The sequence below is a fragment of the Caulobacter sp. Root343 genome (genome assembly GCF_001425745.1).
Classification (GTDB): domain Bacteria; phylum Pseudomonadota; class Alphaproteobacteria; order Caulobacterales; family Caulobacteraceae; genus Caulobacter.
Genome location: NZ_LMDF01000001.1, coordinates 387,764 through 572,080 on the forward strand (window position 1 = coordinate 387,764; position 184,317 = coordinate 572,080).

Below are 184,317 nucleotides of genomic sequence, written 5' to 3' on the forward strand. Positions count from 1 at the left end.
TATGACGACGCGTCGGGCGACACCGTGGTCGGCAAGGTCAACGGCCGCTACGAGCTCACGTCCTGGCTGGCCGTTCGCGGCGCGGCCAGCACCGGTTTCCGCGCTCCCGGACTGGCCCAGGAGCACTACGCCGCCAGCTCCAGCCAGTTCCGCCAGGTCAACGGCGTGCTCGACCTGCTGCAGATCAAGACCCTGCCGGTCGGCTCGCGCGAGGCCATCGCCCTGGGCGCCGAGCCGCTGAAGCCGGAAAAGTCGAAGAACTACAGCCTGGGCGTGACCCTGGAGCCGCTGCCGCGCCTCAGTGTCACCCTGGACGCCTACGAGATCGACGTGGACGGCCGGATCGCCATCACCAGCACCCTGACGGGCGCGGGGGTCAGCAACATCCTGATCGCCAACGGCCTGCCGGGCTCGCTCAGCGCCCAGTACTACACCAACGCCATCGACACCCGCACGCGCGGCGTCGACCTGGTCACGGCCTATCGCCAGGAGCTGGGCGACTACGGGTCGCTTCGCCTGACGCTCGGCTATAATCACAACAAGACCAAGATCACCCACATCATCGCCAATCCGCCGGAATTGGCGGCGCTGGGCGCCAACTACGTGCTGTTCGACCGTCTGAGCCAGGGCTTCCTGACCACGGCCTTCCCGAAGGACAAGGTCAGCCTGGGCGCCAACTGGTCGTGGAACAAGCTGAACGTCAATCTGCGCCAGACGCGCTATGGCAGCTACAGGATCCAGCAGAACATCCCGGCCAACGACCGCAAGTACGGGGCCAAATGGATCACCGACCTGGAGGTTGGTTACAAGGTCCTGCCCACCGTCACCGTCGCGGTCGGGGCCAACAATCTGCTGAACATCTACCCCTCGCGCAGCGGCCCTTCGACCGCGGCCAACACCTCCTACAACATCAATACGGGCACGGGGCAGTACCCGGGCACCTCGCCGTTCGGCTTCACCGGCGGCTCCTACTACGCCCGCCTGCAATGGGATTTCTGACCGGCGCGGCGTGACGACGCGAAGCGCTTTGTGCGGGGCCGGCTCGGCGGCTCGTGAGGGATGGGGAGCAAGATCATGACGATTCTTCGCCGCGGCGCCGCGGCGCTGCTGCTGGCGACCTGGGTAGGCCTCGCGGCTGGGCCGGCCTTGGCGCAGGAGACCAAGGCCCCCGCGACGCCTCGGCCCGTCCAGGCCCTCGCCGTGGTCAAGCCGACCAAGAACGAGATCCTCTGGGACACCTACGGGGTGCCGCACATCTACGGCAAGGACACCGCCGCCGTCTTCTACGGCTATGGCTGGGCCCAGTCGCAGAGCCACGCCAACACGATCCTGCGCCTCTACGGCGAGGCGCGGGGGCGAGGGGCCGAGTATTTCGGGCCCGACTACGAAGAGACGACCACCTGGCTGCTGACCAACGGCGTGCCCGAGCGAGCCAAGGCTTGGTACAAGCAGCAGACACCCGCGTTCCGCGCCAATCTGGACGCCTTCGCCAACGGCATAAACGCCTATGCGAGGGCCCATCCCGAGGCCATCGCCGCCGATGTGAAGGCCGTCTTGCCCGTCACCGGCGTCGACGTCGTCGCCCATGCCCATCGCCTGATGAACTTCATCTATGTGGCCTCGCCCGGGAAGACGATCGGCGAGGGCGATCCGCCCGAGATCGCCGATCAGGGCTCGAACTCATGGGCCGTGGCGCCGAAAAAGACCGCCAGCGGCAATACGCTGCTCCTGCAAAACCCCCACCTGCCGTGGGGCACCGGCTATTTCATCTATTATGAAGCCCATCTGACCGGCCCGGACTTCGAGATCTATGGGGCCACCCAGGTTGGCCTGCCGATCGTCCGCTTCGCCTTCAACCAGCAGATGGGCATCACCAACACCGTCAACAGCATGGTGGGCGCCACCAACTACAAGCTGACGCTCAAGGACGGGGGTTACCTGTTCGACGGCAAGGTTCTGCCGTTCAAGACCCAGACAGCGACCTACAAGGTGCGGCAGGCGGACGGATCGCTGGTCGAAAAGCCGCTGAAGATCCGCTCGACGGTTCATGGCCCGGTGTTCGACCGCAAGGACGGGAGCACGGTCGCCGTGCGCGTGGCGGGCCTGGACCGGCCCAAGATGCTGGAACAGTACTTCGACATGGTGACGGCGCCGAATTTCAAGGCGTACGAAACGGCGATGAAGCGGCTGCAGGTGCCGACCTTCAACATCACCTACGCCGACCGTGACGGCCATAGCGACTACACGTTCAACGGCGTCGCCCCCCGCCGCGGCGAAGGCGACATCAACTTCTGGAGCGGCCTCGTCCCCGGCGACACGTCGCGCTACCTGTGGACGGACACCCATCCGTTCGAGGATCTGCCGCGCGTCACCGATCCTGTCGGCGGCTTCGTGCAGAACACCAACGACCCGCCCTGGGTCGCCAGCTGGCCGGTGACGTTCAAGCCGGACGATTTTCCGAAATACCTGGCTCCGCGCACCCCGGAATCGTTCCGAGCCCAAAGCTCCATCCGGATGATGGCCGAGAACGACGCCCTGACCCTGGAACGGTTCCGGGACCTGAAGCTGTCCACCCACGCCCTGATGGCGGACCGCGTCCTGCCGGACCTCATCCCCGCCGCGCTCAACGACAAGGACCCGGAGGTCCAGGCCGCCGCCCGCCTGCTGGCGGGCTGGGACCGGTCGTTCACGGCCGACAATCGCGCCGGCTTGCTGTTCGAGGAATGGGCCAAGCTGTTCGCCGGCCCCACCTTCGCCGGCCAGGCGGGCTACGCCATTCCCTGGACGCAGGATCGTCCGACCAGCACGCCCTACGGCCTGAAGAACCCCGCCGCGGCCGTCGAGCAACTGCGCGCCGCCATCGCTAACACCAAGAAGAAGTACGGCGCCGTCGACCGACGCTTTGGCGACGCCTCGCGCTTCATCCTCGACGGCGTCGACCTGCCCGGCACCGGCGGCTTCGGCAACCTCGGCGCCTTCCGGGTCATCACCTGGTCGGATCCAGACGCCAAGGGCGTCCGCACCCCGACCCATGGCGAGACCTGGATGGCGATGATCGAGTTCTCCACCCCGGTGAAGGCCTACGGGCTGATGAGCTATGGCAACAGCCGCCAGCCGGGCACCACCCACTACAGCGACCAGCTAGGCATGCTCTCGCGCGACGAGTTCCGCGAACTCTGGCTGCGGCGCGAGCAGGTGGAGGCGCACCTGTCCGAACGCACCGCCTTCAACCCCAAGCCTTGAAAGGCGATCCGATGCAAAGACTGAACAAGCGCGCCTGGAAGATCGCGCCCCTGCTGTTGGTCGGCCTGATGGCGAGCGCGGCGCACGCGGCGACGCAGCCGGCCTTCACGGCGATGCAGCGCGAGACCTTCGCGATCGCCGGATCGTTGTCGAACGCTTGGGCCGACTTCGACAAGGATGGCGACCTGGACCTGGCCGTATCGCTGAAAAGCGGCGAGGTCAGGCTGTATCGCAACGACGACGGCGTTCTCACCAACATCGGCGCCGCCGTGGGCCTGCCGACCACGGGCAAGGAAGTCCGCGGCCTCAGCTGGGGCGACTTCAACGGCGATGGCTATCTCGACCTGCTGGGCGGGTCCAACGTCATGCCGGTCGATCAGAACCGTTCCTTCATCTGGAAGAACGACGGCGGGAAGCGCTTCGTCGAGGTGGCGGCGGAGATCGGGCTGACCGTTCCGGGCCGCATCAGTCGCCAGGCCAATTGGGTCGATTACGACAATGACGGCCAGGTCGATCTCTATACGTCGAACCGCGCGGGGCCCAACCAGCTGTTCCACAATCAGGGCGGCGTCTTCAGTCAGGTGTTCGCGCAGGCCGGTGTGACGGACGCTCGGCCCACGGTGGGATCCTGCTGGTTCGACTACAATCGCGACGGCAAGCTCGATCTGTTCCTGGCCAACCAGTCCGGCGCGACCGACGCGCTGTGGCGCAACGACGGGACCGGTTTCACCGATGTCGCCCCAAGCCTCGGCCTGGCCGCGCCGGGTCGCAAGCCGGAGGACGGCGGCGTGGGCTGCGCGATCGGCGACTACGACAATGACGGCAAGTTCGACATCTTCGTCGCGGTCTATGGCGCCAATCTTCTGTACCGCAACAACGGCGACGGCTCCTTCACCGAGGTCGCCAAGGCGGCGGGCGTCGATGATGCGGGCCATGCGGTCGCGGCCTCGTGGGGCGACTACGACAATGACGGCTATCTGGACCTGTTCGTCACCAGCTACGAGGGCGAGCCCGGCAAGCAGACGCCGCTGGACCTGCTGTACCACAACAACGGCAAGGGCGGTTTCGACCAGATCCTGACCCGCGAAAGCCTGCTGAACGCGGGCGACCACGGCGTGGAGTGGGTGGACTACAACCACGACGGGGCGCTGGATCTGTCGGTCATGCGCGGCTACAGCCCCGAGGGCGGCCACTTCCTGTTCCGCAACGACCTGGCGGCGCCCGCGCGAGCCCGAAGCCTCAGCGTGCTGGTGCTCGATGCGCGTGGACGATACACGCGGGCAGGGGCGGAGGTGCGTCTCTATGACCGCGCCGGCCACATCCTGGCGTCGCGACTGGTATCGACCGGCGGCGGCTATAATGCGCAGAGCGCGGCGCCCGTCCATTTCGGCCTCAAGTCCTTCGACTCCGTGACGGTCGAGGTCTCGTTCATGACCAACGACGGCGTGAAGACGAAGACCGTTCGCAACGTCGACCCCAAGGCCTTCTCGAGCAAGGCGCTGGTGATCCGCGAGGATGGGGCGTCGAAGCCGAAATAGGCGTCTGGGCGTCGCCTTCTGGAGAGTGAACCGTCAGGTTTGCGACGGCGCGAGGATCGCGCTCAAGGCCGGGGCCAGGACGGTCCCCAGTTCGAACGCGCTCGGGTGCTCGTGACGCAGCTTGGCGCGCTGGAACAGCATCAGCTTGCGGCGGATGGAGGGGCCGGTCAGGGGGACCAGCTTGATCTTGTCGGTCTCGTAGCCCCGCGCATAGAGGCGAGGGATCACGCCGACGGCGAGGCCAGCGCCGACCAGGCCGAACAGCGATCCGACCTGGTCGACGCGAAAGCGCTGGGACGGTGAGAGGTTGTTCTGCCGCATGGCGGCCGAGCTCAGCTCGCCGATGCTGCCGCCGGTGAAGTGGACGATCTCGCTACCCTCGAGGGCGCTCCAGGGGAGGGACGGCGTCGAGGCGAGAGGATGGTCCGCCGGCGCGGCCAGCATCATCTCGTCCTCCATGATCAGGCTGGCGTCGATCCCGTCCTCAACCCGCCCCAGCACGCCGATGACGAGGTCGAGCGCGCCGGACCGCAGATCGCTCATCAAGGCGTCGCTCTTGCCATCGCTGAGGTGCAGGCTGAGGTCGGTGCGGTTGCGTCCCAGCAGCGCCACGGCATCGGCGGCCGCCGGGATCGCCGACGGGATCGCGCCGATGCGCACGACCGCCTTGCCGCGCGTGGCGGCGTCGTTCATGTCCACGAAGGCGTTGTCGGCCGTCGTCAGCAGGCGGCGAGCGTGCGGCAGGAAGGCCGCCCCGGCCTCGGTGAGGGCCACGTGATGGGTGCTGCGGTCGAACAGCCGCAGGCCCATATGCTCCTCGATCTGCCGGATCGCCGCGCTGAGCGCCGGCTGCGAGACGGTCATCCGCTCGGCGGCGCGGCTGAAATTGGCCGACTCCGCCAGGGCCGTGAAGAACCGCAGCTGGCGCAGCGAGATGGCCTGGATGCGAGCGGCCGGGCGGGGGAGGGTGATGGTCGAAGAGGGCTGCACGACGGGGTTCCAGATTGGCTGGATCGCGCCTCCGGAGCGGCTATAAGCGCGATCTATAGCGAGATAAATACAAAGAATTTCCCTTTCTAATGGGGCTCGTTAGCGTGCCTTCATCGCGCTTCCACCCAGCAGTATAAATAAAGGGCAGGGAAGATCGAAGTCGTGCTCAGAGGAGTGCGAATTTTGATCATCTCTACTTATCGGGGTGAACAACGATAAAGAGAAAAGGCCGGGAGGGCTGTCGGCGAGGCGCGCCAACAACCAAGGGGGTTCTTCGATGTCGTTCGCCGATTCCGCGCCTGATCCTGTTCTTGCCCGCCATCGCTCCAAGGCGTCGTGGCTGGGCATCGCCTCGACCGCCGTGCTGGCGGCCCTGGCCTGCGGCGGCGTCGCCAGTGCTCAGGATGCCCCGGCGGACCAGATCGAGGCGATCGTGGTCACCGGCTCGCGCCTCAAGAGCCCCGACGCCACCAGCGTCAGCCCGGTCAGCACGGTCGGCGACAAGGAAATCGCTCGGCGCGGCGTCGTGCGGGTCGAGGACCTGATCAACACCCTGCCGCAGGCCTTCGCCGACCAGGGCAGCGGCAATCGCGGCGGCACCGTCGGGGCCAGCGGCACGGCGACCATCAACCTGCGCAACCTCGGCAACCAGCGGACCCTGGTGCTGATCGACGGGCGCCGCCTGATGCAGGGCGACCCGGCCCGCTCGGCGGCCCAGGCGGCCGACATCAACAACATCCCCGCCGCCCTGATCCAGCGCATCGACGTGGTCACCGGCGGCGCCTCGGCGGTCTATGGCTCGGACGCCCTGGCCGGGGTCGTCAACTTCATGCTCAAGCGCGACTTCGAGGGCGTGCAGCTGGACGTCCAGGGCGGCGTCTACATGCACGAGAACCACAGCGCGATCGTCTCGGCGGCCAAGGCGGCCGGCCAGACGCCGGCGTTCGGCCGCGAACTGGACGGCGAGCAGCAGAGCTATTCGATCACCGTCGGCAAGAATTTCGCCGAGGGCCGAGGCAACGTCACCGGCTTCTTCAGCTACAAGGACATCGCCGGCGTCGGCACCAAGGACCGCGACTTCTCGACCTGCAACCTGTCGGCCACGGCGGCCGGCTATGCCTGCTCGCTGTCCAGCGCCACCTATCCCGTGCAGTTCCAGCTGACCAACCCGACCACGGGCGCGACCCGCGGCAGCTACGCCCTGGAAGGCAATACGCTGCGGACCTATCGCACTTCGGACGGCTTCAACAACGGCAACACCTACGACCTGCAGTCGCCGGACAAGCGCTACAACGCCGACCTGTTCGGCCGCTACCGGATCTCGGACAAGGCCGAGGTCTATGGCGAGCTGATGTACATGCACGATGAGGCCGACATCAAACTGTCGCCCACCGCCGTGTTCACGGTCTCGGAGAAGATCAATTGCAACAACCCGCTGATGTCGGCCCAGGAGAAAAACCTGATCTGCACCTCGGTGGGCCTCACCGACGCCCAGAGCGCCAATGTCATCGTCTCGCAGCGCAACGCCCTGGGCGGCTCGCGCCACGACTACAGCGACCACACCTCGTATCGCGGCGTGGCGGGCCTGCGCGGCGACCTGACCTCGCGCTGGCGCTATGACGTCTACGCGCAGTACGGCCGCACCGACTACACCTCGCGGCTGACCGGCGACTATTCGCTGGCCAAGTTCGCCAAGGCCCTGCGCGCCGTGACCAACGCCAGCGGCCAGGTCGTCTGCGAATCCGTGGCCAACGGGACCGATCCGGCCTGCGTGCCGATCAACCTGTTCCAGGCCGACGGCATCACCTCGGCGGCGCTGAACTACGTGCAGAACGTCGTGCGCCGGAAAGGCTATACCGAGGAAAGCATCCTGAGCGGCGCCCTGACCGGCGACCTGGGGCTGACCAGCCCGCTCGCCTCGTATCCGATCGGCCTGGCCCTCGGCGCCGAGTACCGCAAGGAAAAGATCAGCTTCCAGCCCGACGCCGCCTACAGCAGCCGCGACGTGGCCGGCAACTCCGGCGGCGAATTCCCGATCGCCGGCTCGTTCGACGTCAAGGAAGTCTATGGCGAGATCCGCGTCCCGCTGGTCGAGGACAAGCCGTTCTTCAAGAGCCTGTCGGTCGAGGGCGGCGTCCGCTATTCCGACTACAGCACCGCCGGCGACACCTGGGCCTACAAGGGCGGCGGCGAGTGGACCCCGATCCGCGACGTGCGCTTGCGCGGCAGCTACCAGCGCGCCGTCCGCGCCCCCAACCTCGTGGAGCTGTTCGGCCCGCAGCGGGTCGTGACCGCGGCGATCACCGACCCCTGCGAAGGCGCGACGCCCAAGGCGACCGCCGCCCAGTGCGCGCTGTCGGGCGTGACCGCCACCCAGTACGGCTCGATCGCCCCGGCGGCGGGCCAGCAGTCCGGCGCCATGGTCGGTGGCAATCCGGACCTGGATCCCGAAACCTCGAACACCAAGTCGTTCGGCGTGCAGCTGCTGCCGCGCTTCATCCCCGGCCTGAGCGTCTCGGTCGACTATTTCGACATCGACGTGAAGAAGCTGATCACCACGGTGCCGGCCAGCATTGAGCTGAACCAGTGCCTCAACGCCGGCATCGCCTGCGACCTGATCAAGCGCAATGCGGCGACCGGCTCGCTGGTGACCAGCGGCTATGTGATCACCACCAGCGTCAACGCCGGCTATCTGAAGACCCGGGGCCTGGATTTCGCGGCCAGCTATGCGCATGACCTGCCCGAGCTGTTCGGCCGGAACATGGGCCGCCTGGGCCTGAACTTCGCGGGGACCAAGACCAACCGCTACGAGGTTCAGATCCTGCCCGGCCTGGCCCCGTATCGCTGCGACGGCCACTTCGGCGTCACCTGCGGCCAGCCCATCCCCGAATGGCGCCACCGCCTGGTCGCCGACTGGACCTCGCGCGGCGGCGTCAACCTGTCGACCACCTGGCGCTATATCGGCGGGACGACCAACGACAAGTCCAGCCCGTCGATCTACCTGGCCGGCGTCTATCAGCCTTATGACCTGAAGATGCCCAGCGTCAGCTATGTCGACTTCGCGGCCTCGGCCAACGTGACCGACAAGGTCACCGTGCGGCTCGGCGTCAACAACGCGTTCGACAAGGATCCGCCGCTGACCGCCAGCACGGGCGGCCAGACCTCGAACGGGGCCTTCTTCGCGGGGATGTACGACTCGCTGGGCCGATACATGTTCGTCGGCGCCACCGCCCGCTTCTAATCCAGTCCCTTTCCGATCCAGACGGGGGAGGGGCGTATTTCCTCCCACGTCCAGGCCAAGGACCTCCCATGCTGCCCTGTCGCTTTCCCCCTTGTTTGCGTCCAGCAGCCCTTGGCCTGGCGGCGCTGCTCGCGAGCCTGTCGCTCGCGGGCGGCGCATCCGCCCAGACCGCCCCTCTCTCGAAAGAACCCTCCTCCAAGGAGAAGGTCGCGATCTTCTTCGACAACGACTTCCTGGGCCCGGGCCAGAGCAACATCCAGTCGCTGATCCCGCTGCTGCGCGACGATCGAGTCGAGCTCTTGGGCATCGGCGTCGTCACCGGCGACGCCTGGCTGAAAGAGGAGGCCGCCCACGCGCTGCGCTTCCTCGAGATCGCCAAGCGTCCCGGCGTCCCGGTCCACCTCGGGGCCGAGACGCCGCTCCTCCGCACCCAGGCCGAGATGGCCAACTGGGAGGCGCGCTATGGCAAGGTGCCGTTCAAGGGCGCCTGGAGCACGCCACGTCCGGGCCGCACCTACCACCCGCAGGACCCCGACCTGATCCCGCCGATGCCCGAGGGCGCGCCGTCGATCAAGGCCTCGGACGAGGACGCCGTCCACGCCCTGATCCGCGCTGTCCGCGCGCGTCCGGGCCAGGTCACGGTGGTCAGCGCCGGCCCGCTGACCAACATCGCCCTGGCCCTGAGGCTCGCGCCCGACCTGGCCGCCCTGGCCAAGGAGATCGTCATCGAGCCGGGCAAGCTGGACACCGCCGTGGCGCGGGTGACCGGCAACACCGACTACGCCACCGACTTCAACTTCATCTTCGATCCGGAGGCGGCCCACATCGTGCTGACCGCGCCCTGGAAGAAGATCACCGTGATGGGCAACGTCACCGCCGCCGCCAAGGCGACGCAAGAGGTGGTCGACCGGATCGGCGCGTCCGGCACGCCGGTGGCGACCTACGTCAAGACCTACGCCCGCATCGGCCAGCCGCTGTGGGACGAGATCACCGTGGCCATCGCCATCGACCGCTCGCTGGTCACCGAGGAGCTGGTCGCCCGCATGGACGTCGACACCTTCGCCGGACCCTCCTACGGCCAACCGGTCGTCTGGAAGGCGGATATGGCTCCCAATAGTGGGGAGCGCGAGGTCCATATCGTGCGCGCCATCGACGTCGGCCGCTTCGTCGAGACCTTCGTGGCGCAGGCCTCCCGATGAGCCGGCTGCACGCCTTCCTCGACCGCCGCTTTTCCCTGGCGGCGCGCGAGACCACGGTCGGCCGCGAGATGATGGCCGGGCTGACCAGCTTCCTGGCGGCCGCCTATCTGATCGTGGTGATCCCGTCGCTGCTGTCGACCGGCGGTATGGACAGGGGCGCGGCGACCACGGCGGCGATCCTGGTCATGGCCCTGGGCAGCATCGCCATGGGACTCTACGCCAACCTGCCGTTCATCGTCGGGCCCGGCATCGGCGGCTCGGTGATCCTGGGCGTGACCCTGGCCCACACCGAGCATGTGCCGCTCGCCACGGGCCTGGCCATCGCCATGACGTCGGGCCTGCTGTTCCTGGTCCTGACCTTGACCGGCGCGCGCGAGCTGGTCGTGAAGATGATCCCGCCCCAGATCAAGCTGGGCCTGGGCGCATCGATCGGCTTGTTCATCGCCATGCTGGGCTGCCGCGACGCCGGCATGGTGGCGGTCAACGCCAAGACCATGGCCTTGAAGCTGGGCGACTTCTCGCAACCCGGCCCGGTCGTGGCATTGGTCGGCCTGGCGGTCGCCCTGGCCCTGCAGGCGCGCAAGGTCCCCGGCGCGGTGCTGGCCGGCATCGCCGCCGCCGCCCTGGCCGGCGTACCGCTGGGCCTGACCCAGCTGCCTGCTAGCGTGTTCTCGGCGCCCCACGCCCTGACGCCGGTGGCCCTGAAGGTCGACCTGCTGAGCGCGTTCAGCCTGGCGGCGCTGCCCTACATCTTCGCCTTCTTCGCCGCCGAGTTCTTCTCGACCCTGGGCACGACCCTGGCGATCGGCGGCAAGGCCGGCCTGACCGACGCCGACGGCAACCTGCCCGGCATCGAGCGGCCGTTCCTGGTCGATTCCCTGGTCGCCGCCGCGGGGCCGCTGATCGGCGTCCCCGCCGGCACCGCCCTGGTCGAGTCCGCGGCCGGGGTCGAGATGGGCGGCCGCACCGGCCTGACCCCCGTCACCGCCGCGGCGCTGTTCCTGGGCGCGCTGTGCCTGCTGCCATTGGCCATGGCCATCCCCAAGCAAGCCACGGCCCCGGCTCTGATCCTGATCGGCGTCTCGATGCTGGGCACCATCCGCCACCTGCGGGGCGAGGCGCTGCCCGACCTCTTTCCGCCCATCGCCATGGTGCTGCTGACCCTGATCTCCAACAGCTTCGGCACCGGCATCGCCGGCGGCCTGCTGGTCCACGTCATCGTCCAGGCGCTGGCCGGCAAGGCGCGGGAGATCCCGCTCGGCCTGTTCATCCTGGCCATTCCGCTTGGCTACTACTTCTACACCGCCGCCACGCACTAGAGTTTCAAAGCCTCAAGGCATCATGATCATCGAGCCTTCAAAAAGCATCGGCAACGTTCCCGCGTCGACACTGGGGCGGGCGACGACGGCGGCGCAGCGCGAGGTTTTCCGCGCCATCCCCAAGGTCGAGCTGCATTGCCACCTTCTGGGCGCCGTCCGCCGCGAGACCTTCGCCGAGTTCGTGCAGGCGCGCGGGGCGCCGATCAGCGCCGCCGAGATCGCCGCCTTCTACGAGCGCGGCAGCAAGCCGATCGGGGTGCTGCGCGTGCTGCGGGCGCTGGAGCGCTATCTGCTGCTCCAGCCCGACGATTTCCGACGGATCACCTACGAGTACTTGCAGGACGCGGCGGCGGAAAACGTGCGCCACGCCGAGTTCTTCTGGAATCCGACGGCGACCATCCGTGACACCGGCCTGGCCTATGGCGAGGCGCAGGCCGGCATCCTGGCGGGAATTCGCGAAGCCTCGGCCGACTTCGGGATCAGCGCCTTGCTGATCCCCGCCATCGACCGTGAGGCCGAGGCCTCGCACGCGGTGGAGATGGTCGAACTGATGCTGGCCCATCGCGACGCGGCCGCGCCCGGCATCGGCATCGACTATCGCGAGAATGACCGCCCGCCCGAGCTTTTCCGGGAGGCCTACGCCCTGGCCCGCCGTCATGGTCTGAAGGCCACGGCCCATGCCGGCGAGTTCGGCATGCCCTGGACCAATGTGCGGACCGCCGTCGATCTGCTGGAGGTCGATCGCATCGACCACGGCTACACCATCGTCGACAATCCCGATCTCGCGCGGCGCTATGCGGATCGGGGCGTGCTGTTCACGGTCGTGCCCACCAATTCCTACTATCTGCGAACGCTGGCTCCGGAGCGCTGGGCCGTCGATCATCCGATCCGCGCCATGTCCGCGCTGGGCCTGAAGCTCCATCCCAACACCGACGACCCGACGCTGCACAATGTCAGCCCGGCCGGCGCCTGGGAGCTGATGCACAGCCATCTGGGCTATGACGTCGGCGATCTGCGCGAAATGATGCTGAACGGCGTCGAGGGCTGTTGGGCCAACGCGGATCAGAAGGCCGCCTGGCGCGAGCAGTGGCCGGCGGCGTTCGACGCCTTGGTCGACGAGACGGATTGGCCGCTCCCCGCGTCGTTCGACCGGTGAGCGCCCGGGCCTGATGGCGGCGATCATCCGTCGGCCTGGCCATCGCCCCCGACCGTCGTCCCTAGGGGGCTACCGCGCCTCAGATCATCAAAGCAGCATTCAGGCGCCGCGATTTTAGGAAATCGCTTCGAGATCGTTCACTTGAAAGTGCTCGAAGGTTTTTCGCGCGAAACTGCTTCATATTGATGAATATCGTGACGAAGCTGGATCGTCAACGCAGGTTTTCATCGCGATATGACGTCTTTGAGCTCGAAAGCGACGACATAAATCCTCGTCGCGCGGCTCGGATGCGGTTCGGGTGAGGTTTGCGGGGATGGGCCGGACGAGATCGGGCCCGAGGATTGGCGTGGGTTCCGGGTCCGGAGCCGGGGCGGCGCGGGTCCATTTCGCTTCAGAGAAGCGAGGGGGCTCTCGAGCGTCGCAATAGAGGGGACGGGAATGAAGAAGATCGCGAAGACCAAAGCGCTGACCGCCATTCTGCTGGCGGGCGCCATGACGGCGCCGGCGGCCCTGGCGCACGCCGAGACCACGCCGGCCATGAAGGCCGCGGCGATCGCCGGCGTGGATGCGCGGACTAAGCTGAACCAGCAGATGATCGACCAGGTGTTCAGCTATGCCGAACCCGGCTTTCAGGAGTTCCGCACCTCTGAATACCTGACGGGCATTCTCGAAAAGAACGGCTTCAAGATCACGCGCGGCGTCGCGGGCATTCCCACGGCTTGGACGGCCACCTGGGGGACCGGCGGGCCGGTGGTGGCGCTGGGCAGCGACATCGACAACCTGCTGGGCCTGTCGCAGTACCCTGGCGTCACCGAGATCAAGCCGATGGTCGAGGGCGCGCCTGGCCATGGCGAGGGTCACAATTCGGGCATGCCCATGATGATCGTCGCGGCCCTGGCGGCCAAGGACGTCATGGAGAAGAACCACATTCCGGGCCGGCTGATGCTGTGGCCGGGCGTCGCCGAGGAACTGCTGGCGGCCAAGGCCTACTATGTGCGCGCCGGGGTGTTCAACGGCGTCGACGCCTCGATCTTCGCCCACGTCAGCAAGGACTTCAGCACCGGCTGGGGCCCGGGCGGGAATAACGGCATGGTCTCGGTGGAATACACCTTCCACGGCAAGACCGCCCACGCGGCCGGCCAGCCTTGGGACGGTCGTTCGGCTCTCGACGGCGTCGAGGTGATGGACATGGCGTGGAACATGCGCCGTGAGCACCTGCCGCTGACCCAGCGTTCGCACTACGTGATCACCAACGGCGGCGGCCAGCCCAACATCGTCCCCGGCGTCGCCACGGTCTGGTACTATTTCCGCGAGAACACCTTCGGTTCGATCCGCGAACTCTACGAGCTGGGCAACACGATCTCGCAGGCGGCGGCCATGGCCACGGGCACCACGGTCGAGCATCGCGTGCTGGGCTACGCCGCGCCGAACTACAGCAACAAGCCGCTGGCCGAGGCCGCCTACGCCAACATCAAGGCCGTCGGCATGCCGAAATGGAGCGCCGACGACCAGGCGTTCGCCAAGTCGGTGCAGGTCGCTCAGAAGTTCAAGCTGCAGCCGCTGGCCACCGAGGTCGCGCCGCTGTCGACGCCAGACAGCCGCGGCGTCTCGATGGGCGGGGGCTCGGACGACATCGGCGACGTGATGTGGACGGTGCCGACGATCACCATCCGCTATCCCTCGAACATCCCGAACGCCATCGGCCACAACGTGACCTCGGCCATGGCGATGGCGACGCCGATCGCTCACAAGGGGGCCGAGGTCGGCGCCAAGGCGGTGGCCCTGACCGTGCTGGACCTGATGACGACGCCGAAGCTGGTCGCCGACGCCAAGGCCTATTTCCAGAACGTCCAGCTGAAGGACACCAAGTACGATCCGGTGCTGACCAAGGACGACAAGCCGGCGATCTGGCTGAATGAAGACATCATGGCCAAGATGCGCCCGAAGATGGAGCCGTTCTACTACGACTCCAGCAAGTACGGCTCTTATCTGGAGCAGCTGGGCGTCAAATACCCGAATGGGCTCGCGAAATAGGTATGGACGACTTTGCCGGAAGCGTTCGGAGAGCGTGCCGCCGCTCCGAATTGCTTCCGGCGGAGCATGGACTAGCCGCGTCGCGCCTTGGCCTTCTCCTGGAAGACGATCGGCGGCGTGCCTCGCCGGGCGACCTCGCGCATCACGAAGCTGCTGCGGATCTTGGCCACGTGCGGCAGGGTCGAGAGCTCGCGGCGATAGACACGGTCATAGTCCTCGAAAGACTCGACGTTGAGCATGATCAGGAAGTCGGTGTCTCCGGAAACGAAGCCGCAATAGGAAACGGACGGGCATTTCACGACCTCGCGTTCGAATTCATTGAGCGCCCGCTCGGCCTGGGAGCTCAATTCGATCGCGACGAACACCACCACGCTATAGCCGAGCATCGGCAGGTTCAGGTTTGCCGAATAGCTCAGCACCGCCTGACGCTCTTCCAGGCTCTTGCGCCGACGCGCCACGGCGGTGCTGGAGAGGTTGATTTGTTCGCCCAGCCAGACGTCCGAGGCTCGTCCGTCGACGGAAAGTTCCTTCAGGATCTGATAATCGACGCTATCGAGGTCAAGGTGATCTGGTTTCGACATCGAATTCGCAACTCCGTGCATAAAGCAGCAGCACAAGTATAGTTTCAGCGCTGAAAAGCCAATTTGTGAAAGTAGTTCGAGAGCAAATTTGATAATTTGATGTTCGCCGCGACTTGCGGGTGATGTGCTGTTTCAGCGATGGCGAACACGCTGGGCGTGAAATTCTTCTACGCCGCTCTTATCGGGCGGTCCACAGGGTGGAAACAAGCAGAAACCTGCCGCGACAGCAAAGCATCGTGGCGCGTTGGGCGTGTGGCCGAAGCGGTGAGCCTGGTCGGCACGGTTTGAAATAGACCCGTCGAGACGACTTCAAATCCAGAAGCAGCTTTCGCGCGCCTGTACTTTGGCGAGCATTGAGAAGTCGTATCTCATTACCATTGAGCGTTGTCGCTTCTGTTTTACTGATAATCGCTCTGATTGCTTATCAAACTTTGAAGGGGGATAGTATGAAGTTCGGGAGCATTACCTCACCAGTGGTCGGTGCGCGTCGCTATGCTTTGGCGACCGCCAGCGTCGCGGCGCTCCTGGCGTCGGGACATGCGGCCTTCGCGCAGCAAGTGGCCGCCGCCGAAGCCGCCGCGCCCGCCGCGGAGCTCGTCGAAGCCGTCATCGTCACCGGCTCGCGCGTCGCGCGCGACGGTTTCGACTCGCCGACGCCGGTCAACGTCCTGGGAACGGAAGAAATCAAGGCGTCCGCGCCGGCCAATATCGCCGACTTCGTCAATACCTTGCCCTCGGTGGCGGGCAGCTCGACGGCCGCCAATTCCTCCGGCGCGCTCAGCAATGGCGCGGCGGGCATCAGCGCGCTGAACCTGCGCTCGCTGGGCACCGGCCGCACGCTGGTGCTGTTCGACGGCCAGCGCTCGGTGGTCTCCGCGTCCACGGGGCAGGTCGACACCAACACCTTTCCGCAGTCGCTGATCTCACGCGTCGAGGTGGTGACGGGCGGGGCCTCGTCGGCCTACGGCTCGGACGCCGTCGGCGGCGTGGTCAACTTCATCCTCGACAAGAACTACACGGGCCTCAAGTCGTCGGTGGAATACGGCGAGACGACCTATGGCGACGGCGAGAACTGGAAATACAATCTCACGGCCGGAGGCGGTTTCGCCCAGGGCAAGGGCCATGTGCTGGCCAGCGCCGAGTGGTTCCACCAGGAAGGCGTCCACACGATCGACCGCGACTGGAACCGGACCGGCTATTTCGCGATCCGCAATCCCGACACCTCGGCGAGCGCGCCTTACTACGTCGTCGCCAACCACGTCGGCATCTCGACCTATACGCCGGGCGGCCTGATCACCGCCGGTCCCTTGAAGGGGACCTATTTCGGCGTCAACAGCTCGGTCAATCAGCTGGCCTATGGCGCCGTGTCGGGCCAGTGGATGGTCGGGGGCGACTGGGATTATTCGTCCTCCGGCATCGAGGGCACCAACACCCTGATCCCGGACGAGGATCGCAGCAGCTATTTTGGCCGCGTCAGCTATGAGCTGACCCCGCATATCGAGGTCTTCGGCCAGGCGTCCTACGCCAAGTACGAGGGGCTCAGCTACTATATCGCGCCGACCCAGACCGGCATCGTCATCCGCTCGGACAACGCCTATCTGCCGGCGTCGGTGAAGAGCCAGATGACCAGCCTGGGCCTGACTTCCTTCACCATGGGCACGGGCAACATCGACATGCCGGCCTCGGGCAGCGCCATGGAGCGCGAGACCGAGCGCTACGTCGTGGGCGGCAAGGGCGACTTCAGCGTCTTTGGCCTGGGGATCGACTGGGACGCCTACTACCAGCACGGCAAGACCAAGACCCACGAACAGCTGACGCCCACCTGGAACAACGCCCGCCTGGCCTTGGCGACGGACGCGGTGTTCAGCAATGGCCAGATCGTTTGCCGCTCGACGATCACCGATCCGACCAACGGCTGCGTACCGCTGAACCGCTTCGGCCAGGGCGTGGCCAGCAAGGCGGCCCTGGCCTATGTGCTGGGCACGCCCTATCGCGACCAGCACTTCACCCAGGACGTCGCGGCCTTCAACCTCCGTACCAACGACATCCAGGGCTGGGCGGGTCCGATCTCGCTGGCGACCGGCGCGGAGTACCGCAAGGAGGAGATGGGCGGCTTCGTCGAGGCGCGGTATCAGAGCAGCGGTTGGAAGTACGGCAACTTCCGCGCCACCAGCGGCAAGTACGACGTCGCCGAAGCCTATGCCGAAGCCGTCGTGCCGCTGTTCAAGGGCGCGGACTTCAACGGCGCGGTCCGTATCACCGACTACAGCACCTCGGGCACGGTGAAGACCTGGAAGGCCGGCGTCACCTATGCGCCGATCCCGGACATCAAGTTCCGCGGGTCGGCCTCGCGCGATATCCGGGCCGCCAACATGAGCGAGCTCTATGACGCCGGCACCGCGCGCAGCAACTCGGTGAACATCAACGGCGTCTCGACCGCCTTCGTCCAGAACCTGCAGGGCAATCCGGACGCCAAGCCCGAGTTCGCCGACGGCTACGGCGTGGGCGTGGTGGTGTCGCCGCGCTTCCTGCCCGGCGTGCAGGCCTCGGTCGACTACTACGACATCTCGGTCAAAGGGGTGATCAGCTTCGTCACCGCCCAACAGGTGGCCGACTACTGCTACATCCAGAAGGTCACCACGTACTGCAGCAACCTCAAGTTCACCAATGGCGTGCTGAACACGATCGACCTGTACTACGCCAACCTCAACAAGATGACCGCCAAGGGGCTGGACGTCGAAGTCTCGTATCGGACCGATCTGAGCGACGTCGTCTCTTGGGGCGCTGGCCAGCTCGCCCTGCGCGGCATGTTCACCCACTATATCGAGAACGTCACCGACGACGGGGTGACCCATATCGACCTGGCCGGCGCCAATACCAGCAGCACCCCCGACTGGGTCTACCGCCTGAGCGCCAACTACAATCTCGAAAACTGGGCCTTCAACCTGACGGCCCGCGGCGTCAGCAGCGGCGTGGTCAGCAACGCCTATACCGAGTGCCAGAGCGCGTGTCCGGCCAGTGTCGCGCCGTACTACACGATCAACGACAACAGCGTTAAGGGCGCACTCTATATCGACCTGTCGACGACCTACAAGTTCGAGGTCGCCCATACGGCGGGCGAAGCCTTCATCTCGATCAAGAACCTGTTCAACAAGGATCCGGTCCTGGTCGGCAACCCCGGCAACCTGGGGGCTGAGAACACGGTCGGCTATCCGCAGACCAACCGCAGCCTCTACGACACCAACGGCCGCACCTTCCGTGTCGGCCTGCGGTTCGATTTCTAGGGCTGGTCGGCCGCCGGGGCGCACCGCGCCTCGGCGGGTCCGGTGAAGCCGCCGTGGACGCTAGAAAGCATGGCGGCGCATTCGGCCATCCCCGAGAAAGCGGAGCCTTAGGCCGCCGCTTGCCTGGCTAGCGGATAGTTGGCGCGCAGCGAGGCGTGGGTCAGGCCGGCCGTCTCGGCGGCGGCGAAATAGCCTTCCTGCGGCAGGCCTTGCAGGATGGTCATCGGCGCCAGGCCGCGGGCGTCGCGACCGAAGGCCATCATTTCCATGGCGATCTTGCCGGCTTCGCCCGACAGGTCGGAGGCGTCCAGAGTCAGGCCGGCCAGACGGGCGTCGCGCAGCACGCGCAGGGCTTCCTTGTCTGGCGGCACGCGGGCGATGACGCCGCGGGTGAGGGCGCGCAACAGGCCGACGACTTCCAGCAGGCGACCGGCGGGGGTGCCGCGGGTGACATCGACCAGCTCGATCATGACGCCGCCGCGCAGCAGGCCCAAGGACAGGCCGGCGGTGCCGGTCAGCAGGTCGCGGCCGCGTTGGGTGCCCAGGGTGCGGAACGAGGCCGGCAGGATCAGTTCCGGCGTGTTGGGGCCCTGGGCCGAGCGAGCGAAGACCGCCGCGTACTTCAGGGTCGACTCGTCGATGAAGGCGACGTCGCGGTCCGACAGTTTGGTCAGCGCGCGGGCCGAGGCCTGACGGCCGCTGGCCAGGTGGGTGACCATCGGCTCGATACGGACGGCGGTGGTGACGTTGCGGCGCAGGCTGACGACGTGTTCCAGCGTGAAGTCCACGCGCAGGGCCGCGCCGCCGGCGGTGGTGAAGGCCACCGGGGTGCGGCGGGACTCGTCGCCGGGATCGATATCGATCCGCACCGGCGAGCGGGCGGAGTCGCGGCGGGCGCGAGCGGCCAGCACGACGGCGGGGTCGATCTTTCTGCAGACGGCTTGGCCGCTTTCGACGCCGATCACCGCGCGGATCCCAAGATCCATCGGCGAGGCCGCGCCCAGCAGATGGGTCAGCACGTCCTCGAGGATCCGGATGCTGGTCGCCTGGGCGGCCAGGCCTTGATCGTTGTTCATGGCGATCAGGAATTCGCTGTCCGAGATGCGGGCGCGCATGTCCTGGCGGTCCAGGTGTTCGTTCAGCTTCAGCTCGACATAGGTCCAGATGTCGCCGCGCTTCTGGCTCCACCATTCGCCGGCCCAGGCGCGGATGGCCTTGATGCTGATGACGTTGACGGAGCCGCGCGCCACCAGGTCGTTACCCGTCAGGCGCTGAAGCACCGGGGCCGGCAGGGCCACGCGTTCTGTCGCGTCTGATGTGTGGGTGTCGAAGGCCATGGGTCTGGGTGCTGTTGATACGCCTGAAGATTGCAGCGCACGCGCTTAATCGCTGGTGTGGAAACAGGGTTTACGGACGCGTTTACCTTTAAAGAAACCGGGGAAAAATAAGGGAACTCCGGTGGGTGCTTGGCGTACGCGCCCGCTCGGCGCATAAGGCGTTCATGAACAAGCTGCTTCTGGTGGCCGCTGGCGGAGCCGTCGGCTCGGTCGCCCGCTACCTGGTCGGCATGGGGGCCATGCGGGTCATGGGACCTGGCTGGCCGTACGGCACCTTCACCGTCAACATCGTCGGCGGCTTCCTGATGGGCTGCCTGGCCTCCTGGCTGGCCCATCGCGGCAGCGCGTCCAGCGAACACTGGCGCGTGCTGCTGGGTGTCGGCGCGCTGGGCGGCTTCACCACCTTTTCGTCGTTCTCGCTGGAGACCGCGCTGATGATCCAGAAGCGCGACTACATCCCGGCGTTCTCCTATTCCGCCGCCAGCGTGCTTCTGTCCGTGGCGGCCCTGTTCGCGGGCCTTCTGGTCGCCCGCAAGGTTTTCGCATGAGCACCAAGGAAGTCCGCACCCTGTACGTCGACTCTGGCGAGGACGGGGTCCGCCTCGACCGCTGGTTCAAGCGACGCTGGCCGCACCTGAACCATATCCAACTGAACAAGCTGTTCCGCTCGGGCCAGGTCCGGGTCGACGGCTCGCGCGCCAAGGCCGACACCAAGCTGGCGGCGGGCAGCCAGATCCGCGTGCCGCCGCTGCCCGACGCGCCCGATCCGGCCGACAAGAACAAGCTGACGCCGCGCGACATCGCCTACGCCAAGTCGCTGGTGCTGTACGAGGACGAGGAAGTCCTGGCCCTGAACAAACCCGCCGGCCTGGCCGTGCAGGGCGGGACCAAGACCACCCACCACGTCGACAAGCTGCTCAGCGCCTGGGGCGAGGGCGTCAACCGGCCCAAGCTGGTCCACCGTCTGGACCGCGACACCTCGGGCGTGCTGCTGCTGGGCAAGACGCCGTCGGCCGCCGCGCGGCTGTCGGGCGCCTTCGCCAAGCGCAAGGCGCAGAAGACCTATTGGGCGATCGTGGCCGGCAATCCGCACCCGACCGAGGGCGTGATGGAGCTGCACCTGGCCAAGCGCGGCGTCGGCGACCGCGAGATCGTCGTGCCCGCCCAGCCCAAGGACCCGGACGCCCAGCCGGCCGAGACCGAATTCGTCACCATCAGCCGCGCCGGTCCGCGCGTCACCTGGATGGCCCTGCGTCCGCACACCGGCCGCACCCATCAGCTGCGCGCCCACATGAAGGCCATGGGCCACCCGATCCTGGGCGATCCCAAGTACGGCGACGAAAAGTCCGCGCCGCTGTCGGAGGGCCTGAAGCTGCAGCTGCACGCCCGCTCGATCCTGCTGCCGCACCCGTCGGCCGGCATGCTGCACATCGAGGCCCCGCTGAGCCCCGAGATGAAGGAAGGCTTCCGCAAGTTCGGCTTCTCGGAAGACGAGGCCGAGGCCGAGCCGTTCGCGCGCAGGCAGACGAAGCGGCGGTAGGGTCGCGATCCTTCTTCCCCCTCCGGGGGAGGAGGGCCGCAGGCCCGGAGGGGGCAAGTAGGAGATCAATCCCTTCACTTTGCCCCCACCTGACCTCGCTTCGCGAGGTCGTCCGCCCCCGGGAGGGGGCGGAAGGATATCGACTAAACCAGCCCCGTCACCGGCCTGGCCCCGGCGCTGTCGGGGAACACCTTGCTCTCCAGCACCGCGCGGTCGACGCCCATGTGCTCGGCCAGCACGCCCTTGAACAGGCCGCGCATGTCCAGCGTCGGGGCGGTGTCGCGGTTCTCGAACAGGGCGTTCTGCGCTAGGCCCGGCCAGTCGCCAACGATGCCGCCGCGCTTCAGGGCGCCGCCCAGGATCAGGCCGGTCGAGGCCGTGCCGTGGTCGGTGCCGCCGGTGCCGTTCACGCGGGCGGTGCGGCCGAACTCGGTGACGGCGATCACCACGGTGTTCTTCCACTCCGCGCCGAGGCCCGTGTGCAGGCCGTCCAGCACCGCGTCCAGATAGGACAGGCGCGTGGCGATCTGGCCGACCTGGCCCGCATGGGTGTCGAAGCCGTCCAGCGAGATCGCCGCGATCTGCGGGCCGCCGGCCTGGATCATGAACCCGCCCAGGGTCGCGCCCAGCTTGCGCGCCGCCTCGCCGCCGGCGCGGTTCTGGCGGTCATTGGCCATGGTGGCCGAGATCGGGGTCGGAGACATGGGCGCGGGCGCGGCCATCGCCGGCGTCGAGGCGGCGGCGAGGTTCATCGCCGGGCTGGGCGCCATCGCGGTCATAGCCTGCTGGGCCATGGTCTCGGTCTCCAGGCCGCGCGCGAAGGCGGGACCCAGCATCGGGTCGTTCCTGTAGAGGTCCTGCAGCAGGGTCGGCAGGCGGGCCGTCTCGTCGACGCCCTTGCCCGGCGACCAGCTGGCGGCCTGGACCTTGCCGCGCAGGATCAGCGGAGCGGTGGTCCCGACCGACAGCCCCTCGACCTTGCGGACCGGCGCCAGGGCCTCCAGCGTGCGGTTCAGCCAGCCGGTCTCGGTCCCGTAGACGTGGGCGGCGCCGGTCTCCAGCACGTCCTGGGCCTCGAAGTGCGAGCGGGCGCGGTCGGGGCTGGCGATGGCCGGGGCGATGCGGGCCTCACCCTTCAGGGCCAACTTGTGGACGGTGTCCAGCTGCGGGTGCAGCGAGAAGGTGTCGTCCAGCTTCAGCACCTGGTCGGGCGTCATGGCGATCGAGCCGCGCAGGCCCGCATAGTTCGGATCGCCGACCGGCGGCGATACCGACAGGCCGTCCATGCCGCCGCGGCAGATGACGACGACCAGTTTCTTCTTCGCCAGATCGCCCTCGGACGCGGCGAACGCCTGGGTTCCCAGGAAGTTGACGGAGATTCCGAGGCCGGCGGCCAGGCCCAGGAACGAGCGGCGATTGGCATGGATGGTCATCGGCGTAGGAACTCCGGGCTCATCACGAGAAGGGCGAAGGCTTCGCGGCGGGTCTCGGCCCGCGACACGGCCTTGGCGACGGGTTGTGTCAGGCGTGCGCCCAGGGCGGAGACGGCCAGGGCGTTGGGATCGGTGCGGTCGGCGACCACGGCGGCGAAGCCCTGGGCCCACTGCATCCGCTTGACCAGGCCATCGGGCGAGGCCCAGGTCTGGGCGTCCTCGGCCCAGCCCTTGGGGGAGGGGGCCGAGAAGGGCTTCTGGCCTAGGCCCGTCAGGATCGGCGCCAGGCGTTCGATCATCGAAGGTTCGGCCCCGATCAGCCGCCAGGTCGACAGGGTGTATTCGTAGGGCGTCTTGAACTTGGTCGGCGTCGGATCCCAGGCCTCGGGACTCTCGACGAGGGTCCTGGCCACGGCGGCCAGGTCGCCGCCGGTGGCGATCCAGCGTTTCTCCAGCCGTTCGGTCAGCGAGGCCGGCGGCGTGTCCGAGACGAAGTGGCGGGCGATCTTGCCGCAGACGTGGCGGGCCGTGTGGGGATCGGCGGCCAGGTCCTTCAGCACCGCCAGGCCCTGCTTCATGCCCTGATCGCCATAGTGGCGGCCCATGATCGTGCGCGCGCCGGGCTCGTGGGCGTTGTCGCGGAACACGAACTGGCCGGCCCGGTCCTCCTGGTCGCGACCCAGCGAGAAGCCGGTCAGGGCGCGGGCGAACTCGGTGACGTCGGCCTGGGTGTAGCCGGCGTCGACGCCGACCGTATGCAGCTCCAGGATCTCGCGGGCCAGGTTCTCGTTCAGCCCCGCCTTGCCGCCCTTGCGCCGACCGACATAGGTCGCCGCGCGGCTGCCCGGCCCGATCGACTGGGCCTGGTCCAGATAGGTCAGCATGGCCGGATGAGTGGACGAGGCGACCAGCAGGTTCTCGAAGCCGCCGAACACGTAGGGCCGGATCGCCTCGCGCTCGAACGGGCCGATCAGCACCGAGGTGATCTGCTTGGTGGCCGAGACCGTGAAGTGGTTGGCCCAGAACAGCGCCCAGCGCTCGCGGAAGGCGGCGGGCGTATTGGCGGCGAGCCGGGCCCGGGCCAGGAAGTCGCCATTGACCTTGTCGCGCAGGTCTCGCTGGGCGTCCTTGGCCATCTGGAGATCGGGCTTGTCGCCCGCCTCGCCGTCCTTCTTCTGGCGCTCCATCCTTCGCTGCTGCTGATAGTCGCGCATCTGTTCGTAGCGGACGGCCGAGGTCTCGCCGTCGTCCGGCGGAACATCGGCGCCCTCTCGGCGGATCTGGGCGGTCAGGAAGCCCTGCGGATCGGCCTTGGCGGCGTCGATCTCGCCGGGGCGGGCTCCCAGGCCGAAGCGGGTGACGGCGATGGCGGCCATCATGTCCTTGGACGGTAAGCTCAAGCGGGGCTCTCCCTTGCGCGAACACGCGACATCACCCATTCAACGCCTGTCGTGGCGGAGTCCGTCGCGACCCCGCGAAAATGAGCCTCGACCGTGTCCGACAAGTCCGAACTGCTGCTGAAACCCCGCCGCTTCTACAAGGCCGCCGCCGCCGCGCCGGTAGAGGGCGGCTTCGCCGTGCAGCTGGACGGCCGCACGCCCAAGTCGCCGGCCAGGAAGCCGCTGGTCGCGCCAACCAAGGCGCTGGCCGAGATGATCGCCGCCGAGTGGGACGCCCAGGTCGACTATATCGACAACAGCCTGATGCCGGCCTCGCGCCTGGCCTTCACGGCCATCGACCGGATCGCCGAGACTCGCGCCGAGGTGGCCAAGGAGGTCACCGCCTATGCGTCTTCCGACCACCTCTGCTATCGCGCCGAGCACCCGACGCCGCTGGTCGAGCGCCAGAACCGCGAGTGGGGCGCGATCCTCGACTGGGCCAAGGCCGAGCACGGCCTGACCTTCACGCCGGTGGCCGGGATCATCCATCAGCCCCAGCCGCCCGCGACGCTGGCGGCGATCGAGGCCCTGGCCCTGACCCTGGACGACTTCACCCTGGCCGGCGTGGCCTTCGCCGCTGGCCTGTTCGGCTCGACCGTGCTGGCCCTGGCCGTGCGGGCCGGCCGCCTGACCGGCCAGCGGGCCCTGGACCTCTCGCGGCTCGAGGAGGTGTTCCAGGCCGAGCAGTGGGGCCAGGACGCCGAGGCCACGGCCCGCGCCGCATTCCTGGCGGTCGAGGCGGCGATGATCGACCGCTGGTTCGCCGCGCTGCGGTAGCCAAGTTCTGTCATCCCGGGCGTAGCGCAGCGAAGACCCGGGACCGCGACCGGCTCGGAGCTTCCGGCGGTCCCGGCTCGGCGCGCTGCGCGCTTGGCCGGGATGACAGGGGTTTATGATCAAAGGTGAAATTGCTCCGCCCGCCGCTCATGCTGCGCTGCCGCAAGGTCCGTCTTGCGCCCTGCCTCTGGCCTCGCTACGGCTGGGTTCATAAGGTGGGACAGCCATCAGAATAAGATCCGGGCAGGGGAGTACGCGCGTGCAGCACATTCTCGAGGAACTCGACCGTCGTCGCGAACAGGCCAAGGCCGGTGGCGGCGAAAAACGGGTCGCGGCCCAGCACGCCAAGGGCAAGCTGACCGCCCGCGAGCGCATCGACCTGCTGCTGGATGAGGGCTCGTTCGAAGAGTTCGACATGTTCGTCGAGCACCGCAGCGCCGACTTCGGCATGCAGGACCAGAAGATCCCGGGCGACGGCGTGGTCACCGGCTGGGGCACGATCAACGGCAAGGTCGTCTACGTCTTCTCCAAGGACTTCACCGTGTTCGGCGGCAGCCTGTCGGGCGCCCACGCGGCCAAGATCGTCAAGGTCCAGCGCCAGGCCATGAAGGTCGGCGCGCCGATCATCGGCCTGTTCGACGCCGGCGGGGCGCGCATCCAGGAGGGCGTCGACAGCCTGGCCGGCTATGCCGACATCTTCCTCGAGAACGTCATGGCCTCGGGCGTGGTGCCTCAGATCAGCGTGATCATGGGCCCCTGCGCCGGCGGCGACGTCTATAGCCCCGCCATGACCGACTTCATCTTCATGGTGAAGGACACCAGCTACATGTTCGTGACCGGACCCGACGTGGTCCGGACCGTCACCAACGAGGTCGTCACCGCCGAGGAGTTGGGCGGCGCCCGCGTCCACGCGGCCAAGTCGGGTGTCGCCGAGGGCGCATTCGACAACGACCTGGAGGCCCTGACCCAGGTGCGCCGGCTGGTCGACTTCCTGCCCTCGTCCAACCGCGAGGGCGCGCCCGAACGCCAGAGCTTCGACGAGCCCTATCGCGAGGAGGCCAGCCTCGACACCCTGATCCCGTCCGACCCGACCAAGCCCTACGACATGAAGGAGCTGATCCTGAAGATCGTCGACGAGGCGGACTTCTTCGAGATCAGTTCGGAATGGGCCAAGAACATCGTCTGCGGCTTCGCGCGGATGGACGGGGAAAGCGTCGGCATCGTCGCCAACCAGCCGCAGGTGCTGGCCGGGGTGCTGGACATCGACAGCTCCAGGAAGGCGGCCCGCTTCGTGCGGTTCTGCGACGCCTTCAACATCCCGATCATCACCCTGGTCGACGTCCCGGGCTTCATGCCGGGCACCAAGCAGGAGTACGGCGGCCTGATCAAGCACGGCGCCAAGCTGCTGTTCGCCTATGCCGAGGCCACGGTGCCGAAGATCACGGTCATCACCCGCAAGGCCTACGGCGGCGCCTATGACGTGATGAGCTCCAAGCACCTGCGCGGCGACCTCAACTACGCCTGGCCGACCGCCGAGATCGCGGTGATGGGCGCCAAGGGCGCGGTGGAGATCATCTTCCGCCAGGAAGCCAAGGATCCCGAGGCCCTGGCGGCCCGCGAGGCCGAGTACAAGAACGCCTTCGCCAACCCGTTCGTCGCCGCCTCGCGCGGCTATATCGATGACGTGATCATGCCCCACGGCACCCGCCGCCGGATCGTGCGGGGTCTGAAGAGCCTGAAGGGCAAGGAGCTCTCCAACCCCTGGAAGAAGCACGACAACATTCCGCTGTAGGGGCGTTTGGGCTAGCGGCGCCCGCCGAGCGGGCCCCCACCTGACCGCTTCGCGGTCGTCCGCCCCCGGAGGGGGCGGAAGGATGACCTTCTTCCCCCTCGGGGGGAGGAGCGCCGCAGGCGCGGAGGGGGCAAGTACGGGGATTGAGCGCGCTGTATCCCCGGCGTTCGCGGGATCGAACTCAGCGAAATCAACGCCTTCTCACTTTTACGCGCCTCTGAATGATCCGCGTTCAAACCCGCCCCATACCCTGAGCTGTCCCCGTCGCAAGGGGAGGGCGCTTGGATCCGGCCCGAAGCGGCGATGGGGATAGGTTGAGCGGGGCCGCTGGCGGTTCCCGGCGGCCTCGTCACTTTAGGAGCGCGTGCGAGTGACGGGATCGTCCGGGACCAAAGCCGGCAGCGGAGCGACAGGGCGGTGATCGCGAAAGCCGCCTATCGTGGACCGTCGGGACCGATACGGAAGAGCCGTTCGGTTTGGTCCGCGCCCGTCCGGGGGCTATGGGGTCCCGAGCTCAAAACGCTCACGCCCCCCATCCTCACGGGCAAGAACAGCCTGGCGGAGCGGTCGTCCGAGCCGAAACACACAAACCCTTACGGTCTCCGGGTTCGCCCGGCCGCTCCGTCGCCTCCCACAGACCTTCAGCGGATCGCCGCGTGAAGCCGATGTCACTTGCCCCCACCTGGCCGCTTCGCGGCCGTCCGCCCCCGGAGGGGGCGGAAGGATCGCGTTTCCTTCTTCCCCCTCCGGGGGAGGAGCGCCGCAGGCGCGGAGGGGGCAAGTGACGAACCAGCCAAACCTTTCCCTTGCCGCCCGACCCTTCTATATGCGGACCCTCTCTAGCGTTCCCTGACTCCCCCGAAAGGCCGCGCCCGCATGGCTCGCATCCTGATCACCTCGGCCCTGCCGTACATCAACGGCATCAAGCACCTGGGCAATCTGGCGGGGTCGATGCTGCCGGCGGACGTCTACGCGCGCTTCCAGCGGGCTCGCGGCCACGAGACGCTCTACATCTGCGCCACCGACGAGCACGGGACTCCCGCTGAACTCGCGGCCACCGCCGCCGGCCAGGACGTCGCCACCTATTGCGCCGAACAGCATGTTCTGCAGCACGACGTCGGCCGCGCCTTCGGTCTGTCTTGGGACCATTTCGGCCGCTCGTCGTCGCCGCAGAACCACCGCCTCACCCAGTACTTCTGCCAGGCCCTGGAGGACCACGGCCTGATCGAGGAACGCGTCGACCAGATGGTCTATTCGGTCGACGACAAGCGCTTCCTGCCCGACCGCTACGTCGAAGGCACGTGCCCGCACTGCGGCTTCGAGAAGGCGCGCGGCGACCAGTGCGACAACTGCGGCAACCTGCTGGACCCGACCGATCTGATCGAGCCGTACTCGGTGATCTCGGGCTCGCGGAACATCGAGGTGCGCGACACCCGGCACCTCTACCTGCTTCAGACCAAGATGCAGGACAAGATCCGCGCCTGGGTCGACAGCCACGCCGACTGGCCGCCGCTGGCCCGCTCGATCGCCTACAAGCACCTGGATGAGGGGCTGATCGACCGCGGCATCACCCGCGACCTGGCCTGGGGCATCCCGGTGGCCCAGGACGGCCTGCCGCGCCCCGGCTTCGAAGACAAGGTCTTCTACGTCTGGTTCGACGCCCCGATCGAATATATCGCCGCGACGCAAGAATGGGCCGAGGGCTCGCCCGACCGCGACTGGAAGCGCTGGTGGCGCACCGACAGCGGCGCCGAGGACGTCCGCTACGTCCAGTTCATGGGCAAGGACAATGTCGCGTTCCACACGGTCAGCTTCCCGGCGACCATCCTCGGCTCGGAAGAGCCGTGGAAGAGCGTCGACATGCTCAAGGCCTTCAACTGGCTGAACTGGTACGGGGGCAAGTTCTCGACCTCGAACAAGCGCGGCGTGTTCATGGACGCGGCCCTGGAGATCTTGCCGCCCGACCTGTGGCGCTGGTACCTGACCGCCAATTCGCCGGAGAGCAGCGACACCGCCTTCACCTGGGAGCAGTTCGCCAGCGCCGTGAACCGCGACCTGGCCGATGTGCTGGGCAACTTCGTCAACCGCATCCTGAAGTTCAACGAGAGCAAGTTCGAGGGCGTCGTGCCGGCGGGCGGCGAGCCGGGCCCGCTGGAGGAAAAGCTGTTCGCAGACGTCTCGGCGCGCCTGGCGGATCTGGCCGAACAGATGGACGCCATCGAGATCCGCAAGAGCGCCCAGGCGCTGCGGGCCCTGTGGGTGGTCGGCAACGAGTACCTGCAGGAGGCCGCGCCGTGGACCGCGATCAAGACCGATCGCGACCGCGCCGCCGTCATCGTCCGCACGGCCCTGAATCTGGCGGCGCTGTACGCCAAGATCTCGGCCCCGTTCATTCCGTTCGCGGCCGAGAAGATCGGCGCGGCGTTCGGCCTGGACTTCCCGGCGCAGTGGCCGTCGAACGATGCGGCGGCCGAGCTCTCCAAGCTGGCGGTCGGCCAGGCGATCACCGTGCCGGACGTCCTGTTCAAGAAGATCGAGGAAGAGCAGATCGCCGAGTGGACGGCCCGCTTCGGCGGCGCCGAGTAGAGTGACCCCGGCGGCGGACAAGGCGGACGGGAAGGGGCTTCCGACCCTCGTCCGCCTCTGCCTGTTCTACGCCGCCATCTATCTGAGCTCGGGCGTCAGCCTGCCCTATATCGGCACCTATCTGCGCTCGCGCGGCATGACCGGCGGCGAGATCGGCCTGATCCTGGCCGTGCCGCTGCTGCTGAAGCCCTTCACGGGCCCGGTGCTGGCGGTCTGGGCCGACGGATTCACCCTGCGGCGCACGCCGATGGTGTTGCTGCTGGTCGGGGCGGGGCTGGGCTATGCGGGGCTTTTGGCCTCGTCGAACCTCTGGTGGCTGATCCTGGCCTGGTTCGTCGGCCAGACCCTGCTGTCGACCGTCTCGCCGCTGATCGACGTCATTACCCTGCGCCGGGCGCGGACCGAGGGCTTCAACTACGGCGTCCCGCGCGGCACCGGTTCCAGCGCCTTCATCGCCGCCAACCTGGCCATGGGCGCGATCCTGACCTTCGCCGCCCCGACCATCATCGCCGCCTGGATCGCCGTGGCCTGTCTGGTCGGCGCGGCGGCGGCGGCCCTGGCCGTGCCGCCCGAGCGGGTCCACGCCGAGGGGGCCAAGCCCGCCCGGTCCGAGCGCTGGAAGGGCCTGGGCGACCTGGTCCGCGACCGCACCTTCGTCTTGGCGGTGGTCACGGCCGGCCTGATCCAGGGCGCGCACGCCTTCTACTACGGCTTCTCGGCTATCCTCTGGAGGAAGCAGGGGATTTCCGAGCCGATGATCGGCGTCCTGTGGGGCGTCGGCGTCGCGGCCGAGGTCGGCTTCATGTGGTTTCTCGAGCCGCTACGCCGCCGCTGGGGACCCGAGCGGTTCCTGATCCTGGGCGCGGCCGCCGCGGTGCTGCGCTGGACCTGCTATGCCTTCGAGCCGCCGCTGTGGGCGCTGTTCCCGCTGCAGTCGCTGCACGCCATGACGTTCGCGGCCTCGTTCCTGGCCTCGCTGCGGCTGATCGAGAAGCTGACGCCGCCGACCAACGCCTCGGCCGCCCAGGCGATCAACTCGGCCCTGTCGTCCGGCTTCACCCTGGGCGTGGCGACCCTGTGCTCGGGACCGCTGTTCGACGCCTTCGGCCCGTTCGGCTATCTGGCCGTCGCCGCCATGGCCCTGCTAGGCCTTGGCGGCGCGATCCTGCTCAACAGGCGAGCGGGACGTCAGATCGTGTAGTCGATCTCTTGACCTTCCAGCCACGCCACGATCCGTTCGGCGGCCTCCACCGGATCGATCGCCGTCGTGTCGATCCGCAGCTCCGGCTTCTCGGGCGCCTCGTAGGGGCTGTCGACGCCGGTGAAGTTCTTCAGCTGGCCCGAACGGGCCTTCTTGTAGAGGCCCTTGACGTCGCGGGCCTCGGCCACGGCCAGGGGCGTGTCGACGAAGACCTCGACGAACTCGCCGTCGCCCAGCAGCTCGCGCGCCAGCCGGCGCTCGGCCCGGAACGGCGAGATGAAGGCGGTCAGCACGATCAGGCCGGCGTCGACCATCAGCTTGGCCACCTCGGCGACCCGGCGGATGTTCTCGACGCGGTCCTCCTCGGTGAAGCCCAGGTCCTTGTTCAGCCCATGGCGGACATTGTCGCCGTCCAGCAGATAGGTGTGACGGCCCAGGGCGTGCAGGCGTTTCTCGACCAGGTTGGCGATGGTCGACTTGCCCGCGCCCGAAAGCCCCGTGAGCCACACGACCTGGCCGCGCTGGCTCTTCAGCGCCGCCCGCGAGGCCTTGGTGACGTCGGAGTGCTGCCAATGGATGTTGTCGGCCCGCCGCAGGGCGAAGTTCAGCATGCCCGCGCCGACCGTGCGGTTGGATAGGCGGTCGATCAGGATGAAGCCGCCCATCTGGCGGTTGTCGGCATAGGCCTCGAACGGGATAGCCTGGTCGAGCGAGAGGTTGCAGACCCCGATCTCGTTCAGCTCCAGCCGCTTGGCGGCGGTGTGCTCCAGCGTGTTGACGTTCACCCGGTGCTTGATGTCGGTGACGCTGGCGCTGACCGTGCGGGCGCCCAGTTTCAGCAGATAAGTGCGGCCGGGCGGGAGAGGCTCGTCGTCCATCCAGACGACGGTGGCCTCGAACTGGTTGGCGACCGGGGCGGGCGCGTCGGCGGTGGCGATCACGTCGCCGCGTGAGATGTCGATCTCGTCTTCCAAGGTCAGGGTCACCGACTGGCCGGCGACGGCCTGGTCGAGATCGCCCGGCAGGGTGACGATGCGGGCCACCCGGCTCTCGCGGCCCGAGGGCAGGGCGCGGATGCGGTCGCCCGGCTTGATCGAGCCCGAGGCGATCAGGCCCGAGAAGCCGCGGAAGTCGAGGTTGGGGCGGTTGACCCATTGCACGGGCATGCGGAACGGCTTGGCCTGCAGGTCGTCCTCGACCTCGACGCCTTCCAGCCAGTCCATCAGGATCGGGCCCTGGAACCACGGCGTCTGGTCGCTGCGGCTGGCCATGTTGTCGCCGCCCAGGCCCGAGATCGGGATGGGTGTGAAGACCGTGAGGCCGATCTGCTCGGCGAAGGCGCGATAGTCGGCGACGATCCGCTCGAACACCGCCTGGTCCCAACCGACCAGGTCCATCTTGTTCACCGCCAGCACGACGTGGCGGATGCCCAGCAGGCTGACGAGATAGCTGTGGCGGCGGGTCTGGGTCAGCACGCCCTTGCGCGCGTCGATCAGGATCACGGCCGCGTCGGCGGTCGAGGCGCCCGTGACCATGTTGCGCGTGTACTGCTCGTGCCCGGGCGTGTCGGCGACGATGAACTTGCGCTTCTCGGTCGAGAAGAAGCGGTAGGCGACGTCGATGGTGATGCCTTGCTCGCGCTCGGCGGCCAAGCCGTCGACCAGCAGGGCGAAGTCGATCGCGCCGCCCTGGGTGCCGACCTTCTTCGAGTCAGCCTCGAGGGCCGCCATCTGGTCCTCGAAGATCATCTTGCTGTCGTACAGCAGGCGGCCAATCAAGGTGGACTTGCCGTCGTCGACGCTGCCGCAGGTGATGAAGCGCAGCAGCGACTTATGCTGGTGCTGGTGCAGGTAGGCGCCGATATCCTGGGCGATCAGAGCGGACTGGTGCGCCATCAGAAATAGCCTTCCTGCTTCTTCTTCTCCATCGAGGCGGACTGGTCATGGTCGATGACCCGGCCCTGGCGCTCCGACGTCGTGGTCAGCAGCATCTCCTGGATGACCTGGGGCAGGGTGGAGGCGGTGCTCTCGACCGCGCCGGTCAGCGGGTAGCAGCCCAGGGTGCGGAAGCGGACGCTCTTCATCTGCGGAACTTCGCCGTCACGCAGGCGGAAGCGGTTGTCGTCGACCATGATCAGCGCGCCGTCGCGCTCGACCACCGGCCGCTCGGCCGCGAAGTACAGTGGCACGATCGGGATGTTCTCCAGGTGGATGTACTGCCAGACGTCGAGCTCGGTCCAATTGGAGATCGGGAAGACCCGCAGGCTTTCGCCGGGGTGCTTGCGGGTATTGTAGAGGTTCCACAGCTCGGGGCGCTGGTTCTTCGGATCCCAGCGGTGCTCGGACGAGCGGAACGAGAAGACCCGCTCCTTGGCGCGGCTCTTTTCCTCGTCGCGGCGCGCGCCGCCGAAGGCCGCGTCGAAGCCGTACTTGGTCAGGGCCTGCTTGAGGCCCTCGGTCTTCCAGAGGTCGGTGTGCAGCGCGCTGCCGTGGTCGAACGGATTGATCCCGCGCGCCTCGGCGTCGGGGTTCTTGTGGACGATCAGGTCGAAACCCAGCTCGGAGGCCACCTTGTCGCGTAGGGCGTACATGTCCCGGAACTTCCAGGTCGTGTCGACGTGCAGCAGCGGGAAGGGCGGCTTGCTGGGATAGAAGGCCTTGGCGGCCAGGTGCAGCATCACCGCGCTGTCCTTGCCGATCGAATACAGCATGACCGGTCGCTCGCACTCGGCGGCCACCTCGCGCAGGATGTGGATGCTCTCGGCCTCGAGGCGCTGGAGATGCGTCAGTCGAGCCGGCGAGATCGCGGGCCCCAAAGAACCTAGCTTAAGATCTGGCGTCATCGGGTCCGGCGGGTACGCGGCGGGTGCGAATTGGGTAAGGGCCAAGGCGAGGGTCCGCAAAGGAAAAATGTCCGGGCTCGTCCCGTCGAAGGGGCGCGCCGGTGCAGGCTGGGACCTAGGCCCGAGGGGCGTCGGGGACAACCGCCGGAATTCTGGGGGCGCTGTCAGTTGGCGTGGCGCCACACCGCGAAAGCTTCGGCTTTCATGACCAAAAGTTCACTCGCCCTTCACCGGGAACGCTCGCATAACGGCGCTATCGGTTTCCGAGGTGGGCTATGGGCTTCCTGACCGAAATGCTGGCTGTGGCGGTCGTCTGGCTGTCGTCGTTCGCGCTCTGCCAGTTCGGCGTCGCGGTCGACCATGGCGCATGCCCGCATGCCAAGAATGTTGGGGCCAAGACCGTTGCTCGGTCGCCGCGTGACCTGGCCGCCAAGCCCGCTCCAATCGCCGTCAACGCCCCCGCGGGCGCCCCACGCGACGCCTGAACGCGCGCTCTGACGCCGCAACCCTTGCCAACGCAAGGAAAGCCGCTTTTCGCCAAGGCTTTTCACCGTTAGGTTCATGTGACACGCGAAGGAGGGGTCCGGCGCGCGAAGGTTGTCTCCTGCGCCCCTCGCCGACGCCCCATTCGCCGACGTCCTGGGACCCTGGCTGTGTATGAAGCCTAAGAAGCGCCAACCGCTCGATTTTTCCGCGACGCCGACGGACACCCCTCCCGAGGAAACCAGGATCACGCCTGAACTCCCAGAGGCGACACTTCCAGAAACGACGTCGTTTTCCGAGCCGGAGACGGAGATCCCGTCCGCCGAACCCTTGAGCCTGCAAGAAATACTGAACGACGACCTGGCGGTTCCGCCGCCGACGGCCGTGCGGTCTCGCCGTCGGCGCGAGCCGGAGCCCGAGCCGATCACCAGCTTCGCCGAGCCTGACCTGAAGCCCGCGACCTCGCTGGCCGCCAGCGCTCAGCCGCCGGCGCCCATCGTCGAGGCCGAGCGCGCCGCGCCGGCCAAGGCCGGAACGCGCGAAGCCGCGCTCGATCTGCGTGGCCCCATGTCCGAGGCGCCGGTCGCGTTGACGACCGAGGATGTTCCGCGCCGCATGTCCAGCGTGCTGTTCTGGACCCTGGCTACCGCTCTCGCGGCGCTCTGGGCGCTGGCGCCGATCGCCTTCGCCTTCGGCTACGCCCGCGGCGTGCCTGCCTTCAAGGTCGAGGGTTTCGCCTTGATGGTGTTCGCCGGCCTGGCCCTGGGTCCGGCCCTGTTGACCCTGCTGGGCGCCTATCTGCTGCGCCAGGCGACCGGGATCTCGGACGAACTGCGCCGCACCCGCACCCTGACCGACCGCCTGGTCAGCCCGGCCGCCCTGGCCGCCGCCGGGGCGTCCAGCGCCGTCGACGCCATGCGCCAAGGCGTCGAAGAGGCCGCCGCCGCCGCCCAGCGGGCGCGCGAGCATATCATCTCGTTGCGCCAGGCCCTGGCCGAGGAGACCGCGCGCCTGGCCGAGGCCGCCGCCGAGTCCGCCAAGATGGCCAATCAGTTGGCCCAGGGCCTAAGCCACGAGCGCACCGCGATGGAGTCGCTGTCGCAGTCGCTGGACGCCCGCTCCACGGCGGTGGTCGACGCGATCGGCAGCCAGGCCCGCATGGTGGCCGAGGCCTCCGACCTGGCCGAGACCCAGCTGCGCGAGGCCGAGGCCGCCCTGGCCGCCCGCGCCGCGGATCTGGCCGCCGCCGCCGCCGAAGCCTCCGACGCCGCCCGCGTCGGCGCCGAGGACCTTTCCCGCCAGATCGCGCGCCTTGAGACCGCCGGCCACGGCGTTGGCGACCAGGTCGCCTCGGTCGAGAAGAGCCTGGCCGCCCAGCGCGCCGCGCTCGTGGAGGTCAGCCAAGCCCTGCGTTCGGACCAGGAGGACTTCGCCTCCGAGGCCGAAACCCGTACGGCCCAGCTCACCGAGTTCGTCGCCTATACCCGGGTCGGGGCCACCGAGCTGTCCGACACCGCTTCCATGGGCGCGGAGATCCTGCGCGGCCTGATCAGTTCGGCCGCCGACCAGTTCCGCGAACTGGCCGAGGGCGCCACCGCCCATCGGGAAACCCTCGCCGACAACGCCAAGAAGACGCTCGAAACCATCGGCGACGTGGCCGAGAACCAGCGCACGCTGCTGGAGGAAGAGCTGAAGGCGGCCATGGAGGCGATGGCTCAAGCCGCGCTCAAGGCCAGCGAAAGCGTCGAGGCCCGCGTCGAGGCCGCCCGCAGCCGCGTCGACCAGCTGAACGAGATCGCCTTCGCCGCCGGCCAGAAGGCCGACGCCGTCTTCGAATCCCGCATGGAAGAGGCGCGCGACATCATCGAGCATTCGGCCCAGATGGTCGAACAGGCCGGGGCGCGCACCTCGCAAAAGCTGGCCGACTCCGTCCAGTCCGCACGCGGCACTCTAGACGAGTTGGAAGGCATGCTGGCCGAGATTGGCAAGCGCACCGCCGACCTGCCAGCCGAAGCCCTGCAGAAGGCCGCCGAGGTCCGCATCTCGATTGAACAGGGCGTCGAGCAGCTGATGAACGCCATTCGCCGCACCGCCGAGGAGACGGCGGCGATCGATCAGGCCTTCCAGGAGCGCGTGCGCCGCAACTACGAGATGCTCAGCGAGGCGGCCGGGGCCGTCACCGCTTCCAGCGCCGCCACCGTCGCCGCCCGCGCGGCGTCGCCCACACAGCCGCCGAAGCGTTCCGCCGCGCCGCCTCCAGCCGCGCAACCGCCGCAGGCCTTGCCGATGGCGGAGTTCGACGACGAGGAGGAGCCGCCCGCCGACCGCCGCCGCCTGCGCTTGACGCCGACGGCCTCCGACGAGGAGTTCCGCTCGGTGTTCGAGCAGGCCGCGCCGCGCAAGCCATCTTCGACGCCGCCGCCGGAGCCGGACGGCGAGGGCGGCTGGAGCTGGCGCAACTTGCTGTCCGGCATCGAGAACAGCTCGCCGGGCGACGCCGCCTTGGGGGACAAGCTGGCGGCCGAGATCACCGCCATGGGGATCGACCCGCACGCCTTGTTGCCGCGCGGTCGCATCGACGAGATCGCCGCCGCCCTGCAGACCCGCGACGCCGCCGGCGCCCGCGAGGTGGTCAAGCGCCTGGCGCCCGCCGCCATCCGCCGCCTGGTCCGGCGCCTGTTCTCGGACGGCACGCTGAAGAGCAACACCGAGCGCTTCCTGAAGCGCTACGCCGGCATGATCGAAGAGGCCGCCGGTCAGGACCGCGAGGGCTTCCTGCTGGCGGCGTTGCTGTCGTCGGACGCCGGGCGGGCCTATCTGCTGCTCGACGCGGCCAGCGGCGACCTGGGTTAATCCCTGGAGGCTAGGTGAAGCGCGCCTTCGACTTCCTGGCGGCGGCGGTCGGCCTGATCGTGCTGGCCATACCGTTGGTGGTCCTGTGGCTGCTGGTGCGCCTGACCTCGCCAGGGCCGGGGCTTTACTGGTCGCAACGGGTGGGCAAGGGCTCGGCGTTGTTTCCCATGCCGAAGTTCCGCACCATGCGGATCGACGCGCCCGAGGTCGCCACGCACCTGCTGGAAGACCCTGACCGCTGGCTGACGCCGATGGGGCCGATGATGCGCAAGCTCAGCCTCGACGAGCTGCCGCAGCTGTGGAGCGTGCTGGTCGGTCACATGAGCCTGGTCGGCCCGCGCCCAGCCTTGTTCAATCAGGATGACCTGATCGCGGCGCGCAAAGCCGCCGGCGTGGACATCTTGCGCCCCGGCGTCACCGGCTGGGCGCAGATCAATGGGCGCGACGAGCTGGCTATTTCAGACAAGGTGGCTCTGGACGCCGAATACCTGCGTCGCCGATCGTTCCTGTTCGACCTGAGGATCATGGTCAGCACCGTCGTTCCGGTGCTGACCGCCAGAGGCGTGACCCGCTAGCCGAGGTCCGCGTAGGCCTTCTCGACCGCTTCCACGAAGATCGGGTTGCCGGTCAGGTTGGCCGGGAACACGCTGTTCAGCGCCAGGAAGGCCGCCACGTCGGTCTTGGCGTCGCCGGTCGCGCCGACGCCGATTTCCGAAAGCTTGTCGGCCAGCGGATCGGTGATCGCCTCGCCCGTCTTGGCGCGCAAGGCCACGAACCGCATCCAGGCCGCCAGCGAGATGGCCAAGCGTTCGATCGAGCGGCCGGCCTCCAGCGTTTCGGTCAAGGTGCCGAGGATCCGGAAGGGCAGCTTCTGGGTGCCGTCCCAAGCGATCTGAGCCAGGAAGTGGCGGATCTCCGGGTTGCGGAACCGGGCCAGGATGGCTTCGGCATACTCGGCCAGGTCCAGACCCCGCGGCGCGGTGAGCGTCGGGATGATGTCCTTGACCATCAGGTCGCGGGCCAGAGCCTCGAGCGCCGGATCGCTGACCGCCTCGAACACCGTCTCATGGCCGCGCAGGATGCCGGCATAGGCCAGGGTGGAGTGAACGCCGTTCAGCAGCCGCAGCTTGGCGCGCTCGAAGCCGCGCACGTCGTCGGTCAGGATGACGCCGACGCTGGCCAGGTCTGGCGCGTCGGCCGGCAGCACGTCCTCGACCACCCATTGGGTGAAGGCCTCGCGCTGGATCGGCCAGGCGTCCTCCAGGCCGGTGGCGTCCTGAACGCGGGCCCGCAGCGCATCGTCCGTCGCGGGGGTGATGCTGTCGACCATGGTGCGCGGGAAGCTAGCTTCGCGCTCGATCCAGGCGGCGAGGTCGGCGTCGACCTTGGACGCGAAGGCGACGACGGCCGCCTTCAGGCGCCAGCCGTTGTCGGCGAGATTGTCACAGGCCACGACGGCATAGGGGGCGAGGCCCGCGGCGAACCGGCGACGCAGACCCTCGACGATATAGCCGACGGCGCTCTTCGGTTCGCGCGGATGGGCCAGGTCGTGAACGATGTCCGGATGGCTCTCGTCGAGGCCGCCGGCGCTGGAGAGCGTGTAGCCCTTCTCGGTCACGGTCAGGGTGACAATGCGGGTGGTCGGGGCGGCGAGGCGCGCGAACACCGACGGCGGATCTTCGGGCGCGACCAGCACCTCGACGATCGATCCGACGACGCGGAAGGTGGTCTCGGCGTCCAGCTGGGCCAACGTGTAGAGCCCATCCTGCGGCTCCAGGGCGTCGCGAACGCCGGGGCTCTTCAGCGAAACGGCGCAGATCCCCCAGCGCGGGTCCTTGGCCAGCAGTTGGTCGAAATAGAAGGCCTGGTGGGCGCGATGGAAGGCGCCGGGGCCAAAGTGCACGACGCCGACCTGGACCTTGTCACGATCGTAGGTCGGCAGGGCGACGCCGGGGATAGCGCCCGGATAGCTGGTCGCGCTCAGACGCAGGGCGGGGGAGGTCGCGGAAGAAGCCGTCAAGGGAGCACGCCTGGGGTTTCGTAACGGAAAGATTGGCAGCCTACATGCTGTAGTCTGACCTTGGTGGCAATTGGCTTGACCATTTCCTACAGGGTCACGCCTGACTTCCAGATGGCGATCTCGCGCTCGCCGTTCAGCTCGGCCTTGGTGGCCTTGCCCGAGGCGGTGTCGACCACCAGGTCCATCAGGGCGTCGGCGGCGTCGTCCATTGAGACGCCCGCCAGCACCTGGCCGGCGTCGAAGTCGATCCAGCCGGGCTTGCGCTGGGCCAAGCCCGAATTCGAAGCAATCTTCAGGGTCGGGGCGGGGAAGCCCAGCGGCGTGCCGCGGCCGGTGGTGAACAGGATCACCGTGGCGCCGGCGGCGGTCAGGGCGGTCGACGACACGGCGTCGTTGCCGGGAGCTTCCAGCAGAGTCAGGCCGTGCGGGCCGACGCGCTCGCCATAGCGGATCACCTCGACCAACTGGGCCCGTCCGCCCTTCTGCACCGCGCCGAGGGACTTCTCCTCCAGGGTCGTGATGCCGCCGGCGATGTTGCCGGGCGAGGGGTTCTCGTAGATCGGCTGGTTGTTGTCGATGAAGTAGCGCTTGAAGTCGTCGATCACCCCGACGGCCTGGTCGAACACTTCGCGACTGACGGAGCGCTGCAGCAGCACGTTCTCGGCGCCGAACACCTCGGGGATCTCGGTCAGGACCGGCGTGCCGCCGGCGTCGGCGACCTTGTCGGCGATCCGGCCGACCAGTGGATTGGCGGTGACCCCCGAGAAGCCGTCCGAGCCGCCGCACTTCAAGCCGACGACCAGTTCCGAGACCGGGATCGGTTCGCGGCGGTCGTTTTCGGCGATCTCTATCAGGGCCTCGACGGCGGCCAGGCCGTCCTCGAGTTCGTCCTCGACCATCTGGGTCGTGAAGCTTCTCAGGCGCTCGCCGTCGATATCGGGCGCGGACTCCAGCAGGGCCTTCAGCTGGTTGTTTTCGCAGCCCAGGCCCAGGATCAGCACGCCGCCGGCGTTGGGATGGCTGGCCAGGCCGGCGATCAGCTTGCGGGTGTGAGTAAGGTCGTCGCCTAGCTGCGAGCAGCCGAACGGATGGGGAAAGGCATAGACGCCATCGACGCGGCCGGCGAAGCGCTGATTGGCCTTCTCGGCGATGCGGCGGGCGGTGTTGGCCACGCAGCCGACCGTGCATAGCACCCAGATCTCGTTGCGGGTGCCGGCTCGGCCGTTCTTGCGGCGATAGCCGTCGAAGGTGCGGGCCGAGGGCGCGGTGTGCGGCTCGGGCGCGGTCGGCATGAAGGCGTAGCCCTCGACGCCCTCCAGACGGGTCACGACATTGTGGACGTGGACATGATCGCCGACGGCAATGTCGACGACCGCCCGGCCGATCGGCCAGCCGTATTTCAGGACGTCGTCACCGGCCTTGGCGGCGCGGATAGCGATCTTGTGGCCCTTGGGAACGTCGACGCGGACGGTGATCGATTGCCCGTGAAGGTCGAGCGTCTCGCCGGCGACGAGATCGCGCAAAGCCATCGCTACGTGGTCTCGAGGGTCCACCGGGTGGATCGATTCGCGCTGGGCCAGGGTGGTTTCAGTCATCGTTGATCGTGGTCGCCGGGTTGAGTGTCGCCAAATTGGACCGTCAGTGACATGGTAACCGGTGTCAGTCGGGTCGCAAGCAGACGTTTCGTCCTAGGTTGGCGGCGCTTGCGCGGCTAGAGTATGACAAAAGAAAATGCCTAAAGCTGCTGGAAACGCCGTGAACTCTTCAAAGACGCCTTCCTCGACCCCGGAAGCCATTGCCCAGGAAGGGGGAGAGACTGGCGTGGAGGGCGGCCGTCGCAGGGCCACCATCAACGACATCGCCCGCCTGGCGGGGGTATCCAAGAAGACCGTCTCACGCGTCATCAACCAGTCCCCCTTCGTGCGCGACGAGACCCGCGAACGGATCGAGGCGGTGATCGCCGAGTGGGGCTATGCTCCCGACCCGCAGGCGCGTGGCCTGGCGTTCCGCCGTTCGTTCCTGATCGGCATGGTCTACGACAACCCCAATCCACAATACGTCGTGAACATGCAGCTGGGCCTGCTGGACGGTTTGCGCGGCTCGGGCTTCGAGCTGGTCGTTCACCCGTGCGACCGCTCCAGCCCGACGTTCCTGACTGACATCCGCTCCTTCGTGGAGCGTCAGAAGCTGTATGGCGTGGTCCTGCCGCCTTCGGTGTCGGAGGACGAACGCGTCGCCAAGCTGCTGAACGAGATTGGTTGCTCCTACATCCGCATCGCCTCGGTCGAGCTGGACAAGCCAGAGCACATGATCGTCGGCCATGACCGCTTGGGCGGCGTCCAGGCCGCGCGTCACATTATCGCGCTGGGCCACAAGACGATCGCATTCATCTCGGGTCCCGAAAGCTTCCGCTCGTCGCACGAGCGGCGAGGGGGCTTCGAGGACGGTCTGGCCGAGGCGGGCCTGACTCTGGCCCCCGACGACATCGTCCAGGGCGCCTACACCTTCGAATCCGGCGTGGCCTGCGGCGACACCCTGCTGGCGCGGACTCCGCGCCCGACGGCGATCTTTTGCGGCAACGACGAAATGGCCGCGGGCGTTCTGCAGTCGGCGCGCAAGGCAGCCCTGTCGGTGCCGCAGGATCTGACCGTCGTCGGCTTCGACGATTTCCAGATCGCCCAAGCCGTCTGGCCGCCGTTGACCACGGTCCATACGCCGACCCGCGAGATCGGACGCATGGCCGCCGAGAAGCTGATCGGTGTCGAGCGGCGAGAACCGCGCGACATGACCAAGACCGAACCGAGCCTGGTGGTCCGAGAGTCTTCGGGGCCCGTGCCGGCTTGATGAATTGCGGCCGCCTTCGGCTTGCATAGGACCATGACACCGGTTACCAAGCGCACCGAAGCGGCCATCCGCGAAGCCGCAGGCTAAAAAGCAGGGAGCAGACGCACCGCCATGGCTAGGCCTCTGAATTTCCACGACGATCGACTGTTCCCAGCGGATCCGACCACGCGGTCCTATGCGCGGGGCCTCTATGCGCTGGTCAAGGACCTGCCGATCATCAGCCCGCACGGGCACACCGATCCCAGCTGGTTCGCGACCAACGAACCGTTCCAGGACGCCACCGACCTGCTGCTGGCGCCGGACCACTACCTGTACCGGATGCTCTACAGTCAGGGGATCAGCCTGGACGCCCTGAAGGTGCGCTCCAAGGCCGGCGTTCCGTCGACCGATCCGCGCGAGGCCTGGCGCCTGCTGGCGACGAACTTCCATCTCTTCCGTGGCACGCCGTCGTGGATCTGGCTGAACCACGTGTTCTCCAAGGTGTTCGGCTTCACCGACTTCCTCGACGCCTCGACGGCCGACGACTATTTCGACCGCATCAACGACGCCCTGGCCACGGACGCCTTCCGGCCGCGCGCGCTGTTCGACCGCTTCAACATCGAGACCCTGGCCACCACCGAGGGGCCGCACGAGACGCTGAAGCACCACCACGCGATCCGCGAGAGCGGCTGGGGCGGCCACGTCATCACCGCCTATCGCCCCGACGCGGTCATCGATTTCGAAGACGAGCGCTCGCCGCGCGCCTTCGAACGTTTCGCCGAGACCTCGGGCCAGGACGTCTACAGCTGGAAGAGCTACCTGGAAGCGCACCGCCTGCGCCGGGCCGCCTTCATCGACGCGGGCGCCACCTCGTCCGACCACGGCCATCCGACGGCGGCGACCGCCGACCTCTCGGACGCCGAGGCCGAGGCGCTGTTCAACAGCCTGGTGAAGGGCGACGTCACGCCCGAGAAGGCCGAGCTGTTCCGCGCTCAGATGCTGACCGAGATGGCCAAGATGAGCCTGGACGACGGGCTGGTCATGCAGATCCACCCGGGCTCGCACCGCAATCACAACGCCGGCCTGCTGGCGTCGCATGGTCGCGACAAGGGCGCCGACATCCCGATGCGGACCGAGTACGTCTCGGCCTTGAAGCCGCTGCTGAGCCGCCTGGGCAACGATCCGCGCCTGTCGGTGATCCTGTTCACCCTGGACGAGACCGTCTACAGCCGCGAACTGGCCCCTCTGGCCGGCCACTATCCGGTGCTGAAGCTGGGCCCGTCCTGGTGGTTCCACGACAGTCCGGAAGGCATGATGCGCTTCCGCGAGCAGGTCACCGAGACCGCGGGCTTCTACAACACCGTCGGCTTCAACGACGACACCCGCGCCTTCCTGTCGATCCCGGCCCGCCACGACGTGGCCCGCCGCGTCGACAGCGCCTTCCTGGCCCGCATGGTCGCCGAGCACCGCATGGATCTGGTCGAGGCCGAAGAGGTGATCGTCGATCTGACGTACAACCTGCCTAAGAAGGCCTACAAGTTGGACCAGCGTCCGGACTGGGCTCGCCCCGCCGCGCTGCGCGCCGCCGCCGAATAAGAACACCCTTCCGGAGACTTCCCTATGTTCGCCAAGACCTACCACGCCACCCATCCGGACATGATGTTCGCGGTCAGCAACGACGACCTGCGCGATCGCTACCTGATGCAGGGCCTGTTCCAGGACGGCCAGATCGTCCTGACCTACAATCACGCCGAACGCTTCGTCGTCGGCGGCGTCGTCGCCACCACGGCGATCAAGCTGCCCGACCAGACCGAGCCCGCCTCGGCCGCCGGCCATCCGTTCCTGGAGCGCCGCGAGCTGGGCGTGATCAATGTCGGCGACACGACCGGCAAGATCACCGTCGATGGCGTGGCCTACGAGATCGTTCCGCGTGACGGCCTGTACGTCACCATGGGCGCCAAGGACGTGACCTTCGAAGGCATCGGCGGCGCCGCGGCGCGCTTCTACCTGGTCAGCCTGCCGGCCCACGCTTCGTTCGAAACCAAGAAGCTGGCCTTCGCCGACGCCGTCGCCCTGGAGCGCGGCGCGCTGGAGACCAGCAACGAGCGCACCATCTACCAGTACATCGTCCCGACCACCTGCAAGTCGGCTCAGCTGCTGCTGGGCATGACGGTGCTGAAGCCGGGCAGCGTCTGGAACACCATGCCGCCCCACCTGCATGACCGCCGATCGGAAGCCTATTTCTACTTCGACCTGGGCGAAAACGACCGCGTCTTCCATTACATGGGCGAGCCGGACGAGATGCGTCACATCGTGATCGCCAACGAGGAAGCCGTGATGAGCCCGCCGTGGTCGATCCACATGGGCTCGGGCACCGCCAACTACACCTTCATCTGGGCGATGGGCGGCGAGAACCTCGACTATACCGACATGAACGTGCTGGACATCTGCCAGCTGAAGTAGGGGCGAAAGCCCACGCGCGCTCCGGCTGTCATCCCGGCCGGAGCGAAGCGCAGAGCCGGGACCGCGAGAGGCGCAGGCGCTTCTGGCGGTCCCGGATCGACCTTTCAGGTCGTCCGGGATGACAATCTTCAAGGGAAGCTTCGCATCATGGCCAATCCGTTCAGCCTCGAAGGCAAGGTCGCGCTCGTCACCGGCGCCAACACCGGGATCGGGCAGGGGATCGCCATCGCGCTCGCTCAGGCCGGCGCCGACATCGCCGCCGCGGGCCGCAGCGAGCCGACCGAGACCCAAGCCGCCGTCGAGGCCCTTGGCCGCAAGTTCCTGTCGATCAAGGCCGACTTCGGGTCGATCGAGCCCGTCCAGCGCGTGGTCGACGAGACCGTCGCCGCGTTCGGCAAGGTCGACATCCTGGTCAATAACGCCGGCATCATCCGCCGCGCCGACTCGATCGAGTTCTCGGAAGCCGACTGGGACGCGGTGATGGACACCAATCTGAAGGTCGTCTTCTTCCTGACCCAGGCCTTCGCCAAGCAGGCCCTGAAGCAAGGTCCCGTGAACGGCGTGACCGGCAAGGTGATCAATATCGCCAGCCTGCTGTCGTTCCAGGGCGGCATCCGCGTGCCGTCGTACACGGCCGCCAAGTCGGGCCTGGCCGGCCTGACCAAGATCCTGGCCAACGAGTGGGCGACGAAGGGGATCAACGTCAACGCCATCGCGCCAGGCTATTTCGACACCAATAACACCGAGGCCCTGCGCGCCGACCAGGACCGCAACGCCGCCATCCTGGCCCGCATCCCGGCCGCCCGCTGGGGCCGTCCGGAGGACATCGGCGGCGCGGCCGTGTTCCTGGCCTCGTCGGCCGCCGACTACGTCCAGGGGATTACTCTGCCCGTGGACGGCGGGTGGTTGGCGCGCTAGCGACACAAATTCGCGCGAAAATACGATGGTAGCGCAACCATCGTGCCGGGCGGCTTTCCCCGCCCGGTGAAGCGCGCTAGAGGGCGCCGCGACGTCAGGCCCTGGAGACGCTTTCGGGGCCGTGACGCGTTCTCGAGATCCATTCCAGTGGGGGGCCGCACCGCGCGCGGTCCTTGGAGTCCGCGCATGCGCAATCCGGCCCTGTCGATCGACGTCGACCGTCCGACCAGCCGTCACGTCCGCCAGAACGCCAATCTGCTGAGCGACCTGCTGGCCGAGGCCATCGCCTATCTGGAAGGCGACGAGGCCGCCGCCCTGGTGATCAAGGCGCGCAAGGCCGCTTCCCGCGAAGACGAGGCCTCGGGCGAGGCGCCGGTGCTGGACCATCTGTTCGCCGACCTCTCCACCGAGCAGGCCGTGTTCCTGGCGCGGGCCTTCGCCAGCCATTCGTTGCTGGCCAATATCGGCGAGGACGTCGCCGGCCGCCGCCGCCATGCCGAGGTCGACGCCCAGCCGGGCGACGAGCGCCCCCGCACCCTGATCGACGCGGTCCGCATCCTGAAGGACCACGGCAAGACCGACGCCGAGTTGGCCAAGATCTTCGCGGCCATGAACGTCGTGCCGGTGCTGACCGCCCACCCGACCGAGGTGCGCCGCCGCAGCATGGTCGACCGCGAGACCGAGATCTCGCGGCTGATGGCCCTGCGCCGCCATCACCTGCCGCCGGACCTGGACGCCGAGATCCGCGAGAGCCTGTTCCGCGAGATCGCCCTGATGTGGCGCACTCGCCTGTATCGGCCCGAGCGGATCACCGTGAAGGACGAGATCCGCAACGCCCTGTCGATCGTCCGCACCTCGATCCTGCCGGCGATCATCGACCTCTACGGCGACTGGACGACGAAGATCGGCGAGCACGGCCACCTGGCGCCGCTGCTGAAGATGGGCTCGTGGCTGGGCGGCGACCGCGACGGCCATCCCGGCGTCAACGGGGAGACCCTGAAGCTGGCCCTGAGCTCGCAGTCTCGCGTGATCCTCGACTGGTACGCCGGCGAGGTCCGCAAGCTGTGGTCGAACCTGGCGGTCTCGACCGCCTATACGCCGGTCTCTGAAGAGCTGCTGGCCCTGGCGGCCCAGACCAAGGATCCGTCGGTCCATCGCCTGGACGAGCCCTATCGCTTGGCGCTGGAGCTGGTGTTCGACCGCCTGACCGCCGTGTCGCAGAGGCTGACCGGCCAGCCGGTGGCCTACGCCAACGGCGCGACCGACGTCGAGCCCTACGGCCATCCGGACGCCTTCGTCGCCGACCTGTCGGTCATCATCGACAGCTTGGAGCGCAACGGCGGCGAGCGCCTGGTCGGGTCGTCCCTGCGCACCCTGGTCGCGGTGGCCAAGGCTTGCGGCTTCCACCTGATGAGCCTGGACCTGCGCCAGAACGCCGACGTCCACGAGCGCACCGTCCACGAGCTGTTCCAGCGCGCCGGGGCCGGCGTCCGCTATCTGGACCTGGACGAGGACGCCCGCTGCAAGGTGCTGATCGAGGAGCTGTCGCACCAGCGGCCCCTGGTCTCGCCGTTCACCGCCTACAGCGAAGAGACGACCCGCGAGCTGGCCACCATGGACGCCGCCGCCCAGGCGGTGCGCGACTACGGCCACGGCTGCCTCGGTGCGTACATCATCTCGAAGGCCGCGACCCTGTCCGACATCCTCGAGCCGCTCGTCTTGCTCAAGCAGGTCGGCCTGGTCTGGGGCGGGGCCGCGCCGCGCGCCTCGGTCAAGGTCGCGCCGCTGTTCGAGACCATCGGCGACCTCGAGAACGGCCCGGCCGTGCTGCGCCAGTGGCTGGAGATGCCGCTGTCGCGGACCATCCTGGGCGACCGGCCGGTGCAGGAGATCATGCTCGGCTATTCCGACTCGAATAAGGACGGCGGCTATGTCGCCTCCCGTCGCGGCGTCGCCCGCGGCGCCTCGGCCCTGGCGTTCGAGGCCGACCGGATGGGCGTCGGCCTGCAGCTGTTCCACGGCCGCGGCGGCAGCGTCGGGCGGGGCGGCGGACCGGCCGCCGAGGCCGTGCTGGCCCAACCCGCCGGCACCGTCCAGGGCCGCATCCGCATGACCGAGCAGGGCGAGATGATCGCCCGCCGCTTCGGCGACCAGCCCACCGCCCGCCGCAATCTCGACGGCCTGGCCGCCGCCGTGCTGATCGCCAGCGACCGGCCGGCCCACCGCCCCGACCCCAAGGTCGAGGCCGCCATGACCGCCCTGGCCCACAGCTCGTTCGAGGGCTATCGGGCGCTGGTCTACGACGATCCGGCGTTCGAGGACTTCTTCTGGTCGGTCACGCCGATCAGCGAGATCGCCCGCCTCAACATCGGCAGCCGCCCGGCCAGCCGCACCGCCAGCCGCAAGATCGAGGACCTGCGCGCCATCCCGTGGGTGTTCAGCTGGTCGCAGGCCCGCTTCATGCTGCCGGGCTGGTACGGCTTCGCCTCGGGCGTCGAGCGGGCCGGCCTGGCGGTCGAGCAGCTGCGCGACCTGGCCGGAAACTTCGATTTCTTCGCCTCCCTGCTGTCGAACATGGAGCTGGCCCTGGCCCAGAGCCACATGGGCATCGCCGCCCGCTACGTGGCCCTGTCGCCCGACAAGGCCGACGCCGAGCGGATCTTCGCGACCATCCAGCGCGAGCACGAGGCGGCGACCCGCATCGCCTTGGAGATCCGCAACGGCTCGGCCCTGCTGGACAACCAGCCGGACCTGGCCGAGTCGGTGGCCTTGGCAGGCCGTTCGGTCGATCCGCTGAACCACCTGCAGCTGGAGCTGCTGTCGCGTCGCCGGGCCGGAGACCAGGATGAGTCGCTGCGCCTGGCCATCCAACTGACGGTCGCGGGCATCGCCGCGGGGCTGCGCAACACGGGGTGACCTTGCAAACTGTCATCCCGGACGGCCTGCAAGGCCGATCCGGGACCGCCGCAAGCGCCCGCGTTTCCGGCGGTCCCGGCTCTCCGCTTCGCTACGGCCGGGATGACAGCATATGTGCATGGCGAAACGCCGTTTTTCCATTCCTGCAAAGGCTTTCGTTTTCAAGCGCTTGCCCTTCCCCATTTCCGACTTCGACAGCGCTTGCGCTCTCCTTCGCTTTCTGATTATCTGCCCATGACACCGGTGGCGAAGTGGCTTGGCCACTTTTCCGGTTTCCGGTGACACCGGTGTCATAACGTTTCGGTGCAGCGTCGTGGTTGGCCGTCTCGTTTGCGGCTCTTTGAGCTCGCTCCTGCGCAAACTTCCGGGGCGTCGGGTCATACCGACGCCCTCACTTTTGCGACCGGGCGAGGGCGGGGCGCCAAAGGAAAAAAGTTCGGGGAAGGAAGCGACGACCAGGAGACTTTCGCGAGCGAGCCGCAGAGCGGCTCCGACGCGCGCGCCTCGCGCCCCATTAGTTCGACGTCGCGGCAAGCCCGGTATGGCGCCCGCGCCCGACGCGGTCTAAGGGAACGCCCTGAGCCACTACCGGCGAAATATTGCTCGCGCGGCGGCCCAAAAGGCCATCCGCGCAAGAACGATCCTTCGGGAAGGAGTCTATGATGGTAAAAGACCGTATGGCGGTGCTGACCGCCTTGATGGACCAGGGTGTGATCCCGGTTTTCTATCACCCCGATGTCGAGGTCTGTAAGAGCGTGATCCAGGCCTGCGCCGACGGCGGCGCGCCCTGCATCGAGTTCACCAACCGCGGCGACTTCGCCAGCCACGTCTTCTACGAAGTCACCCGCTATTTCGCCGAGGCCGATCCGCGCGTGATCATGGGCGTGGGCTCGATCGTCGACGCCCCGACCGCCGGCATCTACATCGCCAACGGCGCCAAGTTCGTCGTCGGCCCGATCCTGAACGCCGACGTCGCCAAGGTCTGCAACCGCCGCAAGATCCCGTATTCGCCGGGCTGCGGCTCGGCCTCGGAAATCTCGTACGCCGAAGAACTGGGCTGCGAGATCGTCAAGGTGTTCCCGGGTTCGTCGGTCGGTGGCCCCGATTTCGTCAAGGCGGTGCTGGGCCCGATGCCCTGGACCCGCATCATGCCGACGGGCGGCGTCGATCCGGACGAAGCCTCGGTGAAGAAGTGGTTCGGCGCTGGCATCGTCGCCGCCGGCATGGGCTCCAAGCTGATCACGCAAGAAATGCTGGACGCCAAGGACTACGCGGGCATCTCCAAGAAGGTCCGCGAGACTGTTGACCTGATCAAGAAGGTTCGTGGGAAAGCCTAAATGACCGACAATATCCTCAACATCCGCCCGGCTTCGGAAACGAAGTGGGACTGCGCTTCCTTCGGTGAAGTGATGCTGCGCTTCGACCCGGGCTTCGGCCGGGTTCGCAACGCTCGCCAGTTCAACGTCTGGGAAGGCGGCGGCGAATACAACGTCGCCCGCGCCTTCAAGAAGTGCTGGGGCAAGCGCTCGACCGCCGTCACCGCCCTGCCGGTGAACGACCTGGGCTGGCTGGTCGAGGATCTGATGATGCAGGGCGGTGTCGACACCTCCCACGTCATCTGGCGCGACTTCGACGGCCTGGGCCGCAACACCCGCGTCGGCCTGAACTTCACCGAAAAGGGTTTCGGCGTTCGCCCGGCCCTGGGCTGCAGCGACCGGGGCCACTCGGCCGCCTCGCAGATCCGCCCCGGTGAAGTGAACTGGGAAAAGCTGTTCGGCGAGGAAGGCGTGCGCTGGTTCCACACCGGCGGCATCTTCGCGGCCCTGGCCTCGAACACGGCGGAAGCCGTGATCGAAGCGGTCGAAGTGGCCCGCAAGTACGGCACCGTGATCTCCTACGACCTGAACTACCGCGCCTCGCTGTGGAAGTCGCAGGGCGGCAAGGAAGGCGCGCAGAAGGTCAACCGTCACATCGCCCAGTACGTGGACGTGATGATCGGCAACGAAGAAGACTTCACCGCCTGCCTGGGCTTCGAAGTCGAAGGCCTGGACGAGCACATCAGCTCGATCGACCCGGCCAACTTCAAGAAGATGATCGAGACTGCCGTGAAGCAGTTCCCGAACTTCAAGGTCGCCGCGACCACCTTGCGCAACGCCAAGACCGCCTCGGTCAACGACTGGTCGGCGATCCTGTACGCCGGCGGCGAGTTCTACGCCTCGATGATGCGCGAGAACCTCGAGATCTATGACCGCGTCGGCGGCGGCGACGGCTTCGCCTCGGGCCTGGCCTTCGGCTTCATGGAAGGCAAGGGCCCCCAGGCCGCCGTCGAATACGGCGCGGCTCACGGCGCCCTGGCCATGACCACCCCGGGCGACACCTCGATGGTGCGCCAGGCGGAAGTCGAGGCCGTGATGAAGGGCAAGGGCGCGCGGGTCATCCGCTAGCCTTCCTTCTCCCGGAAGCAAGACGAGAAGCCCTCGGCCGCAAGGCCGGGGGCTTTTTCGTGGGTGGGGTGCTCTATCTCCCGACCGTTCTCGTCGAATTCGACCTTCTGGAGACCGGGCGGAACGGGGTCTCCTTCCTTGAGATATTCGATTATGCCGTGAGCGCCCCTGTAGGTGTGCTTGCGTCGTCGTTCGAGCTGCGCCGCGAGCGCGATGAAGCGTTCCGTGATCTTCGCCGTGAGCCAAGTCTTTGTATGGGCGCGGCGGCGTGCGGAGCGTGAACCACCGAGGCGGCGCTTGGGACGAGGCGAGCGGGGTAGGGGCATGGGAACCTCCGTTCTTTAGATCCTCCCCCGCATGCGGGGGAGGTGGCCCAGAGGGCCGGAGGGGGCTAGCTCGGCCCAAGCCGCGTTAGCCCCCTCAGTCGCTCCGCGACAGCTCCCCCGCGGCGCGGGGGAGCATCGTCAGGCGCGCGAAATTGGCCCGACGCGAAAACGCCAGGAGTGGGGAGGGATGCGGAGCGCCGGGCAACGCCCGGAGTTTGATTGTGTTGTTACCGTTTCGACGAAGTCCGACGCTCCGCGCGATCGTTTTCCGCCAGCGTCCCGTCGGGTGGCCCTGTTCAGGCCTTACCGGGATCCGAAGCCCTTCGTTTCCGAAGGTCCTCGGCGTCGAAGAGAGCGAGCCAATACAGGCTAAGACACACCCTTTTACCTTCAACCACGCCAGCGGCGGGCGGGTCTGGCCAGCAACCAGATCCCGGACCGTTCGAGTATCCCCCTCGAACCTGGCCCCGCTCGACCACCCCCCGAAGCCGCGAAGGTCGCTGGCCGCGCGCCCTCCCCAGTGCTTCGAGGTGGGTAGAGGATAAGGCTGGTTTCGGGGGCGGGGGACGGAAGGGGCTGAACGCTCGTGGTTCGCCCTTCTCCCCTTGCGGGAGAAGGTGGCCGCCGAAGGCGGTCGGATGAGGGGTCGTGCAGGCCTAACCGGTTGCACCATCACGCTAATCCGACAGGTCTATCGACCCCTCATCCGGCCCTGCGGGCCACCTTCTCCCGCAAGGGGAGAAGGATGAACACCCGCGCCCCGACGAGCACAGTCTAGTGCGCCGAGAACCGCAGCAGCGCCGGCACGGCTGGCGCGCCGGCGACCGAGGTGAAGTTCCGGAAGCGCGGGCTGTTGAAGCCGATCCAGTAGTCCCCGGGCTGGACGACGCAGTCGAGCGTGAAGCTGCGGCCGTCGGCCGACTGGGTCGGCTTCGGGGCGCAGGTCGGGTAGCTGGCCTTGTCGCGCGCGATGAACGAATAGCCCGGCGCCATCGGCTGGTCGAAGGTGACCTTGATGGCGATCTTGCCGGCCGCCACCTCCGCGCCGACGGCCGGAGAGGTGGCGACCACGCGAGGCGGACCCGAGGGAGCCGGGTGACCGGCGACGGCCAGGGCGGCGAAGACGCCGACCGCGGAAGCGAGGATAATCATGCAAAGCGCTCCTAGAAGCAGGGGCCAGCGGGCCCGCAAGACGAAGGGACGGCGTCCGGTGTCGCCGCCGGTCGCCGCGTCCGCCACTCCGATTTTCTCGTCACGATTTTCTTGGGCCGCCGCCAGCCGCGCCAGTTCGCGGCTGCTGCCGACGCCGGCCTTGCGCCGCGCCTCGCGCAGCCGTTCGTTGACCGCGGCCTCGGTGAGATCGAGCACCGTCGCGGCGCTCTTGGCGGTGTGGCCCCGGGCCAGCAGCAGCAGGATCTGGCGCTCGGTGTCCGACAGACGCGAGAGGTCGGGCATGGCGGTCTTGGCTCGGCTTTCGCAGCTCTAGGATGAGCCCTAGATCAGCACGCTTCGGTCCGCTGCGGCAACGCTCGGCTTGGCCGGATCACGATGCCGCGCCCCGACGGAACGGCGGGGCGGCTCCCCGGGTTGATCCTCCATGGTTCAACGGTGCGAGTTGACGCGAATGTTGTCGCCAGTCTCCAAGTCTAGCCAATTGGCCCTGCTGGCGTTGTGTCTGGGGATGGGGACGGCTGACGCGGCGCTGGCGGGCAAGCAGGAAAAGGCGCCCCAGACCTCGGCGGAGGCCAATACCGACAATCTGGGCTCGGCGGTGGTCGCGCCGCTGCGCGACATCAATGTCGTGCGTTCGCAGATCCCCGACCTGCTCAAGACGGCCGTCGCCGATCCCTACGCGCCGCCGAAGACGGGCTGCGAGCCGCTGAAGGCCGAGATCGACAGTCTCGATGCGGTGCTGGGCGACGACTACGACGACCGCTCCGAGGCCGGCAAGGGCAAGAAGGGTGAGGCCGTGTCCAAACCCGTGCTGGGCGTGGTGGCCCGCACCGTCACCGACGTGATCCCGATGCGGGGCTGGGTGCGCCAGCTGACCGGGGCCGAGCGCCACGACCAGATGGTCCGCGACGCCATCAAGGCCGGCTTCGTGCGGCGCGGCTACCTCAAGGGCCTGTACAACGCCGGCACCTGCAAGGGGAACCGCCTGGTGTTCGTCGCCGCCAAGCCCGCGCCGAAGCCGGTCTTCGTGGCCGCCGCGCCGGCCGCCCCGATCCAGGTCGCGGCCGAGCCCGCGCCCGCCCTGGTGCCCGCGCCGCTGGCCCCGTTCACCACCACCGTGAAGGTCGCGGCGGCGTCGGAGGGGGCGGAGACGCCGGGCGTGCCGTAGGCGAGGACGCCGTTCCGGATCATTGCGCCGCTCGGCAACCTGTGATGGTGTCGCCGCACTGGCCAGTGTCGGGTGGCGTCATGCGAGTTCTTGTCCTTGTCGTGCTGCTGTTGGTCGGCGCGCCGATGGCGCGGGCGGCGGAGGTGGTCGGCGTCACATCGGCCGAAGGTTGGTTGATCTATGGCGCGAAGACCAGCTTCGCCCGAGAGGCCGGCCCGCCAGGCGGCGGCGCGGTGGTCGTCGAGGCGACCGAGACGGCGGATCCCTGGAGCAGCGGCGCGGCCGCCGTATTCAACGGAGCGGTCAAGGCGGGCGAGACCTATACGGCGGTGTTCTGGTTGCAGGCGCCGACGTCGGCCAAGATCTCGGCCCTGCTGCTGACCAATGCCCCGCCTTATCCGACCTTCGCCCGGACCGAGCTCGTCGGAGCCGGCGACTGGAAGCGCATTACGATCACCGGCGTGGCCAAGGCCGACGCCGCGCCGGTCCAGGACGCCCTGACCCTGCACCTGGGCCGCGCGGGCGAACCGGTGAGGCTGGGGCCGGCGATCATTCTGCGCGGCGCGCCCAGTGAGGCCGAACTGGTGGCCATCGAGAAGGCCTACAAGCCCGCCGGGCGGGCCGAGGACGTGGCCTTCACCGCCTCGGATGGCGCGGTCCTGGCCGGGACCCTGCGGACGCCGAGCGGGAAGGGGGGCTTTCCGGCCGTGCTGATGCTGGGCGGCTCGGGCGTGCAGGTTCGCGGCGGCTTCACGCGGCTGCAGGAGCGTCTGCTGGCGGCGGGGATCGCGACGCTGGAGTACGACAAGCGCGGCTGCGGCCAGTCCGGCGGCGAGCGTATCGAGACGATCCCCAGGCTCGCCGCCGACGCCGAGGCGGCGGTCGCCTTCCTGCGCGCCCGCCCGGACATCGATCCGTCGCGCATCGTCGTGCTGGGCTCCAGCCAGGGCGGGATGGTCGCGCCGGCGGTGGCGCTCCAGGACAAGCGATTGCGCGGCGTGGTGATGCAGGTCGCGCCGGCCGTCGTCGGGGCGCAGGTCGTCGGCGATCAAGTGGCCCGGCAGCTGGTGATGCAGTGGCCGCGAGGCGGCTCGTACGCGGACCAGCGACGGTTCGTCGACGGCCTCTTGGCGATCGTCAAATCCACCTCCGACCCCGCGGTTCGTCGCGCGCGGATCTCGCAAGCGGTCGGGGACGCGGTCAAGGCGGAGCGAATTCCACCGGACGCCGCCGAGTCCATCGTGGCCGGCCTCACGGACGTCGCCGCGAGCTCTGTCCTGGACTATCGCCCAGCCGAGGTTCTGCGTCGCCTGAAGGGGCCCGCGCTGCTGATCTATGGCACGAAGGACGTCATGGTCTCGGCGGTCCAAAACGCGCCGGTCGCGCGCGCGGCGCTGAGGGGCAATCCGCAGGCTCGCGTGGTCGTGCTCGAGGGGCTGAACCACTTCCTGCAACGGCCGCGAACCGACGATCTCGAGGAATGGCGGACCCTGGGCGGCGGCATGAGCGACCCCGAGGCTATGAACCTGATCGTCGGCTGGATCGAGGCGACGGTCGGGGCGCGGCCGCCCGTCTAGCCTAACCCCGCACGAAGATGTTGCGCAGCCATTGGGCGCCGACCTTGGCGGCTTCGCCCCAGTCCTCGACGTCGTCCAGGGCCTCGGGCTTGTAGCCCCAGGGGTTGAACAGCTTCAGGCGCGGGACCTTGGCGAAGGCGGCCGTGTCGCGGGTGGCCAGGGTCAGGCCATGCTCCAGGGCCGTGGCGGCCAGCAGGGCGTCGCGCGGGTCGGCCAGGGGGACATGAGCCCGGCGGCGGACCACGGCGGCGTCGACCGCCATGACCCGGCCGTCGAAGGCGGGGGCGACGCGGTTGTCAAGCCAGTCGCGGAGCGCTGCGCCTTGAACCTTGTCCTTGCGCTCGGCGCGGGCGGCGGCGGTCTCGAGTTCCAGCAGGGTGAGGGCCGAGATGAACAGGCTGGAGCGCGCCGCCCCGGCGGCCCAGGCGGCCAGGCCTGGATCGGTTGTACCGGCCTTGGCGTTGCGCAGCTCGAAGACGATGTCGGTGTCCAGCAGGTGCATCAGGCGTCGCCTCTTTGGCGGCCTGGGCGGTCCCAGGTGTCGGTGGAACGCGCGCTCTCCAGGTCGACGGCGGGCAGGCCCGGCATGGCCAGCAGGTCGACGATGGTCTCGGTCTGACCCGTCAGGCGGCGATAGGTCTCGACGCTCATCAGCACGTGGGTAGGCCGGCCGCGGTCGGTGATGAACACCGGCTCGATTCTGGCCGCCCGCTTGGCCTGGCTGACATCCTGGTTGAAGTCGCGGCTGGTGAGGACCTTCATGCGCGTGTTCCGCCGTCCATTTTCGTACCTACATGCCTACATTGACAAGGCTGTCTTGTAGGCACGTTACTACATAGTAGCGTTCGAGCAACAGAAAATAAGCCAACGAAAACAATCGGCTGACGGATACATCAAAAACGCCGGTCCCCGATTGCGCCTGGCTGCGATCTCTGCGCGGCTTGAGGTCAAGGCGCAAAGCCAGACCATCCATTAGGGGGCCAACTCAAGTGTCAGACCTACTCGCGCAGACGCTCGCCACGGCGGCGGACCTGCTCAACGCCCACGGACCGGCGACCAAGGCCGCGGCGAAGAGCTTCTCGCCGACCGATTTCAGCGTGCACTTCTTCCTGCAGCTGGCCGTCATCATCCTGACCTGCCGCGTGGTCGGCTGGTTGGGCCAGAAGATCCTCAAGCAGCCCCAGGTCGTGGGCGAGATGATCGCCGGCGTGGTGCTGGGCCCGTCCTTGCTGGGCCTGCTGTTCCCGCATTTCCAACTGGCGCTGTTCCCCAAGGAGACCAAGAACGTCCTGTACGTGGGCGCCCAGCTGGGCGTGGGCCTCTACATGTTCATGGTCGGCACCAGCTTCCAGGCCGACCACTTCAAGGCCAAGGCCAAGAGCGCGATGAGCGTCTCGTTCGCCGGCATCGCCGCGCCGTTCCTGATCGCGGCGGCGATCACGCCGTTCCTGCTGAAGGTCCCGGGCCTGTTCGCGGCCGGCATCAGCCAGGCCAACGCCACCCTGTTCATGGGCGCCTGCATCGCCCTGACCGCCTTCCCGATGCTGGCCCGGATCATCAATGAGCGCGGCCTGGCCAAGACCTCGCTGGGCACGCTGTCTTTGACGGCCGGCGCCTTCGACGACGCGGTGTCGTGGTGCGTGCTGGCCCTGGTGCTGGCGACGTTCGGCGGCGGCCCCGGCGTGGCGATCCTGGCGATCGGCGGCGGCCTGGCCTACGTGCTGTTCCTGACCACCTTCGGGCCGCGCATCCTGGCTCCGCTGGGCCGGATGGTCGAGCGCGAGGGGCAGATGAGCACCACGGTCCTGGCGCTGGTCCTGCTGGCCTTCTGCTTCTCGGCCTTCCTGATGGACGCGGTCGGCATCCACGCCATCTTCGGCGGCTTCATCCTCGGCGTGGTCATGCCGCGCGGCAAGCTGGTCGAGGAGCTGAAGCGCAAGGTCGAGCCGATCGCCGTCGTCATGCTGCTGCCGATGTTCTTCACCTATTCGGGCCTCAACACCCGGATGGACATGGTCAACTCGCCGAGCCTGCTGTTGATCGCCGTCGGCATCCTGGCCGCCTCGGTCCTGGCCAAGTGGGGCGCCTGCTACGCCGCCGCCCGCCTGACCGGCGAGACCCACGACACGGCCATGGGCATCGGCGCCTTGATGAACTCGCGCGGCCTGATGGAGCTGATCATCATCAATATCGGCCTGCAGAAGGGCATCATCGGCCCGACCCTATTCTCGATGCTGGTGCTGATGGCGATCGTCACCACGGTGATGGCCAGTCCGCTGTTCGAGGTCGTCTACGGCAAGAAGGCCCGCGAAAGCGGCGCCCTGGGCGCGGTGCCGGATCCCGCCGCGGCCTGACCCTCGTCAGAAAACACACTCCCCCTTGGGCCCGCTTCGGCGGGCCCTTTTGTCTGGCGGGCGCTCTCGTCCGACGCGTCGGGTGCGACAAACCGAACGCTCGAACTTTACCGTTCATTGATCTTGGCCCCGCTCTCTTGCCACATAGGGTTTGGCCCGTGGGGGGATGCGATGACCGGCTTGCGCAATCATGGGATCGATCGTCGCGCGGGCTCGGACCGCGCCGTCGTCCGGCCCTCGGGCTAGGCGACGTCCTCGGATGGCGGTTCGCCTTCACCTCTATCGGCCATCGGCCCAAAAGCACGGACTGCCGGCCGCCTTCGCGCTGTTCCTGGCCTATGTGGCGGTCGAGCTGTGCATCTGGCTGTTCTGCCGCGACATCAGCGACGCGGTCGCCTTCTTCCCCTCGAACGGGATCCTGCTGACCGCGATCCTGGTGCTGTCGCCGCGCCTCGGCATCGCCTTCTGCCTGGCCTGTTTCAGCGTGGATCTGCTCCACAACTGGATCGGCCGGATCGACCTGACGCACGCGGTGCTGTTCAGCAGCCTCAACCAAGCGCTGGCCTTCGGCGGCGCGGCGCTGACACGGACCTTCTGCGGCGCGGCGCTGGACCTGTCGCGCGCGCGGCGCCTGGTGGTGTTCTCGCTGATCGCCGCCGTCAGCGCCGCGACGGAAGCCTTGATCGGCCAGATCCTGGTCGAGCTGATCGACGGGGCGTCCGGCGACTTCTTCCATGCCTGGCTGCAATGGACGCTGGAGGACGGCCTTGGCCTGCTGATCGCCACGCCGGCGGCCCTGCTGCCCCTGAAGCAGAAGCGGCTGTTCCAGGCCGCGAGCGGCGCCGGCCTCGAACGCCAGCTGCTGCTGGCGCTCACGGTCGCCCTGGCGGTTGCGGCGTTCACCTTCGGCCAGTTCATCGCCCTGACCCTGGTCATGCCGGTGCTGGTGCTGACGGCCTTTCGCGCCGGGCCGGGATGGGTCTATGTCTCGGTGCTGACGACCAGCGTCGTCGCCATGGCGCTGACGGCCAACGGTCATGGGCCGATCGCCTCCATGGCGCCCACGGACCCCTACCGTCAGCAATTCATGGTCCAGCTGTTCATCGCCTCGACCTTCGCCACGGCCGTGCCCGCCACGGCCGCGCTCAGCGCGCGCAACCGCAGCGCCCAGCGCCTGGAGCGGGCCTACGCCGCCGTGCGCAAGGCCAAGGAAAAGGCCGAGGCGGCCAGCCGCTCCAAGTCCGAGTTCCTGGCCAATATGAGCCACGAGATCCGGACGCCGATGAACGGCGTCATCGGCGTCATCGGCGCGCTGGCCCGCACCGAGCTGGCGCCGCGACAGCGGGACATGGTCCAGCTGGTCGAGACCAGCGCCGACTCCCTGCAGGTGCTGCTCAACGACGTTCTGGACATGGCGCGGGTGGAGGCGGGAGAGCTGGCCATCCATGCCGAGATCTTCGACCTTCGGGCCACCTGCGAGACCATCGTCGAACTGTTCCGCGCCAAGGCCGAGGAGAAGGGCCTGGCTCTGGATCTGCGCGTCGCGCCGTCCGCCGCCGAGCGGCATGTCGGCGACGCCGCGCGCCTGAAGCAGATCCTCGGCAACCTGGTCTCCAACGCCGTCAAGTTCACCGAGCGCGGCCAGGTGAGCCTGAGCGTCGAGGCCGCCCCGGAGACCGACGGAGCCCAGGCGCTGACCCTGACGGTCACCGACACGGGCATCGGCTTCGACGCCGAGACCGGCCGGCGCCTGTTCGCGCGCTTCGCGCAGGCCGACGGCTCGATCACCCGGCGGTTCGGCGGCACGGGTCTTGGCCTGTCGATTTCCCGGGCCCTGACGCGGCTGATGAACGGCGAGATCGAGGTCGATTCCGTCGCCGGGGAGGGCTCCCGCTTCAGGGTGCGCCTGACGCTGCCGGTGGCGGTGGCTGATCGCGCCGCGCCTTCGCCCGGCAACCTCGTCCTGAACGCGGGGCGCACGCTGAAGATCATGCTGGCCGAGGACCACGACATCAACCGCCGCGTCGTGGCCTTGATGCTGGAGGGTCTGGGCGTGGAACTGACCATGGCCGTCGACGGGCAGGACGCCGTCACAAGGTTCAGGCCCGGCGAATACGACCTTGTGCTGATGGACATGCAGATGCCCAACATGGGCGGCCTGGAAGCCATCGCCCACATCCGCCAGGCTGAGCGCGACGCCGGCGCGAAGGCGACGCCGATCGTGATGCTGACCGCCAACGCGCTGCCGGAGCACCAGATCGCCGGCCTGACCGCCGGGGCCGACGCCTTCCTGACCAAGCCGATCGTCGCCGGCGCGCTGATGGCGACGATCAGCGGGCTGCTGTCCGGGATGGATGTCCCGAGTGAGGATCGGCTCTAGAGCCAATCGGCATTCATCTGGGGCAGGTGCAAAATCCGCCGCCTTCCTGGGCCTTGTGCCCAGGACCCATGTTCGAGGCAGGCGTGGACTCTTTGGGTTTGCGCGACCGAAAGGCCGTGAAGTCAGCCTCAATCCTGTTGAATCTGAACCCTGGGTCCTGGGCACAAGGCCCAGGAAGGCGGGTAAATTCTGTTCGCGGTGAATGTAGATAGGCCTAGGCCTGTTCCAGCGCCTTGTCGAAGCCGAAGCGGTTGATCTGGGCGATCAGGTCGCGATGGCTGGGCAGGTCCTGGGTGGCGCGGTCGGCGAAGCCGCGGATCTTGGCGAACAGCTTTTGCGCCGTCGCCACGTCGGGAAACTCGCCGGCCCCGTCGGCCAGGTCGGTTTCGAAGCCCATGCCGTACAGAATGTACTGGTAGTTGAAGAAGGCGAAGGTCTCGAGATCCAGGATGAAGTCGAACCGGGCCGGCGGGCGGTGGCGCCACTGGTCCAGCAGGTCGACCAGCCGCTCGGGCATGGTGGCCGGATCGGTGTTCTCGCGCCAGAATGGCTCGGTCCGGCGGCTCAGGGCATAGTGCAGCTTCAGGAAGACGATGATGTTGTCGTAGCGCGCCGTCATCAGCTCGTTGAAGCGGCGGGCCGGCGCGCCGACCGGGCCTGAGTGCGGGAACAGCTCGGCGATCATCGCCACGGCGGCCTCGATCAGGACGACGCCGGTGGACTCCAGCGGCTCCAGGAAGCCGGCCGACAGGCCCACCGAGACGCAGTTCTTGATCCACTGCTTCTCGCGATAGCCGGCGTCGAAGCTGATCAGGCGAGGCTGGATTTCACCGCCGCCGAGATAGTCGCGCAGGATGGCCTCGGCCCGGTCGTCGTCGATGTGATCGCTGGAATAGACGCAGCCGACGCCGCGGGTTCCGGCCAGGCCGATATCCCAGGTCCAGCCGGCCTCGTGGGCTGTGGCGACGGTGTAGCTCTGGATCGGCGCGTCGGGGCGCTCGTAGGGCGCGCGGCAGGCCAGGGCGCGGTCGGCGAACAGCACGGGCCGCGCCGACTTGAACGGCGAGCCCAGCGCCTTGCCGATCAGCTCGGCCCGGAACCCCGTGCAGTCGACATAGAGGTCGGCCGAGAGGTCGCCATGCTCGGCGCAGACGATGTGGGCGATGGCGCCGGTGTCGTCGAGGACGGTTTCGGTGAGATTGCCCGTCAAGTGGCGCACGCCCAGTTCGCGGCCGCGCTCGGCCAGCACCTGGGCCAGCTTGGCGGCGTCGAAGTGGTAGGCGTAGTTCAGCGGGCCGGCGAAGTCGCTCTCGTGCGGGCGCTTGGGCGCGCGCTGGGCGTCGGCGACGCGGGCCTGGATGGTGACGGCCTCGGCGAACGGCGCGCGGGTGGCCTCGTTCTGCAGCAGCCAGTAGGGGGCCAGGCTGGCGCCCTCGGTCGAGAACGGCGCCTCGAACGGGTGGAAGAAGCTGTGATGCTTGCCGCCCCCTTTTTTGTCGTTGTCTGGCGCCCGGGCCCAGTCGACGAAGCGGATGCCCTGCTTGAAGGTCGCCGAGGTCTCGCGAATGAAATGCGCCTCGTCGATGCCTAAGAACCGCAGGGTGTTGCGGATGGTGGGGAAGGTGGCCTCGCCGACGCCGATGATGCCGATGTCGGGCGATTCCAGGAGCGTGATTTCCAGGTGCGCCTGCTCGGCCACGCGCAAGGCCTTGGCCAGATAGGCGGCCGTCAGCCACCCGGCCGTCCCGCCGCCCACGATGAGGATGCTTCGCCTGCGTTGCATGCGGGATTGATAGCAGAGTTCGTGGAGGGGGAGAGAGGTTTGGCGGCGTGGGCGCTTTCTCTTGTTGGAGCGCGGCGCCGGCAAGTCGTGAGCCCGATCCGAAGATCGTCCGCCTCGAAATCCGGCCCGCCATTGCCGCTGGCGCCCGGTCCGCTAAGCCGCTACGGCTAGAACGCGACCGACAGGGACGACTTCTCTGGTCTTGCCGTGCGCCGGAGCGACCATGCCCCAGCGCCGGACTGTCCTTGTAGCTCCCGCCCCGTTGACGCTCGATCACGGCGGGACCTTCGCCGGGTTCGGCGGCGATAGCGATCCGTTCGCCGCCGCCGTGCGGGCGACCGGCACGCCGATGATCATCACGAACCCGCGCCTGGCGGACAATCCGCTGGTGTTCGTCAACGACGCCTTCTGTCAGCTCACCGGCTATGACCGCGAGGAGGTGATCGGGCGCAATTGCCGCTTCCTTCAGGGTCCCCAGTCCGACCCGGCGGTGGTCGACGCCATCCGCGCCGCCGTGAGGCAGGGACGGGCAATCGCCATCGACGTGCGCAACCATCGCAAGGACGGTTCGGTGTTCTGGAACCGCCTGCAGATGGCGCCGGTCCACGACGCCGGCGGTGACCTGAGCTATTTCATCGCCAGTCAGTTCGACGTCACCGCCGAGCTGCAAAGATTGGAAGACCTCGAACGCCACAACGCCGACCTGGCGACCGAGTCGGCGCGTCGGCTGCAGGCGCAGCGCGACAGCGAGCAGCGGCTTCGCTTCGCCACGGGCGCTGGCCGCATGGGCTTGTGGGACCTGGACCTGATCTCGGGCGAGCTGACGGCCTCGTCGGTGTTCCGGGAGAATTTCGGGCGACTGGCGGCCGAGGCGTTCGACCTGCCGGTGCTGCTGGACGCCGTCCATGCCGACGACCGCCGGCGTGTGCGGGAGGCGTTCAGGAACCCGGACGTCGATGGGGATTTCGCGATCGAGTTCCAGATCGTTCGGCCCGACACGGCCATCGGCTTCATCCAGATGCGCGCCGACATCACCCGAGGCGTCGATGGCGCGCCCTTGCGCCTGGTCGGAGTCTCCATGGACATCTCCGAACGCCTGAAGGCCAATGAAGAGAAGTCCTTGCTGCTCCGGGAGCTCGCGCACCGCATCAAGAACATGTTCGCGGTCGTCGACGGTGTGATCTCACTTTCCGCCAGGGCCGACGCGGCCGCCCGGCCGTTCGCCGACGCCCTGCGGACACGCCTGTTCGGCCTGGGCCGGGCGATGGCCTATGTGACGCCGCCCGAGGCGGTGGGTGGCTCCGAGGTCGCGCCGCAGACCCTGCTGGTGCTCCTGCATGTCCTGCTGGAGCCCTATGGCGACCTGGACAGCCTCCATCGGCGTGTGACGGTGTCGGGCGACGACGTTCGCATAGGCCGCGCCGCCACCACCTCGATGGCCTTGATCATCAATGAGCTGGCGACCAACGCCCTGAAATACGGGGCCTTGGGTCACGCGGGCGGCACGGTCAGGATCGAGATGACCAAGGACGGGGACGACGTGGCTGTCGCGTGGTGCGAGCACGTCTCCCGTACCCTGGCCGTAACCGAGGTCGTCCAGGGCGGGGGCTTCGGCAGCATCCTTCTGGAAAACGCCGTCGTCCGGCAGCTTCGCGGACAGTGGTCACGCGAATGGACGGCGACGGGATTGCAGACGAACCTGCGTTTCTCGCAAGCGCGCCTCGCACGCTGAAAAAAAGCAAGGCGCTGACCGCAATTGGTTAATCAAGTTAGGCGGAACCTGCGGGTGTCGCGGGTGTTGAAACTATCATGGAAAAGCTGGTGAATCGGACGACGATCCTGGTGGTCGACGATGAGCCGTTCATTCGCTGTGTCGCCGCCGACTGCCTTCGTGAGGCGGGCTACTTGATCCTGGAGGCGGACGACGGCGTCGAGGCGCTATCCTTCCTCGATGAAAATCCCGAGATCAGCGTGCTGTTCACGGACATCAACATGCCCGGCATGGACGGCTTCGCCCTGGCGGCGGAGGTCCGAGTCCGCCGGCCGCTGATGCGGGTGATCCTGACGTCGGGCCGTGAGCGGCCGACCGCCGAGCAGATGCCTGCTCGCGGCCACTTCATCGGCAAGCCCTATGCCGAGCATCAACTCCGGGATCTGATGGCCCTGGCCGCGGCCTGACGCCTCACCCCTTCGGCGTCACCTTGATCAGCTTGCCGTCGTCCTCGTCGGTCAGGACGTAGATCGCGCCGTCCGGGCCGACCGTGACGTCGCGGACGCGGCCGCCGATGTCGGTGAACAGGCGCTCCTCGCCGACCACCTTGCCGTCCTTCAGGACCAGGCGGTCTACGTGCTGCTCCTTCATCGAGCCGATCAGCAGGCTGCCCTTCAGGGCGGGGAACAGGCTTGCCTCATAGAAGGCCATGCCCGAAGGGGCGATCACCGGATCCCAGTAATAGACCGGCTGTTCCAGCCCATCCTTCTGGGTGATCCCGTCGCCGATCGGCTTGCCGGAATATTCCTCGCCATAGGCGATGGCCGCCCAGCCGTAGTTCTTGCCGGGCTCGGGATGGTTCAGCTCGTCGCCGCCCTTGGCGCCGTGCTCGACGGTCCACAGCTTGCCGCTGGGATCGAGCGCGGCGGCCTGGATGTTGCGGTGGCCCAGCGACCAGATCTCGGGCTTGGCGCCGGCCGTCTTGACGAACGGGTTGTCGGACGGGATCGAGCCGTCGGCGTTGACGCGGATCACCTTGCCCAGGGTGGCGTCCAGGTGCTGGGCCTGAACGCGGCCTTCCTGGATCGAGCGCTCGCCGGTGGTGATGAACAGCTTGCCGTCGGGGGCGAAGACCAGGCGGCCGCCGAAGTGCAGGGCGCTGTCCATCTTCGGCGCTTGGCGCCAGATGACCTGGACGTTTTCGAGTTTGGGCGCGGCGCCGAGCACCAGCTTGCCGCGCGCGACGGCGGTGCCGTTCACGCCGCCTTCGGCTTCCGCGTAACTCCAATAGACGAGGCCGTTGCTGGCGTAGGCGGGGTCAAGGGCCACGTCGAGCAGGCCGCCTTGGCCCTCGGCGTACACGGCCGGCAGGCCGGCGACAGCGGGCGACAGCTTGCCGTCCTTGCCGAAGACCCGCAGGCGTCCGGCGCGCTCGGTCAGCAGGATCTCGCCCGACGGCAGGAAGGTCATGCCCCAGGGGTGGTCGAGGCCGCTGGCCAGGGTCGCGTACTGGCCCATGACGCCCGAGTTCAGGCCCGGCGCCCGGGTCTGGCCGGCGAAGGCGGGCTTCTGCTCGGGAGCGTTGGGCGGGCGGGTCTCGACCGGAGGACCCACCTGTCCCGGCTGGGCGGGAGCGGGGCCACAGGCGGCGAGGGCGACGGCGAGGGCGGCGGAGGCGGTAAGCAGGGAGGCGCGCATGGGCGGGAGGTTAAGCCGGTTTTCGAGACGCGGGCTACCCGGATTTGGAAGGCTAAACCGTCAGCTCCCGCCGCGCCTCCGAAGCCCTCCGGGCCAGTTCCAGCAGGTCCATCACCCGCAAACCCTCCTCGACCGGTACGGGTGAGGGCGCGCCGTGCAGGGTCGCCTCGCGCACGCCGGCGTAGAAGGCCCGGTAGTCGGCCGGTTCGGGCGAGACGTCGGCGTGGACCTGGGCGTCGTTCTCGACCGTGGTCAGCACGCCATGGCGGCTGTCGCGGCCCCAGCCGGGCGCGCCGGGGACCATGCCGGCCTTCAGCTGGGCCTCCTGCGGGTCGAGGCCGTGCTTGACGAAGCTGCCGCCGGTTCCGTGGACGGCCAGGCGCAGGTCCGAGGCGGCGGTCAGCAGGCTGCCGTGCAGGATCACCCGCAGGGTCGGATAGCGCAGCACGACGTGGAAGTAGTCGTCGGCCCCGGCGCCCGGACGCTGGACGCCGATGTCGGCGGTCACGGCCAAGGGCTCGCCGAACAGCACCAGCGCCTGGTCCAGCAGGTGAGGCCCCAGGTCCATCCAGGCGCCGGCGCCCGGTCCGGCCCGCTCGCGCCAGCGGTCGCGGACCACGGGGCGGAAGCGGTCGAAATGGCTCTCGAACTGGACGACCTCGCCCAGGGTCCCGTCGGCGATCAGGCGCTTCACGGTCAGGAAGTCGCTGTCCCAGCGGCGGTTGTGGAACACCGTCAGCAGCTTGCCCGCTGCCCGCGCCGTCTCGGCCATGGTCCGGGCCTCGGCGGCGCTGAGCGCGAAGGGCTTGTCGACCACGACGTGCTTGCCGGCGTTCAGCGCCGCGATCGCCTGGGGGGCGTGCAGGGCGTTGGGCGTGGCGATGACCACCAGGTCGATCGCGGGATCGGCCAGGGCTTCGGCCAGATCCGGGGCGACGCGGGCGTCGGGCAGGTCGGCGGCGACCTTGGCCGGGTCGCTGGACACCACGGCGCGCAGGGTCAGGCCCGGCGTCGCGACGATCAGCGGCGCGTGGAACGTCTTGCCGACATAGCCGTAGCCGACGAGGGCGACCTTGAGCGGGGAGGAGGCGGGCATGGTCGCGTTCTAAACGAAAAAGGCCGGGGATTTCTCCCCGGCCTTTCCGTGTCTCACGAAAGTGATCCTGTTGGCCCTAGAGCTTGGCGGGCTCCATCTTGGGCGAGAGCAGGTGGATGACGATCAGCGCGATCAGATAGGCCGAACCGGCGACGACGAAGATCGGGGTGTAGGTGCCGATGCTGTCGAGGACCTTGCCGATGTACTTCGAGAAGGCCATGCCGCCGAGCGCGCCCAGCATCCCGCCGATGCCCACCACCGAGCCGACGGCGGCGCGCGGGAACACGTCCGAGGGCAGGGTGTAGAGGTTGGCCGAGAAGCCCTGGTGGGCCGCCGTGGCGACGCCGATGATCAGCACGGCCACCCAGACGCTGTCGGCCTTGGCGGCGAACATCACGGGCACGGCCAGCAGGGCGCAGATCAGCATGGTGGTCTTGCGGGCGTTGTTGATGCTCCAGCCCTTCTTCATCAGGTTGGAGGACAGCCAGCCGCCGGCGACCGAACCGACGTCCGACAGCAGGTAGATGGCGATCAGCGGCGGACCGAAGGTCTTCAGGTCCAGGCCGTAGCGCTTGCCCAGGAAGTCGGGCAGCCAGAACAGGAACATCCACCAGATCGGATCGATCAGGAACTTGCCCAGGGCGAAGGCCCAGGTTTCGCGCTTGGTCAGCAGCTTGGACCAGCCGATCTTCTCGACCGGGTCGGCCGGATCCTGCTCGATATAGGCCAGCTCGGCGGCCGAGACGCGCTTCTGCTCGCGCGGGCGGCGATAGACCAGCAGCCAGATCGGCAGCCAGACCAGGCCGGCGACGCCAGTGACGATGAAGGCCATCTGCCAGCCGAAGGCCAGCACGATGCCGGGCACGACCAGGGGGGTGACGATGGCGCCGATGTTGGTGCCGGCGTTGAACAGGCCGGTGGCGAAGGCGCGTTCCTTCTTGGGGAACCACTCGGCCACGGCCTTGATGCCGCCCGGGAAGCCGCCGGCCTCGCCGACGCCCAGGCCCATGCGGGCGAAGGCGAAGCCGCCGAAGCCCCGCGCGGCGGCGTGGGCGATGTGCGCCACTTGCCAGATGAAGAAGGCGATGCCGAAGCCCCAGCGGGCCCCGATCTTGTCCATGATCCGGCCCCAGGCCATGTAGGCCACGGCGTAGGCCAGCTGAAAGTAGAAGACGAGATCCGCGTAATGCGTTTCGTCCCAGCCGAATTCCTTCGACAGGTCCGCCTTCAGAAGCCCGATCGTCTGACGATCGACATAGTTGATGACCATCGCCGCGAACAGCAGCGTGACGATCACCCACCGATACCGCCCGATCTTCTCGGACGGGGTGGGCGTCTGCGAAACGTCCATGGGCACGCCTTCCTTCCCCGAGAGCTCGCGCCCCTCCGGATTTTTCATCCGAATGAGGCGGCGACCGCTCCAATCAACAATGTTTAGAGCATGACCCCCGGCGAAACCGCCATACGATTTCGGGCGCCGCGCTCGCGTTCGTTATTTCGCCGGCACGGCGACGCAGTCCACGGTTCCGTACGGGCCGAAACTGATGTGGGCGACGTCGCCGGCGGCCACGTCGTGAATGCCCGTGGTCGCGCCGGTGGTGACGATCATGCCCTTCTTCAGCGGCTTGCCCCGCGCGGCCACGGTTCCCAGCAGGAAAGCCAGGGCGGCCAGCGGAGAGCCCGGAATGGTCGCGGCTGTCGCCGTGCCCACCGACTTGCCGTTGATGATGGTCTCGACCGGCATATCCTCCCAGGCGACGTCGCGCCAGTTGGAAATGGCCTGACCAATGATCTGACCATCGTTGTTGCCGAAGTCGGACGCCACGACGGTGGGGCCCAGGGCGTTGATGGTCTTCAGCGGGCTGCCCGCGATCTCGACGCCGACCAGCAGTTCGCCCACGTATTCGGCGGCTTCCTCGGCGGTCCATTCGGTCTTGTCGGCCGGGGCGTCCTTGCCCAGGCGGACGATGAATTCGGCCTCGACGGCGCAGAAGCCGCCGTCGATGGCGCGGAACGTGTTGGGCTCACCGGTCGAGGCTTGCTGGACCTTGGACTTGAAGATGCAGCCGGCCAGCCGCTCGGCGCCGAGGCGCTCGCGATGCTGCGGCGGCACCAGGCCGACCTTCCAGCCGACCAGCTCGTCGGGCCATAGATCGATGGCGATATCCTGCACCGCATAGCCCTCGGCCATGCTCGAGGGAATCACCCCGCCCGGATAGCCGGGGACGCTGACGCCCGCTTGACGAGCCTTGACGAACTGGGGGGCGATGGCCGCGGGGGTGAAAACCTCGCTGTCGGCCTCAGAAACGGTCACGCCGTAGATCCTCCCTCGATTTCGGCACGGGTCCCGCTTGGCGGGTGTTGTCACGTCTCTAGTGGAAACCGGTGTCATTGACAATGCGGCCGTGAACCGCGCCGCTTCGGGGCGACCGATCCGTGGTGACGGCCGGATGACTTGACACCCGTAATAGCGGGTATAGCGTCCCCCAAGAATTACGGATGTAAGCGTCATGCACATCACCGCCGCGGAAGCCCATGTCATGGAAGCGCTCTGGCGCCGCCAGCCGATGTCGGCCGACGACCTGGTCGCCGAGGTAGGGGCCTCGCAGGCCTGGGGCGAGGCCACGGTCAAGACGCTGATCAACCGCCTCCTGAAGAAGAAGGCGATCAAGTCCGAGCGCGCCGACGGCAAGCACGGCTATCGGCCGCTGATCGACCGCAGCGCCTATGTGCTGTCCGAGAGCCAGGGCCTGCTCGACCGCCTGTTCGAGGGTCAGCTGGCGCCGCTGATCAGCCACTTCGCCCAACACCGTCCGCTGAAGGCCGACGAGGTGGAGCGGCTGAAGAAGCTGATCGACGAGATGGGCGAGGGCCGCTGAGGGGGATGTTATCCCTCTCCCCTCGCGGGAGAGGGTGGCCCGAAGGGTCGGGTGAGGGGTCGCGCCGCCCTATCGGACAGGCCTTTCAACCCCTCATCCGTCAGCTTCGCTGACACCTTCTCCCGCAAGGGGAGAAGGGAGTTTCCCTAAGCCCGCATCGCCTTCGCTTCGGGACCCTGGGTCCGCAGGGCCTTGGCCGCCACGTCCAGCGAGCGCACGGGCGGCGGCTTGATTTCCGCGTCGTCCTCGCCGGGACCCGGCCGCGCGCGCAGGGCCGCCACGAAGTTGTCGCGCCAGGCGGTGACGTCCTCGCGCTCGACATTGTCGAACAAGGCCTCCCAGCGCCGCTTGCGCTCCTTCAGGCCCATCGACAGGGCCCGCTCGAGGGCGTCGGAGATTTCCTCGGGACTGTTGGGATTGATGATCAGGGCGTCGCGCATCTGCCGCGCCGCGCCGGCGAAGCGGGAGAGGATCAGCACGCCCGGATCTTCCGGGTCCTGGGCCGCGACATATTCCTTGGCCACCAGGTTCATGCCGTCGCGCAGCGGCGTGACCAGGGCGGCCTTGGCGGCCCGGTAGATCCCGGCCAGCTCGTCGCGCCGGTAGGAGCGATTGACGTAGCGGATCGGGGTGAAGTCCATCTCGGCATAGGCGCCGTTTATGCGGCCGATCAGGCCGTCCAGCCGTCCGCGCAGGTCCTGGTAGGCCTCGACCTCGTCACGTGACAGCGGCGCGATCTGCAGCAGCATCACCTTGCTGCGCAGGTCGGGATGGTCGTGCAGGAACCGCTCGAAGCCGACCAGCCGCTCTTCCAGCCCTTTTGAATAGTCGAGGCGGTCGACGCCGACGATCATCTTGCGGAAGACGCTGTGGGCCATCATCCGGTCGTAGACCTTGCGGGCGGTCTCGCCCTGGACGATCTCGGCGAAGTCCTTGGCGTCGACGCCGATCGGGAAGGCGGCCGCCTGGGTGCGCTGGCCGAACGCGACCAGCTCGCCGCGATCGTTCTTGGAGCCGTGCACTTCCGAGAACACGTAGCCTTCGAAGGCCTGCAGCGACTCCTCGGTCTGGAAGCCGATCAGGTCGTAGTGGAACAGGGCCTCCACCAGCGCCCGGTGGCGGGGCAGGGTGGTGACCAGCTGGTGGGCCGGCCAGGGGATGTGCAGGAAGAAGCCGATCCGGTTGGTCACGCCCATCCGCCGCAGCTCGCGGGCGACCGGGATCAGGTGGTAGTCGTGGACCCAGACGATGTCGTCGGGCTCGATCAGCGGCAGCAGGGTCTCGGCGAAGCGCTTGTTGACCCGGTCATAGCCCTCGCCGAACGAGCGGTCGTAGGCGGTCAGGTCGACGCGGTAGTGGAACAGCGGCCACAGCGTCTTGTTGGCGTAGCCGTTGTAGTACTCCTGGTAGTCGGTCTCCTCGAGGTCGACGGTGGCGACCGTCACGCCCTCGATCCGTTGCATGTTCAGCTGGCCGGTGAATTCCGGAATGGTCTTGCCGCTCCAGCCGAACCAGATGCCGGAGTATTCGCGCAGGGCCGCGGCCAGGGCCATGGCCAGGCCCCCGACGCTGCCTTCGCCGCCCTCGGCCGGGTTCGGCGGATTGACGCGGTTGGATACGACGATCAGCCGGCTCATGCGTGCACCCCGGCGCCCACGGGCGCGCAGAGCCCTTCCAGCCAGCGATAGACGGCCGCCGTGTCGGCGAGATGATAGCGGGCCTCGGTCGGCCGGATCTCGCCGACTAGCACGCCGAAGCCGCCCAGGCGCTTGACGGCGGCGAAGCCGTCCTCGTCGGTCAGGTCGTCGCCGACGAACACCGGCGTGGCCCCGGCGAACGGCGGCTCGCGCAGGAAGGCCCGCACCGCCGCGCCCTTGTCGGCGCCGGGCGTGCGCAGCTCGGCCACCATGTCGCCCAGCTGCAGGACGAGGCCGGTGGCCTGGGACAGGCGCTCGGCGGCCTCGATCACGGCCTCGGCGCAGGCGGGCGCGTTGCGGTAGTGCAGGGCGACGCTGAGGCCCTTGTCCTCGAACAGCAGGCCGTGTTCGCAATGGGCCAGTTCGCCCAGGATGCGGCGGGCGTCCTCGAGGCCGGCGTGGGGTTCGCGACTGGTGACCGCGCCGTCGGCGGTGCGGCGCACCAGGCCGTGCACGGCGGCGATCGCGGTCACGCCGCCGGAGAGGATGTGGTCCAGGTCAGGCAAGGCGCGGCCGCTGACCACCGCGACGCGGTCCTCGAAGACCTCGCGCAGACGGGCGATCAGCCGTGCGCGGCCGGGATCGGGGCCAACGTCGTCGGGGCGCGGCATGATCGGCGCGAGCGTGCCGTCGAGATCCAGGAACAGCGCCGATCGGCGCGGCAGGTCGAAGGGCGGGGGCGGAAGGTCGACAGACTCCGCCCGCGAGACCGGCTGTGCCGCGGTCATGGCGAGAACCCCCTCATCAGTAAGCAACATCCGCCAAAAACGCCGGACGGCCGGGTTCGATCCCGGGAAGCGCTCGAGTTCCCGGGATCGTGAGCGCCGATGAGGGCCCTGAATGGGTCTAGAACAGCAGCTTGCGGACGCTGAATTGCACCACCCGACCGCGTGGATCGAGGTAGTCGGGCTGGTAGGTCACCGGGATCGCGCCATTGGCGTCGCGCACCGTCTGCTGCTGGTCGAACAGGTTGTTGACCGACAAGCTCAGCCGCGTGCCGCGCAGGATCGGATGCTTCTGGACCAGCTCGCGTCGCACGCCCAGATCGGCGAACAGGCGCAGGTTGACGGTCGCCAGGTCCGAGAAGTCCAGATCGGTGGTCGCGCCGCCGACACCGGCGTTGACGTGGGTGCCGCTCTTCCAGTTGGCCGACAGGCGCGCGCCCAGGCCGTAGTGGGTGAGCCCCGCCTGGGCCTCGACCTCATGGCGGGGCTGGCCGCCGCCCGAGCCCAGCACGTCGCCGTTCAAGAGGTCCAGGGCCGGCAGGGCGTCGTCGATCGTCACCCGCTCGCGCAGATGGATGGTGTGGAACAGCGCCAGCTGCAGGCGGGTGGCGCGCGGATTGCCGCCGCCGCCCCGGCCGCCGAAGCCGCCGCGTCCGCCGCCGCCACCGCCGCCGAAGCCGCGCGCGCCCGGGCCGTCGCCGCGTCCGCCGCCGTCGAAGGCCGGGCGCGGGGGCTCTTCGCCCGTCGGCGGGTTCTGGCCCGTCTGCTGGGTCTGGGCGGTGGTGTCGGTCGTATCGGGCTGCGGCTGCGGCGGGCGGTTCGTGTCGTTGTCGCCGGTGTTGCGGGGCAGCAGCTCGGCGCCGGGCACGGTCGACTGTCCGGCTTGCCCACCGCCGCCGAAGCCGCCGCCCTGGCGGCCGCGCCAGCCGCCGGGCGGCGGCGGCGGGGTCTTGCCGATCTGGCGCGAGAAGTTCAGGCCCCAGCGGAACTGCTGGCTCTCGCGCTTGGCGAAGTTGACCGGGCGGGTGTCGACGCGAGTCAGATTGCCGTCGGCGTCGCGCGTGAACCGGTCGGGGAAGGCGGCCTCGACCGCCGCCGTGGCGGCCGGGAAGCCGGCGACGGGATTGTTGATCCGGATCCGCGTGTAGTTGGCGGTCAGCGACAGGCCGGTGATCTTCTCGGGCTTGTAGGTCGCGCCCAGCCTCAGGACGTTACGCTCCTCGGCCCTCAGGTCGGGATTGCCGCCGCTGATGCGAGTGACGTCGACGGTCTGGCCGCGCACATAGTCGAAGATCTGGGCGTTCGGCGTCGTGACCAGCGGATTGCCCAGCTGGGCGATGCTGGGGGCGTTCTCCTGGCGAGTGGCCGAGACGATGAAGCTGATCGGCTTGATGGGCGACCAGTTCAGGCCGCCGCCGATCGTGGTCAGGGTGCCGAAGTCCGAGACCTGGCGCACGGCCAGGTTCAGGTTGGTCGACAGGTCGCCGATCCCGGCCCGCACGCCCTTGCGGCGGCTGGCCAGCGGCAGGTCGAAGCTGACCTGGGCGTTGGCGTCGCCGCGCGACAGCTCGCTGTCGCTTTCCACGCCCGAACGCCGCGAGGTCGCCTCCAGGCGCGAGCCGTTCAGCCCGGCCTTGAACGTCGTCGACAGGTCGCCGGCCTTGAAGTGGGCCAGGGCGCCGTTGGCCACGAACTGCAGGTCGGCCGTGTCGCTGATCGAGCGGGCGCGGTCGGACAGCACCAGCTGGCCCGCCAATGGGGCGAAGGGGTTGAACGTCGGGTCGCGGGCCGCCAGGCGGGCGTTGACACCGGTCAGGTCGACGCCGCGGTCGGTCAGGGTGGTGTTGACCGCGTGGTCGTAGTTGCCGGTCAGCGACAGCCGCAGGGTTTCGGTGTCGCGGTTCAGGGTGAAGCCGGCGTGGCCGGACAGGGCCTTCGAGGTCTGGTCCAGCGGGGCCTGCTCGCCGAGATAGCGGAAGAGCGCCACGTCGCGGCCGAACGGCGAATAGGGATCGCCGGCGGGGATCAGCAGGCGCGCCCGGGCCGGGCCCAGCAGGGAGTCGCTCTGCGAGGCCGTCGCTCCCAGATTCAGGGTCGCCGAGACATTGTCCCAGATGTAGCGGTTGGTGACGCTGTTGATCGACACCTGGGTGGTCTTCGGCAGCAGGGTGCGGGTGTCGCCGAGGTCGCTGACATTGGCCCGGTTGGCGCCGGGCAGGAAGGCGGCCAGGTTCGGCGCGGCGCCGGCGGCCGAGCCGGGGACGGCGGCCACGGTGACCGGCGAACCGGCCAGGGCGCTGAGCGCCGGATCGATCTCGCCGCCGGTGGGCGAGGCGATGTTGCCGACGAAGTCGTAGACGCCGCTCTGGCCCCGGCTGATCAGGTCGCGATCGCCTTCCAGCAGCGAGTCGCTGTTCTGCAGCTTGATCGCCAGGTTGGTGCGGCCCTGGCGATTGAGGCGCAGCTGGCTGTAGTTGGCCTGTTCGCTGAGCTGGCCGCCGTCGGCGGAGCCGCCGACCGCGCCCTCGATCGTGCGAGCCCGGAAACGCTGGCGCAGCACGATGTTGACGACCTTCTGGTCGGCCGAATAGCCGTATTTGAGGGCCACTTCCTCGGGCAGGATCTCGACCCGCTGGATGGCCTCGGTCGGGAGGTCGCGGATCTCGCCCTGGCCCGAGATGCGGCGGCCGTTCAGCAGCACCACCGGATCGCCGCCCAGGCCGCTGGTGGTCTGCGGGGCCAGTTCGGTGAGCAGGTCCGTCATCGAGCTGACCCCGAACGAGCGGACGTCGGCGGCGCTCAGCGTCTCCTCGGGCGGGATGTCGCCCAGCACGGCGCCGAACGGCTTGCCGCTGGCGGTGATGGTGACGGCCTCGACCTCGGTGTCGAGATCTTCCGGCGTGACCGGCTTGGCGGCGTCCTGGGGCGCGCGGGCTTGCGCCGCCGCCGCGGCCTTCGGCGCGCGAGGGGGCGCTTGGGAGGGCGTTTGAGACGGGGAGACGGGCGGTTTGGCGTCCTGCGCGTGGGCGGCGCTCGTCGCGACGCAGCCCAGTACGCCGACCAAGGCCAGTTTGCGGCTCACCAAAGAGCTTCTCCGATTTTTGTGTGTCCCGGTTGGGCAGTTGCCTGCCGGTTGTAACGGTTAGATTTCAGAGTTTTCCCAAATCGCAACATCGGCCTCGGGCGGCGGTCAGCGCACCGAGCTCCAGGGCCGGCTCAGCAGCACCGCGCAGTTGATCAGGCCGACCAGGGAATAGGTCTGCGGGTAGTTGCCCCACAGCTCCCCGTCGGCGAAGCCGATGTCCTCCGAGAGCAGGCCCGCGCCGGTGCGCCGCGACAGCATGTCCTCGAACAGCGCGCGCGCTTCCTCCGAGCGGCCCGACAGGTGCAAGGCCTCGATCAGCCAGAAGGTGCAGATGTTGAACGCCGTCTGCGGCGAGCCGAAATCGTCGGGAATGGCGTAGCGCAGCAGGTAGGCCCCGCGCCGCAAGCCTTCCTCGATCGCCTTCAGCGTGGCGACGTTGCGCGGGTCGTCGGCGGCGTGGAAGCGCAGATCGACCAGCTGCAGTAGGCTGGCGTCCAGCGCGTCGCCCTCGAAGGTGGCGGAGAAGCGCCCCAGCTCCTCGTTCCAGGCCCGGTCCTCGATGGTCTTACGCACCTGGGCGGCGCGGCCGTTCCAGAAGGCGGCCTTGTCCTTGAGGCCCAGTTTCTCGGCGGCGTTGCCCAGGCGGTCGCAGGCGGCCCAGCACATGGCCGAGGAATAGGTGTGGACATTGGCCCGGCCGCGGAACTCCCACAGGCTGGCGTCGGGCTGATCGTGCATCCGATAGGCCTGCTCGCCGACGGGTTCCAGCGCCTCGAAGTCCTCGACCGTTGCTGGCCGCAGCAGGCGCTCGTCGAAGAAGGCCTGGACGGTCGACAGGATGATCTGGCCGTAGACGTCGTTCTGGATGTGCTCGAAGGCCTGGTTGCCGACCCGCACCGGCCCCATGCCGCGATAGCCGGGCAGGTCGGGGGCGAAGCGCTCGGTCAGCATCTCTTCGAAGCCGACCCCGAACAGCGGCTGGATGTGGCCGCCGGCCGCTCGGTCGACGATGTTGCGCAGATAGCCGAGATAGTTCTCCAGGATGTCGACCGCGCCCAGCCGGTTCAGGGCCTGGACCACGTAATAGGCGTCCCTGAGCCAACAGTAGCGGTAGTCCCAGTTGCGGCCGCTGTCGGCGTGTTCGGGGATCGAGGTGGTCAGGGCCGCCACGATCGCGCCGGTCTCCTCGTGCACGCACAGCTTCAGGGTGATGGCCGCGCGGATCACCGCCGTCTGCCAGTCCAGCGGGATGGCCAGGCCCCGCACCCAGTTCTTCCAATAGGCCTCGGTGTCGCGCAGCATCCGCTCGCAGGTCGGGCCCACGGGCGCGTCGAAACCCTCGTCCGGACCCAGATACATGGCGATCGGCTGCTCCAGCCGGAACGTCCGCTCCTCCAGGATATGTGAGACCGGCGCGTCGGTGGTCAGGCGCAGGGTCATGTCCGAGCACAGGTAGCGGATGTGGTTCGAGCCCGAGGTGTGCTCGGCGACCTTGGCGCCCCAGCCGGCCGTGGGCCGCAGGCGCAAGGTGACGCGCGCCACGCCGATGATCGGCCGGATCAGGCGGATATAGGCGGTGGGCCGAAAGATGCGGCCGAACTGCTGGTAGCGGGGGGCGAAGTCGAGGATCTCGATCCGCGCCCCGTCCTCGTCGGCGATCTCGGTGCGCAGGATCGGGGTGTTGCGCAGATAGCCCTGGCGGACCTCGGCGCTGCGGTCGACCTGGACCTCCCACAGGCCCTTGGCGTCCGGACCGGCGGGATCGGCGTTGTCCAGCAGGGCGCTGAACACCGGGTCGGAATCGACGCGCGGCGCGCAGCCCCAGACGAAGCGGCCGGCGGTGTCGATCAACGCGCTCACAGCGCAGTTGCCGATCGGGAAGAGGTCGAGCGACTTGTTCAAGCTTTTATCCATTGAAGGCCCCCGTAACCCGATCTGGGTGAAACCAACGGTGTGGCTTGCGGGTTCCTGTTCTCGAAAAACGTCTTCACGAAACACGGGGAAGGTTCGCCTTCCACGCTACTCGCGTTGACGGCAAGGGCCGGCGTCGGCCATTTGGATCCTTAACGCGGCCTGGCCGCGCGTGTGCGGCGGGCTGTTCGACGGTGATGCGAGTTTCGAGATCCTGCGGCGTCCTGGCGACGGCGCTGTGCCTTCTGTCCTTCGCGCCGGTCCAGGCCCAGTCGCAGCGTCCGCCGCTGGCCGGCGGCCGGCCGTTGCAGTCGGTTCCGCTGATCCAGGCGCCGCGCACGTCGATCTTCCAGCCGGACCTGTCCAGCGTGCAGCTGCGCGCCGACCAGGTGGAGGTGCTGCGCCGGGTGCTGGGCGACGCCTATACCCACGGCTTCGAACTGGGCGCCTTCGCGCCCGACCAGGCCGTCAGCCTCTATCTGAGCCGCGACCCGGCCGCCCGCGCCGCCGGCCAGAACCAGCTGATCGGCCTGACCCTGGCCTATGCCCGCGCCGTGCGCACGGGACGCCTGCCGGCCAGCGGCTTCATGAACGAGTGGGGCCTGCGCCCCGCGCCCTATGACCCGACGGCCGACTTCGTCCTGGCCGCGCAGCAGGACCGTTTGGCCGAGTGGCTGGACGGCCTGCCGCCGCCCTATACCGGCTATCAGACCCTGCGCACGGGCCTCGCCACCTATCGCGACATCGCCGCCCGGGGCGGTTGGGCGCCGCTGACGCCCGGCCCGGACCTGAAGGAGGGCGCGACGGGCGCTCGGGTCGTGGCGCTGGAGGCCCGCCTGGCCGCCGAGGACCCGACCATCGCCGTCGACGCCGCGCCGATCTTCGACGCCGCCCTGACCCAGGCCGTGCAGCGGGCCCAGAAGCGCTTCGGCCTCAATCCGAACGGCATCGTCGACAAGAAGACGCTGGACGCCCTGAACACGCCTGTCGAGCGGCGCATCGACCAGATCGTCGCCAACATGGAGCGCTGGCGCTGGCTGCCGCAGGTGCTGCCGGCCGACCGCATCCAGGTGAACGTCGCCGCCGCCATCCTGTCGGTGTTCCACCACGACACCCCGACCCTGACCATGCGCGCGGTCACCGGGCGGCCGGGCGACGAGACGCCGATGCTGTCGTCGATGATCCATTCCATCGTGCTGAACCCGCCGTGGAACGTGCCGTCCTCGATCGCCGCCAAGGAGCTGTGGCCCAAGGAGAAGGCCAGCCCGGGTTATCTGCGCCGCAACGACTTCATCGTCATCCCCACGGGCGACGGCGGCTCGCGGCTGCAGCAGAAGGCCGGCCCCAAGGCGGCCCTGGGCAAGCTGAAGTTCGATTTCGCCAACCCCTACGGCGTCTATCTGCACGACACGCCCAGCCGCGCCCGCTTCGACAGCTTCAGCCGTCTGGCCAGCCACGGCTGCGTGCGGCTGCAAAAGCCGATCGAGCTGGCCAAGGCGCTGATGGAGGACGACCCGCTCTGGACGCCCGAGAAGATCGACGAGACCCTGGCGTCGGGCGACACCGTGCGGGCCAAGCTGCCCCAGCAGATCGCGGTCTTCCTGCTGTACTGGACGGCCTATGTGACCCCTGACGGGCAGGTGAATTTCCGCCAGGACCCGTATGGCTGGGATCGCGAGCTGGTGCAGCGGATCGCCGCACTCTGACCCTGCTCAGCTTGCTTTCTTAATCTTCATGGGGTGTCCTTGCCGGCGTTTAGTGTCGGGTAAGGGCGTTTTCATGCATCGACGTAAGCTGCTCCAGTGGGGGCTGGGCGCTTTCGGGGCCGGACTTCTACCGCTCGCGGCGCGGGCCGACGACGACATCATCGGCGATATCCTGGAAGGGAAAATCCCCACGGCCGCTCCGGTTCCGCCGGCCGCGCCGCCGGTCGCCCTGCGGCCGACGCCTGTCGATCCGCCCTTGGTCAAGGCGGTGGTCGATCCGCGCTGGGTCCATCTGCACAACATCCACACCGGCGAAAAGCTTGAAGCGGTCTACTGGGAGAACGGCGCCTACGTTCCCGACGCCGTCCACGCCTTGAACAAGGTGCTGCGCGACTACCGCAACGACGAGGTCCACCCGATGAATCCGGGCCTCTATGACATCCTCGACCAGATCGCCAAGAAGACCGAGGCCAAGAGCCCGTTCCAGGTTATCTCCGGCTATCGCTCGCCGGCGACCAACAAGCTGTTGTCCGAACGCAGCGGCGAGGTCGCCAAGCGCAGCTTGCACATGGACGGCAAGGCCATGGACATCTATCTGGAGGACGTCGCGCTCGAACACGTAAGGGCCGCGGCGCTGGATCTCGGACGCGGCGGCGTGGGTTACTATCCCAGCAGCAAGTTCGTGCACGTCGACGTCGGTCCCGTCCGCAAGTGGTCGGGGACCTAATAGGGAAGAGTTAGATGAGCGAGCGTCGCGGCAATCCGTTCGGTTGGGTCATTCTTGGCTTCATCGTCGGGGTTCTGGCGACGTTCGGGACCATCCTGTTCCTGACCTCCAGCGGCGGCGGCTACGAGGACGGTCCGTCCGAGGTTCGCACCGCCGCCGACGACGCCGCGACCGCGGCCATGAGCGCCAAGTCGATCTCGTCCCAGCCAGCTCCGCACAAGATGGAGACCTCCGCGCCGATCGCCGAGGTTCCCGCGGCCGCCGCCCGCGCTGACCGCCCGGCCGCCCAGCCCCAGCCGCTGGACCCGCAAGTGGCCGACGACGCCGCCGCCGCCGGCATGACCTCGCGGGCGCGCCCCTAGGTCAGCGATCTCTCGGCGAAACAAATGAGGTCGCGCGCAACGCCGACCACGCCTTCGACGTCACCAGATCAGCGAAAAAGGAGCTCACGATGAGACGAGTCCTGCTGATCACGGCCGCGACCTTGCTGGCGACGGCCTGCTCACGCCAGACCAATCCCCAGCCCACGCCGGCCAGCCAAAGCGACAACGCCGCCGCTTCGGCTCCCAATGGCGTGGGATCCCAGCGGCAAGACGCCCAGAGGTCCGACGCCGCGGCCGGAGCGACAGCTCAGGGCGGCGCGCCGCCATCGGCGACGGGCGTCGAGCAGGCGGGGAACACGACCCAGAGCGCCACCAGCCGATCGAGCGCCGACCAGCAGGGCGTGACGGCCAGCCCTCCCCAATAGGCCGGCCCATCCGCGACAACCCGCCTCAGCCGTTCCCCACACCCTGCTGACACCAAGCTGGCGACAGGGGGGGCGCAGTTTCCTTGAGGGTTCAAGGAGATGCGTATTGACGATCAAGGGAAGTTGCTGCTGCGGCGGCGTCCGCTTCGAGCTGTTCGAGCCGCCGGCCATGATGGGGGCCTGCCACTGCTCGCGCTGCCGCAAGGCCGGCTCCAGCACCTATGTCTACGTCCGGACCGAAGCCTTCCACTGGCTGGCGGGCAGGGAGCTGCTGGTCCGTTACCAGCCCAAGCCGCCGATGACGTTCAGCCGCGCCTTCTGCCGGCGCTGCGGCACCTCGCTGGGCGACCCGGACGGGACGCGGGTGGTGGCCATCGCCGCCAACTGCCTGGACGATGATCCCGGCGTGCGGATGGACTTCCATGAATACGCGCCCGACAAGCCGCCCTGGGAGGAGATCTGCGACGACGCCAAGCCATACGGCCATGACGCCCCGTCGAAATGAAAAAGGCGGCGGCCGAAGCCACCGCCTTTCGAAGTCTTCCGCCTGAAGGCGCCTAGTCCTTCGGCATCGGCATGGGCGGCAGAGCGCCGGCCTTGCCCTTCATCGCCTGGTGCTGCGGCGGCGGCAGCGGGATCAGGCCGCGGCCTTGCAGATAGCCGCCGCGACCGGTGGCGGCGTCCGACACGAATTCGGTGACGAACTCCTTCAGGCCGGGGGTCACGCCGACCTGCGACTTCTTCACGTAGATGTAGAGCGAGCGCGACAGCGGATACTGGCCGCTGGCGATCGTCTGGGGCGAGGGCTTCACGCCGTTGACCGACGCGCCCTTGATGCGGGCGGCGTTCTCTTCCAGGAACGAGTAGCCGAACACGCCCAGGGCGTTCGGGGTCTTTTCGATCGTGCCGACGATGGCGTTGTCGTTCTCGCCCGCGTCGATCCAGCCGCCGTCGGTGCGCATCGGCGAGACGGTGGCCTTGAATTTCTTCTCGTCGTCGGCCTTCAGCTTGGCTAGGGTCGAAAGCTTGGCGGCCCCGCCTTCCATCGCCAGTTCGATGAAGGCGTCACGGGTGCCCGAGGTGGGCGGCGGGCCATAGGCCAGGATGCGGGCCTTGGGCAAGCCGGGGCCGACCTCGTTCCAGTTCTTGTAGGGCTGCTTGACCAATTGGCCGCCGCGCAGGGTCTGGTCGGCCAGGCCCAGGTACAGCTGCTCGAGCTTGAAGTTGAAGTCCGGGCCCTTCTTGTCGACCGCCACGACGATGCCGTCGAAGCCGATCTTGATCTCGACGATGTCCTTGACCCCGGCCTTCTGGCAGGCCTGGAATTCGGACTTCTTCATCGGGCGCGAGGCGTTGGCGATGTCGGGGAACTTCTCGCCCGCGCCGCCGCAGAACATCTTGATGCCGCCGCCGGTGCCCAGGCTCTCGACCTTGGGCGACTTCTTGCCGGTCTTCTTCGAATAGTTCTCGGCGACGCGCGTCGAGAACGGGAACACGGTCGAGGAGCCGGCCGCCCAGACATAGTCGCGGGCCGCGTAGGCGTTGTCGGCGACGGCGAGCAGGGCGACGGTCGCGACCGCGCCAATGAGCTTGTTCATGTCGTCAAATCCTGTGTCGTCCGGTGGACTTGGGGGAGCATGCCGGACCGATGACCGGGCTTTTGTCACAGTTTAACGACAGTTTTACGACGGTGTCCGTGTGCGGACGAAATGCTAGAGCTTGACGACCTCGCCGTCTTCCTTGGTGAAGCTTTCGGGGCGGTTCTCCAGCAGGTCGAGGACCTTCTCGGACGGCCGGGCCAGCGCCACGCCCTTGGGCGTCGCGACGATCGGGCGGTTTACCAGGATCGGGTGCTCGACCATGGCGTCGAGGATGGCGGCGTCGGTGACGTTCTCGTCCAGCAGGCCCAGCTCCTCGGCGGGCGTGCCTTTCTCGCGCATCAGCTCACGCACCGTCAGGCCAGACCGGGCGGCTAGGTCCAGCAGCTGCTCGCGGCTCCAGCCCTGCTTCACATATTCGACGATGGTCGGTGCGTAGCCGGCCGCCTCGACCATGGCCACGACGTTGCGCGAGGTGCCGCACTTGGGATTGTGGAAGATGGTGACGGGGAAGGGGGTGTCGGTCATGGGGTCTTGTCCGTCTTGAGAAGCCAGCCGAAGACGCCCGCCGCGAGCAGGGCCCCGACGAACTGGGCGAGGATGAAGGCCGGGGCGCAGGACGGCGCGATGCCGGCGAAGGTGTTCGACAGGCTCCGCGCCACCGTCACGGCCGGGTTGGCGAACGAGGTCGAGGCCGTGAACCAGTAGGCGGCGGTGATGTAGAGGCCAACCGCCATCGGCGTGGCCTCGGGCCGGAAGCGCACCGTCCCCAGGATCGTGGCGACCAGCCCGAAGGTCGCCACGACCTCGGCGAAGGCCTGGGAGCCTCCCGCCCGCAGTTTGGTGGAAAGCTGCAGGATCGGCTCGTTGAACATGGCGTGGGCGGCCCAGACGCCGAGCACCGCGCCGACGACCTGCACGACCGGATAGGCCAGGGCCAGGCGCCACGGCAAGTCCCGCCGCAGCGCCGCGACCAGGGTCACCGCGGGGTTGAAGTGGGCGCCGGAGATCGGGCCGAAGATCCAGATCAGCACGACCAGGGCCGCGCCCGTGGCCAGGGTGTTGCCCAGCAGGGCGATGGCGACGTTGCCGCCGGCCAGGCGCTCGCCCATGATCCCGGACCCGACCACCACGGCCAGCAGCATGGCCGTGCCCAGGCCTTCCGCGACCAGGCGGCGGCTCGGCGAACTCACGACGGGCACGCGAAGGCGGTGGTCGGCAGGCAGCCCTCGGGCGCGCCGGCGCAGCAGTCCTCGGCCAGGTAGGCGACGAGAGCGCTCATCGCCGCGTAGTCGGCCGCGTGCAGGATCGACCGGCCCTCGCGCCGCGAACGGGTCAAGCCCCCGCGCTCGAGAATGGCCAATTGGCTCGACAGGGTGCTGGGCGGGACCCCGGTCAGGCGGGCGATCTCGCCGGCGGGCAGGCCGTCGGCGCCGGCCTTGATCAGCAGGCGGAAGGCCGCGAGGCGCGCGGGGTGGGCCAGGGCCGATAAGCGGTCGATCGCCAGATTTATTTCCATATTTCTAGAATAATGGAAATGATGAAGCGCTGCAATGGCTACGAAGCCAGGGCCAGCAGTCTGCGCGCGGCGGCCTGGTCCGCGACGATGCGGTCCAGGGTCTGGGCGTCCAGCACGGCCAGGAAGGCGGCGGTGGCTTCGTTCAGGGTGCGAGGCAGGCCGCAGACCGGCGCGACCTTGCAACTGGCGCAGTCGACCAGCTGGAAGCCGTCCTCGGTCTGGCGCACCACATCGCCGATGCGGATCTCCGAGGCGGGCCGGCCCAGCCGCAGCCCGCCGCCGCGCCCGCGCTGGGCGGCCACGAAGCCGGCCTTTGACAGCTGCTGCACCACCTTCATCAGGTGGTCCTTGGAAATCCCGTAGGCGCGGGCGATCTCCTGGATCGAGACCGTCTGGCCGTCATGGGCGGCCAGGTGCAGCAGCACGCGGATGGCGTAGTCGGTGTAGCGGGTCAGGCGCATCGCAAGGGTCGCTTACAGGTCCGGATCGGCGGCGTCGAGCCGGGCCGGCTTAAACAGGTACTTAAGGAGCATCTTTTCTTGTTCCAGCTTGGCCTTGGATATAGATGCACTTCATCTGCATCTTATCAAGAAGAGCGCGCCCCATGACGACCCCGCTGAGCGACAAGACGATCTCCCTGGTCAAGGCCACGGTCCCGGCCCTGGCCGAGCACGGCGCGGCGATCACCACCGCGATGTACGCGCGCCTGTTCCAGGACGCCCACATCCGCGCCCTGTTCAACCAGGCCAACCAGGAGTCGGGCGCGCAGGTGAAAGCCCTGGCGGGCGCGGTGCTGGCCTACGCCAAGAACATCGACAATCTGGGCGTCCTGGGCGCGGCCGTCGAGCGCATGGCCCAGAAGCACATCGGCTACAACATCCTGCCCGAGCACTATCCCTACGTCGCCACGGCCCTGCTGGGCGCGATCAAGGAGGTGCTGGGCGACGCCGCCACCGACGAGATCCTGCAGGCCTGGGGCGAGGCCTACTGGGCCCTGGCCAACATCCTAATGGGCCGCGAAGCCGGCATCCGCCAGGAGATCGAGGCCCAGGAGGGCGGCTGGAACGGCTGGCGCGCCTTCGTGGTCGAGCAGAAGGTCCGCGAGAGCGCGGTGATCACCTCGTTCGTGCTGAGGCCCCAGGACGGCGGCAAGGTCGTGGCCCACAAGCCCGGCCAGTACCTGACCTTCACCTTCGACACGCCGACCGAGAAGGGCGTCAAGCGCAACTACTCGATCTCGCAGGCCGCCAACGGCGAGACCTATCGCATCTCGGTCAAGCGCGAGGACAAGGGCCTGGCCTCGGGCCACCTGCACGACACGATCCAGGTCGGCGACGTTCTGATGGCCACCCCGCCGGCCGGCGACTTCCACTTCAAGGCCGCCGCGCGTCCGGTGGTGCTGCTGAGCGGCGGCGTCGGCCTGACGCCGATGGTGGCCATGCTGGAGGCCATCGCCGCCGACCATCCGGAACTGGAAGCCCACTTCATCCACGGCGCGCTGAACGGCGACGTCCACGCCTTGGGCGCGCAGGTCAAGATCCTGGCCGCCGCCCACGGCCACGCCAAGGTCGCCACCTTCTACAGCGAGCCGGGCGCGGCCGACGTGCTGGGCCAGACCCACGACGTCGAGGGCTTCATCTCGATCGACTGGCTGAAGGCCGAGACGCCGTTCGACACCGCCGACTTCTACCTGTGCGGCCCCAAGCCGTTCCTGCGCGGCCTGGTCGGCGGCCTGGTCGCGGCGGGCGTGCCGTCCGACCGCATCCACTACGAGTTCTTCGGCCCGGCGGACGAGCTGCTGGCGGCTTAGGCCTTAAAAACTGTCATCCCGGACAAGCGCGTAGCGCGCCGATCCGGGACCGCCGCAAACTCAGAGCCTGTTGCGGTCCCGGGTCTTCGCTGCGCTACGCCCGGGATGACAGGGATTGGGGTTCTAGTCCCGCAACTCCACCCAGACCGGCGCGTGATCGCTGGGCTTCTCGCGAGCCCGCACGTGGCGGTCGACCCCGGCGGCGACCAGGCGCTGGGCCAGGATCGGGTTCAGCATCAGGTGGTCGATCCGCAGGCCGGCGTCGCGGTCGAAGCGGCGGCGCAGATAGTCCCAGAAGGTGTAGATCCGCGCGTCCGGATGCAGGGTCCGAAGGGCGTCGGTCCAGCCCTGGTCGAGCATGTAGCGGTAAGCGGTCCTAACCTCCGGCCGGAACAAGGCGTCGTCGCGCCAGCGGTCGGGGACATAGACGTCCAGGTCGGTGGGGATGATGTTGTAGTCGCCGGCCAGGACCACCGGCCGTTCCTCGGCCAGCAGCTCCTCGGCGTGCAGCAGGAACCGCGCGTACCATTTCAGCTTGTAGTCGAACTTCGGCCCCGGCGCGGGATTGCCGTTCGGCGCGTAGAGGCAGCCGACGATCAGCTCGCCGACCTGCGCCTCGATATAGCGGCTGTGCGGATCGTCCGGATCGCCGGGCAGGCCGCGGCGGCGTTCGACCGGCTTGTCGCCGCGCGCCAGGATCGCCACGCCGTTCCAGGCGCTCTGGCCGTGCCAGATCGCGCCGTAGCCGACCTCGCGGATCGCCGCTTCCGGAAACCGGTCCTGCGGCGCCTTCAGCTCCTGCAGGCAGGCGACATCGGGCTTGTTCTCGTCCAGCCAGCGCAGCAGGGCGGCGAGCCGGCCATTCACGCCGTTGATGTTGAAGGTGGCGATCCGCATCGGGACGCCAACGATGCGCCGGCGACGCGAGTTCCGAACCCGCCGCACGAAGCCCTGGCCAAAAAACTTCGCGAGTGCTGGTGTGCGTCCTGCGACCCCGCGCGTCATGTGTTGCAGGGAGCGGTATCAGGCTCGGCGAGGTTCCAGCGGTGCGGCAGGCGACGCCACACGATCTTCGGGGTTTGGATCGGCGCTACAGGCCAGCGCTGATGGCCTTCTTCATGCGCCGCGCGGCCAGCCACAGCGACGCCGAGGACATGACCCAGGAGCTGTTCGCCAAGCTGGCCCGGGTCGAGGACCCCGCCATGGAGAATGCCGACGCCTACATCTTCCAGATGGCCGCCAACCTGCTGCGCGACCGCCACCGGCGCGAGCGGGTGCGGGCCAGCTATCGCGCCACCATCGCGGCGGGTGATCCCGTCGACCTGGAGCCGCTGGACCCCGCCCGCATCCTGCTGGGCCGCGAGGACCTGGGCGCGGTGTCGCGCGTGCTGCGCGAGCTGCCCGAGCGCACCCGGGCCATCTTCCTGCTCTACCGGCTGGAAGGCATGAAGCAGGCCGAGCTGGCCACCCTCTACGGCATGACCACCAGCGGCGTGCAGAAACACATCCTCAAGGCCATGGGCCACCTGACGCGACAGCTGAGGGCGGGCGAATGAGCGGACCCATGGACGACGACAAGATGGACCTCGCCCTCGACCTCGCCCTGGACCAGGCCGCCGAATGGTGTGTGCGGTTGTCCGAAGGCGAGCTGACGCCGGCCGAGCAGGATGAGCTGGACGCCTGGTTCGCCGAGGATCCCGAGCACCGCGAGCTGCTGGACGACTCGGTCGCCGCTTGGCGGGCGGTGGACGAGCAGGCCTCGCACCCCGGCATGATCGCCCTGCGCGGCGAGGCCTTGAACGACCTGCGCCGCGCCCAACGCCAGCAGTGGGCCCGCAAGCCCGGCCCGCGCGTGGCGATCTGGAGCGCCGCCGCGGCGGTGGTCGTCGCCGTCGCCCTGGGCGGCGGCTTGGCTTGGCGGGCCAGCTTGCCGGACGTCTATCGCACCTCCGAGGGCGAGCGGCGCATCGTCGAGCTGGCCGACGGCTCGCGCGCCTCGCTGGACGCCGACACGGTGCTGAAGGTCCGCTACGACGGCGACCGCCGCCGGCTGTGGCTGGAGCAGGGCCGCGCCAAGTTCGCGGTGGCCAAGGATCCGCTGCGCCCGTTCTCGGTCGCGGCCGGCGGCAAGCTGGTGGTGGCCACCGGCACCACCTTCAGCGTCGAACGGGTCGCCGACCAGATGCGGGTCGTGCTCTACGAAGGCCATGTCGCGGTGCTGGACGGGGAGGGCGCCAAGGGCAGCCCGCCGCCGTTGCTGCGGGTGAACGGCGCGCCGACCGAGAAATCGCTGACGCCCGACCATGAGCTGGTCGCCCAGGTCAATTCCGAGGCCGCCTCGGTCATGCCCGCCGATCCATCGCGGGCCGGGGCCTGGGAGACGGGCCAGCTGGTGTTCCAGGACGAGCCGATGAGTCTCGCCGTCGAGCGGGTGAACCGCTACGCCCGCGAGAAGCTGCGGATCGGCGATCCGACGGTCGCGTCCTTGCGGATCAGCGGCGTCTTCACCTCGGGCGACACCCGCGCCTTCATCGACGGCGTGACGGCCGTGCTGCCGGTGCGCGCCGTCAACGGCCAGGGCGAGACCGTACTGCGCTCGTTCCAGCGCCAGCCAAAAAGTTTTTCGAGCGGCGGTGAGTCCTCCGTGGAGTGAGGCGTCTCACTTACCAAAAGCGCCGATAGACAGAACAAGCGGCGCGAGGGAGGGACGAATGAGCAAGTCTTTCGATCAACGCTGGTTGCTGGGCGCTTCGGCGGCCGTGCTGATGGCCCTGGCCGCGCCAGGCGTCGTGTCGGCGCAAGCGCGCGCTGAACAAGCCTATGACATTCCCGCCCAGGACTTGGCCGGCGCCCTGCGCGCCTTCGGCCGGGCCTCGGGCAAGCAGCTGGCCTTCGACGAGAGCCTGACCCGCGGCAAGCGCGCGCCCAGGCTGAAAGGCGACTTCAGCGCCGACGAGGGCCTGACCCGTCTGCTGTCCGGCTCGAACCTGGTGGCTCAACCCACGGCTAGCGGCGTCTACGCCATCCGCGAGCGGCCGCTGCTGGTCTCGGCCAGCGCCGCCGGCCAGGTCGCCGCGCCGGCCGTCGCCGTAGAGCAAAGCCGTCCGGAAGAACCGGCGCAGGTCGACGAAGTGATCGTCGTCGGCACCCCCGGCGGGGCCGGCGTCGACAAGCTGTCGGCCAGTTTCGCGGTCACCACCGTCAACGCCCAGGACATCCTGAAGGCCTCGCCCAAGAGCAGCGCCGAGCTGCTGTCCCTGGTGCCCGGCGTCTGGGTCGAGACCTCGGGCGGCGTGGCCGGCGCCAACGTCTTCGTGCGCGGCTTCCCCGCCACCGGCGACGCCGAGTTCCTGACCATCCAGCTGCAGGGCGCGCCGATCTATCCGCCCTCGACCCTGTCGTTCCTGGAGAACTCGTCGATCTTCCGGGTCGACGAGACCATCTCGCGGATGGAAGCCCTGCGCGGCGGCCCCAACCCGATCTTCTCGAACGGCCAGCCGGGCCTGACCACCAACTTCATGCTCAAGGAAGGCGGCGAGGAGACCAAGGGCCTGATCAAGGCCACCACCTCCGACTACGGCCTGCGCCGCGTCGACGGCGTGGTCAGCGGCAAGCTGTCCGACGACCTCTATTTCATGGCCGGCGGCTACGTGACCCGCTCGCCCGGCATCCGCGACACCCAGTTCGACAGCGAGCGGGGCCAGCAGTTCACGGTCAACCTGACCAAGCGGCTGGAGCGCGGCAAGGTCAACTTCTACGCCCGCTTCACCGACGACCACGGCGCCTGGTACCTGCCGTTCGCGATCAACGTGCCCGGCGTCGACAAGGGCGAGTACACCCAGCTGGGCGACCTTTCCCGCCAGCAGACCCTGCAGGTCCACGCCAACGGCACGACCCGCAACTTCGACCTGGCTCACGGCCGGGGCTGGAAGGGCTATGTGGCTGGCGGCAGCTTCGAGCACGAGTTCGGCGACGGCTGGACGGTGCGCGACCGCTTCAGCTTCACCAAGGGCGACGCCGACACCTATGGCCTGGTGCCGGACGGCGGGGCGGTGACGGCCGCCTCGGTGGCGACCGTGATCGGCGGTCCGGTCCGCACCCGCGGCGGCGCGACCCTGGGCGCGGGCGCCTACGTCCAGAACTGGGGCGCCTGGATCGTCGAGAAGGACATCGAGGCCTTCGTCAACGACTTCAGCGTCAACAAGAAGATCGGCGGCCACTCGATCTCGGCCGGCTATTACGCCTCCAGCTTCTCGTCGGACGACTTCTGGACGATCGGCAATTTCAAGCCGATGCAGGTCAAGGCCAACGGCGACTACCTGGCGGCCAACGTCAGTTGCGCCAACCTCGCGACGGCCGGCAGTGGCTCGGGGTGCTGGGCCTATGGCCTGAACTCGAACGGCGACGGCAAGGTCAACGCCTTCTACCTGGCCGACTCCTGGCAGATCATGGAGCGCCTGCGCCTGGACGTCGGCGCGCGCCACGAGACCTTCGACACCGACTATGTCGTCGACGACGGCAATGGCTATCCCGACGGACTGGCCATCCGCACGGTCGACTACAGCAAGAGCAAGCTCTCCTACACGGCCGGCCTGAACTACGATCTCTCCGAAACATCCGGCGTCTTCGCCCGCTACTCCAAGGGCTACAAGTTCCCCAGCTTCGACAACTTTCGCGAAAACCTGACCGACACCCTCAGCGTCAAACAGTACGAGCTGGGCTACAAGCTGCGCTCGGGGCCGTTCGAGCTGTACGCCACCGGCTTCGCCAACAGCTTCGACGGGGCCAAGTTCGCCGACGTCGGCGGCGTGCTCGAAACCAACGCCAACAAGGCGCGCGGCATCGAGCTGGACGGCCGCTGGCGCTCGGACTTCGGCCTGTCGCTGGCGCTGAACGGCACGCTGCAGAAGACCGAGATCAAGAAGTCGTCGATCGTGGCCAACAAGGGCAACAGCGCTCAGCGCCAGCCCAACTGGCAGATCCGCTTCACGCCCAGCTACGATGTCCAGCTGGGGTCGGTGGCCACCACCTTCTACGGCACGGTCAGCGCGGCGGATGATCGCTGGGGCGACAACGCCAACACCCAGAAGCTCAACGGCTACACCAAGGTCGATCTAGGCGCGATCTTCAACGTCGGCGACTTCAGCGTTCAGGTCGCCGCCGACAACCTGACCGACAGCCATGGCCTGACCGAAGGCGACCCGCGCTCGACCAGCGGCGCTAACGCTCGGCCGATCCTGGGCCGGTCAGTGCGGCTGTCGGTGGGGTATAACTTCTAGGCTTTGGCCTTATTCCGATCTCTCCGGCGAAAGTCGGGCCCCGGGTCGCAAGAGCGTGCGTTTCGGACTATCGTCCGACGCTCTGGTTGTATCCGGGTCCTGGCCTTGGCCGGGGAGACGGTTGACTGATGTGGCTTGAGTTGAGTTCGAGGCTTCGCATGGTTCGTCTGATCGCCGCGACGTTCGCCGCCCTGGCCCTATCCTCGGCGGCGTTCGCCGGACCGGAGGACGCAGCCCAGGGCGCGGCCCAGGACGCCGCCAAGGTCCCCACGCCGGCCGACACCTACCAGGAGCTGTTCCACCAGGTGCAGACCCGGCGGATCTTCCCGGACGGCAAGACCTTCGTCGACGCGGTCCCCAAGCGGGCCCCGGCCAAGATCCTGGCCGACTACCGCGCCCACGCGACGTTCAGCGACGCCGAACTGAAGCGCTTCGTCCGCGCCAACTTCGTGGCGCCCGGGGCGGGCGCGGCCCCGAAACGGACAGCCAAGCGCACGACCCTCAAGGCCCATATCGCCGCCCTCTGGCCGCAACTGACCAAGCCGCCCGTGAAGCCGGTGGCGGGCGGTTCGGCCCTGGCCATGGCCAAGCCGTTCGTCGTGCCGGGCGGGCGCTTTCGCGAGATCTACTACTGGGACAGCTACTTCACGATGCTGGGCCTGAAGGCCGACGGCCGCGACGACCTCGTCGAGAACATGATCGACGATTTCGGCGGCCTGATCGACGCCTACGGCCACATCCCCAACGGCGCGCGGACCTATTATCTGAGCCGCTCGCAGCCGCCGTTCTTCTTCGCCATGGTCGGGCTGTCCGGCGCCACAGATCCCAAGACCCTCAAGGCCCGCGTCGACCTGATGCGCCGTGAGCACGCCTTCTGGATGGACGGCGCCGACGACCTGAAGCCCGGCGAGGCCCATCGGCGCGTGGTGGCCATGGCCGACGGCGGGGTCCTGAACCGCTACTGGGACGACCGCGCCACGCCGCGCGACGAGTCCTATCGCGAGGACCTGGAGACCGCCCTCAAGAGCGGCCGTCCGCAGGCCGAGGTGTTCCGCGACCTGCGGGCCGGGGCCGAGAGCGGCTGGGACTTTTCCTCGCGCTGGATGGCCGATGGCCAGAGCCTTTCGACGATCCAGACGACCTCGATCGTGCCGGTCGACCTCAACAGCCTGATGTACGGCCTGGAGAAGGCGATCTCGACGGGCTGCGCTCAACTGGCGGACGCCGACTGCGTGTCGGAGTTCGACCGTCGCGCCCACGCCCGGGCCGAGGCGATCGACTTCTATCTGTGGGACAACACCAAGGGCGCCTATCTCGACTATCAGTGGAAGACCGGCCAGCGCCTGGACCATCTCAGCGCGGCGACCTTCTATCCGCTGTTCGTCGGCGCCGCGGACGAGCCGAAGGCCCACATCGTCGCCCAGAAGGCCTGGGACGAACTGCTGGCCCCCGGCGGCCTGCGCACCACCACCGTCCGCACCGGCCAGCAGTGGGACACGCCCAACGGCTGGGCGCCGCTGCAGTGGGTGGCCGTCTCGGGCCTGCGCCGCTACGGCGAGGACGCCTTGGCCAGCGAGATCGCCAAGCGCTGGCTGGCCACGGTCGAGCGCGAGTACAAGGCCAGCGGCAAGATGCTCGAGAAGTACGACGTCGAGGAGGCCAAGGCCGGCGGGGGCGGGGAGTATCCCACCCAAGACGGCTTCGGCTGGACCAACGGCGTGGCGCGCGCCTTGATGGAGCCGGCCGCGAAGGCTCCGAACTGAGCTTGACCCCGCGCCCGGCCCCGCCTACGCCGGACCTCGAAGGCATGGAGGCGCAAGCCTCCGGGAACGCGGTGACCAATCCGCGGCTGCCCCCGCAACTGTGATCGTCCGTCGATCGTCACGGCACTCCGCCACTGGGACCCCTCTTTCTTGAAAGAGAGCCTGGGAAGGCGCCGCGACGGGAGGGCGTAAGCCAGGAGACCGGCCTTCGTCATATCAACGCGGCCGGCGGGGTGTCCGGCGAGGGCAGGGTGATGACTGAAGCCACCGAAGACGCCGCTCAAGAGGCGGCGAAGAATACGCGCCATAACGCCAAGATGAAGGTCATCCAGGCCGCGCGGGCCAAGATGATGGCCGAGCGCCAGATCGAGAAGGGCCTGCTGATCGTCCATACGGGCGCCGGCAAAGGCAAGACCACGGCGGCTCTGGGCATGGTCTGCCGCGCCATCGGCCACGGCCAGCGGGTCAGCGTCGTCCAGTTCATCAAGGGGGCGATGCAGACCGGCGAGAAGCTCGTCTTTGATGCGTTCCCCGACCACGTCGAGTTCCGGCCGATGGGCGAGGGATTCACCTGGGACACCCAGGACCGGGCCCGCGACATCGCCGTGGCCCGCCAGGCCTGGGAGGTGATCAAGGCCCGCATCGCCGATCCCGACTGGGACATGGTGGTGGCCGACGAGCTGAACATCATCCTGCGCTACGACTACCTGCCGCTGGCCGAGGTGCTGGAGGTCCTGGTCAATCGGCCGGAGGGCAAGCACGTGGTGGTCACCGGCCGCAACGCCCCTGACGCCCTGATCGAGGCCGCCGACCTCGTCACCGAGATGGCCCAGGTCAAGCACCCGTTCCGCTCCGGCGTGAAGGCCCAGGCGGGGATCGAGTTTTGACCCTACTGCGCGAGGCCGACGACGGCCCGGCGGTGGTGGTCTGCAACACCTGCCGCGTCTCGGCCGACGAGCGCGAGGACGCGGACGGCGTGCGCGGCGGGGCGCTGCTGGCGGCGGCGTTGCGGGAGATCGCCGAGGGCACGGGCGTGGCGATCCAGGAGATGCCGTGCCTGTTCAACTGCGCCCAGCACTGCTCGATCCACCTGCGCGCGCCGGGCAAGATCGGCTACGTGCTGGGACGGTTCGAGCCGACCGCCGAGGCGGCGCGAGCGATCCTCGACTATGCGGTGGCCTACGCCGCCAGCGACGAGGGCGTGGTCCCGTACCGGCAGTGGCCGGAGGGCGTGAAGGGCCACTTCATCGTGCGGGCGCCGCCGGCGGGGAAGCTGGTGGGGGAGTAGGGGAGTCGGCTCACGACCCTGAGCGGACATCCGAGATCCCTCTCTCTGAGAGAGAGGGAGGGGCCCGCCGCCGCAGGCGGTGGGAGGGTGAGTGGTTACGGTCTTGCCGAACGAAGCTCTTCTCTTCCGACCTCCCCGGCGAAAGCCGGGGCCCAGGTCGAACCCACAAGCCTCACATGGACAGCGCGATGCGGGGGCGCGTCAGCCCCAAACTTTCCGGATGAATCTGCCCCGGCCTTCGCCGGGGAGGTCGGAGTTTGGGGAAGCGGATCTATTATCTTGGGATTTTCCGGCCGGCGGTGAAACCACTCACCCTCCCACCGCTTCGCGGCGGGCCCCTCTCTCTCTCTCAGAGAGAGGGATTCCGGGTGTCCGCTAACCACCCATTGCGGAAGTTCGCTTAATCCTTTGGTAGCGGGCCGCCGAATTTAGCCAGGCAATGCCACGCTTGCTTCAGGACTTGGAAATCCAAGCCAGCATTATGGACCATCCCGAGATCGCGTGGGGTCAGCGGCTCATCGCGCAATAGCGTCTCGAGAAGTTCAGCGGCGCGCAGGCCTCTGTAGTCTGCGCAGCGGGATAGCTCGGACCTGGAAAGGCAGAACCCTTCGTGCCATTCGATGGGGCATTGCAGTTTAGCAGCGGCTTTTTCGACCCTTGTCCCGACATAGCTAGGATCGAGCACGATGGCATCGACGTCTTCCTCGATGCGGATTTCGCCGTGCACATGGGCCTCGATGTAGTCGTCAAGAACGTCCAGACCGGCCGGGTTGCGTTCCGCGAGCGCGATGAGCGGCATATGGGACTGCACTCCGAAATCCTGCGGCGATAGGTGACTGTCCGGATAGCAGAAGGTGGCACGGCTCAACGCGTTCTGGCGCAGTCGGATATGGGCCGAGCCAAACCTCGGCGACCCGCCGACGCGCCATCCACGATAATTAAGCGCCCCATATTTCGGGCGCGTGGTCGGCTGTTCATTATCGTAAGCGCCGCCGAAAATTCTACTTTCCCAATTCCAGCGATCTCCGCCGGCATGGGCGGTCAATCCCCCGTTACTGGCGCCTGTTTCGAACTGAGAGCGATAGACGCGGTCGTGCGCCAGGGCTTCGATCATAATCCCGGAGCCATACGGAGTGTCTGGGTGGAAGTTCAGCGTGACGGATTGACCGTCTGGCACACGCGGTCCAGCCGACTTGTTGGCGACGTGACGAACGGCAAGTTCCCAGCAGGCTTCAGCCATGAACTCAAGCTAAGGTGGCGAACACTGTTTGCCTACCCGGCGTTGCTAGGCAGGCCGTTGAAAGGCCGCTCTCCACCCTTGGCGGATGTTCGCTGAGGCGGACCCCGGTCTTCGGACACCTGGTTTTCTTAGGGTGAAAGCCTAGCCCCTCGGCTCCGCCGGCGGCGGGGCGACCGGCACGCCGCTGGTGGCCGGCTCCGGCGTCGGCTCGGCCGGGACCGGCGTTAGCGGGGCCAGCGGCAGACCATCCGGGCCGATCTCGCCTTCCAGCGGTAGGCCGAGATCCTCCAGCGGATCCTCGACCGGCGCGGCGACGGCGGGACGGCCCAGGGCCGAGAGCATGAAGGCCTTCCAGATCTTGGCGGGCTCGCCGCCGCCGACCACGCCGTTCATCGAGCTGTTGTCGTCGTTGCCGACCCAGACCCCGACCACCAGGTCGTCGACGTAACCGACGAACAGGGCGTCGTGATAATCCTGGGTGGTGCCGGTCTTGCCGTAGGCGCCTTCGATGGCCGCCTCCAGGCCGGTGCCGCGATGGGTGGCCGAGCGCAGCAGGTCGCGCATGCCCAGCAGCACCTTGGGGTCGTAGGCCTTGGTCGCCGGCTTCCTGAAGGTGTCCAGGGCGTGCGGGACGATCGGATATTCCCCGGCCGCGATCGAGGCGTAGGCCGCGGTCAGGCGGGTCAGGCTCATCGAGCCGGTGCCCAGCGCCATGGTCAGGTCGGTGGGGATCTTCTCGGTGACGCCCAGGTCGCGGGCGACCTTGATCACCTTGGCCGGGCCCAGGTCATGCGCCAGGCGCACGGCGGCGACGTTCGACGAGGCGGCGAAGGCGCTGATCAGCGGGATTTCGCGGTCCCGATATTTGCCCTCGTGGTTCTTGGGCATGTAGCCGCTGACCTGCACCGGGGTGTCGAGGATCGGCGACGTCGTGGTCATGCCTTCGCGCAGGGCGGCCAGGTAGACGAACAGCTTGAACGACGAGCCCGGCTGGCGTTCGCCGTCGGCGCGGTTGAACTGGCTTTGCTTGTAGTCGCGGCCGCCGACCATGGCGACGACGCGGCCGTCCTTGCGCATGGCCACCAGGGCGCCCTGGGTGATGTTCAGGACCTTGCCGTCGCGTTCGATGAAGTCGTTGAGGATCGTCTCGGCCTTCTCCTGCAGCTCAGGATCCAGCGTCGTCTTGACGATCGTCTCGCCATAGCGAGCGCCGATGGCGGCGCGGGCCTGGGGCAGGGCCCAGTCGGCGAAGTAGGAGCCGGTCGGCAGCTTGTCCGGGTTCTCGACGGCCGAGACTTCGCCGACCGCGTCGGCCTGGGCCTGGGTGATCGTGCCGGTCTCGACCATGGCGCCGAGCACCACGCGCATCCGCTCGCGGGCGCCGTCGATGTTGTTGGTGGGGGCCAGGCGGGACGGGGCCTTGACCAGGCCGGCCAGCATGGCGGCTTCGCCGATCGACAGCTGCTCGGGTTGCTTGCCGAAATAGTGGCGGGCGGCGGCGCGTAGGCCAAAGGCGCCATCGCCGAAATAGACCGACGACAGGTAGCGCGACAGGATCTCCGTCTTGCTGAGGCGAGTCTCCAGATAGACGGCGATCATCGCCTCCTGAGCCTTGCGGCGCAGGTTGCGGTCGCTGCTGAGGAAGGCGTTCTTGGCCAGCTGCTGGGTGATGGTCGAGCCGCCTTCCGAGACGCCCCCGGCCTTGGCGTTCTTGCCCACGGCGCGGGCGATTGCTTTCAGGTCGACGCCCATGTGGCTGTAGAAGCGGCGGTCCTCGATGGCGATGAAGGCGCCGGGCACATAGGCCGGCAGCTTGGCCACGTCGATCGGCGCTTCCTTGTACGAACCGCGGCGGGCGATCGGCGTGCCGTCCTCGGCCACCAGCACGATGGCCGAGTTGGTCAGCGGCTCCAGCGCCCGGCTCAGCGGCAGCGACCAGAACAGCGAGGCGACCAGCACCACGACCAGCACGACGGCGGCGGCCGCGCCGATCAGCCAGGCGGGACGCTTCCAGATCGGCGGCTTGGCGGCCTTGACCGGTTCGGCCGGAGAGAGGGCGGCTTCGGGCACGGTCTCGACCGCTTCCGGCAAGTCGGTCTCGGCGGCCTCGGGGGCGGGTTCTTCCGGCGGGACGTCGGGCGCGGCGACCGGTTCGGATGCGGCGTCGGCTCCCGGCGCGGGCGTCTCGGCCGCTGCGGTCTCGGACGAGGTCTCGTCCAGCCCGGCCGCCTCGCTCATCGCCGTCCGGGCGCGAGGCTTCCTGGGCTTGCGCGGCTTGGGCGCGCCAACGTCCTCTGGCGGGGTCTCAGGAGCGGTGGGATCGATGGGATCGGACATGGGCTTGGCGCTCGCTTCGGGCGCAGGCCCTCACTCGTCGAGCGCGCTCATTACCATACGGTCCCGGCAAACCAAGCGCGCTGAAAGGGAAGTTTTTTCAGGCGCCGCCCTTGAACCGTCGTGGACCGATCATAACTCCTACCCCGTGAGGCCAGCGGCCTCTGCCCTTTCCTGGGGCGTTTCCTCCCCAACTTTTCAGCCCGGCCGTTTGGCCGGGCTTTTCTTTTGCGCCTTCGCTACAGCTTCAGCTTGGCGGCGATCGCCGACCAGGGGACCAGCTTGAAGTTCTGGCGCCCGGGCGGAGCGGCGTTGTCGTCGTCCTGCGCCACGAAGGCGCCGCTCTCCAGGCCCGCGCCCAGCGAGGCGCTGCTCACGTCCAGGCCGTCGGTCCCAGAGATCCCGTCGATCCCGGCCTGGTCGTTGGCCGCCACCCCGAAGCTGCCGACATAGGCGTTGTCGCCCTCGCGCCGGAACACGGCATAGCTGTTGTTGCCCTGGCTGGAGACGACCAGATAGCCCTTGCCGCCCGGTTGGGCGTAGAGGCCGACGCCCTCCAGGTCGTCCTTCAGGGCGGGGTTGTCGGCGACCCGGGCGATCGCCTTCCTGGCCGCGCCGGTCTTGGCGTCCGCGCCCAGCTTCCAGAGCGCCACATCCTCCTCGGCGACATAGAGGGCGCCGGTGGCGTCGTCGGCGACGCAGCCTTCGGTCTGGGTGTCGAACCTGAGGTCGCGCACGGCCTGGGCCCGGACCTTGCCGGCCGGCGTGGCGGTGAGCTTCCACTGGCGGACCAGGCCCTGAGGATCGCTGACGAACACGAACGTCCCGCCCTTGCGGTCGCGGTACATGCACAGGCCGTAGGGATCGGAAAGGCCGGTGGCCTGGACGCCGTCGGCGACGCTGGTCAACTGGCGGGTCTCGGGATCGATCGTGTAGAGGGCGATGGCCTTGCGGGTGCGGTCGCTGGCGGCGACCAGGGTCACGCGCCTGCCGCCCAGCTTGAAGCCGCCGCGCAGGTCGACATTGTTCATTCGGCCGTCGGGCAGGTATTGCAGCCGCTTGCCTGACAGGTCGTAGACCAGCATGCCGCCCTTCTTGTCGGTGGCGATGATGGCGCTCTTGGCCGGGTCGCTGGGATGGACCCAGATCGCCGGATCGTCGGCGGCGTCGCCCTCGTGGTCGACCGGCTCGGTCTCCATCGTCGGCCGGACCAGCGCCAGCCCGGGCGCGGCGGTCGGGGAGGGGGCCGTCTGGGCCAGGGTCGGCGCGGCGGCCATCAGGGCCAGCAGGCCGGCGGCGAGGTTCAGCTTGATCATGACGGGCGTCCCTGTTGTCACGTTTGCGTCTCGGATCCGGCCTAGACGCGGTTGGCTGACGTCCCGCTGACACAACGCGGAATCTGAAGAAAAATTCCATTCCTATTGCAAAATAGAAAATCCATTCATATCGTCGTCGACAATGAAATAGCCGCGCACAAGCAGTGGCTCACGGGGAGATGTCTATGAAGAGGCTTCGAAACGCCTTGATGACGGCGGCGATGGTCCCGCTGCTGATGGGAACGGCGCAGGCGGCGAGCGCGCCCAAGTCCATTGGTGGCCCGACCGAGGGGCTGAAGCTCCAGCGCATGGTCATGGTCATGCGCCACAGCGTCCGGCCGCCGACCAAGGCGCCGGCCACGCCCGAGGGCACGACCGTCCAGCCCTGGTCGACCTGGACCACGCCGTATGGCGAGCTGACCCCGCACGGCGCCGAGGGCGCGCGGCTGATGGGCGCCTATTACCGCACCTTCCTGGGCGCGCGGGGCCTGCTGCCGCGCGACGGCTGCGCGGCGTCCGGCGACATCGTCGCCTGGGCCAGCGGCAAGTCGCGGGCCATCAAGACGGCCGAGATGTTCGTCGAAGGTCTGCAACCCGGCTGCGGGCTGAAGGTCGCCCACCCGGACAGCGAGGAGAACGACCCGATTTTCCACCCGGCCGAGAGGATCGATGGCGACATGGCGCTGAAAGCCGCCCAGCGCCAGAAACCCGGCGTCGCGGCCGAAGCCCGCGTCCACGCCAAGGACTTCGCGGTCCTGCAGCGCGTGCTGGGTTGCGACCCGACCACCAAGGCCGGCTGCGGCGTCGCCAGCAGGCCCTCGCACCTGAACGCCAACAAGGGCGACACGCCGGACCTGGAAGGCGCCTTGTCGGTCGCCTCGACGGCCGGCCAGACGATCCTGCTGGAATATGTCGAGGGCAAGCCGATGGCCGAGGTCGGCTGGGGCCGTGCCTCCAAGGCCGACATCCAGGCCATGCTGCGCTTCCACCCGGTGAAGTTCCACTACGAGGTCGGCGCGCCCTACATCGCCGAACGCTACGCCGCGCCGATCGCCAAGGAGCTGCTGGCGGCCCTGGGCGGCGCCGAGGGGACGGGCGGCAAGCTGACCATGCTCGTCGGCCACGACACCAACATCGCCGCCCTGCGCGGCTTCCTTGGCGCGCACTTCACGGCGGCGGACTATCCGCAGGACGATCCGCCGCCCGGCGGGGCCATGGGCTTCGAGCTGCTGAAGGACGCCGGCGGCAAGGCCTATGTGCGGACCTTCTACACCGCCCAGAGCATGGATCAGTTGCGCGACCTGCAACCGCTGACCGCCAGCAATCCGCCGGCCTATGCCTACTTCCCGATCCCGGGCTGTCGCGTGGCGGGCGCGCCGACCCTGTGTCCGCTCGAAACCTTCCAGAAGATCGTCGGCGGCAAGCTGAACAGCCCGGCGAAAAACTGATCCCCTTTGCGTGGCTCCTTCTCCCCCTGCGGGAGAAGGTGGCCGCGAAGCGGTCGGATGAGGGGTCGAAAGACCTGTATGCCGCCCAAGAAAAAGGGGCCGCCGGTGCGACCCCTCATCCGTCGACTGCGTCGACACCTTCTCCCGCAAGGGGAGAAGGGAAGCTTCAGAGCTTCACCACCTGCCCGGTCTTCGCCGACTGGCCCGCGGCCTCGGCCAGGGCCAGGGCTTCGACGCCGTCGACATAACCGACCGAGGGCAGAGCCTCGCCGCGGATGATCTCGGCGAAGTGCGCCATCTCGCGGCGATAGGCTTCGGCGTAGCGGTCGAGGAAGAAGTTCTGGAACGCGTCGCTGGCCGCGCCGGCCTCGTTCCACACCGAAACCGTGCTCTCCATGACATTGTCGGCGCGGACCAGGCCCTTGGCGCCGAACGCCTCGATGCGCTGGTCGTAGCCGTAGCCGCTGCGGCGGCTGTTGCTGATCATGCAGATCTTGCCCGAGGCGGTGCGCAGCAGGATCTTGGCGGTGTCGATGTCGCCGGCCTCGCCGATCGCCGGATCGACCAGGCAGCTGGCGGCCGCGAACACCTCGGTCACCGGCTCGTCCAGCAGCCAGCGGGCCATGTCGAAGTCGTGGATGGCCATGTCCTTGAACAGGCCGCCCGACACCTTGACGTAAGCGACCGGCGGCGGGGCCGGGTCATGGCTGGTGATGTGCACCGTCTCCAGCGCGCCGACGACGCCGGACGACAGCCGCGCCTTCAGGCCCTGGAAGTTCGGATCGAAGCGGCGGTTGAAACCCAGGAACAGCTTCACGCCCTTGCCGCCCAGCTCGCCTGCGGCCGAGCGGGCGCGGGCCAGGTCCTGGTCGATCGGCTTCTCGCAGAACACCGCCTTGCCGGCCGCGATGGCCTTCAGGCTGTAGTCGAGGTGGGTGTCGGTCGAGCTGGCGACGATGACGCCGGCCACGGCCGGATCGTTCAGGGCGGTGTCGAGATCGGCCACCGTGGCGCCGGTCTCGGCGGCCAGGCCGTCGGCGGCCGCGGCGACAGGATCGACCACATATTTCAGGCGCAGACCGGGCTGGCCGGCGACGTTCTTGGCGTGGATGCGGCCGATGCGGCCGGCGCCCAAAATGGCGATGTCGTGCATGGGAACCCTAATGCTGTCTCGCGCCGCAGGACCCGGCGGCCGCGTTGCTTTCCGTGTAGTATGGAATAAAAATTCCTTCCAGATGGAAAGTGGAATGGAGAAGCGCTTCCAGTCGCGTTTGTGTTCGGGCCCGGAATGGATATTCTAAACCTGAAGTGATCATACCGGGGCGGAAATGACCGAAAAGACCACGGCGGCGAGCGCGCCGACCACGGCCGAGGAGTTGCGAGCGGCGATTCTTGACCGCTACGATTCGCTGAGCAAGCGGCTGCAGCAGATCGCCCGCTATGTGCTGGACGAGCCCAACGAGCTGGCGCTGGAGACCCTGGCGGTGATTTCCGAGCGCTGCGGGGTGCAGCCCTCGGCCATCGTCCGCTTCGCCAAGACCTTCGGCTATCCCGGCGCCAGCCAGATGCAACGGCTGTTCCGCGACGGCCTGCTGTCGGGTCATGCGGGCCTGGGCTACGGCGAGCGCGTGCGGCATTTCAACGAGGCCGTCGCCCGCAAGCCCGAGGGCGGGGCCGACGTGCTCAGCGAGTTCGTCGAGGGCAACACCCTGGCCCTGCAGAACCTGGGGCAGACCGTCAGCGAAGCCGACATGAAGGACGCCGTGTCGCTGATCGATCGGGCCGAGACCGTCTATGTGGTCGGGTTCCGGCGCTCGTTCCCGGTCGCTTCCTACCTGGCCTATTCGCTGCAGCAGGTGAACAAGCGCACCCTGTTCATCGACGGGGTGGCGGGCCTGACCAAGCAGCAGGTCCAGACCATCGGTCCGCGCGACCTGCTGATCGCGGTCAGCTACCACCCCTATGCGGAAGAAACGGTGCAAGCGGTCGAGATGGCCACCCAGCGCGGCGCCAAGATCCTGTCGATCAGCGACAGCCTGGTCAGCCCGATCGCCAAGCCGGCCGAACTGGTGCTGCACGTTCGCGAATCCGAGGTGCGGACCTTCCGCTCGCTGGCCGCTTCCATCTGCCTGGCCCAGGCGCTGGTGATCAGTTTCGCCTTCGAGGCCAGCAAGGAAAAGAAGCGGCCAAAGAGGGGCGGGTGAACCGTCCATTCCATTCCAGATCGAAAATGAAATGGATGTTGCAAGCGTTCTAGGTTTGGAATATGCGTTACATATTGCCGGTGGGGAGCCGGCCCGAGAGTGACGTGGAACCGCATGGCCCAGGACGCAAAGACCCTTGATCTGATCGCCGTGGGCCGATCCAGCGTCGACCTCTACGGTCAGCAGGTGGGCGGGCGGTTGGAGGATATGGCGTCCTTCTCCAAGTACCTGGGCGGCAGCCCGACCAACACCGCCGCGGGCGGCGCGCGCCTGGGCCTGAAGACCGGTCTGCTGACCCGGGTCGGCGCCGACCACATGGGCCGCTTCATCCGCGAGCAGCTGCAGCGCGAAGGCGTCGATGTCACCGGCGTGCTGTCCGATCCCGACCGCCTGACGGCCCTGGTGATCCTGGGCATCCGCGATCGGGTGAACTTCCCGCTGATCTTCTATCGCGAGAACTGCGCCGACATGGCGCTGGAGCCGTCGGACGTCGATGAGGCCTGGTTCGCCCGGGCCGGGGCGGTGCTGATCAACGGCACCCATCTGTCGCAGCCGAACGTCTACGAGACCAGCCTGAAGGCCGCCAAGGCCGTGAAGGCGGCCGGCGGCCGGGTGGCCTTCGACATCGACTACCGGCCCGTGCTGTGGGGCCTGACCGGCAAGGACGCCGGCGAGAACCGCTTCGTCGAGAACCAGCAGGTCACCGCCAAGCTGCAAGAGGTCGTGGCCCTCTGCGACCTGATCGTCGGCACCGAAGAAGAGATCCACATCCTGGGCGGCTCGACCGACACCATCGCGGCCCTGCGCGCCATCCGGAAGGGCGCGCCCGAGGCCTTGCTGGTCTGCAAGCGCGGTCCCGATGGCTGCGTGGCCTTCCCGGGCGCGATCCCGGGCAGCTTGGACGCGGGCGTCAGCGCTCGGGGCTTCAAGGTCGAGGTGTTCAACGTGCTGGGGGCGGGCGACGCCTTCATGGCCGGCTTCCTGCGCGGCTGGCTGCGCGACGAACCCGTCGAGACCTGCTGCGAATGGGGCAACGCCTGCGGGGCCATCGTCGTCTCGCGCCACGGCTGCACGCCGGCCATGCCGACCTGGGTCGAGCTGGAGGCCTTCCTGAGCGAAAGGGAACGTCCGTTCCGCCTGCGCGAGGATCTCGAGCTGGAGCACATCCACTGGGCCACGACCCGCGAGCACGTCTATGACGAGCTGACCGTCCTGGCCGTCGATCACCGCAGCCAGTTCGAGGACCTGATCGCCGAGACCGGTGGCGGCCTCGAACGCATCCCGCATTTCAAGACCCTGGCCTTGCGCGCCGTGCAAGCGGTGGCGGGCGACGACGAGCGCCGCTTTGGCATGTTGCTGGACGGCCGTTTCGGGTTCGACGCGCTCGCCCAGGCCGCCGAGCACGACTACTGGATCGCCCGCCCGATCGAGCTGCCCAAGTCGCGACCGCTGGAGTTCGAGAGCTCGGCCGACGTGGCGACCGAGCTGGCCGAGTGGCCGCTGAACCAGGTCGTCAAGTGCCTGGCCTTCTATCACCCCGACGACGAGGTCGAGCTGCGCGAGCGCCAGGAGCGCCAGCTGCTCCGCCTCTTCGACGCCTGCCGCAAGACCCGCCATGAGCTGCTGTTGGAGCTGATCCTGCCGCGCGGCATGGAAAGCGACAGCAAGACCGTGGCCCGCGGCATCCGCCGGCTCTACGCCCTGGGCATCCGCCCGGACTGGTGGAAGCTGGAGCCGCTGACCGATCCCGCCGCCTGGCGCGAGATCGAGGCCGCCGTCAACGAGAACGATCCGCTGTGCCGCGGTGTGGTGCTGCTGGGCCTGTCGGCCCCCGAGGCCGAGCTCTTGGCCTCGTTCGAGGTCGTCGCGCCGTTTCCGATCGTCAAGGGTTTCGCCGTCGGCCGCACCATCTTCTACGATGTCGCCCGCGAATGGCTGGCCAACCGGATCGACGACGAGACGGCGGTCGCCGCCCTGGCCGCCAAGTTCAAGGTGCTGGTCGACGCCTGGCGTCGCCTCCGGGGCTCCGTGGAGAAGGCCGCGTAAATGGCTACCGTTCGTCTCACCGCCGCCCAGGCGGCCGTCCGCTGGCTTTCGGCTCAATATGTCGAGACCGGGGAAGGGGAGGTTCCCTACTTCGCCGGAGTCTGGGCGATCTTCGGCCACGGCAATGTCGCCGGCCTGGGCGAGGCCCTGCACGGCGTTCGCGACGTGCTGCCGACCTGGCGCGCCCACAACGAACAGGGCATGGCCCACGCGGCCATCGCCTTCGCCAAGCAGTCGCGGCGCGAGCGGGCCATGGTGTGCACCACCTCGATCGGCCCCGGCGCGACCAACATGGTCACGGCCGCCGCCTTGGCGCATGTGAACCGCCTGCCGGTGCTGTTCCTGCCCGGCGACGTCTATGCAAGCCGCCGGCCTGATCCCGTGCTGCAGCAGGTCGAGGACTTCGGCGACGGCACGATCAGCGCCAACGACTGCTTCAAGCCGGTGTCCCGCTATTTCGATCGCATCGTCCGGCCCGAGCAGATCCTCGACGCCCTGCCGCGCGCCTTGGCGACGATGCTGGATCCGGCGACCTGCGGCCCCGCGACCCTGGCCTTCTGCCAGGACGTCCAGGCCGAGGCCTTCGACTATCCGCAAGCCTTCTTCGAGAAGCGCGTCTGGCGCATCCGCGCGCCGCGTCCCGATCCGCGCGAGCTGGCCGAGCTCGTCTCACTGATCAAGGCGGCCAAGAAGCCGCTGGTGGTGGCCGGTGGCGGGGTGCTCTACGCCCGCGCCGAGGCCGCCCTGGCCGCCCTGGCCTCCGCCGCCGGCCTGCCGGTCGCCGAGACCCAGGGCGGCAAGGGCAGCCTGGCCTGGGACCACCCGCTGAACCTCGGCGCGATCGGCGTCACTGGCACGACCGCCTCCGTGGCGGCGGCCGAGGAGGCCGACCTCGTGATCGGGATCGGCACGCGCCTCCAGGACTTCACCACCGGCTCCCGCGCCCTGTTCGGCGCCGAAGGCCGCAAGCTGGTCCAGGTCAATGTCGCCCCGCATGACGCCCACAAGCACGGGGCCTCCAGCGTCGTCGGCGACGCCCTGGCGGTGGTCGAGGCCTTGTCCGAGGCCTTGAATGGCTGGCGCGCGCCCGACGCCTGGACCGCCAAGGCCACCGGCCGTGTCGCGGGCTGGAACACGATCTTCGACGACGCGACCAAGGCCGACGACCGGCCGCTGCCGACCGACGCCCAGGTGCTGGGCGCGGTGTGGCGGGCCTCGTCCGACGACAGCGTCATCGTCTGCGCCGCCGGCGGCCTGCCGGGCGAGCTGCACAAGCTGTGGCGGACCCGCGCGCCGGGCGGCTATCACGTCGAATACGGCTTCTCGTGCATGGGCTACGAGATCGCCGGCGCCGTGGGCGTGAAGATGGCCGCGCCGGACCGCGAGGTCCACGTGATGGTCGGCGACGGCAGCTATCTGATGCTGAATTCCGAGCTGGCCACCTCGGTGATGCTGGGGACCAAGCTGATCGTCACCGTCCTCGATAATCGGGGCTATGGCTGCATCAACCGCCTGCAGGCGGCGACCGGCGGGGCGGCGTTCAACAACCTGCTGGCCGACACGGTCCATCAGACCCTGCCCGACATCGACTTCGCCGCCCATGCCGCCAGCCTGGGCGCGCGATCGGAGAAGGTGGCCAGCCTGGCCGAGCTGGAGGCCGCGCTGGCGCGCGCCAAGGCCAGCGACCGGACCTATGTGGTGGTCATCGACACCGATCCGATGCCGACCACTGAAGGCGGCGCCTGGTGGGACGTGGCCGTGCCGGAAGTCTCGGTGCGCCCGGCGGTCAACGCCGCCCGCGCCGACTATGACAACAAGATCAAGCAGCAGCGTACGGGAGACTAGACGCCCATGACCATCCGTTTCGGCGTGAGCCCCATCGCCTGGATCAATGACGACATGCCCGAACTGGGCGGCGACACCCCGCTGGAAAGCGTGCTGGCCGACTGCCAGGCGATCGGCTTCGAAGGTGTCGAGCTAGGCGGCGTATTCCCGCGCGACCCGGCGGTGCTGAAGCCGCTGCTGGACCGCTACGGCCTCAGCCTCGTGGGCGGGTGGTACAGCGGCAACCTGCTGGTCCAGTCGGCCGACGACGAGATCGCGGCGCTGCAGCCCCACCTCAACCTGCTGAAGGCCATGGGCTGCACGGTCTTCGTCCATGCCGAGACCAGCAACGCCATCCACGGCGACAAGACCAAGGCCCTGTCGGCCACCCCGCGCCTCGACGCCGAGGGCTGGAAGGAGTTCGGCGCGCGCCTGACCAAGGTGGCCGACTACATCGCCGCCCAGGGCCTGAAGTTCGCCTATCACCACCACCTGGGCACGGTGGTCGAGCGACCCGAGGACCTGGAGGCCTTCCTGGCCAATACGGGTCCCTCGGTCGGCCTGACGGTCGACACCGGCCACGCGGCTCTGGGCGGGCTGGATCCCGTTTCGATGATCCGCGCCTATCCGCACCGCGTCGCCCACGTGCACTGCAAGGACATCCGCAGCGAGGTCTTCCACAAGGTGGTCTCGCGCGGCGGCGGCAGCTTCCTGGACGGGGTGCTGGCCGGCATGTTCACCGTGCCCGGCGACGGCTACCTCGACTACGCGGCGGTCATGCAGGCTTTGGCCGAGATCGGCTATTCCGGCTGGATCATCGTCGAGGCCGAACAGGACCCGGCCATCGCCAACCCGCGCGAGTACGGCGAGATCGGGCTGGCGACCTTGAAGAGGGAAGCCGCCGCGGCCGGCCTGAGGGCGGCGTGATGAGCAAGCTGCTCGTCCGCTCCCACGCCCCAGACGCTTCCGGCTCCATCCTCGAGGTCACCCCCCAATCCGCCGGCTGGACCCACGTCGGCTTCCAGGTCGTCAAGCTGGCGGCCGGCGAGACCTTCGAAGGTTCCGACCCCGCCCGCGAGACCTGCGTCGTCGTGATGAGCGGGACCGCCGAGGTCAGCGCCGAGGGCGTGTCGTTCGGCAAGATCGGCGGCCGCGCCAACGTCTTCGAGGACAGGGCCCCGGGCGCGGTCTACGTGCCGGCCGCCACGGCCTTCGCCGTGACCGCCGTGTCCGACATCGAGCTGGCTCTCTGCACGGCCCCCGGCAAGCCGGGCGGCCAGGCTCGCCTGATCGCCGAGGCCGACATGCCGCGCGAGACCCGGGGCAAGGGCGCGAACACCCGCCTGGTGCGCAACATCCTGCCCGAGACCGCGCCGGCCGACGGCCTGCTGGTGGTCGAGGTGATCACGCCGGGCGGCCACTGGTCCAGCTATCCGCCGCACAAGCACGACACCGCCGCCGAGGGCGAGGAGACGGCGCTGGAGGAGACCTATTATCATCGCCTGAACCCACCGCAGGGCTTCGCTTTCCAGCGCGTCTACACTGACGATCGCAGCCTGGACGAGACGGTCTGCGTGCAGGACGGCGACGTGGTCATGGTGCCCCGCGGCTATCACCCGGTCGGGGCCCCGCACGGCTACGACCTCTACTACCTCAACGTCATGGCCGGACCGCACCGGAAGTGGATCTTCCGCAACGACCCGGCCCACGATTGGATCATGCGTCAGGCCTAACCGGTCGCGCCGTCACTTCAGAAGGAGCGCGTCATGCGCAGCATCCCCCACTTTGTCGGCGGTCGCGCCGTCGAGGGCACGTCCGGCCGCTTTGGCGACGTCTTCGATCCCAACACTGGCAAGGTCCAGGCGCGCGTCGCCCTGGCCTCGACCTCGGAGCTGGACGCCGCGATCGCCAACGCCAAGGCGGCCCAGCCGGCCTGGGCGGCGACCAATCCGCAGCGCCGCGCCCGGGTGATGTTCGAGTTCAAGCGCCTGCTGGAAGTCCACATGGACGAGTTGGCCGAGCTGCTGTCGTCCGAGCACGGCAAGGTGATCGCCGACTCCAAGGGCGACATCATGCGCGGCCTGGAAGTCATTGAATTCGCTTGCGGCATCCCGCACCTGCTGAAAGGCGAGTACACGCAAGGCGCCGGTCCGGGCATCGACGTCTATTCGATGCGCCAGCCGCTCGGCGTGGTGGCGGGGATCACCCCGTTCAACTTCCCGGCCATGATCCCGATGTGGATGATGGGCCCGGCCATCGCCTGCGGCAACGCCTTCATCCTGAAGCCCTCCGAGCGTGATCCGTCGGTGCCGGTGCGCCTGGCCGAGCTGCTGATGGAAGCCGGCCTGCCGCCGGGGATCCTGAACGTCGTCCACGGCGACAAGGACTGCGTCGAGGCCATCCTCGACCATCCGGACATCAAGGCCGTCAGCTTCGTCGGCAGCTCGGACATCGCCCAGTCGGTGTTCCAGCGGGCCGGCGCGAGCGGCAAGCGGGTCCAGGCCATGGGCGGGGCCAAGAACCACGGCGTCGTCCTGCCCGACGCCGACCTCGACCAGGCGACGGCCGACATCATCGGCGCGGCCTACGGCTCGGCCGGCGAGCGCTGCATGGCCCTGCCGGTCGTCGTCCCGGTCGGCGAGAAGACCGCCGTGGCCCTGCGCGAGAAGCTGGTCGCCGCCATCGGCGGTCTTCGCGTCGGCGTCAGCACCGACCAGGACGCCCACTACGGCCCGGTGGTCAGCGCCGCCCACAAGGCGCGGATCGAGAGCTACATCCAGATGGGCGTCGACGAGGGCGCCGAGCTGGTCGTCGACGGCCGCGGCTTCGCGCTGCAAGGCCACGAGGAGGGCTTCTTCGTCGGTCCGACCCTGTTCGACCACGTCAAGCCGACCAGCCGCTCGTACCATGACGAGATCTTCGGCCCGGTGCTGCAGATGGTCCGCGCCGAGAGCCTGGCCGAGGGCGTCGGCCTGGCCTCGCGCCACCAGTACGGCAACGGCGTGGCGATCTTCACCCGCAACGGCGACGCCGCCCGCGAGTTCGCCGACCAGGTCGAGGTCGGCATGGTGGGCATCAACGTGCCGATCCCGGTGCCGGTCGCCTATCACAGCTTCGGCGGCTGGAAGCGCTCGGGTTTCGGCGACTTGAACCAGTATGGCTTGGACGGCGTACGCTTCTACACGCGGACCAAGACCGTGACCCAGCGCTGGCCCAAGGGCGGGGCGGTGCTGGATCAGAGCTTCGTCATCCCGACCATGCGCTGACGGATTTCGGGGCGTCCTTCCCGAACAGTGCGCTCCTGCGCGCGCGGACTGGGCCTCGGACGGAGACCGTCCGGGGCCCTCTTTTTTGGCGTTCCAGATCGCGGCAATATGGAAAAAATCTTCCATTCTTTGTCACAATGGAATAGCGTGTTCGTAACGGCCGATCGTACCGCACTGGATGCGAAGCGAGGACCGGGGGAGACGGGGATGCTGAAGTTCTTCGCGCCGGGCGTCGATGCGCCGCCGCTGAGCGATCCGGACAGGATCGACACGCTGTACCGGCGTCACCGCCTCCGGATCATGCTCGCGATCACCCTCGGCTACGGCATGTCCTACACCTGCCGCCTGGCGCTGGGGATGGTGAAGAAGCCGCTGATCGACGCCGGCGTGTTCACCCCGACCGAGCTGGGCCTGATCGGCTCGGCCCTGTTCTACGCCTATGCGTTCGGCAAGCTGACCAACGGCTTTCTGGCCGATCACGCCAACATGAAGCGGTTCTTCGCCTTCAGCGTGCTGATCTCGGCGATCGCCAATATCGGCATGGGCTTTTCGACGACCGTGGCGCTGTCGGCGGTGCTGTGGGGGATCAACGGCTGGTTTCAGAGCTTCGGTGCGCCGGCGGGCGTGGTGTCGATGAGCCAGTGGTTCTCCAACCGCGAGCGCGGCCGCTATTATGGCGTCTGGAGCACCGCCCACTCGATCGGCGAGGGCCTGACCTTCGTGGCGGTTGGCGGGATCGTCGGGGCGCTGGGCTGGCGCTACGGCTTCTGGGGCCCGGCGGCGATCGGGATCCTGGTGGCGATAGGCTCGTACTTCCTGATCCAGGACCGTCCCCAGACCCTGGGCCTGCCCGCCGTCGCCGACTGGCGCGACGATCACTGGCAGGGCGGCAAGCCCAAGCCAGAGGGCGCCAGCGTCTTCAAGACGCAGCTGCAGATCCTGAAGATCCCCGCGGTCTGGGCGCTCGCCCTGTCCAGCGCCCTGATCTACGTGACCCGCTACGCCGTCAACAGCTGGGGCGTGCTGTATCTGCAGGAGGCGCGGGGCTACAGCCTGGCCGCCGCCGGTTCGCTGCTGATGATCTCGACCCTGGCCGGCATCGTCGGCGCGATCTCGTTCGGCTTCATCTCCGACAAGCTGTTCAAGGCCCGTCGTCCGCCGGCCAACCTGCTGTTCGGCCTGCTGGAGCTGGCGGGCCTGTGGTTGATCTTCTACGGCCCCAATACCGGGCCGGTGCTGGTCGCCGGCATGATCCTGTTCGGCCTGGGCATGACCGCCCTGGTCACCTCGCTGGGCGGCCTGTTCGCCACCGACATCTGCCCCAAGCGCGTCGCCGGCGCCGCCATCGGCCTGATCGGCGTGTTCAGCTATCTGGGCGCGGCGATCCAGGAGCAGGTCAGCGGCGCGCTGATCGACAAGGGCTTGCGCATCGTCGACGGCGTTCGCCACTACGATTTCGGCCCGGCCGTCCTGTTCTGGATGGGCGCGTCCGCCGCCTCCCTGGCCCTGGCCACCGGCCTGTGGCGCACCAAGTTGAGAGACTAGCCGTGAGCGAACCTTCCCCGCTGCTGCAGACGATGATCCGCGCGGCGCGCGCCGCCGGTGATCGCCTGAAGCAGGACTTCGCCGAGATCGCCACCCTGGAGATCCAGCACAAGAACGGTCCGGCCGATCCTTTCACCGTCGCCGACGTCCGCGCTGAGCAGACCGTGAAGTCGATCCTGTCGGAGGCCTATCCCGACTACGGCTTCCTCGGCGAGGAGGGCGGGCTGGTCCGGGGCGCGGATTCCTCCAACACCTGGATCTGCGACCCGTTGGACGGCACCGCCAACTTCCTGATCGGCCTGCCGATCTGGGCGGTGAACGTGGCCCTGCAACGCGACGGCGAGGTCGTCGCCGGCGTCACCTACGTGCCGATGCTGGGCGAGCTGTTCCGGGCCGAGACCGGCGGCGGGGCCTATCTCAACGACCTGCCGATCAGCGTGTCCAAGCGGCAGGGCCTGGAACAGGCCGTGTTGGGCGTCGGCATCCCCTTCATGGGCAAGCCGCGCCAGGAGCAGTTCCACGCCGAGATGCAGCGATTGACTCCCAAGGTTTCGGGCGTGCGTCGGCTCGGCGCCGGCGCGGTGGACATGGCCTATGTCGCCTGCGGCCGCTTCGACGCCTATTGGGAACAGAGCGTCAGCGCCTGGGACATGGCGGCCGGCGCGGTGATCGTGCGTGAGGCCGGCGGGGTGGTCACCGACACCCTCGGCGGCGGCCTCGACGTCATGAACGGCACGGTCCTGGCGACCACGCCGCAGATTCATGACATGCTGCTGCACGAGCTACGGCCGGTCTGAATAATCTAACGCCTTAAAATCGCTTTCAAAATCTCGCACGGTCCGTTCTTTAGGAGCGGGCCCGGTCTCGCGCGCGCCAAAGGACGCCGTCACCATGCTCGATCTCGTCACCGTCACGCCCGAGGAATTCGCCGACCTGCGCGCCAGCCTGCCGGCCATCACCGACCGCTATCTGTTCGACGTGTTCGGCATCAGCGAGACGACCTGGGTCAAGCTGCGCAAGGGTTTGCCGATCAAGCGCGTGACCCTGGAGCGGGCCCTGGCCAAGCGCGAACGCTGGCGGGCCATGGGCGGCGGCTGCCGGATCGCCGCCTAGAGCCTGTCGAAGCTTCGGCGCAAGGTCAGGCCCGCGAAGGCTCCATGGGTCATCACGCGCGTCTCGATCCGTTTCAAATCCGAGGTCCCGCGGGGGCCGGCATACTGCTCGCGCCGGCGGACGACCTCGCCGTCGGTCAGGTTGTCGGCGTGCAGGCGCAGGCTCCAGGCCGGGGCCGGACGCCACTCGGCGAACACCGCCAAGCGCGCCGCTGTCCGGTCGTGGCGCACCTCGTCGAAGCGGTATTCCGGCTTGTCCTCGGCCAGGGTCGCGTCGATCCCCCAGCGTAGGTGGCGGGCCGGCAGATCCTGGGTGAAATGGACCGCGCCTTCCAGCGGCGGCGCGTCCGAGATCGAGCGGGCCAGGCCCGTGGCCGGATCGGTCACGCGGCTGCGCCGGGCGATCACCGTGGCCTTCAGCAGGCCGCCACGCACCCGCAGCGCGTCCAGCGGCAGGGTCGCGTCCAGCTCCAGCTCGGTGCGCCGGCCCTCGCCGATATTGCCCGGGGCGTCGAAGGCGTAGCCCGGCCCGACCACGGGGACCCGGTCCACCGCGTCCGAGATGGCGTCATGGCGGACCGTCAGCACCAGCGCGCCGTCGCGGGGCAGGCGGCGCTCCCAGGACGCCGTCAGTCGCCAGGCCTTGTCGGGCTCCAGGTCCGGATTGCCGGCCGTCACGGTGTTCGAGGTCAATGAGGTCGAGCTGACGAAGTCGGCGAAGTCCAGCTGACCGACGCGACGCTCCAGCGACAGCCGCCACTGGTCGCGCGGATCCGGCGCCCAGACGACCAGCAGGCGGGGCTTGGGATAGAGGAAGGTCCTTTTCAGCGCGCTATCGCCGCTCTGGGTCAATGTCGAGGTCTCCAGCCACGCGGCCGTCTCGACGGTTAGGCGATCGCTCGCCCGCCAGGTCAGGGTCGCGAAACCCTCGGCGCGGCGCTCCTCGACCCGGACATTGGCGGCGGGCAGGGCGAGTTCGGCGCCGTTCTCGGAAAGGCCGCTGTGGCTGTCCAGGCTGTTCAGCGCCGCCTCGCCGCCGACCTCCAGCGTGGTCGCCGCGCCCTGGCGGCGGAGGAGGGCGCGGGCGATCGACTCCCGGCCGTCCGAGGCCAGTCGCGTGGCGCTGACCTCGGCGCCCTCCACGGACCGATCGCCGGCCCGCGTGCGGGTGGCGCGCAGCAGGGCCAGGGTCTCCAGCGCCCAGCGGCCGCTCAGCGCGTGATCGTAATGTCCGCCGATCTCGCGCTCCAGAACCCGCTCGCGCTCGACGACCACCTCGATGGTCGGGACGGGGAAGCGGGCGACCTCCAGGATGTCGGCGCGGGTGCGGTCGGCCTTGATCGAGGCGTCGAGCCGCAGGCGGCCGCCAGCCAGGTCGCGCTCGTGGCCGGCCGTGACCTCGGCGACGCGATGGGCCTGGTCCTCGCTATAGGTCGCGTCGCGCAGCACGACGCTGGCGGGCGAGACGCGGAGGCGAGGGCCTTGGCCCTTGTCGTTCTCGACCTCGCGGCCGATCGAGGCCGAGATCTCGGTCAGCCGGTCACCGGAGCGGCGCGAGAACTCGGCGGACAGGCGCGGCGCGGTGGTCCGGCGGTGGGCTTCGATACCGGTCTCGAGGCGACCGCGCGTCGTGGTCTCGCGTCCGCGAACGACATTGGCCATCAGGGCGCTGCCCCGCAAGTCGAGGCCGGGCGCGCCGGGGCGGACCAGTTCGATCCGCACGACCGAACGCGCCGGGATGCGCCTGAGGATGCTCTCCAGGCTCTCGGCCTTGCTGGTCGGCGGCTTGCCGTCGATCAGCACGTTGCCGCCGGCCCCGGAGAAGCCGCGCACGTCGCTGTCGCCGCCGTCGAAACTGAAGCCGGGGAGGCGCGCGACCATGTCCCAGGCCGAATAGGGTTGGGCCGGGGCGAAGAAGGCGGAGGGGTAGGGCGTCACCGCTTCCGGGCTCGCCATGGCGACGCCGCCCTGCAAGCCCGCCATGACGGCCATGGCTGGGACAATGCGATGGAATACGGTCATGAGAAGCTTCCCCAAAGCGCGCTCTTCGGCGCTCGCGAGCTTTCTCGCCCAAGCTTGCTGACGTCCGGGCGTTGCGGCGCGTCAGGGGCGTGTCAGGATGGCCGTGGAATCGTCAGGTCCATGATCCAGTCCCATCATCCTCTCCGCCGCGCTCTGCTGACCATCGCCGCCGTCGCCGTCCTGTCGGCCACCGGCGCCGTGGCCAGCGAGCACAAGAAGAAGGACCACGAGGCCGCCCGCCAGGCGCTGCTGCGTAAGGAGGTCCTGCCGCTGACCCGCATCCTGGCCATCGCCGCCGAGCGCGCGCCGGGCGAAGTCATCGAGGTCGAGCTGGAGCAGGGCGACAGTGGCCGGCTGAAATACGACCTGAAGATCCTGGCCAAGACCGGCCGGGTTCGCGAACTGGAGCTCGACGCCAAGACCGGCGCGACCCTGAAGCTCGAGGACGACTGAGTGCGGGCCCTGGTCGTCGAGGACGATCCCGTCGTCGGTCCCGATCTGGCCAAGGCCTTGGCCGCCTCCGGCTTCGTGGTCGATCTGGCGCGCGACGGCGAGGACGCCTCGTTCAAGGGCGGGGTCGAGGACTACGCCGTCGCGATCCTGGATCTTGGCCTGCCGCGCCTGGACGGCCTGTCGGTGCTGCGCCGCTGGCGGGCCGACGGCCGGGCCTTTCCGGTGCTGATCCTGTCGGCGCGCGGCGACTGGACCGAGAAGGTCGAGGGCATCGAGGCCGGGGCCGACGACTACCTGGCCAAGCCGTTCGAGATGGGCGAGTTGCTGGCGCGGGCGCGGGGCCTGGTTCGCCGCGCCGCCGGCCGCGTCTCGCCGGTGATCGAGGCCGGACGGTTGACGCTCGACACCCGGCGGATGTCGGCCGCCCTGGACGGCGCGCCGCTCCGCCTGTCGCCGCTGGAGTTCCGCTTGCTGGACTGCCTGGCGCATAATCCCGGCCGCGCCGTCTCGGCCGGCGAGCTGGCCGAGCAGCTCTACGGCGTCGCCGAGACCGCCGACGCCAACGCCATCGAGGCCCTGGTCACCCGCCTGCGTCGCAAGGTCGGGGCGGAGGTGATCGAGACCCGGCGCGGCTTCGGCTATCTGCTGGCTCACGGGACGCCATGAAGGGCGGCTCGCTGCGATGGCGGCTGATCGCCGGCGGCATGCTGGCCATTCTGGCGGCTCTGGCCGTCGCCTGGCTGGCCATGACCTGGCTGTTCGAGCGCCACATCGTCCGTCGCGAGACCGCCGAACTGACCCGCACCGGCCAGGCCCTGGCGGCCGGCCTGCGGCTGGAGCCGGGCGGCGCGCCGGCCATCGACGTCGCCTTGCCCGATCCGCGCCTGTCCAAGGCCGCCGGCGGGCTCTACTGGCAAGTTTCGAGCCCCGCCGGGGTTCAGCGTTCGGTCTCGCTCTGGGACCAGGCGCTGAAGCCGTCGGGTGAGGCCCACGCCGACGATTGGAGCGCGCGCATCGCCGCGGGTCCGTTCGACGACCGCATCCTGCTGGTCGAGCGCTCGGTGCGGCCCGATCGCGGCGGACCGGCGGTGCTGATCCAGGTGGCCAGCGACGAGAAGGCCCTGCGCGCCGCGCGCGCCGAATTCGGTCGTGACCTGGCGCTGTTCCTGGCCGGCCTGTGGGTCGTGCTGTCGGCCGCCGCCGCCCTGCAGGTGACCCTGGGCCTGTCGCCCCTGGCCCGCGTGCGCGAGGAGCTGGCCCGTCTGCGCAAGAGCCCCTCGGCCCGGATGTCCGACGACCACCCGCGCGAGATCGCGCCGCTGGCCCAGGCGATCAACGCCCTGGCCGAGGCGCGGGAAGCGGACCTGGCGCGCGCCCGCCGCCGGGCCGGCGACCTGGCCCATGGCCTCAAGACCCCGCTGTCGGCCCTCTCGGCCCAGAGCCGCCGGGCGCGCGAGGCCGGGGCGGTCGAGGCCGCCGACGGCCTGGACGACGCCATCGCCGCCGTCGCCGCCGCGCTCGAGGCGGAGCTGGCCCGGGCCCGCGCGGCCGCCGCGCGCGAGGCGACCTTCACCAGCCGCACCGCGCCCCTGGCGGTGGCCGAACGGCTGGTGGCGGTGCTGGAGCGCACGGCCGAGGGCGAGCGCCTGATGTTCGACATCGAGATCCCGCCCGCGCTGCGCGTCCCGGCCTCCGAGGATGTCGTGACCGAGATGCTGGGCGCGTTGATCGAGAACGCCGCGCGCTTCGCCCGCCGCAGGGTGCGGGTGTCGGGCGCCTCGGGGGAAGATGGGCCGATGGCGGACGGTCCGGCGCTGTTCGTCGAGGATGATGGGCCCGGCATGGACGAGGGGCGCGCCGAGGCGGCCCTGGCGCGCGGCGCGCGGCTGGACGAGGCGGGCCCTGGTCACGGCCTGGGCCTGGCGATCGTCCGGGATCTGGCCGAGGCGTCGGGGGCGACGCTGCGCATGGACCGCTCCATGCTCGGCGGACTGCGCGCGATCATCGCCTGGAAATCGTCCGTGTTCTGAAAAACCTTTTCCGGTCCGTGTTTTGCACGAAATATTCTATTCTGTTTGCAAAATAGAATATTTGTTCGTATCTTCCTCTTCGCGACCCAGAGCGCCCAATGGCGCCGTGGCGGAGTCGCATACATGGGGAGGGATGAGTGAACGCATCCAGCAAACTCGTGGGCGCTCTGCTGCTCACGTCGTGCATTGTCGCGCCGGGCGTGGCCGCGGCTCAGTCCGGCCAAGCCGTGACGGTGGAGGAAGTGGTCGTCACCGGCCAGCGCGCTTCCGACCGTGACTCGCTGTTGAAAAAGCGCGACGCCGTCAGCGCCGTCGAGGTGGTCTCGGCCAACGACGTCGGCAAGCTGCCCGACCAGAACGTCGCCGAATCCGTCCGTCGCCTGACCGGCGTCTCGGTCGCCACCGACAAGGGCGAAGGCCGCTACCTGATCATCCGCGGCATCGAGCCGAACCTGGCCAATGTCACGATCAACAACCAGACCGCCTCGGCCCCCGAGCCGGAGTCGCGCAACGTCAAGCTGGACGACATCCCCTCGGCCCTGATCGGCTCGGTGACGGTCGTGAAGTCGCTGACCGCCGACCTCGACGCCAACGCCATCGCCGGCCAGGTCGACATCAACACCCTGACGGCCTTCGACCGGAAGAAGAACATCCTCAGCGCCCGCTACGTGCGGGGCGTCTATGAGAACAGCGACCGCAAGGCCAACGAAGGCGACGTGTCGGTCGGCGGCAAGTTCGGTCCCGAGAAGCAGTTCGGCCTGGTCCTGGCCCTGAACTATTCCAAGCGTCCGTCCTATTCCGAGGACATCCTGGCCACCAGCCGCCAGGTCGTGAACGGCGTCGATCTGCCGGCCGAGATGGACCAGCGCATCTACGATCCGGCCTGGCGCACCCGCAAGGGCGCGGTGGCCAACTTCGACTGGCGCCCGACCGATGCGGTCAAGCTGTACGCCCGGGTCATGTATTCCGAGTTCGGCGACAGCGAGAGCCGCAACCGCTTCCGCTTCTTCTTCCCGGGCTCGGCGGCCAGCTATTCCAACCTGACGGCCGACGGCGGCGACATCAATGTCGGCTCGACCACGGCCCGCCGCCTGTTCCGCCAGCGCAGCGAGACCACCGACACCACCACCTTCTCGGTCGGCGGCGACGTCTATTGGGGACCCGGGACGCTGACGGTCCAGGCCACCCACGCCAAGTCGAACAAGAAGGACCCGATCCGTGACGAGGTCGAGTTCCGCGCCGCCGCCTCCACCGGCCTCGGGGCCAGCTTCCGCCTCGGCGACGAGATGCCCGACGGCTTCACGATCAACGCCGCGGCGCTGAATCCGGCCAACTATCGCCTGAACAATTACAAGCGGGTCTCGCGCAAGGCCGGCGAAGCGCTGAACCAGGTGCGCGTCGACTACAAGCTGCCGATCTCCAGCTCGGGCGAAGGCAGTTACCTGAAGTTCGGCGCCAAGTACCTGAAGCGCAACCGCTTCCAGGACCAGACCGGCCGGACGTTCACGGCGACCGGCGCGGCCGCCGCCCAGACCCTGGCCGCGTTCACCGCCGACACCTTCCCGCTGATTTCCGACGGCAAGTACCGCTACGGCCCGACGATCGATTTCAAGGCCGCACGCAACTACGTCGACGGCAACCAGAGCCTGTTCACGGTCAACGGCGCGGACCAGATCTCGCAGTCGGTGACCTCGGACTACAAGGTCGTCGAGAAGGTCACGGCCGCCTATGTGATGGCCAGCATCCAGAGGGGCGACCTGACCATCCTGCCGGGCGTGCGCGTCGAGCGCACCGAGGGCGACACCAAGGCCATCGCCTTCACCCCGACCACCACCCTGACCAGCAGCTACAACTCGTTCGGCGCGTACAGCTACACCAACTACTTCCCGAGCCTGAACCTCAAGTACCAGTTCTCGTCGCACCTGTTGGCGCGCGGCGCGATCACCAAGGCTCTTGGCCGGCCGCCCTTCGTGGACCTGGCGCCGACGGTCACCGTCGACACCGCCAGCAACACGGTGAACATGGGCAACCCGAACCTGAAGCCGCAGAAGGCCACCAACTACGATCTGTCGCTGGAATACTACTTCCCCAGCGAGGGCGGCATCTCGATCGGCCTGTTCCACAAGGACATCGAGAACCCGATCTTCAACTCCACCGCCACCGGCCAGAACGGCACGTTCGGCGGCGTGGCCCTGACCAACGCCATCGTCAATTCCTACGCCAACGGCACGAAGGCGTCGGTGACGGGTCTGGAATTCAACATCCAGAAGCCGCTGACCTTCCTGCCGTCGCCGCTGGACGGTTTCGGGGTCAACTTCAACATGACCTTCACGGACGGCGAGCTGAAGGTTCCCGGCCGCAGCGTGAAGACCCCGCTGATCGGCCAGGCGGACAAGATCGCCAGCGCCCAGGTCTACTATGAGAAGTACGGCTTCTCGGGGCGCGTGGCCTACACCTACCACGCGGCCTATCTGGACACCGACGGCGGGCTGAACATCAGCGACGCCACCGGCCGCTCGGACGGCTACTTCGGGGCCCTCAGCACCCTCGACGCCAAGGTCGCCTACAAGGTCACCAAGCAGTTCGAGATCTTCGCCGAGGCCAACAACCTCAACGACGCGAGCGACTACTACTTCTTCCGCACCAGCGATCGTTTCCGCGAGGGCGAGAGCTACGGGCGGTCGTACCGCTTCGGCCTGTCCTTCACCTACTGATCTCGAAACCCTCCCTGGGCCGGTCGCTGGCGAAAGCCGCGGCCGGCCTTTTTCGTATCTACCTGTCGGAAAACATCCATGTCTCCGAACTCTTCGGCGCGCCTGATCGTCGGCAATTGGAAGATGAACGGCGACCTGGCCCTGCTGGACGCCCTGGCGGCCGGTCTCGCCGGCGGCGGCTGGACGGGACAAGCGGTGGTCTGCCCTCCGGCCACCCTGTTGGCGCAGGCCCATCGCCGCCTCGCGCCGCTGGGCGTCGAGGTCGGCGCTCAGGACTGCCACGCGGCTCAACGCGGCGCTCACACCGGCGATCTTTCGGCGACCCTGTTGGCCCGGGCCGGCGCGCATCGGGTGATCCTCGGCCATTCCGAACGTCGTCAGGCTTATGGCGAACCCGACGAACGGGTACGGGACAAGGCCGTCGCCGCCGTCGAGGCGGGCTTGGCGCCGATCATCTGCGTCGGCGACACCGCCGAGGACCGCGCGGCTGGCCGGGCGATCGAGGTGGTGCTCCGCCAGGCGCTGGCGGTGCTGGACGGACGCCTGAAGGGCATCGGCTGGGCCCTGGCCTACGAACCGGTCTGGGCGATCGGCGCGGGCGCGGCGGCGGGCCGGGATGATATCGTCACGATGCATGGGGCGATCCGCGCCGCGCTCAACGAGGTCTGGAGCGAGCGGCCGCCGATCCTCTATGGCGGCTCGGTGACGCCGGACAACGCCGCCGCGATCCTGGACTTTTCGGAAGTCGACGGATTGCTGATCGGCGGTGCGTCGCTGCGGGCCGACCAGTTCGCCAGCATCCTGCGCGGCTGAGCGCCTAGCCGTCCCAAGCGCCCGATCGTCAGCCGACCGCGTGCAGGGCGCGGTTCCAAGCGACGAGGGCGGGGCCCGGTGTGAAGGCGACGTCGTCCGCGCTGACCGTGAAGATCGAGTGGGTCCCCGCGTCGATCGCCATCTCGACCTGGCACACCGCGCGCGCCACGCCGCCTCGATAGAGCGGCGCGGCGGCGGGCAGGCTCCAGCGGGCCGGATCGAACCGCTCCGCCGCCTTGGCGCTGCTGGCGAAGCGGTGCGCCTCGTCATGGTCGTCCTGGCCCAGAAGCGCGACCGACAGGGTCGTCGCGCCCAGCAAGGCGTCGTGGCACCCCGCTTCCTTGCGCACGCAGAACAGGAAGCGGGGCGGATCCACCGACAGGCCGGTGATCGAGCTGACCAGCAGGCCGCGCGGCGTCGCCCCGTCCCAGCACGCGACGATGGCGACGCCGCTCGCCAGGTGGGCCAGCACCTCCCTGAAATCGACGGCGGACGTCGAGATCGGCGGCGAAGCGGCGTCGTAGGGGGCCATGGGCTAGCTCGCGGCCTTGGCTAGGCGAAGGTCGCGCTCGGCCACCAGCTGGCGGACCAGCGGGATCAGGTCGCGGCCATAACTGATGGCGTCCTCGACCGGGTCGAAGCCGCGGATCAGGAAGGTCGAGACGCCCAGGTCGTAATAGTCCAGCAGGCTCTCGGCGACCTGTTCGGGCGTGCCCACCAGGCCCGTGGAGTTGCCTTGCGCCCCGGTGACGCCGGCGACGCCGGTCCACAGGCGCTTGTCGAGGCGGGAGCCCTGGGCGGCGGCGTCCAGCAGGCGCTGCGAGCCGGCGTTGGGCGGGCGGTGACCCGTGGTCGGCAGGCCGGCGGCTTCGCGCAGGGCCTTGGCGCGGGCGACGATGTCGTCGGCGCGGGCCCAGGCGGCTTCCTCGGTGTCGGCGATCACCGGGCGCAGCGACAGCGAGAACCGCACCTGGCGGCCGTGCCGGGCGGCGGCCGCGCGGACGCGGGCGATGGTCTCGCGCACCTGGGCCTGGGTCTCGCCCCACAGGGCGTAGATGTCGGCGTGCTTGCCGGCCACCGGGATCGCCGCGTCGGACGAGCCGCCGAAATAGATTGGGATGTGCGGCGCCTGCAGCGGCTTCACCGCGCCGAAGCCCTGGTCGACCTTGTAGTACTTGCCCGCGTAGTCGAACGGCTTGTCGCCGGTCCACTCGGCGCGGACGATGTCGAGATATTCGCTGGTGCGGGCGTAGCGCTCGTCCTTGGTCAGGTGATCGCCGTCCTTGGCCAGTTCCTCGTCCGAGCCGCCGGTGATGATGTGGACGGCGACGCGGCCGCCTGTGAAGTGGTCCAGCGTCGCCAGTTGGCGCGCGGCCAGGGTCGGCTGGGTGAAGCCCGGACGGTGGGCGATCATGAAGTTCAGCCTCGTGGTCACCGAGGCGGCGTGGGCCACGACCAGCTGGCTTTCCGGGCCGGTCGAGTGGAAGGCCACGAGGGCGCGGTCGAAGCCGCCTTCCTCATGCACCCGGGCGGTCTTCTCGACATAGGCCACGTCGATCGCGGGGCCGGACGGCGGATGGATCTCGGACGCGTGCTGCGTGCCGATGAAACCGATGAATTCGACGCTCATGTTGGGCTCCAGTCTTGTCGGGTTGAACCTTAGGGACGACCTCGCCCGGCGATGAGCGAGGAGTTCTCAAGCGAGTTATGGGGAGGGCTCATCGAACCCCTTCGGGCGCGGCCTCCTTGCGCAGGGCGCGGACCACGGAGGGGCGGGCGAAGGCGCGGGCGGCCTTGGCGCTCCAGGCGGGATAGTTGGCGGTGTCGATCTGCCGGCGCTCGGCCCAGCGCCAGATGACCAGGGCATAGGCGTCGACGGCGCTGAAGCTCTCGCCCAGCAGCCACGGACCAGGACCTTGGGCCAGTCGCTCGATATCGGTCAGGGTGCGGGCGAAGCGCGCCTCGCCGGGCGTGGCCAGGGCGGCCTTCACCGTCTCGTCGTCGGCGTAGCGTTCCGGCCGGGCGATCTGGGCGAAGGCCACGTGCACGGTGCTGGCGAACCAGCTCATCACCTCATAGGCCTTGGCCAGCTTCAGCGGGTCGGCCAGGGGCAACAGTTCGCTGTGCGGGTAGCGGTGGGCCAGATAGGCGAGGATCGCCAGCACCTCGGTCACCGGCTGACCGCCGACCACCAGGGTCGGTACGCGGCCGCGTGGATTGACCTTCAGGTAGTCCGGCTTGCGCTGATCGCCGGCCGCCAGGTCCAGACGGTGGGCGGCATAGGGGATGTCGATCTCCTCCAACGCCACCAGCGGGGCGAGGGACGAGGCGCCGGGCGCGAAATAGAGCTGCAGGGCCATCTCGCGCCTCAGATCACGTAGAAGCCGTGCGAGCCGTCGCGGGCCAGCTGGTCGACCAGGCCGAACTCCCAGTCGAGATAGGCCTGCATGGCTTCGGCCGCGTTGTCCGTGCCCTCGTAGGGACGCTTGTAGACGTCGGTCGGGGCGTTGGCGGCGCGGGTCAGGCCCGCCTCGACGGCGCGGCCGGCGGCGATCCAGGCCTCGGTCCCGCCGGCCAGGACGCGCACGGGTCGATCTGTCAGCTCCTCCAGCTCCGGCGCGGCGAGCGCGGCTAGGACGCCGTCGGGCGAGGTCAGGACGATGGCTCGATCCTCGGGCAACTGCTCCAGGGCTTCAGCCAACTGGGCGCGGATCGCGAACCAGGCGCCGGGGACGTGGGCCTTACGGTGGCGAGGGCTGGGGGCGAGATCGACCACCACAACGGCCTCGTCGGCGATCGCCTGGGCCAGGTCGCGCGGCGAGAGCGCCTCGACGGTCGGCAACGGCGGCGGGCGCGGCGTCCACGCGCCGGTCTCCAGCTCGCCGTCGAAGCCGCCGTCCAGGACATAGACCTCCCAGCCCAACTGAGCCAACCACGAGGCGGTCATGTCGGCGCGCGGCCCCAGGTCGTCGGCCAGCACGATGCGCCCGCCGCGTACAGGCGCGAAGACGTCGGTCTCCTGCACCAGCTGACCGCCCGGCGCGGAGCGGAAGCCCGCGAGGTGGCCGGCCGCGTATTCCTCGGGCGTGCGGACGTCGAAGCGGTAGAGGGTGCGCTTGCGATCCTGGGCCAAGTCGGCCAGCCCCTCGGCGTCGATCCGCCGAACACCGGCGCGATAGGCGACGTCGCGGGCGCGGGTGCGAGCCTCGGACAGGGTCTGCTCGCGGACCTCGGGGAACTTCCGTGATTGGCCCTGCTCGAGCGTCTGCTGAGCCAGGGTCCAGCCGATGGTGCCGTTGCGCAGGGCGAAGACGGGATTGGGCAGACCGGCGTTGACCAGCGATTGGGCGCCGATCAGGCTGCGCGTGCGGCCGGCGCAGTTGACGATGATCGTGGTCGAGGGGTCGGGGGCCAGCTCGCGAGCTCGCAGCACCAGTTCGGCGCCGGGCGTGCTGATGCCGCCCGGGATGTTCATCACCGCGTATTCCTCGAACCGGCGGGCGTCGAGGATCACCTGGTCGGCCTGGGCGTCGATGCGGGCCTGGACCTCCTGGGCGGGCAGGGACGGGGTATGCCGCCGCGCCTCGACCAGCTCGCCGAACGCCTTGCTGTAGGAATTGACGTCCTGGAACAGCTCGTAGCCGGCGGCGCGCCAGCCGGCGAGGCCGTCCTTCAGGGCGTGGACGTTCGTGTACCCCAGGGCGGCCAGCCGCCGTCCGGCCGGCGGAACCAGGCCCTCGCCGTCGTCATAGAGGACGATCTTGGCGTCCTTGCGCGGCACGCGGTCCAGGATCTCGATCTCCAGCCGGGAGAGCGGCAGCTGCGAGGCGAACAGCGGGTGGGCCTTGGCGAAGGGGTCTTCCTCGCGAAGGTCCAGCAGGGCGATCTCGCGCCGCGCGATCAGGTCGGCCCGCACCTGCTGCGGCGTAATGTTGGGCAGGGTCATTCGGCGGCTCCATAGGCCAGGGCGCTGGCGCGATCGAACAGGAGGGGCGGCGGGACGGCGGCGTAGCCGGACACGAACGGCTTGGGCCGCCCCTCGGCGTCGTAGGTGGCGCGGCGCACCGTACCGATGTCGGCGCCATAGACGTGGATGCTGATCGACACGCGGTCGTCGAAGGCGTTGGCGACGCGGTGGATGTCGCCTACCGTCGGCGAGACCGCCTCGACCTCGCCGGGTTCGAGCCGGTGGACCTCGCCGGTCGCCGCCAGGGTGTCGCCACGCTGCTCGTAGCGCTGCGACAGCTCGGCGCCACGCAGCACGCCGACCAGGCCCCAGACGGTATGGTCGTGGACGGGCGTCGCCTGGCCCGGCCCCCAGACGAAGCTGACCACAGAGGAGCGGCCGGCCGGGTCGCGGTGCAGCAGGTACTGCTGGTAGCGCGTCGGGTCGGGTCGGCTCTGGGCTTCCGGCAGCCAGTCGTCGACCGAGACAAGTTGCGCAAGCAAAGCGCCGCCCTCGCGCAGGATCACGGCCTCGTCGCCGGTCTGGTCCAGCAGGTCGGAAAGGTCGGCGACGAAGTCGGAGAGGCGGTGAGGGCGGTGCTGGCTCATCGGATCACAGCGCGTATTTTAGGGTGACGAGGAAGGTCCGGGGATCGGGGTAGTTGCGGTAGAAGACCCCCGTGGCCGGCGTGTAGGTGGCGCTGACCGGCTTGTCGGACTTGAGCAGGTTGCGGCCCGACAGCTGCACGGCCCAGTGCGGGTCCGGAGCGGTCCAGGTGATGGAGCCGTTCAGGAAGCCCTGGCTTGGCGCCTCGTCCTGCGGGCGTTGCAGCGCGTTGAAGTAGGTCTTGCTCTGCCACTGGGCGTTCAGGCCGAGGCGGACGCTGCCGGGAATTTCAACGGGAACGTCGTAGGTCAGGCCGCCCGACAGGTTCCAGCGCGGCGAGTTCAGCAGGCGATGGCCGTCGGCGTTGACGCCCACGCCGCCGGCGTTGCGGTACTTGTCGTAGACGGCGAACAGGTAGCCGACCGAGGCCTGCAGCCCGAGCCGCTCGGTCGGGCGCACGTCACTCTCCAGCTCGACGCCATAGGTGTGGGCCTTGCCGGCGTTGCCGCGGATCGAATTGCCGGGATAGGCCGGGTCGCTGTAGCTGACCTGCAAGTCCTTGTAGTCGTTGTAGAACACCGCCAGGTTCAGCCGCGCGCGGCGGTCGAACAGCTCGGTCTTCAGTCCAGTCTCGTAGCTGTCGACGTTTTCCGGCGCGAACGGGCGGGTGGCCAGGTCCAGGCGGGTGGCGCGGTTGTCGAAGCCGCCCGACTTGAAGCCCTTCGACCAGGTCACGTACTGCAGGACGTCGTCGCTCCACTGGTACTGGGCCGAGACCTTGGGCGTGATCGCCGAGAAGGTCTTGTCGGCCTGGCCGGCGATCGACTGGCCGACGACCTGGCCGGCCAGGTTCAGCACCTTGTTGTCGAAGACGAAGTCCTTTTCCTCATTGGTCCAGCGCAGGCCGCCGGTCAGGGAGAGGCGGTCGGTCGCCTTCCAGGTCGCCTCGCCGAACACGGCATAGGCGTTGGTGTTGGTGATGTTATGGGCGCGAGCGAAGCCGTAGTTGGTCGGGGTGACCACCGGATCGGTCGGCAGGGTGTTGCGGCGGCTGTAGCCGTCGCGCTGCACGAAGAACCGCTCGTGCAGATAAAACAGGCCGCTGGTGAAGGTGACGTCGCCGAACTCGCCGTTCAGCTGCAGTTCCTGGGTGACGTACTGATCGTTGTAGTGGATCAGGTTCTTCTGGATCAGCGCCGCCTCGCCGTCATTGTCGTAGGCGACGGGATTGAGGTTGAAGCCGCCATAGGCGGTGATCGACTTCAGCTTCAGCTGGTCCGAGAGCTCATACTGGACGCGTAGTGAGCCGCTGATCTGGTCGAGGTCCTGGACCGGTTCGACCTCGGAATAGGAGCGGTCGTCGCGGAACGCGCCGCCGGGTTGGTTCACGGGCACGTAGCTGCGGGTGTCGCTGCGGTCGCGCAGGGCGTTGATCGTCAGCAGGGCGTCCAGGCGATCGGTCGGCGTCCAGCGCAGCTTGGCGCGGAAGGCGTCCAGGTCGATGCGGTTGACGTCGTGGTTCAGCGTCGGATCGAAGGTGACCCCGTCGCGCCTGTGATGGATGTACGAGAGGCTGCCCGACAGCTTGTCGGTCACCAGCGGCCCCTCGATCAGGGCGCGGACATCGACGGCGCCGTAATTTCCCAATCCCACTTCCGCCTTGGCGCGCAGGCTTTGGCCAGGATCGCGGGTGATGATCCGCAGGGCGCCGGCGCTGGAGTTGCGGCCATAGAGCGTGCCTTGCGGACCGCGCAGCACTTCGATCCGCTCCAGGTCGTTGAACTCGACCATCGAGCCGATCTGGCGGGGCGCGTAGACATCGTCGACATAGACGGCGACCACCGGTTCCTGGATCGGGTCGGCCTCGCCGACGCCGCGCAGGGCGTAGGTCTGGGTGGTGTGGCTGATCGTGACCCGGCTGATGCTGAGGTTGGGGATCTGGCCCGACAGGTCGCGGATGCTGTCGATCTTGCGGTCGGCCAAGACCTGCTGGCTGAACGCCGAAATGGCGATGGCGGTCTTCTGCAGGTCGGTGGCGCGGCGCTCGGCGGTGACCACCACCTGTTCGATAGCGGGGGCGTCCGCCTCGGGCGCCGGCTCGGCGGCCTGCGCCGCGCCGGCGATCGCCAGGGCGGAGCTGAAGAGCAACAGGTCGCGCGAATGAAGTCTAGGCATTCAATCTATCCCCTATTTATTAGGTAGGGATTTCGCATCCGCGCTATCTGTTCTCAACGAATATAAAATCCAGAAGTCGATAGTTTTACTGATATTTGCGTAGCTGAACGTCTATATTCGAGTGTCTAATTGATCTTCAGAAACGATGTCAGGCGGTCGTCCCAGAGGGATTTGACCTGAACCGCGCCGGGAATGACTTTGGCGGCCGCGAAGGTGTCGGCTACCGCCTGCTGCGAGGCGATGGCCGTGTCGCTGACCGGCTCGAGGAGGAAAGGCGAGCTGCGCTCGTGGAATTCCTGCTCGTAATAGGCCTGCTTGACGCCGGTGGCCTGGGTGCGGACCTTGGCCCAGCGGGTCCCGTCGGCATTGATCCAGTCGAAGACGCGCTTGTAGCGCTGGACATAGTCGCCGATCGCCTGGAGCCGTTGCGGATCGTCCAAGGCGTCCTTTGCCGCAGTGATCAGGTAGTTGCCCGAGAGGATCCCTTGGGCGGTGGTCAGCACCCGCGCCCCGGCCTCACGGGCCTGGTAGACGATGACGCCGTAGATGATCCAGGCGTCCAGCGCGCCGCTCTGGAAGGCGGCCAAGCCGTCCTGGGGGCTCAGCGCCACCGGCGTGATGTCGGTCCAGGCCAGGCCGGCCTTGTCCAGCAGTCGCAGCAGGATGTAGTGCGAGGTGGTGGCCTTCACATAGCCGACCCGCTTGCCCCTCAGTTGGGCGAAGTCCTGGACCGCGGAGCCCTTCGGGACCAGAACCACCTGGTTGTTCACGTCACCGCGTAGCACCCCGACGACGCGGAGCTGATTGCCCGGATGGCCGGCCACGAAGATCGGCGGGATCTCGCTCATGCCGCCGAAGTCCAGCGCCCGGGCGTTGATCGCCTCGGCGATCAGGTTGCCGCCGGCGAACTGGGTGCGCGCCAGCTTGTAGGGCGGAACCTGGATTCCCGCCTGGTCGAAGAAGCTCTCGGGATTGCCGCGATAGGTGGCGACCCGCAGCGTCAGGTTGGAGAGATCGTCGGGCTTGCCATCCACTTGGGGCGAGCACGCCGTCAGGCCGGCCATGGAGAGGCCGGCGATCGACAGGCCGCCGACCATCAGGTCGCGCCTAGAAAAGGAAAAGCCGGTCATCAGTCGAACAGGTCCGGCTCTTCTTCGGTGACGACGTCCCAGTACGGCTGGAAGGCCCAGAGACCGCCGGCCTCGCTGCCGACCTGGCCGGCGGTGTGCTTGGCCACCTCGGGCGGCATCGGCTTGGTCGGACCGGCCGCCTCGGCCAGCAGCTGGGTCTGGCAGGCGTTCTCCAGGGCCAGGTAGCGCCAGACGGCGGCCTCGACCGAGTGGCCGACGGTGAGGATGCCGTGGTTCTGCAGGATCACCGCCTTCTTGGGCCCTAGCGCCTTGGCGATCTTCTGGCCCTCGCTGGCGTCGAGCACGACGCCGGAGAATTCCTCGAACAGGGCGTGGTCCTCGTAGAAGGCGGCCGAGTCCTGGGTCAGCGGATCCAGCAGGCGACCCAGGGCCGACCAGGCCTTGCCGTACAGCGAGTGCGAATGGGCGGCGGCGACCACGTCGGGTCGCGCCTCGTGCAGCTGGGAATGGATAGCGAAGGCGGCGCGGTTCAGGCGCGGCGGGACCTTGGCCGGCGGCTCGACGATGCGGCCGTCATGGCTGACCAGCATCAGGTCCGAGACCTTGATGCGCGAGAAGTGGACGCCGAACGGATTGACCCAGAAATGGTCGGTCAGCTCCGGATCGCGGGCGGTGATGTGGCCGGCCCCGCCCATGTCGAAGCCATGGCGGCCGAACAGGCGATAGGACGCGGCCAGGCGCTGCTTGCGGTAGAGGCGTTCCAGCTCGATCGTCGGCTGGCGCGGGATCTCGCGGGTCCCGAACGCGGGAAGCACGGTCTCGATCTTGGCGGGATGCGGCGCGGCCGGAGCGAAACCCCGGGCCGAAGGATAGGCGGTCATGGCGGGTGTCCTTCAGTAGCCGCGCGACAGGTCGACGACGTCGGCCAGGGGCGCGCCGGACCGGAAGCGGGCGAGGTTCTCGGCGAACTGGGTCGCCAGGTTGATGCGGGTGTCGGGCGTGTGCACCGAGGTGTGCGGCGACAGGCGCACCTTGGGGTGGACGTAGAACGGATGGCCCTCAGGCAGGGGCTCGGGGAAGGTGACGTCCAGGCTGGCGCGGCCGACCCGGCCCTCGTCCAGCGCCGCCAGCAGGGCCTCGTCGTCGATCAGGGCCCCGCGGGCGATGTTGATCAGGTGCAGGCCGGGCTTGGCGTGCAGCAGCAGGTCGCGGTTGACGATCCGCTCGGTCTGCGGCGTCGCCGGCGCGGCCAGCACGACGTGGTCGCTGCGCTCGAACAGGGTCTTGAGATCGGCGACCCGTTCGACGCCCGCGACCGGGATCGGCGCGTCCGAGCGGCGGACGGCTAGGACGTTGATCCCCAAGGCCTGGGCGCGCGGCGCCAGGGCCTCGCCGATCGCGCCGAAGCCCACCAGGCCCAGGGTCGAGCCGGCGACCAGCTTCAGCTGTCGCGGGGCCCAGTGCGAGGCCTGGTCGATCCAGATGTCGGGCAGCCGCTTGGCCTCGACCAGGATCGCGGCCAGGGCGAACTCGGCCAGGGCGACGGCGGACGAGCCGCGCGCCGAGGTGACGACCGGGCCCTCGAACAGCCAGTCCGGATAGAAGTCGATGCCGACCGACACCAGCTGCACCCAGCGCACGTCGAACGGCCAGCCGGGCGGCGGCTGCCCGGGCAGAATGCCGCCCGCCTTGCGGAACGGCGCGGCGACCAGGACCCTGGCCTTGGGCGGCAGGGGCGCGGCAAGGCCGGGCGGCACGGCGACGATATCGGCATCGGCGACGTGCTGGGCGAAGACGCTGTTGAACACGTCGGGCAACTGGCTGGCGACGACGATACGGCTCATCGTCCGGCTCCGGCGAAGGCGGCGCGGCCGGCGCTGGTCAGCACCACATCGGCCTGGGGCGTGTGGACCCGGCCGCACAGGACGTCACGGTGGTGGCGCTCCAGCGGATTGGCGCGGGTCAGGCCGGGATTGCCGGTCAACTTCAACGCCTTCTCGACGGCGGTGATGGCGTTTTCGGTGACCAGGTGCTTGACCAGGCTGGCCTCGACGCCGTCGACCTGGCCGCGCGCGGCGGTGTCCAGCAGGACGCGGTTGGACAGCAGCAGGCCGTCGATCTCGCCCATGGCTTCCTGGAAGCGGGGCAGAGTGGATAGCGCCGCGCCCAGGTTGGCCGGCTTGCGGTTGGCCAGGAACTCGACCAGCCAGTCGCGGGCCGCACGGGCGACGGCGTCGTAGATGGCCGAGGTCAGCACTGACGACCAAGCCGCGAAGCTCGCCGGGTAGGGCGGCGGGGCGCCGACCGGTTGCGGGTCCAGGGCGTGATCTAACGGAACGAGGACGTCCTCGAACACCACGTCGTGGCTGGCGCTGGCCCGCAGGCCCAGGTGGTCCCAGGTTTCCTCGATCGTGATCCCCGGCGTGTCGGCGCGGACCAGCCAGCCGCCGACCAGCGGTTCGGCGTCGTCGCTGCGGGCCCAGACCACGAACCAAGTCAGGTTGGTCGAGCCGGTCGAGTAGATCTTGCGACCGCTGATCCGCCAGCCCTCGGGTGTGCGGCGGGCGATGGTGGCCGGCAGGCCGCCTCGGGCCGGCGTGCCGAGGTCGGGCTCGACCCGCAGGGCGTTGATCAAGGCGCCATGCTCGATCGCCTCGCCGATCACCCGCTGCTTCAGGTGCTCGGGCCAGCCGGAGCGGCCCTCGACCGAGGCGTGGAACAGGTACTGCATGACCAGGACGAGCGCCGTCGCCGGCTCGCCGCGCGCCACCGCCGAGATCACCTTCAGCGCCGTCGGCAGGTCGGCCTCCAGACCACCGAGACGGGCCGGCGCGGTCAGGGCCAGCAGGCCAGCCTCGTGCAGCTGGCGGAAGTTGTCGGCCGGGAAGCTGGCCTCGCGGTCGTGCTGACCGGCGGTGGCGGCGAAGGCCTTCGTCAAGCGCGGCAGGATCGCGTCGAGGTCGGGCAAGTGGGCTTGAGCCTCGAAGCGACGGAGCGGCGCGTTCACAGCACGACCTCGCCTGTCGGGAAGGCGACCAGATGGCCTTCGCCATGGACCGGCCCGCACTCGACGCCGAGTTGGCTCAGCAACCGCCGACGGATGGCCTGGAAGCGGGCGTCCGGCGCGCGGGGCCGGTCGAGGGTGATGCGCTCCTCGGCGGCGATGCGGCCCTTGTCCAGCACCAGCACGCGATCGGCCAGGGCGATGGCTTCGTCGACGTCGTGGGTGACCAGCAGCACGGCCGGGCTGTGCTCGCGCCACAGCGACAGGACCAGGTCGTGCATTTTCAGGCGGGTCAGGGCGTCGAGGGCCGCGAAGGGCTCATCCAGCAACAGTAGGCCCGGTTCGCGGACCAGGGCGCGAGCCAGGGCGGTGCGCTGGGCCTCGCCGCCGGAGAGCGTGCCGGGCCACGCGTCGAGGCGATGGCCAAGGCCCACCTCCTTGAGCGCCGCCTCGGCGCGGGCCCGGACACTGCCCCCCCTTGGACCGCCAGAAAGACCAAGCGCGACGTTGCGCCAGACGGTCTTCCACGGCAGCAAGCGCGCGTCCTGAAACACGACCGCGCGGGCGTCGGGCGTCTTCACGTCCTGATCGTCGGGGGAATCGAGGCCGGCCAGGGTGCGCAGCAGGGTGGTCTTGCCCGAACCGCTGGCGCCCAGCAGGGCGACGAACTCGCCGGGGGCGATCGAGAGGTCCAGGCCGTCGATGACGGTGTTGTCGCCGAAGCGGCGGACGAACTTCGAGAGGCGTACGGCCGGCTCGGGGGTCTTGGGCGCCGAACGCGCGATTTCGGGGCGGTGGAGGCGGGGCTGCGGGGCGGCCATGATCATTGCTCCACGAGGCTGGGGCGCCACGCCAGCGCCTTGCGCTCCAGCGTGCGGACGAGGGCGTCGGCGCCGAGGCCGAGCAGGGCGTAGACGACGAGGCAGACGACGATGATGTCGGTGCGCATGAAGTCGCGGGCGTTGTTGACCAGGTAGCCGAGACCGGCCTGGGCGTTGATCTGCTCGGAGATCACCAGCACCAGCACCGAGACGCCCAGGGCGTAGCGCAGGCCGACGAAGAACGAGGGCAGGGCGCCGGGCAGGATCACCTCGCGCACCAGGCTCCAGCCCGTGAGGCCGAAGCTGCGGGCGGCCTCGACCAGGCGGACGTCGACGCCCCGGATGCCGGCGAACAGGTTCAGATACAGCGGGAAGGTGGCCGAGACGGCGATCAGGGCGATCTTCGGCGTCTCGCCGATGCCGAACCAGACGATGAACAGCGGCGTCAGCGCCAGGACCGGGATCGTCCGCTTGATCTGCATCAGCGGGTCGATCAGCGTCTCGCCCCAGCGCGACAGGCCCGAGAGCAGGCCGAAGGTCAGGGCCACGACGAGGGCGATGCCGAGGCCGGCGCCGGCCCTGGCCAGCGAGACCAGCAGGTTGGTCGGCAGCTCGCCCGAGGCGGTCAGGGTCCAGAAGGTCTCCAGGACCGTCGAGGGCGCGGCCAGCACGCGGGCCGGGATCACCCCGACCCGCGCGCCCAGCTCCCACAGCGCCAGCAGCGCCAGGGGCGACAGCCAGCGGGCGCGGGCCAGGTCGGGCCAGCGCCACGGCCTAGCTTCAGAAATTCTGTAGGTCGTCGCCAGAGACACTGCGGTCCTCTCTCGTCGGAAACCGTTGCGACGCAAGCGCCGTGGGTCCAGAAAGAAGGACGTTGAATTCCTACTTGATCAATAGACTTATACTCACGGGTCTTATTAGCAAATCTCAAGAGGGTCCCGATGGTGACCAACCTGCCGACCGAACTGCTGCGGAGTTTCGTGGCGATCGTCGACTCCGGTTCGATGCTGCGGGCGACCGAGCGGGTGTTCGTCACCCAGTCGGCGCTGAGCCTGCAGATGAAGCGGCTGGAGGAGACGGTGCTGACGCCGCTGTTCCACCGCGAAGGACGGCGGCTGGTGCTGACGCCGGCCGGCCAGACCCTGCTGCCGAGAGCGCGGGAGATCCTGGCGCTGAACGACCGCGCCGTCGTGGCCCTGACCGGCGACGCCCTGGCCGGGCCGGCGCGGGTGGGGCTTGTGCAGGACTTCGCCGAGACCCTGTTGTCCGGCGTCCTGGCGCGGTTCGCCCAGCTCAATCCCGACACCCAGCTGCAAGTGCGGGTGGCCGGGTCGCCGGAACTGCTGGGCTTGCTTGAGGCCGATCGGCTGGACGTCGTGCTCTGCATGGGCGCGGCGGACGATCCGCGGGCAGCCCGGGTGGTTCCGATGGTTTGGCACGGCGAGTCGGTGCTGGCCGAGAACGACGTCCTGCCGATCGCCATCCTGGAATCGCCGTGCCGCTTCCGCGACGCGACGCTGGCGGCGCTGGAGCGCGACGGGCGGCCGTACCGGGTGGCGCTGGAGACACCCAGCCTGTCGGCCCTGCGCGCGGCGGTGCAGGCGGGCCTGGCGGTGACCTGCCGCACCGCGCTGTTCCTGCCCGAGCGCGCGCCGCTGGCCAGCAACCGCCTGCCGCCGCTGCCCGAGGTGGCCTATGTCCAGAGGCTGAACGACACGCCCCACGCCGCGATCGCCAAGCTGGGCCAGCTGATCCACGCCGCCGCGCTGGATCTCTAGGGGCGGAGGGCGGCCAGAACCGTGTCGGCCACGGCGACGGTCTGGCCGCGGATGTCGGGAACGGCGGTGATCTCCCACGAAGCACCGCGCGTGGCGGGGCCGACCGCCAGCAGAGTGGGCGAGGCCTGGCCGGAGACGTCGCGGACACGGCCGCTTTCGTCGACGTCGAAGCCCAGGCGCAACGGATCAGGACGCGCCAGGCCGCGCTTGACCAGCTCCTGGATCAGCGGATCGGTCGAGGCCAGGACGTCGCCCGTGGGGCCGGTGCAGTTGATCACCGAAGCCGCGCGAAACACATAGCCGCCTTGCTCGCCCCGCCCGCGCCACCGACACAGGGCGAAGCCATCGGGCTCGAGAGTCAGCGTTCGGATCTTGCCGGCGGCCAGGGTCAGCTGACCGGTGGCGCGCATGGCCGCGATCCGGCGGGCCACCTGCGGCGCCAGGCGGTGGCGATGGATTTCCCAGAAGGGCCGGGCGTGGCGCAGGAAGGCCTGCTTCTGGGCCGCCGACCAGCCGCGCCACAGCGCCTGGGTCATCGGGCGGGTGGCGTCGATGGCCGTGCGCCAGCCGTGCTCGGCGGCCGCCCGCCGCAGCCAGGCGAAGGCCTGCAAGGGCGAGAGATCGTTGGCGGGCGGGGCGGGCAGGATCAGCGGCGGCGCGCCGTCATGCTCCAGCGGGGCCAAGCCGCGCCGCGACAGCGCCAGCATGGGCCGGCCGTGCTGGGCGTCGTTCAGTGACAGGGCCACGTCGACCATGGTCAGGCCCGTGCCGATCAGCATCACCGGTCCCGGCGGCAGGTCCGCGGCGTTCCATCGCCACGGATCGGCGACATAGGCGTGCGAGGCGGCGAAGGCCGCGCCGATCCCCGGTGGCAGGGCCGGTGGCGGATTGCCCAGGGCCAGGACGACCGCGTGGGCGGTGACCGCCCGGCCCATAGCGCATTGCAGCCGCCAGCCGTCGCCGCCCGGCTCGATGCCGACGACGGCGTCCGGGGTCACCACGAGGCGGCCGGCGCCTTCCGGGCCCTCGGCGATCTCGGCCACCAGGCTTTGCAAGTAGCGGCCATAGTCGGCGCGGGTGGCGAAGTCTGCCGGGCCCAGGGCGAAGTTGCGGCCGCGCAGCCAGGCCACGAAATGCCCCGGCTCGTCCGGCCAGGCGCTCATATTGCCCGCCCGGACGTTCAGCCGATGGCCCGGATTGTGGGTCGCATAGGCGGCGCCGAGGCCAACCGGCGTGCGCCGCTCGAACAGGATGACCTTCGCGTCCGGTGACCGGCGCAGGATGTTCAGCGCGGTCATGACGCCGCTGAACCCCGCGCCGACTACGGCGATGACAGGTGCTGGCGGGTGCGGCATCCGGAAACTCTATGAAACTGATAGGATTTTGTCGGCGATCCTCGGCCAACTTGCAAGCCGGCTCGCGCCCGAGGCGCCAATACGCTGTTCTGCTTCGTCCGGCGGCGCCGACGGCCAATCGCGCGCGGAGGCGCGGGCCGGATGTTGCGGTTTCGTGGGTTGGCCCGAACGCTTCCCCCTGTCCGGATTGTCGTCGAGGGGCCGTTGAAACAGAGCCGCGCCGAGATCGTCGCCTTCGTCGGCGGCCAGATCCTTCCTCACGAAGCGGATGTGCGCGCCTGGCTGCGCCGGTCGGGCAGCGCGCCCGCCGACGTCGACGACGTGGTCCAGGAGACCTATTGCCGCCTGGCCGCCCTGGACAGCATCGCCCATATCGCCAGCGGCCGGGCCTACTTCTTCCGGACGGCGCGCAACATCGCCATCGAGAAAATTCGCCGCTCGCGCATTGTTCGCATCGACTGCGTCACGGAAATCGACGCGCTGAACGTCGTAGATGAAGAGCCCTCTCCGGAACGCGTGGTCGCGGGCCGTCGCGAACTGGGACGGGTACAGCGGCTGATAGAAGGACTTCCCGAACGGTGTCGGCAGATCTTCACGCTTCGCCGGATCCACGGCCTGTCGCAGCGGGAGACCGCTCTGCGACTGGGCGTGACCGAAAACGTGGTGGAAATGCAGTCGGCGCGGGGCTTGCGTTTAATCCTGCGGGCCTTATCGGAAGCGGAAGCACAGGATCATCCGGCAGTCGGCAAGGCTCATGAGCTCCATCCGGTCCGCAAGCGAGATTGACGAGGAGGCGGCCGACTGGGCCGCCCGCGTCGACGCGCGTGGCCTGGACGTCGAGCATGATCCCGAACTGCGGGCCTGGCTGAAGGGCGATGTTCGACGGGCGGGGGCTCTGCTGCGCGCCCAGGCGGCGATCAGTTTCCTGGATCGCGGCCGGGCCCTCGCCAGCGTTGCGCCCTCTGTTGAGACCGTGGCCGCCCAACGTCCCAGCCGTCGGGCGCTAATCGCCGGAGCCGGTGGGATGGCCGCGTCGCTGGTCGGCGGGATCGGCCTCTGGGCCGCGCGCCCGCAACGGCTGGACACCCGTCTGGGCGAGATCCGGCGCGTACCGCTCGCCGACGGCTCGTTGGTCGCGATCAACACCAAGACCGCGCTGGAAGTGGCCATGCGGCCCAAGGCGCGCCGGATCCTTCTGAAGGCCGGCGAGGCCTGGTTCCAGGTCGCCAAGGATCCTGAGCGTCCGTTCGTCGTGGCGGCAGGGCCCGTCCGTGTCCGGGCCGTGGGCACGGCCTTCTCCGTGCGACGCGGCGACGAGGCCGGCGACGGCGTCGACATCATGGTCACGGAGGGCGTGGTCGAGACCTGGGTCGAGGGCGATCCGGCGCCTCGGCGACGGCTGTCGGCGGGCAGCCGCATCATCCTGGCCAGCGCCGTCTCGCCCACGGTGGCGGAGTCGCCGTCCGAGATCGAGCGCAGCCTGGCCTGGCGCAACGGCGAGATCGCGCTGGACGGCGAAAGCCTGGAACAGGCGGCGCGGCTGTTCAACCGCTACAACAGCCGCCAGATCGTGATCGAAGATCCGGTGCTGGCGCGCGAGCGCTTCGTCGGCCTGTTCCAGACCAACGAGCCCGAAAGTTTCGCAGGCGCCGTCGCCGCGACGCTCGGCGCCGTGGTTCGGGACGAGGACTCGGTCATCCGGATCAGTCGCGCTCATATTTCCTGAGCGTACATTTCCGATATGCTTATGACCGGACAGAATATCGCTCATTGTCGATGGCGATATGAGTAAGTCTGTTCCTTTTCACATGTATTCTGACTCAGAATAGGCCCGCCTGATTGGCCTATTGTCCTCCGAGATTAATCGCGGGGGTGTTCATGAAATTTGAAAGAGACGAATGCGCGGCGGCCAAGACTTTCGCGTGGCTGGCTGGCGGCGTCGACTCGCATCCGAAACGGGCGCCCAAGTCCACAGCTGGCGCGAAAGCGGGCGTGTTGAGCCGTGATCGGACCAATCGCGCGGACGCCCCCCGGAAATCCGCGTCCGATCCCTCGTCCTGTCAGGAGGCCGCGAGTGGCGGACCTCGGAACGATGGGGGATTGTCGATGCGTGACTGGACGAACCGCTCCGCCCGACGGCGGCTGCTTTGCGCGGCCTCGGCCGTCTGGGCGCTGAGCGCGGGCGCCGCCCTGGCCCAGGCCATGCCGTTCAGGATCGACGCCCAGCCGGCGGCGGCGGGCATCCGCCAGTTCGCCCGCCAGGCCGGCGTGCAGATCTTGGTTCAGTCGGACGCCGCTGACGGCAAGCGCACGGGATCGGTGAAGGGGGCTCTGCCGGTCGATCGCGCCCTGGAGCAGCTGCTGTCCGGCACGGGACTGACGGTGATCTCCAATGACGGCAAGACGATCATCCTGGCGCCCCCGCGCACGGGCCTGATCCGCACGGGCTGGTCGAACGCCGCCGGCGGGGCCTTGGCCTCGGCGCCCGAGCCGGCCCCGCCGCCCGAGCCCGAGGCGCCCAGCATCATCGAGGAGGTGATCGTCACCGGCACCCGCTCGACGTCGCGCACGGTCACCGAGAGCATGGCCCCGATCGACGTCATCTCGTCGGCGGAGCTGAGCAAGAGCGGCAAGCAGTCGACCCGCGACCTGATCTCGACCCTGGTGCCGTCGGCCAACACCTCCAACAGCGGCGCGGGCGCCAGCTTCGCGATCAAGACCGTGTCGCTGCGCGGCCTGTCGGCCGACCAGACCCTGGTGCTGGTCAACGGCAAGCGCCGGCACAACACCGCCATCCTGTTCGTCAACGGCACCACCCAGAACGGCCAGTCGCCGCCGGACCTGGACCTCATTCCATCGGCCTCGATCGAGCGGATCGAGGTGCTGCGCGACGGCGCCTCGGCCCAGTACGGCTCGGACGCCCTGGCTGGGGTGATCAACGTCATCCTGAAGAAGAGCCCCGAAGGCGGCTCGCTGACCGCGCTCTACGGCAAGACCGGCGAGGGCGACGGCGAGACCGGCCAGTTCTCCGGCAATATCGGGATGAAGCTGGGAGAGGCCGGCTATCTGAACCTGACCGCCGACGTCCGGATCACCGACCCGACCGACCGCGGCGACAAGACGCCGAACACCACCGTGATGTACTTCCCGCTGAACGCCTCGGGCCAGCCGGTGCGGGTGGGGACGGCCGGCGCGACGCCAGACCCGCGCGAGGCCACCGCCAATCGCCACACCAGCCACCCGGGCTCGCCGCAGGTGCAGCTGTTCTCGCTGGGCTATAGCGCCGGCTCGCCGCTCAGCGACAATGTCGACCTCTATTCGTTCGGCACCTTCTCCAGCCGCAACACCGCCGCCTGGCTGACCTTCCGCAATCCCAACGCCGCCAACAACATCACGGCGGTCAATCCCGATGGCTACACGCCGCGCCTGTTCCTGAAGGACCGCGACTTCCAGGTGGCGTTCGGCGCCAAGGGCATGGGGCTGCTGGGCTTCGACTGGGACCTGTCGACGACCTTCAGCCGCGACGACGTCGACTATTACGAGAATTCGCTGAACGCCTCGCTGGGCCCGGCCAGCCCGACCTATTTCTACATCGGCACGCTGAAGTTCCAGGAGTGGACCAGCAACCTGGACCTGACGCGCGAAGTCGACACCGGCCTGTTCGCCGATCCGATGTTCGTGGCCCTGGGCGCGGAGTATCGCGACGACAAGTTCGAGATCGTCGCCGGCGAGCCGGCCTCGTACATCAACGGCGGCTATGTCGCTCCGACCGGCAGCCCGCAGGCCGGCGTGGTGTTCGCGGGCGGCTCGCAGGGCGTGACGGGCTTCCCGCCGTTCTCGGCCGGCTCGTTCTCGCGCGACAACATCTCGGCCTATCTGAACGTCGAGCAGAAGGTGACCGAGAAGCTGGAGTTCGCCCTGGCCGGCCGCTTCGAGCACTATTCGGACTTCGGCGACGCCAAGACCTTCAAGCTGTCGGGCCGCTACGCGATCCTGCCGCACCTGGCGATCCGGGGGACGGCCAGCACCGGCTTCCGGGCGCCGTCGCTGCAGCAGCAGCACTACGCCTCGTCCAGCACCATCGGCGTGATCGTGCCGCCCGCGACCACGACCCAGCTCTATCCGGTGCAGCTGCTGCCGCCGGACAACCCGGCCGCCGTCGCCCTGGGCGCCAAGCCGTTGCGGCCCGAGAAGTCGACCAACTATTCGGTCGGCATCGTGGCCCAGCCGCTGCCACGGATGAACGTCACCCTCGATGTCTACCAGATCAAGATCGACAACCGCATCCTGCAGAGCGGCACGCTGGGCCCGAACGTCGCCGTCAGCACCGCCCTGGCCAGCCAGGGCCTGAACCCGCAGCAGGCGGCCTTCTACTACGGCAACTTCGCCGACACCAAGACGCGCGGCATCGACTTCGTGGTCGACTACCGCACCGACTTCGGCGACTTCGGCGCGGTGCGCTGGACCTTCTCGGCCAACCACACCAAGAACGAGTTCACCCGCGTCGTGCAGCCGCCGGCGGCCCTGGCGGCGGCCGGGATCGTCTATATCGACCGCGTGAAGATCGGCGACCTGACCGTCGGCACGCCCAAGGACAAGTTCATCCTGGGCGCCGACTGGACCCTCGGCAAGTTCGACACCAACCTGCGCCTGACTCGCTATGGCGAGGTCATCCAGCGCACGTCCCTGGCGGCCAACGACGAGACCGTCAGCCCCAAGCTGATCGTCGACCTCGACCTCAGCTACGCGGCGAGCGACAACATCACGCTCAGCGTCGGCGCCAACAACCTGCTGGACGCCTATCCCGACAGCGTTCGGGCCGCCAATCGCGGCACGCCCGCCTTCGCCTACTACAATCAGTACTCCCCGTACGGGATCAGCGGCGGCTTCTACTACGCCCGCGTCGCCGCCCGGTTCTAGGCTTGGTTCCGCCGGTCCGGGCCAGCGCCCGGACCGGCCCTCACGCGAGTTCACGATGACTAAGAGTTCTTCGCGCGGCGTCAGCCGTCGCCGCCTTTTCTCGATCGGCGGCGGGGCGATCGCTGCCTCCGGCGTCGCGGCTCTGACGCCGACCGGCGCGAAGGCGGCCGACCAGCCGCTGGCCGCCGATACGCGCATGGTCACGGCGACCGAGGGCACCAACATCTGCGCCGTGGTCTCGCCGGACGGCAAGACCGTGGCCTTCGACGTCTACGCCATGCTGTGGCTGGTCCCGATCGAGGGCGGCCCGGCCAGGCGGCTGACCGACGAGATCTACGAGATCGCCCAGCCCGACTGGTCGCCGGACGGCAAGACACTGGCCTTCCAGTCCTATCGCGACGGCAATTTCCACGTCTGGACCATCGGCGCCGACGGAACGGGTTTGAAGCCGCTGACCAAGGGCGCGTTCGACTGCCGCGAGCCGCGCTGGTCCCCCGACGGCAAGACGATCGCCTTCTCGTCCGATCGGGGCGGGCGCTACGGCGTCCACCTGCTGGACGTGGCCAGCGGCGTGATCACCGCCTTCAGTTCCGGGCCCGGCGACGAGTTCGAGCCCTCCTGGGCGCCGGACGGCAAGAGCATCGCCTTCACGGTCGACAAGGTCCGAATCGACGTCCAGAGCCTGGACGGCGCGCGGCGGACGGTGGCCAAGGTCAAGGCCTCGGCCGACCGCTTCAACGCCGCCTCGGTCGCCAGCCCGGCCTTCACGCCGGACGGCCAGGACGTGGTCTTCACCGCCATCGAGAACGGCAAGGCCGAGCTGCGCAACGCCGCCGGAGTCGTTGTCCAGGGCGAGGACGTATTCCCGTTCCGCGCCGCGTGGCTGCCGTCCGGCGAGTTCGTCTACACGGCCGACGGGCAGATCAAGCGCCGCGCGGCCGGTGGCGCGACGGCCAAGGCCATCGCCTTCACCGCCACGGTTCCGGTGCTGACGCCGCGCTACATCAAGAAGAGCCGCGACTTCCTGTCGGCCAAGACCCGGCCGGTGGTCGGCATCGGCAGTCCGGCCCTGTCGCCCGACGGTCGCCAGGTGGCGTTCCGGGCGCTGAACGACCTGTACCTGCTCGACATCGGCGGCGGCCCGGCCAAGGCCCTGATCAACGACACGTTCAGCAAGGTGGATCCGGCCTGGTCGCCCGACGGCAAGACCCTGGCCTATTCGTCCGACAAGGGCGGCTCCCTGGACCTCTGGCTGTGTGACATGGCCACGGGCGCGAGCAAGCAGCTGACCCATTTCGATGGGGCGGCCGTGTCGGGCGCCTGGTCGCGCGACGGCAAGTCGATCGCCTTCCTCAGCCAGAACGGTGGCCTGTTCGTCGCCGACGTTTCGACCGGCGAAACCCGTCGCCTCTATGGCGACCTCTGGGAGCCGGGCAAGCCGACCTGGGGTCCGGGCGACAAGACCGTCGCCTACGCCGCCTTCAAGCCGTACTCGGCCCGCTTCCGCGAGGGGCTCAGCGAGATCCTGACCGTAGACGTGGCGAGCGGGAAGGGGATCTACGCCCCGATCCTGCCCGATCGCTCGCTGGGCACGCGCGGCGACGACGGCCCCGTCTGGTCGCCGGACGGGAAGGCGCTGGCCTATGTCTTCGCCAGCCGCCTGCACGTCTCGCCGGTGGATGAGGCCGGCAAGCTGCTCGGCCCGCCCAAGCCGCTCAATGACGAGGTCACCGACGCGGTCAGCTGGAGCGGGGATGGCAAGAGCCTGATCTATCTGTCCGCCGGCCAGCTGAAGCTGATCGCGGCGACGGGCGGCGCGCCCAAGCTCGTGCCGCACGGCCTGACCTGGGCCAATGTCCGGCCCAAGGGGCGGATGGTGGTCCGCGCCGCGCGGCTGTGGGACGGCAAGTCGCCGACCCTGCGCGAGAACGTCGACGTCCTGATCTCCGACGGCCGCATCGCCGGCGTCGCCCCGCGCGGCGAGGTGGCGCCCGACGTGACGGTGATCGACGCGCCGACCGGTACGGTGATGCCCGGCCTGATCGACATGCACACCCACCGCCAGATGCAGGGCTACGGCTACGGCGATCGGGAAGGGCGGCTGTGGCTGTCGCTCGGCGTCACCACCACCCGCTCGCCCGGCGGTCCAGCCTATCACACGGTCGAGGACCAGGAGGCGATCGAGTCCGGCAAGCGGATCGGCCCGCGCTACTACGCCACCGGCGAAGCGATCGACGGCTCGCGGATCTTCTACAACTTCATGCGACCGGTCACCGAGCCCGGCCAGATGGCGCTGGAACTGAAGCGGGTCGAGGCGCTGTCCTACGACCTGATCAAGACCTATGTCCGCCTGTCGGGCGAGCGCCAGAAGGAGGTCATCGCCTGGGCCCACGCCAAGGGCCTGCCGCTGACCTCGCACTACCACTATCCCGCCCTAGGCCTGGGCATGGACGGCATGGAGCACCTGGGCGCGACAAGCCGCACCGGCTATTCGCGGACGGTCAGCGCACTGGGCAACATCTACCAGGACGTCAACGTCGCCTTCGTGGCCAGCAAGGCGGCGCGCACGCCGACCCTGTTCACCTCGACGGCCCTGCTGGGCGACGACCGCTCGCTGGTCGACGATCCACGCATCAAGGCGCTTTACCCGCCGTGGGAATATGCGCGGCTGCTGGAGCGGGCCAAGCAGATGGCCAGCATGGATCGCACGCCGATCCTGGCCTCGCTGGCCCGCAATGTCGCCGAGGTGGCGCGCACCGTCCGCGCGGGTGGCCGCATCGTCACCGGCACCGACTCACCGATCGACTTCAACGCCGTCAGCCTGCACATGAACCTGCGGGCCATGGTCCGCTACGGCATGACGCCGTTCGAGGCCCTGGTCACCGCCACCAGCGCCTCGGGCGAGTATCTGGACGAGCCGCTGGGAGCCATCACGACGGGAAGTTACGCCGACCTCGTCCTGATCGACGGCGATCCGCTGGCCCGGATCGAGGACGCGGCCAAGGTCGCCAAGGTGATCAAGCACGGCGAGGTCTATTCGGTCGCCGACCTGGTCAGCCCGTTCGCGGAGCACAGCCAGCACGCCGCCCTCGATCGCGGCCGGCGCTTCGTCTGCGAGGCCTCGGCCGAATACTGGTGGCACGAACCTGACTTCCTGGCCCAGGCCCGCGCCTCGTGCTGCGACGGGGCTTGCGGTTTCACGCCGACCTTCAGCCTGCAAGTCTAGGGGACGAGACGATGGGTATTTCGCGACGCGGCTTTCTGACCTCCGTGGGCAAGGCCGGCGGCTACAGCGCCCTCTACGCGACCATGATGGGCATGGGTCTGCTGGCCGCGCCCCGCGCCTATGCCGGCCCGCCGAAGCTGCCCGCTGGGGGTGGAGCGGGCAAGTCGGTGGCCATCCTGGGCGCCGGGATCGCCGGGCTGGTGACGGCCTACGAACTGCGCAAGGCTGGCTATGCGGTGACGGTGCTGGAAGCCCGCGACCGCCCGGGCGGCCGCGCCTGGTCGGTGCGGGGCGGCTCCAAGATCATCCAGACCGGACGCCCCGACCAGATGGTCGACTGGGCCGAGGGTAGGCACGCCTATTTCAACGCCGGCCCCGCCCGGATCCCGCAATGGCACCACGCGGTCCTCGGCTACTGCCAAGAGCTGAACGTGCCGCTGGAGGTGATGGTCAACGCCAACCGCGCGGCCAAGCTGGACTTCGCCGGCCAGGTGGTGACCGAGCGCCAGGCCGTTGACGACACCCGCGGCGCCTTCACCGAACTGCTGGCCAAGGCCGTCGACAAAGGCGCGCTGGACCAGGAGCTGACCGGTATCGATAAGCAGAAGCTGCTGGGTTATCTTTCGGCCTATGGCGACCTTGGCAAGGGCTACGCCTACAGCGGCTCGACCCGCGCCGGCTTCAGCGCCTCGCCGGGCGGCTACGCCCATCCGCCCAAGGGCGGCGATCCACTGCGCATGGCCGACATGATGAAGGCGCGGTTCTGGGGCGCCAGCCTGATCTTCGAGGAGATCATCGACATGCAGGCCACCATGCTGCAGCCGGTCGGCGGCATGGACCGGATTTCCTACGCCCTCTACGAGCAGGTGAAGTCCGTCGTGAAGTTCGAGGCGGTGGTCAAGGCGCTGCGCAAGACCGCGAAAGGTGGCGTGAAGATCGACTACACCGACGCGGCCGGGCCCCAGACCTTGGAGGCCGACTTCTGCGTCTGCACCATCCCGCTGCCGGTGCTGGCCAAGATTCCGTCGGACTTCGCGCCGCGCGTGAAGCAGGCCATCGCGGCCGCCGAGTACCACCACGGCACCAAGGTCGCCTGGGAGAGCCGGCGGTTCTGGGAGCAGGACGACTTCCAGTACGGCGGCCTGGGCTGGACCGACGAGGCCAACGAGCTGGTCTGGTATCCCAGCGGCGGCATCGGCGAGAAGACGGGGATCCTGGTCGGGGCCTATTCGATCGGCTTCTCGGGCCCGGACGCGCCGCCGAAGTACGCCGCCCTCTCGTTCGAGGAGCGCTTCGCCATCTCGCGCCGGGTGATCGACAAGTTCCACCCCGGACACGGCAAGGAGCTGACCAAGCCCTTCACGGTGTCGTGGATGCAGACGCCCTATAACGAGGGCGTCGCGGTCGGCTGGACGGACGAGCAGCGCACCACCGACTACGCCGAACTCTGCAAGCCTGACGGCGCGTTCTACTTCGCCGGCGAACACATGAGCTACATCAACGCCTGGCAGGAAGGCGCGGCGCTGTCGGCCCACGAGGCGATCAAGCTGATTCAGGCGCGGGTGTCGGCGGCGTAACGCACGCCGCCAACGCCTGGGCGTCGGTCTAGCGCGCGCTCGCCCTGAGTCCGAAGCCCATGCCCTGGGCCGCGATCGCGGCCTGGGTGCGGTTGTGGACGTTGAGCTTGCGCATCACGGCGGTCATATGCGCCTTCACCGTGGCCTCGGCGATGCGGAGTTGACGCCCTCGAGGACCTTCAACTGGGTCGGCGTGAGCTCGCAAAAGCCGATTGGCGTGGCCCCGTCGGCGTCGGGCTGGTTCATCCTGGTCATGTTCACCCCTGCATTTTCCTGTCCCTGACCGGCCGTCTCGCGACAACCGGGCTCCGCCTCGATCGATGTGCCGGTCTGCGCCGGCTGGGCGGTTCGCGTTCCACGAACTTAGTGATATTAGTTGGACAGATTCAAGTGATTTGGTCAATGTTAGCGCAAACAAATGTTGTGGCGGGCCAATTCGCGGAAACCTGTCATACAGGTTGACGTGGCGGCCCAGAGAGCCGCGGCGATCGGGAGGAGCGAATTGGAGGGCTTGTCGCATCGCGCCGGGGGCGTGATCCAGGCGCCGTTTGGGCGATCGGCGCGGCTTGGCTATTCTTCCCGCGCGTCAAAAATCCGGGCATGGCTCGTGAAGAGCCGCTGGCTTTACCTGAACCACGAGCAGCGTCGCGCGACGCCGCGATCGTGTTGGAGACCTATTGGATGAGCCAAGGCCGTCTAGCCGACCAGGCGTACACGGGCATCGTGGAGATGATCAAAACCGACGGCTTGCACGTCGGGGATCGCCTGCCGTCGGAAGCGCGCCTGGCGGAAATGTTCGGCATGTCGCGGACCATCGTGCGCGAGGCCCTCGTCCGGCTGGCCGCCGACAGCATCACCGAGGCCCGGCGCGGGGCCGGCTCATTCGTCAAGAACCGGCCGTCTGACAAGCTCGGCGCCTACATGCCGCTGTCGGAGCTGCCGTCGACCATGGGTAGCTACGAGGTGCGCTTCGTCCTGGAGGCCGAGGCGGCGCGGCTGGCGGCGGTGCGGCGCTCGGCCGAGGAGATGTCCAGCATCGAGGAAGCACTGTCGAAGCTGCGCGAGGCCCTGCTGTCGAACGCGCCGGCCCACGCCGAGGACATGGAGCTGCATCGCCGGATCGTCCTGGCCACGGCCAATCCCGCCTTTCTGGTCACGTTCGAGGCCTTGGAGGCCGACGTCGACAAGATCATGCGCGCCGGCGTCGACATCTCGCGGTCGCGGCCGCCGGAGGCGATCGCCGAAATGATGCGCGAGCACGAGATGATCGTCGAGGCGATCCGCGCCCAGGACGGCGACGGCGCGGCCCTGGCCATGCGCTGGCATCTGTCACGCGGGCGAAAGCGGCTCATGCCCTGACGCGCGCGGCCCGGCGCCGCTTTGGCGACCATGGCCTTCCAACCAGGCCTGGGCCATCTCGCACAGCCGTTCCGGCGGCGCGCTGGCGTCCAGCGCTAAGACCTCCTCGTCGGCGCCGGGCCGCTCGAGGGTGGCGAGCTGGCTGTCCAGCAGGCTGGCGGGCATGTAGTGGCCCGGGCGGCGGGTGAGCCGGCGCGAAAGCTCGTCGCGGCTGGCGTCCAGCAGTACGAAGCGCGTCGGGACCGAGATGACGCCGCGCAGGCGGTCGCGATAGCCGCGCCTCAGCGCCGAGCACGCCGCCACGACTGGTCCTCCCGACGTCGCGGCCTCGCCGATGGCCAGGCCCAGTCGGTCCAGCCAGGGCCAGCGGTCCTCGTCGTCGAGGGGGTGGCCGGCGCTCATCTTGGCGACCGCGCGTTCGTCATGGAAATCGTCGCCCTCCAGGAACGGGCAGCCGAACTCGCGGGCCAGCAGGGCGCCGAGCGTGGATTTTCCGCTTCCGCTCACGCCCATGGCGATGACGGCGAACCCGGCAGGGCGTGCGAGGCTGGATGGCGACGGCAAGCGGCCTCCTTGAAAGCGGGCGCCGGCTGGCGTGTCGATACACGCCGAGGGGACGAGCGCAGCCGGATTTCTACCGGCCGATCCGGAGGGACGTAACTACGACCATGGTCGAGGATGGTGGCCGCGCCCGGCCGATTTATCAGTACCGGTAGAGTAGCGTTGGGGAATGGCATGAGAGCGATCCTGTTGTCGGCGATCCTGGTGGCGTCGACCCCCGTGATGGCGGCCGCCGCCACGAACTCCGTCCTCCTGTCCGCGCCGGACGATCCCCGCGCCGTTACGGTCAAGGGCGTCGGCGACGGTCGCGCCGACGACACCGAGGCCGTCCAGAAGGCCATCGACGCGGCGCGCGACAAGACCGGCCACGGCCTCGTCTTCCTGCCCTCGGGCCGCTATCGCCTGAGCCGCACCATCCTGGTGCCGCCGGGCGTGCGCATCTTCGGGGTCGGCGCCACGCGGCCGGTCTTCGTGCTGGGCGCCAACACGCCGGGGTTCCAGAAGGGCGTGGCCACGATGATCGCGTTCACGGGCGGCGACCAGTACCAGGTCGGCGACATCCCCGTGCCGGTCCCGACGGTCAGGCCCGAAACCCTGAAGGTGCGCGACGCCAATTCCGGCACCTTCTATTCGTCCATTGGCAATGTCGACGTCGAGATCGGCGACGGCAATCCGGCCGCCGCCGCGGTCCGGTTCCGCATGGCCCAGCACGCCTTCCTCAGCCACATGGATTTCCGCCTGGGCTCGGCCTTCGCCGGGGTCTACCAGGCGGGCAACATCATGGAGGACGTCCACTTCCACGGCGGCCGCTACGGCGTCGTCACCGAGAAGACCTCGCCGGCCTGGCAGTTCACCCTGATCGACTCGACCTTCGACGGCCAGCGCGACGCGGCCATCCGCGAGCACGAGGTCGACCTGACCCTGGTCAATGTGGCGATCAAGAACACGCCGGTCGGGATCGAGATCGACCGCGGCTACAGCGACAGCCTGTGGGGCAAGAACGTCCGCTTCGAGAACGTCTCCAAGGCCGGGGTGGTCATCTCCGCCGAGGACAACGTCTTCACCCAGGTGGGCTTCGAGAACGCCATCGCCTCCAACACCCCGGTGTTCGCCCGCTTCCGCGACAGCGCCAAGATCGTGGCCGGCAAGGGCCGCGCCTACAAGGTGGCCTCGTTCACCTATGGCCTGACGCTGCCGGGCCTGGGCAAGATGGGTGAGTACAAGACGCAGGTCGACCTGACCCCGCTGTCGGCTCTGCCGGCGGCTTCGGCGCCGGCCCTTCGCGCCCTGCCGCCGGTGGCCGAGTGGACCAACGTCAAGACCCTGGGCGTGAAGGGCGACGGCGTGACCGACGACACCGCCGCCCTGCAGAAGGCGATCGACAGCCATCGCGTGCTCTATCTGCCGATCGGCTTTTACACGGTCACCGACACCTTGAAGCTACGGCCCGACACCGTGCTGATCGGCCTGCACCCGGCCGTGACCCAGCTGGTCATTCCCGACAACAATCCGGGCCACGCCAACGTCGGCCCGGTGAAGCCGGTGCTCGAGACGCCCAAGGGCGGCGACAATATCCTGTTCGGGCTGGGGATCTTCACCGGCCGCGTCAACCCGCGCGCCTCGGCGCTGCTGTGGCGGTCGGGCGCGACCTCGCAGGTCACCGACCTCAAGATCATGGGCGGCGGCGGCACGCCCACCGCCGACGGCAAGTCGCTGGGCGCGGCCCAGGCGCGCAGCGGCGATCCGGTCGCGGACGGCCGCTGGGACGCCCAGTATCCCAGCATCTGGGTGACCGACGGCGGCGGCGGCACGTTCGCCAATGTCTGGAGCCCCAACACCTTCGCTTCGGCGGGCTTCTACATCTCCGACACCAGCACGCCGGGCCATATCTACGAGGTGTCGGTCGAGCACCACGTGCGCAACGAGTTCGTGCTCGACAACGTCCAGAACTGGGAGTTCCTGGCCCCTCAGACCGAGCAGGAGGTCGGCGACGGCCCCGACGCCGTCTCGCTGGAGGTGCGCAACTCGCGCAACATCCTGTTCGCCAACTATCACGGCTATCGGGTGACGCGGTCGTACCACCCCGCCGAGACGGCGGTGAAGCTGTTCAACTCGTCCGACATCCGCTTCCGCAACGTCCACATCAACGCCGAGAGCGGCGTCGCGCTCTGTGACACCATCGGCTGTGGCACCTATCTGCGGGCCAGCAAGTATCCGTTCGAGAACGCCATCCAGGACAAGACCCGTAAGCAAGAGGTGCGCGAGCGCGAGTTCGCGGTGCTCGACGTCACCGGTCAGCCCACGCCGGCCGCTCCGGCCAGCGACGGCAAGGCCCGCAAGCTGGAGACCGGTTTCTGGTCGATCTCCGGCGCGACCGTAGGCGCGGACGGGGCGCTCTATTTCATCGAGAAGCGGTTCCAGCGGATCTACCGGTGGACCCAGGCCAAGGGCCTGGAGGTGGTGCGCGACCACTCACTCGACCCCACGAACTTGGCGATCGACCGCTCGGGCAAGCTGCTGGTGGTGTCGTCCTATGGCCCGCAAGCCAGCGTCTATTCGATCGATCCCGCCGGCCCCAAGGACCAGCTGACCATGATCGCGCCGACGCCGTCGGCCCAGCGCCCCGGCGCGAAGACGCTGCTGCCGGTCAACTGGTGGAACAATGGCGAATTCCGCGACCAGTACGACCCGGCCACGGACCATTTCACGACCCTGGCCGAGATGTTCGCCCGCGACGTCGGCACGCCCAAGGCGCAGGAATATGTCTCGCCCGATGGCAGCGTGTCGCTGCCAGCTTTCCGGGTGTGGCAGCAGGGACCGCCTGACCACGTCGGCTGGCGCTGGGCCGACAGTCTCCAGGCCAATGGCTTGATCAGCGGCGCGGTCGGGGAACGGGTCTTCGTCACCAACGGCTCGGAGAACAAAACCTATAGCGGCCAGATCGGACCGGGAGGGACGCTGACCGACCTGAAGGTGTTCGCCAACCGGGGCGGCGAGAGCGTCGCGGTCGACCGGCAAGGCCGGGTGTTCGTCGCCAACGGCCAGATCTTCCAGTACGGCCCCGACGGCCAACTGGTCGGCCGCATCGACGTTCCGGAGCGGCCGCTGCAACTGATCTTCGGCGGCGAAGACAAGAAGACCCTGTTCGTCCTCACCCATCACTCGCTCTACGCGGTGACGCCGTAAGGGCCGGGTTATCGAGGACTATCAGGAAATCGAAGCTCCAAATCCTTGTCATCCGATCCGGGCTCTCCGCTGCGCCGCGGCCGGATGACAGGGACAAAAGCGATCGTTCATCGAGTACGGATCCTATCGGCATGAGAGCCTGGCTCGTCGCACTGACCGCGGCTTTGATCGCTCTGGCCTCAACCGCCGGGCCGGCCTTGGCGTCGACTTCGGTGTTGGCCACGGCGCCGGACGACCCGACCGCCGTCATGGTGCGGGGCAAGGGCGACGGCCGCGCCGACGACGGCCCCGCCATTCAGGCCGCGATCGACGCGGCGGCGGCCAAACCCGGCGGCGGTCTCGTCTTCCTGCCTTCGGGCCGCTACCGGATCAGCAAGACGATCTTCCTGTGGCCGGGTGTGCGCGTGTTCGGCGTCGGCGCGACCCGCCCCCAGATCGTGTTGGGCGACGCAACGCCAGGCTTCCAGAAGGGCCTGGCTAACATGGTGATCTTCGCCGGCGGCAAGCCCGATCCGGCGCGGCGGGTGGCGTTCCCGCCGCCGGGCGGCGTGCCGTTCAACAAGGACGTCCCCGACGCCAATCAAGGCACTTTCTATTCGGCGATGAGCAATATCGACTTCAAGATCGGGCGGGGCAATCCGGCGGCGACGGCGATCCGCTTCCACGCCGCCCAGCACGCCTTCCTCAGCCACATGGACTTCGATATCGGCTCGGGCCTGGCGGGCCTGTACCAGGTCGCCAACGAGGCCGAGGACCTGCACTTCAAGGGCGGCCGCTACGGCATCCTGGCCGAGAAGCCGTCGCCGGCCTGGGGCTTCGTGCTGCTGGACTCGACGTTCGAAGGCCAGAGCGACGCGGCGATCCGCGAGCACGAGGCCGGCCTGACGCTGGTCAACGTCGCCATGCGCAACACGCCCGTCGGGATCGAGATCGACCGCGGCTACGGCGACTGGCTGTGGGGCAAGGACGTCCGCTTCGAGAACGTCTCGAAGGCCGCCGTCCTCATCTCCAACGAGAACAACGTCTACACCCAGGTCGGCTTCGAGAACGCCGTGGCCGCCAACACGCCCGTGTTCGCCAGCTTCCGCGACAGCGGCAAGGTCGAGCAGGGCAGGGGCCGCGCCTACCGCGTCTCGTCGTTCACCTACGGCCTCACTCTGCCGGGCCTGGGCCGGATGGGCGAGTACAGGACGGAGATGAAGGCGGAGACCCTTCCCGGGCTGCCCGCGCCACGCGCGCCGGCCATCCGAGCACTGCCAGCCACCTCCGACTGGGTCAATGTCCGGACGCTGGGCGCCAAGGGCGACAACGCCACCGATGACACCGCCGCCATCCAGAAGGCGATCGACACCCACCGCGTCGTCTATTTCCCCACCGGTTTTTACCAGGTCACCGACACCCTGCGGCTGCGGCCCGACACGGTCCTGATCGGCCTGCACCCCAGTCTGACCCAGATCGTCCTGCCCGACCGCGTTCCGGCCTATCAAGGCGTCAGCGCGCCCAAGGCGCTGGTCGCCTCGGCGGCCAAGGGCGACAACATCGTCTCGGGGCTGGGCCTCAACACCGGCGGCATCAATCCGCGCGCGACCGCTTTGCTGTGGACGGCCGGCGCCAATTCGCTGGTCGACGACGTCAAGTTCCAGGGCGGGCACGGGACCAATCTCGCCGACGGGAGCCGGCTCAACCCCTACAACGCCAACGCCACGGCCGACGCCGATCCGGCCAAGCGCTGGGCGGGGCAGTATCCCAGCCTGTGGGTGACCCATGGCGGCGGCGGCACGTTCGCCAATATCTGGAGCCCCAGCACGTACGCCTATTCAGGCATCTACGTGTCCGACACCGACACGCCCGGCCATGTCTACCAAGCGTCGGTCGAGCACCACGTGCGCACTGAGATCAGCCTCAATCGGGTCGCCAACTGGGAGTTCCTGGCGCCGCAGACCGAAGAGGAGGCCGGGGAGGGTGAGGAGACCGTCTCGCTGGAGATCCGCGACTCCCACGACATCCTGGTCGCCAACTATCACGCCTATCGCGTGACGCGGACGCGACGTCCGGCGGCGGCGGCGGTCAAGCTCTACAACTCGCGGGACATCCGGTTCCGCAACGTGGCGGTCAACGGTGAAAGCGGCTTCAGCGGCTGCGACGAGAACGGCTGCACGACCTTCACGCGCCTGACCAAGTATCCGTACGAGAACGCGATCCAGGACGTCACCAGCGGGTTGGAAGTGCGTGAGCGGCAGTTCGCCGTCTTGGATCTGACCGCCAACCCGGCGCCGGTCGCGCCATCGGTCTTTCCCGCCGCCGCGCGGGTGGAAAAGCTGGCCGACGGCTTCTATTCGCTGGGCGGCGGCGCCGTGGACGTGGCCGGGACGCTCTACTTCACCGACCGCCGTCACCAGCGCATCTACAGCTGGTCGGCCGAGCGCAAACTGTCGATCGTGCGCGACAACACGCTGGATCCGATCAACCTGGCCGTCGACGGCTCGGGGAACATCCTGGTGCTGTCGTCGGACGGCCGCGACGGCACGGTCTATAGCTTCAAGCCGGGCGGTCCCGACGACGAGATCACGATCATTCCGCCGACCCCGGCGTCCGCTCATCCGAGCGCGTCGACGGTGCTGCCGGTCAACTGGTGGAACAACGGCGAGTTCAAGGACCAACTGAACCTCGAAACCTACCAGTTCACTACGCTCGCGGAGATGTTCGCGCGCGACATGGCGGCTCCGAAGGCCCGCGAATACGTCTCGCCGGACGGCAGCCTGGTCCTGCCGGCCTATCGGGTCATTCAGCAAGGGCCGCCGGACTTCCGGGGGCTTCGCTTCTCGGACGCGCTCGACACCTACGGTTTCACCACGGCTAGGCCGGGGCAGCGGGTGTTCGTCGCCAACGGTTCGGAGAACAAGACCTATAGCGGCCTGGTCGGCGAGCGCGGGGCGATCACCGACCTGAAGCCGTTCGCCAACCGGGGCGGCGAGAGCGTCGCGACGGACGGGGACGGGCGGGTCTATGTCGCCAACGGCCAGGTGTTCGTCTACGCGCCGGACGGTCGCGAACTGGGGCGCGTCGACATCCCTGAACGGCCGCTGCAGCTGGTCTTCGGCGGCCCCGACAAGCGGACCCTGTTTGTCCTGACTCACCACGCGCTCTATGCGGTGAGACGCCAATAAACGCGCGGCTTCACGGCCACATCGGCGCGCGGATCGGCCGACGTACGACCATGGTCGTAATGGTTCGCGCCTGTTTTGTCTGACAGATTCCCAGGAGGCCATCGTCGATGGACTCAAAGAAAAGAGGGAGGCGTCAGGATGAGTGCTGGAGGTCGTGTACGGGGGGCATCGCCCTATTTGACCGCGTTGTTCGCCACGAGCGCGGTCGCGATGATCGTAGCGGCTGGCGCCGCGAGCGCGCAGACGGCGACGCCGTCGGAGTCGCCCACCGCCACCGTGTCGGAGATCGTCGTCACGGGGACGCGGATCCGGTCCACGGGCTTCACCGCGCCGACGCCGACCCAGGTCCTGGGCCAGGCCGACCTGGAGCGCGCCGCCCAGCCGAACATCTTCACCGCCATCACTCAGCTGCCATCGCTGCAGGGCTCGAGCGGCGCGACCACGGGCACGTTCAGCACCTCGAGCGGCCAGCAGGGCCTTAGCTCGTTCTCGCTGCGCGGCCTGGGCACCATCCGCACCTTGACCCTGCTGGACGGCCAGCGGGTCGTGCCGGCCAACGTCACGGGCGTTCCCGACATCAGCATGTTCCCGCAGCTGCTGGTCGAGCGGGTCGACGTGGTGACCGGCGGCGCCTCGGCGTCCTATGGCTCCGACGCGGTCGGCGGCGTCGTCAACTTCATCACCAACAAGCGGTTCGTGGGTCTGAAGACCAACGTCATGGCCGGCGTCACGACCTATGGCGACAACCACCAGTGGCTGGCCCAGGTCGCGGCCGGCAAGAACTTCATGGAAGACCGCCTGCACGTGCAGGTCAGCGGCGAATACGATTGGGAAGAGGGCGTGCCCCCCGGCGACTTCGGCGAGGATGCTCCGGGCAGCCGCGACTGGTACACCACCGCCACCCTGGTCAACCGCGGAATCACCAACGACGGCTCGCCGCAGTACCTGTATCGCGAGCACGCTCAGGCCTATCAGTACACCAAGTACGGCCTGATCAGCGCCGGCCCGCTGCAAGGCACGGCGTTCGACCAGAACGGCAATCCCTTCCCGTTCCAGTACGGCGGCGGCACGCCGACGAAGGCCGCCAATGGCGCGGTCACGGGTTGCTACACGAACGGCGGCTTCTGCGTCGGCGGCGACCTGTCGGGCAATGTCGGCGTCGGCACGTCGCTGCAGTCGAAGATCAAGCGGATGAACGCCTATACGCGCGTCGGCTACGACATCGACGACAACAACGAGATCTACGGCACCTTCAACGCGGCCCGTGTGGAGAGCAGCAACCAGCCCAATCCGGGCGCGGCCACCACGGGCCTGACGATGTCGTGCTCGAACCCCTACCTGCCGGCGTCGATCGTCGCGGGCTGCGCAGCCAACGGCATCACCACCTTCACCTTCGGCACGAGCAACGCGCTTCTGCCCCGCAACATCAGCGTCCATCCGACGCGGACCCAGTTCCGTGGAGTGATCGGGGCTGACGGCAAGTTCAACGCCCTGGGCAAGGAATGGAGCTACGACGCCTATTTCACCCACGGGCAGAACACGACGAACATCCACGTCCGCGACATCCTGCTGACGCCGCGCTATCGGGCGGCCGTCCAGGCGACGACGGTGAACGGCCAGATCGTCTGCGTCGATCCGGTGGCCCGCGCGAATGGCTGCGTGCCGATCAACATCTTCGGCGGGCAGCGGCCCAGCGACGCCGCTCTGGCCTACATCACGCCCAAGAACGGCCCTTACCAGCACTCGGTGCAGAAGCAGGACGTCGCCAGCATCAACTTCAGCGGCGAGCCCTTCGCGCTGTGGGCCGGCCCCGTGTCCCTCGCGTTCGGCGGCGAGTGGCGCAAGGAGCAATACCACGTCAAGGGCGACCCCTACGGCGACGGCAATACGGACTCGCCCAACACTGCCGACTATCCGGCCGATCCGATCCTGAATGCGTCGGGCGCCAACTGGTTCGCGGGCAACTACCACTCCGGCGCCGGCGAGTACTCGGTGAAGGAAGCCTATGCCGAAGTGAACCTGCCGCTGATCAATTCCGAAGCGGCGGGCAAGGCCAACCTCAACATGGCCGGCCGCTGGACCGACTACAGCACCTCCGGCACCGTCTATACCTGGAAGGTCGGGGCCACCTGGGACACGCCGATTGATGGCGTCCGCCTGCGGGCCGTCACGTCGCGTGACGTCCGCGCGCCGAACCTGTCCGAACTGTTCGCCGCCCCGGTGACGACCACGCTGCCGAACTTCACCGTTCCCTCGAACGGCTCGCCCCCAAGCGGCCAGCCCTCCAGCGGCTCGCTGACGGTTCTGCAGAACGTGGTGGGGAACCCGAACCTGAAGCCGGAAATCGCCAAGAACGTGACCATCGGCGCGGTGCTTTCGAACCCGCAATGGCTGCCGGGCTTCAGCGTTTCGGTCGACTGGTACAACATCGTCCTCAACGGCGGGATCTCCAGCCTGGGCGCTCAGCAGATCGTCAACTTCTGCTATCAGGGCCTCACCCAGTTCTGCGGCGCTTTCAATCTCAACCCGCCGTCGGCCTTCGTGAACTCCCAGACGTTCAACCTGGCTTCGATCAAGACCAGCGGCTTCGACATCGAGAGCAGCTACCGCTTCGAGCTCCCCAGCGTGCCCGGCCGCTTCACGGTGCGGGGCCTGGCGACGAACACGCACAAGTTCGTCACCAACCCTGGCATCCCTGGGGCGGTCGCCGTCGACTCGGCCGGCCAGAACTCCGGCGCCACGCCGGACTGGAAGTTCCTGGCCATCCAGTCCTGGGACACCGACCGCTTCGCCCTCAGCGTACAGGAGCGCTGGTTCAGCGATGGCACCTTCGGCGGCACCACCACCCAGTACGTCGAATGCAAGCCCGGCAGCTGCCCGGTCTCGACCGGCAGTCGGCCGACCATCGACTACAACCACATGAGCGGCGCGACCTATGTCGACGTCAGCGCTTCGTACAAGTTCGGCAAGGGCCTGCAGATCTACGGCAAGGTCGACAACCTGCTGAACCGCGAGCCGACGCCGTCGCCGCAGACCAATACGGGCCTGGACGCCAATCCGGCGCTCTACGACCTGCTGGGCCGGTTCTATCACGTGGGCCTGCGCTACAGCTTCTAGTCCCGGGCCGCCCGCCCTTCACCTCCCCCTGGGCGGCCTCGCCCGGGTCCGGTGCGGCTTCACGCCGAACCGTGGCCCGGGCGCTTTCTATTGCGGCGTATCGCAGGCGTGGCGAGGGCCGACTCTAGCGCTTGAGCCGTTCGGCGTGGCGCTCGAGGCTCAGGGTCATGTGGAGGCGGGCCGCCAGGCCCGCGGCCTCGGGATCGCCCTTCTCGACGGCGTTGTAGATCGCCTCGTGTTCCTTCCAGATGCCGCGCAGATAGTCTCGGTGCGCGACCTCGTCACGGCCGGCCAGATAGACCTTGCGGGGCGGCACCAGGCGCAGTCCCAGGAAGTCGATGAAGCGCTCGAAGTACTGATTGCCGGTGGCGCGGGCGAGGGCGCGGTGGAAGGCGACGTCGGCGTCGACCGTCTCGTCGACGGTCGGGGTATCGGGCGACATGGCCATCAGGTGGACGTACAGGGCCTCGATATCGGCCGAGCCACGCCGCTCGGCGGCGAGGGCGGCCATTTCCGCCTCGATGGCCACACGCATCTCCAGCAGCTTCATCACATCCTCGAGGGCGGAGAGCTCCTCGGGCGTGACCTGGAAGGCTTCGTAGCGCGGCGAGTCGGCGACGAAGACGCCCGAGCCCTGCTTGGGCACCGTCAGGCCATGAGCGGTGAGCCGCGCGACGGCCTCGCGCACCACGGTGCGGCTGACGGCCAATTCCTGAGCCAGCACCTTTTCCGTCGGCAGACGCTCGCCCGGCGTTAGCCGGCCGCTGCGGATCCGGCCGGCGAAGTCGTCGAACAACTCGTCGACGAGGGAGCGTCGGCGGGCGACGGCCATGGGGACTCCTTACTGCTGCCAAGGAGCCTAGAGCGTGGCCTGACCCGCTTCAATGAGCTTGAGCGGCCGGGGGCTCGACGCCGCGTCTAATTCATCATATGACCGGGTCACATAACAAATAACGGCGTGCGCCGAAGGAGGGGAAACACAAACGCGAGGACGCCCAAGGTGCGTCCGCGGCGCGGCGAGGTAAGGACCGCCGCCCTCATGTAGCCAACCAGAAAAAGCCTGGCGTCCAGTCAGCACGACCCCCGCGCAGGGGCCGCCCGTGGAGCGGTTTGTCGAAGTATCGGAGCGGTAAGGGCTCCGCACCTGGGAGGAAGAACACCATGAGTTATCGTCAACGCCCGTCCGGGCGATCGCATCGTCATGCCTTGCTGTCGGCCAGCGCGTTTTGCGCCGTGATCGGCCTGGCCGCGCCCGCTATGGCCGGAGGTCAGGCCAAAGCCGACCAAACCGAGGTCGGGGAGGTCGTCGTCACCGGCTTCCGCAATAGCCTCGCCAAGGCGCTGAACACCAAGCGCGAGAGTTCCGTGGCCGTGGACGTGATCCTGGCCGAGGACATCGGCAAGTTCCCCGATCTCAACCTGTCGGAATCGATCCAGCGCATCCCGGGCGTGGCCCTGGCGCGCGACGGCGGGGAAGGGCGGCAGATCGCCGTCCGCGGCCTGGGGGCGACCTTCACCCGCGTGCGCATCAACGGCATGGAGGCCCTGGCCAGCACCGGCGGCGCCGACAGCTCGGGCGGCGCCAACCGCAGCCGCTCGTTCGACTTCAACGTCTTCGCCTCGGACCTCTTCAGCTCGATCAAGGTGGCCAAGACCGCCGAGGCCGCGCAGGAGGAGGGCTCCCTAGGCGCCACGGTCGACCTGCAGGCGGGCCGGCCGTTCGACACCAGCGCCGACTTCCGCTTCGCCGCCTCGGCCCAGGCCTCCTATAACGACCTGTCGAAGAAGACCGGTCCGCGCCTTGCGGGCCTGATCTCCAAGACCTTCATGGACGGCAAGCTGGGCGTTCTGGTCTCGGGCGCCTATTCTCGGCGCGATACGATCGAGGAGGGCTCCAGCACCGTCCGCTGGGGCAGCAATATCGGCAACTTCAATCCGGGCTTCGAGTCCGCCCCGGCAGGCGGGCCGACCCTGGCCCAGCTGAACACCGCCTTCCATCCGCGCTTCCCGCGCTACGATCACTTCGACAATCACGGCGAGCGGATCGGCCTGACAGGCTCGATCCAGTGGAAGCCCAGCGACAAGACCCTGGTGACGTTCGACGCGCTGTACGCCGACTTCAAGGCCACGCGCCGCGAGTACTATCTGGAGGCGCCGTCCTTCAGCACCGGCGGGGCGTGCACGGCGGCCAACAAGGCCACCAATTGCGGGGTGGCCGACTTCAACGTCGTCTCGGCCACCATCGACAGCAACAACGTCTTGACCAAGGGCGTCTTCAACGACGTCGACATCCGGATGGAGCATCGCTTCGACCGGCTGGACACCAAGTTCAAGCAGTTCACCCTGCTGGTCGATCACGAGTTCAGCGACAAGCTGAGCGCCGAGATGCATCTGGGGCACTCGAGCTCGTTCCACGACAACCCGTTCCAGTCGACCCTGACCTTCGACAAGTTCAACATCCAGGGCTACGGCTACGACTATACCGACAATCGCCATCCGGCCCTGACCTACGGGACGCTGGATCTGACCGACCCGTCGGGCTGGGTCTTGCGCGAGCTGCGGGCTCGTCAGATCACAGCGGGCAACAAGTACGACAGCGCCAAGCTGTCGGCGAAATACGCCTGGTCCGACGGGCTGAAGTTCAGCGCCGGCCTCGACTTCAAGAAGTATAGGTTCGTCACGACCGAGCTTCGGCGGGTCGACGCCGCCGGCTCGCCGGCCAATGTCGAGGTGTTCACCGCCGCCCAGGTGGCGCAGCTGAACGCGATCGCGCCGCTGTCCGCGTACAGCATGATCGCCAAGCTGAACGGCAAGGGCCTGGACATCCCGGCCGGCACGCCGACCGCCTGGGTCATTCCGGACCTGATGAAGGCCTACGACCTGTTCAACATCAATGACCAGACCGCCTTGGGCGGCCTGTTCAAGATGGGGACCGCGCCGGCCCTGACCAACAACAAGGGCGTGGTCGAGCAGGACAAGGGCGGCTTCCTGCAGGCCGACTTCCGCACTGACGCGCTGGGTATCCCCGTTCGCGGCAATGTCGGTGTTCGCTACGTGCAGACCCAGCAGGAGTCGTCGGGCTATGCCTATGTTGGCGGCCAGGTGACGCCGATCACGGCCAAGCGGAAATACTCCGACACCCTGCCCAGCCTGAACCTGGTGGCCGAGCCGGCCGAGAACCTGCTGGTGCGCTTCGGCGCCTCGAAGGTGATGGCGCGGCCCGAGCTGGTGAACATCTCGCCAGGGGCCAGCTTCAACGTCGCCGGCTCGACCCGCTCGGTGACGGCGGGCAATCCGAACCTGGATCCGATCCGCTCCACCAACTACGACCTGGCGGCCGAGTGGTACTTCCAGCCGGGCTCGCTGCTGTCTGTGGCCCTGTTCAAGAAGAAGATCTCCAGCTTCGTCCAGGTGGTGACCAGCAACCAGCCCTATCAGGGCAACCCGTTCGGCCTGCCCGACAGCGCGGCCATCGCCGCCTGCGGCAACCAGACGACGGATTGCAACGTCACCACCACGACCTGGGCGTTCTCGGCGCCGACGTCCACGCCCGGCGGCGACCTGAAGGGTTTCGAGGTCAACTACCAGCAGGCGTTCAAATTCCTACCGGGCCTCCTGAGCCACACCGGGGTGCTGCTGAACTACACCAGCGTCCTGGCCAAGGTGAACTATGTGAACGGGGCGGGGGCGACCATCGCCCGCCAGAACCTGACCAACCTGTCGCCGCACTCGTACAACGCGACGCTCTACTATGAGGACAGCCGGATCAGCACCCGGGTCTCGGCCGCCTGGCGCAGCCGCTACCTGACCGCCGTGCCCGGCGCCGACAACACCGCCGTCACGCCGATCCCCTTCCAGGGCACCAACGAGACGCTGAACGTAGACGCCTCGCTGCAGTACACGATCAACCCGCGTCTGAAGTTCTCGATCGAAGGCATCAACCTGACCGACGAGTTCCAGGACCAGTTCATCGGGCCGCAGGACATGGAGTCCGTCTACCACCATACCGGCCGCGAGTTCGTGGTCGGCGTCCGCTACACGTTCTAGCCGGATAGAACCTCCTCCGGGCGCCGTGGTCCTCCCCACGGCGCCCTTCCTTTCGAGCCGTCCTTGACCTTGAGGGGGAAAGGCCGTTCAGGCGCGGTTCAGAGTCTCGACAAGAGGGTCGCGGCAAAGCTTATCGCGGGTTCGCGACGTGGGGGATGTGACGTGCTGGGATATGTGAGCGTGCTGCTGGCGACGGCGCTGTTGGCGACAGCGGCGGCGACCGAACCCTCCGTCCCGACGCGGGTCGAGTTGAAGCCGACGGTCGGTGGCGTCGAGGCGACCTTCACCCTGCCGGCGCCGGTCGCGCGCTTTGAGCTGGAGGAAGCTGTCGAGGACGTGCGCGCCGACACCTGGCATGTTCAGACGCCCGGCATGGCGTTGGCGCAAGGCGCAGTGTCCCGGACCGACGGCGCCAGCTTCGCCACCTTCTCGGTCCTGGTCACGCCCGACAGCCGGCCCCGCGACCGGCGCTATCCGGCCCTGACCGCGATCGGCGGCGGCTGGCAGATCTATGGTCCCTATTTCAAGGCCGCCGAAGGTCGTTCCCCGATCGAAGGCCATGTCGCGCCGCCGAAAGGCTGGACGACGGCTCCGCAAGCAAAGAGCGGCCGTGTCGCGCTTGATGGCTATGTCTATGTGGGTCCGGCCAACAATATCGCCGCCGGATCAGCGACCTTCGTGACCGGTCCCGAAACACCGACGGCGATGCGCGACGCTGTCGCCAAGGCCGCCAGCCAGGCCACGGCCTATTACACCAAGCGCCTTGGCATGGGGCTTAAGGCTAAGCCGACGGTGATGATCGCCCTCGTTCCGGGCTTCAATCCTGGCTGGCAGGGCGACACCACGGCCGGACCGGTAGCCTCGCTGCGGTTCTTCGGACCCAAGGCGGCGCAGATGGATTCCGACGACACCGACCGCGCCGTACAATTCGTCAATCACGAGTTCTTTCATTTCTGGAACAGCCGCACCTTCACTTCGCGGAATTCCGGCAAGGAGGCCTGGCTGCACGAAGGCATGGCCGAGTACGCGGCCTTGCTGGCTTCGCGCCAGGCTGGCGTCATGAGCGAGGCCCAGGTCGGAGAGGCCTTGAGCGGTCGCCTGACCGGTTGCGCCAACGCCCTGAAAGCCAAGGGACTGGACGCGGATCCGCCACGTCGCGGCGGCGCGGTCTACGACTGCGGCGTGCTGGTCCAGTGGATCGCCGACCTTCAAGTCCGGCGGGCTTCGAACGGATCGCGTGACGTCTTCGACCTGTGGCGAGCGCTCTTCGCCGAGGCGGCGCGGAACGGCGGCGCGTACGACGGAGCGGGTTTCCTGGCCAGAGCTGGTCTGGATGACCCCGCCGCCGACGCGCCGCTGAACTTGCTCATGCGGCCGGGCGGTCCGGATCGCTGGCCTCGGCTGGCCCAGGCCTTGGAAGGGCTTGGCGCGAAGGTCACGCCGACCCGTTCCGGCGAGGCCGAACGCGAAGCCTTGGTGATGCACGTGCTGGGTCAGGTCTGCAAAGGCGGTCGCGGGTTCTACGGCGGCGATCCCGAGGCGCTGAAGCTGGACACCAGGGATCGCTGCGGCGTGCTGAACGGGGATCCGACCGTCGACACGATCGCCGGACATAACATCATGACCGACGTTCAAGCGGCCTTCGACGCGGCGGGGCCGATCTGCGCCGCCCAGGGCGATATCGTGCTCAGCCTGAAGGGCAAGGCGGTGGCGACCGTGACCTGCAAGACGCCGATGTCGCCCCGCCCGCTAGCCTGGACGGTCGAGCGCTGGCGATAGGCGCGCCGGGGCCGCGGGCCACGGGTTTCGGTCGAGGCCCCGCGTCGCGCGTCCTCGCGCTGGCGAAACGTCTCGCCTATATAGCGGCCTTCGACGCGCCGCAGGGCGTTGTTACGTCGTTCGCGTTCTTGGCTGGTTTCGGTAAAAATCTTGGAATATCAGGCGCATAGGATTTCCGTGGCCCCGATGATGGACTGGACCGATCGGCATTGCCGGTCGCTGCACCGGGGCCTGTCATCGCGCGCGCTGCTCTACACCGAGATGGTGACGAGCGGCGCGGTGGTGCATGGCGACCGCGACAAGCTGCTCGGCTACGACCCCGGCCAGCATCCGGTGGCGCTGCAGCTAGGTGGATCGGATCCGGCCGAACTGGCCCAGGCCGCGCGGATCGGCGAGGGCTACGGCTACGACGAGATCAATCTGAACGTCGGCTGCCCGTCGGACCGGGTCCAGAGCGGCCGTTTCGGCGCCTGCCTGATGCGGGAACCCGATCTGGTCGCCGAATGCATGGCGGCGATCAAGGCCGCGGTGAAGGTCCCGGCCACGGTGAAGTGCCGGATCGGCGTCGATGACCAGGATCCGGAGGAAAGCCTGTTCGGCCTGGTCGATCGCTGTGCGGCGGTCGGGATCGACAGCTTCGTGGTCCATGCCCGCAAGGCCTGGCTGCAAGGCTTGTCGCCGAAGGAGAACCGGGACATCCCGCCGCTGGACTACGAGCTGGTCTATCGGCTCAAGCGCGAGCGACCGGGCCTGACCATCGTCATCAATGGCGGCGTGCCCAGCGTCGACGCGGCGGTGGCGCACCTGGAACACGTCGACGGGGTGATGCTGGGGCGGGCGGCCTATCACGAGGCCGGCCTGCTGGGCGAGATCGACCGGCGGGTGTTCGGGCTGGAGGTCGCCGACGTCGACAGCTTCGAAGCCGTCGAGCGCTATCGGCCGTACCTGGCGCGCGAGCTGGCGGCGGGAACGCATCTGGCGGCCATGAGCCGGCACATGTTGGGCCTGTTCCACGGCCTGCCGGGGGCGCGCGCGTGGCGGCGCATCCTGACGGTCGAGGGCGTCAAGCCGGGCGCGGGTCTGGAGGTCGTGGATCGCGCCCTGGAGGCCGTGCGGATGGCCCTGGCGTCCCGCGAGGAGCGAACCGTTCCCGCGGCCTAGTTTAGGGATGCAGGATCAGCGAGTTCGGGGTGGCCTCGAACCGTGACAGGCGGCCCAGATAGCTCATGCCCAGCAGCGAATTTTCGAGGCCCTTCTCGATGACCAGGGCGTCGACGTCGCGGACCCGGGCGCCGGCGATCGAGACGCTGGCCAGATGCACCGAGGCGGCGCGGGTGCGGCCATCGGCGGTGATGACGTTGTAGTCGTAGGTCAGCTTGCTGGTGTCGATGCCCAGGCGCTGGGCGTCGGCCATGCTGAGCGAAACGGCGGTGGCGCCGGTGTCGACCAGGAAGCGGACGGCGTGGCCGTCGACGGCGGCCTGGGCCCAGAAGTGGCCATCGCGGTCCTTGGTGATCTGGGCCGCGCCGCCTTCGCCGCCGAGCGTGGCCGAGGCGGCGGTCGGGGCGCTCAGTTCCGGACGGCGCAGGTCGTCCAGCGAGACGACGGCTTTGGCCGCGCCTACCGCCGACAGGGCGCCCACGAAAGCGATCGCCGCGAACCTCAACATAGAGCACACCTTGCCGTACCGGCTTTGAGACCGCTTCTGCGGCCGTTGTCTAAATCACTAGCAGGTAGGCCTTTTCAAGGCGTGAATCGGGTGGGCTATTTTCACACCATGGTTACCAATGTCGTAACAAGTATACGGATGTACTGAACGCTGCTCATATTACATGAATTTAATAACTCACATTACGCCGCCGTAATGCTTTTCATGTCTTGGAATTAACTTCGAAAACCTTCGAGGCGGCGTTATTTCTCTCGCCAACAATAAAGTGGCTTATCGAGGGAATATCGCCATGAAAGTGCTGATCATCGCTACTGTCGCCGTGGCGTCGCTCGCCGGCGCGGCCAATGCGGGTTCGATCTCTGACCTGCAATTCCTCGAAGCGGCGCGCTGCCGCGGACTGGCTAGCTCGGAAAACCTGGGAAAGCTGGACACCGCGTCGCTGGACGCGCTCCTGCGCGCCGAAGGCGGCGATCGCGACCTGGCCGTCCGCACCTCGGCCGTCAGCAAGATCGACGCCGCCCGCAAGCAGGCCGACGCCGCCGACGACAAGAAGAAGGCCAAGCTGCTGGCCGAGCGCGAGTCGAAATGCGCCGCCTATCTGGGCGGCGCGAAGTAGCGTTCAGCCGCGACCGGCGGCCGCCATCAGGGCGACCATCGGATCGGGGCGGTCGGGGAGGGCGGCCATGACGGCGGCCCGCTCCTCGTCGCTCAGGCGGGCCCAGCCGGCGATCTCCGGCAGGGTCCGGCGGCAGCCCAGGCAGTAGCCCGACGCTCCGTCGACCGCGCAGACCTTCACGCAAGGCGTGGCGATCGCGCGGGGCGGCTTCGCCTCGGATTTCGTCGCTTCAGTACTCATCATTTCAAGCATCCCCGTTCCATCGCCGGCGCGCAAGCGTCGGCGAAGCGAACGGTCGCGCCTCAAGATCAGGAGATATCCATGCGCAAGTTCGTCCTCTCGACCCTCGCCGTCGCCGCGTTGGCCTCGGCCGCGGCGCCCGCCTTCGCCGCCAGCGACCGCTGGACCGACGGCCAGTACCTGCAGGCCAACCGCTGCCTGGCGCTGGCCCAGTCGGCGGCGCTCGGCGAACTTTCGGCCGGCGACCTGGCCGCCCAGATCAAGTCGCAGGCCTTCGGCCGCGGCTCCTCGATCACCGATCGCGGTGTGTCGCTGCAAGCCGAGGCGGCCCGCCAGGGCAAGACCAAGGACGAGGCTCGCAAGGCCAAGCTGCTCGCCGAGCGCGACGGCGTCTGCAAGACCTACCTGTCGAGCCAGGTCGCCGCGTCCTAGACGTTCTCTAAGGGCCTTCTGGGGTTGCTTTGGGCGCGGACCGGTTTAAGTCCGCGCTCATGACCGCTTCCCCGTTCGCCGACATTCGCCAGCTCGCCGCCTCGCCGCCCGCGCCGGGGCCGTTCCCCGTGCTGGAGCAGGGCGGTCGGCTCGCCGAGATCGCCGCCTGGCTGACGGCCTGGAGCGGCAAGACTCCGCCTGCCGTCAATCGGCCGGTCGTCGCCCTCTATGCCGGGGCCCGCCAAGGCGTCGGCCCGCGCGGCTATGCTCGCGACCGCCTGGAAGTCATCGCCTCGGGCGGGGCCACCGTTTCGCGTCTGGCCGGCGTGCAGGGGGCGGGGCTGGAAGCCTTCGACCTGGCCATCGACCGCCCGTCGCCCGACTCCGTCGACAAGGCCTCGATGAGCGAGAAGGAGGCCGCCGCCACCATCGCCTTCGGCATGGAGGCCCTGGCCAAGCAGCCGGATCTGCTGATCCCCGGCGTCATCGCCGCCGAGCCCGCCCGCACCGCCGCCGCCGTCTGCCTGGCCCTGTTCGGCGGCGAGGCTTTGGACTGGTCCGACGATCCAGCGCCGGTGGCCGCCGCCGTCGCCCGCGCCAAGGCCGAGGGCATGGGCGACGATCCGCTCGAGATCCTGCGCCAGCTGGGCGGTCGCGAGACCGCCGCCGTCGCCGGCGCCATCCTGGCGGCCCGCGTGCAGAAGGTGCCGGTGCTGCTGGACGGCTACGCCGCCTGCGCCGCCGCCGCGATCGTCCGCGCCATCGAGCCGGCCGCGATCGAGCACTGTCTGGCCGCCCATGTCAGCCCGACCAAGGGTCACGCGCGCCTGCTCGAAATCCTCGACAAGCGGCCGCTTCTGGCGCTCGATGTGGTGGACGAGGAGGGCGTCGGCGGCGCTTCGGCCCTGGCGCTCGTCAAGCTGGCCTGCGAAGTCCGGTAGTGACGTTCGGGCGGTGTAAGTGAACGCGGATCATATTCACTTCCGTTGACGCTAACGTCATCTTTCCAAACGTTCGTTCGACATCTATCGTGGCGCCTGAACGCATGAACGGCCTCCTCAAGAGGGGCCGGCTGAACGGGAGCTCGCCATGAATCTCGACTTCTCGCCCGAGGACCTCGCCTTCCGCGACGAGGTCCGCGCCTTCATCGCCGAGAACTATCCGGCGGGCCTGCGGGAGAAGCAGGAGGAGGGCGAGGAGATGGCCAAGGATGATTTCCTCTCCTGGCACCGCGTGCTCGCCAAGAAGGGCTGGGTCGCCCCGGCCTGGCCCGAGAAGTACGGCGGCCCGGGCTGGACCTCGGTCCAGCGCTACATCTGGTCGGAAGAGACCGCCCGCGCCGACTGCGTGCCGATCCTGCCGTTCGGCATAAACATGGTCGGACCAGTGATCTACACGTTCGGCACGCCTGAGCAGAAGGAACGGTTCCTGCCGCCGACCCTGTCAGGCGACATCTGGTGGGCTCAGGGCTATTCCGAACCCGGCGCCGGCTCCGACCTCGCCAGCCTCAAGACCAAGGCCGAGCGCTTCACGGGCGACGACGGCAAGGACTACTACCTGGTCAACGGCCAGAAGACCTGGACCACCCTGGCCCAGCACGGCGACTGGATCTTCTGCCTGGTCCGCACCGACCCGGCCGCCAAGATCCAGGAAGGCATCTCGTTCCTGCTGATCGACATGAAGTCGCCCGGCGTGACCGTGCGGCCGATCATCACCTTGGGCGGCGAGCACGAGGTCAACGAGGTCTGGCTGGAGAACGTCAAGGTGCCGGTCGAGAACCGCATCTATGACGAGAACAAGGGCTGGACCTGCGCCAAGTTCCTGCTGGCCCACGAGCGCTCCGGCATCGCCGGCGTGGCCCGCTCCAAGCGCGGCATCGAACGCATCCGCCAGATGGCCGCGACCGAGCTGTCGGACGACGGCGACGCCCTGATCAAGGATCCGATGTTCAAGCGCAAGGTCGCCGAACTCGAGATCGACCTGACGGCGCTGGAATATACCGAGCTGCGCACCCTAGCCGGCGAGGCGGCCGGTAAGGGCCCCGGTCCGGAATCGAGCGTGCTGAAGATCAAGGGCACCGAGATCCAGCAGCGGATCACCGAACTGGTGCTCGAGGCCGCCGGCCACTATGGCGCGCCGTATTTCCGCGGCTTCCCCAAGGACGGCGACAACGCCCACCCGATCGGCCCCGACTTCGCCCATCGCGCCGCCCCGACCTATTTCAACGTCCGCAAGACGTCGATCTACGGCGGCTCCAACGAGATCCAGCGCAACATCATCGCCAAGATGGTGCTGGGGCTCTGAACATTTAACCGGATTTCCCCTCCCCCTTGCGGGGAGGGGGCAGGGGGTGGGGGTGTCAGCACGGACGCCAGGGGCTTTGCACCATTCCGACCGAGCCGACCGCTCGTCCAAACGGATGCGTCGCGAGCCGACCCTGGCGGAGAAGCTGTTCTGGAAGACGCTGAAGAGGGCCGAGATCCCAGGATCTCACTTTCGTCGCCAAGCGCCTTTCGGGCCCTACATCGTGGACTTCGTCTGCCATCATCATCGACTGATCGTCGAAGTGGATGGCGCGGTTCACGACCTGGACCATGTCGCTGCTCGTGACGCCGAACGCCAAGCTTGGCTGGAAGGTCGCGGGTATCGGGTGATCCGGGTTCCCAATTCGCAGGCCATCAACGACCCGTACTCGGCAATCGAGCTTATTCTTTCGATCGTCGGCGCTGACACCCCCACCCCCGGCCCCTCCCCGCAAGGGGGAGGGGTGACGCCAATAGAACCATAAGAGGAAGCCGCCCTCATGGATTTCAACTTCACCGAAGAACAGTCGATGCTGCGCGACACGATCGCCAGCTTCCTGCAGGACAAGTACGACTTCGAGACCCGCCGCAAGATCGTCAGTTCGGACAGCGGCTGGCGCGCCGACTACTGGAAGGCCTTCGCCGAGGAGCTGGGCATCCTGGGCGCGCCGTTCAGCGAGGACCTGGGCGGCCTGGGCGGCGGGGCGATCGACAACATGATCGTCATGGAAGAGTTCGGTAAGGCGCTGGTCATCGAGCCCTATCTTGGCACGGTGGTGATCGGCGGCGGCTTCCTGAAGCATTCGGGCTATGCGAACGCCGCCTCGGTCATCGAGGGGATCATCGGCGGAACCACCACCATCGCCTTCGCCTATGCCGAGCCGCAGGCCCGCTACACCTGGCGGGACCTGAAGACCACGGCGAAGAAGGACGGCTCGGGCTGGACCCTGAACGGCCACAAGGCCGTGGTGGTCGGCGCGCCGTTCGCCACCCACCTGGTCGTGACCGCCCGCACCGGCGGCGTTCAGCGCGACAGCGGCGGCGTCTCGGTGTTCCTGGTCGACAAGAGCCTGCCGGGGATCGTCACCCGCGACTATCCCACCGTCGACGGCAACCGCGCCTCGGAAGTCTATTTCGAGAACGTCTCGCTGCCGGCCGACGCCCTGATCGGCGAGGAGGGCAACGGTCTGCCGCTGGTCGAGAAGGTGATCGACGAGGCCACGGTCGCCGTCGGCGCCGAGGCCGTGGGCGTGCTGCGCAAGCTGCACGAGGGCACGCTGGACTACGCCAAGCAGCGCAAGCAGTTCGGCACGGCCATCGCCAACTTCCAGGTGCTGCAGCACCGTATGGTCGACATGTTCATCGAGGTCGAGCAGTCGGTGTCGATGACCTACATGGCCACCATCAAGGTCGACGAGAGCGCCGCCGAGCGGGCCAAGGCCGTCTCGGCCATGAAGGTCCGGGTGGGCCGCGCCTGCAAGTTCGTGGGCCAGAACGCCATCCAGATCCACGGCGGCATGGGCATGACCGACGAGCTGGCCATCGGCCACTATTTCAAGCGCGCCAGCCTGATCGAGGGCCTGTTCGGCTCGGTCGATCACCACCTGAAGCGCTACGAATCCCTGTCGTTCGACGCCGCGGCCTAAACAGCCCACGGACCAAGGGATCGAAACGTCAAAGCCGCCTGCGTCACGCCGACGCGGGCGGCTTTTTCTCGCGCGGTTGGTGTGCGCATGCGCTCAGCGGTTTGGTGAAGACCTCCGCGCCAACCCAGGCGCCGCAACGCCTTGCCGCGCCTCGAGTGGAGGTGAAAAAGCATCGTATACGGACAAAAATTGCGAGTGATCGCAGCGGCTTACGGCAAGATCATCCGCAGGCTGACATGATCCTTATACGGATTATTTTCGTTGCGCGGCGCCGTGATGGGCGCATGCTTGGCCATGACGCGCTGACGACTAGGAGGGTGGAAGCCCCTGTAAGCCGCGCGCGTCTCCTGGTCCTAACGGCTATGTCTGGGAGACGCCGCCATGAACGTATCGAAGATGAACCACGCCATGTTCTCGTTCGCCCTGCTGGGCGGCATGCTGGTGGGCGATCGGCCAAGTCCGAAGCCGCCGAAGTCGTCCAAGCCCACTGGGCGGAAATAAGCTCGAAGGGTCCCACACCCCGAAAGAAGGAGGCCTCCGCCGGTTCGCCGGCGGAGGCCTTTTAGCTTGCGCGCCTAGAAAGCTTTAGCTCTTCGGCTTGGCGGCCGTGTTGCAGTCGGCGATCGCGGCGTCCTCCAGCGGCTCGCCGCGATAGTTGAACGCGGTCAGTTCGCCGAGCTGGCCGGCCAGCTTGCGGCAGGCGCGGGCCACGGGCAGGGCCCGGACCCTGGTGGCGGTGCAGACGTCGGCCTTGCAGCGCCAGACCGAGCCGTCCTGGATGAAGTGGTCCGTCGAGACGGGGGTCTTCAGCTTCAGCCAGGCGCCTTCGCTGTCGGCGGCGAAGGCGGGGCCGGCCAGCAGGCCAGCCATCAGGGCGCAGGCCGTCAGGCCCGCGTTAAAAGCGGTACGCATTCCATGGTCTCCTATCCCCGCGCCGGATGGGAGATCCGACGCATGAGCGCACGCGGTTCGTCGAACAACGGGCTCGTAGGGATAGTGCGTCTCTTTTGAAAACTAAGTCAACTGTCGAAGCGTGGTCGGTGCGCCCGCCTGGTAGATTTCTTCGTCCCAGGCCAGCAGGGCGGGGGTCACGTCCTCGGCCTTTTCGACCGCGCGCCAGGCGTTGGCCAGGCTGGGCGGGGTCAGGCGCGCGTCGATCGTGTGGCGGATCAGTTCGAACAGCGGATCCCAGAAACCGCCGGGGTTATGGAACACAATCGGCTTCTGGTGAAGATCTAAACGGCGCCAAGATAGCAATTCGACGATCTCCTCCAGCGTGCCGATGCCGCCGGGCAGCACGACGAAGGCGTCCGACCGCTCGAACATCATCATCTTCCGCTCGTGCATGTTGTCGACGATCACCGTCTCGACGTCGTCGAACGGTTGCTCGCGGCCGCGCAGGAAGGTCGGGATGATTCCCAGCACCGCGCCGCCGGCCGAGTGGGCTCCGCGCGCCGTGGCGCCCATCAGGCCCACGCCGCCGCCGCCATAGATCAATTTCAGCCCCGCGCGGGCGAAGCTCTCACCGATCCTGTAGGCGTCGGTGATGTAGCTGGGGTCGGCGTCGTCGGAGGAACCGCAGTACACGCAGACGGAACCCAGGCGGCTAGACTCGTCGGGCATCGTCGTCCACTCCACACACAAGACAAAGGCGCGCGGGCTCGCGCGCCTCGGGTTCGTCCCTATTTGAGGCTGCATGATCAGGTTTCGTCTCCGAGGTTTCAAGGCGCCGATGCTCGCGGCGGGACTCGCCGCCTCGCTGCTGACGGCCTGCGGGCCTGATACGCCGGGGAAGGCCAAGGCCGCCGAGGAAGCCAACAGCGCCGAGGCCGGCTATCTGGCGCCGCCGACCCTGGAAAGCGCCCAGCGGGCGGGAAACCGCATCACCCTGGTCGGCCAGGGCGCGCCGGACTCGGATATCCGTCTGGGGTCGCCCACCGGCGAAGCGGTGATGGGGCGGGTCGACGCCTTCGGGCGCTGGAGCCTCGCCGTGCCCAACGAGCCGGGCGTCCGTCTGTTCGGGCTGTCGACCACGCGGGGCGGCCGGACGGTGCAGGCCGAGGGCTACATCATGGTCGCCGACGGCGGCGAGGTCGCCCTGCTGCGCGCCGGGGCGGGCGCTCGCCGTCTCACGGCCGGATCGTCCTCGCCGCGCATCCTGGCCGTCGATGTCGATCGCGAGGGCGGGGCGGTGGTCTCGGGTGTGGCCGCGCCGGGCGCTGGCCTGAACATCCGGGTCGATCGCGTCACCCGCGGCGGCGGCCGCACGGACGACGACGGCCGCTTCTTCATCTCGTTGAGCGACTCGCTGTCCCACGGGCCGCACTACATCCAGGCCGGAGGAGACGGCGGCGAGGACGGGGTGACCATCGCCACCTCGCCGGCCGCGCCTCTGGTCTATGGACCCGTCCGGGCCGATCGCACGCCGATGGGCTGGCGGATCGACTGGATGACGCCGGGCGGCGGCGTCCAGACCACCCTGCTGATCGGCGGGGAAACCCGATGAGGGGCATGGGCGGGGCGCCCTCGGCCAGCCGCGCCGCCACATCGGGCGCGATCGCCAAGCCCGATCAGCCGGTGCGCTTCTGGCGCGCCATGGGCGATCTGATTCAATTGGTGCTGCGGTCCAAGGCGCCCGGCCTGCGCTGGCGCGTGACCGTCGCCCTGGTGCTGACCCTGGCCGGCAAGGCGCTCGGCGTCCTGGCGCCGCTGATGCTGGGCAAGGCGGTCAACCATCTGTCGGCCGGGCAGGGCGCGGCGGCCGCCGTCACCTGGGCCTTCGCCGGCCTGGCGGGGGGCTGGGCCCTGATCCGCTTCGTCTCCGCCGCCGCACCCCAGGCGCGCGACGCGGTGTTCACGCCGGTGGCCCAGGCCGCCCAGAACCGGGCGGCCGTCGAGACCTTCTCCCACGCCCTGTCCTTGTCGATCGACTTCCACCAGTCCAAGCGCACCGGTTCGCTGTCCCGAGTGATCGATCGCGGCGCGCGCTCGATGGACTTCCTGCTGCGCGGCCTGGTCTTCAACGTCGCGCCGACCGGCGTCGAACTGATCATGGCCGCCATCGTCCTGGCCAAGGCCTACGACTGGCGGTTCGCGGCCGTCGCTCTGGCGACCGTGGCGATCTACGGCTATCTGACCTTCGCCATCTCCGACTGGCGGATCGGCCACCGCAGGGTGTTGAACGAAGCCGACGCCGAGGCCGCCGGCCGGGCGGTCGACGCCCTGCTGAACTATGAGACGGTCAAGTCGTTCGGCGGCGAGGACCGGGCGGTGGCGGGCTATGGCCAGGCGCTCGACGTCTACGGTCACGCCCAGATCAAGGCCACCAATTCGCTGAACCTGCTGAACGTCGTCCAGTCGGCGGTGATGAGCCTGGGTCTTGGCGCGATGGCCGTGCTGGCGGGCGCCCAGGCCGCCGCCGGCGAGATCGGTCCCGGCGACGTCACCGCCGCGGTGCTGATCCTGATCAATCTCTACGCGCCGCTGAACATCCTGGGCTTCGCCTATCGCGAGATCCGCCAGTCGCTGATCGACATGGAAGCGATGCTGGAACTGCGCCGCCAGACGGCCGATGTCGCCGACGCGCCTGACGCCAAGGATCTGCCGCCCTGCGCCGACCGGCGCGGCGGGGCCGTGGCCTTCGAGGCCGTCTCGTTCCGTCATGGGGCCCGCTCGGAGGGTCTGGCGGACGTCTCGCTGACCGTCGCGCCGGGCACGACCATGGCCATCGTCGGACCTTCGGGCGCGGGCAAGACCACCCTGGTGCGCCTGGCGCTGCGGATGATCGACCCGCAGGCCGGCCGCGTGACCCTTGACGGCCACGACCTGCGCGACCTGAAACAGGCGTCGCTGCGCCGCGCCGTGGCCCTGGTGCCGCAGGACGTGGCCCTGTTCAACGACACCCTGGCCGCCAACATCGCCTTCGCCCGGCCCGAGGTCGGTGAGGCCGAGGTCTGGGCCGCGGCCGAGGCGGCGGAACTGGGCGAGTTCATCCGCAACCTGCCCGAAGGCATGGACACCAAGGTTGGCGAGCGAGGTCTCAAGCTTTCCGGCGGCGAGCGCCAGCGGGTCGGCATCGCCCGAGCCCTGCTGGCCGAGCCGCGGGTGTTGATCCTGGACGAGGCCACCAGCGCGCTGGACAGCCGCACCGAGGCGGCGATCCAGGCGACCCTGCGCAAGGCGAGGGCGGGGCGGACGACCCTGGTGGTGGCCCACCGCCTGTCGACCATCGCCGACGCCGACGAGATCGTCGTGCTGCGCCGGGGCAAGGTGGTCGAGCGCGGCCGCCACGAGGCCCTGCTGGAGGCCGGCGGCGAATATGCGGCCCTCTGGCGGCGTCAGACCCGGGAACGCGAGCCCGTTTAGTGGATTGCCGGTCGCGGGCCGGCGTCTATACCGACGTTCGCCTCGTCCGTTTCCATTGGGAGCTTCGTCTTGCGCTATCAGCACAGCATGGTCCGCGTCCGTGATCTGGACGCTTCGCTGCGGTTCTACTGCGACGGCCTGGGACTCCAGGAAATGTACCGCATGGAGAACGAGAAGGGCCGCTTCACCCTGGTGTTCCTGGCCGCGCCGGACGACGTCGACCTGGCCCAGGAGCGCCGAGGCCCGATGGTCGAGCTGACCTATAACTGGGACGACGAGGACTACGGCGGCGCCCGCAATTTCGGCCACCTGGCCTATCGGGTCGACAATATCTACGAGACCTGTCAGCGCCTGATGGACATGGGCGTGACGATCAACCGTCCGCCGCGCGATGGCCACATGGCCTTCGTGCGCTCGCCGGACGGCATTTCGATCGAGCTGCTGCAGGACGGAAATCTGCCGCCGGCCGAGCCGTGGGTCTCGATGCCCAACATCGGCGCCTGGTAGAAGGCGCTCAGCCCTGCCTTTCGCCCGCTAGCTCCTGCAGACGACGGCGGGGAGCGTCGGCGATGGCGGCCCAGAGCACGCGCGCCAGCTCGATGCGGTAGGCCGTCGCGTAGCCGGTGACGAACGGCGATCGGCCGGCGCCCGGTATTTCCCTGTTCAAGGCGTCGACCAGGGCCTGACGGACATTGCGCGCCTGGAGATCGTAGGCGGGACCCGGCGCGGCGATCTTCCGGTCGATCTCAAGCCCGGCGTGAACGGCGGTGGCCACCAGCGCGGGCAGGTTCGAGAAGTCGGCGCTGGAGGTCGTCTGCATCAGGAAGCTGGGCTTGGTGGTGTCGGTTCCGACCTTTTCGGCGCTCAGCTCGAAATCCATCGCCGCGACGACTCGTTGCAACGTTTCCGGCCAATGGTCGTCGGCGGTGGTCATGATGATGTCTTTAGCCCCCCCGGGCGGCTTGTCAGCCCCCCGGATAGCGATGTTCGCGCGCGGATCAATCCCGCGAATTGTCACCGTCTCGATTTCAGGGCGGGGCGACCCTGGAAAACAGTGACCGGACACGCCAAATGCAACCGGCGCCGTTGCGCGCGTTGAAACACGAGGGTTCCCGCATGTCGGATCTTTCCGCCTTCCCGATCACCCGGCGTTGGCCGGCCCAGCACCCCGACAAGATCCAGCTCTATTCGCTGCCGACGCCCAACGGGGTGAAGGTTTCGATCATGCTGGAGGAGACGGGCCTGGCGTACGAGCCGCACGCGATCGACATCGGCAAGGACGAGACCTGGGGGCCGGAATTCCTGTCGCTGAACCCGAACGGCAAGATCCCCGCGATCATCGATCCCGACGGTCCGGGCGGAAAGCCGCTGGGCCTGTTCGAGTCCGGCGCGATCCTGGTCTATCTGGCCGAGAAGAGCGGACGGTTCCTGCCGACCGACCCGGCGGCGCGCTACGAGACCCTGCAGTGGGTGTTCTTCCAGATGGCCGCCATCGGTCCGATGTTCGGCCAGGTGGGCTTCTTCCACAAGTTCGCGGGCAAGGACTACGAGGACAAGCGGCCTCGCGACCGCTACGTCGCCGAATCCAAGCGCCTGCTGGGCGTGCTGGAAGGCCGGCTCGCCGACCGCGCTTGGATCATGGGCGACGACTACACCATCGCCGACATCGCCACGCTTGGATGGGTGCGCAATCTGGTCGGCTTCTACGGCGCGGGCGACCTGGTCGATTGGGCGGCCCTGAAACACGTGCCCCGGTGGCTGGAGGCGGGGCTTGCCCGACCCGCGGTGCAGCGCGGCCTCGAGATCCCCAAGCGCCCCTGAGGACAGGCTGCGACGACTGCGACCTTTTGGCCGCGATGGTGGAAATTAAGGTTCAATTAACCATAAAGGCCCGATTTTCAGGGTGTCTTCTTTGAAGGCGCACCACCATCACTGACTTTCCACAGCCCGGCCGCAAGCCGGGCTGTTTTTTTAGAATTCGGTGCTTGCATCGCCGCGGTGAGGCGGCTATCACGCGGCCTCTTCTAAAGAGCGCCTGTTCCGCGGTAGCTCAGTGGTAGAGCAGCCGGCTGTTAACCGGCTGGTCGTAGGTTCGAATCCTACCCGCGGAGCCACTCTCTTTCGGACTTGCGACCGCCGTTCTTCGGTCGGTGCGAGTTTCCGAGCCAAGAAGAGATCCAAGATTTTCCTACAACTTGGCCTTGGCGGGTGGTGCGCTTCCGCGTCGCATATCGCGAGGTGCGCGGCGAAGCCTCGTCGGATCGTCGAGCGTGGACTGTCGCGCCTTGCGCCGACTCGGCGGGGCGGCTATCACCCGGCCTCTTCTGAAGAGCGACCTGTTCCGCGGTAGCTCAGTGGTAGAGCAGCCGGCTGTTAACCGGCTGGTCGTAGGTTCGAATCCTACCCGCGGAGCCACTCGCCTTCAGGTTTTCGCGCTTCGACTCCGGTTCTCGGAAGTCTGGAAGCGCCTAAATCCGGCAAAGACCTCAACGGCGTTTGAGCCTGTTTGGCGCGCGCGCCGCGCCACGCCTTAGTCCCAGCGCGGTTGCGAGCGAATGATCAACGGTACGTCGCCCTCGGCGCGAACCGCCACGCGATCGCCATGGCGTTCGAAGATCAGATCGACAGCCTCGGCGCCCACTCGCAGACGCTCGACGCGCAGGCGGTCGATGCCGATGGGCAGGCGCGGATCGACCAGCACGATCTCACCCCGATCGGCGTCGATCGTGATGCCGAGACAGGCCTGCAGCATCATGAACACCGAACCCGCCGCCCAGGCCTGGGGCAGGCAGGCGACAGGATAGGCCACCGGCGGCTCGCCGGGCGAACGGGGAAAGCCGCAGAACAGTTCGGGTAGGCGCATGCCCATCCGGCTGGCGGTCTCGAACAGGTCCGCCGTCAGCTTCACCACGCCGTCGCGTTCCCCGTAGCGCGACAGGCCCATGACGCACAGGGCCGTGTCGTGCGGCCAGACCGAGCCGTTGTGATAGCTGATCGGGTTGAACCGCGCCTCGCCGGTGGCCAGGGTCCGCACGCCCCAGCCGGAGTTGAAGCCGGATGACAGCAGCTGGTCGCTGACCTTGCGGGCCCGCTCGGGCGAGGGCAGGCCACAGAACAGCAGGTGGCCGGGATTGGACGCCAGCACGCGACACAGCTGCCCCTGGCCGTCGATGGCGATGCCGTAGAAGCCTCGCTCCTCCATCCAGAACAGCTTCTCGACTTTCTCGCGCAGGGTGTCGGCCTTTTGGCGCCAGATCGCGGCCTGGCCGATCTCGCCCCGGCGCTCGGCCAGGCGGGCCATGCTGCGATAGGCGGCGAACGCATAGCCCTGCACCTCGACCAGGGCGATCGGGCCCGATGGATAACGGCCGTCGGCGTGGAAGACCGAGTCCTCGCTATCCTTCCAGCCCTGGTTCGAGAGACCGCTGTCCTGGCCGCGGGCGTAGTCGATCAGGCCGTCGCCGTCGCTGTCGCCGTCGTGCTCGATCCAGTGCATGGCCTGTTCGAGCGCCGGCCACAGCTCGTCGATCAGTTTGTCGTCGCCGGTTCGCGCCTGATAGGCGCCGGCCAGGGCCACGAACAGGGGCGTTGTGTCGACCCCGCCGTAGTAGCGGCCGAACGGCACCTCGCCCAGCGCCGGCATTTCGCCCTTGCGGGTCTCGTGCATGATCTTGCCGGGCGCGCTGTCGCGGAAGGCCGAGCGCTCATGGGCCTGGTGGGCGGCGAGATAGCGCAGGACGCCCTTGGCCAGCGACGGTTCGAACCACAGGATCTGCCAGGCGGTGATGATCGCGTCGCGCCCGAAGGCGGTCGAGAACCACGGGATGCCGGCATAGGGGTAGGGACCGGTCTCCATTCGTGTCGTGAGCAGCGCCAGGTCCGATCGCGACTTGCCCAGCCACTCGTTGAACAGGCGGCCCGAACTGTTCAGCCGCGCGCCGTGGCGCCGGCGTGAACGCATATCCCAGCGCGCCCGGGCGGCGGCGTCGCGGAAGCGTTCGCGGCTGGGCGTGTGGCCGTCGGTGATGCCGATTTCGATATAGAGCTCGGTCTCGCCCTCGGCGTGAAGGGAGAACATGAACTCGGCCTTGTGCGGTCCCAGGCGAAAGGGCGCGTCCGAGAAGGCGATGAACGAGGACCGCTCCACCCCGTCCAGGCCGATATAGGTGTAGGCCACGCGTCGACCGTCGAGATGGGGCGGACCTTTGACGCCGCGCTTGGCGCGGTGGGTGCCACGCACCTCGAACATGTCCTTGAAGTCGGCGTCGAACTCCATGGTCATCGGCAACAGCACGGTGTCGCGGCTGTAGTTCACGCAGCGGATCCGCTCGTACAGCCGCTCGCCCCACAAGAAGCGCTTGCGCTCGATGTGCAGCACACCCGGCGGTCCCATCGGGCCGCCGGGATAGGGCAGGGCCTGATTGGTGCTGTTGCAGGTGAAGAAGACGTTGTCATGCGCCACCGCCGCCGACAGCAGCGACGGCGCGCGTCCGCCCAGGCTGAGGCGGTAGAACGACAGGATGCGGGTGTCGTTGTGGAACAGCCCGTCGCCCTGGCCGGCGATGTCGCCGAACTGATCGGCGACGATGAAGGTGTCCTTGTCCTTGAGGGCGTAGAGATTCTGCGGCGCACGGACCTCGGCCGTCACACCATAATCGACCGGTGCGTCTAGCGCCGGTGCGAGATTCTCCATGGCCCCTCCTTCAAGTCATGCGCTTGCCGCGAAATCGACCAAGGACGGGTAGACGGCCGCGCCGTCGCAAAGCCGCTCATAGAGCGCGACATATCGACGGGCCATCGCCTCGGACGAGAACCGCTCTTCGAAACGCGCGCGGACGCGGTTTCGATCCAAGGTTTCGACACGAAGAACGGCTTGGGCGGCCTGTTCGTCATTGTCGACGATGAAGCCGGTCAGGCCATCGTCGATGACTTCGGGCACGGAGCCGCAGCGATAGGCCACCACCGGTGTCCCGCAAGCCATGGCCTCGATCATCACCAGGCCGAAGGGCTCAGGCCAGTCGATCGGGAACAGCAAGGCGTCCGCGCCGCCCAGGAACGCCGACTTCTCGTGATCGCCGATCTCGCCGATGAACTCGATCAGCGGATCGCCCAGCATCATCGGTTCGATCTTGTCCTCGAAATAGGCTTGATCGGCGGGATCGACCTTGGCCGCGATCTTCAGGCGCTTGCCCAGGCGCTTGGCCAGCATGATCGCCCGGTCCGGCCGTTTCTCGGGCGAGATGCGGCCGAGGAAGGCCAGATAACCTTCGCTCTTCTCCGAGAAGGCATAGAGGTCGGCGTTCATGCCGTGGTGAACCGTCCCCGCCCAGTTGGCGAAGGGCAGGGGACGGCGCTGGTCGTCGCTGATCGAGACCAGCGGGAACTGCGGCCAGCGCTTGTAGACGCCTGGTAGGTCCTTCAGGTCCAAGCGGCCATGCAGCGTGGTCAGGGTCCGTTCGGCGCGGTCGGCGAAGAACGGGAACTGCACCATGTCGGTGTGGAAGTGGACGACGTCGAACGCGTCGGCCAGGGCCCGCACTTCGGCGATCTGGGCGAGGTGCGCGGCCAGATCAGACTTCAGGGGCGCGGGATCCAGGCGAATGGCTTGATCGCGGACGGCGATCAGCCGGGCCTTGGTTTGGGCCTCGGCGCTGGCGAACAGGGTGACGTCGTGACCGAGGTCGACGAGGGCGTCGGTCAGGTGCGCGACGACACGCTCCGTGCCGCCGTAGAGGCGCGGAGGAACAGCCTCATAGAGGGGAGTAACCTGGGCGATCTTCATGGACGGACCTTGGACGAGTGAACTGGGACGCGGCGCGGGTCCGCTTCTGATCAGTTCCGTCGTCCGCGATTGGTTCCGCGTAACGCCTTTTGTGGCCTTATTGCGACGAGGTGCGGCGCATGCGTTCCTGGCGCTCGCGTTCCTCGCGCTGGTCACGCTGTTTCCGACGCCAACGGCCGTACACACGGCGCGCCTGCTCGTCGAACCACGGCAGAAAATAGATCAGCACCAAGACGCAGATCGCACCTGCGATCACCACTCCCGCGCTATGCATGGCAGTTCCCCACGAAGCCTACTGATTTGGGCTTCCTCCCCCATCGCCGGCTCGCCGACGATAGCCGCATATTCACCATAAGCCCGTCACGATCAATCGACGTTACGTGACAAGGCTTCCCGCTAGTCTATTCGCCGGGCTTTTGGTCTTTTTTGGTATGCGGCTATGAGTTGATGACGCTTTTAAGGCCTTGCGGCGCCGCTTGTCGGGCCGGCGCGGCCTGGGATCGCATTGCGTTTCGGCGAGCGGCGGACCTATAAGCCTGCTCGAAAGTCCAGTCCTTCGAGGGATTCCATGAGCACCGACTTCGCCGCCGCGCGGCTGAACATGGTCGAGAGCCAAATTCGCACCGCCGACGTCACCGACCTGCCTTTGCAGGACGCCTTACGGGTGGTGGCGCGCGAGAGCGTGGTCCCAGCCTCGAAGGCCTATCTGGCCTATGCCGACGCCGACATCGAATACGCGCCGGGGCGCTGGCTGCTGCGTCCGCGCGAGGTGGGCAAGCTGCTCCAGGTCCTGAAGCCGCGTGAGGGTGAGAAAGCCTTGGCCATCGCGGCGCCCTACGCGGCGGCCGTGCTGGAGGCGATGGGTCTGTCGGTGACCCGGTTGGAAGGCGACGACCTGAAGGCCGTTCCAGCCGGTTCGTACGACGTGATCATCTGCGAAGGCGCCGTGACGGCCGCGCCGAAGGCTTGGCAGGACGCCTTGGCTGTCGGCGGTCGCCTGGGCGTTGTCGAGCGCACCGGCCCGGTGGGGCGCGCGGCGATCTATCTGCGCAGCGACGACGGTGTCGGCCGCCGACAGGCCTTCGACGCTTCGCCGCCCATGCTGGCCGGCTTCGAGGCGGAGGTCGGGTTTAGCTTCTGATCACGCGGCCGTTCGGGGACGCCGCAACGTCCGCGTGAAAAAAGCTTAACTGGCGACGTCTGGCGGTCCGACTTACACGCGATCATATTGTGGCAGGCGCGAGCTTCGCGTGATTGGGGATAGAATCTTGATGTCGAACCGTCGACGGGCCGGATTGCTGGCCGCCGCTTGCAGCGCGGGCCTTCTGGCTGGCGTGTTTTCCGCGTTCTCGACAGCTCAGGCCGAGACCCTGGCCGACGCGATCGCCCTGGCCTACCAGACCAATCCGACGCTGCAGCAACAGCGCGCCAGCGCCCGCATCACCGACGAGGGCGTGGTCCAGGCCAAGACGGGCTTCCGCCCCTCGGTCGGCGGCGAGCTCGACATCACCGCCTCGAACACCAGCCCCTCCAGCGGCGCCGACATCAAGGCGTCGGGCAGCAGCGCCGCGGTCTCGATCAGCCAGCCGCTCTACACGGGCGGCCGGGCCAGCGCCAATCTGAGCGCGGCCGAGGCCGACGTGCTGTCGGCCCGCGAAGGCCTGCGCTCGGTCGAGCAAAGCGTTCTGGTCAACGTCGTCCAAGCCTATGTCGACGTCCGCCGCGACCAGGAACGCCTGCGCATCGCCAAGGAAAACGTCGCGGTGCTGCAACGCCAGCTGGACGAATCCAACGCCCGCTTCGACGTGGGCGAGATCACCCGCACCGACGTCGCCCAGTCGCAAGCCCGCCTGGCCGCCGCCAAGGCCGGCCTGTCGTCCGCCCAGGCTCAGCTGGAAGTCAGCCGCGCCGGCTACGCCGCCATCGTCGGCCAGACGCCGGGCGAGCTCGCGCCGGAACCGACCCTGGCGGGGCTGCTGCCCGCGACGGTCGATCAGGCGTTCGAAGCCGCTCAGACCACCAATCCGGGCGTGACCTCGGCCAAGTACAACGAGCAGGCCGCAGCCGCCCGCGTCGCCGTGGCCAAGGCCGGCTATCGCCCCACCGTCTCGGCCCGCGCCTCGCTGGGCTACGCCGCCGACAGGCGTTCGGGCGTCGGCAGCCAGTTCGACGACTACGACCGCTCCCTGTCCGGCGCGATCACGGCCTCGGTCCCGATCTTCACCGGCGGCCTGACGACCTCGCAGGTCCGCGCCGCCAATGAGCGCGAGAACGCCGCCCGCAGCGCCACCGAGGGCGCCAAGCGCACGGCGATCCAGCAGGTCTCCAACGCCTGGAGCAATCTGCTGGCCTCGCGCGCCGGTCTGGTCTCGAACGAGGAACAGGTCCGCGCCACCCGCATCGCCTTCGAGGGTGTTCGCCAGGAGCAGCAGGTCGGCTTGCGCACGACGCTGGACGTGCTGAACGCCCAGCTGGAACTGTCGAACGCCGAATTGGCCCTGGTCGCCGCCCGCCGCGACGAATACGTCGCCAGCGCCGTGGTGCTGCAGGCCATGGGCCAGCTGGACGTCAACAAGCTGTCGTCGACCACCACCGCCTACGATCCCAAGGCCTCCTACGACCGCGTGACGCACAGCGTGGGCTGGGTGCCGTGGGAGCCGGTGGTCCAGGCGATCGACAAGCTGGGCGCGCCCTCGACCGCCCCCAAGGGCGGGTCCAAGTAGGCTCCGCGCCGCGTCGATTCCGCCCAGGCGTCGACTTGCGCTTGCTTAACACGCGCAAGTCTGCACCATCGCGACGAAGCGCGTCCTAGGGCGCGCAAGGATTCGTATCTCTTTACGACGGCCCCACACATGTCCGATCAGAGCTCTCAAGAACCGACGATGGAGGAGATCCTCGCCTCCATCCGACGCATCATCTCGGAGGATGACGCGCCGGCGGAGCCTGCGGCCGAGGCGGCCCCGCCGCCGCCCGAACCCGAGCCCGAACCCGAGGCGCTCGAGGACGACGTCCTCGAGCTGACCGATCCGATCGCGCCCGAACCGGAGCCGGAGCCCGAGCTGCCGCCGCTGGAAAGCGTCGGCGACATCGACGTCTATTCGCCGCCGGCGCCCGAGCCGGAGCCGGCCTATACCGCGCCGACGCCGATCTTCGATCGCGACGACGTGGCCGATAAGCTGGTCGGCGATCACGCCTCAACGCTGGCCGCCAGCGCCTTCGGCAGCCTGAGCTCGGCCCTGCTGATGCCCAAGGACGCCCGGACCCTGGAAGACGTCGTACGCGAGCTGCTGCGCCCGCTGCTCAAGGAGTGGCTGGACCAGAACCTGCCGCGCATCGTCGAGACCAAGGTCGAGGAAGAAGTGCAACGGATCGCCCGCGGTCGCGGCGTCTAAGCGCTCTCCAGAGCCGAGAAATCAAGGCGGTCGCTGCGGCGGCCGCCTTTTTCATTGCGAATTCCTCCAGAAAACCAAGGCCCGGCGGTTTCCCGCCGGGGCCGCAGATGGCATATCCGCTCCGCCATGCTCGATAAGACCTTCGATCCCAAATCCGTCGAACCCCGCCTGTACGCCGCCTGGGAGGCCTCCGGGGCCTTCAGGCCGAGCGAGGATCCGAACGCTGAGCCGTTCGTCATCGTGATCCCGCCGCCGAACGTGACGGGCTCGCTGCACATCGGCCACGCGCTGAACAATACGCTGCAGGACGTGCTGACCCGCTTCCACCGCATGCGCGGCAAGGCCGCCCTGTGGCTGCCAGGCACCGACCACGCGGGCATCGCCACCCAGATGGTCGTCGAGCGCCAGCTGGCCGCCGCCGGCAATATCGGCCGCCGCGACATGGGCCGCGAAGCCTTCGTCGACAAGGTCTGGGAATGGAAGGCCGAGAGCGGCGGGGCCATCACCAACCAGCTGCGCCGCCTGGGCGCCAGCTGCGACTGGTCGCGCGAGCGCTTCACCCTGGATGAGGGCCTGTCGGCCGCCGTCCGCAAGGTGTTCGTCCAGCTCTACAAGCAGGGCCTGCTCTATCGCGACAAGCGCTTGGTGAACTGGGACCCGCAGTTCCAGACCGCCATCTCCGACCTCGAGGTCGAGCAGAAGGAGGTCGACGGCGCCTATTGGCACTTCGCGTATAAGCTAGCCGACGGGGCTGCCTACCAGCACGCGATCGCCTTCGACGACGACGGCAAGCCGACCGAATTCGAGACCCGCGACTACATCGTCGTGGCCACGACCCGTCCGGAGACCATGCTGGGCGACACCGGCGTCGCGGTCCATCCCGACGACGCGCGCTACAAGGGCCTGGTCGGCAAGTTCGTGACCCTGCCGATCGTCGGCCGCCGCATCCCGATCGTCGCCGACGACTACGCCGACCCGACCAAGGGTTCGGGCGCGGTGAAGATCACCCCGGCCCACGACTTCAACGACTTCGGCGTCGGCAAGCGCGCCGGTCTGGCCGCGATCAACATCCTGACGCCGGACGCCAAGCTCAATGAGAGCGTCCCCGCCGAATATGTCGGCATGGACCGCTTCGCCGCGCGCAAGGCCATCGTCGCCCGCGCCGAGGAAGAGGGCTGGCTGAAGGAAATCGAGAAGACCCGCCACATGGTCCCGCACGGCGACCGCTCGGGCGTGGTCATCGAGCCCTTCCTGACCGACCAGTGGTACGTCGACGCCAAGACCCTGGCCCAGCCGGCCTTGAAGGCCGTCGAGAACGGCGACACCGTCTTCGAGCCCAGACACTGGGAAAAGACCTACTTCGAATGGCTGCGCAACATCGAGCCCTGGTGCGTCTCGCGCCAGCTCTGGTGGGGCCACCGCATTCCGGCTTGGTTCGGTCCGGAAGGCTCGATCTTCGTCGAGGAGGCCGAGGAAGAGGCCTATGCCGCCGCGCGAGCCAAGTTCGGCGCGGACGTGACCCTGGCGCGCGACGAGGACGTCCTCGACACCTGGTTCAGCTCGGCCCTGTGGCCGTTCTCGACCCTGGGCTGGCCGGAAAAGACCCCGGACGTGGCGCGGTTCTATCCGACCAGCACGCTCGTCACCGGTTTCGACATCATCTTCTTCTGGGTCGCCCGGATGATGATGATGGGCATCCACTTCATGGGCGAAGTCCCGTTCAAGCAGGTGTTCATCAACGCCCTCGTCCGTGACGAGAAGGGCGCCAAGATGAGCAAGTCCAAGGGCAACGTGATGGATCCGCTGATCCTGATCGACGAACTGGGCTGCGACGCCGTGCGCTTCACCATGACGGCCATGTCGGGCCAGGCGCGCGACATCAAGCTCAGCAAGCAGCGCATCGAGGGTTACCGCAACTTCGGCACCAAGCTGTGGAACGCCTCGCGCTTCGCCCAGATGAACGAGTGCGTCCGCGTCGAGGGCTTCGATCCCGCGACCGTCCAGCAGCCGATCAACAAGTGGATCCGCGGCGAGACGGTCAAGACCGTCGCCGAGGTCACCAAGGCCTTGGAAGCCCCGTCGTTCGACGAGGCCGCCGGCGCTCTGTACCGCTTCGTCTGGAACGTGTTCTGCGACTGGTACCTGGAGCTGGCCAAGCCCATCCTGAACGGCGACGACGCGGCGGCCAAGGCCGAGACCCGCGCCACCGCCGCCTGGGCGCTGGACGTGATCCTGAAGCTGCTGCACCCGGTGATGCCGTTCATCACCGAGGAGCTGTGGGACAAGACCGCCGAGTTCGGCCCGGCCCGCGACAGCATGCTGATCTCGGCCCGGTGGCCGGAGCTGCCGGAAGCCTGGATCGACGCCGAGGCCGAGGCCGAGATCGGTTGGCTGGTCGAGACCGTCGGCGAGATCCGCTCGATCCGCGCCGAGATGAACGTGCCGCCGTCGGCCAAGCCGGCGCTCAGCGTCGTCGGCGCGGGCGCGGAGACCAAGGCTCGCTTGGCGCGTCACCGCGACCTGCTGCTGTCCCTGGCGCGCCTGGACAGCGTCCGTGAGGCCGAAACCTCTCCGACCGGCTCGGTCCCGATCGTGATGGGCGAGGCGACCGGCGCCCTGGCGATCGCCGACTTCATCGATCTGGCCGCTGAAAAGGCCCGTCTGACCAAGGAGATCGCCGGCCACGCCGGCGAGATCGAGAAGACCAACAAGAAGCTCGGCAACCCCGACTTCCTGGCCCGCGCCAAGGAAGAGGTCGTCGAGGAGAACCGCGAACGCCTGGCCGAGGCCGAGGCCGCCAAGACCAAGCTCGAAGCGGCGCTGAGCCGGCTGGAAGCGGTGGGTTAGGGGCGGTCACTTGCCCGCGAGGAGACGGACTTCTCACGCGAGCGACGGCATCCACCAAAATCCCTCTCTCATGGAGAGAGGGAGGGGCCCGCCGCGTAGCGGTGGGAGGGTGAGAGGGTAGGCGAAGCCCCTGGACAAGCTTGGCGCTGTTGCGAGGGATGTGCCGGCACGCCGGCTGAGGGTGTAACCACTCACCCTCCCACGCTTCGCGTGGGCCCCTCCCTCTCTCTCAGAGAGAGGGATTCACGGGGATTGGACGCGCTGTATCCCCGGCGTTCGCGAGATCGAACCCAGCGATTTCAGCTACTTCTCACTTTTACGCGCTCCTGAATGATCCGCGTTCAGAACCACTGCACAATCATCGCTGTCCCTATCGCGAGGGGAGGGCGCTTGGATCCGGCCCGAAGCGGCGATGGGGATAGGTTGAGCGGGGCCGCTGGCGGTTCCCGGCGGCCTCGTCAGGTCGCRCGGCTTACTCTTTAGGAGCGCG

General features: G+C 68.3%; 142 protein-coding genes, 2 tRNA genes, 3 pseudogenes and 1 riboswitch (1 of these 148 running past the window's edge). Of the genes and pseudogenes, 89 read left to right on the plus strand and 58 right to left on the minus strand.

Annotation, left to right across the window (positions count from 1 at the left end; translation table 11 throughout):
* From ASC70_RS01825 to ASC70_RS01835, 3 genes are all read left to right on the plus strand, one after another.
* A protein-coding gene (locus ASC70_RS01825; RefSeq protein WP_056045911.1) for a TonB-dependent receptor crosses the window boundary here: on the plus strand, window positions 1–999 show its 3' end. 1,797 nt of this gene lie to the left of the window's left edge; only the last 999 of its 2,796 coding nucleotides appear in the window; the start codon falls outside the window, past its left edge; the stop codon is at window positions 997–999.
* A gap of 75 nt (window positions 1,000–1,074) precedes the next feature.
* The gene (locus ASC70_RS01830) at window positions 1,075–3,243 is read left to right on the plus strand and encodes a penicillin acylase family protein (RefSeq protein ID WP_056046202.1); all 2,169 of its coding nucleotides are present in this window, start codon (window positions 1,075–1,077) and stop codon (window positions 3,241–3,243) included.
* 11 nt (window positions 3,244–3,254) lie between these two features.
* Window positions 3,255–4,781, plus strand: a complete 1,527-nt coding sequence (locus tag ASC70_RS01835; protein WP_056045914.1) for a CRTAC1 family protein — start codon at window positions 3,255–3,257, stop codon at window positions 4,779–4,781.
* A 33-nt stretch (window positions 4,782–4,814) separates the two neighbouring features.
* Here the strand turns inward: ASC70_RS01835 and ASC70_RS01840 are convergent, their stop codons facing one another.
* A complete protein-coding gene (locus ASC70_RS01840; RefSeq protein ID WP_056045916.1) occupies window positions 4,815–5,771 on the minus strand; it encodes a LysR family transcriptional regulator in 957 nt (318 codons plus the stop codon).
* A 277-nt stretch (window positions 5,772–6,048) separates the two neighbouring features.
* On the opposite strand from ASC70_RS01840, the gene ASC70_RS01845 reads away from it, so the two are divergent.
* From ASC70_RS01845 to ASC70_RS01865, 5 genes are all read left to right on the plus strand, one after another.
* On the plus strand, window positions 6,049–9,012 hold the full coding sequence (locus tag ASC70_RS01845) for a TonB-dependent receptor (protein ID WP_082539686.1): 2,964 nt from the start codon (window positions 6,049–6,051) through the stop codon (window positions 9,010–9,012).
* Between the two features lie 95 nt (window positions 9,013–9,107).
* Complete coding sequence (locus ASC70_RS01850) at window positions 9,108–10,211, plus strand: nucleoside hydrolase (RefSeq protein ID WP_235519203.1); 1,104 nt, start codon at window positions 9,108–9,110, stop codon at window positions 10,209–10,211.
* Window positions 10,208–11,530, plus strand: a complete 1,323-nt coding sequence (locus ASC70_RS01855; RefSeq protein ID WP_056045922.1) for an NCS2 family permease — start codon at window positions 10,208–10,210, stop codon at window positions 11,528–11,530. Before ASC70_RS01850 ends, ASC70_RS01855 begins: the two co-directional genes overlap by 4 nt.
* A 22-nt stretch (window positions 11,531–11,552) precedes the next feature.
* Window positions 11,553–12,686 (plus strand): hypothetical protein, encoded by a 1,134-nt coding sequence (locus ASC70_RS01860; RefSeq protein WP_082539687.1) that lies wholly within the window; start codon window positions 11,553–11,555, stop codon window positions 12,684–12,686.
* Window positions 12,687–13,124: 438 nt separating this feature from the next.
* Window positions 13,125–14,720 (plus strand): amidohydrolase, encoded by a 1,596-nt coding sequence (locus tag ASC70_RS01865; RefSeq protein WP_056045925.1) that lies wholly within the window; start codon window positions 13,125–13,127, stop codon window positions 14,718–14,720.
* A 71-nt stretch (window positions 14,721–14,791) separates the two neighbouring features.
* Here ASC70_RS01865 and ASC70_RS01870 read toward each other — a convergent pair whose 3' ends face one another.
* Window positions 14,792–15,301, minus strand: coding sequence for an Lrp/AsnC family transcriptional regulator (locus ASC70_RS01870; protein WP_047411057.1), 510 nt, complete (start codon window positions 15,299–15,301; stop codon window positions 14,792–14,794).
* Between the two features lie 446 nt (window positions 15,302–15,747).
* On the opposite strand from ASC70_RS01870, the gene ASC70_RS01875 reads away from it, so the two are divergent.
* A complete protein-coding gene (locus ASC70_RS01875) occupies window positions 15,748–18,585 on the plus strand; it encodes a TonB-dependent siderophore receptor (protein WP_082539688.1) in 2,838 nt (945 codons plus the stop codon).
* Window positions 18,586–18,692: 107 nt separating this feature from the next.
* Here the strand turns inward: ASC70_RS01875 and ASC70_RS01880 are convergent, their stop codons facing one another.
* On the minus strand, window positions 18,693–19,922 hold the full coding sequence (locus ASC70_RS01880) for a hypothetical protein (RefSeq protein WP_047411059.1): 1,230 nt from the start codon (window positions 19,920–19,922) through the stop codon (window positions 18,693–18,695).
* Between the two features lie 164 nt (window positions 19,923–20,086).
* Here ASC70_RS01880 and crcB point away from each other — a divergent pair, with 164 nt between their 5' ends.
* Both crcB and ASC70_RS01890 read left to right on the plus strand, forming a co-directional pair.
* Window positions 20,087–20,470, plus strand: coding sequence for a fluoride efflux transporter CrcB (gene crcB / locus ASC70_RS01885; protein ID WP_047411062.1), 384 nt, complete (start codon window positions 20,087–20,089; stop codon window positions 20,468–20,470).
* On the plus strand, window positions 20,467–21,462 hold the full coding sequence (locus ASC70_RS01890; protein ID WP_047411064.1) for an RluA family pseudouridine synthase: 996 nt from the start codon (window positions 20,467–20,469) through the stop codon (window positions 21,460–21,462). The genes crcB and ASC70_RS01890 overlap by 4 nt, the downstream gene beginning before the upstream one ends.
* Before the next feature lie 143 nt (window positions 21,463–21,605).
* On the opposite strand, the gene ASC70_RS01895 is transcribed toward ASC70_RS01890, so the two are convergent.
* Entirely contained in the window at window positions 21,606–22,895 is a 1,290-nt protein-coding gene (locus tag ASC70_RS01895; protein WP_056045929.1) for a DUF1501 domain-containing protein, read from the minus strand.
* Window positions 22,892–24,334 (minus strand): DUF1800 family protein, encoded by a 1,443-nt coding sequence (locus ASC70_RS01900; RefSeq protein WP_056045932.1) that lies wholly within the window; start codon window positions 24,332–24,334, stop codon window positions 22,892–22,894. The genes ASC70_RS01895 and ASC70_RS01900 overlap by 4 nt, the downstream gene beginning before the upstream one ends.
* Window positions 24,335–24,388: 54 nt before the next feature.
* On the opposite strand from ASC70_RS01900, the gene ASC70_RS01905 reads away from it, so the two are divergent.
* The 4 genes from ASC70_RS01905 to ASC70_RS01920 all read left to right on the plus strand — a co-directional run bounded on the left by ASC70_RS01905 (window position 24,389) and on the right by ASC70_RS01920 (window position 30,690).
* The gene (locus ASC70_RS01905) at window positions 24,389–25,111 is read left to right on the plus strand and encodes an ATP12 family chaperone protein (RefSeq protein ID WP_056045935.1); all 723 of its coding nucleotides are present in this window, start codon (window positions 24,389–24,391) and stop codon (window positions 25,109–25,111) included.
* A 259-nt stretch (window positions 25,112–25,370) separates the two neighbouring features.
* Entirely contained in the window at window positions 25,371–26,903 is a 1,533-nt protein-coding gene (locus tag ASC70_RS01910) for an acyl-CoA carboxylase subunit beta (protein WP_056045938.1), read from the plus strand.
* An 876-nt stretch (window positions 26,904–27,779) separates the two neighbouring features.
* Window positions 27,780–29,489, plus strand: a complete 1,710-nt coding sequence (gene metG, locus ASC70_RS01915) for a methionine--tRNA ligase (RefSeq protein ID WP_056045941.1) — start codon at window positions 27,780–27,782, stop codon at window positions 29,487–29,489.
* A 1-nt stretch (window position 29,490) separates the two neighbouring features.
* A complete protein-coding gene (locus ASC70_RS01920) occupies window positions 29,491–30,690 on the plus strand; it encodes a major facilitator superfamily domain-containing protein 6 (protein WP_056045944.1) in 1,200 nt (399 codons plus the stop codon).
* Here the strand turns inward: ASC70_RS01920 and cysN are convergent.
* Together cysN and cysD are read right to left on the minus strand one after the other, a co-directional pair.
* Window positions 30,678–32,585, minus strand: a complete 1,908-nt coding sequence (cysN, locus tag ASC70_RS01925) for a sulfate adenylyltransferase subunit CysN (protein ID WP_056045947.1) — start codon at window positions 32,583–32,585, stop codon at window positions 30,678–30,680. The two genes, ASC70_RS01920 and cysN, sit on opposite strands and share 13 nt — an antisense overlap.
* Window positions 32,585–33,577, minus strand: coding sequence for a sulfate adenylyltransferase subunit CysD (gene cysD / locus ASC70_RS01930; RefSeq protein ID WP_156396094.1), 993 nt, complete (start codon window positions 33,575–33,577; stop codon window positions 32,585–32,587). Before cysD ends, cysN begins: the two co-directional genes overlap by 1 nt.
* Window positions 33,578–33,807: 230 nt before the next feature.
* On the opposite strand from cysD, the gene ASC70_RS01935 reads away from it, so the two are divergent.
* From ASC70_RS01935 to ASC70_RS01945, 3 genes are all read left to right on the plus strand, one after another.
* A complete protein-coding gene (locus ASC70_RS01935; protein WP_056045953.1) occupies window positions 33,808–34,017 on the plus strand; it encodes a hypothetical protein in 210 nt (69 codons plus the stop codon).
* 172 nt (window positions 34,018–34,189) lie between these two features.
* A complete protein-coding gene (locus tag ASC70_RS01940) occupies window positions 34,190–36,868 on the plus strand; it encodes a hypothetical protein (RefSeq protein WP_056045955.1) in 2,679 nt (892 codons plus the stop codon).
* Window positions 36,869–36,882: 14 nt separating this feature from the next.
* Window positions 36,883–37,443, plus strand: coding sequence for a sugar transferase (locus ASC70_RS01945; protein ID WP_056045958.1), 561 nt, complete (start codon window positions 36,883–36,885; stop codon window positions 37,441–37,443).
* Here the strand turns inward: ASC70_RS01945 and ASC70_RS01950 are convergent.
* Together ASC70_RS01950 and ASC70_RS01955 are read right to left on the minus strand one after the other, a co-directional pair.
* Window positions 37,440–38,888 carry a mannitol dehydrogenase family protein gene (locus tag ASC70_RS01950; protein WP_056045959.1) on the minus strand — a complete coding sequence of 483 codons (1,449 nt, stop codon included), beginning with the start codon at window positions 38,886–38,888 and terminating at the stop codon, window positions 37,440–37,442. The two genes, ASC70_RS01945 and ASC70_RS01950, sit on opposite strands and share 4 nt — an antisense overlap.
* 86 nt (window positions 38,889–38,974) lie before the next feature.
* Window positions 38,975–40,483, minus strand: a complete 1,509-nt coding sequence (locus ASC70_RS01955; RefSeq protein ID WP_056045962.1) for a UxaA family hydrolase — start codon at window positions 40,481–40,483, stop codon at window positions 38,975–38,977.
* 136 nt (window positions 40,484–40,619) lie between these two features.
* Between ASC70_RS01955 and ASC70_RS01960 the strand changes: the two genes are divergently transcribed.
* The 7 genes from ASC70_RS01960 (at window position 40,620) to ASC70_RS01990 (ending at window position 50,452) form a co-directional block, all read left to right on the plus strand.
* Window positions 40,620–41,732: a LacI family DNA-binding transcriptional regulator gene (locus ASC70_RS01960; protein ID WP_056045964.1), complete on the plus strand. Its 1,113-nt coding sequence runs from the start codon at window positions 40,620–40,622 to the stop codon at window positions 41,730–41,732.
* Window positions 41,733–41,843: 111 nt separating this feature from the next.
* Window positions 41,844–43,307: a glucuronate isomerase gene (gene uxaC, locus ASC70_RS01965; RefSeq protein ID WP_056045966.1), complete on the plus strand. Its 1,464-nt coding sequence runs from the start codon at window positions 41,844–41,846 to the stop codon at window positions 43,305–43,307.
* A 24-nt stretch (window positions 43,308–43,331) separates the two neighbouring features.
* Window positions 43,332–44,174, plus strand: coding sequence for a 5-dehydro-4-deoxy-D-glucuronate isomerase (gene kduI / locus ASC70_RS01970; RefSeq protein WP_047411107.1), 843 nt, complete (start codon window positions 43,332–43,334; stop codon window positions 44,172–44,174).
* A 147-nt stretch (window positions 44,175–44,321) separates the two neighbouring features.
* Window positions 44,322–45,092: a 2-dehydro-3-deoxy-D-gluconate 5-dehydrogenase KduD gene (gene kduD, locus ASC70_RS01975; protein WP_047411110.1), complete on the plus strand. Its 771-nt coding sequence runs from the start codon at window positions 44,322–44,324 to the stop codon at window positions 45,090–45,092.
* 186 nt (window positions 45,093–45,278) lie between these two features.
* Window positions 45,279–48,008 (plus strand): phosphoenolpyruvate carboxylase, encoded by a 2,730-nt coding sequence (gene ppc / locus ASC70_RS01980; protein ID WP_056045969.1) that lies wholly within the window; start codon window positions 45,279–45,281, stop codon window positions 48,006–48,008.
* Window positions 48,009–48,670: 662 nt separating this feature from the next.
* A complete protein-coding gene (locus ASC70_RS01985; protein ID WP_047411483.1) occupies window positions 48,671–49,345 on the plus strand; it encodes a bifunctional 4-hydroxy-2-oxoglutarate aldolase/2-dehydro-3-deoxy-phosphogluconate aldolase in 675 nt (224 codons plus the stop codon).
* Window positions 49,346–50,452: a sugar kinase gene (locus ASC70_RS01990; RefSeq protein WP_047411116.1), complete on the plus strand. Its 1,107-nt coding sequence runs from the start codon at window positions 49,346–49,348 to the stop codon at window positions 50,450–50,452.
* Here the strand turns inward: ASC70_RS01990 and ASC70_RS24745 are convergent.
* The 3 genes and pseudogenes from ASC70_RS24745 to ASC70_RS02000 all read right to left on the minus strand — a co-directional run bounded on the left by ASC70_RS24745 (window position 50,449) and on the right by ASC70_RS02000 (window position 52,233).
* Entirely contained in the window at window positions 50,449–50,778 is a 330-nt protein-coding gene (locus tag ASC70_RS24745) for a hypothetical protein (protein WP_156396095.1), read from the minus strand. The two genes, ASC70_RS01990 and ASC70_RS24745, sit on opposite strands and share 4 nt — an antisense overlap.
* Before the next feature lie 394 nt (window positions 50,779–51,172).
* Window positions 51,173–51,321 (minus strand): annotated as a pseudogene (locus ASC70_RS25390) (hypothetical protein); the annotation flags it as partial.
* Window positions 51,322–51,552: 231 nt separating this feature from the next.
* Window positions 51,553–52,233 (minus strand): LuxR C-terminal-related transcriptional regulator, encoded by a 681-nt coding sequence (locus ASC70_RS02000; RefSeq protein ID WP_056045973.1) that lies wholly within the window; start codon window positions 52,231–52,233, stop codon window positions 51,553–51,555.
* Between the two features lie 169 nt (window positions 52,234–52,402).
* Here ASC70_RS02000 and ASC70_RS02005 point away from each other — a divergent pair, with 169 nt between their 5' ends.
* Window positions 52,403–53,119, plus strand: a complete 717-nt coding sequence (locus ASC70_RS02005; protein ID WP_056045976.1) for a hypothetical protein — start codon at window positions 52,403–52,405, stop codon at window positions 53,117–53,119.
* Between the two features lie 80 nt (window positions 53,120–53,199).
* Window positions 53,200–54,696 carry an alpha/beta fold hydrolase gene (locus ASC70_RS02010; RefSeq protein ID WP_162247172.1) on the plus strand — a complete coding sequence of 499 codons (1,497 nt, stop codon included), beginning with the start codon at window positions 53,200–53,202 and terminating at the stop codon, window positions 54,694–54,696.
* 1 nt (window position 54,697) lies between these two features.
* Here ASC70_RS02010 and ASC70_RS02015 read toward each other — a convergent pair whose 3' ends face one another.
* Both ASC70_RS02015 and ASC70_RS02020 read right to left on the minus strand, forming a co-directional pair.
* Window positions 54,698–55,198, minus strand: a complete 501-nt coding sequence (locus ASC70_RS02015; protein WP_056045984.1) for a PIN domain-containing protein — start codon at window positions 55,196–55,198, stop codon at window positions 54,698–54,700.
* Window positions 55,198–55,458 (minus strand): type II toxin-antitoxin system Phd/YefM family antitoxin, encoded by a 261-nt coding sequence (locus ASC70_RS02020; RefSeq protein ID WP_056045987.1) that lies wholly within the window; start codon window positions 55,456–55,458, stop codon window positions 55,198–55,200. The genes ASC70_RS02015 and ASC70_RS02020 overlap by 1 nt, the downstream gene beginning before the upstream one ends.
* Before the next feature lie 227 nt (window positions 55,459–55,685).
* Between ASC70_RS02020 and ASC70_RS02025 the strand changes: the two genes are divergently transcribed.
* Both ASC70_RS02025 and ASC70_RS02030 read left to right on the plus strand, forming a co-directional pair.
* A complete protein-coding gene (locus ASC70_RS02025; protein ID WP_082539690.1) occupies window positions 55,686–57,050 on the plus strand; it encodes a cation:proton antiporter in 1,365 nt (454 codons plus the stop codon).
* A 259-nt stretch (window positions 57,051–57,309) separates the two neighbouring features.
* Complete coding sequence (locus ASC70_RS02030; protein WP_082539691.1) at window positions 57,310–59,430, plus strand: ATP-binding protein; 2,121 nt, start codon at window positions 57,310–57,312, stop codon at window positions 59,428–59,430.
* 214 nt (window positions 59,431–59,644) lie between these two features.
* On the opposite strand, the gene ASC70_RS02035 is transcribed toward ASC70_RS02030, so the two are convergent.
* Entirely contained in the window at window positions 59,645–61,213 is a 1,569-nt protein-coding gene (locus tag ASC70_RS02035) for a tryptophan halogenase family protein (protein WP_056045994.1), read from the minus strand.
* 262 nt (window positions 61,214–61,475) lie between these two features.
* On the opposite strand from ASC70_RS02035, the gene ASC70_RS02040 reads away from it, so the two are divergent.
* Both ASC70_RS02040 and ASC70_RS02045 read left to right on the plus strand, forming a co-directional pair.
* Window positions 61,476–62,945: a PAS domain-containing protein gene (locus tag ASC70_RS02040; protein WP_056045996.1), complete on the plus strand. Its 1,470-nt coding sequence runs from the start codon at window positions 61,476–61,478 to the stop codon at window positions 62,943–62,945.
* A 77-nt stretch (window positions 62,946–63,022) separates the two neighbouring features.
* A complete protein-coding gene (locus tag ASC70_RS02045; protein WP_056045999.1) occupies window positions 63,023–63,391 on the plus strand; it encodes a response regulator in 369 nt (122 codons plus the stop codon).
* Window positions 63,392–63,395: 4 nt separating this feature from the next.
* Here the strand turns inward: ASC70_RS02045 and ASC70_RS02050 are convergent, their stop codons facing one another.
* The 4 genes from ASC70_RS02050 to ASC70_RS02065 all read right to left on the minus strand — a co-directional run bounded on the left by ASC70_RS02050 (window position 63,396) and on the right by ASC70_RS02065 (window position 68,032).
* The gene (locus ASC70_RS02050) at window positions 63,396–64,622 is read right to left on the minus strand and encodes a PQQ-dependent sugar dehydrogenase (protein WP_056046003.1); all 1,227 of its coding nucleotides are present in this window, start codon (window positions 64,620–64,622) and stop codon (window positions 63,396–63,398) included.
* A 52-nt stretch (window positions 64,623–64,674) separates the two neighbouring features.
* Complete coding sequence (locus ASC70_RS02055) at window positions 64,675–65,718, minus strand: oxidoreductase (protein WP_056046004.1); 1,044 nt, start codon at window positions 65,716–65,718, stop codon at window positions 64,675–64,677.
* 76 nt (window positions 65,719–65,794) lie between these two features.
* Window positions 65,795–67,117, minus strand: a complete 1,323-nt coding sequence (locus ASC70_RS02060; RefSeq protein WP_082539693.1) for an MFS transporter — start codon at window positions 67,115–67,117, stop codon at window positions 65,795–65,797.
* A gap of 93 nt (window positions 67,118–67,210) precedes the next feature.
* Complete coding sequence (locus tag ASC70_RS02065) at window positions 67,211–68,032, minus strand: 2-keto-4-pentenoate hydratase (RefSeq protein WP_056046007.1); 822 nt, start codon at window positions 68,030–68,032, stop codon at window positions 67,211–67,213.
* Between the two features lie 196 nt (window positions 68,033–68,228).
* Between ASC70_RS02065 and ASC70_RS02070 the strand changes: the two genes are divergently transcribed.
* Window positions 68,229–68,597 carry a BlaI/MecI/CopY family transcriptional regulator gene (locus tag ASC70_RS02070; protein WP_047411145.1) on the plus strand — a complete coding sequence of 123 codons (369 nt, stop codon included), beginning with the start codon at window positions 68,229–68,231 and terminating at the stop codon, window positions 68,595–68,597.
* A gap of 146 nt (window positions 68,598–68,743) precedes the next feature.
* On the opposite strand, the gene otsA is transcribed toward ASC70_RS02070, so the two are convergent.
* The 4 genes from otsA to ASC70_RS02090 all read right to left on the minus strand — a co-directional run bounded on the left by otsA (window position 68,744) and on the right by ASC70_RS02090 (window position 76,018).
* Complete coding sequence (otsA, locus tag ASC70_RS02075; protein WP_056046011.1) at window positions 68,744–70,234, minus strand: alpha,alpha-trehalose-phosphate synthase (UDP-forming); 1,491 nt, start codon at window positions 70,232–70,234, stop codon at window positions 68,744–68,746.
* Window positions 70,231–71,022 carry a trehalose-phosphatase gene (gene otsB, locus ASC70_RS02080; protein ID WP_056046013.1) on the minus strand — a complete coding sequence of 264 codons (792 nt, stop codon included), beginning with the start codon at window positions 71,020–71,022 and terminating at the stop codon, window positions 70,231–70,233. The genes otsA and otsB overlap by 4 nt, the downstream gene beginning before the upstream one ends.
* 118 nt (window positions 71,023–71,140) lie before the next feature.
* Window positions 71,141–74,101 carry a TonB-dependent receptor gene (locus ASC70_RS02085; protein WP_156396096.1) on the minus strand — a complete coding sequence of 987 codons (2,961 nt, stop codon included), beginning with the start codon at window positions 74,099–74,101 and terminating at the stop codon, window positions 71,141–71,143.
* 108 nt (window positions 74,102–74,209) lie between these two features.
* Entirely contained in the window at window positions 74,210–76,018 is a 1,809-nt protein-coding gene (locus tag ASC70_RS02090) for a glycoside hydrolase family 15 protein (protein WP_056046019.1), read from the minus strand.
* Between the two features lie 191 nt (window positions 76,019–76,209).
* Between ASC70_RS02090 and ASC70_RS02095 the strand changes: the two genes are divergently transcribed.
* The 5 genes from ASC70_RS02095 (at window position 76,210) to ASC70_RS02115 (ending at window position 79,701) form a co-directional block, all read left to right on the plus strand.
* Complete coding sequence (locus ASC70_RS02095; protein WP_056046022.1) at window positions 76,210–77,721, plus strand: murein L,D-transpeptidase; 1,512 nt, start codon at window positions 76,210–76,212, stop codon at window positions 77,719–77,721.
* Between the two features lie 73 nt (window positions 77,722–77,794).
* On the plus strand, window positions 77,795–78,448 hold the full coding sequence (locus ASC70_RS02100) for a DUF882 domain-containing protein (protein WP_082539695.1): 654 nt from the start codon (window positions 77,795–77,797) through the stop codon (window positions 78,446–78,448).
* A gap of 14 nt (window positions 78,449–78,462) precedes the next feature.
* Window positions 78,463–78,810: a hypothetical protein gene (locus tag ASC70_RS02105; RefSeq protein ID WP_056046024.1), complete on the plus strand. Its 348-nt coding sequence runs from the start codon at window positions 78,463–78,465 to the stop codon at window positions 78,808–78,810.
* 89 nt (window positions 78,811–78,899) lie between these two features.
* On the plus strand, window positions 78,900–79,196 hold the full coding sequence (locus tag ASC70_RS02110) for a hypothetical protein (RefSeq protein ID WP_056046026.1): 297 nt from the start codon (window positions 78,900–78,902) through the stop codon (window positions 79,194–79,196).
* 106 nt (window positions 79,197–79,302) lie between these two features.
* Window positions 79,303–79,701 (plus strand): GFA family protein, encoded by a 399-nt coding sequence (locus tag ASC70_RS02115; RefSeq protein ID WP_056046029.1) that lies wholly within the window; start codon window positions 79,303–79,305, stop codon window positions 79,699–79,701.
* Between the two features lie 52 nt (window positions 79,702–79,753).
* Here the strand turns inward: ASC70_RS02115 and ASC70_RS02120 are convergent, their stop codons facing one another.
* The 5 genes from ASC70_RS02120 to ASC70_RS02140 all read right to left on the minus strand — a co-directional run bounded on the left by ASC70_RS02120 (window position 79,754) and on the right by ASC70_RS02140 (window position 82,774).
* Window positions 79,754–80,794, minus strand: coding sequence for a substrate-binding domain-containing protein (locus ASC70_RS02120; protein WP_056046031.1), 1,041 nt, complete (start codon window positions 80,792–80,794; stop codon window positions 79,754–79,756).
* 114 nt (window positions 80,795–80,908) lie between these two features.
* Window positions 80,909–81,322: an arsenate reductase (glutaredoxin) gene (arsC, locus tag ASC70_RS02125; RefSeq protein ID WP_056046033.1), complete on the minus strand. Its 414-nt coding sequence runs from the start codon at window positions 81,320–81,322 to the stop codon at window positions 80,909–80,911.
* Complete coding sequence (locus ASC70_RS02130; RefSeq protein ID WP_082539792.1) at window positions 81,319–81,987, minus strand: MIP/aquaporin family protein; 669 nt, start codon at window positions 81,985–81,987, stop codon at window positions 81,319–81,321. Before ASC70_RS02130 ends, arsC begins: the two co-directional genes overlap by 4 nt.
* Window positions 81,984–82,313, minus strand: coding sequence for a helix-turn-helix transcriptional regulator (locus ASC70_RS02135; RefSeq protein WP_056046035.1), 330 nt, complete (start codon window positions 82,311–82,313; stop codon window positions 81,984–81,986). The genes ASC70_RS02130 and ASC70_RS02135 overlap by 4 nt, the downstream gene beginning before the upstream one ends.
* A gap of 38 nt (window positions 82,314–82,351) precedes the next feature.
* The gene (locus ASC70_RS02140; RefSeq protein ID WP_056046037.1) at window positions 82,352–82,774 is read right to left on the minus strand and encodes an Rrf2 family transcriptional regulator; all 423 of its coding nucleotides are present in this window, start codon (window positions 82,772–82,774) and stop codon (window positions 82,352–82,354) included.
* A 143-nt stretch (window positions 82,775–82,917) separates the two neighbouring features.
* Between ASC70_RS02140 and hmpA the strand changes: the two genes are divergently transcribed.
* Entirely contained in the window at window positions 82,918–84,123 is a 1,206-nt protein-coding gene (gene hmpA / locus ASC70_RS02145; RefSeq protein ID WP_056046038.1) for an NO-inducible flavohemoprotein, read from the plus strand.
* A gap of 123 nt (window positions 84,124–84,246) precedes the next feature.
* Here hmpA and xth read toward each other — a convergent pair whose 3' ends face one another.
* Entirely contained in the window at window positions 84,247–85,020 is a 774-nt protein-coding gene (gene xth / locus ASC70_RS02150; RefSeq protein WP_056046040.1) for an exodeoxyribonuclease III, read from the minus strand.
* A 149-nt stretch (window positions 85,021–85,169) separates the two neighbouring features.
* Here xth and ASC70_RS02155 point away from each other — a divergent pair, with 149 nt between their 5' ends.
* From ASC70_RS02155 to ASC70_RS02180, 6 genes are all read left to right on the plus strand, one after another.
* Complete coding sequence (locus ASC70_RS02155) at window positions 85,170–85,679, plus strand: RNA polymerase sigma factor (RefSeq protein WP_056046042.1); 510 nt, start codon at window positions 85,170–85,172, stop codon at window positions 85,677–85,679.
* An 8-nt stretch (window positions 85,680–85,687) separates the two neighbouring features.
* Complete coding sequence (locus tag ASC70_RS02160; protein ID WP_156396098.1) at window positions 85,688–86,776, plus strand: FecR domain-containing protein; 1,089 nt, start codon at window positions 85,688–85,690, stop codon at window positions 86,774–86,776.
* A 58-nt stretch (window positions 86,777–86,834) separates the two neighbouring features.
* On the plus strand, window positions 86,835–89,402 hold the full coding sequence (locus tag ASC70_RS02165; protein WP_056046045.1) for a TonB-dependent receptor: 2,568 nt from the start codon (window positions 86,835–86,837) through the stop codon (window positions 89,400–89,402).
* Between the two features lie 158 nt (window positions 89,403–89,560).
* Window positions 89,561–91,165: an alpha,alpha-trehalase TreF gene (gene treF, locus ASC70_RS02170; RefSeq protein WP_056046048.1), complete on the plus strand. Its 1,605-nt coding sequence runs from the start codon at window positions 89,561–89,563 to the stop codon at window positions 91,163–91,165.
* Between the two features lie 23 nt (window positions 91,166–91,188).
* Window positions 91,189–91,390, plus strand: a riboswitch (cobalamin riboswitch).
* A 29-nt stretch (window positions 91,391–91,419) separates the two neighbouring features.
* Window positions 91,420–92,052, plus strand: a complete 633-nt coding sequence (gene cobO / locus ASC70_RS02175; protein ID WP_056046049.1) for a cob(I)yrinic acid a,c-diamide adenosyltransferase — start codon at window positions 91,420–91,422, stop codon at window positions 92,050–92,052.
* Entirely contained in the window at window positions 92,049–92,453 is a 405-nt protein-coding gene (locus ASC70_RS02180) for a DUF1636 domain-containing protein (RefSeq protein ID WP_056046051.1), read from the plus strand. Before cobO ends, ASC70_RS02180 begins: the two co-directional genes overlap by 4 nt.
* 400 nt (window positions 92,454–92,853) lie before the next feature.
* Here ASC70_RS02180 and ASC70_RS24275 read toward each other — a convergent pair whose 3' ends face one another.
* The 3 genes and pseudogenes from ASC70_RS24275 to ASC70_RS02195 form a co-directional block, all read right to left on the minus strand.
* Complete coding sequence (locus ASC70_RS24275; RefSeq protein WP_082539696.1) at window positions 92,854–93,693, minus strand: DUF3626 domain-containing protein; 840 nt, start codon at window positions 93,691–93,693, stop codon at window positions 92,854–92,856.
* 141 nt (window positions 93,694–93,834) lie between these two features.
* Entirely contained in the window at window positions 93,835–96,030 is a 2,196-nt protein-coding gene (locus ASC70_RS02190) for a transglycosylase domain-containing protein (RefSeq protein WP_056046056.1), read from the minus strand.
* 236 nt (window positions 96,031–96,266) lie between these two features.
* Window positions 96,267–97,274: pseudogene (locus tag ASC70_RS02195) on the minus strand (phytase); the annotation flags it as partial.
* A 254-nt stretch (window positions 97,275–97,528) separates the two neighbouring features.
* Between ASC70_RS02195 and ASC70_RS02200 the strand changes: the two are divergent.
* On the plus strand, window positions 97,529–98,791 hold the full coding sequence (locus tag ASC70_RS02200; RefSeq protein WP_056046058.1) for a histidine-type phosphatase: 1,263 nt from the start codon (window positions 97,529–97,531) through the stop codon (window positions 98,789–98,791).
* A 166-nt stretch (window positions 98,792–98,957) separates the two neighbouring features.
* Here the strand turns inward: ASC70_RS02200 and iolG are convergent, their stop codons facing one another.
* Window positions 98,958–99,944: an inositol 2-dehydrogenase gene (gene iolG / locus ASC70_RS02205; protein ID WP_056046060.1), complete on the minus strand. Its 987-nt coding sequence runs from the start codon at window positions 99,942–99,944 to the stop codon at window positions 98,958–98,960.
* 175 nt (window positions 99,945–100,119) lie between these two features.
* On the opposite strand from iolG, the gene ASC70_RS02210 reads away from it, so the two are divergent.
* From ASC70_RS02210 to ASC70_RS02250, 9 genes are all read left to right on the plus strand, one after another.
* On the plus strand, window positions 100,120–100,995 hold the full coding sequence (locus ASC70_RS02210; RefSeq protein ID WP_056046062.1) for a MurR/RpiR family transcriptional regulator: 876 nt from the start codon (window positions 100,120–100,122) through the stop codon (window positions 100,993–100,995).
* Between the two features lie 114 nt (window positions 100,996–101,109).
* Window positions 101,110–103,041 carry a 5-dehydro-2-deoxygluconokinase gene (iolC, locus tag ASC70_RS02215; RefSeq protein WP_056046063.1) on the plus strand — a complete coding sequence of 644 codons (1,932 nt, stop codon included), beginning with the start codon at window positions 101,110–101,112 and terminating at the stop codon, window positions 103,039–103,041.
* A complete protein-coding gene (gene iolD, locus ASC70_RS02220; RefSeq protein ID WP_056046065.1) occupies window positions 103,042–104,886 on the plus strand; it encodes a 3D-(3,5/4)-trihydroxycyclohexane-1,2-dione acylhydrolase (decyclizing) in 1,845 nt (614 codons plus the stop codon). It abuts the gene before it with no gap.
* A gap of 6 nt (window positions 104,887–104,892) precedes the next feature.
* Window positions 104,893–105,792 carry a myo-inosose-2 dehydratase gene (iolE, locus tag ASC70_RS02225; protein ID WP_056046067.1) on the plus strand — a complete coding sequence of 300 codons (900 nt, stop codon included), beginning with the start codon at window positions 104,893–104,895 and terminating at the stop codon, window positions 105,790–105,792.
* Window positions 105,789–106,598 carry a 5-deoxy-glucuronate isomerase gene (gene iolB / locus ASC70_RS02230; RefSeq protein ID WP_162247173.1) on the plus strand — a complete coding sequence of 270 codons (810 nt, stop codon included), beginning with the start codon at window positions 105,789–105,791 and terminating at the stop codon, window positions 106,596–106,598. The genes iolE and iolB overlap by 4 nt, the downstream gene beginning before the upstream one ends.
* Window positions 106,599–106,631: 33 nt before the next feature.
* On the plus strand, window positions 106,632–108,131 hold the full coding sequence (locus ASC70_RS02235) for a CoA-acylating methylmalonate-semialdehyde dehydrogenase (RefSeq protein WP_056046071.1): 1,500 nt from the start codon (window positions 106,632–106,634) through the stop codon (window positions 108,129–108,131).
* Between the two features lie 207 nt (window positions 108,132–108,338).
* Entirely contained in the window at window positions 108,339–109,676 is a 1,338-nt protein-coding gene (locus ASC70_RS02240) for an MFS transporter (protein ID WP_056046073.1), read from the plus strand.
* Window positions 109,677–109,678: 2 nt separating this feature from the next.
* Window positions 109,679–110,473 carry an inositol monophosphatase family protein gene (locus ASC70_RS02245; RefSeq protein ID WP_082539697.1) on the plus strand — a complete coding sequence of 265 codons (795 nt, stop codon included), beginning with the start codon at window positions 109,679–109,681 and terminating at the stop codon, window positions 110,471–110,473.
* A gap of 94 nt (window positions 110,474–110,567) precedes the next feature.
* Window positions 110,568–110,789 (plus strand): hypothetical protein, encoded by a 222-nt coding sequence (locus ASC70_RS02250; RefSeq protein WP_056046075.1) that lies wholly within the window; start codon window positions 110,568–110,570, stop codon window positions 110,787–110,789.
* Here the strand turns inward: ASC70_RS02250 and ASC70_RS02255 are convergent.
* Window positions 110,786–112,810 carry a TonB-dependent siderophore receptor gene (locus ASC70_RS02255; protein ID WP_156396099.1) on the minus strand — a complete coding sequence of 675 codons (2,025 nt, stop codon included), beginning with the start codon at window positions 112,808–112,810 and terminating at the stop codon, window positions 110,786–110,788. The genes ASC70_RS02250 and ASC70_RS02255 overlap by 4 nt on opposite strands.
* Window positions 112,811–112,930: 120 nt before the next feature.
* Here ASC70_RS02255 and ASC70_RS02260 point away from each other — a divergent pair, with 120 nt between their 5' ends.
* From ASC70_RS02260 to tpiA, 5 genes are all read left to right on the plus strand, one after another.
* Complete coding sequence (locus ASC70_RS02260) at window positions 112,931–113,263, plus strand: PepSY domain-containing protein (protein WP_082539698.1); 333 nt, start codon at window positions 112,931–112,933, stop codon at window positions 113,261–113,263.
* The gene (locus ASC70_RS02265) at window positions 113,264–113,929 is read left to right on the plus strand and encodes a response regulator transcription factor (RefSeq protein ID WP_056046078.1); all 666 of its coding nucleotides are present in this window, start codon (window positions 113,264–113,266) and stop codon (window positions 113,927–113,929) included. It abuts the gene before it with no gap.
* Window positions 113,926–115,293: a sensor histidine kinase gene (locus ASC70_RS02270; protein ID WP_056046080.1), complete on the plus strand. Its 1,368-nt coding sequence runs from the start codon at window positions 113,926–113,928 to the stop codon at window positions 115,291–115,293. Before ASC70_RS02265 ends, ASC70_RS02270 begins: the two co-directional genes overlap by 4 nt.
* Before the next feature lie 137 nt (window positions 115,294–115,430).
* Complete coding sequence (locus tag ASC70_RS02275) at window positions 115,431–118,007, plus strand: TonB-dependent receptor (RefSeq protein WP_082539699.1); 2,577 nt, start codon at window positions 115,431–115,433, stop codon at window positions 118,005–118,007.
* Between the two features lie 78 nt (window positions 118,008–118,085).
* The gene (gene tpiA / locus ASC70_RS02280) at window positions 118,086–118,820 is read left to right on the plus strand and encodes a triose-phosphate isomerase (protein ID WP_056046084.1); all 735 of its coding nucleotides are present in this window, start codon (window positions 118,086–118,088) and stop codon (window positions 118,818–118,820) included.
* 28 nt (window positions 118,821–118,848) lie between these two features.
* On the opposite strand, the gene ASC70_RS02285 is transcribed toward tpiA, so the two are convergent.
* The 12 genes from ASC70_RS02285 to ASC70_RS02340 form a co-directional block, all read right to left on the minus strand.
* On the minus strand, window positions 118,849–119,352 hold the full coding sequence (locus ASC70_RS02285) for a flavin reductase family protein (RefSeq protein ID WP_056046086.1): 504 nt from the start codon (window positions 119,350–119,352) through the stop codon (window positions 118,849–118,851).
* Window positions 119,353–119,355: 3 nt separating this feature from the next.
* Window positions 119,356–120,450, minus strand: a complete 1,095-nt coding sequence (locus ASC70_RS02290) for an LLM class flavin-dependent oxidoreductase (protein ID WP_056046088.1) — start codon at window positions 120,448–120,450, stop codon at window positions 119,356–119,358.
* An 88-nt stretch (window positions 120,451–120,538) separates the two neighbouring features.
* A complete protein-coding gene (locus ASC70_RS02295) occupies window positions 120,539–121,180 on the minus strand; it encodes a glutathione S-transferase family protein (protein WP_056046090.1) in 642 nt (213 codons plus the stop codon).
* Window positions 121,181–121,188: 8 nt separating this feature from the next.
* Window positions 121,189–122,766 carry a rhodanese-like domain-containing protein gene (locus ASC70_RS02300; protein ID WP_056046092.1) on the minus strand — a complete coding sequence of 526 codons (1,578 nt, stop codon included), beginning with the start codon at window positions 122,764–122,766 and terminating at the stop codon, window positions 121,189–121,191.
* Window positions 122,763–123,374, minus strand: coding sequence for a cysteine dioxygenase (locus ASC70_RS02305; protein WP_056046093.1), 612 nt, complete (start codon window positions 123,372–123,374; stop codon window positions 122,763–122,765). Before ASC70_RS02305 ends, ASC70_RS02300 begins: the two co-directional genes overlap by 4 nt.
* Before the next feature lie 4 nt (window positions 123,375–123,378).
* Window positions 123,379–125,547: a TonB-dependent receptor gene (locus ASC70_RS02310; RefSeq protein ID WP_056046095.1), complete on the minus strand. Its 2,169-nt coding sequence runs from the start codon at window positions 125,545–125,547 to the stop codon at window positions 123,379–123,381.
* Between the two features lie 125 nt (window positions 125,548–125,672).
* Entirely contained in the window at window positions 125,673–126,677 is a 1,005-nt protein-coding gene (locus ASC70_RS02315; protein WP_056046097.1) for an ABC transporter substrate-binding protein, read from the minus strand.
* Window positions 126,677–127,519, minus strand: coding sequence for a class II aldolase/adducin family protein (locus ASC70_RS02320; protein ID WP_056046099.1), 843 nt, complete (start codon window positions 127,517–127,519; stop codon window positions 126,677–126,679). The genes ASC70_RS02315 and ASC70_RS02320 overlap by 1 nt, the downstream gene beginning before the upstream one ends.
* A 12-nt stretch (window positions 127,520–127,531) precedes the next feature.
* Window positions 127,532–128,482: a D-isomer specific 2-hydroxyacid dehydrogenase family protein gene (locus ASC70_RS02325; protein WP_056046101.1), complete on the minus strand. Its 951-nt coding sequence runs from the start codon at window positions 128,480–128,482 to the stop codon at window positions 127,532–127,534.
* A complete protein-coding gene (locus tag ASC70_RS02330) occupies window positions 128,479–129,645 on the minus strand; it encodes an acyl-CoA dehydrogenase family protein (protein ID WP_056046103.1) in 1,167 nt (388 codons plus the stop codon). The genes ASC70_RS02325 and ASC70_RS02330 overlap by 4 nt, the downstream gene beginning before the upstream one ends.
* Entirely contained in the window at window positions 129,642–130,463 is an 822-nt protein-coding gene (locus ASC70_RS02335; RefSeq protein WP_056046105.1) for an ABC transporter ATP-binding protein, read from the minus strand. Before ASC70_RS02335 ends, ASC70_RS02330 begins: the two co-directional genes overlap by 4 nt.
* Window positions 130,464–130,465: 2 nt before the next feature.
* The gene (locus ASC70_RS02340) at window positions 130,466–131,275 is read right to left on the minus strand and encodes an ABC transporter permease (protein WP_056046108.1); all 810 of its coding nucleotides are present in this window, start codon (window positions 131,273–131,275) and stop codon (window positions 130,466–130,468) included.
* Between the two features lie 129 nt (window positions 131,276–131,404).
* Here ASC70_RS02340 and ASC70_RS02345 point away from each other — a divergent pair, with 129 nt between their 5' ends.
* Window positions 131,405–132,241: a LysR substrate-binding domain-containing protein gene (locus ASC70_RS02345; protein WP_056046110.1), complete on the plus strand. Its 837-nt coding sequence runs from the start codon at window positions 131,405–131,407 to the stop codon at window positions 132,239–132,241.
* Here the strand turns inward: ASC70_RS02345 and ASC70_RS02350 are convergent.
* Window positions 132,238–133,596: an FAD/NAD(P)-binding protein gene (locus ASC70_RS02350; protein WP_056046112.1), complete on the minus strand. Its 1,359-nt coding sequence runs from the start codon at window positions 133,594–133,596 to the stop codon at window positions 132,238–132,240. The genes ASC70_RS02345 and ASC70_RS02350 overlap by 4 nt on opposite strands.
* A gap of 204 nt (window positions 133,597–133,800) precedes the next feature.
* Between ASC70_RS02350 and ASC70_RS02355 the strand changes: the two genes are divergently transcribed.
* The 5 genes from ASC70_RS02355 (at window position 133,801) to ASC70_RS02375 (ending at window position 143,319) form a co-directional block, all read left to right on the plus strand.
* A complete protein-coding gene (locus tag ASC70_RS02355; RefSeq protein WP_056046114.1) occupies window positions 133,801–134,382 on the plus strand; it encodes an RNA polymerase sigma factor in 582 nt (193 codons plus the stop codon).
* Window positions 134,351–135,322, plus strand: a complete 972-nt coding sequence (locus ASC70_RS02360; RefSeq protein ID WP_056046116.1) for a FecR family protein — start codon at window positions 134,351–134,353, stop codon at window positions 135,320–135,322. The genes ASC70_RS02355 and ASC70_RS02360 overlap by 32 nt, the downstream gene beginning before the upstream one ends.
* A 380-nt stretch (window positions 135,323–135,702) precedes the next feature.
* A complete protein-coding gene (locus tag ASC70_RS02365) occupies window positions 135,703–138,516 on the plus strand; it encodes a TonB-dependent receptor (RefSeq protein ID WP_056046224.1) in 2,814 nt (937 codons plus the stop codon).
* A gap of 55 nt (window positions 138,517–138,571) precedes the next feature.
* Entirely contained in the window at window positions 138,572–141,742 is a 3,171-nt protein-coding gene (locus ASC70_RS02370) for an amidohydrolase family protein (protein WP_056046119.1), read from the plus strand.
* Window positions 141,743–141,753: 11 nt separating this feature from the next.
* Window positions 141,754–143,319, plus strand: a complete 1,566-nt coding sequence (locus ASC70_RS02375; RefSeq protein WP_056046121.1) for an FAD-dependent oxidoreductase — start codon at window positions 141,754–141,756, stop codon at window positions 143,317–143,319.
* 28 nt (window positions 143,320–143,347) lie between these two features.
* Here the strand turns inward: ASC70_RS02375 and ASC70_RS25395 are convergent.
* A pseudogene (locus tag ASC70_RS25395) lies at window positions 143,348–143,479 on the minus strand (LuxR C-terminal-related transcriptional regulator); the annotation flags it as partial.
* 521 nt (window positions 143,480–144,000) lie between these two features.
* Here ASC70_RS25395 and ASC70_RS02385 point away from each other — a divergent pair.
* Window positions 144,001–144,678, plus strand: a complete 678-nt coding sequence (locus tag ASC70_RS02385) for a FadR/GntR family transcriptional regulator (protein ID WP_056046226.1) — start codon at window positions 144,001–144,003, stop codon at window positions 144,676–144,678.
* Here ASC70_RS02385 and ASC70_RS02390 read toward each other — a convergent pair.
* A complete protein-coding gene (locus ASC70_RS02390; protein ID WP_235519208.1) occupies window positions 144,649–145,242 on the minus strand; it encodes a gluconokinase in 594 nt (197 codons plus the stop codon). The two genes, ASC70_RS02385 and ASC70_RS02390, sit on opposite strands and share 30 nt — an antisense overlap.
* Before the next feature lie 171 nt (window positions 145,243–145,413).
* On the opposite strand from ASC70_RS02390, the gene ASC70_RS02395 reads away from it, so the two are divergent.
* From ASC70_RS02395 to ASC70_RS02405, 3 genes are all read left to right on the plus strand, one after another.
* Window positions 145,414–148,425, plus strand: a complete 3,012-nt coding sequence (locus ASC70_RS02395) for a glycosyl hydrolase family 28-related protein (RefSeq protein ID WP_056046125.1) — start codon at window positions 145,414–145,416, stop codon at window positions 148,423–148,425.
* Between the two features lie 131 nt (window positions 148,426–148,556).
* On the plus strand, window positions 148,557–151,592 hold the full coding sequence (locus ASC70_RS02400) for a glycosyl hydrolase family 28-related protein (protein WP_056046126.1): 3,036 nt from the start codon (window positions 148,557–148,559) through the stop codon (window positions 151,590–151,592).
* A 138-nt stretch (window positions 151,593–151,730) separates the two neighbouring features.
* Entirely contained in the window at window positions 151,731–154,709 is a 2,979-nt protein-coding gene (locus tag ASC70_RS02405) for a TonB-dependent siderophore receptor (RefSeq protein WP_056046128.1), read from the plus strand.
* Window positions 154,710–154,833: 124 nt separating this feature from the next.
* Here the strand turns inward: ASC70_RS02405 and ASC70_RS02410 are convergent, their stop codons facing one another.
* Window positions 154,834–155,541: a FadR/GntR family transcriptional regulator gene (locus ASC70_RS02410; RefSeq protein ID WP_056046130.1), complete on the minus strand. Its 708-nt coding sequence runs from the start codon at window positions 155,539–155,541 to the stop codon at window positions 154,834–154,836.
* A 329-nt stretch (window positions 155,542–155,870) separates the two neighbouring features.
* On the opposite strand from ASC70_RS02410, the gene ASC70_RS02415 reads away from it, so the two are divergent.
* From ASC70_RS02415 to dusA, 3 genes are all read left to right on the plus strand, one after another.
* On the plus strand, window positions 155,871–158,756 hold the full coding sequence (locus ASC70_RS02415; protein ID WP_082539700.1) for a TonB-dependent receptor: 2,886 nt from the start codon (window positions 155,871–155,873) through the stop codon (window positions 158,754–158,756).
* Window positions 158,757–158,918: 162 nt separating this feature from the next.
* Window positions 158,919–160,535 carry a hypothetical protein gene (locus ASC70_RS02420; protein WP_056046133.1) on the plus strand — a complete coding sequence of 539 codons (1,617 nt, stop codon included), beginning with the start codon at window positions 158,919–158,921 and terminating at the stop codon, window positions 160,533–160,535.
* A 132-nt stretch (window positions 160,536–160,667) separates the two neighbouring features.
* Window positions 160,668–161,696 carry a tRNA dihydrouridine(20/20a) synthase DusA gene (dusA, locus tag ASC70_RS02425; protein ID WP_369815090.1) on the plus strand — a complete coding sequence of 343 codons (1,029 nt, stop codon included), beginning with the start codon at window positions 160,668–160,670 and terminating at the stop codon, window positions 161,694–161,696.
* A 1-nt stretch (window position 161,697) separates the two neighbouring features.
* Here the strand turns inward: dusA and ASC70_RS02430 are convergent, their stop codons facing one another.
* Window positions 161,698–162,213, minus strand: a complete 516-nt coding sequence (locus ASC70_RS02430) for a TIGR02281 family clan AA aspartic protease (protein WP_056046137.1) — start codon at window positions 162,211–162,213, stop codon at window positions 161,698–161,700.
* Window positions 162,214–162,493: 280 nt separating this feature from the next.
* Between ASC70_RS02430 and ASC70_RS02435 the strand changes: the two genes are divergently transcribed.
* On the plus strand, window positions 162,494–162,820 hold the full coding sequence (locus tag ASC70_RS02435) for a hypothetical protein (RefSeq protein WP_056046139.1): 327 nt from the start codon (window positions 162,494–162,496) through the stop codon (window positions 162,818–162,820).
* A 3-nt stretch (window positions 162,821–162,823) separates the two neighbouring features.
* On the opposite strand, the gene ASC70_RS02440 is transcribed toward ASC70_RS02435, so the two are convergent.
* Window positions 162,824–163,060: a DUF1289 domain-containing protein gene (locus tag ASC70_RS02440; RefSeq protein ID WP_056046228.1), complete on the minus strand. Its 237-nt coding sequence runs from the start codon at window positions 163,058–163,060 to the stop codon at window positions 162,824–162,826.
* An 81-nt stretch (window positions 163,061–163,141) separates the two neighbouring features.
* Between ASC70_RS02440 and ASC70_RS02445 the strand changes: the two genes are divergently transcribed.
* The 6 genes from ASC70_RS02445 (at window position 163,142) to ASC70_RS24755 (ending at window position 167,942) form a co-directional block, all read left to right on the plus strand.
* A complete protein-coding gene (locus tag ASC70_RS02445) occupies window positions 163,142–163,492 on the plus strand; it encodes a hypothetical protein (protein ID WP_047411337.1) in 351 nt (116 codons plus the stop codon).
* A gap of 59 nt (window positions 163,493–163,551) precedes the next feature.
* Window positions 163,552–164,433, plus strand: a complete 882-nt coding sequence (locus ASC70_RS02450; protein ID WP_056046141.1) for a nicotinate-nucleotide--dimethylbenzimidazole phosphoribosyltransferase — start codon at window positions 163,552–163,554, stop codon at window positions 164,431–164,433.
* Window positions 164,434–164,581: 148 nt separating this feature from the next.
* Window positions 164,582–165,796 (plus strand): acyl-CoA dehydrogenase family protein, encoded by a 1,215-nt coding sequence (locus ASC70_RS02455; RefSeq protein WP_056046142.1) that lies wholly within the window; start codon window positions 164,582–164,584, stop codon window positions 165,794–165,796.
* A 76-nt stretch (window positions 165,797–165,872) separates the two neighbouring features.
* Window positions 165,873–166,280 (plus strand): endonuclease domain-containing protein, encoded by a 408-nt coding sequence (locus tag ASC70_RS24285; RefSeq protein WP_235519210.1) that lies wholly within the window; start codon window positions 165,873–165,875, stop codon window positions 166,278–166,280.
* Between the two features lie 15 nt (window positions 166,281–166,295).
* Window positions 166,296–167,441, plus strand: coding sequence for an acyl-CoA dehydrogenase family protein (locus ASC70_RS02460; protein ID WP_056046144.1), 1,146 nt, complete (start codon window positions 166,296–166,298; stop codon window positions 167,439–167,441).
* Window positions 167,442–167,807: 366 nt separating this feature from the next.
* On the plus strand, window positions 167,808–167,942 hold the full coding sequence (locus ASC70_RS24755; RefSeq protein WP_156136854.1) for a hypothetical protein: 135 nt from the start codon (window positions 167,808–167,810) through the stop codon (window positions 167,940–167,942).
* An 84-nt stretch (window positions 167,943–168,026) separates the two neighbouring features.
* On the opposite strand, the gene ASC70_RS02465 is transcribed toward ASC70_RS24755, so the two are convergent.
* Window positions 168,027–168,353: a hypothetical protein gene (locus ASC70_RS02465; protein WP_047411349.1), complete on the minus strand. Its 327-nt coding sequence runs from the start codon at window positions 168,351–168,353 to the stop codon at window positions 168,027–168,029.
* 102 nt (window positions 168,354–168,455) lie between these two features.
* Window positions 168,456–169,064 (minus strand): TIGR00730 family Rossman fold protein, encoded by a 609-nt coding sequence (locus tag ASC70_RS02470; RefSeq protein ID WP_047411351.1) that lies wholly within the window; start codon window positions 169,062–169,064, stop codon window positions 168,456–168,458.
* Between the two features lie 73 nt (window positions 169,065–169,137).
* Between ASC70_RS02470 and ASC70_RS02475 the strand changes: the two genes are divergently transcribed.
* The 3 genes from ASC70_RS02475 to ASC70_RS02485 all read left to right on the plus strand — a co-directional run bounded on the left by ASC70_RS02475 (window position 169,138) and on the right by ASC70_RS02485 (window position 172,313).
* The gene (locus ASC70_RS02475) at window positions 169,138–169,947 is read left to right on the plus strand and encodes a hypothetical protein (RefSeq protein ID WP_056046146.1); all 810 of its coding nucleotides are present in this window, start codon (window positions 169,138–169,140) and stop codon (window positions 169,945–169,947) included.
* On the plus strand, window positions 169,875–171,806 hold the full coding sequence (locus ASC70_RS02480; RefSeq protein ID WP_082539702.1) for an ABC transporter ATP-binding protein/permease: 1,932 nt from the start codon (window positions 169,875–169,877) through the stop codon (window positions 171,804–171,806). Before ASC70_RS02475 ends, ASC70_RS02480 begins: the two co-directional genes overlap by 73 nt.
* Before the next feature lie 69 nt (window positions 171,807–171,875).
* Complete coding sequence (locus tag ASC70_RS02485) at window positions 171,876–172,313, plus strand: VOC family protein (protein ID WP_056046150.1); 438 nt, start codon at window positions 171,876–171,878, stop codon at window positions 172,311–172,313.
* Window positions 172,314–172,320: 7 nt separating this feature from the next.
* On the opposite strand, the gene ASC70_RS02490 is transcribed toward ASC70_RS02485, so the two are convergent.
* Window positions 172,321–172,740, minus strand: coding sequence for a hypothetical protein (locus ASC70_RS02490; RefSeq protein ID WP_056046152.1), 420 nt, complete (start codon window positions 172,738–172,740; stop codon window positions 172,321–172,323).
* Between the two features lie 182 nt (window positions 172,741–172,922).
* Here ASC70_RS02490 and ASC70_RS02495 point away from each other — a divergent pair, with 182 nt between their 5' ends.
* From ASC70_RS02495 to ASC70_RS02505, 3 genes are all read left to right on the plus strand, one after another.
* Window positions 172,923–173,627 carry a glutathione S-transferase N-terminal domain-containing protein gene (locus ASC70_RS02495; protein WP_056046153.1) on the plus strand — a complete coding sequence of 235 codons (705 nt, stop codon included), beginning with the start codon at window positions 172,923–172,925 and terminating at the stop codon, window positions 173,625–173,627.
* A gap of 218 nt (window positions 173,628–173,845) precedes the next feature.
* Window positions 173,846–173,920: transfer RNA gene (locus ASC70_RS02500), tRNA-Asn, on the plus strand.
* Window positions 173,921–174,146: 226 nt separating this feature from the next.
* Window positions 174,147–174,221: transfer RNA gene (locus ASC70_RS02505), tRNA-Asn, on the plus strand.
* 115 nt (window positions 174,222–174,336) lie between these two features.
* Here ASC70_RS02505 and ASC70_RS02510 read toward each other — a convergent pair.
* The 3 genes from ASC70_RS02510 to ASC70_RS25235 form a co-directional block, all read right to left on the minus strand.
* Window positions 174,337–176,499, minus strand: coding sequence for an amylo-alpha-1,6-glucosidase (locus tag ASC70_RS02510; RefSeq protein ID WP_056046154.1), 2,163 nt, complete (start codon window positions 176,497–176,499; stop codon window positions 174,337–174,339).
* A 15-nt stretch (window positions 176,500–176,514) separates the two neighbouring features.
* Window positions 176,515–177,588 (minus strand): glycosyltransferase family 4 protein, encoded by a 1,074-nt coding sequence (locus ASC70_RS02515; protein WP_056046156.1) that lies wholly within the window; start codon window positions 177,586–177,588, stop codon window positions 176,515–176,517.
* A gap of 97 nt (window positions 177,589–177,685) precedes the next feature.
* The gene (locus ASC70_RS25235) at window positions 177,686–177,862 is read right to left on the minus strand and encodes a hypothetical protein (protein ID WP_164468818.1); all 177 of its coding nucleotides are present in this window, start codon (window positions 177,860–177,862) and stop codon (window positions 177,686–177,688) included.
* A 294-nt stretch (window positions 177,863–178,156) separates the two neighbouring features.
* On the opposite strand from ASC70_RS25235, the gene ASC70_RS02520 reads away from it, so the two are divergent.
* The 4 genes from ASC70_RS02520 (at window position 178,157) to ASC70_RS02535 (ending at window position 183,827) form a co-directional block, all read left to right on the plus strand.
* A complete protein-coding gene (locus ASC70_RS02520; RefSeq protein WP_056046158.1) occupies window positions 178,157–178,729 on the plus strand; it encodes a protein-L-isoaspartate O-methyltransferase in 573 nt (190 codons plus the stop codon).
* A gap of 124 nt (window positions 178,730–178,853) precedes the next feature.
* Window positions 178,854–180,311: a TolC family outer membrane protein gene (locus ASC70_RS02525; protein WP_082539793.1), complete on the plus strand. Its 1,458-nt coding sequence runs from the start codon at window positions 178,854–178,856 to the stop codon at window positions 180,309–180,311.
* A gap of 129 nt (window positions 180,312–180,440) precedes the next feature.
* A complete protein-coding gene (locus ASC70_RS02530) occupies window positions 180,441–180,980 on the plus strand; it encodes a DUF2497 domain-containing protein (RefSeq protein ID WP_047411377.1) in 540 nt (179 codons plus the stop codon).
* Window positions 180,981–181,106: 126 nt separating this feature from the next.
* Entirely contained in the window at window positions 181,107–183,827 is a 2,721-nt protein-coding gene (locus tag ASC70_RS02535; protein WP_056046161.1) for a valine--tRNA ligase, read from the plus strand.
* The last annotated feature ends 490 nt before the right edge of the window (window positions 183,828–184,317 follow it).

Bases quoted from the DNA above. Each gene is read 5' to 3' on its own strand.
- ASC70_RS01830 (WP_056046202.1), top strand. From the start codon at position 1,075: ATGACGATTCTTCGCCGCGGCGCCGCGGCGCTGCTGCTGGCGACCTGG.
- ASC70_RS01835 (WP_056045914.1), top strand. From the start codon at position 3,255: ATGCAAAGACTGAACAAGCGCGCCTGGAAGATCGCGCCCCTGCTGTTG.
- ASC70_RS01845 (WP_082539686.1), top strand. From the start codon at position 6,049: ATGTCGTTCGCCGATTCCGCGCCTGATCCTGTTCTTGCCCGCCATCGC.
- ASC70_RS01855 (WP_056045922.1), top strand. From the start codon at position 10,208: ATGAGCCGGCTGCACGCCTTCCTCGACCGCCGCTTTTCCCTGGCGGCG.
- ASC70_RS01860 (WP_082539687.1), top strand. From the start codon at position 11,553: ATGATCATCGAGCCTTCAAAAAGCATCGGCAACGTTCCCGCGTCGACA.
- ASC70_RS01865 (WP_056045925.1), top strand. From the start codon at position 13,125: ATGAAGAAGATCGCGAAGACCAAAGCGCTGACCGCCATTCTGCTGGCG.
- ASC70_RS01870 (WP_047411057.1), bottom strand. From the start codon at position 15,301: ATGTCGAAACCAGATCACCTTGACCTCGATAGCGTCGATTATCAGATC.
- ASC70_RS01875 (WP_082539688.1), top strand. From the start codon at position 15,748: ATGAAGTTCGGGAGCATTACCTCACCAGTGGTCGGTGCGCGTCGCTAT.
- ASC70_RS01880 (WP_047411059.1), bottom strand. From the start codon at position 19,922: ATGGCCTTCGACACCCACACATCAGACGCGACAGAACGCGTGGCCCTG.
- crcB (WP_047411062.1), top strand. From the start codon at position 20,087: ATGAACAAGCTGCTTCTGGTGGCCGCTGGCGGAGCCGTCGGCTCGGTC.
- ASC70_RS01890 (WP_047411064.1), top strand. From the start codon at position 20,467: ATGAGCACCAAGGAAGTCCGCACCCTGTACGTCGACTCTGGCGAGGAC.
- ASC70_RS01895 (WP_056045929.1), bottom strand. From the start codon at position 22,895: ATGACCATCCATGCCAATCGCCGCTCGTTCCTGGGCCTGGCCGCCGGC.
- ASC70_RS01900 (WP_056045932.1), bottom strand. From the start codon at position 24,334: ATGGGTGATGTCGCGTGTTCGCGCAAGGGAGAGCCCCGCTTGAGCTTA.
- metG (WP_056045941.1), top strand. From the start codon at position 27,780: ATGGCTCGCATCCTGATCACCTCGGCCCTGCCGTACATCAACGGCATC.
- cysN (WP_056045947.1), bottom strand. From the start codon at position 32,585: ATGGCGCACCAGTCCGCTCTGATCGCCCAGGATATCGGCGCCTACCTG.
- ASC70_RS01935 (WP_056045953.1), top strand. From the start codon at position 33,808: ATGGGCTTCCTGACCGAAATGCTGGCTGTGGCGGTCGTCTGGCTGTCG.
- ASC70_RS01940 (WP_056045955.1), top strand. From the start codon at position 34,190: ATGAAGCCTAAGAAGCGCCAACCGCTCGATTTTTCCGCGACGCCGACG.
- ASC70_RS01955 (WP_056045962.1), bottom strand. From the start codon at position 40,483: ATGACTGAAACCACCCTGGCCCAGCGCGAATCGATCCACCCGGTGGAC.
- ASC70_RS01960 (WP_056045964.1), top strand. From the start codon at position 40,620: ATGCCTAAAGCTGCTGGAAACGCCGTGAACTCTTCAAAGACGCCTTCC.
- uxaC (WP_056045966.1), top strand. From the start codon at position 41,844: ATGGCTAGGCCTCTGAATTTCCACGACGATCGACTGTTCCCAGCGGAT.
- kduI (WP_047411107.1), top strand. From the start codon at position 43,332: ATGTTCGCCAAGACCTACCACGCCACCCATCCGGACATGATGTTCGCG.
- kduD (WP_047411110.1), top strand. From the start codon at position 44,322: ATGGCCAATCCGTTCAGCCTCGAAGGCAAGGTCGCGCTCGTCACCGGC.
- ppc (WP_056045969.1), top strand. From the start codon at position 45,279: ATGCGCAATCCGGCCCTGTCGATCGACGTCGACCGTCCGACCAGCCGT.
- ASC70_RS01985 (WP_047411483.1), top strand. From the start codon at position 48,671: ATGGTAAAAGACCGTATGGCGGTGCTGACCGCCTTGATGGACCAGGGT.
- ASC70_RS01990 (WP_047411116.1), top strand. From the start codon at position 49,346: ATGACCGACAATATCCTCAACATCCGCCCGGCTTCGGAAACGAAGTGG.
- ASC70_RS24745 (WP_156396095.1), bottom strand. From the start codon at position 50,778: ATGCCCCTACCCCGCTCGCCTCGTCCCAAGCGCCGCCTCGGTGGTTCA.
- ASC70_RS02000 (WP_056045973.1), bottom strand. From the start codon at position 52,233: ATGCCCGACCTCTCGCGTCTGTCGGACACCGAGCGCCAGATCCTGCTG.
- ASC70_RS02005 (WP_056045976.1), top strand. From the start codon at position 52,403: ATGTTGTCGCCAGTCTCCAAGTCTAGCCAATTGGCCCTGCTGGCGTTG.
- ASC70_RS02010 (WP_162247172.1), top strand. From the start codon at position 53,200: ATGCGAGTTCTTGTCCTTGTCGTGCTGCTGTTGGTCGGCGCGCCGATG.
- ASC70_RS02015 (WP_056045984.1), bottom strand. From the start codon at position 55,198: ATGCACCTGCTGGACACCGACATCGTCTTCGAGCTGCGCAACGCCAAG.
- ASC70_RS02020 (WP_056045987.1), bottom strand. From the start codon at position 55,458: ATGAAGGTCCTCACCAGCCGCGACTTCAACCAGGATGTCAGCCAGGCC.
- ASC70_RS02030 (WP_082539691.1), top strand. From the start codon at position 57,310: ATGGCGGTTCGCCTTCACCTCTATCGGCCATCGGCCCAAAAGCACGGA.
- ASC70_RS02035 (WP_056045994.1), bottom strand. From the start codon at position 61,213: ATGCAACGCAGGCGAAGCATCCTCATCGTGGGCGGCGGGACGGCCGGG.
- ASC70_RS02045 (WP_056045999.1), top strand. From the start codon at position 63,023: ATGGAAAAGCTGGTGAATCGGACGACGATCCTGGTGGTCGACGATGAG.
- ASC70_RS02050 (WP_056046003.1), bottom strand. From the start codon at position 64,622: ATGCGCGCCTCCCTGCTTACCGCCTCCGCCGCCCTCGCCGTCGCCCTC.
- ASC70_RS02055 (WP_056046004.1), bottom strand. From the start codon at position 65,718: ATGCCCGCCTCCTCCCCGCTCAAGGTCGCCCTCGTCGGCTACGGCTAT.
- ASC70_RS02060 (WP_082539693.1), bottom strand. From the start codon at position 67,117: ATGAAAAATCCGGAGGGGCGCGAGCTCTCGGGGAAGGAAGGCGTGCCC.
- ASC70_RS02070 (WP_047411145.1), top strand. From the start codon at position 68,229: ATGCACATCACCGCCGCGGAAGCCCATGTCATGGAAGCGCTCTGGCGC.
- otsA (WP_056046011.1), bottom strand. From the start codon at position 70,234: ATGAGCCGGCTGATCGTCGTATCCAACCGCGTCAATCCGCCGAACCCG.
- otsB (WP_056046013.1), bottom strand. From the start codon at position 71,022: ATGACCGCGGCACAGCCGGTCTCGCGGGCGGAGTCTGTCGACCTTCCG.
- ASC70_RS02090 (WP_056046019.1), bottom strand. From the start codon at position 76,018: ATGGATAAAAGCTTGAACAAGTCGCTCGACCTCTTCCCGATCGGCAAC.
- ASC70_RS02100 (WP_082539695.1), top strand. From the start codon at position 77,795: ATGCATCGACGTAAGCTGCTCCAGTGGGGGCTGGGCGCTTTCGGGGCC.
- ASC70_RS02105 (WP_056046024.1), top strand. From the start codon at position 78,463: ATGAGCGAGCGTCGCGGCAATCCGTTCGGTTGGGTCATTCTTGGCTTC.
- ASC70_RS02110 (WP_056046026.1), top strand. From the start codon at position 78,900: ATGAGACGAGTCCTGCTGATCACGGCCGCGACCTTGCTGGCGACGGCC.
- ASC70_RS02120 (WP_056046031.1), bottom strand. From the start codon at position 80,794: ATGAACAAGCTCATTGGCGCGGTCGCGACCGTCGCCCTGCTCGCCGTC.
- arsC (WP_056046033.1), bottom strand. From the start codon at position 81,322: ATGACCGACACCCCCTTCCCCGTCACCATCTTCCACAATCCCAAGTGC.
- ASC70_RS02135 (WP_056046035.1), bottom strand. From the start codon at position 82,313: ATGGAAATAAATCTGGCGATCGACCGCTTATCGGCCCTGGCCCACCCC.
- ASC70_RS02140 (WP_056046037.1), bottom strand. From the start codon at position 82,774: ATGCGCCTGACCCGCTACACCGACTACGCCATCCGCGTGCTGCTGCAC.
- hmpA (WP_056046038.1), top strand. From the start codon at position 82,918: ATGACGACCCCGCTGAGCGACAAGACGATCTCCCTGGTCAAGGCCACG.
- xth (WP_056046040.1), bottom strand. From the start codon at position 85,020: ATGCGGATCGCCACCTTCAACATCAACGGCGTGAATGGCCGGCTCGCC.
- ASC70_RS02160 (WP_156396098.1), top strand. From the start codon at position 85,688: ATGGACGACGACAAGATGGACCTCGCCCTCGACCTCGCCCTGGACCAG.
- ASC70_RS02165 (WP_056046045.1), top strand. From the start codon at position 86,835: ATGAGCAAGTCTTTCGATCAACGCTGGTTGCTGGGCGCTTCGGCGGCC.
- treF (WP_056046048.1), top strand. From the start codon at position 89,561: ATGGTTCGTCTGATCGCCGCGACGTTCGCCGCCCTGGCCCTATCCTCG.
- cobO (WP_056046049.1), top strand. From the start codon at position 91,420: ATGACTGAAGCCACCGAAGACGCCGCTCAAGAGGCGGCGAAGAATACG.
- ASC70_RS24275 (WP_082539696.1), bottom strand. From the start codon at position 93,693: ATGGCTGAAGCCTGCTGGGAACTTGCCGTTCGTCACGTCGCCAACAAG.
- ASC70_RS02190 (WP_056046056.1), bottom strand. From the start codon at position 96,030: ATGTCCGATCCCATCGATCCCACCGCTCCTGAGACCCCGCCAGAGGAC.
- ASC70_RS02200 (WP_056046058.1), top strand. From the start codon at position 97,529: ATGAAGAGGCTTCGAAACGCCTTGATGACGGCGGCGATGGTCCCGCTG.
- iolG (WP_056046060.1), bottom strand. From the start codon at position 99,944: ATGCACGACATCGCCATTTTGGGCGCCGGCCGCATCGGCCGCATCCAC.
- ASC70_RS02210 (WP_056046062.1), top strand. From the start codon at position 100,120: ATGACCGAAAAGACCACGGCGGCGAGCGCGCCGACCACGGCCGAGGAG.
- iolC (WP_056046063.1), top strand. From the start codon at position 101,110: ATGGCCCAGGACGCAAAGACCCTTGATCTGATCGCCGTGGGCCGATCC.
- iolD (WP_056046065.1), top strand. From the start codon at position 103,042: ATGGCTACCGTTCGTCTCACCGCCGCCCAGGCGGCCGTCCGCTGGCTT.
- iolE (WP_056046067.1), top strand. From the start codon at position 104,893: ATGACCATCCGTTTCGGCGTGAGCCCCATCGCCTGGATCAATGACGAC.
- ASC70_RS02235 (WP_056046071.1), top strand. From the start codon at position 106,632: ATGCGCAGCATCCCCCACTTTGTCGGCGGTCGCGCCGTCGAGGGCACG.
- ASC70_RS02240 (WP_056046073.1), top strand. From the start codon at position 108,339: ATGCTGAAGTTCTTCGCGCCGGGCGTCGATGCGCCGCCGCTGAGCGAT.
- ASC70_RS02250 (WP_056046075.1), top strand. From the start codon at position 110,568: ATGCTCGATCTCGTCACCGTCACGCCCGAGGAATTCGCCGACCTGCGC.
- ASC70_RS02255 (WP_156396099.1), bottom strand. From the start codon at position 112,810: ATGACCGTATTCCATCGCATTGTCCCAGCCATGGCCGTCATGGCGGGC.
- ASC70_RS02260 (WP_082539698.1), top strand. From the start codon at position 112,931: ATGATCCAGTCCCATCATCCTCTCCGCCGCGCTCTGCTGACCATCGCC.
- ASC70_RS02270 (WP_056046080.1), top strand. From the start codon at position 113,926: ATGAAGGGCGGCTCGCTGCGATGGCGGCTGATCGCCGGCGGCATGCTG.
- tpiA (WP_056046084.1), top strand. From the start codon at position 118,086: ATGTCTCCGAACTCTTCGGCGCGCCTGATCGTCGGCAATTGGAAGATG.
- ASC70_RS02285 (WP_056046086.1), bottom strand. From the start codon at position 119,352: ATGGCCCCCTACGACGCCGCTTCGCCGCCGATCTCGACGTCCGCCGTC.
- ASC70_RS02290 (WP_056046088.1), bottom strand. From the start codon at position 120,450: ATGAGCGTCGAATTCATCGGTTTCATCGGCACGCAGCACGCGTCCGAG.
- ASC70_RS02295 (WP_056046090.1), bottom strand. From the start codon at position 121,180: ATGGCCCTGCAGCTCTATTTCGCGCCCGGCGCCTCGTCCCTCGCCCCG.
- ASC70_RS02300 (WP_056046092.1), bottom strand. From the start codon at position 122,766: ATGACCCTGCCCAACATTACGCCGCAGCAGGTGCGGGCCGACCTGATC.
- ASC70_RS02305 (WP_056046093.1), bottom strand. From the start codon at position 123,374: ATGAGCCAGCACCGCCCTCACCGCCTCTCCGACTTCGTCGCCGACCTT.
- ASC70_RS02310 (WP_056046095.1), bottom strand. From the start codon at position 125,547: ATGCCTAGACTTCATTCGCGCGACCTGTTGCTCTTCAGCTCCGCCCTG.
- ASC70_RS02315 (WP_056046097.1), bottom strand. From the start codon at position 126,677: ATGACCGGCTTTTCCTTTTCTAGGCGCGACCTGATGGTCGGCGGCCTG.
- ASC70_RS02320 (WP_056046099.1), bottom strand. From the start codon at position 127,519: ATGACCGCCTATCCTTCGGCCCGGGGTTTCGCTCCGGCCGCGCCGCAT.
- ASC70_RS02325 (WP_056046101.1), bottom strand. From the start codon at position 128,482: ATGAGCCGTATCGTCGTCGCCAGCCAGTTGCCCGACGTGTTCAACAGC.
- ASC70_RS02335 (WP_056046105.1), bottom strand. From the start codon at position 130,463: ATGGCCGCCCCGCAGCCCCGCCTCCACCGCCCCGAAATCGCGCGTTCG.
- ASC70_RS02345 (WP_056046110.1), top strand. From the start codon at position 131,405: ATGGTGACCAACCTGCCGACCGAACTGCTGCGGAGTTTCGTGGCGATC.
- ASC70_RS02350 (WP_056046112.1), bottom strand. From the start codon at position 133,596: ATGCCGCACCCGCCAGCACCTGTCATCGCCGTAGTCGGCGCGGGGTTC.
- ASC70_RS02360 (WP_056046116.1), top strand. From the start codon at position 134,351: ATGAGCTCCATCCGGTCCGCAAGCGAGATTGACGAGGAGGCGGCCGAC.
- ASC70_RS02365 (WP_056046224.1), top strand. From the start codon at position 135,703: ATGCGTGACTGGACGAACCGCTCCGCCCGACGGCGGCTGCTTTGCGCG.
- ASC70_RS02370 (WP_056046119.1), top strand. From the start codon at position 138,572: ATGACTAAGAGTTCTTCGCGCGGCGTCAGCCGTCGCCGCCTTTTCTCG.
- ASC70_RS02375 (WP_056046121.1), top strand. From the start codon at position 141,754: ATGGGTATTTCGCGACGCGGCTTTCTGACCTCCGTGGGCAAGGCCGGC.
- ASC70_RS02385 (WP_056046226.1), top strand. From the start codon at position 144,001: ATGAGCCAAGGCCGTCTAGCCGACCAGGCGTACACGGGCATCGTGGAG.
- ASC70_RS02395 (WP_056046125.1), top strand. From the start codon at position 145,414: ATGAGAGCGATCCTGTTGTCGGCGATCCTGGTGGCGTCGACCCCCGTG.
- ASC70_RS02400 (WP_056046126.1), top strand. From the start codon at position 148,557: ATGAGAGCCTGGCTCGTCGCACTGACCGCGGCTTTGATCGCTCTGGCC.
- ASC70_RS02405 (WP_056046128.1), top strand. From the start codon at position 151,731: ATGAGTGCTGGAGGTCGTGTACGGGGGGCATCGCCCTATTTGACCGCG.
- ASC70_RS02410 (WP_056046130.1), bottom strand. From the start codon at position 155,541: ATGGCCGTCGCCCGCCGACGCTCCCTCGTCGACGAGTTGTTCGACGAC.
- ASC70_RS02415 (WP_082539700.1), top strand. From the start codon at position 155,871: ATGAGTTATCGTCAACGCCCGTCCGGGCGATCGCATCGTCATGCCTTG.
- ASC70_RS02435 (WP_056046139.1), top strand. From the start codon at position 162,494: ATGAAAGTGCTGATCATCGCTACTGTCGCCGTGGCGTCGCTCGCCGGC.
- ASC70_RS02440 (WP_056046228.1), bottom strand. From the start codon at position 163,060: ATGAGTACTGAAGCGACGAAATCCGAGGCGAAGCCGCCCCGCGCGATC.
- ASC70_RS02445 (WP_047411337.1), top strand. From the start codon at position 163,142: ATGCGCAAGTTCGTCCTCTCGACCCTCGCCGTCGCCGCGTTGGCCTCG.
- ASC70_RS02450 (WP_056046141.1), top strand. From the start codon at position 163,552: ATGACCGCTTCCCCGTTCGCCGACATTCGCCAGCTCGCCGCCTCGCCG.
- ASC70_RS02455 (WP_056046142.1), top strand. From the start codon at position 164,582: ATGAATCTCGACTTCTCGCCCGAGGACCTCGCCTTCCGCGACGAGGTC.
- ASC70_RS02460 (WP_056046144.1), top strand. From the start codon at position 166,296: ATGGATTTCAACTTCACCGAAGAACAGTCGATGCTGCGCGACACGATC.
- ASC70_RS02465 (WP_047411349.1), bottom strand. From the start codon at position 168,353: ATGCGTACCGCTTTTAACGCGGGCCTGACGGCCTGCGCCCTGATGGCT.
- ASC70_RS02470 (WP_047411351.1), bottom strand. From the start codon at position 169,064: ATGCCCGACGAGTCTAGCCGCCTGGGTTCCGTCTGCGTGTACTGCGGT.
- ASC70_RS02475 (WP_056046146.1), top strand. From the start codon at position 169,138: ATGATCAGGTTTCGTCTCCGAGGTTTCAAGGCGCCGATGCTCGCGGCG.
- ASC70_RS02490 (WP_056046152.1), bottom strand. From the start codon at position 172,740: ATGACCACCGCCGACGACCATTGGCCGGAAACGTTGCAACGAGTCGTC.
- ASC70_RS02495 (WP_056046153.1), top strand. From the start codon at position 172,923: ATGTCGGATCTTTCCGCCTTCCCGATCACCCGGCGTTGGCCGGCCCAG.
- ASC70_RS02510 (WP_056046154.1), bottom strand. From the start codon at position 176,499: ATGGAGAATCTCGCACCGGCGCTAGACGCACCGGTCGATTATGGTGTG.
- ASC70_RS02515 (WP_056046156.1), bottom strand. From the start codon at position 177,588: ATGAAGATCGCCCAGGTTACTCCCCTCTATGAGGCTGTTCCTCCGCGC.
- ASC70_RS25235 (WP_164468818.1), bottom strand. From the start codon at position 177,862: ATGCATAGCGCGGGAGTGGTGATCGCAGGTGCGATCTGCGTCTTGGTG.
- ASC70_RS02520 (WP_056046158.1), top strand. From the start codon at position 178,157: ATGAGCACCGACTTCGCCGCCGCGCGGCTGAACATGGTCGAGAGCCAA.
- ASC70_RS02530 (WP_047411377.1), top strand. From the start codon at position 180,441: ATGTCCGATCAGAGCTCTCAAGAACCGACGATGGAGGAGATCCTCGCC.
- ASC70_RS02535 (WP_056046161.1), top strand. From the start codon at position 181,107: ATGCTCGATAAGACCTTCGATCCCAAATCCGTCGAACCCCGCCTGTAC.